The following is a 230,686-nucleotide window of genomic DNA, read 5'->3' as shown; positions in this document are numbered from 1 at the left end:
GGCATATTTGAGGTATTCGCGATTAGGACTGTCCGTTTCATCAATGATTCCCCTGTTTTTGGATCAATTAGTTCTGGGAATTCATTTAGAACGTCGGTCATTTCATTTCCACGTTCACCACAACCTACATAGACCACTAAATCAACATCTGCCCATTTCGCAATTTGGTGCTGAACAACGGTTTTTCCGGCTCCAAATGGTCCCGGAACAGCGGCTGCTCCCCCTTTTGTGACTGGGAAAAAGGTATCAATAACTCGTTGACCGGTAATCATTGGTGCATCCGGGTTTAGTTTTTCTTTAATTGGTCGACTGCGACGAACCGGCCATTTTTGCAACATTGTTACTGCTCGTTCGCCAGTTTCTGTTTCTAATACGCAGACTGTTTCATCAATCGTAAATTCACCATGATGAATTTCTTTGATTGTTCCACTCAGACCGTTTGGTATCATAATTTTATGCAAAATAATCTTTGTTTCCTGAACCGTTCCAATCACATCACCTGAGCTGACAAAATCGCCAACTGATTTTGTTGATTCGAAAAGCCATTTCTTCTCATGATCTAAGGCTGGAAGCTGCACACCTCTAGCAAGGAAGTTACTTTTAGTGATTTCCATAAAAGTATCTAATGGACGTTGAATCCCATCAAACATCTGAGATAAAATTCCGGGAGCTAGTTCAACAGATAAAGCTTCCCCTGTTGTCCGCACCACTTCGCCAGGGCCAATCCCTGAAGTTTCTTCATATACCTGAATTGATGCAACGTCGCCGCGCATCTCGATAATTTCTCCAATAACACCCAAATCCCCGACGAGACACATATCTTGAATACTAGCATCAGACATGTTCTCAGCCATGACTAAAGGACCGGATACTTTAATAATTTTTCCTTCTTGCAAATTCCCATCTCCTTTTGTCTTATAGAATATTCTGTCCAACTGCTCGTTCTACATTGCGCTGAATCTCAGCCAAACCTGTACCTAATGTTCCTTTGTGATTAGGGATTAGCACAATGGCCGGTGAAACGGCTTCTTTGTAGCGTTCAATCGTTTCTTGCGCCATAGAAGCACATTCTTCAGTAACATAAATAACACCATAGTCGTTCTTTGCCATCTCTTCAATACTCTGACGAACGATTTGACTAGTGTGTCCGTAACGCACATCAAAACCAAATAATTTAAATGGTAAGACAGAATCCTTATCCCCGATTACGCCAATATTATACGCCAAGCTGTCTCATCCTTTCTTTTATCTTATCTGTTGAAAATTGCCCACGTTTGCCAACTACGATCGTTCGTAGATTTTTTGCTTCGACTTCTTTTGCTTGTAAAAAAGCAAGTAAAGGCAAAGGTCCAAAGGCTGCTGTTTGTGCTTGTTGATAAAGACTAGTTAAGTAATTTTGCGTGCACGTTTCTAATTGAACAAAATCAATTGTTTCTTCCTGCAAAGCAGGGGCTAAGATATCCCCATAAACGGAAGCTTTTAAAAAGACAATAAATTCACGCATCGAAGCTTCTGCATAGGATAAAAATGTTTCTTTTGTAATTCCACCAGAGCTAGAGAGAACGGTTGTCATAAACGCGGTACTACGATTTTGTCTTAACCCTCGAGCAACCGTCGAGATATTCGTCAGGTCAATAAACGCAGTCACTTCTTCTAACAGCTCAGGAGAATTAAGCTCCTCAGCAATCTGTCGCTGTGCAGTTAAAAAATGACGATCATAAATCACATCAATCCCTTGAAGAATTGTTGATTCTTCGAGATACTCAGTGACTTCTCTGATACTCTTCATGATCAGTTCAGGTAGATAAGCCGATTCTCCTGTTGAGATGGCTTCCTTCAACCAATCTATTGCATACAGCCCATCATCAATTGTTAAATAATCTAAGTCCTCATTAATAAAAGAAGCTTTACTAAGGACCTTTAGATTATGAAAAGTGAAGCGCATTGTATACATCCAAATGATTTCTTTTTGTGGGGAAATTTCTACTAGCCAGCGAAATAACTGGCTTCTTTGATCAGCTAAATTCTTCTCGAAGTCATGTTCAAAACCTTCATAGATAAATGGTCGATAGATAGTTGTAGAAAGAATCGTGCCCACTTCTTCAATTGTTTTGGCCTGAATTAAGCGATCAAAGGTCTCTTGTGGCAACAATTCCAATTCTTTTCCACGAATTAACGGATTAACCGTATGGTAATCGGCTTGCTTCAATTAAATCCCCCCTTATCCAAACAAGTATGTCGCCATTTCAAAACGCATCTCATTTTCAATATCTTGCAAAAGATTATTGTATAGAAAATTATATTGAACACCGGCATCATCAACTAAAAAACCAGCTTTATTGACGAGCTTCTCCTCCGACAAAGTCAATGTATAAGGCAGTGCTTGATTCATTTCTGTCAGCCAAGCGTCAGTAAAATAAGCAGCGGTCTTCTCACCAGCTAAAAATAATTGTTGGCCAGTCAATGGGAGGGTTAATAAAGCAGCCTGCGCGAATGAACAATGCTGCTCCTCAGTCCAATTCTCCATCTCCTGCAACGCTTCATTGAATAAACGGCTAAGAAATTGTTGCTTCTCAGTTAGTAGCTGTTGGCGATTATCAATCTGTTGCCGATTTTCTATTTGTTTGTATTGTTGTTTTACTTGTTGCAGGCGTTTTTGTCGTCTTTGTTGTTCTTCTTGCTCTATTTGCAGCTTCTCTTTTTCGAAATTCTGCGTTTGTTGCGCTTTTTCAGTTGCTTCAAGCACAGCTCTTTCTTCGCTTGCTTGCGTATTCATTTGTTGGATAATCTTTTCAATTGAATCCATCCTCTAGCCCCCTATTACACGTTTAGGACAAGTAGGAAAGAAATTACTAATCCCAAAATCGCATACGTTTCAACCATGGCAGCATAGATAATTCCTTTTGTCGCATGCTCTGGTTTTTTCGCAAGAATTTGAATCCCCGCAGCGGCAACACGTCCTTGGGCAATCCCAGAGAACAAACCTGTAAAAGCAATCGGTAATGACGCACCAAAGTAACCTAAACCATCAATAACACTCATATCACCTGATAAATTAGTGAAAATTAAGAAGGCAATAACGAAACCGTAAAGTCCCTGAGTCCCTGGTAACAGCTGTAAAATCAAAGCTTGTCCAAATTTTTCTGGTTGACTTGTCGTTAGTGCAGCCGCAGCTTCACCGGTCATACCTACACCTTTTGCTGAACCAATTCCTGAAAAAATTGTTGCAGTTGCCATAGCTAATATAGCGAAAACAATCCCGCCATTTTCTGTAATTAAGTAGTTAATCATTGTTTATATTTCCTCCTGTGAGTTCGTTTTTTTGGTTTCAATATTGACATATTTTTCTGCCGTTTTTAAAGGCACAAACGGTCTACCGCCGCCTGAGTAAAATTTACCAAAGTATTCTACATATTGAAGACGCGCGCCATGCACATACGCACCTAGTAAAGATAAAAATAAATTTAAGCCGTGTAATACAAGAATTAACACGATACCAATGGTAAATCTCGCAATTGGTGGCATAAACGCTACCAGCAAATTAAATGCCGAAGCAATACTTCCCCCTGAGATTCCTAAAGCCATTAAACGAGTGTAGCTGACTAAATCGCCAATATAACTCGTGATCCCATATAAATTATAGGCTCCCTTGGCCGCACCTTTCAGTTTAGAAGGTGATTGAATAATTGGAATGATCAAGATAGATAATGCTGATAAACCAGCGATTATTGCACCAACCATCAGTAAAGCTTGGTTATCCAGCAACAAAGCACCGACTGCTGCTAAAGCAATCCCAATCAAAATCCCTTGCCAAGAAAATCCATTACTAATCGCTGACAAATATTCCTTGCGTTTAATGTGCTCTTTACCCGCAATAAACAGCCCTAAAAGAATTTGAATAAAGCCGAAAATTACAGATAAAATCAGAATTGTTTGCATATCATCTGTCGTTGAAAGAATTGGAAATGGCAGTGTGACACCAAAAACGGTTTTTGGTAAAGCCATTCCGAAGAATGAGCTATACACAAAGCCCCATAAAATCGTTGGGATTGATAGAATTTGGAAAAATTTGACAAAACGAGCGGTTCCACGAGGGAAAACCATCAATTTTTGTGCTCCAATGGTGCCCAAAAGCATCACTAGGCCATAACCAATATCGGCAACCATCATGCCAAAAAAGACAAAGTAGAATGGCGCCATCCAAGGCGTTGGATCAATTTCGCCATATTTAGGCAAGCTATACATTTCTGTTAACATTTCAAACGGACGAATCAGCGGATGATTTTTTAACTTTGTCGGGATTTCTGTCCCAATTTCATCCGATGTAGGTTCTTCAAAGCTGATATAAATAGCTTGTTCCCCAAATTCTTTCTCGCATTGAGTGAGTAACTGGTCTTTGTCTTCAACAGCGACCCAACCTTGAATGATTGTCAGATGTTCTGCTTGGACCAATTGATTTTTTACTCGTTCCCGTTCAAGATGAGCAAGATAGACCTCTTCTGCCCATTGCAGATCACGAAGCTGTGCGGCTCTATCACCAATCATCGCAGCCAATTCTTTTTCTTGTTGAACCAAGGTAGAAATTTCTTCTTGAACTAGCTGTAATTCCTTCTTAGGTGACTCATTATAAGGATAATCAACCTTCGTAAAATGGAACTGTGAAAGAATCTCATCAATTACTTTTTGTTGGTTATTTAGATAAACCAAGCCAATATAAGTCTCATTTGGATGATGAAAAAGCTCTTCCACATAAGCCGTTGTCTGTTGATTAAGGGCCTCAATAAATTCCACTTGGGCGGTTTCACGTAAACTACCTATCGTGATTTTTGTTTTAGTTGAGTCAAATTTACTTGGATTTATATCTAGATATTGCCAAGTTGATAGCCAAGTTTCTTTCTCATAGGCCTTACTTTTCTTTTCCTGTACGGCCGTCCATTCCTTCTTAATTTGCAAGATACTTTTTAAATCTTCAGCAAATTGTGTTTCATCAAATGGTTCTTCTAATTCATTCAAAGAGAGCGCTTGTCTACGCAGACCCGTTTTCTTTTGATTGACGGAGCCATTGCGTTGCATGAACAAAATCGCCTCTTCAATTTGTAATAAAAGAAAGTTTGTCTCTTCTTCATTAGTTCTTGCTTTTTTTTCAAAAGCGCCAGAAAAATAGTCTTCTACCCAAAAATTACTCGCGGATTTATTTGATAAATCGCGGACTTCAATCGCCTGCAATCCTTGAAGTATTTGCAATACCTTTTCCAATTTCTTTTTTTCTAAAATTATAGACACTTTTTCTATTTTAGAGACGGCCATAGGTTTGCTTCACCCTTTCAATAATTGCCCCGACTGCCTTTGATTTTTTTTCGTCATAAAGTTGTTGATAACTCGCGCGTTTTTTTTCAGCAGTCAAAAGCAATTCTGCGTTTTCTAATTGAAGAGCCTCTTTTAGATTTGCTTCAAGTTGTTCAACCTCTTGAGCTGTTTCTTTTTGAGCTTGCTCTTTGATTTTTTGCAGCGTTTGCTCTTGCAATTCATTTTCTACTTTTAGCTTAGTAATAAGCGCTTCTTTCAATTGTTCATTTTCTAGTTCTGCAGCTTGAATCTTTTTTATTGCTTCTAACATTACTTTCACATCCTTTTCTCTACAGCAAATGTTTTTATTAAGTGGCAGAATCTGCCTCTCGCACTAATCGACTATTAAGTCACTCTTCTGAAATTGCCTCGTACAAGCTAAGAGCTTTTACATGTAGTGAACTGTTTCAGTTCACACAATCGCTCTACGCCTACCATCCCACTAGTGTACTTATATAAGTGGATTGGCAAAAAAAGACACTGAACCTTATTTAGAAAGTCCAGTGTCTTTGAAATGACATCGATTAGCTGGCGGACTTATCCCTCTGTGTTCTTCTCACCCCTTGAAGAACTGAATCCTTGAAAGCTTTCGCCCAACCATTTTTATTCAGATATGTTTTGAGTATACCAAATAATTGAGCAAAAGAAAACATCTTTCAATGGTCAAAGCTTGGTCTAAATGAGACTAGTTTGTGAAAATATCTTGGGAACTCTTAAATGTTTTGTCGTGCGAATCAGCATGTTACAATAGAAAGGAAAAGGAGTGATTTTGTGAAACAACCAATTATTGGAATTGCTGGTAATCAGCTAATTCATGCGACAGAGGTATTTAATGGAAATTTTGTTACTTATACACCACAAGGTTTTGTAGATGGTGTTTTAGAGGCAGGTGGCTTACCGTTCATTTTACCGATTAGCCATCCAGATACCGCTAAAGAATATATTAAAAATATAGATAAATTGTTATTAGCTGGCGGGCAAGACGTCAGTCCGCGTCTCTACAATGAAGAGCCTCATCCGAAATTGCAAGAGACCAACTATTCGCGAGATATTTTTGAAGCAGCTTTAATTAAAGAAGCCATCAAGCAAAAGAAACCGATTCTTTCTGTATGCCGTGGCACGCAGTTATTGAATGTTGTTTTAGGGGGCAGCCTTTACCAAGATTTGTCTCAATATGAACAATGGTCGGTCAAACATGAGCAACAACCGACTGCACCACAATTTTCTACGCACCGAATCAACGTGGCGCCCAATAGCCGAATCAGTCAACTTGTTCCTGATAATTCTTATGTCAATTCCTACCACCACCAAGCGATTAAGGATGTTTCACCTAAATTAATTGCGACAGCTTGGTCAACCGATGGATTAGTCGAAGCAGTTGAGGCTGATGACGGGTCTGCTATCTTAGGCGTTCAGTGGCACCCAGAACTAACGCATCACGTGGATGAAAAAGAACAGAGAATATTCGATTACTTTGTTAATGAGATGTCTGTTGTTGGATAAATCCGACTAGTCAAAATAGATACAGAGTAGAAAAAAAGCATTTCTTGAGGTACGTATAAAATGCGTGCTCAAGAAATGCTTAGTTTGTTTAAAAATCAAATGAGTCTGGATCAGATCCTAATCGTTCATCAATATTTAGCTCGTTAATTTGTTTAATTTCTTCTGGTGTTAACGTAAAGTCAAAAACATCGAAGTTTTCTTTGATACGACCTTCATGAGATGATTTTGGAATCACGATAATATCGTTTTGTAAGTGCCAACGAATGATTACTTGGGCAGCTGATTTGCCATATTTTTCACCAATTTTGACTAGCTCAGGTGTTTCTAAAATCGTCCCTTGCCCTAATGGAGACCAAGCCTCAACGGCAATTGATTCATCATCTAGATACTTGCGTAAAGGTTCTTGTGTCAGCGTTGGATGAATCTCAATTTGATCAACTAAAGGTTTGATTGTTGCTGTTGTCATCAAATCTTCGATATGATGTTGATGGAAGTTAGAGACACCAATCGCTCTTGCACGACCACTGGCATAAATTTCTTCTAATGCTTTCCACGAATCTTTGTATTTTCCAGCGACTGGCCAGTGAATCAAATACAAGTCTACATAATCCAAGCCTAAGCGCTCAAGACTATCGTCAAAAGCCTTCAGAGCAGATTCATAACCTTGGTCATCATTCCACAGTTTTGTCGTAACAAAAATATCTTCTCTCGGAACAGACGAGCGACGAATCCCTTCGCCTACGCCCTTTTCATTTTTATAGACCTTCGCGGTATCAATCATTCGATAACCCGCTTCAAGCGCCCACTCCACTGCATCAGCTGCTTGACTGTCTTCAACACGCCATACACCAAGCCCTAAACGAGGCATTTTCAAACCATTAGTTAATTCCTTATACATATTATCCAAAAGAATTCCTCCTTCTTATTTCTACTCTTCTATTTTCTAATTTATTTTGTCCAACGTCAATTATTTCGATTATCATTTTGCAATAGGTACCACTCGTGTGATCCTATGTGAGACACGATGGAGGCTATTGAAAAAGAAAAGAAAGCCCATCATCAATATCCTTGAAAAGCTGACACCCAAATGGCGCATCTTGCAGATAAACAGGAATGCCAACAGTGACGACTGAAATAGCCAATAAAACCAATGTTTGGATCGAGCCAAAACCGAGTTCTTGACCGATGAAAACACCACAGTTTTCTGATTTCATCATTCATAAACTGTTATTTAACACAGGCTAGAGATATAAAATAATCATTTTTTTTGCTACTAGTCTTCATTCGCACACTTTTTATTAAGAACAGCCAGGTGAAAAAGCTAATTTTGAAAGAAAAACCTACTAGGCAATGGATTCTTGCTATTTGACGCGCTTCTAAAAATTTCTGAAAGTGTGCGAATAGCCACTAGTGAGAAAAAACAGTGAAACCTTTATGCGAATGAGGAACAGGACTAGATATAGATTTTATTTTTTGATTTTATTATAAAAATCGCCCATAGAATCCCCTATCTATAGGATTCTCACTCCCCTATACATTTCAATTCGAGCATTGTAGTGAAGAGAAATGTCCCGTTTATTCCCACTAGTCTTCATTCGCACAGATTTCACGGTAAAAAGTGAAGTGAAAAGAGTGACTTTATCAGAAAAACCTACTAGACAATGGATTCTTGTCATTTGACACTCTTCTAAAAATCTCCAAAACTGTGCGAATAGACACTAGTGGGAAAAAATCCGAAAATCTCTAATTACCAACACTTTATGAAAAATTTTAAAAAGCGATCTGTTATTGCCAGTCCTGCTTACCAAGTTTCGTAGTAGCAGGATGGTAGGCGTAGAGCAATTTTGTGAAATGGTACATTTCACTCCATTTGAAAGCTCCTAGCTGCCAGTCCCACTTATATAAGTAAATTAGTGGGATGGTAGGCGTTGAGCAATCTCGTAAACTGGAACAGTTCACTCCATTTGAAAGCTCCTAGCTGCCAGTCCCATTTACCAAGTTTCGTAGTAGCAGGATGGTAGGCGTAGAGCAATCTTGTGAAATGGAACAGTTCACTTCATTTAAAAGCTCCTAGCTGCCAGTCCCACTTACCAAGTTTCGTAGTAGCAGGATGGTAGGCGTTGAGCAATCTTGTATATTGGAACAGTTCACTTCATTTCAGCGCTTTCTAGCACGCACCATAAATACTTTCTTTAATATGTACAAAAAGACGCTGGAGACGATCTGTTAATACTCGTCTCCAACGTTTTTCTACTATCTATTTTTATCTTGCTTTGCTTCTTTTTTCATTTTTCATAATTGATAAAGATTGTTTTAATGAAGAGAACAATCCGCCTTCGCTATAAACCAAGACATTTGATTTGTACAAGGTTGCAGATAAATACATTAACACGAACGTTGAAACAATCAGTACAACTACTGAAATCGCAGCCCCGGTCATATCAACTGTTTCATTAGCCAAACGAATTGGCATCACGTAAGAGGATAGGAATGGAATGTACGAACTCACACGAATCACGACATTATTTGGATCAGAAGCACCAAGAGTTAAGCCTAACATGTAAGCACCTAATGACAGATAAGTCACAGGCAAGATGGCTTTGGCTGTATCTTCTGCTTTGTTGACTAATGAGCCACAAAGCGCGGCTAAAACAGAATAAATTAGAATTCCTAGAAGGATGAAGATTGCTGTAAAGCCAAGGAAAGGCCCGACAATTTTCTGTAGAGCACCACTTTCAGTAAACTGCTTCACAATTTCTAGATCTTTAAATTTCATGAATGCAACTCCGAAAATAACCACATACAAGACGATTTGTGTCACAGCAACTAGCAAGACACCGGTTAATTTTCCATAAAAATGAGTTTGCGCTTTGGTACTGGACAAGATGACTTCCATAATCCGTGTACCTTTTTCAGAAGCAATCTCTTGCGCAATAATTTGTGCATAAGTGATAATAATCATGAAGAGTACAATCGTAGCAGCATAGCTCACCAAAAATTGGATATCACTATTGTCTTCGCCGACGGTCATTTTTCCAGAATCATCAAAGCTGACCTTCTGTTTGACAAATTCGGCTGGTTGCGACAAACTTGCGACTTCTTCAGGACTTAAGCCTAGCTGTGTTGCGCGCCCAGAAGATTGGAGAGAACCTAGTAATTGTTGTAAAATCAATTCAGTACTTTGTCCCATAGAAGATTGGCTAAACAATTCTCCTTTGGCAGTCATTGCTTCTTCATCAATCGTCACTACCATGTAAGCATCGATTTTTTCATCACTCAATTCTTTCTGAGCTTCTTTTGCTGAATCAATTGCTGTGAACTCATAGTCGGATGATTTATCGGCAGCTAATGCTTGCGCCACTTCTGGTTGATTAGAAACTAAGCCGATTTTGTCGACGGTTGCCATATCCCCTGCAAACATGCCAGCAAGATAGACAACTCCTAGCATAATAAATGGGACTAATATCATAACTAAAAAAGAAATTGATTTAACATTTTTCTTATAAACATCTGATGTGATAATCCAAAATTTACTCATTGATTGCACCAGCTTTCATTTTAAATATTTCCTCTAAGGTTGGTGGTTGTTGGTTAAACATCGGAATGTAGCCTGATTGAGTAGCTTTCGCAAAAATTTCTGCCCCAGCTTTCGGATCAGCTAGCGTAATATCTAATGTTTGATCCTCTCTTACTTGCACTTCCTTGACGCCTTCAATTGCTAGTACTGTATCGGCAGCCAAATCCGACTCTAAGAAAACTTTAGTTCGACCGAATGATTGGCGGATCTCATGGACTTTTCCATCCAAAACTGTCCGACCGTTATTCAACATGATTAAGTGATCGCAGATTTTTTCAACGTTGTCCATATTATGACTAGAAAAAATAACGCACGAACCTTTATCTTTTAACTCGATAATGCCATCTTTTAATAATTCAGCATTAACTGGATCCAAGCCACTAAACGGTTCATCTAAAATGATTAATTTAGGTTCATGAATTAAAGTCGCAATCAACTGGACTTTTTGTTGATTCCCTTTTGATAAAGATTTAACCTTATCTGTTTTTTTCCCTTTGACTTGGAATTTTTCCATTAACTCGTCAATTTTCGGTTCAATTTCTTTCTTTGATTTTCCACGTAACGCTGCAAAATACAGTAATTGATCTTGGATCGTAATCTTAGGATATAAGCCACGTTCTTCTGGCAGGTAACCGATAATATTGTAATCATTCTCGGTCAATCTGTGTCCATCCCATAAAACTTCTCCTGAGTCTGCCGTCAGAAAATCCAGAATCAAACGAAAAGTCGTCGTTTTTCCAGCTCCATTCTGACCAATCAAACCCATTATTTTCCCTTCAGGAATTGTAAAACTCAAGTCATCAACTGCGACATAATCGCCAAAAGTTTTGACTAAATTTTTCACTTCTAACATAATTCCACTCCTCATTTCTAATAAGTTTTAAAAGAATTTATATCTAAAATAACCAACAAATCCACCAATAAATGCACCAATAATTGCTAAGATTAACCCATCTCGCATAATCCGTTGCTTTTTAGCGAAGGCATCTGGCCGGCCAAAATAATTGGCTCGCTGTCGATAAACAATTCGCGAAAATAAGAGACTGAGTATGATTGAAAATGGCCAAATCAACAGTAGAAAAGCACTTATATCGAGTCCAAATCGTAATCCTTTATGTGCGAGAATATTCGCTGACTCATGTTTTGTCGTCGTCAACAGATATAAGATTGCCAGACCAATCGGCAACGTCACTAAGCTTCGAAGAATGGCCCAAGTCCACTCTTTCCGGATACGTTCACGATAACTCTGAGAATCTGTGTAGATAGGCGCCGTCTCTAGAGGTGCGCTAAAATAATAATACTTTTTATGGTAATTACTGACATTCTGCCAACCTGCTTCTTCATATAAAGCTAGATAATCTGAAAGATCTGATTGCTCGCCATCATAGAAATCAACTGAAAATTGTTGTTCCTGCGGCGGACATTGTTCAAAAATTAGTATACCAAGTTTTGTCATCCGCACAAAGCGCCAGCCTTGCGCTGACTGTTTCTTGAATGTCGCCATCTCTAGCTCCGGGTAAAGCATCACGCCTGCAGTATATAAATATTTCTTGCCCTTTATAATCATGCTTCTCCTCCTTCCGCCAGTAGGCGTTGACCAGCTTCAAAAAAGAGTTTTCTGCGTTGAATATCTCTTCTTAATGTCTCTTTTCCCAAGTCTGTGATAACATAGATTTTTTTTCTATCGGTCGATTCTTCTAAGTTTATGTAGTTGTTTTTGAGCAATTTTTTTAGAATCGTATACATACTTGCCGGTCCAATCTCAATCGTCCCATTAGTTAATTCGCTAACCTCTTTCATAATTGCATAGCCATGTTGGGGTCTCAATAAAGCCAGTAATATCAAATAGGTGGAATCTGTCAGTGCGTCATCCATTTTGAAACACTCCTTGTCTATCACTTTACGATATATCATTCGTGAATATATCATCTAGTGATATATCTTATACCGATATATTACTGGATGATAGTCAAGCTGTCAATTATTTTTCAACAATAGTTTTTATTTCTAGCACATAACCTCTGTTTAATAAATGAGGAACAGTTAGGTGCTCTATTCAAAATAAAACAGTTGATTTACATTCTTTATTCACTTGGTGGGCTTTATTCATACCAAAAGAGCGATTCAATCGGTAATTGAAAATAGCGAGCTAAATCATATGCCAACTTCAATGAAGGATTATATTTTCCTTGTTCCAGCCGAATAATCGTTTCCCTACGCACCCCTACTATCTCAGCTAATTCAGCCTGCGAAAGCCCTCGATCCATTCGCTTTTCTTTTAAATTCGTCTGTAAATTTGCTGGCGGATTCGTCTGTGAATTTTTCATTAGACAGCCCCCGAATCAATCATGATAAAGGCAATACCGTGAATAAGAATCACTGCCGATAGCACAATCAACAATAGAAATACTGAAAGGGTCACAACCCATTGTGTCCATAACATGAGAATGGTAAACAGAACAAGCGCGAATACAGAAACGAAAAAGGTTACAGCACTTGCTTTCATGAATGACTGCCAACCACGTTCGTCAAACGTTTCCTTTTTGGCAACTAGTATGTATAACATAACAGCGGCAGCTAGAACGATATAAATCAATGCGGGATAAAACTTCGGATTTCGAATAAGGAAGGCTAGTGAATAAATAATTGAAGCCAACATAATTTCAATCGTGTAGACAGCGCCACGTAGTTCTAAGAATCGATGTTTCATTAAATTTTCCTCCAATCTTTCAGTAAATCATTCTTATGTGATATATTTGTAACTGTTACAAATATATCACACGGATGAGGAAAGTCAATAAAAAAGAGACTTACTCATTTTACAGAATAAGTCTCTTACTTTTTATTGATTTGTCTTTTTAATTCTTTTATTCGTCTGTTGTTTCCTTTGTTAATTCCTCAGTCAGTGCTTTATGCACATTCTCTGCGACATTTTTAGGTAACCCAACGGCTTGCAGTTCTTCAATTGTCGCAGCAGTAATATTTTTTAATGACTTGAATTCTTTCAAGATTGTTTTTTTACGTTTTGGTCCAAGACCTTCGATCCCATCAAGCTTCGAAGCAAAACTATTTTTGCTACGTAACTGACGGTGAAACGTAATGGCAAAACGATGGACTTCATCTTGAATTCGTTGCAATAAGAAAAACTCCTGAGAATTTCTTTCTAGTGGCACAACATCTAGCATCGGGCCAAAGAGTAACTCACTAGTTTTATGCTTGTCGTTTTTCGCTAAGCCAGCGATTGGAATATCCAAGCCTAGCTGGTTTTCTAGCACATCTTTCGCCACATCGACTTGTCCTTTCCCGCCATCAATCAGGATTAAATCAGGTAAAGGTAAATTTTCTTTTAAGACTCGTGAATAACGGCGATAAATAACTTCTCTCATCGATGCATAGTCATCCGGGCCTTTGACGGTTTTAATCTTATATTTTCGATATTCATTTTTTGCTGGACGGCCATCGATGAAAACGACCATTGCAGATACTGGTGCAGTCCCCATAATATTTGAGTTATCAAACGCATCAATTCGGGTCGGTATCGGAATATTCATCGCATTCCCCAACCGTTCAACAGCGCCAATCGTCCGTTCTTGCTTACGAACAATTAAATCAAACTTTTCATTTAAAGCAACAGCCGCGTTTTTGCCAGCTAATTTGACTAGTTTTTTCTTTTCGCCACGTTGCGGTTGCAAGACTTTCGTTTTCAGCAAAGCCTCAACACTCTCTTGATCAATATCATCTGGAATCAAGACTTCTTTTGGAATAAAATGCTGGTTCTCTTGATAAAATTGTCCGATATATGTCAAGAAGTCATCTTCGGGATCATTATAAAATGGGAAGATAGAGACATCGCGTTCAATTAATTTTCCTTGTCTAACAAAGAAAACCTGGACACACATCCAGCCTTTATCGACAGAATAACCAAAAATATCACGGTCAATTAAGTCGGCATTGGTCATTTTTTGTTTCGTCATGACCGTTTCAATTGATTTAATTTGATCTCGATATTCAGCAGCTCGCTCAAACTCCATATTCTCAGCTGCTTGGTTCATCTTTTCTTGCAAATCATCTTGAATTGCAGAATGTCCGCCATTTAAAAAGCGTTTAATCTCCTCCACCATCGTCTTATAACGGTCCTTTGGAATATCAAAGATACACGGTGCTAAACATTGACCCATATGGTAATACAGACAAACTTCCTTCGGCAGAACCTTACATTTGCGCAACGGAAATAATTTATCTAGCAGCCGCTTCGTTTCATTCGCCGCACCGACATCCGGATATGGGCCAAAATACAGCGCCTTATCCTTCAAGACTTTACGCGTAATCAACAAACGTGGATAATCTTCATTGGTAATTTTGATGAAGGGATAAGTCTTGTCATCCTTCAACATAATATTATATTTTGGATCATTCTTTTTAATCAAATTAATCTCTAGCAGCAGCGCTTCGATATTTGATTCAGTAACAATATATTCGAAGTCCGCAATTTCACTGACAAGGCGTTCTGTTTTGCCATCATGACTACCAGTAAAATACGAGCGGACGCGGTTTTTCAAGATTTTCGCTTTCCCCACATAAATGATCGTCCCGTTTTTGTCCTTCATTAGGTAACAACCCGGTTGATCAGGGAGTAAGGTCAATTTATTCTGAATTCGTTCGTTCATCCTCTTCCCTCTTCTTTCCTAAAACTAGATTTACATTATACCATGTGTGCCTAAAAAACAAGCGAACAAGCCATTAAAGAAAGCGAAAACGCAAGAGAAAGAAACTTATTTTTCCGCACAAAAATAGTCTAGATCGCTCTAAAACACACGACCTAGACTAGCTGAATCATTTTTTATTGGTGTTTTGCGATCAATGCTTGTAATTGATCCTTAGAATGTACACCAATTGCTTTTTCGACTACTTCGCCATCTTTTTTCAATAGCAAGGTAGGAATACTCATGATGCCAAATGAAGCAGGCGTTTCAGGATTTTCATCCACGTCCATTTTGACGATTTTTAATTCGCCTTCGCCATATTCTTCACTCAATTGTTCTAAGATAGGTGCTTGCATACGACAAGGGCCACACCAAGTTGCCCAAAAATCGATTAAGACAAGACCACTATCTGTTTCTTCTGAGAATGTTTTATCTGTAATTGCTTCAGTCATTATAAAAAGACCTCCATTAGTTAAATTTGAAATAGTAGGATAACCTATATACATAGTATAGCATCTGTTGCGAAATCACTCTAGTTTTCTGCTTACATTAAGTAAGATGCGGCTTGGACTCGCTAATTTATGTTGCTGAATACCACGAATTGTCTAGTTAAATTTCACAATTGTTGCGCCATTACCGCCTTGATTACCTGGTGCAAAAGAGTAACTAGCGACACTTCGATGGTTTTTCAGATAATCGGTGATACCTTGTCTCAAGGCTCCTGTTCCTTTACCATGCACAATCGTAACCTGCGGATAACCTGCTAAGATTGCGGCATCGAGGTATTGATCGACCTCTGCTAAAGCTTCTTCGTAGCGTTTACCTCGTAAATCTAATTGATTCGATACATGGCTACTTTCAGCCGAGCGCACAGAATTAATCACCCGTTGAACAGGTTCTTTTTGAGGTGTTAATGGCGTCATATCAGATTCGTCGACTTTCATTTTCAGAATCCCTAATTGTACTTGCCATTGGCTATTGCCCATTTTTTTCAACAATTCGCCTCGTTGACCATACGTCGTGACCATGACTTCATCGCCCACCTTGAAGGTTTTCTGTTCTTTGGCTTTCTTCAAGACTTTATTCTTTTGCAAATGGTTTTCCTCTTGATGAAGATTAGCTAACTGTGTTTTCGCATCAATCAATTGATGTTCCTTCACGCCAGATTGACCATTCGTCAATTGCATCTTACGGATATCAGAAATAATTTTTTCCGCATTATCCTCTGCTTCAGCGACGACTTCATTGGCTTTCTTCCGAGCTTTAGCCAATTCTTTTTCCCGTTCATCAAAGAAGAAACTATACGCTTCTTTTAATTCATCATGCAAGCGTTGGGCTTCATCGACATAATGACGGACTTCTAGATATTCGGTCTCTGCCATCTTGCGACGATTCTCTAAGTCAGCAATCATCTCATTCAGATCCTGACTCTCGCCATCCATAATTTGTTTAGCGCCATCAATAATCGTTGTATCTAAGCCCAAACGTTTAGAAATTTCAAAGGCATTACTTCGTCCAGGCACACCGATTAACAAACGATACGTTGGACTTAAAGTATCGACATTGAATTCCATACTGGCATTAATCGTATTCGCGCGGTTGTATCCATACACTTTCAATTCTGGATAATGGGTCGTCGCCATGACATATGCTGACTTAGCACCTAACGCATCTAAAATTGAAATGGCCAAGGCCGCTCCTTCTTGAGGATCTGTTCCCGCACCTAATTCATCAAATAAAACTAGGCTATGTTCATTGACTTTTCCTAGTACATCAACAATATTTGTCATATGAGAAGAAAAAGTTGAAAGACTTTGTTCAATCGATTGTTCATCGCCAATATCCGCAAAGATTTCCTCAAAAATCCCCATCTGACTCTCTTCATCCACTGGAATCGGTAACCCTGCTTGACCCATTAGTTGCAATAAGCCTAGGGTTTTCAGGGTGATTGTTTTACCACCAGTATTCGGACCGGTAATGACGACTGCTTGATAGCCTTCACCAATCGTAATATCATTGGCAACTGCCTGTTCTTGATCCAATAAAGGATGACGCGCTTGCTTAAAGATCACATGATTTTCTTGACTGATTTTTGGTACAATTGCTTTCAGTTCTTTCCCAAAACGAGCTTTGGCATTCATCAAATCAAGTTTGCCGATGACGTACGCATTGTGTAAGATATCTTGTCTATGAGGGACCAGTTCAGCTGACAATTCAGCCAAAATTCTAGCGACTTCATTGCGCTCCGCAATCTGATGTTGGCGCAGACGGTTATTTGATTCAACAATCTGTTTAGGCTCCACAAATAATGTTTGACCAGAAGCACTTTGGTCATGAACGACGCCACCGAAGACACTTTTATATTCTTGTTTTACAGGAATCACATAACGTTCATTTCTCATAGTAACAATCGCATCGCTAAGGTATTTAGCATTTTTCCCACGGACAATTCCATCCAGCTGTTCACGAATCGTCTGTTCACTGCGGCGAATATTTTGTCGAATAATCCGTAATTCTGGTGAAGCCTCATCGGTTACCCGACCATCTTCATCAATCGCCATTTTCAAACGCTGATTGAGTTCAGGAATCGTGATTAGTTCTTTTTGCCAGTCATACAGACGTAAAAATTCAATCTCACTATCTTCTAAATCATCGATAAAACGCGTTAGTTCACTTGTTGTCGAAAGAACACGAGCGACTTGCGCCAATTCTAGGCCATTTAAATCTGCCCCAATCTCAATCCGTTTCATATGCGGACGAATATTTTCTAACTTTGGAATTGGAATCCCACCACGCAACCGTTGAACTTTCAGACCATCCTCGGTTTCTTGGAGCCATGAGTCAATCACTTGTCGGTCACTTACGGGAATTAATTGCTCTATCTCATCCGCTCCCTGAGCCGTCACAATATATTGGGTAATCATTTGTTTCACTTTATCAAAATCTAATGTCGCTAAGATTCGATTATTCATTCTTTCACCTACTTCATAAAAATAATTTGCTGTTTGCAGCACATAAACTAGTTATCTGTATTCCTAAAAAGAGAGCAGGACTAAGGAATGCCCTACTCGAAGTTATTTCAAAATATTATTCACCCAAAGGTTCTGAATCTGATTTGAAAAGATTGGTGTGTTCTCGACAATACCACGAGCAACGCCACTATCTTTAAACAAATTTTGGATAAAATCAACCGGTAGTAAGGTCAATAAAGTTAATACTAGAAAAATCCCCACATACATTAACACGACACTTAGAAGCCCACCAGCAATCCAATCGAATTGGCGTAGAATTGGCAAATAGGTCAAGCTATGCGCAAAAATTCCCACAAAACGCGTCAATATCCAACCAAAAAATAGGATTAATAGAAACGCAATCGCTGCATAATAAGCTTGATCCAACTCTAAGCCCATCTCCTTGGTGAAGAAGACTAGCTGCGAATTCTCTGTGACAGAAGGATAGGGAATATATAATTCCAGTTTCGGGGCAAGATCTTTATAGTAGTGCTTGGCAGCAAGATACGAAATAAAGTAACCAACCGTATATACGAGCTGTAAAGTCAGCCCTCTTCTAGCACCCGAATAAAAGGCAATTGCTAATAAAATTAAAATAAAAAGCGTAACCATCTCATGCTCCTTCCCACTATTCGTGAGTCGTTTTTTGTTGAATTTGGCGTTTCCGATTTTCATTAAGAATTTGTTGCGCTTCTACATGATTTTGAATTTCAACGTCTTTTTGTCCATTCTTATCTAAGACTTGTCGAGCTTCTGCTTCGATTGCTTCAATCCGTTTCACGCGATTTTCTAATTCTACCACGCGGATAGAGGCTTGTTTCAATTCTGATACTTGTTTTTCAAGTTTAAGTAATCTCTCTTGTTTTTTTAGTTGATCGGACAAGGCATTGACTGCTAACAAAATCGAAGCCTGCTCGTTATCAATTTGTGGAGACATTTGTTTAATTTCATTTAATTGGTCATTCACAAGCTTCGTCACCAAATCCATATGACGTTTGCTTTCCTGTCCAATAATTGTATAAGTTTGACCAGCAATCACTGCTTTATACCGTTTCTTTTCTTGTACCATGTAGATTATTCCCTTCTCTATCAAAGTCCATTATCATCTATTGTAGCACGACTCTATTCGCTTTGCGTGCTCGATAAGTGTAAAGTTTCATTAAAATTTCTTCTTAAATTATCTTCTCAAAAATATAGCTTAAATCTCTGCGTACAATCCTGCAAATGAAGTGACTGTTTACGTCAGAAATTATGCTGAAATTGTGCCAGGATTGCGTGAGAATCACGCTGAGAAAATCCCAAAATTGCGCTCAATTTATGCAAATCAGTGTAATGGATTTATTTGTCCAGAATCGCTGCTCTTAAATTATAACAGAAAATTCAATTTCTGCACGCTTCCTAAAAGATTTCCCACCTATTTTGCGTAAATTTATTAAGAGTGATTGAAAAAAATAAAAAAATAAGTACTATAAAAAGAAGAGCTCCCAAAAAGCACCTATTTAGAGGGACACAGAAAATGAGGAATGAAGATGAATACAGTTGTCATAAAAGTCACACCCAGCGTGATGAAAAAAATGAAAGAAACTTACAATGGAAATCTAGTCAATAAAAAAGTCCCTTATAGTGAGTTTACCGCGAAAAAATCCGGCACAGCAATCACAGCCTACACATCAGGCAAAGTCATGTTTCAAGGAGACAATGCACAAAGAGAAGCGGCACTTTGGGGAGCAGAATTGCCTAAGAAGAAAAAACATACAGGTTCCTCAGATAGCTCAGCAAAATCAGCGAAATTACCAGCCAATTTCAGCCAGTTATCAGTTGTCGGCAGTGATGAAGTTGGAAATGGTAGCTACTTTGGACCCGTAACCGTCTGTGCTGCATACGCCGATAAAGAACACCTCTCAGCCTTAAAAGCACTCGGCGTAAAAGATTCAAAAGCCTTAACAGACAAACAAATTCGACAGCTGGCCGAAAAAATCAAAGAATTGATTCCCTTTCAATTGTTAGTTGTAAATCCTGAAAAATATAATCAAATTCAGCCAACCTACAACGCCGTGCGGATGAAAGTCGCCCTGCACAATCAAGCGATTGGACTATTATTAGACAAGCTGGCCCCTGTTACGCCAGAAGCAATCTTGATTGATCAATTTACTCCTGAAGGTAACTACAACAAGTATGTCTCCCTAGAAAAGACCAAAGTAAATCAAAAAATTTATTTCACCACAAAAGGGGAACAATATCACTTAGCGGTAGCAGCCGCCTCTATTATTAGTCGCGCCAGCTTCCTAGATGAATTAGATGCCGCTTCCGTCGAGCTGGGATTAACTGTCCCTTCAGGTGCCGGACACAAATCAGATGAAGTCGCCGCAAAAGTCTTACGAAAAGGTGGAATTGAGCTTTTAGGAAAATATGCGAAGCTACACTTTGCTAATACGGAAAAAGCGAAAAAATTAGTCAAATAAAAAGGTGAACAGCTGAAAAAGAGAGCTGAAAGGATGATCAAATCGCAATCACCTTTCAACTCTCTTTTCATTTTAAGCAACGTCTTTAAAACCTCAACACATTGAGCCTCGTCTTAGTTTTGTTTTTCAACTTGATAACGCAACACCGTTTTTAATTTATCTGCGGCTACTTTTCTCGGATCAGATAAGTAAATTTCACGATGAATGTAGCGCTCCATAATATTCACTCGTTTCAAATTATTTTCTTGTAAATAGTGATCCATCGTCTGGAACGAGGCTAACTCCTGATCATACGAACCCACATGCAACATTTGAACGCTCGTTCCTTCTTGATACTCTTCGAGAGTCACTCCCTCATAATGCGGATTCGGTTTTTTTACAGCCAATCGTTCCAAACTATCCTGCAAGTTCTGTTGAGTAATAAATGAGTGCTGACGAATCATAATGCGATACTCTAGTGCCTCTTTATTCAACGTTTCCCCTCTTGAACCATCACCCGTTGTCCAAATTCCTTCTAACGGATAGACGACATATTCCAGTGGCTCTTCGCCTAATATTCCTTTCTTACAAGCCATTCGAAAATCATAAGAAAGCGCATAGAGTGCCGAAGTCTGTTGGGCAAATAATTCTGAATTCGGATTACCTTTACCTGTTAATACTAAATAATTCATTTTGGGGATTTCGACTACCTGCGGATTCGCTTTAGGAAGATAGATTGATTTCTCCTGTTTACGCCATTCATATTTCATAAGTAACACTCCTAGATTTATTTTTTCTGATTCCTTTAATCGACTAGCCATTTCCTTAGTCTCTGACTTCCCTAGAATACTAAGAGTACCTGTTTATGTAAAGGGGAACAAAAAATAATTCTCTTCTCGCAGAAGACGAAAAAAATTGGAAACTTTTCTGTTTTTTTAAGTCTGTTCGCTTTACAAGTCGAACAAACGTTCTTATAATGAATAGTGACCGAATAATTCTACCACTCGCCAAAGGAGAGATGACTTATGAAAATTAATCTACAACAACAAGTGGATTCTGCCGACGTTTCACTGATTGAATTAGCTAAAGAAACCGGCATCTCCTATGATACCTTGCTTGATATGTATACAAAGAATGAATTCGACGAAAATACGCTTAGTGTGACTGATTTGACTAACCTGATGATTGCCTTTGACCTGACCAATATCAATCGCTTGGTGCCTGATATGAAATAGGTAATTAATAAGTCAGTTAATCGAACGACTGTGATAATCATTTGTTAACGAAATATCGGGATAATCCATTCTTTTATAGAGAAATTTGTTTTTTTATGAATACTATATCTGCTCTAACTAGCATGAGAATAATATATTTGTGAAAAGGAATAGTATTTTCTTGAAAATTGTGTTATTATAAGAAATAGGAATTTCGTTATGAACGTTATCGTTGCCTTTCGTCACTACAGAGAAAGGAGAATGCTATATGACATTCACTAACCAAAAATTAGAGTATCGAGTAACTTTAAATACAGAGCTAAACCTCTTTATTGTTTTTATTAAAGATGATGAAAACAAATTTGCTACAGGTACTACAATTGAAAATGCAGTAAAAGAATTAGAAAAAATCGCATAAGGAGTAATACTCTCTCATGGACAATGACTATTCATACTGACAGCACCTACTGAAATAGACAGTAGGTGCTAATTTTTTGTCTAAAAATCTAATTTTGGCATAAAAAATAGACCTCGCAAAGCGAAGGTCTATACGATCTATTCAGGTGTTCCAATAATAGCAATGTAACTATCTATATTGATGATCCGCATTTTTTTAATATTAAATTGCCCACGTTCATTGTACTTCCCTTGTACCTCCAAACGATATTTATGCATTGGTAAGCTCAATACATATTTTGATAGATAGCGGTCCTTGATGACGCAATTAAGACACTCATCATTTTCAAACATCAATATTCCAGTTATGGGATAATTCCCTTCCTTGAACACCTTCACATGAGTTAATAATCCAGTATGAGTTTCCATGAATAAAGTGTACGACGTAACGCACAGAAAGTCAAAAATGTGTAGTTTTTAACAAGGATTCGGCTGCGTATCAGCTACTCATTCCCCTGTTCATATCCATCCGTTTCAATTATAAATGTTTTCGTAAATGGCTGTTTTACAGGCAACTCGAAACGAAATACTGTGATAGTAACCGGTTCTTTTATTGAGCTACTTTTAATGCTAGAAATAGTTCCATACCAAATGAATTCCCCTACCACCTCATAATTCTTTTTCAAATAAGCAAGTTTTCTAAACTCCCAAATCTTATACGTTGAAATCAGAAAGCTTACGGTTCCAAAGTATCCTATCCATTGTTATCACTTCTTATTAATCTTTATAATGTGGTAATTTCTCAATGTCCCCTAATAGTTCAAACGATTTCGGCATGTATAAATAATCTTCATTGCTTTCATCAGTCACTGAGATCAAATTCTCATCCGGTAAATATGCAACTGCTTTATAAATTTTCCCAGAATCAAATGCTACACCTGTTTTTCCTATATAGCGTACATCGACTTCACTCAGTTCTCCTTCTTTTATAAGCAAATTCATCACCCCATTTTATAATTTCACATCTAGCCTATCCCTAATTACTTTAGTATCCATATGCTATGTCGCATTATATATATTGCTTAATTATAATTTATCCTACTCCAGTGTATCACTATAAGTTTATAATACTTTAGCTCAGTTCCATTTTAAAGGAGTCTAGCGAGTAAAGTAGACGAGCACAACTAGGAACTAATCCATAACTTATCTTTGTCAAGATGATTGCAGTGTTGAAATTCCGCTCCCACTTGACATTAAAATTAACAACAAAAAAACTAATTCTCTATTCATCAAGAGATTAGCGCGTATTGCCACTCTTTGAACGCATCAACGACTTGAGATTCAAGAACAGCCAATACATAATATTTAGACGAATAACAAATCAAAAAAATGGAAGCTAAAATTTTACATACAAAAAGGAGTTGATCCGATTTTTCTAATCAACTCCCATCTCATTTATAGGTGACTTAGTCCGCAGACAACACACGACAGAAAGCCCAGTTCATTTTCTACTTTGAGCCTTTTTCGAACGATATAGAAACAAAAAAGCTATCAACGAAACCCCTAACAACCAAGTTATTAACGAACCATACTCTAGTTGATTTCTCAAAAAAAGGACAATCAGAAAAATAATAACAATAAATAAGAGTCCATAGTTCATCAATTTCACGGTTAAACTCCTCCTCTCCATGCTATTTCCAATTTTCTATAATAATTTGACTTATAAATCAGCAAACAATCGTCGCCCCTATTTAGATGCAATAATTGTTTGTTCCAATAACTTTAACTTTTCCAAACTTGTTAGCTTCACTTAATAAGTAAATGTATTTTTTCATCTTATCTTTACTTGTTGTTATAATCAGTATATACCCAAATCGAACTAGAAACACATTCTGCTCAACTATTCAGCACAATTCAAAAAATGTTTATTATCGAACTAAATAAATTATTGAAAAAACGATGTTCCAAAGTGAATTAATTAGCGGAACGTATTCAATCTCGTATTCAAAACAAAAAACAAAAAAACTGAACCCTTATATATCAAGGATTCAGCCATCATTTTAGGTCTATTCTTCTTCTTCAGTCATGAACGTGTTGAAGACTTCTTCGATCATGTCCCATTCAGCGTCTGTTTCGATTTGTTCTAATTCGCCTTCTGTACCATCTTCATTTTCGATGTACGCATATGCTTGAAGCTCAACATCTTCGTCTTCAGGAGCGCCTGCTGGATACAGTAAAACATAATTTTTACCGAATTCTTCTTGGCCATCAACGGTTAAAAGAATTTCATACAGGGTTTCATTCCCGTGTTCATCCACTAAAGTGATGTGTTCATGTCCTTCGTGGTCATGATCGTGATTATGGTCATGTTCATGGTTGTGCTCTGTCATTCTATTTCCTCTTTTCCTGTATTAAAATAATTGTTTACCGGCACCATCTAGATAATTTTGTAAAATCATGACTGCAGCTACTTTATCAATCACTTTTTTTCTTTTTGCTCTAGAAGTATTTGCTTGTTCCACCAACATGCGCTCAGCTTGAACAGTTGTGAGACGTTCATCTTGATAGGCAACCGGCAAATCAAATAGCTCTTTAATTTGATCTCCGTAGGCCATTGAAGCTTCTGCCCGAGGACCTATAGAGTTATTCATGTTTTTTGGTAACCCTACAACAAAGTGAGTGACTTCATACTCTTTAACTAATTCTTTTAGTCGATCAAAGCCAAATTCTCCTTGCTCTTCATTGATGCGGATAATCTCGACCCCTTGAGCAGTCCATCCAAATGGATCACTTACTGCGATACCAACAGTCTTCGATCCGACATCTAACCCCATGACTCTTATCAAATTACAACCCCATGATCAGCCAAATAATGTTTGACTAATACTTCCATAATTTCATCGCGTTCATGACGACGAATTAAGTTACGTGCATCACGATAACGAGGAATGTAGGCCGGGTCTCCAGAAAGCAAGTAGCCAACAATTTGGTTAATAGGATTGTAGCCTTTTTCTTCCAAAGCCCGATAAACGATGGCAAGAGTTTCGCCAACTTCTTTTTTACGACTGTCGTCAAAATCAAAACGTACGGTTTCATCTGTAAAACCCATGATTCTACACCTCTCCTCTTATAAAGTATCAATTACCTTATACTCTCTCATTTTACTAGAATATACAGAAAACTACAAACAAATTCTACTTTCTAGGTCAAATTCCATTCTCCCTATTTTAGGATACAGAAAAAGAATGAATTTATTTTGACGAAATTATTGTCTTTCTTCTAAATTTGTCTTTTTGTATTGAAATTTGTGAGGAAATAGTCTCTGATTAAGCCAACCTCAAAGAGAAATAGTAAAGTCATAAAGAAATTGATAAGTTTTCATGAAAATACCACTATTGACTTGCCTCTTGTTATTTATAACGGTAGCCTAAATGGTATAACTTACTTTGGGGTGTGACTTATGGGGGAACTATATCAATTAAATCAAGATAAAAAAATGAATCAAGCGAGTCATAAGCGAAGGCCAGACCGTGCTCTTCTTTTCAGTCTGCTTACTCTCTTTGTGACTGCCGGAATTTTATTACTTCCGCAAATTATTCAGCAGGCAATGATCATCAGCTCAGATTCGGTTTTTCACTTCAATCGATTCTATGACACGGCTATGCAGATGAAAGAGGGCAATTTCCAATACTTTATTTCCATGTATGGATTTCAAGAATCTGGTCGAATTGTCAATGCTCTTTACGGGCCATTCATGGCTTATTTACAAGGCTTACTAGTTTTAATTAGCCCTTCCTGGTTTTTTTACCAGCTCTTATCAAACTTCTTTTTATATAGCTTAGCTGGCATTTCGATGCTTACTTTACTCCGAAAAGCTCGGATTTCTCATGGCTATTCGCTGATGACCGCGTTATTTTATATGACAACCTATTCCGTTCAATACTGGACGATGCGGCAAGGGTTTTCTAGCTGGGGAGCGGCCCTCTTACCTTTATGCTTGGTCCCTATTATTGATTTTGTAGAAGGCAAACAAGTCAAACCGTTTAAGCTCGGGCTGCTAATGGCCTTAATGTTCCAAACGCATATACTTTCCAGCGTCTTTTTAGCGATGATCTATCTGCCATTTTTCGCTTATGCTTTTGTAACAACGGAGAATAAACGACAGCTAATCCGGCAGCTTGGCCTGTCGATAGGAATTTTCTGCCTATTAAGTGTCAATATTGCTTATAGTTTTATTCAAGTTTATGGGAAAAATAGTTTGATTGAGCCCTTTGTAAATAAACATATGGCCTCTTCAACTATCTTTAAAAATAGCAGCTACTGGTTAGCTACTCCGAGCCTTTTGGTCCCGCTATTGCTAATCTTTTTAGCCTTGCTTATTGTTCATTGGAAAAAAACAACGGTCATCCAGAAAATTTCGCTATTTACCGCAAGCTTCTTTTTTGCTCTAAGCGCAGCGGCACCGCTTTGGCAGCTGCTTCAAAATAAAGACTATCAAATAGTTGAATTAATCCAGTTTCCCTTCCGCTTTTTTATTCCATTCACGGTCCTCTTTTTATTTGGATTGGGACTCATGCTGCAGAAAAAGGTGCCTTTAACGATACCTGTCAAAATAATCGGGACGTTCATTATTGTCCTTAGTGTGTCACAATTTTTAAATACCACCAATCAAGCCTTGAACAAGTGGCAATCAGAGAAGTCCTACATACAGACAGGCAAACATACGACCTTATTTTCAAATGATGCAAAAGAAATTAAGGATTCATTTTTCGACAAAGACCTGACGAAAGCTTTGTATTATGTCCAAAAATCAACGCCCGATTATTTACCTTGGACAAACGATAGCACGGAGAATAAATATAAGGCTTATACCAAACAAGTCGTCAAAAATCAGAACAATTTTGTCAAAAGAATCGAAAATGAGCAGTTAGTGATCGAGTGGTCAGCAACCGAAGAAAAAGAGGTGACCGTACCAGTCATTAAATATAGCGACACCAACTTAGAATTTAATCACACGGATATTACCAAAGCCAAGCTAAAATTGACAACGATCGGCAATCCGATACTGACTCAGAAAAAGGGGCATAATCAGTTAATTCTCAGCTACCCTCATCAACTCTCATCGAAGATAATCGTCGCTCTTACCTTCCTCTGTTGGTTAGTGGCTTTAGGCATGCTGTATTATAGAAGGAAAAAGTTTGCCCAAAAATAAAAACTCGAAATCATCTGTCCAGAGAATCCGCTTCTCTGCAGTTGATTTCGAGCTTTTTTATTCTTTCTTAGCTTGACCTGTTTGATAATTAATCGACATGCCTTCTTGAACATTGTAGATAAATACATTGAACTGGATGTCGTTATCCTCGATACTTTGAGCTTCAAGCTGAACTCCGCGAGCCAATAATTCATCGTCCTTGAAATACGGCGTCACGCGGTAGCGCACATGATGATTGGTGGTCTTAATGTAGTTGGTAATATCATTCTCATAGACTAGCATATGTGGAGAATTTAAACTACGCGTCCCCGTCATCAAATTCTTTAAATTATTGTTTTGACCGGTTAACTGATAGCCAATCAGGTGGCTGCGGTTATACAACCATTGATTGCCCGCTAGTTTCTTTTGATTCCAACCAGTTGGATTGACGTACAATGGTTCTCTCTTCTCCGTTGGGAATAAATCCTTGCCCAGCATCGCATTAGCGACGCCCACACGGTTGAGAGGGTCCAAGTCTGAATATTCTTCCCATGTTCCTTTGGTCAGCGCCAACTCTTCTTTGGTAAAGGTCGGCTTATTCTGATTAATCTCAATGTCCTGGTGCTCTCCATCATAGTCCGGAATATCTGCCAACTGACTCGCTGACGGCGTCTGATCAAATAAATGACTAAGCTGCGCCAAGATATCCGCATTATCTTGGGTCGTATAGATACCCAATGTCCCTAAAACTAAGACGAGTAGCCCCGCAAAAATTCGTTTTGGTGATTTCTTTTTGATAATGCCCCCTCCTTCCATTGCTCTAATATGTACTCAGGCTGATAGCTAAGCATTTTATTCTTTTAGGTAGTCTCCGTATCCTTCTACTACTATCTACGCAAAAATTCTAGGATCCTGCTTGATAAATTTAACTTTTTTCCGCTTAGTTTGCAAGAGTTAATTTCTTTGGGTGTGCGACTAAAAAAAGCATTTTTACATATTTGCAACTTTTAGTTCTCGTTTGGTTGACACTCCGTATACTTAATCTATCAAATGAGGGAGGCAAAACGTATGAAACAAATAATCAGTCATTTTTGGAAAGAAAATCTTTTAATCGGAATTATCTTAATTGGAGCATCCATTGCCCAAATCATCGCCAGCTTGATGAATGTCTCGATGCTGAATGCTTTAATTAGTGGTGAGGTACCTTTATTCATTGAAGGGTTAGTAAAAATGTTGATAGCCTATTTTGGATTCTTAATCCTAACCTATTGGCAAATTAAACAAATTAGCAAAGCCAAACAACAAATGTCGACTCATCTGCGGGAGGAACTGACCAACAAATTAGCCTTAACCTCCTACAATGAATTTCATTCGCGACAGGTGGGCACCTATGCTTCGTGGCTAACCAATGATATCACGATGATTGAATCAGCTGGCTTTGATAGCTTTTATCAAATCGCGGCAGGCTTGATTGGGACCTTTTTATCGATTGTGACACTCTTCAGCTTTCACTGGAGTTTAGCCCTTCTATCACTGGTGATTGGCGGACTGCTACTCTCCCTACCGAAGCTTTTGCAAAAGAAAATGACTACTGCCTCAGCTGCCGTTGCCAGTGAAAATGAGTCATTTTTATCTAAAGTCTCGGATGTTTTAAGTGGCTACGATACCTTATATGTCTTTCATTTACTTGCTACACTGCCTAAGCGCACCGTTCAAGCTTCTGAAAAATTGGCAGAGAAAAAGAATAATCAAGCATCTGTGATCGCTAAAGTTGCGGTTTCCGGAGCACTAGGAAATGTTATCGGACAGCTAGGGATCCTCGCATTGACTGGTTACCTAGTCATTCTCGGTAAGATGACCGTCGGAACATTGACTGCAACAGGCAATTTAGGGGGCACCATTTTTAATACATTAGGAAACTTGACGCAACAGATTGGCGCGGTTCAGTCCACTAGACCCCTGTTTGACAAGTTTGAAAGTGTTCCTTATATAGCCACACAATCTACCCCAGAAATTCCTTTAGAATCAGGCTTTGAATTAGTCGATGTCAGCTATGCCTATGGTGAAAAAAAGATTTTAACCAATCAGTCGCAACGCTTTGATTTAGGGAAAAAGTATGCCTTAGTTGGCGAGAGTGGCTCTGGTAAAACGACGTTAATGAACATTTTAAATGGCAAACTTCCAGAGTATTCGGGGACTATTTTATTCAACAAACAGGATTTCAAAACTATTTCATTAGAAACTCTACATAGAGAAGTCCTCTACCTCGACCAAACGCCTTACCTATTCACCGGCACCGTCCGAGAAAACCTAACCTTAGGTGAAAGTTATTCAGACGAAGCCTTGATGACGGCTTTAGAACAAGCAGACTTAGGCGAAATGGTTCGTGCATTGCCCGCAGGATTAGGCACCTCTGTCGGTGAAAATGGGCGCTTGTTTTCTGGTGGGCAAAAACAACGTCTAGCCTTAGCTCGCGGATTCCTTCGTGAGAAAAAAGTTATCTTAGTCGATGAAGGAACCGCCAATTTGGATGAAGAAAGTGCCTTAAAGATCGAGCAAACCTTGATGAAGCAAACCGGTGTCTTGCTGATCATGATTACACATCACTTAAGAGCAGCTGTCAGAGAACAACTCGATGAAATTGTTGATTTATCAAAGGGGTAAGATAATTCGCGAGCGTTTTTCGATTTAACTTCTAGTTTCTAATTAGTAAATCATTACGATGATTAAATATACACGTACCCTTAAACAGCTATATGTATTTGCCAATCAACTCGAGTTGGTAAGTGAACTGTTACTCTCAATCCGTTATTTAAAATAGTATAAATGCTTAAATAGAACCTTAAATAGAACATAAAATAGTCATCGTTTCTCCAACTAAAAAGACTAAGACGAATTCTGTGAAGTACTCACTTTTCGTCTTAGTCTTGAGTTATTTTGTCTGCTTTTTATTTGGGATAAACAAATGGGTATCTTCCAGATTATTATCCGTCAAAACAGAATCGATATATTTCTTCAGAAAACTATCATAAGCTTCCAACGTTTGATAGCCTTTCCCCGCTTTAATTTTTTCGACTTCTTCAGGTGTTCGAGTATCCTCACCGGTAAAAAACTCTTCATTAACTTGCCCGACCAATTGAGCGGCTGCATCTAAGTCATCCTCGTTAGGAATCTTTTTTTCTAATAACGAACGATAGCCTAACGCTTTTCCGTCATTTACGAAGAGCTCCTTTAAATAGGCTTGGTGCTTCAATAATTTAGAATCTGTCTGATTTGTTTCCGCAGCCCAGGTATCGACATTGACTGATTTTCGGCTATACTCAATTCCTTTTTCATTGACCACCACTTCACCAAAACCATGCGGTGTAATGCTGTAGGCACCATTGACGACTTCCGGAATGTTCACCCCATCAATCGTTTTTTCTAGAATATCCTGTGCGTGAATGTGTCCGGAAAACACGACAGCCACATGATATTTCGCGTATAGCGCGCGAACCTCTTCGGCATCATCAATCACAAATCCCCGACTGACCGCTTCATTGTGAGGATATAAATTATGATGCATAAAAACGATGGGTTGCTTGTCGTTCACTGCCGTTTTTTTGAATTCATCTTCTAACCATTGCAACGTCTCATCTCGAAATCTACCGCCCGTTGCCGGCGCACTTTTACTGGCCTCTAAAGTATATTTATTACTATCCAAAAAGTAAAAATCATAGGCCGTCGTGCCAGATTCTTTATAGCTGAGCGACTCTTTATCGTAACTATCCGCGCCCTCATAGCCCATATCTTTAAATAGCTCTCGAAAATCCTCAGGCGAAATTTGTTTAGCTTTGATCTGTTCATCATTTTCATATTTCCGTGCCCAGCCATCATGAATGTCATGATTTCCAGGAATCACTCGGACTTTGATATTCTTTTCCACTAGTGGATTCAGTAGTTCAACAAGTTTCTCAGCACTAACATATTCCCCGTTTAATGTCAGATCGCCGGTCAAAATAACCTCATTAGGTCGTTCCTTTAAGGCGTTTGCCACCAATGCCTCCAAGCTCTGTTGTTGATACCGTAAGTCTTTGCCAGCTGCTGTCGTTTCGATAAAGGCAAATTCACTCCCATCATCGTACAATTCTGGCGCAATAAAATGATTGTCGGTTAGCACCCACAATTTGGTCTCTTTCGGACTCTGGCGGGTATCCTCTTCTTTACCAGATTGCGTGAATACGACAGCGCTCACTAGCAGCATAATTCCCGCTACAATAAGTAAGATACCTTTGTTTCTAGACATAAACTTTTTCATCTTTCTATCCTCTATTCGTTCATTACGATTGTCTAACACTTATTTTACAATCGAAAATTCTTTCAAATTTTTCGTTCGACTCTAGTATAATGGAAAAAAGTACTTTGTGGAGGATTCTATAGTGGAAAAATTAAAATTCATCGCCGCACACGGTTTTTTGGATGTTTGGCGTAATCGCTCATTTACGCGAATGATCCTGATTTACAGCTCTCTTTGTTCATTAATCCTCAGTCTTGGTGGCCGTGTTTATCTGAACTTACTTCATGGCCGAGTGGTTGAAGAAACTGTTCCAGATGCAGGTGGTCTGGTCAATACGAGACAAGATTTAGTTTTTATTCTCTCAATACTGGAGAAAATGGTTTTTCTTCTACTCTTTGTTTTGTTAGGATTGAGCTTCGCATACTTACTTTCTCTTTTAGCCAAAGAATTCATCCAACAAAAAGAGGAATTTAAAATTAAAGCATACATAGGCACCACACGATCAGAAAATACCGGCATGTTTTGGCTGAGCTATGCTGCGCCTTACTTGATCGGCGAAATTATTGGATTACTCGTCAGCCAACTCATTTATTTTGGCGTTATCGGTAGCGCAAATGATACCTTAAAAGGCTATTTACTCTTGCCCCGCTACCCTATCCTTTGGGTTGACTTGCCAACAATTATCACACTTAGTCTATTAGTTTGCCTCACATTTCTACCTATCCAACGGAAGATGGGAGGCATAGAAAATGAAGAAACGACATTTCTTGTGGGTCAGCTGTAGTTTGTTATTAGCTGGCTGCCAACCTATCGAAGAATGGCAGACTATAGGTGAGAGGCCGGAAGCTGTGGTTATCAAAAATAATATCCTGTATCAACCAGAGAGCCTCTATTTTAAAACGACCTCCTTAACAATTCAGTCAGTCGTCCATGAAAATAATCAACTAGTGGTAACCATCGATTGGCTCAACGAAGGAACAACGCCTCAAACGTTTTTTGACTGTTACGAAAGCTTTAACATCTATGCCGATGAAAGACCTTTGACGCTAGTTGACTCCTCCGAATCAGCTGAAAAGAATCCCGTCGATGCACAGCAAACTGTCTCCCTGACCTTCACCTTCGAAGACAGTCAGGCAGAAATATTGCTACTCGAAGCAAAACCTATGACTGAAACTGCCAAGCACTACGATATTTATTTGGAATAACTTATAAAAAACAAATGACCTAATCAGCGAGCCACAAACTCTAGCTGATTAGGTCATTACATTTAAGCGGGTGACGGGAATCGAACCCGCGACATCAGCTTGGGAAGCTGGAATTTTACCACTAAACTACACCCGCGCAATAATGATAGTATACGCCAGTTAAAATTAGAGTACAAGAGATTTACTTCAAGGATCACAATTCTACAAAAATATGTAGTAAAATGAAGAAGAACTTTGATTATAACTATCCCTTGGCTAATCAACCAAGCCAGTAAGCACGTGAGCAAGAATAAACCAGCTCAAAAAAGTAAACTGGGAGACAGACATACACAAATCTGCACAACTAAATGAACGGCGTCTCGATATGCTGATTCAGATGTTTTCTCATCATAACTTGATTCATATAAACTCGAACAACTAACTGGAGGTCTTCTTTTGACTGAACAACTTACCGAGAAAATAAACGTACAACTAGATGAACAATCACTAAAACAAATAAACGAACAATCAAATGAACAAACTGCTGAACAAATCACCGATAAATTACTAGAAACCTGCCTGTTGGCCGGCAAAATTATGATGGAGAGCAATGCCGAGATGTATCGTGTGGAGGATACTATGAGCCGAATTGCCTTAGCTTCGGGAAATTATCGATTGGTCAGTTATGTGACACAGACTGGTCTCTTTGTAGGAATTGATCAGACCTCCACCATTCGCATGGAACAGATAACGAATCGTTCGATTAATTTAGAAAAAGTAGTCAAAGTTAATAATCTGTCACGAGAATATGTAGCTGGGCAACTGACTTTGACGGAGCTCTTACAAAAGTTAAAAGAGTTGGATAAAGAACGAATTTTCTTCCCTGTTTGGCTGCAAATCGTCAGTGCTGCTATCGTGAGTGGCGCGATTATGATTCTATTTGGTGGCACCTTCCATGACTTACCGATTACGTTAGTGATTGGCGGGATTGGCTATACGCTCTTTCTCTGTGGGTTACGTTTTTTCCGCATTCGCTTCTTGGCTGAATTTTTAGCCTCCCTCTTTATTGGCTTTGCCGGAATTCTCTGTGCTCGTATGGGCTTTGGCGTCAGCCAGGATATGATTATTATTGGTTGCGTGATGCCGCTGGTTCCTGGGGTTCAGATTACCAATGCCATCCGCGATTTGTTGGCGGGCCATTATTTGTCAGGTGTTTCGCGTGGGACTGAAGCCCTCATGACGGCTTCAATGATTGGCTTTGCTATCGCATTTGTTTTTCAATTTATGGGTTAGGAGGCGCTATAAATGAGTGCAATCAGTATACAAATTTTATTCAGTTTTTTGGCAACGGCTGCCTTCGCTATTATCACAAATGTGCCGAGAAAAGCATTGATTTATTGTGGCTTATCTGGCGTCGTTGGCTGGGTGCTCTATTGGGGCTGTGTTCAGTTTGGCGGGACAGCGGCACTGGGCTCTCTTTTGGGTTCATTAGGTGTGGCTTCTGCTAGCTATTTCTTCTCTCGCTGGCTTAAAATGCCTGTCACCATCTTTAATATTCCTGGTATGGTTCCATTAGTTCCTGGAGGGCTAGCCTATCAAGCCGTTCGAAATCTAGTCGTCGGCACTTACCAAGAAGCCGTTTCTGCAGCCGTTCAAGCAATCATGATTGCCGGTGCAATCGCCTTAGGTTTGGTATTATCTGAAGTCTTTAACCATAATATTCGCAATTTCAAAGTGAAACGAGAAGCAATCTTCAAAATACGTGCCAAGGCGACGAAGCCGAAAAAGAAATCTCCACAATAAGAAATAGTTACTATTTTGCGCACAGGCTACCCTGTATAAACGAAAGCAAATCCATGGAAACATGCCAATGATTCAAATAATGAACAGCATTCAAAAACAGGATTCCCCTCAAAATCAATCATCATTTGAGGGGAATCCTGTTTATTTGTATAGATTAAAACGAACGATAGACATATTGATTTTCTGGTGTCGCGATAGTCGTCACTGTGTTAGCATCGACAAAAGGCAAGGTTCGTTTGAAGGGCGCATAATATTCTGACTGAATCGTGCCTTCGATATGCACCCACGTATCATTCTTTGGTTCTTCAGAATGAGGTAGTTTCGTACGCAAACCGAAAACACCTGAATCAGCAACACAATGAATAATTCCGAAACGGAACACAAACAAATCGCTAATTTCTTGATTTTTTGCCTGATAAATGAAGCCATCATAAGATACAGCACGCCCGATAAAAGCACTAGGGTAATTATAGATGAGTTCCATGATTTCCAAATAATTGGCTTCAGTAATCTTTAATGTACCTTGTTGATCATATTTTTCTAATAACGTATCCATCTGTTCCTGATAATCAGCTTCGTTAAAATAAATACTCGTATCGGGTTTTAAATATTGTGTTTGAACATCTGGGTCGCCGACAGATTCTTTACTAATTGGAAAATTAAAGCCTTTCGCTTCAACGATCGTTGTATCCAAGCTGATTGTCGGAAAAAGTAAACCCACGATGATGGGCAACGCTAATAACAAATAAGCGCTGGCTTTTTGATAACCCTTAGTCAAATGATGCTCATGTGGGTCATCTTCAGCTACTTGGTGTTCTTTATTGCGCAAAATCAGCACTAATTGGACGACAGCAAGAACAAAAGACAGCACCATTGATAGAATCGCTAAATATTGATAATGTACATTGATATACTGATCTAATTTGCCAGAAATTTGTAAGTAAGCCATTAATTCAAAATAACCTGCTAAGATAATCAATCGAAACATAACTGTCCCCTCTCTCTAAATAATCAGTGCGTAGCCGAACACGACAAGTCCAATAATACCCACCAAAGTCGCGATAAACTTTCCGCTAAAATAACGTTTCATCATCAATAGATTTTTGATATCGACCATCGGGCCAAAGACTAAGAAACCGACCACCGGACCTGTACCGAAAAGACTTAACAGTGAAGACCCGATAAACGCATCTGCTTCTGAACAAAGAGAAAGGATAAAGGCCATTAATAACATAATTAGAACCGCCAAAACTTTTGTAGAAGCCAGCGTCATCATCCAACCTGTTGGCAGATACGTCTGCATCGCCGAAGCAATCAAAGCCCCAATCACAAGATAGCGCCCCGTGTCAAAAAACTCATCCACACCGTGAGTCAATACATGCCCAAACTGATGAAAAAATGATTTCTGATGAGCATCATGACTATGTGTATGTGATCCATGTGTGTGTTCGTCATGAGTCTGTGCTTCAGGATTTATTGCGGATAGCTGTGACTGTAACTTTGATTTCAGAATATCAGTTTTATTGAAATACGCTAACCAAATACCAACCACTAATGCAACCAAAAAACTTCCCAAGATTCGCCAGAAAGCAAATTTCCATGAATTGCCAAATGCAATGAATGTAGAGAAAATAACGATTGGATTTATAATTGGTGCCGTGAGCATAAAAGCAAAAGCGGTGTAGACAGGCACTTCTTTTTTGACAAATTGATTGACGATCGGCACAATCCCACATTCACAAGAAGGAAAGAAAAAGCCCATGAGACAACCAACAATAATCGATAATAGCTTATTTTTAGGCAAAAACTTTTGCACACGTTCAGGTGTTAAAAATACATGAAGGGCACCTGAGATTAGGCAGCCCAATAGAACAAATGGCAAGGCTTCAATAACAATTGACAAAAATATGGTGCTCATCTGCAGTACAGAATGAGGAAGAAATTGAAACATTCTTGACCTCCTAATAATTTTCTTATAAAACGGAATAACTATACCCCTTTTTCAGAAAAAGAACAAGTCTGTATTCTGAACTTCATTTATATTTATGAAAAAAAACAAAAAATTGATATCCGAACAAGAAAGGCGTAGGGTGAAAGAATAAAGAAGTCCGATACTAGTCGGACCTCAATACGGAACTTTCATAGTCAACTTTTAGGCTAGTTCCAACGTAATTCAATAGTTTTTTCTATTAAACCGTGCTGGCTACCTAACTGTGACGGGTTTTTTTTGTGTCTATCAAGACGTGCCGCTTGTTCATCAGGTGGTCGAGCATTGGGTGAACTTTAGTGTATAGTAATTTGGGAAAAGCTAGACGTTGAGTAATTTAGGTACTTTGCAAAAAAGAAAGTTGACATACAGACAAGAAAAGAGTACATTGAAATAGAAAAGAAGCCCGAGTCGAATCGGACTTCAATACGGAACTTTCATAGTCAACTTTTAGGCTAGTTCCAACGTAATTCAATAGTTTTTTCTATTAAACCGTGCTGGGCTGCTAACCGTGACGGTTTTTTTTATGTCTATCAAGACGTGTCGCTTGTTCATTAGGTGGTCGAGCATTGGGTGAACTTGAATGAATAGACGCGACTCTGATATCTCGTGCGCATTGCGCACGAACAATCAGTACATCACAGATACAGTTCATTAATTTCCCCGCTAACCACACGAAACAAACAAGCAACACAACCCCACCACTGACGTGAGCGGCGAGTAACACAGGGAGTGTTTTCGCAAGCTGGGTCAATAGGTTTAGGATTTTCATTGATGTTTCTCCTGTTAGAATCACTCAGAAGAATAAAGACAAAAAATTTTCCAATCATTTTGGCGTCATCTCCATCGTTCATTATTTTCAAACCTTTAGTGGCGTCCTACTCATATTGAATTAGTGGAATCAGCCGTCAAGCTAACTTTTCCGTGTCTTCACTATACGCTCAAATTCCTTAATATAATAGGCTTTTCTTCAGTTAGTCCTAACTATTATTTTTTCTAAAAATAATATGAACACCTTTTTTTGCGTAGACAAGTAGTTAGCAATATCCTTTTAGTTAATTCACACTTTTTGTGGAAATGGCCTAAACATCGTCCATTGTTCTTCTATAGAAACAGAAAGTTTGACTTTACCTGACAAAGCTTGTAAATTTGGCTCAAAGGAGACGATTATTATGATTCAACCTAAGCGATTAGCAGAAGCGCTTGAAACCATCGAGCAAGCCCCTGCTTCACTCATTTATATTTCTCGCGAAGATTGTAGTGTCTGCCATGCAATTCTACCGCGCACAGAACAACTTTTACAAAACTTTACGATTCCTAGTTACCAACTGGATGCCGATCAATTTCCTGAGGTAGCGAGTGAATTTGAAGTAATGACAGTTCCCGCACTAATGGTTTTCTCTCACGGCAAAGAGCTGCATCGCCAAGCTCGCTTCATTAATCTAAAGCAAGTTGAAGATTTGTTGACAGAATTAACGCAGACAACCTCGACACTTAGCTATGAAGAATTGTTTCAATAAATAAAGATGCAAATACATCGAAAATGAAAAAAGCTAGGACTTATCGATTCCTCTCCAGTAAATGTTTTTACTGGAAGATAATCAATGGTCCTAGCTTTTACTTTGACTTAATTTTCTTTTGTTAATGAGTTATCTGAATGTAAGAAGTAAATCAATGTTTGTAGCTCATTGGTTAAATCAACGTTCTGGATAAGTACATGTGACGGCGCTGATAGACGTGCAGCTGTAAAGTTTAAAATACCTTTGATCCCTGCGTCGGCTAAATGGTTCACTACTCCTTGCGCTCTGTCAGCTGGAATAGTCAGAATAGCTACCTCAATTTGTTGAATTTTAATCTGTTCCATCATATCCTCCATCGGATAGACAGGAATACCATCAACGATGCGACCCACAATATCATCATTGACATCAAAGGCGCAGCTGACACGAATACTGTTGCTTTGGTGGAACTTATATTTTAGTAAGGCACTACCTAGGTTCCCGACCCCGATTAAAGCGACATTTGTTAGCTCGTCATCATTTAAAGTCTTTGCGAAGAAATTCATTAAATCTTCGACATCGTAGCCATACCCACGTTTTCCTAACTCACCAAAATAAGAAAAGTCTCGACGAATAGTGGCACTATCCACTTGGACAGCTTCACTAAGTTCAGTAGAAGAAACTTTTAATTTTCCGGCGTTATGTAGAATTCGTAAATAGCGATAATATAAGGGTAAACGTTTTGCGGTTGCTTTCGGAATCACTTGATCTTTCAAAATTACTACCTCCATTAATTGAAATACATTGAACAATACATACATCATAACAAGTTTTCTCTCTAAAAAGCAATTGCTTAGCTCTAAAATTGTGAATTTTTTTCAAAATAGCCAGATTCTGGACAATTGCTTTCATCTCGCGAGTCCATTGAAAATATGATACACTAGACATGGGTATCTTCTACGAATTAGAAGGTAAATTTCACAAGCAGGAAAGAGGATTCCATGATTTTATTACAAGCTAATCAAGTGGCTCGCTATTTTGGCGCGGAGACTTTGTTTGAAAATATACATTTAGAAATAAACAGTGGTGCACGTACGGCTTTAGTCGGTCGAAATGGCGCAGGTAAATCCACCCTTTTAAAAATAATCGCTGGTTTAGAAAGTCCTGATGCTGGGACGATTTCAAAAAATAAAACGGCAACCTTAGGCTACTTAGCACAGGATACGGGTTTAGCTTCGACGGAGACGGTCTGGAATGAAATGTTAAAGGCCTTTGAAGAAGTTCGTAAAATGGAAGCACGCATGAGGGAACTTGAGATCATGATTAGCGAATTACTTCCGGAAGCCAGTAATTACGAGTCTGTCATGAAAGAATATGATCGTTTGCAGCACGAGTTCGCTGAGAAAAATGGCTACGGCTATGAAAATGAAATTCGTTCAGTCTTGCACGGCTTTCAATTTGATGCGACTTTCTATGATAAACAAATCGATACACTTTCTGGTGGGCAAAAAACTCGTTTGGCTTTGGCCAGAATGCTCTTACAAAGACCTGACATTTTAATCTTAGATGAGCCGACAAACCATTTAGACATTACTACTTTGGCTTGGCTAGAGAATTATTTGCAAAATTATACGGGTGCCTTGCTCATCGTTTCCCATGACCGCTATTTCTTAGATAAAGTGGCCAATGAAGTGTATGAATTAAGCCGTAAAAAGATGCGCCATTACAAAGGGAATTATTCACGCTATCTAGAATTAAAGGCTGAGCAGTTGACGACTGAATGGAAAGCCTATGAGAAGCAGCAAACAGAAATTAATAAACTAGAGGACTTTGTCGCACGAAATATTGTCCGTGCTTCGACAACAAAACGGGCCCAAAGTCGCCGTAAAGCCTTAGAAAAAATGGACCGGATGGATCGTCCACAAGGGGATGAAAAATCGGCCCACTTCCTATTCGATATTGAGCGACCATCGGGAAATGTCGTGCTTCAAGTGGAGGATGCTGCAATCGGCTATGACGCTCTTCAGATATTAGCTGAACCTGTCAATTTAGATGTTCGCAGAAAAGATGCGATTGCCCTTGTGGGTCCGAATGGAATTGGGAAGTCGACGTTATTAAAATCGATTATCGGTAAATTACCGTTCATCAAAGGTGCTGCTCATTTGGGCGCCAATGTCACAATTGGTTATTATGATCAGGGACAAGCCGAATTACACGGGAATAAAACCGTCTTGGCTGAGCTTTGGGATGAGCATCCTACCACTCAGGAAAAAGACATTCGTAGTGTCTTAGGTGGTTTTCTATTTTCTGGTGATGATGTTGAGAAGACAATCCCCCTATTAAGTGGTGGTGAGAAAGCTCGTGTTGCTCTCGCAAAACTTTCTATGAATAAAGAAAACTTTCTGATTCTCGATGAACCTACGAACCATTTAGATATTGATAATAAAGAAGTATTAGAAAATGCGTTGATTGATTACGAGGGTACCCTTCTCTTTGTCTCTCATGACCGTTACTTTATTAATCGACTAGCAACAAAAGTCATTGAGCTTTCTGAAACAGGTAGCAAACTTTATTTAGGTGATTACGATTATTACTTGGAAAAGAAAAGAGAAGAGGAAGAAATCGCGGAGCTATTAGCAAAAGAAAATGAAGTTACCGCCCCTTCTACGCCCAAAAAAGAGTTTTATCAGAATAAAGAGCAGCAAAAACTTGTGCGTAGCTTAAGCCGAAAGATTACACAGCTCGAAGAAGACATGGCAAAATTAGATACGGTAATCGAGGAATTAGAAAAAGAAATGGTTAAACCAGAGTTGCTGGACAACCATGTTCGACTGATGGAACTCAATCAGGAATTAGAAGCTGCGCGCCAACAGCAAGATGAATTTCTGAATGAATGGGAAGTTGTCAGTCTAGAATTAGAAGAATTAAATTAATTAACTAGCTAAGAGTCTTTTTTGAATGAAAAAGATTCTTAGCTTTTTTTAAAGATAGTTACGAAAACATTAAGGATTCCAATAACTACAGCTATTTTGGTAAAGTTATCGTTAAATATAAGGAGAGCTATAAAGAACATAACTATTAGGGGGATACATAATGAAAAAAATGCAGCCGCGAAAGCCGTATAAGCAGAAAACATACAAAAGGAAGAAACGAAAAAGCCCCATACTGCTCTTCTTATGCCTATTATTACTTGTCGGTGGCGTCTGGGCGATTGCCAACACAGGAGATTTTTTATCGGACTCACCAATTCAAGATGTTTTTCATTCAGAACAATCTCAGCAATCATTTGGTCAAGAAGCTAATAAATATTTAGAAAAAAATAACCCAACAGATAATCATTACCCATTGAACTTGCAGACAGATGAACGTTGGTCTGAAGTCCCTTATGGTGATAACACGTTAGGTGTGAACGGCTGCGCGATTGCCAGTCTATCGATGATTCTCTCAGAAGTTGAAGGTCGCTCGGTTGAGCCAACGGAAATTTTGGATTGGTCCCACGATGCTTATTTTGTCGATGGTGCCGGAACTTCATGGAATATCTTTGCCGACTTTGCCAGTTATTATGGCTTACCTTTTCAAAATTTAGACAATAGCATCGACGCGGCATTGAACTACTTGGAACAAGGAATTCCGGTGGTCGTGTCTGTCTCACCAGGAGAATTCACTGATACTGGACATATTATGATTCTATCAAGTTGTCATGAAGGTCAAATTAAAGTGTACGACCCCAATGATACTCCAGAAAAAAATCACTATAAAGAAGACTACTCAATAGACCAAATCGCTTCACAGGTCATTAATTATTGGGTCTACGCATAAATAATACCGTACACAACGATTGATTGAATTGAGCATTAATTTGATCAAGCAAAAAAAGACTGAAACAAGCGACAGAAAAAAATACTGTTGTTGTTCAGTTTTTTTATTTTTCATTAGTAATTTTGAACAGGATATTATCTTTTCTTGTTAGTGATACTTCCTTCATTACTAGTTTCTTCTTTTTTTATTCGATCTAAAATATCGATGGCTGCTTGTAATTTTTCAAGGTAAGTAATCTCAAGTACCGCATATTGAACTCGACCATTTTTGGTCAAGTAAACGGGTTCCTGATTCGTTACTTCCGTCAACAAGCGATTATAATTACGCAAATCAGAAATTGGTTTGATATTTTTCATAAAAATCACTCTCCTATAAGTACTGTACGCTATTTTGCCTATAAAAGACAGTGAAGACTGCTACTTAGCCAAATATTTTCAGAACTATTTTGCTTTTAAAATCGATAAAAAACCAAGAATGTCATATGAAAACTAACATCCTTGGTTTACTCTTATTTACATTTTATCCATCATTAGAGGTCTATTCATCCTCTTCTACTTCTAGAAGCTGCTCATTCACATAATAGATATTACTTTGTGCATCCTCAAGAAAATTGCTAGAGGTTTGTGTCATTTGCGCATTGATGAAGCTTATCACCATTGGCATGTTCATTCCTGCATACAGATCAAATTGAGCGCCTAACATGAGTTCTTTTGCAACAATATTGCAGGGAGTGCCCCCCATTAAGTCAGCCATCACAAGAAAATCATCCAAATCCTTAGTCACTGCTTTGAATTTCGTCAGAAAGTCTGCCGGTCCCTCTTCGGGAAGTAATGCAACTGTATGAATTGCCGGTTGGGCGCCCATAATCATCTCGGTACTTTTCTTTAATTCCTCGCAGAGTGTCCCATGACTAACTAAAATTAATTGTTTGTCCATACTTTGTCCCCCAATCACTTATTTTGAAATCACGCCAAGAGCAGATAGTACAATTGACACAAGCAACACGATAAAAATTGCTTTTGTTGACGTAATGTTTTTCTTACCTAATAACCAATACACGGCAGCAACGATCCCTACTGGTAACAAACGAGGCAAGATCATATCGAGACTATTTTGAATATTTAGCGTAACATCGCCGATACTTGGTGCCCAAGAGAATTTCACATTAACCATGGTTGCGACTAAAGCCCCAACCATGAAAACACCTAAAACAGTCGCTGCATCTGTCAAAGCAGTGAGACGACTTTGCATAGTTGTAACCAAAGAAACGCCTTCTTTGTACGCAAATGCTAGCTGTTTCCAACGAAAAACCATAATCGCAATTTGAGCCGCAATCCAAACAAATATTCCAGTTGGATTCCCATTAATGGCCATATTAGCTGCTAAGGCTCCAAATATAGTCGGAACTAATGAAGCGAAGATTGAATCGCCAATTGCCGCAAAAGGTCCCATTAAACCAACTTTCAAACCAGAAACAGTTTCTCTTGCTGAAACACCTTCTTTTTCCTCCATTGCTAAGTCAATACCCGTAATAATCGTATTAAAGAAATTTGAAGTATTAAAGAATTGAACATGCGTTTTCATCATTTCTTTTAACTCAGGTGTATCATCGCCATATATTTTTCTAAGCTGTGGCAATATAGTGTAAAGATATCCTGAACCTTGCATCCGTTCATAATTCCAACCTAATTGAAAACCAAATAGATTTCTACGATTAATTTGGGCAAAGTCCTCTTTTGTTAATTTATAATTAGATTTCGTCATCTTCAATTTCCCCCTTATCAGAAGTCTGTTGATTCCCACTTGATACGTGTGGTGTAATCTGCGAATTCTTATAGCTTAAAGATGCTAAGGCAAATCCGATTAAAGCAATTGCAAGCATTGGTAAAGCATTAAATATACCAGAGAAGTCTTTGACCACACTAGCAACGCCTGTGCCAAGTAACTGAATATTGCCAAAGACGGTTGTTAATAAAGCCGTAATGACAAATCCTAGAACGAGATAAGCAAAATGTTTTTTGACTGGTAAATAATGCAATAAGATAGCAAACCCGACTGCTGGTAAAACAGCTCCAGCAACGGATAATCCATCGCCTAACCACTTCAAATCGCCATTCAAATAGGCAACAACTTTTTGGACAAGTTCCCCACCGAAAGTTAATGCTAAGAAGACCGGAACCATCAGTGAAAAGGCCCAAGGAATTGTACCAAATAAGAAGTTACGCTCAATTCCTTTATAGTTCATTGTTTCGATATGCGCATCAATTCGATGAGCAAAATAGGTATTCGCAAAACGTCCTAAAATATCCATTTGAATCATCAAACTAGCAACCGGTACGGCGATTGCCGCAATGGCTTGTTCTGGATCCATGCCTAAAGCAATCGAGAATGCGGTCGCTAAGACTGTCCCAGAATTTGCGTCAATTCTCGATGCGCCACCAAATGTTCCTACACCTAAAATAGTCAGCTGCATACTTCCACCAATTAATAATCCGGCTGTTACGTCTCCCATGATGATTCCTGAGATTAATCCTGCGAAAACAGGTGCGCTCATTGAAGAATATATCTGTAATTCATCGATAATTTGGTACCCTGCATATAAAGTTAATAATAATATCTGCCACCATGCAATATTCATGAATTATTCCTCCTAATTTTTAAGTAAAGACATGAAGTCTTCTGACCGGTCACTTGGGACCATTTGCGCAACTAATTTCACCCCTAATTTGTCTAGCTTTTTGAATACCTCGATATCACTGTCTACTACATTGATTGATTTGGTAATTGCTCGTGTTTTATCGGTTTGAGACATGTTCCCTACATTCACTTCTTTGATTGCCACCCCTAATTCCACCAATTTTAAAAATCGATCCGGTCCTTTAGCAACAATCAATAGACGTTGAGAGTCATATTTATTTGCTAAAATATTGCTCGCCGCTTTTTCAACGGGCAACACACTTAATTTGACACCAGCTGGGGTCGCTAATTTTAAACCACTCTTTTCAATCGCATTATTTGCCATTTCATCATCTACCACCATAATTCGCGTAATATTTAACTTAGTTGTCCAAAGATTAGCCACCTGACCATGAATTAAACGTCCATCAATTCTTGTAGCAATAATACTCATTTTTGCTCCTCCTCATTTATCTGAATTTGTTTGAACACAGGTTGTTTAGTGAGAGAAATTGAAGCTTGGTACACACCTTCCGTTTCGAAAATAATTAGCTCATTTTGACCTCTCTTTAATAACCCTTTAGGGATATAAAGTGATAACGTTGGCCCAACTGCCCAGAAACGTCCAATATTTTGCTGATTGACAAAGACACAGCCTTTACCAAACTGACTAAGATCTATAAAAGTATCCTCCACCTCCTCAAGAGTGAATTGATACTGATAAAAACTGGGTTGCTTTTCTACCCAATCGCCTGAAAAGTCGATCTTTTCACTCGTTTCCAACGCTAATGGGTAATGGATCCATTCTGTAAGAAAGTGGATATCGCACATGACCCCAGTCCGAATTCCTTTACGCTGAGAATCGGCAGTAAGCTTTGCGCCATAATTTACACGCCCCATATTTTCGACTAAAATAGCTATCTTACTCTGATTAGAAGTAGGATTAACGGTGATTGTTTCTCCGACTTCATCATGGTATTGCGTGGAAATTAGTTCGCCATCTGCATAGAACTGTACTCGGTCACTGGCATCAATTATTCGATAGTTTTCTGTGACATCATCTACTGTATGCAGTGTTTGATAGAGAAGATAGCCCGTATTTTGATGTAGCTGTTCCATAGTTAAAGGATACTTAGCATGGATGGGCGTCACTAACTGATCCACAGTTGAAAATAAACTGACCTTATTTTTTAAGGGAATGTCTTTTAATTCAATCGAAGATTTGATTAAGGGCTCCCTTTGTTCCAGTTCAGGAAACTGTTCATGTAGCATGTCTTTAATCGCAAAATATTTATTGGTCGGATTTCCTTGTTCATCTAGTGGTGCATCATAATCATAAGAAGTAATTTGCGGTAAATCCGTCGTCCCTCTTACAGAACAGCCATTCATGAAACCAAAGTTTGTCCCGCCATGAAACATGTAGAGATTGATACTTCCCAACTGCAGTACCGCCTTAATTTCCTCAGCCGTTTCTCTTGGATCACGGCGAATGATTGGCTCATTCCATCGATTAAACCAGCCATTCCAAAATTCCATACACATCAGTGGCCATTTTTTTTGATGATCTGTCATGAATTTTTGCATAGCTGCGAAATTTTCAGAAGCTTTTGAACCGAAATTACCTGTGACTAAGCAATCTTCTTCTGGTATCGTTCCAGCCCTCAGAGTAGCCGGCCAAGCACCATCAGAGGTGAAAAAAGGTCCTGTAATCCCAGATTTTTCCATCAGTGATTTTATTGAACTCAAATACTCTTTGTCTTCTCCATAAGAGCCATATTCATTTTCTATTTGAAACATTAGGATATTTCCACCTTGTGAGAGTTGGTAAGGTCTCAACCGCTCTAAAAGAACTTCATAGTAATCCGCAACATGCTTCAAAAACGAGGGATCACTTGAACGAAGTCTAATTCTCGGTTCATTCAATAACCATGCCGGTAAGCCACCAAATTCCCATTCTGCACAAATATAAGGGGACGGGCGAACAATGGCATATAAACCTAGGTCTTGAGCTGTCTTTAAAAAGTTCTCAATTGAACAAATCCCTTCGAAATTGAATTGACCTTTTTGAGGTTCGTGTATATTCCATGGAATATACGTCTCTACCGTATTAAAGCCCAATGCTTTCAAATTATACAGCGAATGATACCAATCATCTGGGTGAATACGAAAATAATGGATGGCCCCTGAAAGAATCTTAAATGGTTTTCCATCAAGTAAAAATTCCTCCTGAATTTCAAAGGTTGTCATCTGACTCCTCCTTTTGTAATCGCTATCAATTAGTTGTTTGGAAACAGAATGACTATTGTATATAACCCAATCGGTCATTCAGTGTCACGCATTTAACCAAATAAGTGATGCCTTACTATTCTTTAGTGTTTACTATTTTTTCATACCAAGGGCTAGCTGTTTTCTCGACAACTGCATTAAGTGAGGTTATATTTTCGCGTCCCTGATTTTTTAGCCAGTCTCGAGTGGCCTCTTCTCCTAATTCGATAAATGGTTTCACTCCATCACTCCAAGTCGCTCGACCACATAGAACGCCATTAAACGTTGAACCAGATTCGTGAGCAAATAGGAGCGTTTCTTTGAAGAGCTCAGCAGACACCCCAGCACTTAAGAAAATGAAGGGTAAATCGCTAGCTTGACTTTGTTCAAGAAAATACGTAGCAGCTTCATTTCTTGTGTAGACACTTTGATTAGTTGAGAATCCTTCTACAAAATTCATATTAACTGGGACTTCGACTTTCAAAACATCCACTTTATAGACTGGTTTAGAAAATTCTTTCATCATTTCGATTACTTTATGCGGTTTTGCTTTGGCATATTCCATCGAATTTGAATCAGATATAGTTGCATCGTAAGAGACAAGCTCTAAATAAAAAGGCAGATCTTCTTCCGCGCATTCGCTACCGAGCCGTTCAATAAATACCTGTTTAAGTTGGTTAATGTGCACCGCTTCATCAACATCATAGTAAAGTAAAAATTTAATAGCATCTGCGCCCATTTCCTTTAAACGAAGCACCGACCATTCACTGAGTAAATCGGGTAATCGCCCAGGAGTTGTTGCATCATAGCCCGTTTTTTCGTAAGCTAACAACAATCCAGATTGCGAATCTCTAGCCTTCGCTGCCGGCAGACCATATTCGGGATCCAATAGAATGGCTGAAGCGTATGGCGTTAGTTCTTCTGAAACCAATTGTTTGAACGTCTCGATTCTTGATGCAACCAATTCTTCTGGCTCTTTCCCTGCTGTTTGATCTAAGTCCGTTGATTGTTCCCCTATCTGCGTACTGATTTGGGCCATCATTCTTTTCAGCGCACCCCGTTGGTCGATTGCTAAAGCTTTAATTTTGCCGCTGTCTGTTGACAATGCCGCCATTCTCGCTCTTTTTTCTTTTGACATTTCTAACATATTCCCACTCCCATCTTGTTTCGTTTCAATTAACTTTTATATGGATGAATTGTCACGCCTTTCACAACGCGATTAACAGTTCCCGTAGCTGAAGGTGTATCTGGTGTATTGCCTACTTTTACTGATGAAAAAAGGGCAATTGTTTGTGCCACCATAATTTCGGGTAAAACGAGATAAGCTTCAGGTAGCTGGCTTGCCTCAGTAGTAAAAGTGAATTGATTGCCCGAGAAGTTTTCATTCCCTTTTTGGCCGATAGCCACCGTATTAGCCGCAATTTTATCCTCAGATACCTCTTCTAGAATATCCAAATCATACTTGCGTGTATAAGGGTCATTGTTCAAAAAACCGAAAACGAGTGTTCTTTTATTGACAAAAGATTTGGGACCATGACGAAATCCCATCGATGAATCGAAGACCGTCGCAATTTCTCCAGCAGTCAGCTCTAGTACTTTTAGTTGCGCTTCTCTAGTGAGACCGGCTAAACTACCTGATCCCAGATAGACAATCCGTTCAAAATCAACTTCAGTGATAGTCCGAATTTCATTTTCTCTAGCTATAACCTCTTGACCTAACTTCGAAGCATCCGCAATGTAAGTCATTTTTTTTGATAACTCACTTAAATCAAATGTCAATAAAGCCGTCATAAGCATACAAGTGAAGCTGCCAGTCATAGCAAATCCTGCATCATTCGCTCTTTCAGGCATTAATAAAAGCAAATGTCTTTCATTAGTTTGAGCATGTTTAGCCAATTGTCCATCTTCCGCACAAGTAATTGTTAAATGATAAATCGTATCAACCAATTGATCTGCCAATCTAACAGCTGCTAAACTTTCAGGGCTATTCCCACTTCTAGCAAATGAAACTAATAGTGTCGGACTTGTCTTTTTTAAATAATCCTGTGGTGTGGCAACAATATCTGTTGTACCAATACTTTCAAATGAAAAATTCTCAGTATCACCTGACTGATTCAAATAAGGCACCAACGTATCTCCGATATATTGCGAAGTGCCTGCTCCCGTAAAAATCACGCGTACAGGTCCATCGGTATCCTGTTTAATCATTTCAAAAAAATGGCTAATTTCAGCTTGTTTCTGTTCGAAGCGTGCACTTGCCTCCTGCCAAAGCTCTGGCTGTTGCTGAATTTCTCTAGTAGTGATAATCGCTCCTAAATTGGTTAATTCTTCATCTGTCTGTTGAAACATTATTCTTCCTCCTTCATTATCTTATTCATTTACTCGAATATGACTAATTTTATAACGGAATTGATCAGCCCTAGCGACACTTCGTGTGAATTCAATCAACTCATTTTTAGTATTATAAGTTTTTCTCACTAAATGAAGGACTGGTGAACCTTCCATAATATCTAAAAATTCCGCATCTTTCCCAGTCACTATACTTGCATAAAATTCCTCATCAGCTACACGAATAGTTTGTTCATAGCTCTCTTCAAATAGTGAATATAAAGGTTTACTCTCAAGTTGCTGGAGCGTCATTCCTAAGAACATTTTCACCGGTAGATAGGAACGTTCTAACATCATTGGTTGATTATCAGCTAATCGTAAGCGCTTTAATTTGTAGAGCGAATCACCTAATGAAATATGAAGTTGCTTGGCTAAATAACTGTTAGCCTCAATTATTTCAAATTCTAAAATTTTGGTTTCTGGAATCTTCCCTAAGGCTTTCATCTGCTCCGTAAAACTGTAAGCACCTGATAAATTGGTAGTTTTTTTACTCAAGTCGGAGACAAATGTTCCTTTTCCGTGCTGCCGATAAATGTAACCCATTTTTTCTAATTCTTGTAATGCAAGTCGAACGGTTGTCCTACTTAAGCCGTAACGTTCAACTAATTCTCTTTCAGACGGTAACATAGTATTGGGGCCAAATTCCGTTTCGATTTTTTCTCTCAAAACATCTACTAATTGATCATAAAGCGGCTGCTTTTTATGTGTCTTTTTCACAATTGATCCCTCCTCTATACTGGTTACTACCACATGACCAATGTAAATCCATTTACGTTATTTGTCAATCGCTTTATTTTAAAATAAAACGATTGATATAGATAAGTTGTTTTAATACAAAGGTTTATACTGTATTAAAAAACAAAAAATATTTTCTTGAGAAAACGACCATGTTATTTTAATTAGATACCAGTTACTCGTTTTTCCATAAAAATATAATTGGAAATATTTTTTTCACAAAGCAATTGGCTTGTCTTTTTAGTATCAACTGAACTAAAAAAAGACGTAAATGCTTGCTCATAAGAGAGCGACATTTTACGTCTTTTTTAAGTAATAAATTAATGTGCATATGGAAACTTCATACTACGTTTTCAATTTTATTTCCGATAAATCTTAAATTCTAAGAAGTAGTCATTATAAATTCCAAGGTATTTTGAGCCTAGGTCTTCATAGACTTCTAGATGTTCGATTGTTTGATCGTCTGGATAGAATTGTTTGTCTTCGGAAATTTCTTTTGGTAGTAAGTCTTTTGCGACTTTATTTGGTGTTGAGTAACCGATATATTCGGCATTTTGAGCTGCATTTTCTGGTTCTGACATAAAGTTGATAAACGCATAGGCACCGTCGATATTTTTGGCGGTTTTTGGAATAACGATGTTGTCAAACCATAAGTTGGAGCCTTCCGAGGGAATGACATAGTGCAGGTGCTCGTTTTCATCTAGCATTTCCGCTGCTTCGCCTGAAAAAGTTACCGCAACAGCACTTTCCTCATTGATCATATACATCTTGATTTCATCGGCGACGATGGCTTTTACGTTCCCTGTCAAACTAGTTAGTTTTACTGCCGCTTCGTCTAATTCTGCGTTATCTTTACTATTTAATGAATTGCCTAAGCTGTTCAAGGCTAGTCCCATGACTTCTCGGGCCCCATCAATTAGCATCAAATTATCTTTTAATTCAGGACGCCAAAGGTCATCCCAATGCTGAATATTTTCTGCATCAACAAATTTGTCGTTATAAATAATCCCCAGTGTTCCCCAGAAATAAGGGATTGAATACTGATTATTGGGATCAAAATCTAAGTCTAAGAAACGTTCATCAATGTTATCTAGACTGGTTAATTTACTATGATCGATAGGTAAAAGTAGTTTCTCTTTCATCATTTTTTGGATCATATATTCACTGGGAATCGTGATATCGTAGGCAGTACCGCCTTGTTGAATCTTGGTAAACATCGCTTCATTTGAATCAAAAGTTTCATAATTAACCTTGTAGCCTGATTCTTTTTCAAACTTTTTGATTAAATCTGGGTCAATATAATCGCCCCAGTTATAGATAGTGACAATATCTGCCCCTGCCATTCCGCTAGCTTTTTCTAATTGACGTACAGAGAAAAATAAAATTAAGATGATAGCGAGAATGCCTAAGAATAAGGATTGCAATTTTTTCATCGGACTTTCGCCACCTCTCTAGCGCCACGGCGATTCTTTTTGACTTTACGTGAAGTATTATCTTTACTAATAAAGTAATAACCGACAACTAAAATCATTGAGAATAAGAAAACTAAAGCACTCAGCGCATTAATTTCTAAGCTAATTCCTTGTCGAGCTCGGGAATAAATCTCAACAGATAAGGTGGTAAAGCCATTCCCTGTGACAAAGAACGTCACGGCAAAATCATCCAGTGAATAGGTGAAAGCCATGAAGTAGCCGGCGATAATTCCTGGTGATAGAAAAGGTAAAATAATGTTTTTTATGACTTGAAAATTATTTGCCCCTAAATCTCTGGCTGCATCCACCATTGAATCGTTCATTTCTTGTAGCTTAGGTAAGACCATTAAGACAACAATCGGAATACTGAAGGCGATATGTGACAAGAGCACACTTTGGAAGCCTAAGCTAAAGCCAATCAGTGTGAAGAAAATTAAGAAGCTAGCACCGATAATAACATCTGGTGAAACTAATAAAATATTATTGGCACTCAGTAAGGCAGTTCGAGCGCGCCGTTTCTTCGTATAGTAAATGCCCATTGCCCCAAATGTGCCAATCACCGTCGCCAACAAGGCGGATAGAAAGGCTAAGAAAAAAGTATTGAGGACGATAATGATTAATCGAGAATCCTCAAAGACGGCCTGATAATTTTCTAGGGTAAAGCCAGTAAATTCATTCATATTCCCCCCGGCATTGAAGGAGTAAAAAATCAGATAAAAGATGGGTGTATACAATAGAATGAAGACAATGGCTAGATAAAGGTAGGACCACTTAAATTTTTTCTTCATTTTGCGCGTCCTCCTTTGCGTTTTTCACCGGTTAAGAGCATCACGACAAACATCGCGATAATCAGAATGACGCCGATGGTTGAACCCATGCCCCAGTTTTGCGTAACTAAGAAATGTTGCTCGATGGCTGTTCCTAGAGTGATTACACGATTTCCGCCAATCAATCGAGTTAACATGAATAAAGAGAGTGACGGAATAAAGACGGCTTGAACACCACTTTTGACGCCGTTTAAAGACAGCGGAAAAATAACGCGGCGGAATGTTTCAAAATTATTCGCACCCAAATCACGACTGGCACTGATTAAGGAAGGATTCATTTCTTCCAAAGCGTTAAAAATCGGCATAATCATGAAGGGAATTTCGATATAGGTCGCGACAAATAAGAAACTAAAATCGGTAAATAGAATTTGTTTCGGTCCCATTCCTAAAAAATCAAAGAAATGATTGACGCTGCCATGGATACTAAAAATTCCGATAAAAGCATAGGCTTTGAGTAGTAAATTGACCCATGTGGGTAAAATAATCAACATCAGCCACAGCTGTTTATGCTTTAATTTCGTCAAAAAATAAGCCGTTGGATAACTGATTAATAACGTGAAGAGTGTGATTAAAAAGGCATACCAAACCGAATTAAAGGTCATCCAAAGATAGGTGCCTGACGTAAAATAGCTGGCATAGTTGGACAAAGTGAACTGTCCATTCATATCAAAAAATGATTGATAGATAATCAGTAAAACGGGCGCGATAACAAAGAGTAAGAGCCACATAAAGTACGGTACGGAATAAATTCGACGCATTGTTTTCATCAGTTTACCCCCTACTCTTCATAGCTTTCGAGACGCGCGTCGAAATCTTCTTCTGATTCATTAAAGCGCATCACGTGGATATCCTCAGGCTCGAAAGCTAGCCCAACTTTACTACCTTCTTTGGCTTTACGTGTTGAATGGACCATCCACTCATTTTTGTCCTCATCGGTACAGATAATTTCATAATGGACGCCACGGAACAACTGTGTATCGACGGTCACGACTAATTTCCCTTTATCTGGGGTAGTAATCGTTAAATCTTCCGGACGCAGCACAACTTCGACCGCTTCGTTTTCACGCATCCCACCATCAACACATTCAAATTGTTTGCCGACAAATTCAACGAGGTTATCTTCACGCATCACGCCGTTGACGATATTACTTTCACCGACAAAATCAGCGACAAAATGGTTGATTGGTTCATCGTAAATGTCAACTGGTGTGCCACTTTGGACAATCTTCCCTTTATTCATGACAAAGATTTCGTCGCTCATCGCTAAGGCTTCTTCTTGGTCATGGGTCACAAAAATAAAAGTAATGCCTAAACGTTGCTGTAAATCACGTAATTCATATTGCATATCTGTCCGTAGTTTTAAATCCAAAGCTGAAAGTGGTTCATCCAATAATAGAACTTTTGGTTCATTGACAATTGCTCGTGCGATTGCGACACGTTGACGCTGTCCACCAGACATTTCGCTGATTTCACGCGTTTCATAGCCAGGTAATTGAACCATCTTCAAGGCATCTTTAACTTTTTTCTCAATCTCAGATTTAGGTAGTTTTTTGATTTTCAAACCAAAAGCAACATTATCAAAGACATTCATATGTGGGAATAAAGCATAATCCTGAAAAACAGTATTGACTAATCGCTTATTAGCGGGGATATCGTTGATCCGTTGATTATCAAATAAAATATCGCCTTTAGTTGCCTCAGTAAATCCGGCGATCATACGTAAAATAGTGGTTTTACCACAACCAGATGGTCCTAGTAGCGTATAAAACTTCCCTTGTTCAATCTCAAAACTCACATTTTTTAAAATCACTTCATCGTCGTATTGTTTCACAACGTTATTGAAAGAAATAATCGTATTCACTGCTTCACTCCTCGGTATGTTAGTAATTATGGGTGGTCATGTTGCTTATTGATTTTCGTACAATCGCTGATTCAAACGATATCTAGTCAGCGGTTATTATAAATAAGATTCAGTGGCTACGATCAGCGCTCGGCTCTTACCTCGCGAATAATTCTTAATTTGATGAGGTTGCGTTGCCTCATAATAAATAGATTCCCCTTTTTTGGCCGTATAGGTTTTACTGCCTAATCGCAACGAAATGCTGCCATCTAAGACATAGATAAAGGTTTCTGAAAGAGAGGGCTCAAAGGTTTTGTATTCGCCTTTTTTTTCAAAGGTAATTAAGACGGGCTCCATCTCCCACTCGTTTGAGTCGGGAATTAACCATTTCAATTCATAGCCATTTTCTTCGTCAAAATAAAGGGTACTGTCGCTTTCTTTATAGACCACTTTTTGATCATTTGTTTCTTGACTGAAAAATTCTTCTGGTGTTACGCCGAGGACTTCTAACAAATTGAAAAAAGTTTCCATTGAGGGCGAACTGAGTTCTCGTTCCAATTGAGAAAGGTAACCCTTAGTCAAATCCGTTCGTTCCCCTAATTCCTCTAAAGTTAAATTCTTTTGGATGCGTAAATTACGCAGCTTATCACCAATCTCCATAGCCCACCTCCAAGTATTTGTTCAAATTTGTTACAAAAGTTTTCTAATACTAAACTACAAGTTTAATATCCCTATCTAGTATACGAATTTTCACGAGAAAAACAAGAACTTTTACGCAATTTTTCTAGAAAAAACGCAAAAAAATAAAGCCCAATTACCGACTGGTTTTCAAAAATCTATTCCTCCTTTAAACGAGCCGCTAGATCTTCGAAAAATAACAATCGATACTTTTCAGTAAAAGTAAGCAAGAACCCTTTGATACCTGTTTAGTGTATGATAAGATAATGAAAAAGTCTTAAAAGGAGCTCATTCATGAAGCAGAAAACAGTGGCTGCGGGTGATTCACTCTCTACTAAAAAACGTGTGCTGATTACAGCTGGTGGAACCGCTGAGCCAATCGATCAGGTTCGCGCAATCACGAATCATTCGACAGGACGTCTTGGCCAAGAGATTGCCAAAGCATTTTTAGCACAGACAACCATCGAGATCGATTATATTACAACTCGTCAGGCTTTGCTCCCGACAGCTAATCCGCGTGTGCGAATTCATCTTATCGAATCAACAAATGACTTGAAAGAAATGATGGAAGAACTTTTGACTAGCCACACCTATCAAGCAGTGATTCATAGTATGGCAGTGAGTGATTTTACGCCGGCAGCTAGTCTACCACAAGAAGAACTTTTACAAAAATTGTATCAAGAATTAACTGAAAAGCCCGAGTACTTAGACTCTTTCACAGAATTCCAACACCTTTTCCAAGAATTAACGACGGTTCAATCGACTGAGAAGAAAATTTCTTCTGCAAGTGAACATTTGTTAATGGTGCTCAAGCAAAATCCGAAAATCATTCATTTGATTAAACAGCTTCAGCCTGAAACTCGACTTGTCGGTTTTAAACTATTAGTAGGCGTCGAAAAAGAGGAATTACTCGACGTTGCTCGCACTAATTTGAAAAAAAATCAGGCTGATTACGTCTTGGCCAATGATTTAGAATCAATTAATGAAACGCAGCATATCGGCTATCTGGTGTCAGAGGACGGCGTGGTTGCCACAGGACATACAAAACAAGAGATTGCTGCATTGATTGTCGAAGCAGTAACTAAAGGAGCATAAAAAATGAAAACCATACTTTTAGGCGTTTCAGGCAGTATTTCTGCTTACAAAAGTGCCGACATAGCCAATCAACTTGTCAAACTTGGCTATCGGGTAGAAGTGATTATGACGAAAAATAGTACCGAATTCATCACGCCATTAACTCTACAATCGTTATCGAAAAATTTTGTCCACACAGATGTCATGCAAGAAAATTTACCAGACAAAATCAATCATATCGAGCTGGCGAAGAAGGCGGATTTATTCTTAATAGCCCCAGCAACCGCCAATATTATCGGTAAGCTTGCCAATGGATTAGCGGATGATTTACTTTCGACAGTTGCGATGGCATTAAAAGAAGAGGTACCAAAACTAATCGCGCCTGCGATGAATACCTACATGTATCAAAATCCGACAAACCAACGAAATCTCAAATGGTTAAAAGAAGTCGGCTACCAAGAAATCGAGCCTCGTGAAGCTTTACTGGCTTGTGGCGATTATGGAAAAGGTGCATTAGCGAATATTCCGGATATACTAGAGGCGGTTACGAAAATTCTTCAGGAGTCAAAGGAGTAAGGAACAGTGAAAAATACCAAACAATTTACCTTAACAGCGATGTTTCTGGCAATTATGATTTTACTGGCAGTGACTCCTCTAGGCTTTATTCCGATTGGACCGATTAATGCCACGACAATGCATATTCCTGTGATTATCGCCTCAATTATTTTAGGTCCCAAAATTGGCGGATCACTTGGCGGAATTTTTGGTGTAATCAGTCTGATCCGCAGCACCGTCATCCAAACACCGTTATCGTTTGTCTTCTCCCCCTTTATTCCAGTGATTGGCACGGATACCGGGAGCTGGAAAGCGCTAATTATTGCGCTAATTCCGAGAATTTTGATTGGCGTTGTGCCTTATTTCGCTTATCACGGCATCAATAAATTAATGAAAAATAAAGGTCAGTCTGTTTCTCTCTTTATCGCTGGGTTACTCGGTTCTTTAGTAAATACCGTGTTGGTAATGAATTTAATTTATTTTCTCTTCCAAAGCGACTATGCCCAAGTGATTAGTAAAGGTGGCTCGGCCGTTTATGCCGCTATTTTAGCCGTTATCTTGACAAGTGGCGTACCTGAAGCGATTGTTGCTGGGATTGCCACAGCTGGTGTCTGTGCGGTTTTATTACGATTACTCAAGTCAAATAAACCAAGAAAACTATAAGTTTTCTACGCTGAGCCTGTGAATTTAGATTCTTAAAAAAATTTGTTAATGGTACGGTCGAAACATTCAAAGAACAACAAAGAAGACTTCAGAGATGACGTGATGCGCCATTTCTGAAGTCATTTTAATTTTATTTTACTAATTTACGCAGAAACTTCTTCGCCGATAATACGGACTTCTGTTTCTAATGACACGTCAAATTTTTCTTTGATAACTTGTTGGATGTGGGCAATTAATTCGACATAATCAGTTGCTGTTGCTGAATCGATGTTCACGATAAAGCCCGCGTGTTTTGTCGAGATCTGCGCACCGCCCCATTTTAACCCTTGCAGTCCAGCTTCTTGAATCAAGGCCCCGGTAAAATGACCTTCTGGACGTTTAAAGACACTCCCGCAGGAAGGATATTCCAAGGGTTGTTTTGATTCTCTTAGCGCAGTCAATTCAGTCATGCGCTCTTTAATTTTTTCGGGATTACCTTTTTCAAGTGTGAAGACCGTACGTAAAATCACGCCATGCAGTAACTGAATAGCACTATGTCGATAAGAGAAATCCATCTCTTTTGCTGTATAAGTTTTTATTGTGCCGTCTTCAAGCAAAACATCGGTCCGACTGAAAACATCCTTTATTTCACCACCATACGCACCGGCGTTCATATAGACTGCCCCACCGACACTTCCGGGAATCCCACAAGCGAATTCAAAGCCAGTCAAGCCTTCATCTAAAGCGACATAAGTCGTATCAATCAGTTTTGCACCAGATTCAACGTGTAGCTCATCGCCAATTACTTGAATTTCTTTCATCTCTGTCAGCATGATTACAACGCCACGAATCCCGCCATCTCGGACAATTAAATTGCTGGCATTCCCTAAGACTAACCAGTCAATAGCATGCGCTTTACAATAAGTCACAAGCGCGACGACTTCTTCTTGATTTTTTGGAAAGGCTAAGACATCTGCCGGCCCACCAGTTTTTGTAAATGTATATTTTTTTAAGAGCTCGTCAATTAAAATAGTAATTTCTGGCAAGCTTTTCTTTAAGTCTTCTGTATTCACAAACACGAGTCCTTTCTATTCAACATCTTTTACATTCTATCATGTTGAGCAAAAACTGACTAGCCTTTATCTGTGCAACTTGTAACAATCTTACTACTTTTCATCACTTGTCAGATATAATCCAGCAAACTTCTCTAGTTCTTTGCAGCAGATTGTTGATGAAATTGGTGCAAGATTTCTTGGCACAAGGCATGACTCTGATAGACATTTTCTTGACGCAAGCCAGTCGCATCGCCCGTCTTCACCCCTGTGATAAACGTATCAACCAATTGTTCAAAACCACGCTTAGCTAAGGTTGTTTCCCAATCACCGAATGTTGAGTTGGTTGTTTGACCCTCTGCTTGGATTTGCAAGTCCACTAAATTGTTTACGGTATAAGTCCCCGCCTGAGTGGTTACTTGGTAAAGCTCTGTATTGGCGCCACTCACCAAATCCATCGACAGAATCGCTACTTGATTAGCCGTCTCCAATTCTAAAGAAGTCCACTGCATATTGCCGTCTTTTTCGTTGACTTTACTTGAAATTTTCTCGATTGGTTCATCTAAAAGGTAAACCGCCGTGTCGACTAAATGTAAAAATAAATCATAGATCACAAAATCAGTCGATTGTTCTGCAGCAATGCGATTTTTTTGTAAATGAATCATTCGTTTATTTGGTTGCTGCTTCAAATATTCAACCATTGGTGCAAAGCGACGATTGAACCCAACCATTAATAGAAGGTTTTTCTCTTTTGCTAACTGTTGTAATTCAGCAACCTCTGCCAAATTTTCACTGAGTGGTTTGTCGACAAAGACATGAATATTATTCGTTAAACATTGTTTAGCCAACTGAAAATGAGTCTGAGTCGCTGTATGAATAAAGCAAGCTTCAATTCCAGCCTCAATTAATTGATCTAATGTGTCATAGACAGATGAAAAGCCAAATTTTGTGCGTAGCTTCTCTTGAACGGCTGAATTTCTTGTAGCAAAAAGAAACTCTCCTTGGTCTCGACGACTGCTATAACTAGGCAAATAAGCCTTTTGTGCAATATTTCCAACACCGACAACGCCAAATTTCATAAAAATTCCCTCCAAATTCATTCTCTCTGCTTTAATCTTACACTATTTTTGGTTAGAATAAAGAAGAAAGTATTATGTTAGATAAAAAGAAAAGAGGAACGCCAAATGAAATGTATATCTTGGAACGTTAACGGACTGCGCGCCGTCATGAAAAAGAACTTTATGGACGTGTTTAATGAGTTAGACGCGGATTTTTTCTGCTTACAGGAAACGAAATTACAAGAAGGCCAGATTGAGATGGATTTACCTGGCTATCATCAATATTGGAATTACGCTGTCAAAAAAGGTTATTCTGGTACAGCTATTTTTGCTAAAGAGCCTGCTTTAGCCGTGACCTATGGCTTAGGAATTGAAGAACACGATCAAGAAGGTCGATTGATTACATTGGAGTACGCGGACTTCTATCTGATTACTTGCTACACACCTAATTCTCAAAATGAATTAAAACGTCTGGACTATCGCATGACTTGGGAAATAGCTTTTCGTGAATATCTCAATGAATTGAAAACGAAAAAACCAGTTATTCTATGTGGCGACTTAAATGTAGCCCATAAAGAAATTGATTTGAAAAACTGGAAAACTAATCAAAAAAATGCTGGTTTCAGTCCGCAGGAACGTGAAAAATTTACTGAACTATTAGACAGTGGATTTGTTGATAGCTTCCGTCACTTTTATCCTGAATTAGAAGGTGCCTACTCTTGGTGGAGCTATCGTTTCAATGCGCGTGCGAACAATGCTGGGTGGCGGATTGACTATTTTGTCGTTTCAGATGATCTAACTGATAAGCTGACTGATGCCAAAATCCACGCTGATATCACAGGCAGTGACCACTGTCCTGTCGAAGTCGATTTGACTATCTGATTCATCTAAAAACACTCAACTAGTCTAGCAGTTTCAATAAGCTTTTTTGTCATTTCAAGAGTTCTGTGCTAAAGTACAGCTATAAATAAGGAGGCTATTGCCATGAATTTTATCGCTATGGACTTCGAGACAGCCAATCATCTCCCTTATAGTGCTTGTTCCTTAGCATTAGTAATGGTCCAAGACAGCAAAATTGTCGGCGAATATTATACATTGATTCAACCAGAGACTGAATTCTTTTGGCGCAATATTCAGATCCACGGGATTCATCCTGAAGACGTCGAAGATGCGCCTAAATTTCCTGAAGTTTGGCAGAAAATCCAACCTTACTTCCATCAAAATGGACTGATTGTTGCCCATAATGCAGCTTTTGATACAAAAGTTTTGGCCAGTTGCCTAGATTATTATCATATAGAGCAACCGCAGTATCTCTCGTTATGCACCGTCAGAACCAGTCGAAAATTATTTCCGGAAATGAAAAATCATCGGTTGAATACGGTATGCGCTGATTTAGATATCACTTTGGAAAATCACCATGATGCACTAGAAGATAGTCGTGCTTGTGCCGAAATTTTGTTGTATCAAGAAGCTCATTTTGGCGTCGAGCCACTGAAAAAACTGGTGACCATAAAGTAAGAAAGTCATTGATCAAAAAGGAAGTGTCTGAATGCTTTTTCTTAACTATACGCCTGAACTCAGCAATATTGATCTAGAAATTTACAAGTACGTGGCCACGCACATCGACCAAGTCGTCTATATGCGGATTCGTGACCTTGCGAAAAGTACCCACAGTAGTACCGCTAGTGTGCTGCGTTTCTGTAAAAAATTTGACTGCGAAGGCTTCTCTGAATTTAAGATTAAGCTTCAGCTCTATAAAGAATCTTTAACAGAGGAACACCCGATTCATGCAGTCGATGAGAGTGCCTTTATTAATTTTATCAACCGTACCAGTGAAACTAATTTCCAAGAAAAATTGCGAGCTGCTGCCGAACTGTTGTCTGAAAAAGAGTTAGTCATCTTTACTGGTTCAGGCTCATCGAATATTATCGCTGAATATGGGGTACTCTACTTTTCGTCTATCTTCAGCATGGCCTTTCGCATCGAAGATCCAGCCAACCACCCGATTGATTTTTTCAGTAAAAGCTTGGCTGAAAAAGTCTGTGTGATTGCCCTTTCGGTCAGTGGTGAGACCAAAGATATCGTCAATTACTTAAATCAATTTTTAGCCAATCGGAGCACGATTATTTCGATTACTAATAGCAGTAACTCAACAATTGCCAAATTATCTGATATTAATCTGGCCTACTATATTTCCACTGAAAAGAATGGGGACGCCGCTTTGACCTCACAAGTCCCTGCCCTTTACACGATTGAATATCTGGCAAAAGAAGTTCGTAAGATCAAATAAACTAACTAATAAAAGCAGATGAACCTTGATTTTTTATCATTTTTATTGTCTCTAAACATAAAAACGACTCTATGTTAAAAAGGAAAAATCCTCTTTAACATGGAGTCGTTTCTTTTATTTTATTCATTGATTACTAGTCAATCATCAGACTCATTAGTTGCACATCTAAAAATTGTCCATCGTCCAGCCTTGCGCCGCGCTGTAGGATTCCTTCTGTTTGAAAGCCAAATTTCTCGTACAGATGAACCGCTCGCTGATTACGCTGTTGAACGGTTAATTCTAAACGTCGGATAATTTGGCTCTCTTCGGACCAAAGAATCAGTTCGTCCATCAGTAGACTGCCCAAACCGATTCCCCAATATTCCTGCAAGATACTCAGTCCAACTTCGCCGATATGTGCCATTCGAAATTTACTCTCTGCACGAATGGAAGCAACGCCCACCATTTTTTCATCTACGAAGGCTACAAAAAGAACATTATTTGGGCTTTCGTAGAGTCGATCAAGCTGAAAAGCCAGTTCATATGCTTCAAGTGCCATTCCTTCCTCATCCATTACTAGAAAATCAGTCTCTGCTCCAATGATCTTCGTGACCGCTAATAATTCTTGGGCATCTTCAGGTATCGCTTCACGGATGGTCACATTGACTTCCTCACGCATGGCTACTCACCCAACTTTGTCGAATGCGGGCTTCAAGCGCCGCTGCTTGGGAACCAAACGCCGTCAACTCAATCGTCCGTTTTTCTGGATTCTTCTCATCTTTATGAATAACTAATTCCAAATAATCTTCAGGCAGTGCCTCATTTAAGAGGTTACCCCATTCAATCACAGATAAGCCATCACCCTCAAAATATTCGTCAAGACCAAGATCAGACGCGCCATATTCGACCCGATAGACATCCATATGATACAAAGGAATTCTTCCTTGTTGGTATTCTCTAATAATCGTATAGGTAGGACTCTTAATCAGCTGGTCAATCCCTAAGCCTCGTGCAATACCTTTAGTTAAGGTTGTTTTTCCGGCACCTAAATCACCCGTCAGCACTAGATTATCGCCTGGTTGAGCCACCTCGCCAATAATGAAGGCCAATTGTTCTGTTTGTGTTGGATTTTCGATTATAATGCTCACAACTCATCCCTACTTTCTTTTGTTAGTATACCTTGTGTAGGTTTATTTTTAAAGAAAAAGTCTGGCTAGCCACGATAAAATTAGGAATCGAACTATTTTTTACAAAAAAAAGAACAAGGAGAATCACTCCCTGCCCTTCTTAATTATTCTTCTAAAAAGAGTTTAGCTCATTAATGTTTGAGCTGCTGTAATAATTGAAAGTTTGTAGACATCTTCTTCATTTGCTCCACGAGACAAGTCAGAAACTGGTTTGTTCAAGCCTTGTAAGATTGGTCCAATTGCTTCGAAGTTACCTAAACGTTGTGCAATTTTGTAGCCAATGTTTCCTGATTGTAATTCTGGGAAGACAAAGACAGTTGCTTGACCAGCAACATCTGAACTAGGCGCTTTTAATTGCGCTACAGATGAAACGTATGAAGCATCAAATTGTAATTCGCCATCAATTTGATATTGAGGAGCCAATTGTTTAGCAATTTTTGTTGCTTCAACAACTTTATCCACTTCTGGTGCTTTAGCTGAACCTTTAGTTGAAAAGCTCATCATAGCAACTTTAGGTTCGATATCAAATAATTCAGCTGTTTTCGCAGAATCAACAGCGATTTCAGCTAATTCTTGCGCAGTTGGGTTCACGTTAATAGCACAATCAGAGAAGATATATTTTTCTTGATCGCGGCCACGAACCATAATCATCGCGCCACTTGTCCGGCTAATGCCAGGTTTTGTTTTGATGATTTGTAGCGCAGGACGCACAGTATCACCAGTTGAATGGATAGCACCACTCACCATACCGTCAGCAATACCCATATAAGTAAGCATTGTTCCAAAATAGTTAACATCTTTAAGCACTTTTTCAGCTTGTTCTTTTGTTGCTTTGCCATTACGACGTTCAACAAAGGCTTCAACCATTGCATCCCAACCGTCATAGTTTTCTGGATCGTAGATTGTGAATGATGAAGCTTTGATTCCACGCGCATGTGCTGACTTACGAATTTCATCCGGGTTACCAATTAAGATTGGTTCCATTAATTCTTCTGCTTTTAAACGAGCGGCTGCCCCTAAAATACGAGCATCAGTTGCTTCTGGAAAAACGATTTTAATGTTGCGACGTACAATTTTAAATTTAAGACTATCAAATAGTTCCAAGATAATAACCCTCCAAATTTAGTTTACTTATTCATCATACACTATCTTCAAAAAAAAGAACAGATTTTTAAGCTGTTTCATACAGAAAAGTCTAAAATTGTTAAAGTTTTCACATAATCTAGGTTCTGCACTATAACAGATATTTATCTGTTTAGTACAGGCGTTTCAGGTAGCTGCCACTGAATCGGTGTTTCTCCCAGTGCAATCAGAGCTTCATTGGTTTTAGAAAAAGGCTTCGAGCCAAAAAATCCTCGATAGGCAGACAATGGGCTTGGATGTGGCCCTTTGATTATGACATGTTTCGCTTCATCGATTAATTTCCCTTTTTCTTGAGCTGGTTTGCCCCACAAAATGAAAACAATTGGCTCCGTTCGTTCATTTAATTTTTCAATTATGGCAGTTGTCAGCTGTTCCCACCCTTTTCCACGATGCGAATAAGCTTGCCCTTCTCTGACTGTTAGTACAGTATTTAATAAGAGAACGCCTTGCTGTGCCCATGTAATTAAATTGCCATGTGATACAGGTTCTATTCCTAAATCTGTCTGTAATTCTTTGTAGATATTGACTAATGAAGGCGGCGTTTTTATTCCCGGTTGGACAGAAAATGATAAGCCATGTGCCTGGTCCGCTCCATGATATGGATCTTGCCCTAAGATAACTACCTTGACTTTTTCGTAGGGAGTCAATTCTAATGCTTCAAAAATGTGGGGTCTCGCTGGATGAATTTTCTGTGTTTGATATTCGTTATCTAAAAAATTGACTAACTCTTTGTAATACGGTTTGGCAAACTCATCTGCCAAAATTGTTTGCCAACTGTTATGAATCCATTTGGTCATTACTCTTCCTCCTGTTTTTTTAAGAATAGCGCAGATTTCTTTCCGTTACAAGTCTATTTCTGTTCATAATATTGACTAAAAATGTGGTAAAATAAAAGAGTAGAAAAGAAAGGATGGGTCAGTATATATGATTAAATTAATTGCTTCTGATATGGATGGAACTTTATTAGACGCCCATATGGGAATTTCAGAAGAGAATGCCGCAGCAATTCGTTTTGCGTTAGATCAAGGCATCGAATTTATGGTTTCCACTGGACGAAATTATCAGGAAGCTCGCTCTGCGCTTGATGAAGCAGGGATTAGTTGTGCAATGATTACGCTAAATGGCGCGCAAGTCTTTGATAAGGATGGAGTATCTTTGTTTACTGTCCCAATTGCTCGTGAGCAAATCGCGTTTATTTTAGATCGTTTAGACGCTCATGATATTTATTACGAAGTTTCGACAAATAAGGGCTTATATTCTGAAAGCCAAAGTCGCCGAATTGATAGCTTTGCAGCGATGATTGCCGACCACTTACCTCATCTTACGTACAAAATGGCGATCGCCATGGCTTCAGCCAATCTGGAATTATTACACATTAATTACGTGGATAGTATCCGTGAGCTATTGACAGACGATTCGTTGGAAGTTTTGAAAATTATCTGTGTGCATAGTGAGGGACCGAAAGTCTTAGGTCCGGTTGCTAGCGAGATTGATGCATTAGGTGATTTAGCTATTACCTCTTCCGGACAAAATAATATCGAGATTAATCATCGCTCAGCCCAAAAAGGTATCGCAGTGGCCCATGTTGCCACCGATCGTGGAATTGATTTAGCGGATGTGATGACAATCGGTGATAACTTTAATGATGTAAGTATGCTTCAAATGGCTGGTGTAAGTTTTGCTATGGGCAATGCCGAACTGGAAGTCAAAGAATATGCCAAATATGAAACAGATACAAATTTGGAAAATGGTGTCGGCAAAGCGATTATGCGCGCAATCGAAGAAGACCTGTAAAATGCTCTAGACCAGCGTAGAAATAAAAAGAGAGGGGGCTAACCGATGGCCGAATTTTTCATTCAAGAACGACAACTTAGTCGTGTAACACGAACGATTGTTAAAGATAGTCAAGGGAAATCACTCTTCCTTTTAGTCGGTCGCTGGGGCACGAAAGGCGATGCTCTCTCTTTGTATAAAATGAGTGGGGAGTTAGTCGCCAGTATCAAGCAAGTCAGTTTTACTTTTGGGACACGTTTTGAAATTTATCAAGGATTCGATAAAGTCGGCACGCTCAAGAAAATTTTTAATTGGCCAGGTGATTTTTATTATATTCGACAGCTTCACTGGACGGTTCAAGGCAATATCCATCAACATCAATACGCCATTCATCATTTTAATCGATTGGTGATGGAGATGGATAAGACCACGCTATTGACGGGTGATTATTATGTGCTGAACATCCCGATTGTTGAAGAAGCGCCTCTTTGCATCTGTATCGCAGCAATTATGGACTACTGGTTGTATAATCGTAAGAAAGATAAAATAAATTATCAACTGAACTTCACTACCCATTAAAATCCATGGTAATGACCACATTGTCTTACCTGATAGAAAAAAGACGGCCCAGTAGGATCCGTCTTTTTTGTGCTGTGTCTAGTTTTCGTTAACTTTTATTCTATCGTTAGCTCACTAGAAATATCTTTTTGCATATGGTCATACAGATGACCACTAATGGGAACTTCCCCAACCTTTTTGAAACCTTTTCGCGTATATAATCGGCGAGCGCCAGGATTAGCTTCGTCAACACTCAAGCCAATCACGGATTTACCATCACGTGCAGCGATCATCGGTAAGGCATCTAATAAATCCGAGCCAATCCCTTTGCCACGAAACTCCTCTGCTACACAAATTGTATCCAGATACCATTCATCAGGGAAAGTCTCAGGATCAGTAAATAGCTGACTCGTTTCGTCGAGCCCATGAGCCGCCAAAATTTTGGTCCATGGTGCATCAATTGTTGGCTCTTCTTCTGAAGTATAGCCAAAAGCCACGCCTGCAATCTTCCCTGCAACTTCTTTGACAATTCCTTTGGTATACCCATAACGATAAGTAGGATCAGCTATGGCTTCTGTCAGTAATTTAATGGTCAATGCTTCTCCATGCTGTGCCACAAAAGGCAATTCCATATCTTTTAAAATAACTAATATTAAGGGCGCTACAGCAGCCCCGTCTTCTTTTGTCATAAAGCGAATCATTCGTATTCCTCTCTTTCGCATCTATTCTATCATCCCCTATCACTCAATTCAAAGGGTTCAAAAATATTTTTCTCAAATCCTTGTTTGAGGCAACTTCTCTATGCAAAAAAATAAACAGATTACCTCTGAATCAGTCAGCCAATGACTAATGAAGACACGAGATAATCTGTTAACGCACGATTCAGTTGTTGCTCTTCGTAAAGTACCTACTAGCTACTACTAGCAATTCAGACGTATGATTAGTTCTGCTCAATGATTTTTGTCGAAACAAAGTAGCCATGACTGACCTTTTTTTCAGCAATTAAATCACAATACGGGCAAACTATCGCCATTTCCTTATCCGCGTGGCTAACTATATTAGTAATTTCTTCATAGCGAAACTTTTTCCCACAATGCGGACAAACTATTTTTTCCATCTGTATCCAACTCCCTATGATTGAATTCTTACACCTATAGATTACTCCTGTGAAGAAAAAATAGGAAATGATAGCCTCGAAAAAGAGCGAATTTATGGAATCAAATTCATTCTTTCAGCCTAAATCGAAGGCTCTATTATTCGACTAACACGCGTTTTTGCGCATGATTCTGCTTAATTGTCACTGTATAAGACGGCACAAGATGTTCCTTTTGTAAACGCCAAGCGACGACTTGATTATTGTGTCCTTGCAGACGATCCAACGCTTGCTTCATGGCTTCGTTTGGCATCGGCATGTGAGTTAGTTCAGCCAGCTTGATTTTTCTTTTTTGCTGACTCATTTTGACTAATTTTTGTTTTCTTTTGGTGATTTTCCCCGTATCTGGGTTAATATGTACAAGGGTTTCCCCATTTTCAAATATGTACGTATACTTTGGTTTATAAGATGTATTGGCTTCCTCCAAGGTATCAAAAGAAATGGCAGTACAGCTATCTATTTTTGTTTCCTTTTGATACAGTTGAATAGCCTTTTTTAAGTTAATTTTATAGTCTTGCTTACTGATATCTGCTAATTGATTCTTGACCCCAACTAAGCCATTCATTGCCCCCAACAAGAGAATGCCACCAAGCAGAATGACCAACCCTATTTTCTTCATGTCTTCTCTCCCCTTTCTTTTAGTATAACAAGAATTATGAAAAGAAAACATCAAATTTTTCTAAGATTTACTTACATTTTTGTCATGCAACGCCGTTATTCGTGCAATTCTAAGGGTAATCCGTCTGGGTCATGAAAGAACGTCATCTTTTTCCCAGTGAATGAATCAATCCTGACAGGCTCCGTTTCAATCCCTTGACTATTCAATTCTGCGATAACCTCTTCTATCACAGTTACCTTAAAAGCCAGATGTCTCAAACCACAAGCCTCAGGATAACTAGGGCGTTTAGGCGCTCCTTCAATGCCAAAAATTTCTAGCTCACAATCGCCTAACTTCAAGTCAAGCTTGTAATCATTTCTTTCAGGTCGATAATTTTCTCTAATAATCGCAAATCCTAGCTGATTGACATAAAAATCCTTTGACTTCTGATAATCCGAAACAATAATTGCTACATGATGAATCGTTTGTAATTGCACAATAACACTCCTTCAACTGATGATATTCCACTTATTTTTGTACTGCCTAATTAATTCACTAATTTCTTTGTACGCTATTCGTTTGAAAATGTCTAGGAAATTTGCTCATTTTTTCCCAGCTTATGTTCTTTAGCAAATTTATTTACTTTTCTTAAAGAGTGCGAGAAAATAAAGAGACATGAAAGGAAGCGTGGATTATGAATGAAGTACAACGTTTGACCGACTTAGTCAATCAATTTCGTGATGAACGAAATTGGCGACAATACCATAATGCCAAAGATTTAGCGATTTCCATCAATTTAGAAGCCTCCGAACTCCTGGAAGACTTTCAGTGGCGGACAAGTCAAGAAGGCGTCGAACAAAATTTTGAGAACATCAAAGAAGAAATAGCCGATATCCTGATTTACACACTGATGTTGACAACCGATTTGGAGATTGATGTGTCGCAGATTATCGAAGAAAAGTTGATTAAAAATGCCCAAAAATATCCAGCAGCAGCAAAACAATCCTTACCTGCTGCAACAGATAAGGACTGACACAACTGGTCAACTATGGACGAATGAGCAATAATTTTAACTAAGGGGGAAATTATGAAAAAGTTTGTGCGTTACCTATTGATGGTTATTGCCACAATTTTGTTAGTGGTGATTGGCTATGTTTCTTACGTTTTTCTCAGTTATTCACGAGCAGAGGACAATCTACCTCTGACTGTCACCGGTCAGGGCACCGAAGAAATTTTGCCAAATAATCCTTACATAATCGCGACCTATAATATTGGCTACGCTGCCTATAGTCCTGATTATAGTTTTTTCATGGATGGTGGTAAATATTCGCGAGGCTTCAGTGAGGCAGCAATTAAAGAAAACTTAACTGGGATTATCGATACCACTAAAGAAATCAATCCTGACTTTGCCTTCTTCCAAGAAGTCGATGAACAGGCAACTCGCTCGTATGGTGTCAATCAAGTAGATGCGTTAGAGAGATCTTTTGCTGATTATTCAAGTATTTATGGAGAAAATTATCGTTCGGCCTACCTTTTTTATCCAGTGACTGAACCCATCGGTCAATCAAAATCGGGCCTAGTCACAATCAGCAAAGGGAAGATTACGGAAAGTACTCGATACTCCTTGCCGATTGAGACAAACTTTAATAAATTCTTCGATTTAGATCGAGCCTTCACCGTTTCAGATGTACCTGTCGCAAATGGGCGCACATTAACCTTAATTAACGTCCATTTGTCAGCCTACACGAAGGATCCTAAAATTCAAAAAGCTCAAATTAAAAAATTAAGTGAAGCAATGTCACGCAGCTATCAGGCTGGCAATTATGTGATTGTCGGTGGCGATTATAATCACGCTTTACTGGAAGATAGCGAGACTGTCTTCAAAAATTCTGAGCAGTCATTTAGCTGGAATCAACCCTTCCCTAAAGACGAGTTACCAGAAGGCTTTTCGATTCCCGAGACAGGTCTAGCCGAAGCAGCTATTCCCTCGGTGCGCAATTTAGACGAAGACTATCAGAAAGGCCGGACCTTTGTCACGCTCATCGATGGTTTCATCGTATCGAATAATATTTCAGTTAAAGAAATTTCTGTGTTAGATAAAGGATTCCAGTATTCAGATCATAACCCTGTTCAATTAACCTTTGAATTGACGGAAGGCTCAGCCAAGTAAACCTATTCAAAATTAATAGCCGTGATGAAGTTCGAGAGCCAGTAAAGGCTGCCTCTAAAACTTTATCGCGGCTATTTGTGTGAATTCGTCATCTATAGATATCACGTAAATTCTTCATGGACGTTTGCCTGATAGATTCGTGTAACATTTTTTCCAACTAAATTAATGTGTGATAGCTCGTTGCTGCCAAAAATCCATCAAAGCTTCTGCCTCGATCCGTTTGACGAAAGCATCTTTGCCATCGCCGTATTGTTCAATATCATTGGGAAACTTCAGCGCTAACGCTTGCTTCAATTGCCCGTATTCCTGGGCTACTGTTGGATGGGCGACAAGATAGTCACGAAAACAAAGATGACGTAGGATTTCTTGGCTATTATCAAATTGGTAGGCATGGATATGGTGTGTCCGATGATCCCCACCCTTTCTAAAAAAACGGCGTTGCGGTAGCCCTAATTCGCCCATTGCTTCATACCCTAAACGCTCAAATAAGGCTGTTTGCTGATCCAGTAACTGGATTTCTCTCACCACTAGTAGAATATCAATGACAGGCTTGGCTTTTAAGCCGACAACAGAGGTGCTACCGATATGATAGATAGCCACTTCATTTCCCCGCACGATTTCTTTGACCTTTTCGGCTTCTTTTCGATACAGCTCTGGCCACTCTGGCGAATACTCTTCAACCGTGATATTTCTCATTTGTCCTCACTCTCCCTTGTCTGCTTAACGTAATCAGCAAGTAAATAATCAATCGACTGATCTGTTCCTCGTAACTCTTCCAATTGTTGAATAAGTGTTAAGGCTTTTCTTTGTGTTTTATTTAATGACTGCTCCTGTTGTTTTTCCATCAACCACACTGAGACCTCAGATCTCTGTTTTGATTCACTTACTTCTGCCGTCGTCGTCGATTCTTTTTCAGCTTGTTCGCGCTTCAGCACGCGCAATAAACCATTTCTTATAGGTCTCGGAATATGATAGAAAAAGGCTTCTTTTAGCCCGTATTGTAAGTAATTCTCTAGAATAATTGAATATATCTGTGGTTGAATCCATCGTCCTTGGGCTGTCTGAGAAAAATGCTGAATGGTTACTTCTGCGTTGACTCGTGATTGATTTTTCGTTTTTCTTAGCGTAACGAGTAAATCCCTATAGAAGCTTTCCGGCAACTTGTTGTGGGCACATTCTGCTGTCTTAATTGCCGACAAATCTTTTTGTAAAAAGGCCTGATAGGTTTCAATAAATGCTTTAGTATCTATCTCCACTGAAGTTTTCGTATTTTTAAAATCAACCTCAGTCAAATCAACAGTCTTTTTTTCTACGTTCGTTTGTTGATAAATAGCGGCAATTTCTTTTTCTAAAGCTTTGTAATCAGCCAAATAAATCGGAAAATCAGCTGCGCGAAATTCACTAACTCTCAGCATCAGCCGTTCATTTAATTTTCTGGGTTTCTTCAAACGATTATTATAGAGTAAGGCGTAGAGATATTTTTGCCATAGCTCCTCAGGAAATGGCGTGTTTTGCTGTTTTAGCCACAATAATTCATCCATCGCCAAATCGACTGTCGTCATACCTTGCGAGATTGAAGTAGCGACTCGTTCAGAAACATGCAGATGTTCAGCAAAATGTGATATCCCTAGCATCAAACGTTCCCCGGTCTTTTCTGATTTGACAATATATTGGACCTTTAACTCACGACCGCATTTACAGAAAAGTTTTTCTTGTCTTCGATTGGTTCTAAAAAATGGATTAACACGAAAATCCTCGAATACCCAATCGGTAGCCAACAAATAATTTTCTTCTAAAAATTGAGACTGGATTAAATAACGGCGATGTTGATTGATTAAGTCTCTTTGAACCTTCGTCAGACGCTCATATATTTCCCAGCGCTGTCCACTAGTATAGTGCTTAGAAATTTTTAGTGGGTAGCTCTTCTTACTCAATATTTCTGGGTACCACTCTTTCAGCGCTGCTGTCCATTCATCCATTCTGCCTCACCTCCAAACAAATATGCGAACACCAGTTTACCACAAATACACAAAAAAATGGATCAAAACTCACATTTTTGTGGGTCTGATCCATTTTTTATAGAATAAGCGAGGGATACTACCCACGCAAACACTTTTTAATTAGCGAACTTATTTACTCTAGATTGCGCCAAAATATTCGTTGATAATGGGCGAATAAAATGCCACCGATACCTAGAATAACTAATAAAATTGCCAAAGAAACAAGCAGCGATCCGCCCGTGGTGAACAGTAGGAAAACCGTTCCGCCAATGACTGACAGCCCAATAATGATGGTGCCAAAGATGGAAAGGACCATCATAAAGTTTCCACCACCTCGCGTAAATAATTGCGAGACACTTGTCCAATTCAACGAGAGTAGCCGGAAATCTCGATAAAAATAATACATCCCAGCAACAAAGCAGCCATATACGCAGCCTAGTATGGCAAAAATAATCAGCAGAATCGGCACTCGGCCAATCAGTCCCACAATCAGCGTGACTAGTCCTGTCAGAGTCGCTTGAATGGTAAAGGCAAATGTAAATTTTGCTTTCAAATAGTCTTTCATATTAATCGGTAAAGAGCGGACAAAATAGAAATTCTCTCTATCTAAAGAGATGATTAAGCTAATAATTGACGTTGAATTAACAGTAAATAAGGCTAAGAATAGGCCAATCAAAAAGGGAATAAGCCAAAATTCCAAGGGAATGGTTCCTAGCTCTAGCTCGCCAATCATCAGTGTTGGAAAGATGATAATGACTGGCATGATGAGTGAGGTCAGGACTTGTAGCAATAATGTTGGGTCTTTAATCAAGCTTAAGTTATAGCGGAATAGTTGCTTGGGTAACCCCTCGAAATTTCTTTTTTTGACTTGTTTAGCTTTTTTACTCTTCACAGTTGAATGATTCGTTTCTTCTGAAGCCAAGCGATAAAAGCTAGAAATGACGACCCTTTTCAAGAGGTAAGCTAGAGCTAGACAGGCAGCCATAATCACTAGTAAGCTGATCAATCCATTAATGGAAAAAAGGTTGGTCAAGACCGTGTGAAAAGGTAAAAAAGGATAAATAATCGTTTGATCGACTAATGTTCCTTGAAAAGCATCTGCTTGTTTTTGATTCAGATACATGATACCTGCCATCATCCCTAACATCGGAATAAACATTAGCAAAGTTGTCATGATACTTTTATGCTTGATAAAAACTTGTGTTTGCGTCAGTCCGGTCACAATCAAGGTGCTAATGCCACAACCCAAATAGAAAAATAATAGAAATAAAATGAGACTCAGAGGTAGTCCCACAAGTAGCGACTGGCTAGCTCGAATGGCGGTGAGGACAAACAAGACCAAGATTGGTAACATGAACGGTGCTAGCGTCAATCCAATAATCAAAAACTTAGCTAAAAAGACGTCTCTCTGCAAGAACGGCAAGGGTAAATAATCCTTTAAATCCTTACTATTATAGAAAATATTATAGATAATCGAGACTCCTTGAGCAAAGGTCATGACTAAAAATAAAGCAATATAAAAAGTAAAATAGCCTGGATATTTAGAAAAATCGAGGGCGAACATAATGCCCCCATAAATTACGGTAAAAATAACACTCATAAAGGCATATTGACTTAAGATACTACGATAAATTTTATTCCCCGTTTTCCCTTTTTTTCGCGACTGTTCAGTAGCTTGTGGATTAATATAAAGCAAATTTACTTTGAATAGATTAATTAATTGGCTTTTATTCATCGCGCTCTCCCCTAACTTCCCGGCTGCTCATCAGAATGGCGTCCGGTCATTCGTAGATAGATGGTTTCTAGCGATTCCCCTGGTGAAGTGGCTAGTAAATCATCCACCGTCCCATTATAAATGAGTTCGCCTTTTTTTAAGATAGCTAACTCATCACATAATTGTTGTGCTGTATCTAAATTGTGCGTAGAAAAGACAACGGTGTTTCCTTTTCTGGCATGCTCTTTCATCAACTCTTTCAAATCAAAAGCTGCTTGCGGATCTAACCCTTGCAAAGGCTCATCTAAAATCCAAATATCTGGATCAGATAACAATGCCCCAATCACAATAACTTTTTGACGCATCCCGTGAGAGAAGCTTTCCAACGTATTGTTTTCTTGACCCTGAATATCAAATAAACGTGTCAAATAAGCCACTTGTTTATTTTTTTGTTCCTCAGTTAAGTTATAGGCACTCGCCAATAAAATCCAATATTCATCCGCCGTCAGCTGTAAAAACATATCTGGCGTGTCAGGGACATAGCCAATTCTTTCTTTGATAGCCTGTCGATGCTCTGCTAAATTTTCACCATCGACAATAATTTCGCCGGCTGTCGGGTTAATGATACTGACAATACTCTTGATGGTCGTGGATTTACCCGCTCCATTGTGTCCGAGGAACCCAAAAATCGTGCCATTTTTGATGGTTAAATTCAACTCATCCAGTGCGACCTTGTCGCCATAAACTTTTCTTACCCGTTTTAATTCAATCATACCTTCACCTTCATTTCATTTTACTAAAAAACTCACTAACAAAAGTATACTACAGCTATCTAGGGAATAAAAATAAATTCAGATTTTTCTGAAGCTAAACTGCCGATAAGGTCCCCATTCAGCTACCGATTTAAATTGCCTCAAAAAGTCGTGACTGTAGTGAATTTAAATCGTGCATAACCTGGTTTAATAATTGTACCGACCAGATTTGAGACAACTAATGAATTTTATGAACAACTCCCTTGAAAAATTTAATCCTTGATTTATTTTTTTGGATGTGAAATAATAGCGTGGATTCAAAATAGTAGACTTAAATACTGTTCGCCGGAATAGTATTGTAAAAAGTCAGCCAAATTAACCGTAGGCTCTAATGGTTAGTTTGACTGACTTTTTTTGTTTGGGAGGGATTAGACATGCAAAAGAAATGGACAGAAAAAGAACGTAATGTGTTGGGATTAACACAACAGGAAGCTAAGATACGGCTGGAGGAATTTGGTGAAAATTCAATAGAACAAGGAGAAAGCAAACATTTTATTGATTATCTACTAGCCTCACTAAAAGACATCACAATTATAATTCTACTGATGGCCACAGTGCTTTCCAGCTATGTCGCTTGGCACAATCATCCGGATAATTTTTCCGAACCACTGGTCATATTTGGGATTGTGCTGTTGAATATTTACTTATCGATTCGCCAACAAAAAAAGGCAAAAAAATCGATGGATGAATTGAAAAGCTTTAGCATACCTGAGACAAAAGTTTTTCGCGATGGACGAGTGGAAATCGTAAAAAGTACGGAAGTGGTTCCAGGGGATCGTTTACTGCTCGAGTTAGGTGACCGTGTGTGCGCAGATGCTATGTTAGTAACTAGCAAAAATTTACTGATAGATGAATCATTTTTGACTGGAGAAAGTGAGCCCAGCGAAAAGGATCCTAATTATCAACCAACACCTCTCGATTCGATTGGTGATATGAAAAACAAAGTATTTTCAGGTTCCTTGGTACTCAACGGTCGCGCGGAAGCAATTGTTGAACGGACTGGCTTACAAACAGAAATAGGTAAAATTGCCGATTTATTGACTGAAGAAGCACCCACAGAAGCACCTTTACAAATCAGAATGCAGAAACTCGGAAAAAGTTTGGGTGCGGTAGCAATCGGTGCAGCATTTTTAGCAATTCTGATTGGAATCCTTCGAGGCTATCCGATAGAAACATCAATTATGACGGCTATTTCTATGGCAGTTGCAGCCATCCCAGAGGTTCTTCCTGTAGTTGTGACGATTTCTCTCTCATTTGGGATTCGAAACATGGCAAAAAAGAAGACAATCGTTCGAACACCCGCAGCAGTGGAAACCATTGGGAATGTCTCCGTCATCTGTTCTGATAAAACTGGAACCATCACCGAGAATAAAATGACCGTAAAAAAAATCGTGCCAATTGAAGAAAAAAAGCCACAAGCACAAGCCGATTTATTGCTCCATTTTTATTTGGCAAGTAGCTTAACCGAAGCGCACGGTGACTACGGAAATCCTACTGAATTAGCTATCAAAAAAGCGACCGAAGCTTATTTTGGAAAAGAGGTATTACAGAAAAAGTTAGCACAATACGAGCGTATAGATGAACTGCCATTTGATTCCAAGAGGAAGAAAATGACGGTCCTTTACAAACTTAAACAAAATGCCACCTACTTTTCTGTGACCAAAGGAGCCTATGATCGATTACCGATTAATTCTCCTCACTCTCAGCATCTCGCTTTACACGATGATTTAGCTAGCCAAGCCTATCGTGTTTTAGGTGTTGCCTTTAAAGAATATCCTGACTATCCTGAAGAAATAAGCAGTGATATTTTAGAATCAGATTTGCAATTTGAAGGCTTTATCGGGATTATCGATCCTGCCAGAAAAGAAAGTTATCAAGCAGTTGAAATTGCTAAACAAGCCGGGATTCGACCTATCATGATTACTGGCGATCACCTCTTGACTGCTAAAAAAATTGCTGGCGACGTCGGGATATTAGAGTCAGGGACCAAAGCCATGACCGGTTATGAGTTAGGCCAATTATCTGATGCACAATTGTCAGATATCATTCATGAGTATCGTGTCTTTGCTCGGACTACGCCAGAGGATAAAATCCGAATTGTCAAAGCTTTACAAGCCAATGGTGAAACGGTAGCCATGACGGGTGATGGTGTCAATGATGCGCCCGCCTTAAAAGCTGCCGATGTCGGGATAGCCATGGGCGGTGGCACAGAAGTTGCCAAAGAAGCTTCCGATATGGTTCTACTAGATGATAATTTTGCTACAATCATTGAAGCCGTCAAAGAAGGCCGACGTGTCTATGCGAATATCCGAAAATCACTCTACGCGATGCTGGGTTGTAATATTTCGGCACTCACCATTGTTTTAATTTCATTGTTATTGGGCATGGGTGCGCCCGTCACAGCAATTCAATTGTTACTCATCAAAGTTGTTGCTGATGGGATTCCTGGATTCAGTCTTTCTGTAGAACCAGCTGAAAAAGACGTGATGCTGAATCAACCAGTTAATCGAAAATCGAGCATTTTTGATAATGGTTTATTAAAGAAAATTATTGAAATTTCGCTAGTATTTACAATAGTCACTCTAGCTACCATTTACGTGGGTTCGTCAGTTACGCTTCAAAATGTTCAACCAACGAGCGACTTATCCAACACAATGACCTTTGTGGTTCTTGGCTTATCCACAATCGTTCATATGTATAATTGCAGAAGCTCTGAGTCAATCTTCGAGTTAGGGCTGACGGGAAATAAATTATTGCTTACAACCACAGCTTTTGGTACGTTTGTCATCTTTTTACTTGTGCTTATCCCACAAACGGCTGCTGTATTAGGTTTGACGGCTCTTCACTTTTCTCATTGGCTGTTTGTTATTGTTATATCTCTCGTGCCATTAATCTATATTGAGTGTAAGAAAAAACTCAAGCTTTTTTGAGTCACAGATGCTCGATTAGATAGTTTGTAAAAATTAGCTTTGATCTTCAACAAGTAGTTTCATTTTTTCTCAAAGGGCGTTACACTAGACTATGATTATTACTAGTGGAAACTGTTGAGCCAATCTTTCGATGGCAACTAATTTTTGCAGTGATATCGATTAGATAGGAGAGATTAATAATGAAAATACTTTATATATCCATTTCCGGAAATACTCGTTCTTTCGTTCAAAAGCTGACTACTTATGCGAAAGAACGAAACGCAGAGAATCCTGCCGCTCCTTTGATTGAAGGCAAAGAAATCCATGAAAACTCTGATTTCGAGCCCGAAACAGCAGACTATTTCGCGTTTGTACCGACTTATTTAGAAGGCGGCAACGGTATTGATAATGGCGATGTTGAAATCCTGACCAATGTGTTAGGTGAATATATGGACTACGAGAATAACTATCAACGTTGTTTGGGGATTGTCGGCAGTGGCAACAAAAACTTCAATCACCAATATTGCCTTACCGCCAAACAATATGCAGAAAAATTTGCTGTTCCAATCCTAGATGACTATGAATTACGTGGCACGCCAGCAGACGTTGAGCGAATTTACCACACATTGGTTAATGCAGCAAAGTGATGCAAATAACAAGTGATAAATAGCTAATCACATTGAACAATCAAGAAACAGCAATCTGGAATTAAGGCCATAAAAACAGCGACAAAAAAAGAAACGTTAGATTGTGCTCAGAACTTTTTCTGCTCAGCACGATCTAGCGTTTCTTTTATATGTTCATTCCCACTTATCGTCGTTACCGGTATGGAACGTAATCACTCGATACCAAGGACGTGTATCATCCGTATGATAAGCTTTATAATCAAAGCCCGCCATGGAAAAGCCGACAAATGCAATTAAGAGGCCAATGGTGGTCATTAATACACCTAATTTTAATAATTCGTTAATTCTAGTCTTAATCATACGAATTTCACTCTCCTACTGAATAATAATTTTGCTACTCGTTTTGTTAAAGATGCGGTCCATTTTATAAAAGTACCGCTGATTCTGACAAAAGCGATTGTTAGTAAGATGCCCAATCCGAAGAGGGCTACGCCTAAACCAAATTGCGTGACGCCGACAAATAAACCATCTTGAACAGCAAATAAACTTGTCACAGCTGCGGCCAAACCACCGACAATCCCAGTAAACGCAAAGGATGCGACGACAAATGGAATCATCCAAATAACCAAATAGGCAGAAAAAATAATTAGTACAACAGCCAACAATAAACTACCCCACAATGGCAGTCCTAAGATGGTGATGATCAAGAAAAAAGGCATTGTTTTTCTTGGAACCTTTTGCTCCTTCACGACAAACCACGACTCGAAATTATCGTAAATTAATGAATCTGGATTGCCTAATTTGAAAATCGCTTCTTCCTCTGAATAACCATCATCGATTAAATCTTGGATCATTTCGTTACAATACGCCAAGAAAGCATCTTTTTCTTCAAGCGGCGCTTCACGAGGAATCTTCCTCTCTAATTCTACTAAAAACATTTGAGCACTTTTTTTCATTCTACTAAACTCCCCTCAATAAATGCGTAAATCTCTTCCACCTGGACCTTACTTTCCATAAATACTTGCAACTCCGTTCGTCCGGTCAGTGTAATTTTATAATATTTTCTCAGTCGACCATTATATTCCTGCGAGAACGTCTCAACGCAATTTTTTGCCTCTAAACGTTTCAAAATAGGATAAAGAGTCGACTCTGTAATCGGTATGAGACCAGAAATATTTTTGATGATATCATAACCATAAGATGGCTGTTTATTCAGATAAGCCAAAATACAATACTCTAACATGCCTTTTTTTAATTGACTGTTCACCCGAACACCCCCTTATGCATAATACTATACATCACATAGTATTGGGAAACAAGTCAGTTTTATAAAAATAGGTCTCAAGACTGAGAGAATGATTTTGGAAAATAAGTGAGTGGAGTAGTATATTTTATTCCTATTTTCTGTAATAAATACTGTATTTCTCCCCTTTCTTTGCGATATTCTTGAATAATAGTTCAATTAAATTCAAAATTATATTTGGACATAAAAAAATACCGACCGCCAAAAGTTAGGTTTTGGCGGTCGGTATATAATTGTCAGATTTTCTTATTGGTTGGCGCAATTTGAAAGAAGAAAGCATGTGCTTATCATTTTCTAAAGTTCCATTTATTCCATTTTAAAAATAAATACTAAACCATTTGGATCTTTAACGGTAAATGATTGTTCGTCTTCTGCTAAGAATTCTTGTGTTTGCTGGATATGCTCTTTAACATCAACGAAATTTTGTTTGTCAGGAATTAATAGCGTCAAAGATTCTAAGCCAAGATCTGTTTCATTGATGGCAGCACCGTTTTTACTTTGCCACACGTTGGCGCCAATGTGGTGATGGTAATCCCCTGCTGCAAAGAATTTGGCTTGCCCACCAAAGTTATTCTTCAAAGAAATTCCTAAAACATCTGTGTAGAATTTTTCTGTCTGATTTAATTCAGCAACTTTCAGATGCACGTGTCCCATAACTGTGCCGGCAGGCAATTGATTGGTTTTTCTATCTGCGGCAGCAAGCACACCATCCGCATCCATTTCTAAAGTTACACCGACTATTTCACCATCTGAACGGATATCCCAATTTTCACGAGGCTTGTCATGGTAAATTTCAATCCCATTTCCTTCTGGATCATTGAGATAAATGGCTTCACTATAGCCATGATCGGCAGCGCCAGTAATCGGCGCCTTAACGGAGAGCAAATGGTACAATACATTGCCTAAATCTTTTCTTTCTGGTAATAAAAAGGCCATATGATACAAGCCAGTCTTTCGCGGACTCACTTGGCCATTCTTAATTTCTCTAAGCGCCACCAACGCGCGTCCGTCTACGCCCAATACAGCGCTCGTAGCGGTTTCAGAAATAAGTTGTAAGCCAATGTTGTGTATGTAAAAAGTGACTTCCTTTTGTAAATCATTGACTTTTAAGCTAACGGTTCCTGGATGTGTTTTTTCATGTATTTTAAATTCTGGTATAATAACGGTCATTTGTAATTCCTCCCTAATTTCTATCTGTCATTATCATATCACTTACTTTTTGTAAGAACAAATAAAGAGTCTTAGAAAGTGGAGCTCATTTATTTTAGTTGAGAAAAAAAGAAAAAAGTTGAGCAGTCTACTGAAGGACTCCTCAACAAAATAGTACACTAATCGACTAATTTTTTTGATTCATAACTGAGCAATGCAGTGTTAGTTACAGAAAAATTAAAGAAATCTTCATTATCAATCGACTCAAAATAAGTATGCATAACGCGGATTAAGGCATTATGGCAGACCAATAAATAGGTATTCTCTTCATCTGCCAAACATTCCTGAATCAGAGGATAAATCCTCGCTGCCGCATCAAGGACTGATTCACCGTCAGGAAAGCGATAGGCAAAATGTGTGCGCACCGCTTGAAGTGTTTCATTCTGAATCAATACCCCGTCATAGGTTCCAAAATCGAATTCAGCTAGACGAGCATCTTCTTCTAAGGGAATCTGTATCTGACGACTGACTGCGCGTGCGGTTTCTTTGGCGCGAATCAGTGGCGAATGAATAATTTTAGTAACTGGTTGAGCCAATTCTTTAACTTTTTCACCCAATTCCTCAGCTTGTTGATAGCCTTTTTCGGTCAAAGGAATATCAGCTCTGCCACAGACAAGTCCCTTTTTATTCCATTGTGTTTCTCCATGTCTTGCAAAATAAATCACGTGGTGTCCCCCTCACTTTTCCTCCTTCTATTGTACTCACTAATTACGGAAAAGCCAAATTACACAAATGAAACCGCTCTTATCGATTAATTGTCAGAATATTTCTAAAATTAGAGCTTTCTCATATTGACAACAGACAATTTTAAGTTTAAACTAATCTGCAACTCAACAAAAAATGGAGGGAATATTTATGGAAATGGATACAGAAGTACGGCCTGGCGCCAACCGCTATCTGGCGGGCGAAACAATTTTAAACGAATTACCAAATTATTTAAAACGATACACTACAGTTGCTGTAGTTACTGGGGAAATTTCTTTTGCGAAGTTCAAAGCATATTACCCTCACGACTTCGACTACCCGACATTTGTCTACGATGGCAGTGCCAGTGAAGAAGATGCGCAGCGACTTGCGGACATTATCGGGCAAGCAGATGTGGTTATTGGTATCGGCGGCGGACGCGTCCTTGATACGGCAAAAATGACAGCGGAAAATTTACGTTCGGAATTCATTTTAATTCCGACACTTATTTCAAACTGCGCGCCATTTTCACCTGTCGCAGCGGTCTACAACCCAGATCACAGCTTCAAAGAAATTGGTTATTATACATATTCAGCGTCTTTATTATTTGTCGACTGGACGTTCTTATTACAGACGCCTAAAGAATATTTTATCGCGGGAATTGGCGATACTTTGGCAAAATGGTATGAAATTGAAGGAATCACACGTAACTTATCAGATAACGAACAGACAGCATTTATCCGTTTAGGAATTGCTAGCGCTAAAGAAATCTTGTCAATTTTACTTACCGATTCTGAACAAGCATTGAAGGATTTAGAAACGCAAACTGTCTCACCAGCCTTTGGACGCGTGGCCGACACAATTATTGCCTTAGCTGGAACAGTTGGCGGATTCGCAGCCAAATTCGGTCGTTCAGCCGGTGCCCATGCGGTGCACAATGGCTTATCGTATATTCCATCAACGCATGAAGTTTTACATGGTGCAAAAGTTGCTTATGGCATCTTAGTTCAATTGGCTCACACGAACGATTTCGATGAAATTACTAGTCTACTACCCTTCTACGAAACAATTGGTTTACCAACTCGTTTAGAAGAATTGAATGTCCGCGAAGAAGAATTACCTTTACTAGAACAAGCCGCAGATTTTGCTGCCGGTAAGAAGGAAAGCTTCCAAATGATCGACGATAATATCTCAGCGGAACAGGTTTTAAAAGCCATTCGTGCAGTGGAAGAATTAGAGCGCGTAGCGGTCTAATCTCGCTTATAATTACTGTAGGACACGGGAATAAAATTTTATAGGAATCAATATTTTACTTAATACAAATAAAGAATCGCCGAAAATCAGCTGATTTCAGTTGATTTTCTAGCGATTTTTTTTGCTATCTATGCTTCATCAATCCAAGGTAGATCCGTGGTTAAGGTCGCAGCAAATTGTTGATACTCGTCACGCTCTTGTAAACGATGGGCGCGACGCTTTTGATAACCTGAACAGACCAATTTTTCTTCGTCTGTTTCTGGAACTACATGAGGCACAGTAAATTCAGTTTCCTGATTCATATGTGAAGGCACAGCTACAAATGTTGTGAAGCAAGTCGCCGCCAAATAGCGCTCCCCTGTCGTCAGATTCTCGCCGACTACTTTGACAAAAACCTCCATCGATTTTTTGTGCGCACCAGATATGTAGGATTCCACGCAGACAGAATGATTTTCATGAAGAGGTTTCAAGAAATTCAAATTATCTAGTGAGGCCGTTACTGCACCTCTTCGGCAATGTCGTGTCACTGAAATCGACGCCGCATCATCAATTAAAGTCATCAGCTTACCGCCAAATAGCGCTTTAAATGGGTTCAAATCGAAAGGAAAGATCCGATGCGTTTGAATTACGCGGGATTCACGGCAAAATTTTGTCTCAGTCATAGGGTTTGTTTCAGTCATAAATTCTTTCTCCTCAGCTCTCTATCATCTGTTTTCTGTAAATACTGTAGCGCATTTTCAATAAATATGCAATTTTTCAAGTTAGGGGCTAGTCAAAAAATATAAATTTGTTGTTGGCTTGGGAGCAGCTTCATTCTTAAGTGAGTGGGATTTTTGAACTTCACTAGTTGGGGAATCCACTAATTTTAAATTCGTTATTTAAAACCTTATCCAATCGGTAAATAAGTAAAAAAATAGCTACTTGTTAGATAATTGTGGCTAGTTGCGCATCCTTTAAGGTGTAAAATGTTAGTTTTTAACGCAAAATCCACTTGTAGATGGATTCTTGTTAATTGACAGGCCAGGAAGATACAGGAAAACACCGCAACTAGCCACAACTCTAAAAAATTCTATTTTCCAGTAAAATGTGAATTTAACTCGGCTAACTTTTATAAAATCCCCTCAGAGAATCGCTAGGTTATAAGGTTTATATCCCTTATATTCTTTTTTATAGGTAGTAAACTAGCTACTTTTTAAATACTTGTGGCTAGTTGCGTTTTTTGTGAAGTAAAACACAAATAGAAAAAGATATTTTTAATAAGAAAGCTACTAAACATTGAACAGTTGCCAGTTACAGCTCGATTGAAAAGCGAGAAGACACCAAAATTAATTATTAGGGGAAAAATGACTAATTAGGTATACGAATAAAAAATTGAAAAAATTATCTGTTATTTATCAGCTCCTCGCCCAAATCTTTCATACGATGCTAGTTTGTAATAAATAAATGACGAGCGTTAAGAGTGATTATTTTCAAGAAAAAAAGAGCAGTCCAGATGATGAACTACTCCTCGTTTTAGTAATAGATTTAGAATGAAAGCATAAATCCGTTATAGATATTGATAGCTAGGACTAAGAGAATCACCAGCTGAAAAACTAAGGCAACTTTCTTTTCTGTGAGTACATGACTAAATTTGGCGCCTAGTAGTCCACCGAGGATGGCTGCTGGGATAATCACGAAAAGCATGGTCATATCGTAGCGCGCGAAGCCTGTTGTGAAAGTAATCGTGACTAATTTTGATAATTGCGAGAAAAAAATAGTGCAAATGGAATAGATTGTCGCTTGTTTAATCGGCATTGCAAAGAACAACATTAGTAAAGCGACATTGATTGGACCGCCACCGATACCTAATAGACTGGCGAAAAATCCTAGCACTAAACCACAGAATAAATACCACAGCCAGTGATGCAAATTGAAGGAACGCCAATGAAATTTCGTGGCACAAAAGGCAAAGACTAAGGTGATAATCGTCAAAATAATTTGCACCAATTGGACATGTGACTCAGAAGGCAACAGTTGATACAGCCCTTCGAAAGCGATACTTCCTAGTATACCTCCGAGAATCGCCCCTACCGAAATCCACAAAACTAAATTAAATTTTAGGGACGCACCCTGTTTCATTTGACGGGCGGTGGAAACAATCGACATGGTAAAGACCGCCACACTCGAATAAAAGGATATGGCCGCTACCGAATGGGCGCCAATCAAATCGAGCAGCGGCTTGATGATTACGCCACCACCCATACCTGAGATTGCGCCGACGGTATTGGCAAAAATAATCACTAAAAAATAGATCAGACTTATCATTTCGCAATTCTCCCAACTAATTCCATAATTTCTTCTTTATGTGGCAAGAATTGCGTTAGAACCTGTTGGTACCCACAAAAATCTTGCCCTTTCGTCACGTAGATAGCATCCTTCATTCGTTTGCAGCCACCATTACAGGCTTTCTGAAAGAGACACGAGTGACAAAATGCACCGTAATCTGGCTTTTCACATAGAAATTTTTTGGAGATTTCTTGCTCAAATAATTCCTTCAAGCCACTTTCTTGAATATAACCCATGCGATATTCATCTAGCACGTAGAAATCGCAGGGATAGACGCTACCATCCGCTTCAATCACGTATTGAATCTGACAATTCCCTAAAATTCCGCAGGCCGTCACGCGCCCACCGACAAATAAATTCATCAGATCATCAAACAATTTGACACTGCGGTAATGCCCAGACTGCAGCTCTGCCAACCAGAATTTAAATAGCTGCCCATAAAATGAGGCAAATCGCTGTGGTGTTAGCGCATAGCTACTTCTCTTCTTAGCTTCTAATTCATCCAAGCAAGGAATAAATTGAACATATTGAATGGATTGTTCTTGTAAAAAACGATAGACCTTCTTCGCTTCCTTAGCTAAAGGATTTGTCAGCACGCATAAAATATTGTACTCAATCCCATAGGTATCAAACAATTCCTTGGTTGCCAAGACTTTCTGAAACGTTCCTCGACCTTTCGGATCCACGCGATTCAAATCATGATACAGCGGATGACCATCGATGGATAAGCCCACCAAAAATTGATGCTCTTTCAAAAATTGACACCAGCGTTCGTTAATCAATAGGCCATTAGTTTGTAGTGCATAATGAACCGTAACGTTTTTCGTCTGTTGCTCAACAAACGCAACAATATTTTTATAATACGTCAGACCTGCTAACGTTGGCTCCCCACCTTGAAAAGCCAATGTGAGCTCATCGCCATCGACTAAATCTACAAAGAGATGCTCAATCATCTTTTCTGCAGTTTCAGATTTCATTTTTCCAAATGAACGAACTTCTCTCAGCGAGCTGACGTCTGCATAAAAGCAGTATTTACAACGAATATTACACAGCGCGGACGCTGGTTTGACTAGAACAGAAATATGCTTCATTTATTCGACTCCATCTCTACGACGATTCTTCTCACGAAATATGGGGAATAAAATCAACCGTTTTCTTCCCTTTTAGTTATACTATAGAGCGTTATTTCAGTGATTGCAAGAATTAGTCAGATGATCCCAATGATTGTGTACAACATTGTGTCCGCAATGAAGTGACGCTGATTCACCTACCATTTATCAGTCATTAGTTTTATTTTTCTAGTTTAATCCCTTGCATTGAGACGCGTTTCATACAGTATACTCAATTTGTAAACATCAAAGGGAGGTTATTTTTATGAACACCTATGTAAAAATTAGCGATACACAAAATGGTGCCTATTATTATGCATTGGTTCACTTTTCCGGCGAGCATTTAACACTACGTAGTTCACAAGGAATCTTCAGGAAAAAACTGAATAAAAAAATCTCACTGGCTGCTATCAAAAATTTGGTCTTAGATAAGTTCTGGGGCGGTCATAGAATTACTTTCACATTTGAGAATGAAAACTATACATTTTTCGAATCAGGAACAGGTGTGGTAGACTATTTACAAACAAACTTAAGTCTGTAGGTGATTGCTAAATGGCCAATATTCGTGACATTGCTCGATTGACCGGCTACTCTGTGTCGACAATTTCGCGCGTGATTAATAATTATCCTTACGTGGATGAAATCAAGCGTAGACATGTGCGCAAAGTGATGAAGGAGCTGAATTACGTGCCGAATTCCACTGCACGTAATCTCAGTATCGGCAAGACTAGAAATGTCGGCGTGATTCTGCCCTTTACGAATCATCCATATTTCGACCAAGTCTTGAGTGGGATTATGCAAGAAGCTTTTTTATCTAATTATAAAGTAACCCTATTACCGACAAATTATGAGGCTTCAGTGGAATTGGACTATTTGACCCAATTTGCGGCAAAGGAATTCGATGGCTTGATTATTACCTCGCGCGCCAATTCCATTGAAACCTTACTCGATTATCAAAAATACGGTCCGCTGATTTTCTGTGAAGAAATCAAAGACGTACCGGCTAGCTGTGTCTATATTAATCGCACAGAATCTATTCGCGAAGGCCTGCTCTATCTGAAAAATCAGGGCTACACTCGGGTTGGTGTGACGTTAGGCAGAAGTCGCAAGCTTAGCCAGAATTCTAAAATTACTGTTCAGCTCTGTCACGAAGTATTTCCAGAATTTACGGAGGAAGACATCTACTGGGATTGTCTCCACTATGAGGATGGACTTGAAGCAGAAGCCTTTCTGACTTCCCGTAATCTCGACGCTGTCTTTTGTAATGGGGATCAGATTGCTGCGGGCATTTTACGTGCCAACTCGAAAAGAAATCGTCAAGCCATAGTCGGACGTGACAATCTATTGACTAGTGAACTGCTCCATTTTTCGACAATTGATCACCAGCTGCAGCTATGTGGTAAAACGGCGTTCCAGCAATTTCATCAAAAGAAAATGGACAAGATCAGTATTCCGTATACTTTTATTGAACGAAAGTAACGGTTAAAAAAAGAGGCTAGCTGTCATCACTTTGATAACAGCTAGCCATTTTTTCGTTTTTATTTGTACCGGAATCTCAATGAAATACTAACAAACTAACAAATGCCAACATCGCCGGTAGCCCTTGTTTTAAAATGATTGATTTCGAGCTGGTCAGTCCGCCATAAACTGCGACCACAGAGACAAACCCGGTCAATAATAAGCCTAATTCTAATTGATTGGCTGAGAATAACACCGTGTAGCCTAGTACTAGCGCCAGCATCAAATTATAAATTCCTTGATTCTTGATCAAAGTCTGAACCGTTTGATCCTTCAAGACAGCCACGGACATGCCAAATGTCTGCGAGGTTTTTGTTGAGTCAGGCACGATACTTTCCAAATAAAAAATATACACATGCTCTAACGCAACAAGACTGCATAAAATCAGTGGAATAATCGTCATCATTTCAGCCTACTTCCATTCGGTAATTTTATCTACAGGTAAGCGAACAGATTCATAACCACCTTCTAAAGCTTTACCGATGGAAACGATCATTACCGGCACGTAACGAGATTCATCTAATCCGAAGGCCTTCGCTAATTGATCTTCCTCGAAGCCGCCGATTGGATTAGTGTCATAGCCATGTCCGCGAGCCACTAACATCAATTGCATCGCTGCTAAACTGCCGTCGATCTTGACGATGTCATTCATTTTCTCAGGTGACATCCCTTTATAATGAGGCACGATTGACTCTAGTTGTTTATCTTTGACTTCTTCAGGCATTTTTCCTTCTGCCACCGCTTGTCCATAAATTTCCTCTGCTCGTTCGTAGCATTGCATATCCCCAAAAATTAGCACCATTGCTGATGATGTTTCATTTTGTAAAGTATTGAAGCGAATTAGTGGTTTCAAGGTTGCTTTCGCTTCATCAGATTCTACCACAACAAAGCGCCAAGGTTGTAAGTTCACTGATGACGGAGCCAAAGTTGCTTCAGCCAACATTTCGCTCATTTCTTCTTTTGAGATTTTAACAGCTGGATCATAATTACGTACGGAACGGCGTCCTTTTAAAATAGTTTCAAAGTTATTTTCAATCATGTTTTTTCTCCTCTTTCATTCATCTAGTTGATTGTTTTGGCAGAGTCTCATCAACATCTGCTCTAAATTTGTTATTTCTTCATCACTAAAGCCCTCAAATAACTCGGCTAGTAGACTATTTTTCTTGTCAGCACACGTGGCAATCACAGACTTACCTAAGTCAGTTGCTTGCACCAACACTTCGCGATTATTCTGCGGGTTACGGACGCGCACGACATATTTCTTCTCTTCAAGAATTTTTAAATGTCGCGTAATCGCCCCTTGATCGATGCGAATATGACGTTGCAATTCTGTCTGCGGCAGTTCCCCTTGCTGGCTCAAATACACAAGCATGCCATACCGAGTCAAACTCAGTCCTGTCTGCTTTTCAAAATTTTGCGTCACTTGATTGCCAACCGTTTTAAGTAATAACAGCAGTTGACTTGCCTTTGTATTTTGCATAACTCTCATCTCCATTCATAGTTGACTTGTCAACGGTTGATAAGTCAACTATAAAATAAGTGCTTTATTTTGACAAATGATTTGCTCATATAATAAAAAAGCAGCCGTACTTTTACTTTCGTTTTCGATAACTAATGATATTCACTATCAAAATATGTTATTCAATTATTTGTATTCCCCGTATCATTCTATTTTCACTTCCTTTTGATTCTTTCTGAAAAAAATCAAACTGTGCGAATGGGCACTAGTGGAGTTTTCAGCGAATATACAATGAATAGAACTAAATTCAGGCTTTATTTCAGATTATTTTTAAAATAAACCAACCATAAAATCCCATGTCTATAGGATTATTCGACCTTTACACGTTTCAATCCAAACATTTTATGAGTCGTAATTATCTAATTTTTCATCACTAGTCCTCATTCGCACACTTTTTAAGAGAAAAAATGAGCTGAATTGGATGATTTTAGAGGTAAAACCCACTAGATAATGGGTTCTTGTAATTTAAGACTTTACTAAAAACCCTGAAAACAGTGCGAATGAGGACTAGTGAACAATTTCTAATTTCCAACTAATACACAATGAGTCGGATTAAATACAGGGTTAATCTCAGTACAAAGAATTAAAAAGCCTACCTTAAGAAGCTTCCTAGCATTTGTAATAGTTATCGTCCCTTTAGCGATAAAAAAGCAAGCTAGTTTTAGCTCGCTAAGTTTCTTTGTACAGTTGTCTGGTTTGTAACACAAGATGGGTTGTAATGAACGATATAAACCATTGTCGATGACGTAAAACATCAATTAGTGCAGTAATCGCCAGCACTAGTTCAAGTACAAAATAGGGAATTAAAAATGGCAAAATATCTTTTATGAATGATAAATCGATCGCTATGTTCATTTATTCTTCCTCCTCGTAATAGATCATCCAATCAGTGATAGGAAAAGAAATCACACAGCCAACACCTAAAATAAGATTATTTTTATGACTCCTCTTCTGTATTATCTATACCAATACAAATAAGGCAACGAGAATTAAAAAACCACATATATTCCTTTTTTTTGAAAGATAGTTAGCAATAACGTACTCCAATGAAATTAAAATAACGACCGCGATCACGTAGAAAAACAAAAAAATCAGTACCCGAAGGCACTGATTAATTTACTACTATTTATTGTTCTTTGTCTTTTTTATCTTCTTTTGCTTTTTCATCTGAATCTAGCATCAATTTAAATTCTTGTCCTGCTTCTTCACGCACATAAATCGCTGTGTACAGCGCATTAGCTTGTTCTTCTTTTGACTTAACTAACTCAAATTGAACTTGTGAGATGACATCGACGCCTTGTAATTCTTTGACAAACGCTTCAATCGTCTTCTTCAAACGGTTGCGGTTTTCGCCAGCCTCTTCAGTCGTTACTGAAAGTGAAATACTTTGCGTCGGTGAATCGATAAATAAGACAACTGTAGGCAAGCCAATATACGGTGTCAATTTTTCTGTAATCGTCTGTTCAATATTTTCTTTGATTTTCTTGCTATCTTTTCCTGACATAACGCCTTTCCAATTTGCGTCAGAAAAGCCCAAGCCTTGGATCGGATAGTCCGTTTTTTCAATCAAATATTGCTGCTCTGTTTTCAACTTAGTCACTTCGGCTTTGAGCGTCGCCATTTCATTTGTTCGATTAGTCTCAGCTATATAGAAGGATACCATCATAAACAAGAGAAAAATCTGGACACCCATGCCCCAAATGATTAAATACATGACATGTTTAGAGGTTTCTTTTTGTTTTAGAAAAGCTAATTTTCTTTTGAACTTCTTTGTTGCTCCGTCATTCGGTATTTTTACCTGATCTAACTGATGTTGAATGAGCGTTCGATAAATCAGTATGCCAGACAGGACTAAAATAAATAGACAGCCAATCAATAAAAACCAAAGCATAAATTTCCTGTGCCTCCTTTTTCCAGCCAATCATTCTTTCTATAATGTGAGCAAATTATTGTTATTTAATAAACGATGTTCAACTGGTTCACAATTATTTTAATACAATCGTTATTTCATGCGGTTCACATAGTCTGCTTTGCCATAAACAAAACAATGCCAACAAGCCATTAAATTCTAATAGATAATGGCTTAATTATTGCCTGTAAAATTTTTCTAATACCTAGTATCAATAAAAAACAATCATTATATATACTACGGTATGGCAGTTCTTCTGTCAATATGATACCTCATGTTGTCGTCAAAAAAAGGGAAAATAATTTAGATATTTGCTCTAAACTGAACAAAATTTAGACACGATGAATCAGTTCGCTACGAATATAAAAACACCTCAAAAAAAATTGGTAAATAAAAAACGTGGGCTTCATGATTATTCATCAACAGCCCACGCATGTATACTATGCTTTATTTATTCATTACAATCGGTTCCTTCTATCATTTCCAACAATCTTATTAAGCAAACACGGCGGTTATTAGATTGATGGTATCTTTTTTTCATGTTATTTCATAGAGCCTTTTATTTGAGACCATTCGCTTTATTCTCTGTCTCGTGACTCTTCTCTATTACCTAAATAATTCAAGCCTAAGTCAAAGCCATCAAAAGTTTCACCATCGTAATATCTCAGTAATTGATCAATTGTCAGATTGGTTTCTTCCTCTTCTACTGCCTCTTCCAAATGCTCTTCCCGATAAGCCAAATATTTATCCGCCAACTCTTTAATGAATTGCGGCCTCGAATAAGCCGACGCATTAATCATCGGTAACTCCTTGATATGACCGGCATAGACTGGTCGACCCTCTTCTATTTCTATCGGATAACTCACAATCGTTAAGCCAATCTCATTAAAACTCTCTTCATCAATCATTCATTTCAGCCTCTCTACGTTTACTCGATACCTTCATTATACGCTAAAAATGAGCCGCAGAAAAACAATAGCTAAAAGGAATTCATTTATTTCCGGATGAATCCATAATTGACACTCAGCTCTATTGCATAGATTTTATCCTATCTTTCAGATGCGTTCTCTTAACTCATAGCTTCTATTAATTCTTCAACGTAGCATTCTGACTCATTTAGGAACCCTTCAATTTTTGTCAATTCTTCCATGTTTTTAGCCTGTAGGATCTTATGCTCGCTCACTTTGACATTCATGCCGAAGTGAACGAGCGCGATTCAAATGATAGATCCAACTTTTTCAGTAATTCTACTTTACGCTTGAACCAACTGATAGACTTTTTTGAAATAGAAGGTCCGAGCAATCAGATAATAAACGGCTTGAATCACTACAAAGGCACCCAAAACTTGCCATCCGGTTAGCTGCATACCCAAATTAAATATGTGGTACATGGCGGTTAAAGCGACTGCTCCGTGAATGACTGAGACAATGATCGGTGTAAAGAAGAGAATACCGACTTGTTGGTAGATCATTTTTTTCAATTCAGACTTTGCCAGCCCCATTTTATAAATCATCTTGAATTTCTCGACATCCATCGCCATATCGCTATACAATCGGAAGTATAGGAAGCTACCGGCAGAGATGAAGAAGACAATCCCGATAAACACGCCGACGAATAAGACAGGCTTAAACATATCGGTGACTGATTGTTGCGAATACGTTTTAGAAAATACATACTGAGGCAGTGTCTCAAAAGTTTTACCAGCGGCGATCAATTGTTCGCGACTCGCTGATTTCGGCTGCCAACTGATGATTTGCGTCTGGCTCATTGCTGACAAATCAACTGCATCAGGCACTACAAATGTCGCTTGGTAAGCTGATACTAACGCCGTGTCCAGCGTTGCATCAACAGGAAAAGTTTGATCCCCCACCGTCACTGACTTAACTTGTGTTTTACTAGTGCCAATCGCTGTATTTGATAGTAACTCTACTGCTGAATTTTCTGTTACAGGCACCGTCGCTTCATTTGCTAACTTCGCCAATTGGTTATACTCTTTTTGAGAAATAAATTGTTGGTTATTTTCATCCGTATATATCGAAATTGTTACAGAATCTGCCGTCATCTTTTCTTTGGCAAGCGTTTGATTAATGGATGCTTCAATAGCGACCATCTCTTGAGGGGCACCTTGTGCTTGAAACTCATAAGCAATTCCGTTTGTTTGTTCCATAATCAAATTCTGAAAGCCGAAAAGTGTCCCAATCGCTGCAAAAGCGACAGTTGAAATAATCGATACTAAGAAAAATGAACGGGCATTATCTTTCATTCGGAAAGCTAAATCAGAGAAAACCACCATATTGGTCCGTTTCCAAAAGATGGATTGGCGATTTTTCAAGCCTTCAATTAGTAAAACACTTAGCTGATTAAAGAAGAAACGTGTACCTACTACCACAATTGCAATTACCGGCAACATCACTAGCGGAACACTCAGACCAGGTGCTAATAAAGCAATGCTGTAGCCGATTGCTAATAAAAGAATAGATAGAAAACTTTTTATTCTTGAAGCTTTAATCGTTCCTTTACCTAAATCACCAGCCTTTAATAGCTCCTGTAAAGTCAAACGAGGCAAACGGAACTGAATGAAAAAGGAAATCAGCAAGAATAGGATTAAAAAGGATAAAATCGTCAAAATAATGGCCTGCGTTGGGAAGTAAAAGCCATACGCAACGTGCATAAATTGCTTAGATATCCATAAAATAATTTGTGAAAAACCGATTCCTAGTACACTACCACTAATCGTCGCAAAAAAGCCAATAACTAAGTTCTCGATGAAGACCATTTTTTTCAACTGCTTAGGACTCATCCCCTGAATCATCAATAAACCAAATTCTTTTTTCCGTGATTGTAGAAAAACATCCATTGAGTAAAGCACGAAGAAAAAAGCAAAACCATAGATAATAATTGCTGCAGCCAACATCCCAATCTGGACATTCTTATTCAGTCCAGAGGTCAGGTCCGGATGAAACGCGAAGACGGTAAAGGTAAAGAAAACCATCACAGACATCAGCGTGCTTAAAAAGTAGGCCATATATAAATGTTTATTACGCAGTGTATTGCGTACCACAAATTGATTAAAATTCATTGTCAACGCCCTCCACTCGGGCAAGCTCAATCATAATTTCCTCGTAAAATTCTTTTTGACTCGCTTGCTTATATATTTCATGGGTCAACTCCCCATCCTTGATAAAGACGATTCTTTTGCAGTAACTCGCTGCCAACGGATCATGGGTCACCATCAGAATCGTCGCTTTTTCTTCCTGATTTAACTGCCGCAACAAACCCATCACGTCTTTGGATGATTTAGTGTCCAAATTGCCGGTCGGTTCATCGGCTAACAGTAAATTAGGCTGGTGAATCATCGCTCTAGCAACCGCAACTCGTTGGGCTTGTCCCCCGGAAATTTCCGCTATCCGTTTTTTCAATAAGGTTTGAATGCCCAAACGAGGGGCGATTTCCTTCAATTTTCGTTTCATAACCACAATCTTTTCGCCATCCAAGGTTAAAGGTAAGATAATATTTTCTTCGACGGTTAATGTTGGCATCAAATTAAAACTTTGAAACACAAAACCTAGCTCACGACGACGAAATTTTGCGATTTCTTCTGGACTCAGTCGATTTGGATTTTGACCATTCAACAAGACTTCGCCACTCGTCGGCTGATCAATCGTTGCCAACAAGTTAAGTAAGGTTGATTTCCCACTACCAGATGGGCCCATAATTCCAACGAACTCCCCTTCTTCAATTGTCAAATTAATGCCTTTCAACGCTTCATATCTGATGGTTTCCCCATAAATTTTAGTTAGATTTTGAACAGTTAACATAGTAATTCCTCATTTCATTTTTTCTTTGATTTGAGACTATTGTACGCCAATCTTTTTTATTCCTCCTGTGATTGAAATTTCATTTAGCTAACATTTCCGTCACCTAATCTTGCAAAATATTTAGATTCTGTAATATCCAAATAGAACACAAAAAAACCATCAAACAACGATTTGCTGTCTAATGGTCAACTGGATTATGCTTCATATTCAATTAAGTATGGATAGAGAGCGGTATTGTAGAGAGCTTCTGAATATTCGATGATTTTACCGCGAGGACTGATAGCCCGCCGCGTGCGCAATAGGCCATTTGTCTCTGTAGTATCTAAGAACTTTTGCTGATCAAGCGTCAAGGTCGCCGCCTTGAAGCCATCCTCAAAACGCTCAATTGTATACCCTCGCTGATCGAGAATACGATACAGTGATTCCTGCTCAAACAATTCAAGCGTCACATCTTTTAATTCACTAGGTAGATAATATTCAAAATAAATATACGGTTGATGATCCAGTGTATAGACCCGGCGAAAAAGCATCGCCTTCTCACCAAAACAGTCGTAAGCCGCATGTTCTGGAGTCAGAGTGACTTCTTCAAAGGAAAGATTTTCCTTTGTGACATCTAGCCCTGTTTTACTCAAAATTTGCGTGAAACTACCTGCCTTCGACAATTTATTATAAGGACGATTACTCAAAACAGTCGTACCTCGACCACTTTTTTTCTCAACATATTCATCGCTCGCTAACAATTCAATCGCATTTCTCACGGTAATTTTACTAACATTAAATAACGCTTCAAGCTCTGTCTCTGTCGGCAGCAAACTGCCTACTGGATACTTCCCAGAAAATATATCTTCTTTAATTTGATCAGCAATTTCTAAATAAAGGACACTCTTTCGTTTCATCTATTCATCTCCTCATGCCTGTCTTATACAAACATCATAACATTCTAACTAGCAAGATTCTACAAAAATAACTAGAGATTAGACGATGATTCTTGAAATCCAGACAGCCATTGATCATCCCAAAACACGATAAGCTATTCTAGTTATTTGCATTAATTTTGAGTAAAGACTGCTTGAATCTCATCAACTAGATGGGCATCAATAAAAGAATTCAATTCTAAAACTATTAATCGCTCCTTGTGAGCAATAATATGGGGAGAGACCTCATTAGTATTGACCCCCATAAGATCAACATAGAAACTCTTTTCTGGTCGCTCATCCATGAATTTCTCCAAGCTTTCTGCATTAGAGAAAGAGAGAATCTTTCCTGTTCGCATGTCATTCGGTGCGAAGTCCGGCGCAACATCAGCTGCCCTCTCAGGTTGAACATCGAATTCAATAATGTGCTCCACCAACTCATAAGCTGCTTTATGAGGGGAATGTTCATCGATTTGGTGCTCTTCATTCACGCCTAATGCAAGTTCCTGCTCTTTCAGTATTTCGAGCAGTTGTTCGATATACACTTCATCACTCAAAGGTAACTCCTCTTGTACTGCAACAGTAGATTTCGGATGGGCGGTATTTTCTACGATGTCTTTCTCAGCATCACTCGTCTGTTTCCCCACAAATGAATAAACTAAACCTATGCAAATAAAAACAAATAATAATCCTATAGCCGTGCGCTTCTTATGTAAATTATTCATACTTTCCTCCCCTCAATTTTTACTCATGCATCATTCTTTCGAATCTGCTATCACCTTCTATTCTGGCTGTTCACCTTTAATAAATCAATAGTTATTTTATTACTAAATAAAAAATCATGGCAGCCGTCTTTTGGACATTTGCCATGATTCTATTTCTAACTATCTATTTCACACGAATTATTTATTTATACGAACGATTAACTCATTTCAATTCTAACCTAGCCAAATTACTCAGCAGTTACTAAAATTTATTCATGCGGTGGCATTTGTAGCTCTGCTTCAGGTTCCTCTGTCTGTTCGATGAGAACTTTCCGAGGTTTGCTTCCTTCAGATGCGCCCACCACACCATGTGCTTCTAATTCATCGATAATCCGAGCCGCGCGATTATAGCCGACACGGAATCGTCTTTGTAATAAGGAGACGCTGGCTGTTTGCATTTCAACGACTAGATTTTTCGCTTCTTCATACAAATCATCTTGCGGATTATCTGGGGAAACAGTCGCAGATTCTTCTGTAGGCATCATTTTTTCATCGTAGCGAGCTTCTTGTTGGTCAGTTACAAATTCAACAATTCTTTCCACTTCATGGTCAGAAATAAACGCTCCTTGAACACGAATCGGTTTATTCTCGCCCATTGGTAAGAAGAGCATATCCCCACGACCCAATAATTTTTCCGCGCCATTACTATCAATAATTGTCCGAGAATCGGTCCCACTAGAAACGGCAAAGGCCATTCGTGAAGGCACATTCGCTTTGATAATCCCGGTGATAACATCGACACTAGGCCGTTGCGTCGCGAGAATCATGTGAATTCCAGCTGCTCGAGCCATCTGCGCCAAACGAATAATCGCATCTTCAACTTCATTACTAGCAACCATCATCAGGTCGGCCAACTCATCAACAATCACCACGATAAATGGTAACGTCGGATGATTTTCACCCATCTCTAAATTCTTCTGTGCGACAAATTCATTGTAACCAGAAATATTCCGAACGCCTGTCGCTGCAAATTTTTCATAACGTTCTTCCATTTCTTGCACGACTTTTTGCAAAGCTTGAGACGCTTTTCTAGGATTCGTGACAACTGGCGTCAATAGATGAGGAATCCCGTTATAGACATTCAATTCAACCATTTTCGGATCAATCATCATCAATTTTACTTCATGGGGTTTCGCCTGCATCAAGATACTTGTGATGATCCCGTTGATCGCCACCGACTTCCCACTCCCGGTCGAGCCCGCAATTAATAAATGGGGCATTTTAGAGAGGTCAGCTGTTTGAACCATCCCAGAAATGTCTCTACCCAAAGGTACTTCTAACAATTTATCTGGGTGCTTCGGTTGAGCTTCAATGATATCTCGGAAGGAAACCATGCTGATGGCACTATTTGGCACTTCAATCCCAATCAATGATTTCCCAGGAATCGGCGCTTCCATTCGGACATCTTTCGCCGCTAACGCCAAGGCAATATCATCCGTCAAACTAACAATTTTGCTAACTTTTACACCGACTGCTGGCTGCACTTCAAATTTTGTCACCGATGGGCCCAAACTAGCTTTGACAACCTTCGCATCTACGCCAAAGCTTTGGAAAGTTTGTTCCAACACACCGATATTTTTTTCGATTTTTTTGTATTCACTACTTTGATCCGTTGCTGGGATTGAATCCAGTAACGTTGTAGGTGGCAATTCATAATCATGATTTTCCGTTTCCGGACGAATCTCGAAATTCAAATCACCCGTATCCTCTAGCGACTCATCTTGTCCTTGCTGGGATTGTTGAGTTGACTGACGTTGGTGAGCTTGTTGCGTACTTGCGCCTGTCTGCCCAGTGGTTTCATCAGGAAATAGTTCATCCTCATAGCCGAAGTTTTCTTGTGATTGTAGAACTTCTTGATAGCCATCAATGATTGAGCCTAAATCCAACTGTTCCGGTTCAAAATCATTTTCTTCACGCTGTTCCTGAGCCAAACGTTCATCCTCGGATAAAGCACGCACCTGATTCTTTTGTTGCTCTTCATATTGTGCCTCCGCTTGTATGCGGGCAGCTTCTTTTTTCTCTTCTCGCTGGCGCTCTCGTTCTTCCTTGCGTTGTTCTTTCTTTTGCTGCTTCAGTGCTTGTTTTTCTGGATCACCAGCAAAAATATCATGTAACTTTTCAGCTACCAGACCAATTCCATCCGTAATCTCATGAATATCTCTCATGCTAAATAAGAACAGACCGACTAATGCAAACAAAACAGTTAGAATATAGCTTCCTACTTGAGAAACCATGAAATACGTGCCACTGTATACCAGCGCGCCAATCATTCCGCCACCGACATTTTGGGCAATCTTACCTGTGCGAATATCCATCGTCAACATTTCCCAAGTCGTCCCTAGAATGTTCGGTTCACCGCTTTGAATTTTGCCAAATAATTGCGCATGTAAGAATAAAAGAATTGCTACATAAAATAAAATAGCCCCAACCCATCTTCTAGGCTGACCATAAGTTATCTGCGTATTTTTGATCATCAGACAACCGCCATACACAATTAATAGTAGGCACAAAACGGAATACGTATTCCCACCTACAATGCGAAAGCCATTTGCAATTAAGGTGCCTAAAAAGCCTAAATTTAATAGACCGAATATGGCAAAAAGGATAAAAACAAAGCCTAATAAAATCGTTAGAAGTTGTTCTTGTTGCTGCTGTTGTTTTTTTGTCTTGCGTTTGTTTGTTGGGCGTTTACGTTTCGCCATTTTTTCCACCCCTCTTTTCATCACTCTCCATTATACAAAAAAAAGAAGGCGAACAAAAGTTTTGTTTTCATAAATTTTCCATTCTTTCATTTTTCTCTTACCTAAAGTCCAACTTCAACAAAAAAAGCCCCTGACTCAGCTGTAAAAAACTGAATCAGGGCTTTCCTTATTAGAATCTATGCAAACTATTTACTAGCGCCTTTTGATTCTCTCTACAGACTTCGCAAAACTTAGCTATTTTCACCGTTTTCACGAATGACTTCTTGGTACCAATAGTAACTATCTTTTTTATGACGCGCCAGGCTGCCTTCTTGCGTTTCATCTTGCTCAACGTAGACGAAGCCGTAACGTTTTTGGTAGCCATTTAGCCAGCTTAATAAGTCAGTATATGACCATGTGCAGTAACCTAGGACAGTCGCGCCGTCAGAGATTGCTTCACGAATGGCGTGGACGTGGCTACTCAAATATTTAATTCTGTAATCGTCATGAATTTCATTGTTTTCAGTCAGCTTATCGTACTCGCCCAAGCCATTTTCAGTAATCATAACTGGCATCCGGTAACGGCTAGTAATTCGACGTAAACCAATCCGCAACCCTTCAGGATCGATTTCCCAATCCCAGTTTGTACGGTCAACAAATGGATTATCAATTTTTTTATACATTCCTGGTGTTCCAGTTTCTTCAGAAGTCCCTTTTTTACCAGTTGTATTCATTTTACCCATGCCGACACCATCCAGTGGATTGAACATGTTCGTCGCTGTTTGATAATAATTGATTCCTAAGAAATCAGGTTTCGCTGACTCTAAAAGTTCTTGGTCACCCTCTTCAATCGTTGGTGCCCAACCTTGTTCAATCAAATAATTTCTAGCAGCAATCGGATATTTGCCCCACATGTAGACGTCCATCCAGTAGTTAGCATTTAAATCTTCTGCATCTTCTGCAGCCAGTACATTTTTAGGATCGCTGTCGATGGCATAGTTTGGTGTATAAGCAAAACTTGGACCAATCTTTCCTGGCATATCCATCTCGTGAAATTTATTAATAACAGTTGCATTCGCTAGAAAAGCAATATGGTTAACTGCATACATCCGCTTAGGATCTTGAACTCCTGGTGGGTGCGCCGCTAACATGTAGCCTAGTGAAGTGAAGACATTTTGTTCATTCAAACTAACCCAATACTTAACTTTGCCGCGGAACTCTTCAAATAAAGTCGTCGCATAGTTAGTAAAGTCAGCAATAATTTTGCGGTCTTCCCAACCACCATATTCATCTTGCAAAGCTTGTGGTAAATCCCAATGATATAACGTCAACATCGGCTCAATATCATTTTTTATCAACTCATCAATCAAGTCATGATAAAAATCTAACCCTTTTTGATTAACTTCGCCACGGCCATTTGGAAAAATACGTGTCCAAGCCACAGAGAAACGATAGGTTTTCAAACCTTGTTCCTTCATTAAAGCAATATCTTCTTTAAAACGGTGGTAATGATCAACAGCTAAGTCGCCATTCGTTCCTTTAAAAGTTTTCCCAGGAATACGGACAAACTCATCCCATACAGAAACGCCTTTGCCATCTTCTTGCCAAGCTCCTTCTACTTGATACGCAGCAGAAGCCGAACCCCATAGGAAATCTTTGGGAAAACTAGCTAATTTTTTATGTTCCATTCATCTCTTCCTCTCTTCTACATTTCCCATATAGAATAACATGTATCCACATTCAATTCAAAGAAAATAATAGTCATTCTACCCTAAAAATATAGACTTTATAAAGCTGAGTAAATTATACAACATTTTGCCAAAAAAATAGTTGGCCTTTCCCTCTCTATTACGAGTGAAAACACCAACTATTTGTAGATTTTTATGTTTATCTTATTTCGATTTAGACTATTCAATTAGGTATTTGTTTAATATGCCTAATCCTAGCATGTTCTTTACCTTACAATCTAGTTCACCACGTGACGATAATCGAAAAACCTGCGGCTAACAGACAAAATATTGACGAATTATTCCTAAATTTCTAATAAGATTCACTTTAGTATTCCCAATATGATGATAGCGCAACCAAAAAAGAAGAACATTCTTCACTTTCGAAGAATGTTCGCTATTTATATGAGTACAAGTGTGTTAGTGTCAGTAGAGAACTTACTATCATATAAGTGTAGAATTGTATTGGTCTTGGTGAATCACTCTCAAACTACTAATTATAGAATTGTGAGCGAGAAAAACCACGGTTTTAACCGTGCGGATGATAGCGCACAAATGAACTGTAAGAGCGTAGGGTAACTTGCACTTAGTGAATATACAGAATCTCGTATATTCCAACGAAGAAATTTAATTGCGGGGAAGCCCTAAAGCGAGTGAAACGAAAACGTTGTTTTGAAATATAGACAAGCGTGTGGAAGTGGTTTCGCCGTATTGGGTAAAGCCAACGGATAAGATATAGTCTGTGCTTGCGTGAAAGCGTAAGAAGTTCATAAGAGAACTGTATAGGGATTAGCGCACCTATGTGAACAAATGTTCATCAATGTTCAGCCTACGTATTCGCCTTCAGAAATCATGAAGGTAATCAAAGGGAAAACATCGAGGATCATTCGACAAGAGTTTGAACATTTAAGCAAAATGCCAAGTGTTTGGACACGTTCTTACTTTGTTTCAACCGCAGGCAATGTGTCTAGCGCTACAATTACACGATATATTGAAAGCCAAAGAACAAGATATTGATTTCGTTAAGGAGGTGTACAGAAATGAAAAAGGCACATAAAATCAGAGTTTACCCGAATCATCGGCAAGAAATTCAACTTCAGAAAACATTTGGTTGTGTACGGTTCTACTGGAACTTTTTGTTAGACCAACGCATAACAAATTACAAAATGAAGGAAGAAAATGCTGAGTATAAAGAAGATAAGACAACGTATGCTGCGTTAAAGAAATTAGAGGAATATGCATGGCTAAAAGAAGTTGAAGCACAACCCTTAAGCCAAACGAATATGGACTTGAACAAAGCATACAACAATACATTCAAATCTAATTTTGGCTTTCCTAAATTTAAGAGTAAGAAGTATTCTAAAAAGTCTTATCGTACAGCTGCTGGCATGAAAGTAAATAACAATTACTTTTACATATCAAAAGTTGGTTGGGTAAAAATGGCTGAGACATTACGTTTCAACGGCAAACTGATGAATGTAACGATTAGTCAGTCAAAGTCTGGGAAGTATTTTGCGACATTTTTAGTTGATACTGAAAATTTTAAAAAAGAACCAGTGACTGACACAATCGGCCTTGATTTAGGGCTTACTCATTTCTGTATAACCTCCACAGGTGAAAAGATAGATAATAAAAATTTCTATCGTTCACTGGGAAAATGTTTAGTGGCAGAACAACGCAAACTATCAAGACGCTTAGAGGTAGCTAAAAAGCACAATCGGAAATTAGATGAATGCAAGAACTATCAAAAGCAAAAATTGAAAGTAGCGCGTGTTCATGAAAAGATTTCTAACCAAAGAAGTGACTTTTTACATAAATTGTCTTCACGCCTAACTGACGAAAACCAAGTCATCTGTGTCGAAGATTTAAATGTAAAAGGAATGGTTAAAAATCATAAATTAGCTAAATCAATCGTCGATGTATCTTGGAGTGAATTTGTACGACAATTAGCTTACAAGTGTGAATGGAAAGGTCGAAAGTTAGTGAAAATTGACCGATTCTATCCTAGTTCGCAGATATGTTCTTCTTGTAGTCATAAGGATGGCAAGAAAGCGTTGGACATTCGTGAATGGACTTGTAGTAATTGTGGCACACATCATGATCGAGATATAAACGCAAGTATAAACATTAGAACCGAAGGACTTTCGGGGATAGCTTAGTAAATTTGCATCCGTTAGGATGTATTACCTAAGAACCCCACGACTTTAGTCGTGTGGAGTGTCAGAACATTGGTTTGAAAGGAGATGCCAGTTCTACTTGTACCAGACCTTCTAGTAGAATGGTAAGCGTAGGACAATCTTGTGAAATGAAACATTTCACTCCCTTATATGTCCCTAGCCTAATGAATCACAGTGGAATGAGTAAGGTTGAATTTTGGATGGTAGTGTTAACAAACATTATCTTAATCCTAACGATAGTTCATCTATCGTTGGCGATTATTGAAAAAATAAAAAACTTAAAGGACTAGTCCTTTAAGCTACGCTAAATCCATTGCCGAAACAATTTTGTAAGAGGTGTACCAGCACCTTTTACCTACACTTATATTATAGCAAGTTTATCTCACTTAGTCAAAATAAGAATTTTTTGCGTATTCCTACAGCCACCTATGACTTAGTAGTATTTTCTAAAACCTCATCTATCATTTTAACCTTCGCATCAATTATACTCATTTCATTACAGATATAAAATATACCAAACTTTTCCGCTCATCTATCATCATCTTAAGACAATCCTTAGACAATGACTCTAAACATGATTTCGAAATGCTCTTACTGTTCTCGAATTTACGTTTATTACTTCACTAATGTTTTTGGACAAATGAAAGGTGCTAGAAAGCTTATCACTAAAAGTTTTCTAGCACCCTTATTTTTTATAATCTCATTTATATATAGTCTAAATGTACCCCAGTTTATTTATACATTTCTTCAATGCTTTTTAAAACATTTCCCATTCTATCAAGTCGTGTAACCTGGCCGTCTTTACCGATAATGAATTTTCCTCTAGCGGCTCCTCTTGAATCGTAGAATAAATCAAACGAGCCGTCTGGTAATTGCCCTTCATATATGAATGAGCCTTCCCAAATTGGCGCATGTTCTTTTACATAGTTTTCAGCATATTCTAAAACAGTCTCTTCAGTAATGACTAATTTCTCAGCCTCAACAGGTTCATTCTCTGTATCATTTGAGTCAACTCTGTAGTAAAACTGCTCTTCTGGTACAGAAGTGGGATTACTTTGGGTAATAACAGCGACTATTCTCTCTTTATTTACATCCGAGCCTTGAGACTCATCGACGACACCCACTGGTACAAATGAAACGCATAACATCGCCATTGGGATGTTCCCTCTCAATATAAGAAATCCGCTATAAAAATATCCAGTTAGTTCCTGACCATAAGAATCAATTTCCCCTTCTATCCATTCTTGTTTAGCAGGGTTTCCTTCCGCATCATTTTTAGAAGGAATATCAATTGTTAATTCTTTAATGGTAGCTGGTATAGGCTCATTAGATCCTGTATGAATGCCAGCTATTTCAATCGTATTTTGAGTAACTTCAATTATTTGGCCATTCCCATTTTTCCATGTTCCATTGACGCTCGAGTAATTTCCAGATTCAATTTCTTTTAAATTCATTCCAGAAGTTTCTTTCTGCGCACTCTCGCGTTCTTCTTTTTCCTTGTTTTCTTTATCTTCTGCTTCTTTCTTGGCTTTTTCTTCAGCAGATTTTTTGTCCAACTCTTTCATTCTATCTTCATATTTCTTTTTTAACTCATTAATCTCATCTGCTTTATTTTCTATTTCTTTTTCAGTATAGACAACCTCTTTTTGTTCGTGAATCGTTTGTAAAACATCCGTCAAAGCTTGATCTTTTTTCTGCAAACTATCTTGTTTTTCTTTGTCTATCTCTTCTGACGTATTGGCTTTAATTATGGTATCATTCTCATTTTTAAACCACTCTTGTGTCGATTTGATACTCTGATCATACGATCGAATAACCGCTTTATCTTTTTCCTGACCTTGTTTATATTCATCTAGCGCCTTTTGTGTCTCTTTTAGTAATTCCAATTTTTTAGTACTATCTTTTTCTTCCGACATCACTGTAGACTCTTTTTCTACCTTAGCGATTATCTTTTCAATCTTTGCGTTATACACCTTTTCTTTCTGGCTACTGTCATACTTTATGTATCCAAAAACACCCACCACCAAAACAATAACTACTACAACCGCTACACCAATTTTCTTTTTCATTCTTCTCATGATTCCCCAGTAACTATAGGTGTAAATTCAATCTAACCTGATTAATTATCCTATAAAAATGCGGAAATCTCCCTCCTTTTTCTTTTAAAATAATCACTTAGCAACTGAGTAACTCTATTTACTCAAGGTTACCAACCATTAATAATAACAACTATTATTATATAAGTAATCCTCTGTTTTGTATATAACATGACCCACTCTACAAAATCCTACTGACTAGCCGACTTGCTTCTTATAAATAGAAAGAATTAGTGGGAATAAATTAAAATAGGAACCTCACGGAAAATAAATCATCCGAAAGGTTCCTATTTAAAAGGTGCGGAAGATCAAGTAAATCTCACGTTTACTGTTCCTCTAATACTTCAAGAAATTCTGCAGGAATGCTATCTGCTAGCCAAACCTTCTCATTTCCCAAATAAAAAGTTGTTCCTTTTGCTCTAGCATTTTCTGTATTCACCGATAAAATAATCGGCTGTTTATCTTTTCTTGTTCCTACTAAATTCGCTGTCTCTATATCTTCAGACAAATGAACATATTGTCGAGACATCGGATACAACCCTTGTTTCTCAATCTCAGGTAAAAAATCATGCGCAGTTCCATGATAAAGAATTTTAGGAGGGATTGCTTCCTCCTTCACTATTTTCATGGGGATGGAGTGCCCGTACAACGCTCTAATAGCATCTCCTTCAATTTCATGTCTCTTCTTTTCAGACTTTTCAATCATCATTTCTAAATCACTAACTTCTACAGACTGCCATTCAGCAATTTGGTGCTAGGCTTGTAGCAATTGATCAATCGGTACCCAACCATTTTTATCTAATTCCAATTCATATTCCCATGGTGCATGACGTAATGCATAAGAAACTTCTTTACTCAATTTTGTATAATTTATTTTATTCGACATTTCCTTACCCCTTATTCTGTTCAACTATTCGTCTAGTAGCTTATTCGAAAGCTCCTTTATTCTGACAAAATTAGCACTCAAAACAGTTCATTCACTTAATGATTCATCTTTTGACTGATAATATTTTTTGTTGAATTTATCTTTTCTTGTTAACCCTAAAAAAGAAACTATGAAGGCATTACTTCCTAAAATCAAAGCTAGTGGGACATAAAATCTTTTTTTGTTATACCATTTTACTTTCATTCTAATTACCTCATCTCTCTATTTGGTTTTATAATAGTAGTTTATCAAATTAAAGCAGATTTGAATAGTTTGGATCAAACTGTAAACTTTTCGGTGGAAGGAATTCCGGATGCGGCATATAGCTTCAGACAAAAAATGCCAGAAAGCTTCTTATCCAAAGCTTCCTGGCATCCGTATTGGTTCTGATTTATTTACTAATGTTGAGCTCTCACCCAACATCCTGATAAGTTTTTATTTCGGTGTCACATCTTCCCCAAACCATTTGTCAGAGATTTCAGCGAACTTGCCATTTTCTTGTAATTTTTTGAATTCTTCGTTGATTTTGTCAACCAATGTTTTATCTGATTTTCTAGCACCCACCGCGAAGGCTTCATCTTTGTACTCGCCATCGATAATTTCGTAGTCAGCAATTTTGCCATTTTGCGTCAAGTAGTAATTTGCATACACTTTATCGATCAATAAGCCATCGATTCGTTTGCTTTCTAGATCGATGAAGGCTTCACTAAAGCTCGCATATAACACCGCATCTTGGTCAGCAACTAGGTCTTTCAAGACTTCCGGTTGGTTAGAAAAAGATTCATAGCCAGAAGAGCCTTCCTGTGCCCCTAATTTCTTGTCCTTCATGTCTTTAAATGATTTGATATCATCAGATTTTGCAGCAACTAAAACTTGTTGATTCTTCATATATGAATCAGTAAACAAGACTTTTTTCTCACGTGCTGGGTTAACCGAATAGCCATTCCAGATTAAATCAATCGTGCCATTGTCTAATTCTGTTTCCTTCATTGACCAGTCGATCGATTGGAATTCCACTTCAATATCGTAGTCCGCAAAGACCGCATTCGCTAAATCTACGTCAAAACCAGTGATTTCGCCAGCTTCATCCTTGAAGCCCATCGGTACGAAGGTATCATCTAATCCTACGATGACTTTCTTATTTTTCTCAATCGTTGCCCACGCATCTTTTGAATCTCCTGCTGCCTCAGATTTTTTATCTTTGGCTCCACCACAGGCTCCTAATACTAAAACACTTGCCAATACAACTAAACTCATCCCGAATTTTTTCATTTTTGTTTCCTCCATTATCTTCTTTTTTTATTTTGGTGCAACTTCTAACAATTGATCTGCAATCGCTTTGGCAAAAGTCAGATCATGTGTGACAACAATCTGGGTAACTCCTTCATTTTTTAAGGATAAAATCAGGCCTTGCACCTGTTGTCTCAATTCTGGATCTAACGCACTTGTCGGCTCATCATAAGCCAGTACACTAGGATTCATCGCCAGCGCCCTGGCAATCGCTACCCGCTGTTTTTGTCCACCGGATAGTTGAAATGGGTAACTCGCTAGTAATTCGCTAATGCCCAACGTCTGAGCTAGCTCCTGTACCTTCGCCGTATACTCTTCCTTCGTTTGTTTCAAAACCATCTTCGGTGCCAAAGTAATATTGTCAAAGACACTCAGATGTGGGAACAATTGGAAATCCTGAAACACCACGCCAACGACTTGTTCATGCTCCGTCGTTTCCGTTGGATTAAAGGCTGTCCCATTTACAAGGAACGTGCCGCTATCGACTGTTTCTAGCCCTGCCAATGTCCGAAGCAAGGTGGTTTTCCCACCACCAGAAGGTCCGACAATTGCTAGAATCTCGCCATCCGGAATCGTCAAATTCAAATCTTGAATGACTTCTTTACTACCAAACTTCTTGTTAATATTCTTTAATTCAATCATGTCTAATCCCTCCTAGCGATAATAGTTTAATTTGTTTTCAATTTGCTTCATAACCAAGGTGAAGATTCCGGTCATCAATAAATAGATCAGCGCCACGCCGAACAATGGTAGTAAAGTCGCATCTCGCTCCATCGCAATTTTACCCGCTCTCATCAAATCGCCTAAGCCTAAGATGTAAACCAATGAGGAATCCTTCACCAAGTTGATGACTTCATTCCCAATTGACGGTAAAACAATTTTGAAAACTTGCGGAATCACAATCTTGCGAATCGTTTGAATCGGGCGTAAGCGTAACACTTTCGCTGCTTCATATTGGCCCTCTGGAATCGATTGTAAGCCACCCCTAAAGATTTCCGCGAAGTAAGCCGCATAATTTAATATAAAGGCAATCACTGCTGCATCGAATCGATCAAAAACGATGCCGACTTTTGGTAAACCATAGAAAAAGAAAATTAATTGCAGTAACAGCGGCGTTCCTCGTAAAACCCAGACATAAGCCTGCAAGAGATAATTTAGCGGCTTAAACGGAATTGATAACAATAAAGCCAAGACAATTCCTAACGGCAGCGAACCTAATAAGGTAAACGCGAATAATTTAATCGTTGTTAACGATCCTATCAAAAGTTGGGGCATAACATTTACTACATAATCCATTTCTTTCTCCTCCTATTAAAAAACAAAAATCGCCCTCTCAGCCTAAGCCAAGAGGACGTCATCAAACGTGGTTCCACCTCAATTTGTTTTTCTCTTGCAAGAAAAACCTCTAGCAGTCAATATGTGTGTCCAGGAAAAGGAGAGTAATAAAAAAGTCCTTCAGTCAGAAGACTAAAGGACGTTATTCACGTGGTTCCACCTTTTATTCGTTAGTACTTTGCAGTAGCTAACCTTACCTGGTCATCATTCAATGACCGCAGCTGTAACGGGCTTCCCGGATTTCCCTACTTTTATTTTCAGAAAATCGACTCCAAGATGTGTTTCACAACCTACCGCTATCTCTTCCCACCAACCAGAGACTCTCTTTAAGCTTTCGTCTGTTACTTGTCTTTTCGATGTCAATTTGTTAAGTTGTATATTAATTTACGCTACTATCGATTCTTTGTCAACACTTTTTCTCATCTTTTTTTCATTTTTCTATTTTTACCCTTATTTATTACAGCCAAATCCCATTTTGACAAGCTATTTCGAGAGACGATCTCCTGATTTATACAAATGATTCCCGCTCACTACTAGCCAATAGCATTTTTGGTAGCCTATTCCAAAATAGTAAGGTATGCTATTACTATTAATTACGTGAGGAGCCTGTCACTATGAATCGCTTTTTTTCAACCTCAGATGAATCACCCATTCTTGTACGATTAGCAAAATACTTTTTATTATCTGTTACCGCACTGTTCTTTCTCGGCATTGCCATCATCAGCCTATTCTACTTCAATGCAGGTTATCTACCCTTCGAACTAACGATTATCGGCTCCGTGCTGCTTGTTTTGATTACACTGCTTGGTGTCTTGCTACTCGGTTTTCTACTCATTCAACTTCGATCAAAAATTCATTCAGTAGCCCTGTTATTAGGCGTCGCCTTTCTACTAAGACTACTTTGGATTCTACTCGTTCAAACTGAACCCGAGCAAGATTTTTTAAAGATGTATCAAGCAGCCCTACGTTTTTCTGAAGGTGATTTTGGCTTTATGACGGATAGCCGTTACTTTGTAGTTTCTCCCTATCAGCTAGGCTTTGTTCTATATGAAGGACTCCTAATCAAGATTATTGGCCCTAGCGTCATCGGTTTAAAATTGATCAACGTCATCGTCAGCACAGTCACCGTTTATATGACCTATATCATTGGCCAGCGAATTTTCGATAAAAAAGTGGCCTTACTCTCTGGCTGGTTTGTCGCGCTATATATTCCAAATATTGTCTTGACCTCTGTCTTAACCAATCAAATTATCGCCTTATTTATTTTTCTAGCAGCCATCTATCTATTCTTACGCAATAATCGTTGGTTTCCAGTCGTAGGATTCTTATTATTTATTGGCAATCTGACTCGCCCGCTGGCTTCTATCCTACTGATTGCCTTTCTGCTGTATGGCTTATTTTTCCAATTACCCTCGCAGAAAAAGAAGCTCACTTATCTGATACTCTTAGCAACCATTCCGTTAACATTCTTTGTCAGTGGCAAACTAACGGATCAAGTTTTACTCGCTAGCGATATCACAGAAGTCCCGATTTCAACAGTCAATCCATATTGGAAATTAGCCCTCGGCTTAAACTTAGAAACAGAAGGCCATTGGAATCGCGAAGATTATCAAACCGTAAATACCCTTGAAACACAAGTACAGCGTGACGCTGCAGCAAAAAAATTAATTCATCAGCGTACCAAAAATCCAGGTGATTTAGCCAAACTTATGGTCAAGAAATTTAAGCGCATGTGGAATGACTTCGACTCCTCAATCTCCTGGGCAACCGATTTTAAAGAACATTTTTTACTCAAAAAACTTTTACTCTTTCTAGGGCAAAAAATTCAATATTATTTTCTAATTTTAGGCGCATTCTTTTTTATTCTCAAGCCTAGTAATAAAAAAGCCGCTCTCTTTCTCCTATTAATTATCATTTTCGGCTACGCCTTAGTCCATCAAATCGTTGAGATTCAGACACGCTATCGCTACTTTATTACGCCATTCGTCGCACTACTCTCTGCAGGATTCTGGCTAAGCTACACACCAGGCAATCTCTGGCAATCCCTGCGCAGTAAGAATTCTGATCAGCTAGCCAAAGAAGCTGATCAACCTTAAACAGCTGACACAGAATATATAATCCAATAAATTGATTAAGAGTATAGTCACTAACATAACCATACTCCTAATCAATTTATTTTTGTGTTTTTCTTTGTATTTGACTTTACGTTTAGACCCCAGTTTTTCTTAGTAGGTCCCGCGACTGCTGCCTGCCCCTTACGTCTCTCATCCACTTGTCGATTCGTCCTTCATTTCGTCATGGCAACTGTTCGCCGTGAATCGACAATCAGTTGGATATCTGACAGAATCATTTCTTCCAACAAATGAATTTTTTCAGTCAGTTCTCCCGATTTAATCAATACAGAAATCATCCCTTGCATCCGTGAAAAGAGGATTTGTTTCTCATAACTCCTTAACTGATACTCTTTTGATAAGCAATCTTCAAAAAATCGATATAAGAATACTTCTGATTGTGTTTGCATCCGTTGATCTGCAGTAAGCACAAAGTATAATTCTTTTTCTTCTTGAATAAATCGACTATAATTCGTTAAAAAATCTTGCATTGTTTCGATCGCTTGAAAATGTTTCCCTTGAATATCCCTAAAAATCTGTTCACTTAATAGCTCTTTTACTTCTTCAATATTTTGAAAAGAGAGATAAATAGGTTGTGTAGAAATCCCTAACTCGTGCGCCAAGCCTCTCGACGTGACACTGTCCACCCCTTTTTTCAATGCCAAACGGTACGCTCCTTTTAGAATGAACGCTGCGTCATATTTTTGATGTCTCATGTGTTCCTCCTTGTCTCCCTCAGTCCAGTTGATCCATTCATGCCATCTAACAATCGCCGAAACAAGTCGCTTTTGTTTTTCTTTTTGCTGTTTGCTTCGCTCGTTTTTTTGTCCACAGGGGAATTATCAGGTTTTTCTTCTGATTTATTTTCAGATTCTTTTTCAGATTTTTTCCCTAACGTGTTCCTCTTAGTGTTCTCTGCTTGAATTCCCTGATTCTTTTGCTCAGCCTTTTCACTATCTTTTTGAAGACCTTGCTCATCACTAGGTTCTGCTTTGACAGAATTCATAGAATCTACAGCTACTTGCTCCTCAGAACTCTGGATTGATTTCCCACTGTTCTTCTCATCCGTTTGCTTCTTATAACTCGTATGATTAACTTTCTGGTGCTTCGGTCCCACGTGATAACTATCTTTCTCCGCATATTTATAGAATCGAGCACCCACAATTTTGTCTGCTGACCGCTCTTCTTTCATATGCCAATAGCCATAGATAATTAAGGTTCCCTCTTTCATATGTACTTTCAGGGTTGTATCGTAGGACTCCTTCATCGGGTCAAATCGGATGTCAATTTTTTCTAACTCCAGTACCCGCTCATAAATCTTCTTTACGTTATCACGAGAAATACTGACGCCTTTATTTTTATCTATTTTTGAATAGAGATCCCAAAAACCCATTTGTAACCCGAATGATTTTTGAAAATTACTCGGTTGAATAGGTTCTTCAGATAGGTTTTTTTTCTTAAATAATTTCATAGCCAGCTATCCTTTATCATTTGTCATTTTGTTTGAACACCTGAAATAATTCGTTCTCATAAATTCTCTGCTTGTCTGCTTTTTAATCTACAACTGAACAATGCTTCTTGATGTTAATAAGCAGCATTTCGCGTCTGAACGTCTCAGATAGACAACGAATCCAACTATTTACGGGAAGTTCAAACGTCCTATTCTACTTTTACAAGTAAACTCATTTCATTCGATGGTTTGTATTCCTCACTTACTACGAAAAAGGTGGATAAATTCACAAATTTTGTGTTGGTCACTTTCTTCATGATATTTTAGTGTGTAGAGAAACAGAAACAAGGGTTCTCCTGTTTCTCTATCTATCCCGACTCAGAAAGAAACAATCACTTATCTGTCCCTTTATAGGGCTTATTTTAAACTTTCTCACCCTTTGACCTAATCAATTTCTTCCTTATCTAGGCTACCAACTTGAACCAACTTCTCAATCTTAAATTGAAGATCATCGTAAATTTCTGCGACATTTTTTCGAGACTCATTTACTTCTACAGATATTTTTTTGACCTTATGACTGATTTTCTCTAATGCCATCTCCGCGGAATTCATCATTCGTTTAGCATCTGCTTCCGCCTCTTCCACTGTACGTTTTGCTTGTTTCTTAGCGGAAACCAAGACTTCGCCAATCTCCTGTTGAGAATGACCGACTTCAAGTTGTAATTCCTCATTGCGTTTTTTCAATTCCTGAATCTCTTTCTCAGCCTTCATTAATTGATTCGTCCCATCGGAACTATCCAAAATTGATGCGCGCGTTTCTTCTAAAATCCGCGTCTTTTCTTCATAGCGTTGTTTCCACTCTTTGATTTGTGCATCTGCTGCTTCCATTCGCTCATTGTACAACTGACGATCCTGGTTAGATTCTTGAACTGCCTTGGCCAGCTTCTTTTTCTCTATTTGTTCTTTTCTGACAAGCTCGTTTTTTTCTTCAATCACTGTCTTTGACTCTTCAATCAATCGTTTGTATTGCGACAATTGGTGTAAGACTTTTTCTTTTGCCTTTTTTTCCTCTTCGTAGTCAGAACCCAACTTTTCATAGTTGATTTTAAGTGTAGCCAATCCAGTATCTGAGCCATTTTTTGCTTCTTCCAACGCGGTTTTTAGTGCTGTCTTCTCGTTGATTAATTCAGCAACTTGCGCTTCCAATTTCTTTTTTTCAGTCTTCGTTTCTAACAGCGCTTCTTGTAAACCTGCCAATTTTGATGTCTCTTCCGGATTCTCTTTTTCTTCAGGAACTTCTTCTATAAACAGTTCATCCGGTAATTCATTGATTTCTTCGATGATGTTTTTATTAAAAAACCAGCCATCTTTCTTTTTTTCCATACATAAACGCCCTTTCTCAATTACTCTTTAGCTTTCTTTTGGATCAAAAAGTTGACTGACTTTCTTCTCTAACACATCGTAGATTTCTGAGACTGTCTGACGAGACTCTCTGATTTCATAAGAAATTTGTTTGGCTTGACTAGAAATCTGTTCTGCTTCAATTTTTGCCGCACGAATCATCTGATTCGCTTCTAATTTTGCATCATCGACAAATTTTTGTGCTTGTTTCTTAGCGACAATTAAGACTTCACCAATCCCTTGTTTTGCTTGATTTAACTCATTGTTCAGCGCGTCATTAACTTTGATTAACTCTTCCACCTGACGCTCTAACTGAAGATAGCGCTCTTGATTCTTACTACTTCTCGCTTCTTGTTCATGATATCCCTCAATTTGACTCGCTTGTTGAGCTAATGCATCTTTCAGTTGCGCCACTTGTTCTTGTTCTTCTTTCAGTTGGCAACTTAAGTGTGCAAATTCATCATGCGTCGCCTGTAACCCTTCATGGAGTGATTCTTTTTCTTCTTCCTTTTGTGCCAATAACTGCTCTTTTTCAGTTACAACTTTTTGTGTTGCTACTAGTTCCGCTTCCACTTCTTTCAATTTGCTTGCTAGATTTTCATGATTTGCCTCTTTCACTTCTAGTTGCGCAGATAAAGCAGGCACTTTTTGTTTCAGTTCTTCATAGGTAGTTTGAGCTTCTTTTATTTGACCTAACAATTGCTCTTCGCGCGCCATGTAATTCCGTTTACTTTCTTGCAATAAACGATTTTCTTCTTTTAATTCTGTCAGTTTACTCTCGTAGTCTTGTTGTGTTGCTACCAAGGTATCTAAGGAAACTGTTGGATCTTTCATTGCATCTTCCTTCATCTTTCTTAACTCTGAACGTAAACGCGCTAATTCTTGATTCAGGGCTTCTTGTTTTTCTTCAGTCTCGGTCAACATCACAAAATCTGTTTCTCGATTAATTGGAATGACTTTATCTTCATTGATTACAAGCTTCTGTTTTTCACTCTTGTCTTCTTTGCTTTCAGCTTCTTCCACTCCATCTTTTTCATCCAGGAAATCGGCATCAGACAACTCATTAATTTCGTCTAAAATATTTTTCGTGAAAAACCATCCTTCACGCTTCTTTTCCGCCATTCGTCGTTCCTTCTTTCCATCAGTTATTTTATTACTAATTATTTCTAGCTGTTTTAACTAGTTTTCTTCATCATTCTCTTTTCCAGAGACTAACTGGAAGTCCTCAGTCCCTGTTCGTGTGTATTGCCACTGTTCGGTTTCTTGGGTTTTCCCATCTGCCCGTAATACCGTTTGGAAAGTAACTTCCTTCAGCTCTTTCACTGCGGTCAGTTCATCCAGCATTTTCGTCACTAATTTATCCATCTCGATACCACCACGTTCTTCGTTTTGAATCGAGAGATAAATCGTATCGGTTGCTGCTTCTACTGTAATTAAAACGGTTGATAAGCCGATATACGGTGCGATTTTTTGGGACAAGGTCTGTTCCATTTCCCCTTGCAATTTACGATTATCCTTTTCCTTCACCAACGTCTCCCAGCCTTCGTTGGCTAGACCTAACCCTTTTTCAGGATACTCAAGTAAAGGTGTTTGTTGGATGAAGATTTTTTGTTCTGTTTTTAAGGTCATTAACTCTTCACTTGCTCGAGTCAATTGTTGGGTAATCTCTGTGTTTTTTTGTTGAATAGTCAACGTATAATAGAACAGGCAAAAGAGGAAAAAAGTCATGCCTAATCCCCAAAAAATCAGGTAATGGATGTGTTTTTCATTCTCTCGTTGCTTGATATACATTAACTTCTTTTTTGCAGGAACTGATGCTACATCGTCCACTGCCAGCTGTTTCAATTGAAACCTGACAATTGCTCGATAGCCTAGCAATCCTGTCAAAATCACTAAAAAAATGCCCCCAATCCAGGAAAAAAGCACAAGCATTTTTTTGCCTCCTATCTATTTGTCCATCTAATTCTCTAGTTTTCGGTGAACGAATCAGCCACCCTCTGACTAGTCTGTTCCCTTATTTTCTGTTCGATCTTTGGATACCAAAGACACATTTTAACGAATCCTTAGTATTGAAGGACAACTGTTCCCTCAATAGTTTTTGCTTCAACCCAACCAAAGACACGGCTGTCTTTTGAAACACCCAAATGATCACCTAAAACAAAATAACAATCCTTTGGAACCTCCGTCAGGCCACGCCATTCTCTTGCCCATGTTTCTGATATATCAACACTGTAGGTATTCAGAAACTTACCTGTGCCATCCAAATCAAAAACTAAGCGTGTGCCAGTCACAAAGATCGCATCGTTTGGTAGACCAATAATTCGTTTCACAAATTGATCGTCTTCCTCTGCCATCGAAAAAGAAATTAAATCGTAGCGTTGGATTTCTGCTCGTTTTGAAATAACAACTTTCTCGCCTTCTTTCAATGTCGGTTCCATTGACGAGCCCGACACAGGGTGAACCAAATAAGCCGTTAAAATCAGTTGGCGAAAAGCAAAGCCCAAGAGGAAAAGAGATACGGTGACAAAAACCATTTGCCAAAGTCTCTTATGCCAAATCGGATGCGTCGAATTCTTTATTTTTTGATTGTATGTTTTGTTTTTTTTGTATGTTTTGTTCATTTGATTTTTTTCATTTTTGTGTGACGATAACTCTCCGATGGCGTCCACTCCTTTCCAACTTTTTTACAGCTTCTTCATTCAACCCATAGACGGCTTCAGTCGTTATGATCAGATAAACATTCAGATATCCTGTCTTACCGAATAAAATTCAAGAATAATATCGGCATTAGAAATAACAGAAAAAGTGGCACAATTGTCTGCATTGGTTCTGAAATCACCCGAGCAGATAAAAGCATGCTCGATTTTTGAAAAGAATCCACGGGGTTTTTCTTGATTAATTCCCCCGTCACTTTTTTATCTTGTTGTAATAAGCCCAATTCTTTTAGCACCTCTGCATCAGCGGTTTTGAGGGGCTGAATACTACTCAGCTCCCCTTGCACCACTCGCCGATAAATCGTCCCGATATCCCCTTCACACCGCAATAACGTCAGAATTGCGGTGGTATCGGTAGGTTGCTTTTCGACATATTCCACTTCCGTATCACGAATGACTTTATTGACTGTCACCTTGTAGGTATAAACATCTTTAAAGTCCGTCGTATAGACCGTATCGCCCTCAGCTAAATTTCGAATTCGATGAAGCAAGACATCTCGCTCAAAAATATTATGAGCTAGTAAGACATAATTGCCTTTGCCTAACTGTTGTTCTTTTCGATAAGTCGCGGCACCTGTCAGTAAATTTTCATTGGCCAATCCGGCTAAAATAGGTAAATCAATCGAGACTTTTGGAATCACTAATTTGCCAATCCCCCAGTTATTCGCCGTTTGTTGAAAAACCGTTTTGGCTTCCGCGTAGTTCGAAACGTTGACACTGGCAATTTGTTTTTCTTCAAAGTTCGCTTGACTAATCTTATCCAAGTTAAACTCGCTGATTTCCTCTTCCATGCCAATATTAATCGGTGGCATCTCGGTCTCTTCTTGCATATGAGCATAGCCGTAAATCGCAATTCCTAAGATGGTTACCATCGCTATAAAGAGTGTGATAAACAAGCATTTGCTCACAAAGAACAAGCGCTTCAACTGTTTACGCGCTTTTTCAACGACTTTCTTGTTATCTGAACGGAAGCGTTTCACTTGGAAACGATAAATCCCCATCAAAATTAAGAATAAGAGTAAATTCGCACCAAGAGTCAGTAAAACCACTGTTTGATAACTCCACAGGTTTCGCTTGGCCACTTTTTTATTCAAGGCTTCTTCATACGGAATCCGATGCCCGGTCACCAATAAGCGATAGGTATTAATCCCCGGTGGTGTACACGTCAGTAACGTGACGGTATCCTTGCCAGAAATGACTTTAACTTTGTCAATCTCACTAGGTAAGACTTCTTCAAAGGCATCAATTTCATAAGCGAGCCTTTTACCCAAAATATTGACGAAGAAGATATCCCCTTCCACCAAATTCTTAATATCAGTAAATAAGACTTGGTTCTTCACACCACTATGTCCCGTAATCACCGACCGGGTATTCAAACCGCCGACAGGAATCGAGGATGGTTCAAAATGCCCCAGCCCTTTATCCAGTGTTTGGTAAGAAGTCCCGTTATAAAATGGTAGCGCTGAAATATCTAACGCAGGAATATCCAACGTCCCCATCACCGCACCATCTGTGGCAACGCTCGAATAGACAATCGATTCTGTCGCTTGTCCTTGTTGTTTTTTGTAGATATAGTCATTGTATTTTTTCGCCAACTCGATTTGCGCATCCCGCTCTTCTTGCGACATTTTCTTTAAGGAATCGTCGTATTGCGAGACTGCTTCACTTCGTTCACGATTAGCTAGATAATTACCGACAATGGGATAAAGTAAGATCAATGTCCCTGCGAAAATCATGAGACACGCGAAGATCATCAGAAATGAATGCTTCCGCTGTTTTCTTTGTTTCTTACGTTTTCGCCCCATAGCTGTTTCCCCCTCTATTCCTTCGTGTTCCTGTGTAATCAAGGAAAGAAAGAGTAACCCTACAATTAGAGTTACTCCCTCTCAAATTTACTTAGTTACGAGTTTTTCCGCTCTCTCATGGAGAGAAAACCAAGCGAGCCCATGATAAGAATCACCAAACTCAGTGGAACAAACGGTTTATAATTCCCGATGTTCCCACTGGTTTGTGGCAAACGTTCCACCACTTTTGGTGTATCCGTGGGTGCTTTCTCAGAAACAACACTCGATTTTGGGTATAAATACACTTCGGAAAGTGCGTCAGTTCCACCCGGTTGAGGTAAAGGGAGTTCTAAAATAACTGGCTCCATCACGTTCTTTAGTTTCCCGTTATTTTTTTCAATCACACGATACATCCCTTGAACCAAGCCATCTAATCTCGCCAAACCGGTTTGATCTGTGACAACGGTCGTCGAAAAAGCTTCCGCCCCTTCGACAATTTGAAATCCAGAGCCACCTGATAGAGGCGTCACCCGAGTGATTTCGTACTGAACGCCTGGTAAGGGAACCAGTTTGTTTCCTTCAGAATCCACCGCATGCTCTACCTTCGAGCCATCTTGAAGAAACTCTTTAGGTAGAGAGGTTTTATCATCAAGTTTGTATTTTTGAATCGAGATGGCATAAGAATCAACACCCACCTCTGATCCATAGGCAAGTGAGCTATTGCCCACCAAAAGAAAGATGAGGGAAAAAATCATAGATAATGTTAACCCATGCGTTTTCAATTGTTTATTCAACTTAAGCCTCTCCTTTCTTTTTAGGTGTTCGATAGTGCCAAGCAATGCCTAAGAAACTTGCCAAGAAAATACTTCCCGCAGCCAAGATGAACAAACGAACCGGTCCATTGCCCCCAGTAAATGGTAGCTTGGTGGTTGGATCATTTTCTTGGTAGAGAATAATCGTCTCATTTCCTTCTTTGATCGTAACTTCTAACGGATAGGTAATCAGTTCAAAGCCAGGTGGCGCCTTGGTTTCAATCAAGGTGTAATCCCCTCGGAAGAAGAAATCAAAGAGTAAGAATCCTGTTTCATCTGTCGTTGCCGTGCCTTGCGCCACGCCATCATGATAAATCGTGAATTCTGCTCCTTCGATTGGTCGCCCAGAAGCTTTCTCCACATCACTCAAGACCCCATCATTATTGGCATCCACCGCAGTCCCTGTCTCGAATTTGTATACACGAATCCGGGAAGCTCGAATCAAACCGATGTTAACGTCGGTAATGTGATGGGTAGGATCTGCCGGCGTCGTTGCCGTCGGTAAATCTGTCAAAACTGGTTGCTTATACCCTGGTGTTTTATGGGTAGTCTGGCTAGCCTTCGAGTTAAGTGTAGAATCATTGCCGATATCAGGAGTCGTTACTTGGACTTCTTTTCTGACGACGCGATCATTGACTATAAACTCTGCGACATACGTACCTTCTGCGAGATTGCTAAATTTATACTTCCCATTCTCGTCTGTTTTGACTAAAGAATTCCCAGAAGCATCAATTAACTTTTCACCAGTTAAATTTTCTTTCACTAGCTTATTTTTATAACTAGTGTCCTCAAGACTCGTCCGATACAACTTCACTGGAATATCTTTAGCGAAGATCTCTGCCGAACCATCAGCCATATTGCCAATCAACCCATCATAATTATCGTCATACCAAGCCACTCCTGTCAGATCACGACCATAGACACGTGTCCAAACAGCTTGCGAATTTACTTGTAAATCGAAATCTGAATTCATTTGAGCATTATTAATCAGAACATCACCAGCTTTTTGGTCCTTCGGTTGAATCGTAATTTTTAGCGTTACTTTCGCATCAACCGCAAGTCTTGGTACAGAAACCATGATTGCCTTAGCATCCTTGATTTTATTGACAGGATCTACTCCTGGTTTATAAGTTGTCCAACCAGAAACAGAATTCGGATCGGTGTCATAGGCCATCGAAGAGTTAGAGAACGTAATCGTCGGGCTTGGTCCAGTCACTTGAACATTCGTCACTGTATAGTTCCCGCTAAACTTCGTTCCTCGACCATCATTATCAAAAGGCAGGACATCGAGTAATCGGCCATCAACAATATCATCCAGACTTTCGTTTAGTAACGTGACATCATAAGTAATTGACGTATTAGGGTTTAGGTCCCCTTGATTTCCCACTTCAATTAGCGGTTTATCAGCATCTTTACTTACAATAACCTGTTGCATCCGTTGAACCATAAAATAGTCTGAAGAAGAACGAACTTTTTCAGGCGACGTATCCTTACTATTTTTGTCTCTGGTTGCCCAAACCTCACCAACGGTTTTTACTGTTAAGTTATCAGTATAACCAGTATTTTTATATACTAAATCTTGTTGGTTTAATATACCTTTAAAGTTAACTTCTAAACCGTCTAAAACAGAAACCTTTGTAAAGTTCCATATCAGTGTAGTTGTTCCATCAGGATTACTTTGAATGCTTGGTTCAGGTATCACATTGCCTAAAGAGTCTGTACTACCAGATTCAAAATCATAACTCAATCCTTTTGGTAATATAGTTGTAATTGAGCTATCGAGAGAGGAATCTTTACTTCCTTTGACAACAGCATTTACTTTTATATCTACTTTTTCATTAGATTTATACAAACTTTCTACTACGTCTGTTTTAGTAGTAATCGAAATATTCTTAACATATGCTGATTCACCTAGCTGGTTCCAATATTCCATTGGATATTTATACTCGCCTCCAACCATCGGTGGTTGTCCATTAGATTGGAAAGGGGTTGGAACATAAGTTCCATAACCTGCAGTATTCCCACCACCAGTCTTTCCAGCTGATCCATAGACCGCTGAATCAAACATCACTTCACCAGACTTATCAATAAATCTTTGAGAACCTAATAATACTACCGCATTATTTTTAGGTGTCTTAGCCCCCGAATTTGCTGTAACAATGACTGGTATAACTACCGTCTTCTCTAAAGCTATTGCTGTATGCGCAGGATTATGGTCATATTTACCTGTATATAGTACCGCACATATCTCTCCTGCAGCTTCGGCTTCCGCTGCTGTATCATACCAATTGTAAAAATCTTTATTTGAAGGGAGTTGTCCTACCTTCATAGTATAAGGTGGAGAATTATTGAGCTTCCCGCTTTTTATTACACCATATTCAAATTTTGCCGAATTATTTTGAGTAGAGTACGTATAATAATAAGGAGGTAATGATGTGTCAAATTTGAATGCACTAGAATCCCACATAAATAAATGTTCACTACCGGCTGTTTTTGTAGCCAATGCTGCACCCTGCATAACCCCTCTAATACTAAACCAAACTCTACTTCCAGTAGAGATTTGAGCATTCCCGTAGTTAGCTGATGCCCCATTAGTGGATCCTGGGGTTGCATTATCTATCCGGATAGTTGTATCTGGAACTGTATACAAGCCACCCAATTGTTCACTTAATATAGTCGGCATTGAAGTGTAAGATCCATTTTTCCCAACAACTTCTGGATAAGTTATAGACGAGTTATTAGTATCAGTAATCCCGTCATACTTTAACTGTTTCACACTCAATGTCATATCATAACGTGTCCAATTATTATTTCTAGCGAAAGTTTCTGTTTTCGTTCGATCCCAGCTGAAAATTAATTCTAAACTGGAAAAACTTTTTGCAGAAGCAGTAGCCATTCTTTCGCCAGTCATCAAATAAGTATAAGGATTATATGTAGGGGCATAGTCCCCATTTGAAACTGCCGCAGCTCTAGTTACAGAAAATTCACCAGAATCATATACACCTACCTCACTCTTATCATCAAATACAGGTTGCGAATTAAATATTCTATAAGATTTAGCATGAGGTACAGCTAAAGGTCTGACAAAATCAGTTTTATTGGTATTTTGTCCACCGATAGTTTTTTTCCAATCACCCACTGATCTATTCGTTACTGCAGGTGCATAGGCTTCTACATAAAATGGATCATAATGTACACCACTTGTCAAAGTTCCCCCTGCAGTTCCTATCTGATACGTCGCAGATTGCTCAATCTTATAGGTAATTTCTCCACTAGGAAATGTTGAGCCTCTATAGTCATCAACAGCTCTAGTTGCAATGGGTTTAAGCTTGGTAATTACACCTACATCATAGGCGCCCATATACAAATTAGTCGATCCAAACACTGTATTTTTCTTAATCTCACCTTGCACCAATTCTACAGATACAGATGGTTTAGCAGAAACTGTTGTTGCCTGAACTTTTAAATTTGGCAGTTGAGTATCATTGAAAGCTTTTTCGATAACTTCAACTTCACCAGTTTCTTTATTCGTGGCTTCAACAATTTCAAGTTCAAACTCTGGCGTGATGGATGTTCCATGTTTGGCACCAAAAACATTCAGAGTCACTGGTACAAAAATTTGACCAGTATCACTAATAACCGATTCCATAATCCCCTCAGAGTATTGTTCCCCACTAGGTAAATCATAACTTTGGCCATTTGCAATAGCACCTACATTTACAAAAGTTCCATTAACATTTCTAAAAGCATCAGGCAACTTGCTTATTACTCGATATTTAATATCAGAATACTTTGTTTCAGTATTATCGTTTTGTACAGAAAATGAAACTAGATATATAATTTGATCAAATGAACGCACCAAATGGTTATTTGCACTAGAATCGTAGCCTGGACTATCGTTCCCTGCGTCAAAGCTATCTGTCCCTGTTTTCTTTACGATTTTTGCATCACGAATACTGATAGTCCCTGTACCAGCCCTTGTTTCTTTTTGTTGCTCTTTTGTCTCTGGTAAAAACTTTGGTGTCCTTAGTGAATCTTTTTCATCATAGTCTTCAGAATTCAATTCATCTAAGGTCTTTTCAGTTGTTTTTGTTTCGACAAACTGAATATTCTCATACTCATTCGAATCGTCTGCTTTATCTGACTCGTTTTTTTCTGAATCTACTTCTTGATTTTCTTTTTCTGAAACTTCATTAGTAGGTTCATTACTTTTTGTCTTAGAATTTGTTTCTGATTCAGAAGAAGTTTCTTTTTCAGTCTCTTTACTTGTTTCTAAAGCATCAGTGTCCACTGTTGACTGCTTCGTCTCAACTTCTGCTCGAACTGTTTCTGTCTCAGACTCTTTCGTTTCTGATTCAACAGGAAGTTCTTCAAAGGTGAAGAGTTGTTGCTTATCTTCTTCCTTTTGAGCTGCTTCCAAAACAATGGGTACTTCTTTATCCGTTTTCCTTTGTATCACTACTGTTAACGGCTCGTCTTCTACAACTTGCAGATAGGTTTTGCCTTGGCCGTCTTCGTTTGTTACATGAAAGACTTCTGGTTTGAGTGAGTTTTCAGATTCTTCACTTGTTGATGTTGCCTCTGTAGAAGATACCGTTTTTTCCTCGGTTTCTTCTTGATGAACGGTCGAATCTACTGTATTCTTTTCTAGCATTTCAGCCAGGTCAGTTTCTGGTTTTTCAGACAGAGAGACAGTTTCGCCCTCTTCATCTACTTGAAACACTTCATAAGCTGAATTATCAGGGAGTTCTATCAATTCAGTTTTCTTCCCTGTTAATTCAACTTCAATCGTGTCCTCTTTAACAGAGACATCTGTCAAAGTTTCGGTTTTCCCTGCTAATTTGACTGTCGCAAAAAGCTGTTCAGAATCATCTGCTTTTAAGCTATTTCCTTTAGGGAGTGTTAGAACAATCCCTAAAAGAAATATAATCGGAAGAAGAACGGCGACTATCTGCTTCACTCGTGTTTTATTTCGCATCGCCTATCCATCCTTTCATTTGTTCTCAATTAAGCTTTGCGACGTTTTTTGTCAACCATGATTGCTACTGTACCAACAGTAATTGCACCTAAAGCGATTGCCACAAGAATTGTTGTACCTTCGCCCCCAGTAAATGGCAATTTAGTTTGGCGTTTGTTGACGATATCTAATTCAATTGAATCATCATCTGCTGTTGCTAAGTTAACAACTACTTCTACGGGTACTTTCAGTTCTTCGTAGTCTGCTGGAGCTTTTGTTTCGACTACCCAGTACGTCCGTTCAACTTCAGAATCTTGTACATAATTATCGCTATTCGCATCTGTCCAATCTAACGCTAAACCATCAAATGTTGCTTTACCATCTGCATCAGAAGTTGCTTTAATTAATTCTACTCCAGTAGGTAAAGTAGCACCTTTCGCATATTTATTACCATCTGTTCCGATAAATGTGCCCGCTTCTGCATCTTCTTTTGTGAAAGCAATCATAAATTCTGCGTCTGCTAACACACCTTTTGTATCTTCAGCTGTTTTTTCAATATCGAATCCACCTGTGAAATATTTAGGTTGTGTCAATGGCGGTGGCGTTACTGTTTTCGGTTCTTGACCAGGAATTTGATAGTTAACCGTAAAATCATTCTCTACGATGCCATTCCATTGTTCTGGAACAGTCGTTACTAAGATCGTACGAATATCGGTAAAGCCATTCGCTTCAGTTCCGACTTTTGTTAAACCAGCTTCCGTTAATTTTGTTACTAATGTATTCGTTGCAGGATCAAAAGTAACGGTATAGTCAGTAGGATCTAAATCTGTCCATGGGCCACCATCGCCTTGTTTAACTTGCATTTTTGCACTATCCGCTTTGTATTCTAAGTCTGGGTGTAATGTATCAGTCATTGAGAAGTTTGGTTGTAATAAACCACTTGGATCGCTAACTGTAATAGGTTGCCCAACAACCATGTCGTATGTATCTGGTAATTTATTGCCATCTGCATCATAAATATCTAACTTACCAGGCTGTGTCGCAACTTGCCATAAACCAGCTGGTACTTTCGCTGCAAGTTCCCATTGGAATTCTTGTGCGGCATGAACCGAATCACCTTTTATCCCATTGATTGTTTTATCTGGATTGACTAAACTTTCCAAGATATTCTTCGGTTGAACTTGTACATCATAGATTAATGTACTTAAGTCAGTACGGTTTGTTTGCGGTACGTATACGAAGAAAGGATCCGCTGGTACTCCAACTTTTTTACCTTCTGTCGCTGTTAAATCAGTACGGTCATCTGGCAACTCAGTGACTAGATAAATCCCGTCATTCGCACGACCAACACCTAAATCAAAATAAGCTTTCCCATCGGCATCTGTTGTAATTGTCTCTGGAGTAAAAGTAGGATCAATCGTGTAATGCGTGCCTAAGAATTGTTCTCTTGAGTCAGTTAAAGAAGTATCTCCGTTGACTGGAATCACACGTTGAAGAGTAAATTTGATTCCTGGAAGTGCAAGTTTATCAACAGTTGGATCAAAAATCCCTGTCCCACGATCGCCTAAATCAGCGGCATCTCTTACTTGATATTTCCAAAGTGTAATCGAACGGTGTGAGAATGTATCGGCAATTGCATCTGCTGAAATATCCTCCGCTTGTGCAACTAACACGCTCCCCAATGGTGCAAAGCCGACTGCTGTAAATAGCGTAGTTGCTACTACCGCTTTTGTAAGTAATTTTTTAGTTTTAGTTTTCATTTTTCATGCTCCCTTACTTCACTTAATAATTGGTCTCCCAATTTTTCATAGTCAAAACTAGGATGTTATGTACTACTTTTTGAATCTTTATGCTTGATTTCTTGTCCACACTTCATTAATTCTGCTTGAATCTCTATACAGATAGTTTCCCATTATACTGCTCAGACCATCCCTGTCTTACAAAAAATTATTAGACCTCCATTTCCTAAAGTATTGGATAAAATGTTTATCAAATTAGAATTATCCCCATAATTCCACTTGATAAATATGAAGTTTTCACTATAGTATAAATAGCCTTTTTATTTCCTGGAAGGACTTATTCCAAGAAAGGCACTCAACCCCTTGCCAGCAAAGGGCTAAATTTTGCTGACGGCTTAACTGACGGCTCATACTTTTACAAGATAAAAACCGAACTATGGTTTTTAGAAAGAAAATAAAAATGATATTTTGAAATAATAATCGTTATTTTAAAAATTAAATAATAACGATTAATATTTATCGTCTCGAAAATTAATCGTTTTCATGACCGCTGTTTCTCAATTTAGCTTAATTTACGAATCCATTTTTTCCTTTGAGACATCAATGAATCCGTATAGATATCCAAAGTCATTTTCACAGATTGATGACCTAATAATGAGCTCACGGAAGATATATCTGCGCCCAACTCTAACAAGCGCGTGGCAAAAGTGTGGCGTAATTGATGAAAATGGAAATTTTGTAAGTTTAAGACACGAGCTATTTTTTTAAATTGATAAGTTAACGTACGTGGTTCAAAGAAATGTCCTTTTTTACCGACGACATAATCGCTCGTTTTTTCTTGGTTTTTTAGTATACGCAAGATTTTTTCATTTAATGGAATTTTTCGATGCGAAGCTGTGCTTTTTACCAAGCCTTCATGAATTTCCGTCTGAGGAATGACTTTCTGTGTGCGTGTACTAAAGATTCGTTGCAACGTTCTGGTAACCGTCAATTCCTTTTTCTCAAAATTGATATCCGTCCATTTGAGGGCACTGATTTCGCCAATTCTTAAGCCAGTATTCAGTGCTAACAGGATTGGCAAGCCTTGTTCTGTCTTCATGGCTTCTTGCTCCAAGCCTTTTTGTTCCTGTTTTGAAAGAGCACGAATTTTCTTTTTGACACAAAATGGATAATGTAAACCTTGGAAAATGGCTGTATACAAGTGTTTCACCCCATTCGTACTGTTAAATGCACTTTTAAAAATCTGAATCGACAAACGAATCGTCGAGACTGACAATCCCTCTTCTAAAAGTTGATGAATCAAGTGTTGGAGATGATTCTTTGTGAGTTTTTTTATTGAAATGTCACCTATATAAGGAAGGATATATTTTGTTACCTTATATCGATAGCTTGAAAGAGTGGAAGGTTTTACTTGAAGAGGCAACTCATTAAGCATCCAATTATCAAGTAGTTTGGAAACCGTCCATTGTAGCTCATTGGAAGTAAAGTAATTATTTTCATAGTATTTTTTCATTTCATATAATTTCTCTTTTAGCTCACGATAGGTTCGTGCATACACGTAACCATAATAAATTCTGTTGTCAGAATGGCGTCCCTTTATATAACGCCCTTCCCAGCGTCCATCTTTTCGCTTATATATATTTTCTCCCCTTCGGGCCATGATCTTCATCCTTTCATTCTTGACGGCTTATTTGACGGCTAAAAAAAACTAAGATACAAGTCCGCTAAAACGCAGTCACTACAAGAGTTACGCCTTTATATAATTAATGTTATCGAAAATAATTGACTTTTATTTGGGAATCAATTATTCTTAATTTAGGATAAATTTATTGATATACTCACTATCCGTATTAATTAAAAATTTTTATTTCTTGGAATAAGTCCTTCCAAGAAATTTTTTTGTCTATTAAGACCACTAGAAAAGCTGATAAAGCAAGCATTAGCACGAGTTTGAATAAAAAAATGAAAAAGGAATCTTTTCTGCAGACAGTTGCTGATGAGATTCCTTTTCTGATGTTAAAAATATATAAATAAAGGGCTTACATTCATTTGGAAACTTGTTAGAAAAACTTGTTCTATAGTTGACAATACCGTTAGTAAATTACTTACGTAGCCAGCGAGTGTGACAAGTTTAGTGCTTTCTACTGTGTGAGTGAAATTCCATGATGGGCAAAAGTTGCTACTAATCTCTTACTTAGTTCGATAGTCCTCCCTCCTCTTTTATAATTTAAATTTTTTTGATTCTTCCTTTTTATTATTCGTTAGATGGCTACCAATCCAACATCACAGGATCCATCCCCTCTGAAAATACTATTTCGTACATACCTATCATAATGTAAAGTTAAATATTTTACAACATTAAAGCTGACATAACCAGCGAATAGTAAAGTTAAATGAATGTTAAGTATTGCAAAATCCTTTTAAAATTAGAACTAAATTACTTTAGAACGGAGAATACTATGAATGAGGAAGAGATCAAACTTTTTGCAACTATAGAAGCACAACGGATTATAGATCAGCTCATCTCTTTGCGTAAAAAGAAAGGGATGTCTCAAGAATTATTAGCCGAAAAATCTGGCATGAGTCGCAATACGATTATTCAAGTTGAGAAAAGAAAAGTAAAAATTTCTCTGGTGACTTTCTGTGCATTACTCAAAGGATTAGATGTGAAGTATTCTGAATTTTTTAACATAACCCAGCAAGAAAGTAACCTGGCAGAAGAATTTGGGGATAATATGGTTGAATTGATGAAAAAATTAAATGATAATCCTAATAAAGACAAATATATGGCTATCTTAGATACGTTACTGACTATCAAATAGAATTTTCCCAACAACGAGTTGAGGGTTTAAACGGGAATGACTGACTAAGTTTATGCTAATGAATTTCCTACATATCAATTTGAAAAAATCGATAATGATAATTCTCAACAAAATAACCCTATCTAAAAAAATTTGAATGGCTTCTTAGAAATTTCATGGTAGAACTGATTTCCAGATAAATAAAAAATGCTAAAAAGCCTATAACGAAAGCTTTCTAGCATTTATACATCTGTTACTCTTCTTAACTGAAAAAATCCAATTGCTAAATCAAATTAGCGATTGGATTTTTCTGACTTTTAAAAGTCTATTTAAAGTTTTTTTGTAAAAATTCGGCTTAATGATACAAATCAAAGCGACCTTTGGCTAATGTTTCTTTGACGCCGCCAGTTTCTAGTAAGGATTTATTCATAATCATTTTCTTAATGAATGAAGCTGGATAGCCTTTGACAGACGTTTTGCCGACTAGTCCTAGCGCATGAGAATTTCCGATAGAGGCAACAGAGCCTTGAGATTTAAAGGTAAAGGTTTCTGTTTTTTCACCTTTCAATTGATGCAGAATATTCTTAGCTGCCATCGAGCCCATCTTCAAAGCAATCTGGGCAGTGGTTGGATAAGGACGTTGACTTTCTGGATCCATGACTGCAGAAACGTCACCAATTACGTAGACATTTTTATGATCATTGTCTGTTAAATCTTCACTCACCATCACACGTCCACGACGTTCAGCAAAGCCAGATTCACCCATCACATGGCTTCCACTAACTCCGGTTGTCCAAATAATTGTTTTAGCAGCAAGTTCTTTCCTCGCACCAGTGTCAGCATCATCTTGGTAAACAACAATTCCTGGTTTGATTTCTTTGATTGGTTTACCTGTGCGCCATTGCACACCCCAATCAGTAAGATGTTTGATAGCATAATCGGCTAATTTTTCATCAAACATTGGGAGTAAACGAGTCACAGCTTCAACGCAATAAATTTGAATTTTATCTGGCGTTACGCCAGCAATTTCAGCCATTTCTTTCTTACCTTCAACAAGTGAACCTAAGAGTTCAATCCCAGTGAAGCCAGCACCACAGACGACAATTTTTAAGAAATCCTCATTCTTAGTTGCCGCATATTGACGCATCATTTCATGAATATGTTGATTGACTTTAACCGCCGAATCCACATCGACCATTTCTAAGGCATTTTCAGAAACGCCAGGAATGCCAAATGATTCAGATTGGAAACCTAAACCGACCACTAAATAGTCATACGCTAATTCTTGACCCGTTGCTAAGGCTACTTTTTGACTGTCGCGATCAATTTTTGTGACTGTGGCTTGAATGAAGGTGGTCTTTTCTGGATTAACCACATCTTTGATTGGATACGTAATTTTTTCTTTCGGTTGTGTGCCTGCTGCAACTTCATGCAAATCAGTCGCTTCGAAATGATACGTATTTTGATCAACTAATGTGATATGAAATTCCTCTTTGCTCTTTTGTAACTCTCTCAATGTCCGCAAACCTGCATAACCTGCTCCTAAAATAACTATTTCTTTCATCTTGTTTCGCTCTCCTTATCATATAATCCCTATTAAAAAGCTGACTACTTGGGCAAATGCACCCAACGCTAATATACGGATTGCACAAATAAATGTTGTTTGTTTCTTTTGTTCCTTTAAGAATAATCGAATCTGTTTGATAATAATCGGTACTATTAACAAACTCGCTAAGACCCAGATAGGTGCTAACTCAAGCACTACTGAGGCTACTATGCTCAATAAAGCCACGACATTAAATAACACAAATAGTTTTATTGAACGTGCCTTACCCAAATAATGAACCAAGGTATACCGCTCATTTTTTTCATCTTCTTCAAGATCACAGATATTATTTGCTAGCATTAAATTTGCAATCCAAAGTGTGTTTGGAAGGGATATTAAAATTATCCCTCCAACCGTTTCAAAAGTCCATTGAAACGATTCGTAAGTATTTAGATACACACAAATCAAGGAAATCATAAAGCCCATCGTAAATCCTGAAAAGAATTCACCCAAAGGCAGACTGGATAATGGACGCGGTCCTGAGGAATAAAAAATACCCACTAAATAACAATAGATACCCATTATTAGCAGCGGCCAGCCGACCACAACCGATAGGCCAATCCCTAAGACAGCAGAAACGATAATCATGCCCACCATCAGACGAAAAACTAGCGGCAAGGGAATATTTTCACGGCCAATAATATTGGTCTTTTCCTTGTAGTCATGGACGTCTGTTGCATGATGATAATCGTTATAGTTATCTAAAATATCCACCGCCATATTGAAAATAAACATCGCAATAAAATAAATAAGGACATAAGAAATATGAATCGATTGATACTTATACCAGCTATAACACAGGCCAATAAAAAACGGAAAAACACTCGCCGTCTTGGCTTTAAACTCAACTAACTCTAAAAATGTTGCTAAACTCATTTCTTCACCACTTTTCTCGACTATTTAAGGCATTAAGCTAGTCAACTTCCCTTCCCTGAGGTAAAATAAACACTGTTGATTAGTTTATTTGAAAGGATTTTATTATGTTAGACTACTGGAACAATTATCCTACAATACAAGAAAAACTCAAAGCCGTTTGCTCAACTATTGAGTCTCAAGTACAGGTTAGGAATCAGGAAATTCAAGAAGCTTTGACGAATCTGGCACAAGCCGGTGGGAAAATGCTCCGTCCCGCTTTATTCTTATTATTTTCTGAGGTTGGTGACTCCACCAAGCAAGACCAAGAGCAACTAATTAAAGTCGCGGCATCGCTGGAAATTCTGCATATGGCGACTTTAATTCATGACGATATCATTGACGATTCGCCTTTACGCCGAGGGATTATTACCGTCCAGGCCGAATACGGCAAAGATGTCGCTGTCTACACTGGAGATTTATTATTTACTGTTTTCTTTGATTTATTGTCTGATGCTATGAATGGCTCTGAATTTTTACATACCAATGCTCGTGCAATGAGACGATTACTACTCGGCGAGCTGGATCAGATGCAGGTTCGCTTCGATCAGAACCAAACACTTAATGATTATCTTCGTAGTATCAATGGCAAAACTGCCGAGCTCTTTTGGCTCTCTTGTATTGAAGGTGCCCATTTTGGCAAATGCTCACCTGAGACCCAACAATTAGCTGGCCGTATCGGTCGTAATATTGGTGTCGCGTTCCAAGTCTATGATGATATTCTTGATTATGTCGCTGATAGTGAGCAACTCAAAAAGCCAGTCCTCGAAGATTTGGCCCAAGGCGTTTACACCTTACCACTTTTATTAGCAAAAGAAGATCATCCAGAAGTCTTCGCGCCTTACCTAGATAAAAAAGCGGCAATTACTGTCGAAGAAGCCCAAAAAGTCAGCGCGCTTGTGCTAGAATATGATGGCGTCGACAAGGCCAAAGAATTCGCCCTCGAGTTCACCGAAAAAGCCTTAGATGAGATTGATCTACTCCCTGACAGTCCAGGAAAAACCATGATCAAACAGTTAACCTCTGAATTATTAGGACGAGAATACTAAGCACTCTTTACAGTGAATGGAACTCTACAAAATGGACAGCCTGATGCACACTAAAAAGTGATGCGTTGGGCTGTTTTTTTAGGATGCTATCACTCTACCCTCTCAGCAGAAAATAATTTAGACTACTGAGTTTAACATATCGTCAGATAGATTTGCTATATTTATTCGTCGATGGCTTAGTTATCTTTTATAACTCTGAATCCGTTATATTAAGTTGCATAAATACTTTGAATGGGTGTAAAAAATTGTCTCCTATCGGAAAAATAATGCTTATCTACTTTTTTTTTAGAACGAAATACAGATTCTATTGCAGGTTATATTGTAATAAAGAGTCTCCTATTCATGAATGTACATTTCTGAAATCATCTTTCCCTTATAAGTTTCAATTTGAACACTTAATAAGTGGTAAATATCTGGTTTTTTTATCACTTGTGGCTTGACGACATTTTCTGAAGCAAAAAATGAGATGGAAGTAACCTTTTTAAAGAGAATCCTTGTAGGCAATGAATTCCCTTTTTTAACGCTGGGATGAAACTAGTCAAAACACAACGGATAGCCACAAGTGGGCAATTTCTGATTTCTAGTTAAAAACAATAGTTAGAATTGAATAAGACTTCTTATTGATACTCCAAATAAATTATTTATTGTCTAAAGTTTTATAGCTCATTCAAAAAAATCCTCAGCTTATAAAAAAAAGGACCGTGACTAGTTAGTCGCGGTCCTTTAATACTACTAAAAGCCTTTATCAATTGCTTGTAAATGACGATAACGGGCACTGGTTTGTTCTAGTTCTTTGGGACTGCCACTCATTTCGAGTTGGCCATCTTCGATGAAGATGACACGGTCCATCAAAGAGATTCCCTGTAAATGATGGGTAATCCAGATGATTGTCTTTTCTTGTAATTCATTGAAGAAAGTTTCTAGTAAAGCTTGTTCTGTGATTGGATCAAGTCCAACGGTTGGTTCATCTAAGAGAATGATTGGCACATCTTTTAAGAGAATTCTTGCTAAAGCTAAGCGATGTCGTTCACCGCCAGAGAAGCGTAAGCCGGCTTCGTCGACCATCGTTTGCAAGCCTTCAGGTAAAGCTGCGACCATTTCTTTTAGGCCAACACGGGCTAACACGTCCCAGACTTCTTCTTCTGTTGCTGATTGACGACCAATCCGCAGGTTGTTCAGAATGCTCGTGTGGAATAAATAAGGCGTTTGATGGATTACACCGATATAATCGGTAATCGCATCACCAAATGAATCAGTCTCCACACCATTTAATCGAATAGCGCCAGCTGTCGGTTGCAAATCGCCACGAATCAAGGAAGCTAGCGTACTCTTACCTGAACCACTACGGCCTAAGATAGCTAATTTTTCACCGGCTGTAATTGATAAATCTAAATGCGAAAGCACTTCTTTAGTAGTGTTGGGATACGTAAAAGTTACGTCCTTAACGTCTAAGTTAAAGGGACCTTCAATCGTTGCCCGCAACTCTGGCTGTTCTTTTTTATCAGGCAACTCATTTAGACGGTCAATCGAATCTTTGTAGATATTGGTTTCTTGGGCAGCTGATGGCAGCGGTGCAAAGGCATCAATCAGAGGAAAGACGCTTAAGACAAAGGCGGCAATCCAGTTGGCTGCGCCACCATGATCTCCTTGAAACTGATTACTTGTCCATAGTAGTAAAGCAATCGTGATAACGCCAAACATCATTTGAAGAATAAAATCACGGGTGCGGTCAAAACGATTAATCTTTTTCGTCGTTTCGCGCAGCGCACTTTCAGCTTCTTCATGTAGGGCCACATAAGCCGCACCTCGTTGGCTAAAAATCCAATCGGAAACACCTAAGACGTTATCCGTTAAATCCGTATACAGTAAATTTTTCATCTGCTTCTCTTTTTCTTGACGAGCCCCATTTACCAGGACGGACCATAGTGGTAAGAGAAATAACACGATACCTAGTAATAAAAGCATGACTAGCGCAAACCACCAAGAAAAGACGCCTAGTCCGATAATGATAAAGACATATAAGAGCCAGGCAATAATCGTTGGAAAGATTGTCCGTAGATACAGATTTTGGATATGGTTAATGTCCTCAGCTAACAAGCCTAGGATATCACCCGTCCGATAATTCCGTTTGAAAAAGATTGCATCTTTCTCTAATGTTGTGTACAGCTTCAACCGCAGATTTGAGGTCATCTTTAGAACCCAATTATGACTGGTCAAGCGTTCGATATAGCGAAAGACGGGACGTCCAATCCCGAAGGCCCGCGTTAGCACAATCGGAATATAAATCATCAAAATATTTTCCGGTAAGGAAGCCGCGCGACTAATCAGATAACCTGAGTTGAACATCAACGCGCCGGCACAAAAGAAAGTGATGAAGCCCAAAATCAAGGCGGCGATTAGTGAACGTTTGTATTTTTTTAGAAAGGGTTTGACCCAAGTATCAGTTTTCAATGACCGAAATAAGCCAATTTTATTCATCTTCTCGCCCCCTCATTTGTTGACTTAGGCGAACAAAAGCTGCGCCGTTTGCTTGTAATTCTTCAAGCGTTCCTTGTTCGACGATTTGACCTTTGTCCATTACCAAAATGTAATCCATTTCTTTCATCCAATGCAATCGGTGAGTAGCGAAAAAGACTAGTCGGTCATTCATTAAAGGCAACATCCGCTCCTTCAATTCCACTTCCGTTTCGATATCTAGATGGGCAGTTGGTTCATCTAATAATAAGATTTTTCGTGAGTGATCTAAGAACGCTCTAGCCAAGGCAATCCGTTGCGCTTGCCCACCACTCAAGGTTCTAGCGCCTTCACCAAGTGGTGTTTCAATGCCTTCGGGCAGCTCAGCCACCAACTCACTTAATCCAGCTACTTCAATCGCTTGTTGAATTTCTGCAAGCGTCGCTTCTGGATGATAAAAGGCGACATTTTCTTTCAGTGAAAGCTGGAATACATAAGGATTTTGTGGAATATAGATTAATTGTTTTTGCCAAGACTGTTGGGCAAATGAATCAATTTGATTATTCGACAGCTTAATCGTTCCGTCTTCTGGATGTAAAAATCCACTAAGGATATTGATTAAGGTCGACTTCCCTGAGCCACTCATACCGATAATCCCAATCTTTTTGTAGCCGCTCACGGCAACATTCAATTGATCCAAGGCTAATTGGTCTTCATAACGGAAAGAAAGATTCTCAATAGCTAATTGACTTTCATTGGTCCAGGCACCGATTTCTTTTTGAGCAATCTCTTTTTCTGGATGCGTTAAGACACTGTTGACTGCCGTCATGGCATTTTTCCCATCTAAGGTTGCATGATAGTCACTAGAGAAATCACGAATCGGTAAGAAGTACTCCGGTGCCAAGATTAATACTGTCAACGCTGGGAACAATAAAATCACGCCATTAATTAAGCGTAAGCCTAGCAGTACGGCTACAACAGCGACAGATAAAGTAGTAAAGAAATCCAAAGCAAACGTTGAGAGAATCGCAACTTTTAAGGTGCTCATCGTAGCTTTTCTGAAACGCTCACTGGTGTGAAAAATACTTTTCCCGTAGCCTTTACTTAGACCAAATAATTTTAAGGTATCAATTCCGCGTAGAGAATCGATAAAATGATTGGATAAAACTTGAAAGGCTGCATACTGCTTATCGGCTTTACTTTGCGCCGCATAGCCCAAGATAATCATAAAAATAATAATTAGGGGAAAGACAATCAACAGGACAGCGCCTGATTGCCAATCTAACATAAAAATAACAACTAAAAGCATCCAAGGAATGATCATCATGTTCATTATTTTTGCCAAGATCAAGTGGATGTAATTTTCCACTTGATTAATTCCATCTAAAGCCATCGTGGTCATATTTCCGGTTCCTTCTTGTTGCACCACTTGTGGACCCATTCGGAAGATTTTTTGTAAGAGTTCATTACGCAAATGACTGGCTTGTTCGTAAGCATAATCATCTAATAATAAATCACGTAAGAACGTCACAAAATGGCGCCCTGCGTAGACACAAATGAATAGAAGTATCCATTTCGTCTGTTCCTGCAGTGTGCCACCTTCCCATAATCCGGTAATTGCAGAAGCAATTGTATAGGCTTGGCCAATAATAAAGATTGCCTGCAGAACAGCGAGTCCCGCAAGCAATCCGAGCATTTTTTTCATTCCTGGAAGCTTGATGACTGCTCGATCGATCATCAATTAAACCTCCGTTGGTGTGTGTGTGATTCGTTTTCTAAAGACATAGTAAGCCCAACCTGTGTAGGCCAAAACGAATGGTAATAATGTGAGTGACAGGTAACTCATAATTTTCAATGTGTAAGGAGTAGACGAGGCATTTTCGATTAAGATATCGTGTAAGCCATCTGAACTAATCAAGACACGTGGGAATAATCCACTAAATAATAGAACGACTAAAACAACTAATGTCAAACCACTGGCCAAGAAAGCCAATAGTTCTTTTTTCTTATAGACAGAGACATTCGCCACCACCGTCAAAATAACGATTAGCGCGAGTAAGCCTAAGGTTAAGAAGAAATTATTGTCAAAGAAGTCAGTGAAGAAGTACATCAAGACAGCAAAGACCACTAAGCCAACATACAGTATCCAATACAGTAATTCGGCATAATTTTTAGCTCGCTCACGCACAGGTCCAGTTGTTTTTAAGGCAATGTAATTCAAACCATGTAGGTAGCAGAGTAACGTTAAAGCCACGCCACCGACTACTGAGAATAGATTAATATAATCACCAAAAGTCGCAGACATATTGCCATCCGCATCAAGCGGCATTCCCTGAATCATACTAATAAATAAGATACCGAAGAAAAACGGTACTAGGAAGCTACCAATCGATAATGTCCAGTTCCAAATATTTTTCTTTTCCACCGGCATTCTGTGACGGAATTCAAAAGAAACACCACGAATGATTAAACCGAATAAAATGATGAAGAGAATCAAGTAATAGCCACTGAAGAGTGACGCATACCAGTGTGGAAAAGAAGCAAACATCGCGCCACCAGCCGTTAGTAACCACACTTCATTGCCATCCCAGACAGGCCCAATCGTTGAAACAATCTGATCTTTTTCATCTTCGTTATGCGCCAGCGTTTGAACCGACATACCGACACCAAAATCGAAGCCTTCTAAGAAGAAGAAACCGGAAAACAGGACACCAATCAAGACAAACCATAATAGTTGTAAGGCACTCATACGTCAAACTCCTCCTTATCAAATGGATCTGTTGAAGGTTGATTTTCTACAGCTAAGACTGATTCTTCAAACTCAGGCCCTTTATTTAACTCACGACGGACTAAGTAAATCATCACCGCGCCCAACGTTGTAAATAATAGGAAATAGATAATATTTGAAGTCAATAATGAAGCGGCAGAAACATTAGGTGAGATACTATCCTCAATCGTGAATAATCCATAGACAGTCCACGGATAACGACCTAATTCGGTATTTAGCCAACCAAACGTGTTAGATAAGAACGGTGCAAAAGTACAAAGCGCAACAATCCATAACATCCAACGTTTTTCATATAAGATTGGTTTTTTCTTACGAGTCAGGAATAAACCTGCAGCTGAAACTAAGAGCATTAAAGCACCAAATCCAGCCATAATTCTGAAGCTCCAGAATAAAGTATTGACTGGCGGATAATAATCTTTGTCATCGCCATATTCTTCAATTAATTTTTGATTAACCGTGTCCATCCCATCGACTGAACCAGATAGACTGTTGTAAGAAAGAATACTCAACATATAAGGAATTTCAATCCCGAAGACTTGTTTGTGTTCCCGTTCGTTGGCCCAAGCGATTAAGGTCCAAGCAGCTGGATCACCAGAATCTTCATAGGATCCTTCCATTGCAGCAAATTTCATTGGTTGGTCTTCGATTAAAGCTTTCATTTGTAAATCACCAGAACCAATCACTGCAAGTGACCCTAATAATCCGATAAGTAAACCAAGACGTAGAGATTTTTTGAATAAAGCATGGTCGGTACGCTCTTTATTTAATAATTTGAACGCAGCTAAACCAGCTATAATCATCCCACCCATTGTAATCGCACCGGCAATTACGTGAGAAAATTCATACCATACTTGATGGTTCGTTAACAACGCTCCGAAATCGTTCATCTCTGCTCGACCGTTATTTAGCGTATAACCTGTTGGATGTTGCATAAAGCTGTTGGCAACTAAAATCCAAAAGGCTGACATAAATGACCCAATCGTCACTAGCCAGATGAACAGTACGTGAAACTTAGGTTTTACTTTATCCCAAGTAAACATCCATAAGCCTAAGAATGTTGATTCTAAGAAGAATGCCAACAAGGCTTCCACTGCGAGGGGTGCGCCGAAAATATCGCCGACAAAGCGAGAATAATCAGACCAGTTCATACCAAACTGGAACTCTTGAATAATACCTGTTACGACCCCTACCGCAAAACTCAACAGAAATATATTTCCCCAGAATTTTGCTAATTTTTTGTACTGCTCATTTTTTGTAATGACATACAGTGTTTCCATGACAGCGACGACTAATACAGTCCCAATTGAGAACGGTACGAAAAAGTAATGGAAGACCGTTGTCATGGCGAACTGAAAGCGCCCTAACGTCACTATATCCATAGGTGTTTCCTCCTTTGTTTTTTCTTCTCCTTAATAGAAAAGAAAATAATAATCATTGCAATTTTCAAAACCGCTGAAATAAAAGAAAGTTTAGCTGAATAATTGCGGGTTTCATTGGAAATTATACGCTTGTCTGTCGAAAGTTCAATGATCTTTAGCCATAAAAATAAACAAAAAAAAGAAATCTCTCTCTTCCTAAATTAACAGGCGGTTAGAAGAGACAATCGCTTGAATTCTATTCAACAAATGCTATTTTTCACAAATCTATTCTCAACAACAACGAGGCAAATTGCCCGTGAAAATCCCCTACTTAGTTTATCTTAACTTCGCCATTTGGACAACTAAAATGTACTCATTCTAAAAAAGAATTCCCTCGGCTCATTTTTTATGAGCAAAGAGAATTCTTTGTCTAACGTCAGTCATGCTTATTTATTTTCCAGTGCCGCTTTCAACGCTTGTGCCAATGGGCTTTCTTCTGGTTCTTCCGCTTGCGAATATTTCTTCACTAAACGTCGTTCTTCGTGTTTCGTCATCTTTTGTTTACGTTCCTTTTTATCAGGAACTTTTTCGGTAATCGAACAGAATTTGCACTTGAAGAACGATCCATTCTTCCCGTCAATAATTTCCATTTTTTTATGGCATTGTGAACAACGATGATTTGATAATTTCGGATCTTTGCGGCGGCGATAGCTACATTCTTGATTGGTACAAACATAAATTTTGCCATCACGCGTATTTTTTTCTCGTAAATTATTGCCGCAATCCGGACATTTCTTCGACGTCACAGAGAAGTCTTGATACTTTTGCTCACTACGTTTCACCTCTGAGACCAAGCGTTTGGTTTCTTGCTCGATTTCTTTAATAAATGTTGCAGCAGACTTCTTGCCTTTCGAGATGGCTTCTAAATCTTTTTCCCATTTTTCTGTCAGCTCAGGCGTTACTAAGGATGGATTGACCAACTCTAATAGCTGCTTGCCCTTTTGAGACACTTGCAAACCACTAGTCGCCCGCTCCATCAATTCTGATTTAATCAACTTTTCGATAATCTCAGCTCGTGTCGCTGGAGTTCCTAGACTGTGTTTTTCCATCAATCCTAGCAAAGTCCCTTCCGTCAGTGGTTTCGGTGGGCTAGTCAACTCTTTGGTAATGGTAAAATTCGCCGGCACGCTTTGACCGACTTGCCATTTCACTAAAGGTTGTTGTTTCTCATCAGATTTCTTCCAACCCTGTTCAATCACTTGGCTTTGTTGGAAAACGAATGATTCTTCGCCAAAAGTGACAGTCACTTTCGTTTGTTGCGTTTTATGTGGTTCAGCAAATAATCCGACAAATCGTTGCACAATCATTTGATAGATTTTTTGCTCATCATTATCTAGTTTTTCGTAACGTGCCGCTTTTTCTGTCGGCAATAACGCATGGTGGTCCGTGACTTTACTGTCTTGGAAAACCTTCGTTTGTTTCACGACAGCGCCTTTTTTCAGGTAAGTTTTAACTTCTGGTGAAAAATCGCTGACCGCTTGCAGCCGTTCTTTCATGGTTGCTTTCATATCCATCGTTAGATATTTACTGTCCGTCCGCGGATATGTCACAATCTTGTGAATCTCATATAAGCTCTGAACCAACGATAAAGTTTTCTTAGCTGAAAAATTATAACGCTGGTTTGCTTCTCGCTGAATTTCAGTCAAATCATAAGGTAAAGGTGCTGGTTCCACCTTCGTTTTTTCTTGGATATCAGTGACTTTACCCAGCTTTTTACTCAACTCTTTGACAAACGCTTCAACTTTATCCCGCTCCTTAAAGCTGTATGGATTCTTCTGACGCATCGTTGCTTTTTGTGTTTGTGCCATCAGTTGAATCGTAAAATACGTTTGTGGACGAAACTGTTCAATTTTCTTCTCTTGCTCGCGCACTAACGCCAAGGTCGGTGTTTGAACACGACCCGCTGACAGGTTATCTTGATACTTGACCGTCAATGCACGTGTCACATTTAACCCTACCAGCCAATCGGCTTTCGCCCGAGCTAAGGCTGATTCATATAAATCATCGTACATTTTCGCCGGCTTTAAGTTTTTGAAGCCATCTTTGATTGCTTTATCTGTTTGCGAAGAAATCCATAATCGTTTAACTGGTTTGTTAAAATGCACATACTCAAGAATCCAACGCGCCACCAGCTCCCCTTCACGCCCGGCATCTGTCGCAATCACAACTTCCCCCACATCATTGCGGTTCGCTAATTGTTTAATTGCTTTTAATTGATGCCCCGTTTTAGGCAGTGGTTTAATCCCTAACTTATGTGGAATCATCGGCAATGTTTCCATCTGCCAACTCTGCCACTCCTTCTTTAAATCTTCCGGCATTTTTAAGCCTAATAAATGACCAAGGGCCCATGTCACAATAACCTTGGGTCCTTCGTAATAGTTTTTATGCTTTTGCTGTGCGCCCAAAACTTTGCTCAAGTCCTTGGCAACACTTGGTTTTTCCGCTAGAATTAGTTGCTTCATAAAATTCCTTTCCGCTTTCAACTGAAATAGGCTGATAATCTTTAAGCAACGCTAACCCCTTGTATTGCTGCAGGTCATCATCACATTCTTCACACCAGCGCTCATCGCCCTCACTCCAAAAAGCGCACAAAAAGTTACTCTTCGCATTAATATATGTATATTGAGGCTGTAACTTTATCCATTGTTCTTTATAGAAGGCTTGTGCGGACTCTAATGTTTGAAAAGTCGATAACTCTTCAATATCAGATTGCCAGTCTTCGAAAAACCACCAGGGTTCATTATCACCATACATTATTATCACTTGGTACATCGCTGGCCCTCGCTTTCTTCTTGTTACAAACCATACTAGTCACTTTTAAAAAAAGTTGCAAGAATTTGATTTGTGAAAAAAGTCGCTTTTTCTGAAAAGAAAGTCCTATTTTCTATCAATCATTGAAAACTATCCATAGTCTAAGGTAAGTTTATCACAAAACAGGCGGCTCGTATGAGAATTCTTAAGATTTCTGAAAGAAGCCCTCATTATTTTTTCCTACTTTTCAATTCGATGATTTTTATCTGACTAAAAAACTCGAGATGTTTTAGGGACTTATTCATTCCACTTGCAATTGACAGCGCTTGAGGAACATGATAGCTTGGGGATATAACAAGATTATCTCATCCATAAAGGAGCTTATTTATGAAACCATTTCAAGCATTACTCGTTAAAGAAGTTGAGGAACAAATAGTTGCTGAGATTGAACAAACAACCATTGAACAATTATCACAAGGCAATGTCTTAATCGAAGTTGCCTATTCTTCCGTCAATTACAAAGACATGCTCGCCGTGCAAAAAAATGCAGGCGTCATCCGCGAATACCCAATGATTCCAGGAATCGATTTTAGTGGAACAGTCGTTGAATCTGATGATGAAGCTATTTCAGTCGGACAAAAAGTTTTAGTCACAGGATTTGCAGTCGGCATGAGTCACACTGGAGGCTTCTCAGAATACGCCCGCGTTCCTAGCGAATGGGTTATTCCGTTGCCTGAAACCTTGACTTTAAAAGAAGCCATGATTTTCGGCACAGCTGGCTTAACCGCCGCCTTATCAATTCAAGCATTGGAAAATAACGGCTTATCCGTCGACAATCAACCAGAAATTTTAGTCACCGGTGCCACGGGTGGTGTAGGAAGTCTGGCTGTTCAAATCTTAGCCAAGCTGGGCTTCACCTCTATTACAGCCATGGTCCGAAAAGAAAACCAAGTCGCTGTAGCCCAATCACTCGGTGCTCAAAATGTCGTGTTCGCCAGTGAATTTGCTGATCAAAAACGACCATTGAATAAACAAAAATTCCATTACATTTTAGATACCGTCGGCGGCCAAGTCGCTTCAGACCTAATTCCATTCATCCATTATGGTGGCAGCATGAGCCTCTGTGGTAACGCTGGTGGAATTAAACTTGCGACAACCGTTCTGCCTTTTATATTGCGTGGTGTCAATCTCTTAGGCATCGACTCAGTCAACATTTCTGTTGAAGAACGAACAGCCGTCTGGGAAAAACTAGCAACCAGCTGGAACGTCAGCCAAACAACTCTATTTGATGAAGTCACATTAGCAGAGTTACCGAAGACCATTGAAGATTTAAAAGCCGGTCAACACCTTGGGAGAACGATCGTTAAATTATAATAAAAAACGCCAACGCTGAATTATTTCTGCGTTGGCGTTTCTGTTTGCATATTCATTTATTGGAATAGTCGCTTAAATATATTGTAAGACTTTCGTTTCTTGGTAGGCTTGGTCGATTAACCCGCCACCTAAACATTCCATTCCATCGTAAAAGACAACTGCTTGTCCTGGCGTAATTGCACGAACAGGTTCATCAAAAATTACCGTTGCTTTGCCTTCGCCTGTCAATTGAACAGTCACTGGCACGTCTTGTTGACGATAACGGAATTTTGCTGTGCAACGGAATTCTGCAGGTTGTTCGGCATTTGTCGTAAAATGAATTTCGCTAGCCGCTAAACTAGTCGCATACAATGCTTCATGATGGAATCCTTGTCCAACATATAGCGTGTTCGTAGTCAAATCTTTGCCCACAACAAACCATGGTTCTTGGGTTTTGCCACCGCCGCCAATACCTAATCCTTGACGTTGGCCAATTGTGTAATACATCAAGCCATCATGTTGCCCTTTGACTTCACCTTCCATTGTCACCATATTCCCAGGTTTTGCTGGCAAATAGTTACTTAGGAATTGTTTGAAATTCTTTTCGCCAATAAAGCAAACTCCTGTCGAATCTTTTTTCTTAGCAGTTGCTAAATTTGCTCGTTCAGCAATCGCACGCACTTCAGATTTTTCCATATGCCCCAAAGGAAACATCGTTTTTGCCAATTGTTCTTGAGAAAGTTGGCTCAAGAAATACGTTTGATCCTTATTATTATCGACCCCTCTTAACATATGCACCGTGCCATCTTCGTCACGAGAAACTTGGGCATAATGCCCAGTCGCAACGTAATCAGCCCCTAATTCTAGCGCATAATCTAAGAAAGCCTTAAATTTTATTTCTTTGTTACACATTACATCCGGATTCGGCGTTCTACCCGCGCGATATTCCGCTAAGAAATATTCAAAAACACGATCCCAATATTCCTTCTCAAAGTTCACCGAATAATACGGAATGCCTATTTGCGCAGCAACTTTTGCTACGTCTTTATAATCCTCTGTTGCTGTACAAACGCCATTTTCATCGGTATCATCCCAATTTTTCATAAAGATCCCGATTACATCATAGCCTTGCTCTTTCAGCAAAAGTGCTGTTACAGATGAGTCAACACCGCCACTCATCCCAACGACAACGCGCGTCTTGCTGTTGTCTGTCATGATATCACCATCATTTCAATTAGATTTTCTGAAACATCTACGAGTTGAAGGTCGCAACTTTTCAGTGACTCACATTATACGACATTTTCAAAATTTTTTCACTAATAGAATTCGTATTTTTCATTTCTCTCATCTTTACTTAACCTTGCAGCACTCTTTCTGGCTTATATTTCAGTTTTTTTAACATAAAATAAATTATTCTGACTCTGCAAAAATAAGCGTTCATAAAAAATAAAATAAGATTTCAAAATAAAAAAATCGTTCTATACAATAGCGTATCTTATTTTGAACCCCAAAAAAGGCCCCTCAGACCTTGGGGTAAAAAAAAGAGTCGTGACAAGTTCTAGCCTTGATATGGCTGATTACTTGTCACAACTCTATGTGTTAGATAGATTATTTAACTACTTTTTCGAATAAACCACGGTCAATCATGCCATCCATCAAGAAGAAGAATTTGTCTTGATTCATCTTATGTTTCTCATCCTTAAATAAGTTGACAGATTTTAACCCATTGGCAGTCGTAATCGACATCTTCAATGTTTTTATATCTTTAGACACAGTAATTTTCAACTTGAAGCCTTCTTTGCTTTGGGGTGTTGCATCCAAAGGTCGAATTAACTGGAAATTCCCAGATTTAGTTTCTGTAAATCCATTATCGCGTAAGGTATATTTTTTTGCTGCTGGATTTAATTTATACAACACATCCGTGCCTTCTACTGTTGCTGTTTCTAAAAATGCCATAGTTTTCACCTCAATAATTTAGTCACTCTCTATTATAGAGGTTTCTACCCGTCTTTGCTAGTTCAAATTTACGCCACAAAGCTATCTTCAGGATAGGCGAAAAAAAACATTCTCTACTTTCAAAGAATGTTCGATGTTTATAAGAGTACATGTATGCCACAGTAAGAGATATTTTTGCTGTAATGCAGGTGTAGTATTGCCATAGGTCGTGGTGAATCACTTTCAAACTACTAACTTTAACTTATACGTTGGTTTGAAAGGAGATGCGCCAATGAATAACGGTGGAATGAGGAAGGGTAATTTATTAATGATAATGTTAGCTTACATTATCGCAATTCTGACAATAGTTAAACTATTGTTAGAAATTGCAATAATAATAATAAAAGCTTAAAGGAGTAATCCTTTAAGCATCCCAAATCCACTGCCGAAGCAATTTTGTAAGAGGTGATCCCATCACCTTTTACCTACACCTGCATTATAGCAAGGTTATTCTACTTAGTCAAAAAAGTATTTCTGTATCGGCTCTATCGCTATCGCAAATTTCAAGGCTCTATTAAGATATTGTCTGAATCGTTAATCAAAACAAAAACATTCCCCACTTTCGAAGAATGTTAATTGTTTATCAGAGTTTATATATACAGTAAGAAATATTCTTGCTGTCATGCAGGTGTAGTGTTGCCATAGGTCGTGGTAAGTCCCCTTCAAACTTGTAACTTTAAATTACACGTTGGTTTTGAAAGGAGATGCGCCAATGAATAACGGTGGAATGAGGAAGGGTAATTTATTTATGATAATGTTAGCTTACATTATCGCAATTCTGACAATAGTTAAACTATTGTTAGAAATTGCAATAATAATAATAAAAGCTTAAAGGAGTAATCCTCTAAGCTCGTCCAAATCCACTGCCGAAGCAATTTTGTAAGAGGTGACACCCATCACCTTTTACCTACACCTGCATTATAGCAAGGTTATTCTACTTAGTCAAAAAGTATTCTAAGTACTTCTTACAGACTGGCTGCTAGCACTTGGCAAAATTGATCAATCTGTTCGGCGGTTACATCTAAACCGAAGCTAATCCGAATTGATTCGGTAATTGCTGGATCGTCTTTACCGTACATCGCTTCGAGGACATGTGATGGATCGACAGTGCCTGCTGTACAGGCTGAGCCGGTCGATACCGCGATATCTTTCAAATCAAGTTTCATCAGTAACAGATTATTAGGCGTATTCTTAAGATGAAGATTTAAAATATGAGGTAACCGCTGTGAGAAATCCCCATTAATTTTATAATCGATAGCTTTTTCATCTAGGAACGTTAAAATTTGTTTGGCAAATTCTGTATATTCTTGTTTTCTAGCTTGACGTTCTTCTGCTGCTAACTGTTCAACAGCTGCTTTCATACCCATGATTCCTGCTAAATTTTCTGTACCAGGTCGTCTTTTTTCTTCTTGTTCCCCACCATGAAGTAATGGAGGCAACTTGATTTTATCACTCTTAAATAAGAAGCCGACTCCTTTAGGTCCGTTAATTTTATGGGCAGAAGTACTTAACAAATCGATGCCTAATTCATGAGGCCGAATCGTTTGACTACCGTATGCCTGAACAGCATCACTATGAAAATAAGCTGGATAATCGCGTAGTAAATCGCCGATTTCTTTAATCGGTAACAAATTACCAATCTCGTTGTTGCCAAACATTATCGACACCAAAATCGTATCTTCTCTCAGAGCTGCTGTAAAATCACTTAGAGAAATGTTTCCTTTTTGATCAACAGGCAAGTAAGTAACTTCAAATCCTTGACCTTCTAAATAAGCCATGGTTTGTAAAACCGCTGGATGCTCAATCGCCGTTGTAATCAAATGCTTTCCTTCTGATTGGCGGGACATGGCCGTCTCGATGATCGCCATATTATCGCTTTCTGTCCCACCACTGGTAAAAATTATCTCATGAGGAGCAACCTCTAAACTATCTGCAATCACTTGTCTCGCTGCCTCTAATTGTTCATGCGCTAGTCGACCAAACCGATGAATACTTGAGGGATTTCCAAAATATTCAGCCATCACTCGAGTCATCTCCGCAATTACTTCGGGATGCATCGGTGTCGTTGCTGCATGATCTAAATAAATAGTCGCCACTAGATTCAATCCTTTCTAGTCATAATTAGGCTCATTCTAGCATAAAATAAGGAGATGTCCAAAGATTATTCCTCATCGAGAACAGTCTCTTTGGCTAGCATAGAATGCTTTTCAAATTGCTGCTCTTTTTTCCATGAACGAGCAGTAGCATAAGTAAATATCCCAATGCCTACCCAAATAAATGAGAAGGCAAAAAATTGCTCCTTGGTATAAGGCTCATTGAAAACAAAGACGGCTAATAGCAACATAATCGTGGGATTCACGTATTGAATAAATCCTAAGATGATATAAGAAATCCGTTTTGCAGCCTCTGCAAATAACAATAATGGAATGGCTGTAACGATGCCGGCACCCATCAATAAGAGATTCACGTTGCCTGAAAAGCTCATGAATCCGGTTGGTGAGAACCCTAGCAAATAAATTAGCGCAATCGGTAAAATAACTAAGGTTTCAATCGTTAATCCCGTATACGAAGAGAGCGTAAAGCCTTTTTTTAATAGCCCGTAGAAACTGAAAGCAAACGCCATTATCAAAGAAGAGACTGGGATTGTTCCCGTTTGAATGGTTAACAGAATCACACCGACAAAAGCAAACCCACAGGCTATTTTGCCTAAGCGGCCTAAAGGTTCTTTCAAAATTAAAGTTGCTAATAATACATTTACGAGTGGATTCATATAATAGCCGAGGCTCGCTTCTGTCACTCGCCCTTGTCCAACCGTGTAGATAAAGGTAAACCAATTAATTGAAATGAAGAGAGCGGCCAAAATAATCGCAATAAGTTTCTTCTTATCTTGCCAAATCTCCCGGCACTCCGCTAAGAATTTTCCCGTCCTCTTAGTCAGTAAAATATAGATTACCATAAAAACAAACGACCAAATAACGCGATAAGCCAGTATGTCCAAAGCTCCTACGACTGAAGGAATTAATTTCCAATATAAGGGAATGATTCCCCACAAAATATAGGCAACAAAGCCTACAATTACACCTTTTTTCGATTCTTTCATACCAACTATCCCCAATCCCCAAAAATTTACTCTATATAAAACCTTCTATATAGGCTTACTCAGCAATTCGCTTCAACCTTCGAAAACGACTACTGGTTTTGTTTTTAAATGTATAACTAAGTCCATGACCTTCTGGATAGAAAAAGGACTGGGAATGATAGCTTTAAAAAAGACAATCGCCTTCTTTAAGCTACCTATTTCCAGTCTCTTCACAGGTTTCCTATGAAAATTTTCTTATTAATATTTTTAGTTTATTCGAACTCTTTATCTTCTAAACGAAACAGTGGACTCATTGGCGTGTTTTCATGTACCCGTTTGACCGCCTCACCCATCAATTCTGAACAAGTGATAATCGTCAGATTTTCTGGATGTTTTTCATCTGCTGTCCATACTGAATCTGTGATGCAGATATCTTTAATTGGTGCTGCATCCAAAATTTCTTTTGCTGGCGTTGATAACAAGCCATGAGAGGCACAGGCATGAACTTCTCTTGCTCCATTTTGCTTCAGCACCGTCGCACCGTAGGCAAATGTTTCCCCCGTATTTAGAATATCATCTACCATAATACAAATTTTATCTTCGACATTTCCAATGACATAACCTGTTTCAGGATTACCTTCTTCAGTTTGATCGATGATTGCAAGCGTCGAATTTAAATATTCAGAAAGACTTCGTGCACGTTGTACACCACTATTTTTTGGTGAAACCACCACGATATCGTCGCCTGTCAGACCAAGTTCGCGATAATAATGTGCAAATAAAGGCATCGTGAACAAATTATCAACTGGAATATCAAAGAACCCTTGTACTTGGACCGCATGTAAATCCAGTGTCAATACTCTGGTAGCCCCGGCTTCTTGTAACATATTAGCAATCAATTTAGCCGTAATTGGCTCATGTGGCTTAGCCGTTCTGTCTTGTCTTGCATAGCCGTAGTAAGGTAGCACAACATTGACCGTTTTAGCACTGGCGCGTTTCATCGCATCAATCATAATCAACAATTCTAAATAATTATCATTGACTGGCGCATTTGTAGATTGAATTAAGTAGACATGATCCCCACGAATACTCTCTTCGACGTTAATCGAAATCTCGCCATCACTAAATTGTTTAACGACACTTTTCCCTAACTCTGTTCCAAACACTTTAGCAATTTTCTCTGCTAACGGACGATTTCCATTCAGACTAAAGATTTTTAAGGTCCCATCTTGATATTTCTCGCTCATATAATTCCCCCATCGAATAGTTTCACTTAATTCTATCATATTTCTATGTGAAATTCTGTTGAAAAGACGTATTTTATTTATGAAAGGCTTACCAATGTTCAGTTTAATAATTTAGCAAAGCTTATGGTAACGAAACAGTCCCATTACCCCAGCTGGCATTAATGACTTTATTGTAATTTCCCCAATTGTCGTGGACTTTATAAAAACGCGAACCATCGGCTTTTTCTAGATAGGCGTATGCGACTATCCAGTGATTGCCATAGGTGCTGCCTAGAACTTTCAAGATACCAACTTCAACTGGCTTGCCTTGTTGGATTCGCTTTACTGCTCGATTCCATGAACCAATCAGTGTGGTACGGGCACGATATTTTAAGCCATAACGGTCAAAATAGCGCGATAATCCGAAGCCGACTTGAAAAGGAATCGTCGGCAACCCTAGCGGCTGAATCAATGGACGAAGACAATTAGCTAAATCCTCATGTCTGTTTTCACCTTTCATCCGTAGAGTGTCGGGAATAATCGTTTCATCGATATAATCTTGATAGTATGCCAATAAAACTGTTGATGCATAGGTCCCACACAAGTACCCAGAAGGCGTCAGCCAATTGCGATACGGATAAAAGCGCGATTCAGGAATCCCTACCCACTGATCATAGCGTTTATTTTCGTTTGTTAGAGGAGTAGTCTGACTTGCAGATGAAGGTGCAGTCTGCTCCAACTCATCTGACAATTGAAGAGGGATTATTTCTTCAGTTAATAAATCCAGATAGCCCGACTCCACTCGCTGATAATAATTTAGCGGGCCGCCGTAATAATTATCAGAAGCCTGTGCATATGGAAAAGATTTGGCAGACAAGCAATACTCCAGTAATTGCCCTGAATGATGGCTAAAAATAGCGTAACTATCATTTGTAAAGACTGCAGCGAACGTCTGGAATTGCTGGGAAATCCCTGTCAATGCGACGAATCGCTTGATCGTCAAAACTTGCCCTTCTAGCGTCAATGAACCTAATGTATTTACTTGTCGTTGTTGTATGCGTGGCTGTTTCATCCAATCGCTCCTCTCATTTCTTCTAGCATACCTCATTTTTCGAAATATCGGGTAAAATTATTCTTCAAATTCTCTGAAAATTCTATTTTTTATTTGTCTAAAGAGCGCTTTTGTTCTATTGTAGATAGATAAGAATCTTTCGTGCCATATGAAGATGCAGTCTAGTGAGAACGTTTCTATTTGTCATTGCAACTTGCTGAACTCATTTTCCCACGTAAAGGATTCGACGGGTACTAAAAAAGGAGGAACTTTGGATGACAGGTAAGACAAACACCGCACCACAGGATTTACTTAAAAAGGATTTTTATGAATACGTAAACTACGATTGGTTAAAAACAGCAGAGATTCCTGCAGATAAGCCAGCGACAGGTAGCTTCAATGAACTATCAGTTGGTATCGAAAATTTGTTAATGAAAGAAGTCAAAGATATGGCGCAGGATATTGCGTCGGCACCTTCCGAACTGATGAAGGAATTTCTGAAGTATTATCAATTGGCAACTGATTTTGATGCTCGGGAAGCTACTGGGACTGCCCCACTTTTACCACTGCTAAACAAGATTGATTCATTGCAATCATTCGCTGATTTAAATGCCCAATTTCCTGAATGGACTTTTACCGGCATGGCCCTGCCTGTCTATTTGGAAGTCGATGCGGATATGAAAAATGCGACGACCAATGCACTAATTGCTTCGCCGCCTAGCCTATTCTTACCGGATAAAACATATTATGAAGCAGGCCACGAGAACGGGGCTCAACTAATGAACGTTTTCTTTGAAATGATGGTGAAATTATTTAAAATGCTCGGTAAAAATGACAAAGAAGCGGAATCGATTGCCGAACAAGCCATCGCTTTTGATAAACTAATCGCTCCCCATGTCAAAAGTGCGGAAGAATCAGCGGACTACAGCAAGATGTATAATCCTCAAACCTTTGAAGAATTCGTCGCGCATAGCACCGAACTGGATTTAGGAAACCTGATTCAAGGCTTGGTTGGTGCCAAACCTGATCAAGTTATTGTCACTGATCCGACTTATTTTGAACAATTAAATCAACTACTGACGCAAGATCATTTCGCATTAATGAAAAGTTGGCTGTCTGTAATAACTGTGCTAACTTACGACAGTTATCTGACTGAAGAGTTCCGTCAAACAGGTGGACTCTATGGCCGGACGCTTTCAGGAGTAGCAGAAGAAATGCCACAAGAAAAAGCAGCCTATTATTTGGCGAAAGGACGTTTCAGTCAAGTTGTTGGCCTCTACTACGGTAAAAAATATTTCGGTGAAAAAGCCAAAAATGATGTCCATCAGATGGTTGAAAATATGATCGCGGTTTACAAATCTCGTCTACAAACGAATACCTGGCTCAGTGAAGCCACTCGTAAAAAAGCGATTGTTAAATTAGACGCGTTAGGTATTCAAGTCGGTTATCCTGACGAAATCCCTGCAATCTATCAACAATTTAAAACAGTTTCTGCTGAAGATGGCGGCACTCTATTTAACAATACTTTACGTTTCAGAGAAATCACTAGCCGCGATCACTATAGTCAGTGGAACAAGCCAGTCCGTCGAAATGAGTGGGAGTTGAGCGCCGATACGGTGAACGCTTATTACCATCCATTCAGGAATGTAATTGTCTTCCCTGCTGCAATCTTACAAGCACCATTTTACAGTTTGGATCAGTCTAGTAGTGCCAATTATGGTGGGATTGGGGCGGTGATCGCTCATGAAATTTCTCATGCCTTTGACAATAATGGCGCACTATTCGATGAATTTGGGAATCTAAATAACTGGTGGACGGAAGAAGATTTAGCTCATTTCCAAGCACTTGCCCAACAAGTAATTGAACAATTTGATGGGATTCCATTTGCTGGATTGACGGTTAATGGAAAGCTGACTGTTTCTGAAAATATCGCCGATGCTGGCGGATTAAGCTGCGCCTTAGAAGCAACCAAACAAGAGGAAGACGCAGATTTACCAGCCTTCTTCATGAACTGGGCAACGATTTGGCGCACCAATGCAAAAACCGAATACCAACAACTTTTATTATCAGTTGATGTCCATGGACCAGCCAAATTACGGGCAAATGTCCAACCGCAAAACTTAGCTGATTTCTATTCTACATTTGACATCCAACCAGAAGATGATATGTACCTAGCACCAGAAAAACGCATCACGATTTGGTAATATAAAAATACAGAGACAGCCTACGAAATTTATTAAAACTTCGTAGGCTGTCTTCAATTTTATTTTTTATACGCCTCACTACTACTTCTTCAAAAGAATCACCAGCTCAAAGATCTCTTCATCTGGTAAGCGAATCAAGGTTTCATAGCCATAATTACTCAGACTATTCTTGACCAAGTATAAGCCCAAGCCATGGCCTTCATACTCTTCTTCTTGCGTCGTATAAAATGGCTGGAAAAGCTTCTCGCTATCTTCTATCGCTTGATTCGTCTGGTTTCGAATGATTAATTCCTGTCCATCTTCACTCAATTCAATCTCGATTGTGCTCTTACTTTTCCCATGATGAATCGCGTTACTAATAATATTAGAGAAGACCTTCAATAACATTTTTTGAGAGATTGTCATACTAATTTTTGGTAAATCTATTCGAACTTCCTGTTGCTTCTCATCTAGTAGAATCTGCGACCATTGAATGACCGTTTCCAGTGTTTCTCTAACATCAACCGTCGTTGTTTCCTGACTCAGCTCAACATTGGCCAGTGCCAACAATTCATTCACCAGTTTGGTCATACTTCGCAGCTGCCCCTGGCATTTCCGCAAGACATTCTCCGGATTACTATACTCGCTGTCTGGTAATTCGGCAAAATAGCCCTCAATCACTGTCTGCATCGCCATAATTGGCGTTTTTAGTTCATGAGTGGCTCCTTTCATGAACAGGTTTCGTTCTTTTTCTAGAGATTCGATATACAGATAGTCCTTTTGCAATTGCTCCAAGTTTTTCTTCAATTCAAGGTACAAGCGACTGACATTATTTTCAAGAATCTGCATCTCATCCTTCGATTCAACGATGGTTGGTTGATAATCAACCTGACTCATCTGATCAATCGTCTGATTCACATGTTGAATTTTCCGAGTAAAGTATTGCGCATATAGAATCGAAACCGCCCCAGAAACGATTAAGCCAATAATCAGAAAAATCGGCACCGTGGTACTGACAACACTCTGATAATCCTCGCTAGATATCGACACATTTCTGATTAAATTGACAGTATAATCGGTCTCTTGATATTCGGCGGTAAAATCCTCTGACAAATAATCCGGATCACGCATCACTTCAAAAGTTTGGATGACCGTCTCGCCATCAAAGTTCTCAGGAACTTGCCCGTTACTGCTGATAATCACCGGCTGATTTGTCGGATAAACCACCTTGCCATCAAGCGAAATTGTTATGAAGTAGCCTCTTAGGAGTAACTCTTCAAAATATTTCTGATCAATATCATCCTGTGAGATTTTTTGCTGAATTTGCCCTTTCACATCCGCAAATTGTCGTTGTTGGTGTTGCTTCAAAAAGAAACCCGTAAAGCCGATAAAAATACTAAAACCAATCACCAGCGTTAAAACGAGAATACTCACACTGACAAACCAGGTGCGCATATAAAAGCTCATTTTCTTCATTTTTCCACCTTGTAGCCGACACCTTTGATGGTCTTAATCAGCTCGCTCCCTAATTTTTGTCGAATATTTTTGACATGAACATCAATCGTCCGACTATCCCCTAAGAAATCATAGCCCCAGACTAGGGTTAACAATTCTTCTCTCGAGTAAACTTTCCCCTTGTTTTGAGCCATCGCCAATAAAATTTCAAATTCCTTGGTCGTCAATAGGACCAGTTCATCCGCCTTCTTCACCTCATACTGATCGACAAATATCGTGATTTCGCCCAGTTGGATTTGCTTATCTGTATCCCCGTGGATTCGCTTTAAGATTGCAGAAATTTTAAATAACAAAATGTTCATCGAAAAAGGCTTCACCACATAGTCTTCAATCTGATTCGTATACGCACCAATCTGAGTCATCTCATCATTCAGCGCACTGATAATCATGATCGGCTGTTGGGAGGATTGGCGAATTTCACTCAGCACCTCTTCCCCACTCTTCTTAGGAAGCATCATGTCCAAAATAATTAATTCAAAGCTATCTTGATGAAATAAATCAATCGCCGACTGCCCATCAGCCACCGCCGTCACTTGATAGCCTTCTTTTTCTAGAAACGTCAACATCACCTTCTGAATCGCCATATCATCTTCTACCAACAATAACCGAGCCTTCACTTAATTCCTCCTATTACGCGATAATTTTGCCATCCGAGATACGAAAGATCGTATCTGCATACTCCTCTAATTGTAAATCATGGGTCACACAAATCACACATTTATTTTCGGTTTCGGCAATATTTTTTAAGAGTTGAATCACTTCATTCCCAGTGGTCACATCCAAGTTTCCCGTAGGCTCGTCTGCAAAAATAATTTCAGAATCGCAGGCAATCGCTCGAGCAATCGCCACTCATTGCTGCTGTCCTCCTGATAATTCTTTACATGGTCTTGTTAATTGATCACCTGCCAAGCCGACTTTATTCAAATAAGTCGTAGCCAGTTGTTTTTTATTGCCCTTTTTGCGATTAATATCCAACGCTAAAATAACATTTTGTAACGGCGATAGATAATTGATCAGATTATACGATTGAAAGACAATGCTGATTTTTTTACGATAAGCATCTAAACTGCCTTTGGTGAGAGACGCCCCTTGAAACTGGATATCTCCCTCTTGCAGCGTACTAATTCCAGATAATAAGGATAATAGAGTCGTTTTTCCACTCCCTGATTTCCCGACGATGGCGTACATTTTACCGCTCTCAAAAGATAGATTAATTTGCTGTAATACTTCGCTATATTGATAACGATAAGATAAATTTGTGGCTGTTAACATGCGATTCACTCCTGACATATTGGTAAACTAATTTTTTTTCAAATTTCAACTAATTATATTTTTCTAAAACCAGGGATCTGACAAAATCTTCTTGTCAGTCCCCATTTTCCGAGTAAACGATCTTCCAAAAATAGCTTCTGTCACAATCTCGTCTGACTAATCTTTTGCTAATAAAATGACCTTCGGATCTTTTCTAAACAGTAAAACGAGTGGAATACAGGTTGCTACAAGTAGAATGCCCACACTGATTGCCAGTGTCATGCCTAATGTTTCAGGTGCATTGGTCTTCACACTAATCTCATCGATCTGTTCCACTTCTTGCTCTTCCGCCGAATTTGGTCCCATAACAATCGTCTGATTCGCATTAGAATCCACTTCATTCTCCTGTTCATCCGCTTTCTGGACCTGATTACTCAACAAAGCATCACTCGCGGCCGTTGCAATCGGTTGGCTAATCGCCATTGCTAGGAAAAAGCCACACACTAAGACAATCAGCCCTTCCAAAATTGCCTGACAACTAATATTTATTCGCGACTCGCCTAAGGAAAGTAAAATTCCAAATTCAAATACGCGATCCTTAAAGGATAACAGCATCAATAGTGTCAAAATAACTATCCCAGCAATTCCGCCAATTACTAAAATCATTTTCGCAATATTCGCTACTTGATTAATCGCTGCGGTCATTTTCTCGTATTGATCCATCTCAGAAACGAAATCCATGTATTCCCAGTCGCCCTCAAGATTCTCTTTTATGTAATTCTGAACGCCTTCAATCTCTTCGACATCATCAATCACTAATTTGGCAAAATCATAACGCACATTCCCTGACGGATTATCCAACAACATGGTTTTATCCGTTACCTCAACCGTCGAATAAACCTTATTTTCCTGCTCTTCCATCGGATGCTGCATATTCATCATATTTACTTCGCCAGCTGTATCCGCTGAGGGATTCTGGTATTCATAAATTCCACAAACCGTGTATTCCATCGGCTTATTCGATTTCTGTCCGCCATTGGCTTTATAGGTACTGCCAACCTTCAGTTTATTGACGTCAGCAAACTTTTTAGATAGCAAGACAGGATTCTTTGCCTTTGATTCATAAGGAAACTCTCCCTCTGCTAAAAATGCCAACCCTTTCTTAAAAACATCAACTTGCTCTTTATCTGAAATCCCATAGATATATTGCTTTGGCTCTTTCTGATCATTTTCTAAGCCCATCGTTCCCATCTCAACACTACCGAACATCTCTTTTTGTTGTTCCGTCATATACAAATCATACTCATTATTGACATACATTTTCGATTCAACAATCGTTTCCTTCACATGCGGTATTTTTTTGATTTTATCAATCATCGCCGTATCCAATTCAGGTAGCTGCTGCTTGCCATCCTGGAACGCTTTTTGGTAATTTGGCTGAATCGTCACCTCCGCCTTCATCTGTTGCTTCGCATGGGTATTCGCTCCCTCCACTGCTTTCTGAATCCCAAATCCTACAAGTAATAATGAAATAATGACACTAAACAAGAGTAATAATAATCCTGATCTCTTTTTTTGTTTGATTACACTCAAACAGGCTCTCTTTAAACTTCTCATTGCGTTTCGCTTCCTCTCTTCTCTATCTGAATTAAGGATAGCTCTTCAATGTAAAGCCCAGATGAAGAAGAGATGTAGTCGAGGTAAAATGAGTGCCTAGTAAGTGCTTCACTTTATTTTTATCATTCTAGAAGTATCCAAAAATCGGAAAAAGCTATCATGGAAAGCTTCGTGGCCCTCACAATAGTAATACTTTCTTTAATCAACAAAAAAGATGAGCCTAGTCAATGACTGTGCTCACCTTTTCGCGATACGATTCTTTTTTTTCCAAAAAATTTAGGTACTTTATATTTCAGTCCCTACCTGATTTATCTTTTGTTATTTATTTTGTCTCTTGTTTATCTTCTTTTTTACTGGCAAAAGCGCCTCGAATTTTTTCAATCCCCACTGGATTCTCAGGCACGCAGACGGATAGTCCACTCTTCACAACCTTCACTGAAACAGGTAAGTCATCAGTTGGATCTCCATCAGTTCTTGTTTGAACGCCTTTTTCTTTCGCGCTGATTTTGAAGGCTTCATCAGACAAGTAAACTACGCCAGGAATTTTATTTAATTGCCCACGAATAATTTTTGGCAAATAATAGATAAATTTATAGAAGACAAGTTTTGGCAAAAGAATGATGTGTGCTTTGCCATCATTTGGTGTTGCATTGGCATCAAAATGTGTAAATCCTCCTGCCGAATTGGTCATTACCATCGAGAGTAGTTGTGCCTTGCCTTGCCAACTCTGATTTGGCCCTTTAATCGTTAGATGATACTTTTTCTTTTTAGCTAATAAACGGAAGAATTGCTTCATAAAAGCCAAGGGTCCATATTTCTGCTTTTCTTGCTGCGAAATGTTCGCCGCCGTATCTGCCAATAAACCAACCGTTAACGTTGAAATAATCACATCCTCATTGACTGTACCGTAATCAACCGGCGTTACATGATTTTCAACAATCGTTTCAAACGCCTTCTGCTCTTGTACCGGGATGTTTAAGACTTTGGCAAAATTATTGATTGTCCCGCTAGGAATAATCCCAATTGTATAATCACCAATCGTGTCTTTAAAATTCTGAATTACATGGTGAATTGTCCCATCGCCGCCAATTATAATCAAGCTATCCACCTGATTATCCGTAGCATTTTTACGAATCTCCTCTGGATCAATGTCAGGATTAGACGGCTGCAATACGACATTTAAGTTTTGCTCTTCAGCATATGCTTTAAATTTATTGGCTGTTTCTTCCCCTTGATTATTCCCTGAAGTATCATTGTATAAGACCATTAGTTTCTTCATGTATTTCGTCTCCAATCAAATGAACTACTCCTCTAAATAGGCACTCATTCACCAATCATCACAGCAGTTCTTTTCTCTACTTCTATCGTACCATAGCACCCCAGATTTCCCTCAAAATATGCTATTTATATTTAGCAAGCAAAAGAATTCCTTCGCTTAATGAAAACCTTCCTCTCACTCAACTACTACTTCAAGTTTCCAATTACTGTTCCATCCGCTTAACCTTATCCAACCATCAAAAAACGACTTAGCTATCAGATATTCTGACTCACTAAGTCGTTGGCATTTATTTATACTCAATTATTTGAACTTATTCATTTGAACTCATTTATTTCAATTTTTCATTGATCAAGCAATTAATTCTTTAGACAATCTCTGCCCCTAAGGTTCCTTTGAAATGTGCTAAGGCCCACTCATGGCCGACTTGATTAAAACTAGCGACCGCATGTTCGTGAATAACTAATTTGTAGCCTAAATTATAAGCATCAATCGCGGTATGCAACACGCAGATATCCGTACAAACACCAGTCAAATGGAGCTCGGTAATTCCTCTTTCGCGCAGACGGATATCTAAATCTGTGCCACTGAAAGCAGAATAATGACGTTTATCAATCCAGTAAACCAGAGGATTGTCTTGATTAGCCTGGTAAACATCTGCTAATCCACCATATAAAGCGCGCCCCTCCGTACCAACTAAATTGTGAGGTGGAAATAATTTGTTTTCTGGATGGTATTGATCACTAGCCTCGTGGGCATCAATCGCGAAAACTACGTAATCTCCAGCTTCGATAAATGATTGCGTCACAGCTACTAAAGTTTCTTCGATGGCTTGACCCGGCGCGCCAGTGGTTAATTTGCCATCTGTTGCCACAAAATCATACGTATAATCAATCGATAGTAAAGCTCTCATCTTCGTTTCCTCCTAAACTAAATGTTTAGCAAATTCAATCACCATTTCAGCAGAACGCTTGCCCGCTTCTTCGATAAAGGCATCAAAGCTTTGCGTCGCCGCTTCATCAGCTGTATCACTAATCGCTCGAACGACTAAGAATGGAATGTTAAATTGGACCGCTGTTTGAGCGATTGAGGCTCCTTCCATCTCACAAGCCAACGCATCAGGAAATTGTGCAAGAATCTGATTCATTTTATCCGGTGAATTAATGAAGCTATCGCCCGTCACAATTAATCCTTCATGAACGGTATGACTCGTCGCTTGAGCCGCCTTTTTCATGGCAGCTTTTATATAACTGCTAGCTTCATAATATAAAGGCATCCCTGGAAGCTGACCAGGCTCATAACCAAAGCCTGTGACATCTACGTCGAAATACGCGAGTTTTTCAGAAATAACTAAATCACCCACGCGCAAGCCTTCGCCAATCCCACCAGCTGAGCCGGTGTTAATGACCATATTCACGCCATATTGTTGAATCAGTAAGCTCGTCGTAATAGATGACAACACTTTGCCGATTCCTGAACGAACCACGATGACTTCGTGTTTACCTAGCGTGCCAGAAATAAACAAGGCCCCTGCTCGTTCCCAAGAAACTGGTGCTTCCATCGTTTCTCTTAAAATTTTCACTTCTTGTTCCATTGCTCCAATAATCCCAATCTTCATTACTTGACCTCTTTCTTATAAGTAGATCACCATTAATATGACGATAATTAATAGCACACCCACGATTACTAATGATTTATTTAAAAATTTGTTCCGTTCACGCATCTTTGTCTGCTCACCTGAACGAGTCTTGGTGATTTCTTTTGCCTTCTTTTGTTCTTTTCGATAAAAACTAGAGATTTCTTTCTCTTGTTTTGTGTACTCTTTTTTAGCTTGCTTGATCTGGCTCTTGTGCTGTTTTTCCAGCAAAGCATCTTCTTCCTCACGCATCTTACGTAACTCAGAACGAGTAATTAAGGGACCTTTGCCCATATTTCACACACTCCCTTGTCTCTTTCTTCCTATTGGACTTCTGTTACAACCTTAATTATTTAGCTTGTTTCATTTGTTGTAATTCCCAGTATTGAATAGCATAGACTGTCTTTGAGTCACAGATTGTCCCTTTGCGTATTTCTTCCTTCGCTTCTGCCAAGGTTAATTCATACAATTCTAGGACTTCATCCTCATCCTGAGCCAGAGGATTTTCGACTTTATTAAGCTCCTCTGCGTAATAAATGTACATCTTCTCATTTGAGAATCCCGGCGAGAGATACATCGTTGTCACACTTTGCCAGCGTTCTGCTTGATAGCCTGTCTCTTCCTCTAATTCTCTTCGTGCAGTCTTTTCTGGCGCATTTTCTTCACCTGGATCAATCTTTCCTGCTGGAATCTCTAGAATGACTTTCTCTAAAGGTTTGCGGAATTGTTTCACTAAAACAATCCGTCCTTCGTTAGTAATCGGTATAATTCCTACAGCTCCATTATGAAAAACTAATTCACGTTTGGCCATTCCCCCATCAGGTAGTTGTACGTCATCGACTGCGACCTCAATCACATGTCCTTTAAAAATAGTTTTGCGCGCGAGTGTTTTTTCTTCAAACTCTTCAAATTGTCGCATGCTATTCACCTAACTTTCTTTGTTATCATACCTGTTTCTGAGGTTTTTTTCAATTTTTCTTTAAAGGAAACTAACAATTCTTATAAATTCTCTAAATTCCAAAAATCCACCTTTAGTCCGATACTCTTTCCCTATGAAACTGTGCTAAAATGGTTTTGTAGTCAAGAGAACATCACTAAAAAATATAATGTATCCCTCTTTATGGGATAGGAGGAAATTCTATGAAAAAAAAGAAAAAGATTCGTAAACTGCTTCCTACGATTGTGCTCGTACTTCTCTTATATTTCGCTGTCGAAATGGGTTTCCCAGAATTCTTCGCCTTTCTAGCGTTGGGCGTCGCATTTGTCTTTTTCATCATACCGAGTATGACCAAGAAAAAGAAACGTCAGGAAGAAATCTTGCCTGTCTTAACCAAAGAAAAAGAATCCCACTATGAACAACTAGGTATGACCGATCGTGAAATTGACCTGTTTCGTAACACAATGAATGCTGCCAAACAACAAATTGTCCGATTGCAAGAAAATATGAGTGGCACCGCAAAACTTAAAGCGATTGATTTACGCCAAAATACTGTCAAAGCATCCAAAGCACTTTTTAAAGAATTAACAAAGGATCCGACAAAATTACATTTGGCTAATCACTTTTTATACACCCATTTACCAAACATGGTTGATTTGACCGATAAATACATTGAGATTAATAACCATGAATTAAAAAATAAACAGACCTATGAAAAGCTAGAAGAAAGTGCCCAAATCATTGATCAAGTGGCTGCTTTAATCGCGCAAGACTATCAAAAATTTGTGGAAGACGATTTGGAAGACTTAGATGTCGAGTTAACCGTTGCCAAACAAAGCTTAAAGCGAGATAATAGCTTATAAAGAGAAGGTTGTGCCAGAAGTAGTCAGATTCAGGAAATAAGATAGATAAAGCTACTTCTGCACACTGTTTATTCTAAAAAAAGAATTATTGTACTAGGAGGAACGTATATGGATGATTCAAAACAATTAAAAGTTGTAACCCCCGTTAACGATACATTAGAGGATTTATTAAATAATCCTTTCTCAACACCGGTTGATTCATTGACCGCGACGCAACAAACCGAAATTTCAGCCTTACAGGAACAACAAGCAGCGCCTCGTTTGATTGACAAATTACCGGCTGAACGACAAGCACAAGCCAAGGAATTAGCTGATAAGATTGATACGGCTGACTCTCAATCAATCATTACCTATGGTTCAGCGGCTCAAACAAAACTGGGCGAATTCTCTCAATCGATGCTAAATCATGTGCAAGCACAAGATATTGGCCCAGTTGGTGATTCATTAACAGAATTGATGTACCGTTTGCAAGAAGCCAATCCGGATGAATTACGAGCTGGCGAAGGAAATATCTTCATGCGTGTCTTTGGTAAAGTCAAACAGTCAATTTACGAAGTGACCGCTAAATACCAAAAAATCGGCGCTCAAATTGATAAGATTGCCGTCAAATTAGACAAAGAAAAAGATGGTCTTTTAAAAGACAACTTAATGTTGGAACAATTATATCAAAAGAATAAAGATTATTTTGATGCCTTAAACATCTATATCGCAGCCGGCGAATTGAAAATGGAAGAGTTACAAACGAAAACCATTCCTGAAGCCATCAAGCGTGCGGAAGAAACGCAAGAACAAATGGACGTGCAACAAGTCAATGACTACTCGCAATTCTTGGATCGCTTAGACAAACGAACTCATGACTTACGTTTGGCTCGTCAAATCACGATCCAACAAGCGCCGCAAATTCGCTTGATTCAAAATACCAACCAAGCCTTAGCTGAAAAAATCCAAGCATCAGTTAATACGGCGATTCCATTATGGAAAAACCAAGTCGTGATTGCTTTAACATTATTACGTCAAAAAGATGCAGTGACCGCTCAACGTCAGGTTTCAGAAACAACTAACGATTTGTTGAAGAAAAACTCAGAAATGCTTAAAATTTCTGCTATTGAAACAGCCAAAGAAAACGAACGTGGTATCGTTGACGTAGAAACCTTGCAACAAACACAAAATGATTTAGTCGAAACCATTCAAGAAACACTACGTATTCAAAAAGAAGGTACAGAAAAACGTCGTGCAGCCGAAATCGAATTAGGCCACATGGAAGAAGATTTGAAACAAAAACTTTTAGAATTAACGCAATAAGAGTACAAAGATACAACCAAAGAGGCGCCTCGTCAGAGCAAGATTCTGACGGGGCGCTTCTTTTTGTACCGTTGAAAGTACTATAACTATTGCAGGTTCGAGAGAACTTTTACTGATGGAAGGAATCCTGGATGCGGCACATAATTTTTAATACAAGAAAAGTGCTAAAAATAAAAAGGCGAATAATCTGCAATCGACAGATCATTCGCCTTTTTGTTTAGTGATAACTATTTTTTATCCCACGTCTATTACGAGTGCGTTTTCTTCTCATACAAGCTATGTTTGTAACCATATCCGAAATAGATGGCTAAGCCCACCACAATTGAGATTAAAAAGACAATCCAAGTGGTTAAATCTAGGCGGAACATCAGAAAGACACAGGTTAAGATAGAAATAATCGGTAACACAGGCACCCAAGGGACTTTGAATTGACCTTTTTCAGGCAGTCCCTTCATTTTTCTTAATTTTAATAAGCCGAGTGAAATGATGATTAGATACATCAAGGCGACAATATTAGTAAATTCAGCGAGTAAATTTAGTGGGAAAATTCCAGCAAAGATTATCGCTACGACTCCTGCCACATAGGTTGCATTCTTGGGTGTCCGCCGTTTTTCATCGAGCTGACTCATGAATTTAGGTAACAGCCCATCCTTACTAATCGCATATAACACACGAGCGAGTGAATACATCATGGAGATAGTCACGGTTAATAAAGTTAAAATCGCTCCAACAGAAATGACTGAGCCGACAAATCCGTGATTAACATAGCGCATCGCAAAGGCCACTGGATCTTTGACGTTTAATTGGTCAAACGGGACAATCCCTGTCAAAATTAAAGTCACCACAATGTAAAGAACAGTCGCGATCACAATCGAGCCAATAATTCCTCTTGGCACATCGCGTTGCGGATCCTTGACCTCTTCGGCGGCCATCGCCACTGAGTCGAAGCCTAGAAATGCGAAGAAAACAATCGCTGCTCCGTCTAGCACACCAGGAACTCCTTTTGGCATAAATGGCTGCCAATTATCTGGCTGAATGAAGAAGGCTCCTACAACAATAAACAATATGATAATGCCAAATTTCACATAAACCATCAAATTATTCAGACGTAACGCTGTTTTAGCTTCCAAAGAAACCCAATAGGTCACTGCGATAAGGACTAAAACAGCAATTAAATCAATGTAAGTCCCCTTCTCCGCATTGTATGCAGCCGTCAAGGCAGTTGGCAAATGAATGCCTGCACTACTCAAGAAGCCTTGTAAATAACCTGACCAGCCTGAAGCCACAGATGAAATGGCCAAAAAACACTCACAAATGAAAAACCAGCCGGTCATCCACGCAACAATCTCACCAAAAACCACATAGATATAGGCGTAAGGTCCACCTAAGGCAGGAATTCGTGAAGCAAATTCAGCAAATGAAAGCCCCGATAGAATGACTACCAGTGCCGCACAAATAAATGAAACAATTAGTGCTGGTCCAGCTGTCTCAGCTGCTGCAACACCTGTCACAACAAAAATCCCTGTCCCAATAATCGCACCAATTCCCAACATGATTAGATCTTTTGCTTTTAACTCTTTTTTCATGCCACTCGGCGCGGTGCGCGCCATCGTCTTTTTTCGGAAAATATCCATATTAGCCTCCGCTTAGTTCTGTGACTTGTTGCTTACTTATATTTTTTAGTCTCAATCTTTAGGCTTGTCTTTACCTTTGTTGTTACCTTTGACTTCGACTTTATTTTTGTCTTTATTTTCGATTTTATTTTGATTTCAAACCTTACCTTTTATTCTTAGCTTTAATCACGCAGTCTTCATATACCCTAAAAGAATACCACCGAGAATTACCAAAAGGCAACCTAAAATTACATATGTCATTTCTTTTTTAGTTTTTGTTTCACCTAAGATAAAAATGCCGCCTAAAGTAGAGATAATGATACCCATTTGAGAGAGCGAGAAGCTAACGGCTAAACCGACTTTTTGTAGCGTTAAGAGCATACAAACATTCCCAGCACCCCACAAAAGACCACTAAGCATATTTTTCCAAACGAAGCGATTAATAGACACTTTTCGAAAAGCAAACAGACTTGCCCCGACTAACATCCCCACACTCTGCGGCAGAATTACAGCAGCTGGATCGATCTGCGCCCAGGTAATTAAGATGGTATACGAGCCATAACCAATCGTAGAAAAAATCAATGCTCGGAATCCTTTACTGAAGTTCAACATCTTTTGGTTAGTTTTCGGTTGACCGTCGTCATCTTGTCGTACAGTCAGGTAGGCACCCATAACCAAAAAAATCAACGCCGTGATCCCAAGGAAATAATCTTTACTTTTTGTCCATTCATGGAAAAATACCGCACCTGCTACCGTATTTAAAATTAACTGCATACCCGTAGATAACGGTAAGCCCACAGAGACGCCTAAATGCTTCATGCCATGAAACTGACCATTTTGACCAACACTCCAAAAAAGACCTGATAAGAATCCTATCAACAGAATCCAACCACTTACAGCCGGCTGTAAAACAAAAACTGTGACGACTGAAAACAAAAAAGCACCCATGGTCATACCTAGTGTTTGCTGATTAGCATCTCCACCGATTTTCCCACTTACAAGTCCAATACTTCCCCATGCAACCATCGGGACTAACGCAATCAATATATCCATCTTGTTCTCCTATCGTTTATGACTTTCATCTATACTATGCTTTACAAACTAACTCATTCAAGGATTGAGTGTAACAATGAAACCGTTCGCGACACAAGAAAAAAACCGTGATTATCACGGTTTTCTCAGATATTTACTTATTCTTTGAGTGTTTTCTAGTGAAGCTTTCGGCGAATACTCATCATTCTCTTACAGGTTCCTCTGTTTCCTTCGAATAAAAAGTTAAAGCTGGGAAGAATAGATTCATCGTCGTCCCCTGATTCTCGACTGATTCAACGGTCAGCTCAATGCCTAATTTTTCTGCTAAATTCTTTGCTAGATACAGTCCCAAGCCTGTCGAATGCTGCTCATTTAGTCGGCCATTTTCGCCGGTAAAGCCTTTGTCAAAAATCCGGCGTATATCTTGTTTGGGAATGCCAATCCCTGTATCTTTTAAGGAAAGCAAAATCCCCGTTCCACGTCGGGTAATCGTAATGGTAATTTCGCCATTTTTTGGCGTGTATTTGATGGCATTGCTGAGAATCTGGCGGAAAATAAAGCCCACCCATTTTCCATCAGTCAGTACGAAAAGATCCTCACCTAAGATCGAATAATGAATATTCTTTTGGATAAAGTAATTAGCCTGACTTCTCATCACGGGTTGAATAATTGCTTTAAGCGAATATTCTCGAATCAAATAATCACGAGAGAAGCTATCTAGACGAGCATAATACAAGACTTGTTCAACATATTCATCGATTTTGGATAATTCATTTTCCAGGAGCGTAAACTTCGAATCATCAATCTCATATTCAATAGAATGAATGAGCAATTGGATTGCAGCTAACGGCACTTTAATTTCATGAACCCACGAATCAATATAGTCTTTTTGATCCTGTTGATTACTAATTGCCGATTGCATAACCCCTTGATGCTCCCGAATTAGCTGATTAATATAATCCTGCACTAGCTGCTCATCTTGCAAATTTGCCCCTTCCAAATAATTTTGTAAGGTAGACGTATCCTCTGTGATAGTCAGCTTGTCCCACCAATTCTTTTTTAAAATGTAATAAGCCGCCATAAAGATAATCAGTAAGACACCTTCAATCACAAACAGATAGCCCAGCGTCGACCAATCCACTGTTAATCCAGGACTAAGCCACATAACCACGCCTGTGAGAGCCACAAAAAAGAGCCAGCCTACCATTAACAGCCATTCGTCTTTTATAAACTTCCAAACAGTCATTTTTGCTCCTTATCTAAGGCACAATATAGCCTTGTCCGACTTTTGTTTCAATGTAGTTTTCCAGCCCAGCTTGTTGAATTTTCTTGCGGAGCCGGTTGATATTCACAGTTAATGTATTATCGTCAACGAAACGCTCATCATCCCATAGCGCACGCAACAGTTTCTCTCTAGTCAAGATTTTACCGTGTTGCTTCATCAATATATACAATAAACGATATTCATTTTTACTCAAATCGATTGTTTCGCCAGCAATCTCCATACTTCCATTGTCGACATTCAACGTGATACCATTATGAGTCATCATCTCATTAGCATTCTCCACATAATTATACGAACGGCGCAATAAAGCATTAATCTTCGCAATCAACACATCTAACTGAAACGGCTTCGTCACAAAATCATCTGCCCCCATATTCATCGCCATAATCATATCCATATTCGTATTACGGCTAGAAATGAAAATAATCGGTACTTTCGACAGTTCGCGAATTTTTTGACACCAATAGTAGCCGTCATAGACCGGTAAATTAATATCCAATAAAATCAATTGAGGTTCTTCTTGCTCAAAATCAGCAACTACCTGATTAAAATCAGTCGTGCCAAAGCTAGTAAATTGCCATTTTTCTAATTCTTCCATCAATAATTGGCGGATAACCGCCTCGTCTTCTACGACCATAATTTTAGCCACTTTCAGACCATCCTCCCTCACGCTGTCATTCTTGAAAACTGATTGAGCCTTTCAAAATACACACTAGCACGTCCCCATTCGGCCATAAAAATAAGCTCAAAACAGAAAATTTGTCTTGAACTTATTATACCTTATTTTTACGATTGTCCAATAATGAATTCAGGAAAATTATACGCTTGTTTTCTTACGATACTGAACGTCAGTATCCACTGTATCCTTGAACAATTGGAAACACCATACGGAGATCAATACAATGATTATAACAATCAAAGTTACTGGGAAGAAGACTTGATTATTGGTTTGTTTCAAGAGAAGCCCTACTACCATCTGGCCAATCGGCATCGCACATTGCGAAGCACCGACAATAATCGCCATAATTTTCCCTAGATTATGCTTCGGTGTAATCCGTTGAATCATACTAATCAGGTAGACTGAGATGATACTCATCAACATCCCAATCGGAATGCCTGTCGCGAAGAAGACAATCCAACTCACTACTTGTCCCACGCCACTGCCGGCAAATAATAAGCCAAGGTTCATCACCATCAATAAGATTCCTGATAATAAGAAGGTCATATAGAGTGTCTTCAAGGAAAGCTTTTTCGAAAAATAACCCGTCATTAATGCCCCGATAATCGTTGACAGACTAATCATCGCCATACCAATTCCGTACATTGAATCGTTGGCATTTAATATCACACGTAGCACAATCGGTATGCCGACAACAAAGAATGAACTTAATGAAAAGTTAATCAGGGCAGCAATTCCTACCGCGTTACGAATCACTCGATTGTTTTTTACATCTAAAAAGCCTTCCTTCAAATCCTTAGTTAATGTTTTAAACGCCCCATTTTCCATTGGCCGTTTTTCAAAGGGAATCTTCAATAAACTTTCAACCGCAGCCGCAAGAACGAAGAAGACCGTTGTGCTAATCACTAACGTTTCAACACCCATCAAGCTATACAGAATCCCACCGATAATTGGCGCAGCCACATTGGAAAGAGCCAGCACACTATTAACTAAGCCATTAACCTTCTCCAAATCTTTGTGCTCCACTAACAGCGGAATACTTGCTGTAACTACTGGCGTATCGAAGCTGCCAACAATCGACAGGACGAAAAGTAAGATTCCAATCAAGACAATCGCCTGATCCATTCCCAGAACAAAATACAAACCAACCGCTAACACGGCATTGGCCACATCCATCATGACCATCAAATTTCGACGATTAAAGCGGTCAGCAATCACTCCACCAATCGGAGCAAATAAGACCGGAATACTAGAAATGGCTAAGATAGTCGCAAAAATATCCGCCCGCCCTGTTTGATCCAACACATAAAGGGATAAGGCAAAACGCAAAATCGCTCCCCCGAATACAGAAATAACTTGACCTAACATCAAAAACAATAGATTTTTTTTCATTTCCTCACCTAACTTTCTAAAACTTAATTTTTTCTTAAGTTAAGAGTACCATGTAAAGTCTAACCGACACACAGCCTTGAGGCCGAACTTCTCTCAGACTAAAGGCGTAGAGATGGGGTAAGGAAAACTTGATAATTTCTACAGCTCTAAGCTAGTTCACCTGATTTAGTAATAAGATCAACATCTTTGTTGAACTACCTATGGACCAAGCTACAAGCTTTTTGATAAAAGGCAGCCCGAATGTGGCCTATGATCTTATCTAGACAAAAACTCTCTGGCCAAATTAGAATTCTTTCTTCAAAACGCCAAAAAAACAGCCATGATTGCTCACAGCTGATTTTTGTCGTTCATTTTGTTTTAAACGATTATTTTCTTAAACAATCACTAATTCAACTTCGATATTGCCTTTTGTTGCTTTTGAATAAGGACAGAACGCATGGGCTTTATCCGTCATCTCTGTAGCTGTATCTTTGTCTAAGCCTTCAAGATGCACTTCTAAGATAACACCAATTGTGTAGCCTCCATCGTCTAAAGTATAAAGAGAAACACGAGCTTTAACTTCTGTTTCTGATTCAACGCCTTCTTCTTTTAAGATATGTTGCAAGGCGCCATTAAAACAAGACGCATAGCCTGCAGCAAACAATTGTTCAGGATTTGTTCCTTCGCTATGGATACCTGGGGCAGTAATCTTCATTTTCATTGTGCCGTTTGGTGCTTGAACTTCCCCTTCACGTCCACCATGGTTAATCATTGCTGTTTCATAAACTTTTTTCACTAAAATCCACTCCTTTTTATTATTCCTTCACTTATTATTGTAGTGGCTTTTCAGACAGAAAACAAAAGATTCGCCTTGTGAATTATTCTAGCAACAAAATACCGTCCTCTAATAACTTCCCGACAAATAACAACACCCCGTCCATCAACATGACCGACATATTGACCCCAAAGTATATGGAGAGTTTCTCTATCACATCGGCTTTGCGTTGATTTTTTAAATAAAGATACACTAAAAAATTGGTCCCATACGTAAAAACAGTCGTTACGACTATGAACTTGACTAACATTCTTTCCACCTCGAGTAATTACACCTTTTTTTCAAACGATTCTTCTCTTCAAAAGTAAGTTCCTCGCCACCACAGCAAGTCCCCAGCAAATAGCCTAACGTTTCCTTCTGCTAATCGCTTCAATCGTTTTTTTTGTTCTATTTTTACCAACACTATTTATCTTTTCAAGTTCAGCTAGCTATGTATTACGGCTGTGACAGAAGTGGTCAGCTTCAAAAAATCAGAAATAATTTTCTGGAATTTCTTCTTATTTCTTGAAGCTACTTCGGTCACACCGTTTATTCGGACAATGGGGCACGACAAGACTTTGCCCCCCACTTCCGTTCTCTATCTTCTATAATGAGCATTTTAGCCAAAAATTGCAAGCGCAAACATGCGTTTTCTAAAATAAAAATGCGTTATGCTTGCTTTTCTTCAATCTCTTGATATTTATTAAAGAATTCAGACAATCGGTCAATCACTTGCTGATTATTTCCCACTTCGTCATTCTCAACTTGTAAGACTAGTAAAGGCTCATGCAAGCTCATTCTTAATAAAAACCAACCGCTACCATAAGGAGCAGAAACTTTGAAACGAATACCTTCCTCATTTTCTGGATCTACCGTAAAACCAGCTTGATCTTTCAAAAATTCTGGTAATTCAGCAATCGCTTTTTCGCCTGTCTGACGATACTCGTCCCCCAATAGATGAAAGCGAATCTCGCGCGTTTCTTTTGGCTGTTTTAATTCTTGAATTAAGCGATCCAATGTTTGGCCATTTTCCTTTAGACTTGGTAGCAACATCAGGATTTTAGCAATCACATACGCGCCATCATCTAAGAAATAATTCTCTTTGAAGGCCGCATGACCACTTGTTTCAATTGCTAACTGACTATCGATTCCTTCTGCATTTAAGGCAATCGATTTATTAATGACATTGCGGTAGCCAGAAATATAACGGACCTGTTTGCCGCCATTTTCTTCGATGAATAATTTTAAATGGTCAGAGGTCGGCGAATTAGTGACAATACTCGTTCCGGGATGCTCCTGTAACGTAATTTTACTCAATACAGCAATCAAATTATTTCGGTTAATTACTTCGCCATTCTTTGAAACAACCGCAGAACGGTCTACGTCCGTATCAAAAATCACGCCTAAATCCGCTTGGTGAGTCAGCACCGCTGACTGAATACTCGCCATCGCTTCTTTATTATCAGGATTAGGAATGTGATTAGGAAAATGACCATCCGGCTCTAAAAATTGCGAGCCTGTAGTATCTGCTCCCAACGCTTTCAAAACTTTTTCAGCAAAAAAGCCCCCTGCACCATTGCCAGCATCGACAATAATCTTAAATCCTGTAAGTGGTTTTTTACTAGTCGTCTTCATTCCTTGACGAATCTTAGCGACAAGATCCGCGGCATACGGCGTAAGAATATCTTTCACCACAACTCCGCGACTATCTCTCTCATTTTCCTTGTCAGCTTGACTGTCCGTATGCGTAAGAATATAGTGAATATCTTCTTTCTCCGCGCCACCTGTCTGACTAAAAATCTTGATTCCATTAAAATAATAAGGAAGGTGGCTGGCCGTCAGCATAATCCCTGCATCGCAGCTAAACTCCTCAAATTGAGTTGCCATAAACATCGCCGGCGTCGTAGCTAAGCCAAAATCGATTACTTCAACCCCTTCGGCCACTAAACTAGCCATTAAGCACTGTTGTAATGACGGTCCGCTTAAGCGGCTATCTCTACCAACACCGACTGTTAGGACCCCTTCAAGCCCTTTACTCCGTAGCCAATTCACTAACCCTTTGCCAATCAATTCGACTTCTTTTTCGGTTAACGTTGCGGCATGTTCAGCCGTTTCAATCGCAATCCCACGTATATCCGAACCATTCTGTAACGCTTTCAACATAAATTCTCCGCCTCCCTCTATTCATTAAAATATACTCTGCTAACTGATTATTTATCAGCTACTTTACGAAGATTATTTTCAAATTATTACATCTAACAAAAGCTAAAACGCTTCATTTCTTCTTGGTAAAGTTCATTATAGCAAACAATCATACGATAAAAAAAGCTTTTTTGGTAAATTTTACTTTATTAGAAGTTTTCTTATCCAACAGTTAGAATACAGAAATCTTGTCTGTTTTTGTGACCTGTGGCAAAATGGGGACAGGTGACTGCTCTTATTTTGAGTAGATTAGTCATGAAAAAAGAACTAGGAGTAAAACAATGAAAAAAATAGCAATCATCGGTGGCGGTATTATCGGTATGACACTCGCCATCTATTTAGATAAACAGAAATGCCACGTCACACTCTTTGATTCAGAAGTCGGACAGGCAACTAAAGCCAGTGCTGGAATTATTTCACCTTGGCTCTCTAAACGTCGCAATAAAAAGTGGTATCGCCTAGCACGTGAAGGCGCCGCTTTCTATGAAAAGTTAGTGACTGATTTTCATTTAGATGAAACAATCTACACTCAATCGGGCACCTTATTGTTGCGTAAAAAGAACGATTTAGCAGACCTCGCTGCGCTAGCAGAATCAAGAAAGTTAGAGGCCCCCGAGATTGGCGAAATTAGTTTGTTATCCGCTGAAGAGACCCAAAAACAGCTCCCACTCTTAAAACAACAACCCTCTTTACGTATTTCTGGCGGCGGCCGGTTAGACGGAGCAGCTTATCTGAACGAATTACGAAAACAAGCGCTTGCTGCCGGCGTTATTTTCCAATCCGCTTCCGTGAGCATAAAAAAAGTCAATGACAGCTGGCTTGTTCAAACAGCCGACGCAAAGAAAAACCTGGGAACCTTTGACTTTCTCGCGTTAACTGCCGGTCCCGGACTCAAAGCCTTACTTAGCCCATTAGGTTATACAATCGATATCCGACCACAAAAAGGCCAACTCTTAAGCTTCAACACAAAGTTTAAAGACAGTCAGAGCTGGCCGGTTGCCATGTTAGATGGCGAAAGTGATTTGATTCCCTTCTACCAAGGAAATATTTTATTAGGAGCTACGCATGAAAATCAAGCGGGTACTGATCTCACACCGACAAAAGAAGCCTACGATCATCTACGTGAAGTCAGTCAACCATTCTTAGCTAGCTCAGAATTATTTGCTGGAGAACCGCCCCAAATTCGTGTTGGCACCCGAGCCTACACATCGGATTTTGCGCCATTTTTTGGCCCATTACCTGAGGATCCCTCACTCGTTGTAGCCAGTGGACTAGGATCATCTGGTTTAACAACCGGACCTTATATCGGTTACCTCTTAGCAGAATATTTCCACACTCAGACCTTTGATCACGTGGATTTACAAAAATCATTAGATACCTATATTAAAAGGTAACTAGTGTCAAAAATAGGAACTAATCATTTAAAAACTCTAGATAACTAAAAAGACTTCGCAATCCTCCGCTTGATGATCGTTAATCAAGGGAGTAGCGAAGTCTCTTATTTCTTTTTTCAGTCTTTAAATTATTTATTTAATCTTCAATTCAGCTAATTGCTCGTCAATCATCGAACGTTCAGCACCTGCTTGCAGTAAAGCCGCTGCCGTATACGCGCTTTCGATGAAGGCTGTATCATATAAGTGGATTTCTTTATCTGTCATCTCCATCGCCATTTCCAAATTCATCTTGGCACTCCCTAAATCGTAGAAAGCCAACACATTGTCCTCAGAAATTCCATCGATGCCCGCAGAAATTCGTTCCATGGATGTACCCACATCGCCATCTTCTAAACCGGCAGCGACTACAACCGTGACGTCTTTCGCTACTTCTGCTAAAAGCCGTTGCAAACCTTTGGCGATTTCTTCAACGTGTGAAACTAATAATATCGCACTACTCATGAGTCAACACCCCCGCTTCTAGTAAGGATTGGAAGAAATAATTCGAAGACATTGCGCCAGGATCAATGTGGCCTTTTGACCGTTCGCCAACATAGGATGCCCGCCCTTTTGTCGCAACTAGATCTTTGGTCTCGTCCGTCAGCGTTGTTAAACGCTCTGACGTTAAGTTCCCTTCTTTGATTGCTTCCACTGCTGGAATCCACAAATCAAGCATCGTTTTTTCGCCAAGAGTTGCCTTCCCACGTTTTTCAATACCGGCAATTCCGGCACGCAAAATCGTTTCAGCATCGTCAGTCTCTTTACTTGCTTTAGCCATCTCTAACATCGCTGTGCCGTAGAGTGGGCCTGAAGCACCGCCGACTTTACTAATCAAGGTCATAGCAATCGTTTTGAATTCATCAAATAGACTACCTTCAATCGTTGCTTCCATCACTGCTGACAAGCCACGAGCCATATTATTTCCATGGTCGCCATCGCCAATTGGGGTATCTAATTCACTCAAATAGTTTTTATTTTCTTGAATCTTGTCATTAAAAAGTTTGATTGCTTCTACTAAATTCTCCGGTGTAAACATCCAAATTCCTCCTTACCAAGCAATTGTGTCGACAGGTGCTTCCAACGCTTCAACGATTGCTTGATCTGTTTGAATCATCGTTAAAGAAAGACCAGCCATATCAATTGAGGTCATATAATTTCCAACTTTACTAAAGGTGATCGTGATTCCTTCACTATCCAACAAAGCTTTGACATCATTATAGAAGACATATTGTTCCATTAATGGTGTTGCGCCCATCCCATTGACAAGCACGCCATAAGTATCGCCTTTTTCCCATTTGAACTCAGCTTTTAATTTGTCGACGATTTCTTTGGCCATCTCTTTTGAAGACCGGATTTTTTCGCGACGATAACCAGGCTCCCCGTGAATGCCGACGCCAAATTCAATTTCGTCCTCTGCTAGTTCGAAGCCAGGTTTACCAACCTCAGGCACAGTTGCTCCTGAGAGTGCCACACCGATCGTTTTAATTTTTGGCACTAACTCTTTGCCAGCCTTTTCTAATTGCTCGACTGTTGCACCATTTCTTGCCCAAGCGCCTAAAATTTTATGCACTAGAATGGTCCCAGCAACGCCACGACGCCCTTGTGTATAGGTACTATCTTCAACTGCGATATCATCATCGACTAACACGAAGCCGACAGGAATATCCTCGATATCAGCCATATCCTGAGCCATCTCAAAGTTCATGACATCGCCAGAGTAGTTTTTGACGATTAGCAAAACACCTTTACCTTCATTTGTTGCTTCAATCGCTGCATAGATTTGGTCTGGTGTTGGGGAAGTAAAAACTTGCCCACAAACAGCAGCACTCAACATCCCATCGCCAACGAAGCCGGCATGCGCAGGTTCATGCCCACTACCACCGCCACTAACTAAAGCGACTTGTTGGGCATTTTCTTTGCGTTTCACCGCAAAAGTCTCCGGAATTTGCTCAATCTTATCAGAATAAGCACTCACTAATCCTGCAACCATTTCCGTCAAGACATCTTGTGGGGCATTAATAATTTTTTTCATACCTTTTTCTCCTTTTCATTTATCTATAAAATAAGGATGCGCTCATTTCATTATTTTAGCAAGTAATACACTTAGTAATGAAATGAGCTACAACCCTTTCCACAAATCAATCATCTATTTGCACATTTGCTGCATTATTCCTCGATGAAAGAAATACTCAACTTTAAACTGGCTCGACATTTTTACTCTCGACAAAACGGTTCTCTTAAATCGGTAAAATCATAAATAAGCCTGCAGCTAAAATACCACCAACCATCGGTCCGACAACCGGCACCCAACTATAGGCCCAATCAGAATCCCCTTTATTTGGAATCGGTAGAAAAGCATGAGCAATCCGTGGACCCAAATCTCGCGCTGGGTTAATCGCATAACCGGTGGTCCCACCAAGAGACAAACCAATCGCCATGATCAGTACGCCGACCGCCAAAGGATTTAGCCCGGCACCAAAATCGCCTGTGCTAAATGAAAGCAAACCGAAAACTAAGACAAACGTGCCAATAATTTCACTGACCAAGTTGGCGCCATAACTACGAATGGCAGGTCCTGTAGCAAAAACACCTAAAATCGTTGCTGAATCTTCGGTTTCTTTCCAATGAGGCATATATTGAATATACACAAGCACCCCACCAATGATCGCACCAATCATTTGACCGGCAATATAAGGGAAGACTAAATCCCAGCCAATATTTCCGGTCATGGCCATCGCCAAAGTCACTGCAGGATTAAGATGCGCCGCCGAAAGATAACCTGATGAATACGCGCCAATCGCCACGGCCGCACCCCAGCCCAAAGTAATCGCAATCCAACCGGCGCCTTCAGCCTTCGTTTTCTTCAAACTCACACCTGCAACGACGCCATCACCTAGTAAAACTAAAATAACTGTCCCGATCATCTCACCAATAAATTGTGTCATTCCTGATGAATCCATTCTCGTTCCTTCTTTCTTACGTTCGTTAGTTTAGTGTAATCCATATTCCTTTAGCATATCTCTGATTCATTTTGTACTTGATTTATTTATCTTCAATTAATTTTCGCGTGGACGATGTTTAAATTGCATAGTGGCTTCGACCGCATCTTGCCAGCCAGCATATAAGTTTTCGCAAACTTCTGGTGTCATCTCAGGTTCATAGCGATTCCCCGTTTGATTCAATGCTTTAATCTCATCCAGATCTTTCCAGAAACCAACTGCCAGTCCAGCCAGATAAGCCACACCTAGAGCCGTCGTCTCCAAATAACCTGCCCGTTCGACTGGTGTTTGCAGAATATCCGCTTGAAATTGCATCAACAATTCATTTTTTGAAGCGCCTCCATCAACGCGCAACAATTTAATTTCTGTTTTAGCATCATTCGCCATCGTTTTGACTACATCACAAGTTTGATACGCTAATGATTCTAAGGTTGCTCGAATGAAATGCTCCTTCGTCGTTCCTCTAGTCAACCCAAAGATTGCGCCACGCGCTTCTTGATCCCAATAAGGGGCACCCAATCCCGTAAAGGCTGGTACCACATAGACATTGTCACTATCCGGAACCTTTTCGGCATAATTTTCTGAGTCAGGCGCATTCGTAAACATCCGCAACCCATCGCGTAACCACTGAATCGCTGAGCCAGCTACAAAAATACTTCCTTCAAGCGCGTAGGTAATCTTGCCGTCAAGACCATAGCCAATCGTCGTCAAAAGCCCATTATCTGACAGAATGGGTTCAGCACCCGTATTCATAATGATAAATGCGCCAGTGCCGTAAGTATTCTTAACCATTCCTTTTTCAAATGCTGTTTGACCAAATAATGCCGCCTGTTGGTCACCAGCCATGCCAGCTATTGGCACCTGTTGTCCGTAAAAATGATAATCTTCTGTATAGCCATAAATTTCTGAATTTGAGCGCACCTCAGGCAACATAATCGCCGGAATATCTAATAAATCGAGAATTTCTTGGTCCCACTCTAAGTCATAAATATTGTACATCATCGTTCGACTAGCATTGGTGTAGTCAGTCACATGCGTTTTGCCGCCTGTCAACTTCCAGACCAGCCATGTATCAATTGTGCCGAATAATAACTCGCCCTTCTCTGCACGTGCTCGGGCACCCTCAACATGATCCAGTATCCATTTCACTTTTGTTGCTGAAAAATAAGAATCGATAATCAGTCCTGTTTTCTTTTGGATCATTTCTTTGTGTCCCGCATTTTTTAGTTCATCTGCGATTTCATTGGTCTGCTTCGATTGCCAGACAATCGCATGATAGATTGGCAAGCCTGTTTCTTTGTCCCAAACAACGGTTGTTTCTCGTTGATTTGTAATACCAATTGCTGAAATTTGATGAGGTCGTAAGCTACCTTCGATTAGCGCGCCGGCAATCACCGATTGAACAGAATTCCAAATTTCATTGGCATCATGCTCGACCCATCCTGCTTTAGGGAAATGTTGTGTGAACTCTTTTTGCGATGTGGCCACTTCTTTGCCACCCTTATCAAATACAATCGCTCGTGAGCTGGTCGTTCCTTGGTCAATTGACAAAATATATTGTTCAACCATTTCTTTTATCCCACTCCTTTTCTTAGCTACATTTTTCAATCAATTTTTGCTAGAACAAATTATTTCTTCATCACTCATTACAAATAGTGGATGAACGCAGGCCTCCTCTCTATCCCATTTTAACACCTCTCAGAAAAACGACAAATAAAACGGTTTCTTAATTAAACAACCCTTTATTTATGTATAAAAAGGCAAAAAAAAAGACCGCCGAAGCGATCTAAATAGTTATTTCTTAGTACCAGCCATTTGATAACCAAAAGGCTTGGGCATTTTCCCATGAACCATAACGTTGAGTCACATAATTGTCAGCCACACGTTCTTGGTTTTCAGCTGAATAATCACCATTTAAATACGATGAGTCTAATTGGTAACGACCAATATATCGACCATTTGTTGCTGAATAAGAACCACCAGATTCTTTTTGAGCAATCCACTCTTTAGCAGAAGATGAGCTAGCCGGTGCTGCTTGTTCAACTGGCGCTGCTTCTGTATAAGTTTCTTGTGCGGGATCAGCTTCTACGTAAGTTTCTTCAGCAGGCGCTGTTGCTTCAAGAACTTCTCCATTATCTGTAGGAATGATTAATTCTTGTCCTGTAATGATTAAGTTAAGATTTGAGATTTGATTTTTTTCTGCGATTGAATGAATAAAATTGCTATCGTCAGAATATTTAGCGGAGATTGTTGATAATGTATCTCCTGATTGAACTGTATATGAAGTATCTGCAAACGCGTCTGTTGTGCCTAAAAGTACGGTTGCTCCCGCTGCTAATGTTGCTCCTAGTAAAAGTGTTTTAAGTGATTTCATGTAAACATTCTCCTTTTCTTTGTCGCTTGTGTCGCTTAACGACAGGTATCACTTTAACATCAGGAAATATTTCATAGGTGATAAAATTGTGACATTTGATTGCAAAACGGTGATTATTTTATCTTTTGTAACATTGCAGCAAAGAACGCTGTTAAATCAACGTTTATTCACCCTGTTTTTTTCTTAATTTCAAAAAACAATTTGATAAAATGATTTTATTAACACAAATATCGCGATTTTTGGTCAATATATGTTGAATTTTACAGAATAATTTCAACAAAACAACGCAATTTTTGTCTTGTTTTTCTAAAATACAATTAAATATTTATGAGAATTCGTGGAAAAACACCAGCTATATCAACGCCTCTAAGGATAACGATTGTTCTATTTTTATGTAAAAAAACTTAATTTTTCTATTTAAACAAAAAAAAAGCGAGACATTATTGTCTCACTTTTCCAGCAATTTTTATCACTCTTCTGTTAGTTTACGATTAAGCTTCTACAGATTGTTTCTTTTGGTAGCTGCCTAAGATCATTCTTGAGATAGGGCCAACAATTAATAATTGTAATGGAAGAGCTGCGATAAAGTTAAAACCAACCGCTTCAAGATACAAGCTACCCATATTTTCTTGAATGCCACCTTCGAATACAACTCCGAAAAGAGACATACATAATACCATTCCTGTTACCATAAGTGTTGAGATAGTTAGAATCATGTAGATCATTTTATCTCGCTTAATTGGTAATTTGAACGCAATTCCTTTAGCAATTTTTCCAACAATAAATGTATCCAAGATAAATGCAACAATAATTCCAGGGATTAATCCGCCGAATAAACTGCCCCATGAAAATGAATTGTGTAGCAATAAGTTATAAGCACTCATTCCAAACACCATCATGAAACACATAATTGATGTAAATAATAAACTTTCTTTTTTTGATTTTGGCACGTTGTTTCCTCCTTTTTTTGCGACATCTAAAATCGTATCATAAAAAGAAACTCCGCGTAAGCATTTTTTCAGATATTTCCAATATTTTTTTCAATAATACACATTGAGGCACAAAACTTATTTTGTATTAGTGATTTTCTGACTACACAAATAATCGCTATTACTATAGAAGGAAAATTTCAAAACCTTAAGAAAATATAATATTAATCTAGCTCAACGACTTCAACAAAACGCGATAGAACGCTAATAAAGCTTGTTTATAACTTATTAACCGATGGATTCCATTTCGCTATTCTTCCAATCTTTCTTGATCGTCTATAAATAGTTGTATCAAATCAATTAGTACGTTCAGATTTCTATTTTATAGCACAAAAAAACAACCCTTCGAAAAGGGCTGTCAGAATAAGTCGTTATTAGCTTTTTTGGATGTTAGTTGCTTGTAAGCCACGTTGGCCTTCTTCAACATCAAAAGTCACTGCTTGACCTTCGTCTAAAGTTTTGAATCCGTCACCTTGGATAGCTGAGAAGTGAGCGAATACGTCAGTTCCGTCTTCTTGAGTAATAAAACCGAAACCTTTGTCTGCGTTAAACCATTTCACTGTACCTGTATTCATAATGTGTTCCTCCATTTGTGCATATGCACGAATTATTTGCAATACTTTTGCGTCTAAAGAAAGAGGAACTGAATCATTCGTACGAATGAATTAGCCTATTTATTTATTCAACAACCATACTACATTTATTAGTATACCATGGCTATTTTCAAATGTAAAGGAAAACTATTACTTACTTAATAATAAAAGAGCTTTTTCGATTTCTTCTCGAACTTCGGCTTCTTTCTCTTCCTCTAACCAGCTAACTAAACGTGGTTGCCAGATATCTGGCTCGCGTTTGCCTAACTTTCCAATCGCCCAAGCAGCCGTCCCTCTGATCACTGGACGAACATCATGCGCCGCTTGCCAGATTTCTGGTAGTGCACTTCGATCGCCAAGGTTTGCAAGAGCAATCAGAGCGTTTCGTTGTAAAGGTTTCTTCCCTCGCCAAGAACCAGCTAAGTGTCCGAAGGTTTCTTTGAATTCTTTATTAGATAGAGAAAGTAACGGTTTTAATTTGGGATAAACAATTTCCACTTCAGGCTCCATCTCTTTATGAAAATGAAAATCTTTCCCTTTATTATAAGGACAAACTAGCTGGCAAATATCACAACCATAGATGACATTATGCATTTTTTTGCGATATTCCTCAGGCATCATGCCCTTCGTCTGTGTTTGATAAGACAAACAACGTTGCGCATTCATCCGACCATCGCCTAATAAAGCAGAAGTCGGGCATGCAGTTACACAGCGCATGCAATCGCCACAGCCAAATGGAACCGGCTCATCTGGTGTAAATTGTATATTGGTAACAATCTCTCCCAAATAAACAAATGAACCAAATTCTTCTGTGATAAGCAGGCCATTCCGACCAATAAAGCCTAATCCAGCACGTTGTGCGGCAGCCACATCAATTAGTTCTCCTGTATCAACCTGTGGAGCGAACCGCCATTCCTCACTCTCTTGTTGACTGGTCGCCTCCATCTGAATAAATTCGATCAACTTCGCCAGACGTTCCCGTAAAATATCATGATAATCGATTCCCCATGAGGCTCTAGCAAATTGCCCCCTCTTTTCATCTCGAGGGACTTTCTCATGAACCTTCGTCGGATAAGCTAAAGCAATCGAAATGATTGTTTGCGGATTTTCAAAAGTCCGTTCCAAATATATCCGTTCCTCAATCACCGGATGCTCGAATCCTGAAGTATGCCCTTTAGCTTTTTGCTCGCGCAATGATTCTTCCAAATGATCAAAGGGTTCTGCTGAGGCAAAGCCAATTTTATCTATCCCCAACAACTTACTTTGGGCAATAATTTTCTCTTTCAAATTCATAAATAAACGACTTCCTTCTATAGTAAGTGTAAACTAGATTTTTCTAGATAGCTCGATGAACTAAATTACTTTACCTGTCTCTTTGCTAAAATGTAAGCAACAGGGATATGCAGCAACAAATAGAATCCAATATTTCCAATACCATGCATCAAGTCGAAAGGAACACCTGAAAAGTAATACGGCCAAAAAGCTTGAACGCCCCAAAATGGCGCCAGCATAGCAGAAATCAACAGGCCATATAATAAGCCACTGCAGCCACAAATTATCAGCATCGGTAGTAATTTATCTTTTAGCGGTATTGCCTTATTAATCACCGACAAAAGGAGGCAAAGAAGACAAAAAGTCGCTATTTGTGCAATCGTCCAGATCCCCATCCCTAGATACAAATTGGTGATTAGGATAGACAAACTGCCAACAGTCATCGCCGCTATCAGGCCCATATGAAGTGTAATCAAAAATAAAATAGCGGTCACAGGCTGCACATTAGGAATAGGTTGGGTTAACAGACGGCCGACAACACAGAATGCTGTCAATAAAGCCAGCTGTGCTACTCGTCGCGTGGACCAGTTCTTTTGCATAAGTGTTCTTTCCTTCTTCCGCTTTTTTTGGTAGAGTAGTAGTATTCGTTTTTATTATACACTATGGAATAGGAGCTTTTTATATGAAAAAGATAATTTTGGGTTTATTAGTAATTTTTTCTACGACAACTTTGGCCGGCTGCACAACAAATTCGACACAAACAACCGCTAGCTCAACAAAAGAAACCACTGCTATCAGCAGTAGTCAGGAAAAGCAGGTCACCGTCAATGTTATCTTAACCGTTGCTGGTGAAGAAAAGAAATCAGAAACACTAACAGCTAACGAAGGGGCAAATTTATTAGATACCTTAAAATCTAACTTTACTATAGAAGAAACTGACGGTTTTATTACCTCAATCGATGGCGACGCGCAAGACGAAGCCGCTGGAAAATACTGGCTCTTCACGATTAATGACGAAATGAGCCAAGTGGGTGCAGCCGAAGTGATCCTAAAAGAAGGCGACACCATTCACTTCACCCTAGATAAAATTTAAAACACCCTAAATAAACGCCCGTTCAGCACATAGAATAATCGCTGAACGGGCGTTTCATTTATTTAATTTCACAGCTCTACGTAATTATCTGCCCACATTAACGGACATATAACCCGTATTGAAGTCCTCTTTTTGGGTGATTAATCTTCACAAACTGAAGATTTTTCTCTCTCGCTAGCCCCTTCGCCAGCAAATGTAGCGCTTCTCGATACGTCGTCCAATAATCAGCTGACGCCCCTTTTTTCTCCTCAGATAGCGCATCAAAAAAATTAAAAGAAACTAATTTAGCGTTGATGACTTTATAAAAAATATCCGCTTGAATATCTGACATCGTCGTAAAATCTAAGTAATGATAAGGATTGTCCTTAGTGATTTCACGCTGCTGTTCGTAGGTGATTGTCTCAATACGATCCGGTCGCGCATGCTTCGCCAACTGATTATGCAAAATTGTAACGAAAGGATTATTTGCGACAAATTGACTTTGATAAATAGTTTCACGTAACGATTGAAGAGCTTGAGACATGCTAGTATCTCCTAAAACATGCGGCCACAATCGATTATGATAGGTTTCCCCTTGCTTAGCAACGGCTCCAGAAATAAATCCTGCGGCTGAAACACAGATAAAGTAGTCAATAGAAGCCTGTTCGCTCAGGCGATTGTGATTCCCCCAGCTCCAGTAACTAGTAACCTCCACACCATTTACCGTTACCTTTTGCTCATAGTAAACAGTCTCCGAAAGCTCATTCAATCTGCCATACTCTTGTTGCGCCTGCTTAAACAATTCATTTGTTTCTTCAATCAATTTATTGATTCTAGGCTTATCCTGTCGCTTGATTGCTGCTTTGCTGTATGTATCTGAAACCGCGTCAACTAAGGTCCGATAATAAGCGTATTGCTTATCCATATGACTCCTCCTTACTATCTAGCAATAGAAAATTCCTCTTTCAGTATAGCAAACTTTTGGTAAATGTACGAATTTTCGACAAATAAAAAGCACATATGTTATTAAAAAATGCTGTATCTAACGTTGGCGTGACGGGAGAAAACCGTTAATAAGTTGGCTTTCTTCATAACATAAATCGATAAGTTCCCTTTTTTGCTCAAAGAAATTAATTACACCAGAGCTGAATTAATTTTAATCTAAAAAAGAGAAGTGACAAATTTCTCGTCACTTCTCTTTCAGTTCATCGTATTTTATTAAATTAATTATTTAACTAAATCGCGAATTTTCTGTGCTTGTTCATCAGTCAATAAACTTCCTACCGCATCCAAATATTCTTCAATAATCTCTGCAGTTAGCGAATCTTTGTTAGCCGCAAGCTCATCGTAAATTTCGTTGAATTCTTCGTCTGTTAACTCGTAATCTTCTAAAGCATCCGCGTCTAAGTCAGCATCTTCCCCATCAACAGAAGTGGCTGAACCCATTGCCTCTTCCATCAATTGAGAAACTTCCTCTTCTGAAATAACATCTAATTTGTTCGGTTCAGTAATTTTATCTTTCGATTTCTTAGGCGTGACATTAATTGTCAACTTGATTTCAGTGCCTTCAGCACCAGCATCCATCTTCATCGTCATTTTATCCGTCTTTGTATCAACTGTTAATTTAGAATCAAATTTATCCACGTTTTCGATTGGATCAATACTATCTTCTACATATTTTTTAAGCGTTTTTGAGCCGTTTTCTTTCACATATTTCGCAAAGTCTAAGAATTCTTCTTTGGTAAATGTGTGAGAGATTTTATCGCCGTCTTTTTTGAAATCATCATCAGTCATTTTTGTATCGACATACTTTTTAAGCAAGTCGTTCAATTTACCATCCTGTAATTCTTTCAATAATTCGCTATCTGCAGTCACGTCAGCTTCTTGGTCTAAGCCAGATTCTTCAAGCATATCCTCAGAGATTGGAATATATTTAGTTTTAAGCTCAGCAGTTTTCGCTTCATCTACTGTAACTGGTAGGCCAAATGATGAGACTAACCCAATAATTCCAGTATATGTTTCTCCTGAAAGATAGGTTTTTTCATCTAACTGAATAACTTTCACAGGAATTTTTTGCCCGAATAATTCAGCATTCAATGTGACTTCAGTATTCTTACCGTCTTTCTCAGTCAATGTGCTTCCTGAGAATTTCATGTCTTTCAGTTGCGCCGCAATCATTGCAACCTGCGCGCTTCCTTCTTCATCTGAGTCACTCTTAATGTCATCGATTGAAAAATCAAAGTCAGCAGCATTGTACTCTTTTGATGATTGACTTTCTAGCGTCGAAATAAATTCTTCTTTCGTCGATTTTCCTTGACACCCGGCCAATAGAAATAGACTCGCTATTGCCCCAACAAATAATGTTCTTTTCTTCATTTCTTCATCCCTTTCCCACGTTTTTTAAACGCTTAGTAAAATTATAATATACTTGGTTGATAAAGAACAGAAGTATTTTATTTTTATGGCTGTTTTTGTTATTTTAAAGCCACTTGCTTAGTCATTATTTTATTCAAGAAGGTTAAATCATGTTCTATCACGAGCATCGTTGGTTTGACCGACAAAATAAGTTGCTCTAATTGTTCTTGGTTGAATACATCTAGGTAATTCAATGGTTCATCCCATATATAGAGTTCTGCTTCGACAGATAGAGATTTCGCCACTTCAACCTTTTTGCGTTGCCCCATACTCATTTGTTGAATAGGATTATGGAAAACTTCCCGCTCCATTCCTAATTTCTTTAAGTTATTTAGAAAAATCGGATAATCGAGTTTATTGGCTTCGGCGAATTCCTGTAGCGTTCCTTTATTATCCTCATAATTTTGCCGAACATAACTAATTTGTGTCGCAGGTGACAGCTGAACATTTCCCATTACCTGTCCATCAAACTGGTCTAATAAATAGCGAACAATACTTGATTTGCCGGAACCATTCGGGCCTGTGATTGCCACTCTATCATGCTTATTCACTTCAAAAGTGACCGGTTCAAACAAATAATCACCCTCATAGCCTAAAGCTAAGTTTTCGACAGCCAATAATTTTTGCCGATGGGTTGGTTGAAAATTCATCTGTAGTGGATCGATATATTCAATATCCTTAAGCAATTTTTCTTTCTCCGACGCTTGTGTCTCCATCCGAGTAACAATCGCTTTAGAACGTTTCATCGTTCTAGCCGCATCTGCACCGACAGAACCTTTATTCACACGACGATTTTCCGTATCAATGAAGCCTGTTCGACTCTTCGTTTTATCGCCCTCTCTAGAACGCGACCATTCAGCTTTTTCCGCCGCCGTCTTCTTCAAACGTGAGACTTCTTTCTTAAGCTTGGCATTCTGGGCCTGCTCAAACTCATCTCTTAAGCGTTTTTGCTCTTCATAGACAGTAAAATTCCCCTGATACAAGACTAATTGACTTTTTTCAATCGACAACACATGATCAACGACTTCATCGACGAAATTTCGGTCATGACTGACCACGATAAAACCTTGCTTTTTTCGTTTAAGATAATCCGCGACTTGTTGCCTACCCAACATATCTAAATGATTAGTCGGTTCATCAATCAACGGAAAATGTTGTTGATCGATAAAAAGTAGCGCCAATAAGACTTTCGTTTGTTCGCCACCTGAAAGTGTTGTAAATTCACGCCACAAAATATCTGGTGATAGGTGCAGTAAATTCAATTCACGTTCTAGTTCCCACTGTTCAAATGTGCCAATCTCATCCAGCACATAGTAAGTTAATTGGTTCTTATCTTTAATCGCTTGTGGGAAATAGACAAATTCCAGTTGATTATTGACTTGCCCTTGATACGGTAGCTTCCCTTGTAAAATGTTTAATAGCGTCGTCTTTCCACGCCCATTTCGACCAATCAGGCCTAGCTTCCAATGCTCATCAAAGTTCAGTGTTGCTTGGTCAAATAACAATCCCTCTTGATTGTCATAGCCAAATGATAAATTTTTAATTTCTATTGTAGACATATTCTCACCTCATAAAAAAGAGCCCCTCTAATTTTCAGAGATGGCCCTAAATAAGCTTTTATGAGATCAAAAAGAGACCCCGCATAAGAAAGCTCAAGCCAATCCTGAAAATCTGCACACTAATCCCATTGTTCGGTATTAGTCTGAATGCAGCTTCAACAGTTTGACTTAAATTTTCAATGCGCGATCCCTCACTTTTCGTTTATAATAACAAAAGGATAGCATGTAGAGTGCAGCACTGTCAAGACCCTTGCGTCTATATTAATGAACAGTTTCGCCCATTCTATGGCCATCTCCTCTCTTCTGTTTCCCGACAAGACTATTTTCAGTCATTGTTATTTTTTCTTTCGATAGTCTTACTTTGACAAGTATTTCTTAATTCAGGCAGTACCTAACTCTTAAATCTAAAAAACAAGGAAATAGTAAGTATACTTACTATTTTGCCCATTTATCATCTGAAGAATTTTGACGCTTATTTGACACCTAATAGAAAAAATACCCAAAATATACAGTATACTTAATTTTTTGGGTTCTAATTTTGGACGTTCAATTTTTTATTCCTCAAAAAATACAAAAGCTATATTTTCCTTAAAAATAATAAAAAAAATTTTGAGACGATGTTCTTAGTTTTTTTCAGCAGATATTCTAGATTTCTGAATTCAAACTTAACTTAAAATGTGTTATATATCCTTATGAATTCAATAGTACATTTGTATACTCCTCTAGATTTCAACTATGCGAGTTACTTTCGAAGCATCTTATCTCTAGCAAAACGCCCAACATCCAAAAGGGAACAAAAAAAACTAACTATAAGAGCTAATTAGACTACCTATCATCTTCCATGCGGATTGATCCTTGATATTTCGCCGAAAATTACTATCGAATGTATTCCTTTTCCTGTTATCTTATCGATTTATTTAATCAAATTAGCAGTTACCACCTCTAGCAACAGGGAATCCTCCAAATAATGAAAGGTTAAGTATACTTACTATTTTGCCCTATTTACGTGTGAAGAATTTTGACGCTTATTTGATGCTCAATAGAAGGAATACCTCCAAAGATTAAGTATACTTAATCTTTTGGGGTATTATTTTGGAAGTTCAATTTATTTTTCTTCAAAAAACACAAAATCCACTTTTTCCCAATAAATAAAACGGAAATTTAGAAACGATCCTTTTCAATAGATAATCCATTCAAACCTAACTATATACGTGTTATATATCCTTACAAATTCAATAGAACATTTACTGGACAAGTAGTTTTACAGAGCTTCCCAACAGGCACAATATTTATAATTCTTTGACGAAAAAACGTAAGAAGGAACACTCACCAAAATGAATGTCCCTTCTTAGTTTTTGAATCTATCGAATCCTCAATTGATCAAACTTATTTATCCAACTCTACAGCAAGTCGATTATTTGAAGATTGATGCGATATCTTGTTTCACTTCAACTTTGGTTCCTTCAAACGTTTTTTCAACGTAGTCTTGGACTTCTTTACTATGGTACAGGTCAACTAATTTGAGTAACTCTGCATCGTCAGCACGACTTTTTTTAGTCGCCAATACGTTGATGCTGTCTTCGGTGTCTTCATTAACTTTTTCATAGTAAATGGCATCCTTCAGTACATTCAAGCCGCCTTCTAAAGCGACTGTATTACTAATCAATACCAAGTCGACATCAGGTAAGACGCGGGGGCCGGTTGTATCATCAATTAAAGTAAATTCTAAGTTTTTAGGGTTTTCCACGACATCAGATGGGGTTCCTGTTCCGCTATCAAAATCGTCTTTCAGCTTAATCAATCCGGCTGCTTCTAACAATTTTAACCCGCGCGCTGTATTCGCTGGATTGTCTGCTAATGCCACGACTGAATTTTCTTTGACATCCTCAATTTTGTCTACCTTAGAGGAATAAACCCCGAGCGGTTCCATGTAAGTTGTGCCTATGGGTGCCAATTCACCGCCGCCATCATTGTTATAACTTTTCAAATATCCCAATGATTGAAACGCATTGACATCAACTTCGCCTTCAGATGTTGCATTATTTAACTGCGGTCCCCCATCAATCTCCTGGACCTCAATCGTTAATCCCGCCTCTTTTGCTGCATCTGATTTGGCAATAAATTTCCAGACATCAGCATCTGAGCCTTGTGAACCAACAACAATTTTTCCCTTTTCAGCAGCTTCCGATGAGCCACAAGCCGCGAACACCACCAAACTCACTGAGAGTAAAACTAAGCCAATTAATTTTTTCATCCCAATCCCACCTTTTCTACTTATTAACTACATTTCAGTTTTTGCGCGTACTCACAAATTATTTCTTAGCGACTGTTTATCAATCACAGTTATTTATCATACCCGCTCTATCTATTTCTATTCGTTATATAAATAACAACTATTCATCATTTTTTTAACCAGTTAAGCAATTATTCGATTGATCGTTTTATTCTCTCCTGCAGCAATCATTTCCCTTTAGTGCATCGTCATGCCTCCGGTTACATTGATTGCTTGCCCGGTCATATAACTAGCTAATGGGCTGGCAAGAAAAAGAACAACATTGGCAACATCTTGGGGTTGTCCTGTCCGGCCAATTGGGACTTGACTGATGTCCTCTGCCAAAACCTCTTCGGCGGTCATATTTCTTAATTGCCCACCAATCTCACGTTCAGTGTGCTTCATTTTTGTTTCAATTATTCCTGGACAAACAGCGTTCACAAGAATCTGATCCTTGGCTACTTCTAACGCCAGCGTTTTAGTTAAACCAATTACGGCATGTTTTGAAGCAACATAGGCTGACATGCCACGGTAAGGATTTTTCCCTGCCTGTGAAGCAATGATAATCACGCGGCCTTTTTTGTGTTGCTTTTGCATCTCTCTGACAATCAGCTTCGACGTCAGGTAGACGCCACGCGTATTAACCGCAAAGACTCGGTCGAAATCATTGGTTTGACTCTCCGTCAGAAAATCCATCGTCGAAATCCCCGCGACTTCGACAAAAATATCTGGAACCAGCGAGTGTTCAACTAATTGGCTAACCACCTGTTCAACCGTCGCCTCATTTGCCACATCAAGGTGCACTTGCCAGTAGTTTTCCTGACTTGCTACTAACTGACGATTTTCATATAGATAGTCCGCATTGACAACGACTGCCCCTTCGTTTCGAAAAGTTTCCACAATCGCCGCACCAATCCCACTGGCACCGCCGACTACGAAGACAATTTTTTTATTTAATTCTTCAAATAAACTCATTCATTTCCTCCTTTCAAGTTAATTACGCAATTGTTTCATTCGCTTTATTTCAGAAATTCACTCTCTTTTTAGACAACCTGACGCACAAAAGCATCATCACTAATACCTGCTTCTAAAACCAGTTTAGACCATTCCTTAGCGGCAAATAGTGAGTGGTCCTTGTAATTGCCACAGCTGATGATATCTGTACCTTGGACATCTTCCCACTCGATGGTCGTTGCAATTTTTTCTAAGGCTTCTTTTAAAGCCGTTGCGACTTCTGTTGCTGAAGGACTGCCCCAGACAATCAAATGGAAGCCGGTGCGGCAACCAAATGGTGAACAGTCAATGATCCCTTCGATGCGATCTCTCAATAAATCTGCTAATAAGTGTTCAAGTGTATGTAACCCCGCTGTTGGAATCGCATTTTCATTTGGTTGTACAAAGCGCAAATCAAAGTTTGTTAAGACATCGCCTTTAGGTCCTTGTTCACTGGTGATTTCTCTTACATAAGGGGCTTTTACCTTCGTGTGATCTAGTGTAAAACTTTCAACTTCTGCCATCTTTTATTCTCCTCTACAGTTAAATTATTTTTATACGCATTTATGAATTTTTGCATGGCCCATATAGGCTTATTTATTCACTCATACATTCATTTACTCATTTATTTAAATTAATTCTGGTTGTTTCTATTCAACGCCCCAAACTTCTTCAGCGATTGATTTGACGAAAGCAATCTTTTCCCATTGCTCGTCTTCGGTTAAGATATTGCCCTCTTCAGTAGAAGCAAAGCCACACTGTGTACTCAGACATAAATCATTAAGTGGCACGTAGTTCGCGGCTTCATGAATCCGATCAATCACATCTTGACGATTTTCTAGTGCACCACTTTTAGAAGTAATCAGCCCTAAAACAACCAGCTTATCTTTAACTTGCTTCAACGGCTCAAAACCACCTGAGCGATCACTATCGTATTCAAGGTAATACGCATTGACTTTTTCTTCACCAAACAATGCGTCGGCGACATCTTCATAGCCACCCGCTGCAGCCCACGTTGAATGATAATTGCCGCGGCAGACATGCGTGTTGACAACTAAGTCCTCTGGCAAGCCTTCAAATACAGCATTGTTTGTGGCAAGATATAATTGTTTTAATTCATTACGGACGGCTTTTTCATCCTTTGCACCTTCTGTGTCAGCGATAAAGCCTTCAGGTAATGGTGCAACCAATACGCCCCAGGTACAATCATCAAATTGAAGCACGCGAGCACCAGCTTCGTATAAATCAGCCACCACTTTTTTATATGCCGCAGTAATATCGGCAACCAACGCTTCTACACTATCGTAAAACTTATCAACTGTTGGGCGATTATCTGGACTCAATAACTCAACCAATAATTGCGCCGGCGCGGGTAATGTTTGTTTGACTTCCACGCCTTCTGACGTGTGTGCTCTAGTGAATTTGTAATCCTCTACGAAGGGATGATTGTCACCAGAAATTTTGCCAGTCACAATAACTGTTCCTGGTCGTGTTTCTTCACCATGGAAAAAGTAACCATGTTTTGGTATATGGAAATCAATCCCGTTTAAGCCCCAGAAGAAATCTAAATGCCACCAGCTACGACGAAATTCTCCATCTGTGACAGCTTTCAGTCCAGCGGCTTCTTGTTTTTTAATTAACTCAATAATTTCTTTGTCTTCAACCTTTTTCAATTCTGCTTGGTCAAGCTTACCTGCATCAAAGGCTTCCCGGGCCTCTCTTAGGGCTTGCGGTCTCAAGTAGCTCCCCACTACATCGTAGCGAAAAGGGGGAGTCGTTCTCTTTGTTAGTGTTTGCGTTTGTGTGTTTGTCATCAGTAATTCCTCCATTTTTTGTAATATATTAAAAAAAGCATCCGTCCCTTTGCCTGCCGATTCTTCGACAAACAAAGGGACGAATGCTTTCGCGTTACCACCCTCATTTATACTTTCCTCACGAAAAGCACCTCACTGGTTCCTGTTGAAACCGGGCAATATAACGGTTGCACCCGTTTATATGGCGTGAACCATATAAAAACTCAGAGCTCATCTTCACAAACTTGCTAAGTCCCCTTTCTCACCATCCGGGTTCTCTTGCCTCAACGCATTTGCTACTCTTCTCTTCAACGTAAATTAAAATTCAATTAGATATTGAAGTTAGTTTACTTCTCTAATTTTCATTTGTCAACACCTTTTTTTAATTATTTCAGTTTTCCCGATACAAGCACGCCAAAATGGTCACTGACAATCGATGTTCGTTGCCCGTTAAAAACGACTTCATAGTGCTCTACATGAAATTTTTGGGGAACGAAAATATAATCAATCCGTAAATTTTCAGTATTGCCTTCCCAACCATCAATAACTTTTTCAATCGTTGCTTCACCTAATTTATGTTCAGCAGCCACAAATGAATCGCTGAGAGCGAGATCAGTATTTTCCACTAAACGGTAACCTTCGTCGTTAATATGCGCCGGATTATTCAAGTCACCGACGACAAAAAGTGGGAGCTGTTTTGTCGCAAGATGCGCTTCAGTTGTGCGCCATTCTCTAGAAAAGCCATTAGTTTCATCAATCCACCACGAGAAATGACTACTCAGTACATAGATTTCTTCCTCATCGACTGTCGTTACCGCACCTACCACTCTTCGGGTATGATAATCAGTAAATTCAATCGACTCAGAGACAATTAGCGACTCAGCAACAAGTGGCGTTTTAGATAAAATTGCCGCGCCCTCTTCATAGATATCATAGCCAATATGGCTAGACATCCAGCACCAATGATAGATGATACCGAGTTCTTTTAATCTTTCAACCAGCAGATAGGCAAAATTATCTTTCTTAATGGCCGCTTGATTCTCTGCTGCATGAAAATACTCATTCAACTCAATCGTTTCAGCCTTAATCAGTTGATTAACTTCTTGTAAGCCAATCACATCCGCATCCATCGCCAAAATACTTTGGGCCAATTCTTCTAATTTCTCTAACGGATTCTCTTCAATCCAACTATGGGTATTCAATGTCAGAATCTTCATTTATTTCTCCTATCTTGAACAAAAAGGCTGCGACAGTTGTCACAGCCTTCTCGTTTTTTGTCTGATTTATCTCACTACAGCTAGTCTATCAAACTTTAATTTGTTTGACTAGATTGCTTAAACTTCCAAATAACCAATCTCTGATTTAGCAGGTTTGTCGCCAGTTTCTTCTAGCTGATAATTTGCGATTTTCTCTCCATTGGTAAAGACAACAATCATAGTTGTTGCTTTGCCTGCTGCTTCAATTTTTGCAAGATTTGCATTAGCTAATTGCTCACCAGCTTTGACCGTTTGGCCTTCTGTAACTAAGATTTCAAACGCTGGATCCTTCATTTCCACCGTATCAAGTCCCATATGAATCAGTACGTCTACGCCATCGGCAGTCTGAATGCCTAATGCATGTTTCGTTGGGAAAATGCTGACAATTTTGCCGGCTACTGGCGCGTAAATTTTACTATCTGTAGGAATAACGGCAAACCCGTCACCCATCATTTTTTGTGAGAAGACTTCATCTGTTACTTCTTCGATTGGAATAACTGTTCCTTCAACTAATGAGTGCAGCATTTCTTTCTTGCCGACAAATCCAGATACTACCGGTGTTGCCGAAGATGATTCACTGACTTCACTCACAACCGTTTTAGGAATCTCCGCGCCTGATTCTAGTAAATCTTGAATATCAGATTTCAAGACATCGGCTTTTGGTCCATAAACTGCTTGGACACCATTATCTTTGACGATTAAGCCCATCGCTCCAGCTTTTTTCCAAGCTTCTTCACTGCCAACTTTTTCATGTTCCTTGACGCTGACGCGCAAACGAGTCATGCATGCGTCGACATCTTTAATATTTTCGCGACCACCTAATAGATTAATGACGTCAATCACTTGTTGATCGGCCTTAGCGGCATTACCTGCTGCATCGCCATTTCCAGAACCTTCAGCGGCTTCGCCATCATAATTTCCATTTCGACCAGGTGTGGCAAAATTAAATTTCTTGATTAAGAAGTTTGATAAGAAGTACGTCACGACGGCAAACAAGACGACCATCAAGACGAAGTTAATCAAATCGCCTCCTAGACCCGCTTTGATTGCTAACGGCGTTCTTGTCAATAATTCGATGTTCCCGAATGAATGCACACGGAGTGATAAAATATCCGCCATCGCGAAGGCTGCCCCTTGAATGACTGCATAGACAATATATAGCGGCACCGCAGCAAACATGAACATAAATTCTAGCGGCTCAGTGACCCCTGTTAGGAACACAGCAAGCGCTGCTGAAAAGTACATTGATTTATATTTATCGCGTTTGTCGGCATCGACATTACGGAACATTGCCAAAGATAGCCCCATCAAAATCCCTGATGAACCAATCATTTGTCCGACTTTGAAACGAGCCGGCGTCCAGTTTTCTAAGACGTAATTATATTGCGTCATATCACCGGCACCTTTTAAGTTAACTAAGTCTGTGGCCCACGCTAACCATAATGGATCTTGCCCAAAAACTTGTGTTCCAGCTTGTGCGCCAGAAAGAATTTCATAGGTCCCGCCTAATTGCGTATAGTTGATTGGAATCGTCAACATATGATGCAAGCCAAATGGTAACAATAGACGTTCCAATGTTCCATATAAGAATGGTGCTAAGACAGGAGCTGTGTCTTGCGATTGAGCAATCCACAAACCAAAGTTGTTAATTCCTGCTTGGATATAAGGCCAGACTATTGCTAAGGCCAAAGCAACTAAAGTTGACCAGGCAATCACGACAAATGGGACGAAACGCTTGCCGTTAAAGAATGATAACGCATCTGGTAATTTTCTGAAATTATAGAATTTATTGAAGGCCATTGCCCCAACAAATCCGGCGATAATCCCAACAAAGACACCCATATTTAAAGCCGGTGCTTCTAAAACGCTGGTGAAAAATCCTTTGACCATAATTTTTGTACCAAATAATGTGTGTGTGAAAGCTTGCTCATCGGCGAGCATCTCATTGGTCACACCAAAAATGGCGCCGGTCACTTGGTTAATCAAGACAAACGAAATCCCGGCAGCAAATGCCCCGCCTGCTCGTTCTTTGGCCCAGCTACCACCAATCGCTAGGGCAAATAGTAAATGAAGATTATTAATAACTGCCCAACCTAACGCTTCAATCACACTTCCTGTTGTCACAAGCGGTGCCCAATCTGGATTAATCAAGGGAATTGATTTCCCAATACTAATCATTAATCCAGCAGCCGGCATGACGGCTACCACCACCATGAGGGCTTTCCCAAATTTTTGCCAAAACTCAAAACTAAATAATTTTTTCATTCTCACTTCTCCTTCACGCAATCGGTTTCGTTTATGATGCTATTATAGCCACTAAATATTTTTTTGTAAACAGAAATACAAAATTATTTTTAGCGCGAGTAATAAATTCTCAATAATTACATACTAGAAACGCTGGCACACTTCGATTCTTCGAGAAAAAAGCAATTATGCAACTTTTCTATTGACTTGCGCAACCGATTGCGTTTATTATTAGGGCATAAAACAAATAGGAGGCAAACAAATGAAACAAGTACAACGATTATTTGACGTAGATCCGTGGAAGGTTGCAACACATACATTAGATAAAGAAAATCGTCGCTTACAGGAATCCTTAACCAGTCTAGGTAATGGTTACATGGGCATGCGCGGAAATTTTGAAGAAGCGTACACAGGCGATCACCATCAAGGTAGCTATCTAGCTGGCGTTTGGTATCCAGATAAAACGCGTGTCGGTTGGTGGAAAAATGGCTATCCTGATTATTTCGGTAAAGTCATCAATAGTGTCGATTATATTGCAATGGATATTTTCGTAAATGGGACAGCGATTGATTTGTACACTATAGAAGCAAAAGATTTTTATTTAGAATTAGATATGAAGACAGGCATCCTTTCTCGCCAGTTCACAGTTACGATCGATCAGACGACTGTACGTTTCTCATTTGAACGTTTCTTAAGTATTGTTGACAAAGAGATGGCGATGATTCGTTTGACAGCTAGCGTCTTAGAAGGAACGGCAGAAATTAAAGTCGTTTCCAAATTAGATGGTGATGTGCAAAATGAAGATAGCAACTATGACGAACATTTCTGGGAGCCAAAAGGAGTAGGAAATACAGATGACTTCTCTTATCTCACAACAAAAACGATTCCTAATAATTTTGAGATTGAGCAATTTAGCGTAACAGCAGCAATGAAACATGCAAGTGAGCAAGCACATACCCACACTATTTCAGATGAGACAGCTGATTCATTAAAAATTGAAGAAACTTTCATTTATACACTAGCTGAAAACGACTCCTTTACCTTAGATAAACAAGTCTTAGTCTTAACCAGTCGTGATGTGCCCGAAGCGCAACAAGTTGGCGAATTAACAACGCGCTTTGCAAATCTAGCGTTAGATTACGTTGCACATTCAGCAGCACAAATTGATGCTTGGGCAGCTCGTTGGGAATTGGCGGATGTAATAATCGAAGGCGATCCTGAAGCACAACAAGGGATTCGTTTTAACTTATTCCAACTATTCGCAACCTACTACGGCGAAGACGAGCGCTTAAACATTGGACCAAAAGGCTTTACTGGTGAAAAATATGGTGGGGCAACTTATTGGGATACCGAAGCTTATGCCGTGCCATTATACTTGGCTTTAGCAGACCCATCGGTAACTAAAAACTTACTGACTTATCGACACAATCAATTACCACAAGCCCAACACAATGCTCGCCAACAAGGTCTAAAAGGTGCGTTGTATCCAATGGTGACTTTCACTGGGGTGGAATGCCACAACGAATGGGAAATTACCTTTGAAGAAATTCATCGAAATGGGGCAATTGCTTATGCCGTTTACAACTATACTAATTACACAGGCGACACAACTTATCTAAAAGGCAAAGGTTTAGAAGTCTTAACTGAAATCGCACGCTTCTGGGCTGACCGTGTGCATTATTCAAAACGTGCACAAAAATACATGATTCATGGCGTAACTGGACCTAATGAATATGAAAACAACATCAATAATAACTGGTACACTAATACCATCGCCGCTTGGGTTCTACGCTACACGCGTGAAGCCTATCTGCAATATAAAGATGAAGCTTCTGTAACGATTCCTGCAGATGAATTGGCTAAATGGCAAGAGATTGTTGAAAATATGTACTACCCGAAAGACGAAGAATTGGGTGTTTTTGTTCAGCACGATACCTTCTTAGATAAAGATTTATTCCCAGTAAGTGAGCTAAGTCCGGCTGATTTACCATTAAACCAACACTGGTCTTGGGATAAAATCTTACGTTCTTGCTTCATTAAACAAGCCGATGTTTTACAAGGAATTTATTTCTTCGGCAATCAATATACGTTAGAAGAAAAACGTAAAAACTTTGAATTTTATGAGCCGATGACGGTTCACGAATCTTCTCTATCCCCTAGTATTCACGCGATTTTAGCTGCTGAACTAGGTTTAGAAGACAAAGCCATGGAAATGTATCAACGTACCGCTCGACTAGATTTAGATAACTACAACAATGATACTGAAGATGGCTTACACATCACTTCGATGACGGGTAGCTGGCTTGCCATTGTTCAAGGCTTCGCTCAAATGAAAACTGACCATGAAGCTCTAAGCTTTGCGCCATTTTTACCAACAACTTGGAGCGGTTATGCTTTCCATATTAATTACCGTGGACGTTTACTACTCATTTCAGTTGATACAGCAGCTGTTTCTTTAGAATTAGTCTCTGGAGAAGCGTTAGATGTTACCTTATATGACCAATTAATCTCATTAACAGATAAAACTACTTTACCCTTAAGAAAGCAGGTCGATGCAAATGTTTAAAGGTGTACTCTTTGATCTAGACGGCGTGATTACCGATACGGCTGAATATCATTACCGTGCCTGGAAAAAATTAGGCGAAGAAATTGGTATTACGATTGACCGTGCGTTTAATGAACAATTGAAAGGCGTGAGTCGCGAAGATTCTTTGAGCCGTATGTTGGCTTATGGAAACAAAGAAAATCAGTTCTCTGCTGAAGAATTTGCAGAAATGGCCCAACGAAAAAATAATTATTATGTCGAAATGATTCAAGCCATCACACCTGCCGATGTCTACCCAGGGATTTTAGATTTATTGAAAGATTTAAAATCCGCTGGCAAGAAAATTTCTTTAGCTTCTGCAAGTAAAAATGGCCCCTTCTTATTAAACAAAATGGAAATTGAAGATTACTTTGATGCGATTGCTGATCCGGCTAGCGTTAAAGCAGGTAAACCAGCGCCAGATATTTTCGTTCTGGCAGCTACCAAAGTTGGCTTAACAGCCGAAGAATGTATTGGTGTGGAAGATGCAAAAGCGGGTATTGAAGCGATTAAAGCTAGTGGCGCTCTACCAATTGGCGTTGGTCGTGCCGAAGATTTAGGCACTGATATTGCCTTAGTATCTGATACAAGCAAATTGAGTGTGGATTATTTAACGGGGCAATGGACTGATTCAACACATGGAAATTAAAGTCGAACCACTAACCACAAGCCACCCACAATTAATTAAAGTCACATTGAAAAACGACTATTTAACAGCTTCCTTCTATAACTACGGCGCGCGTATGCATCAAATTTTTGCACCTGACAAAGAAGGGCTTTTAGAAAACATTTTATTGTCGTATGATAGAGAAGAAGATTTGCTAGCCGATAAAAGTTATTTTGGCGCCACTGTTGGTCCAGTTGCTGGACGGATTAAACAAGCCGACTGGAACGGCTATCCATTAGAGAAAAACTGCGGTACCCACCATATTCATGGTGGGTCTAATGGATGGGCTTATCAATTTTGGTCAGTGGAGACGATTAAAGAACAAGAAACAATTGGCGTTCGTTTTCATTTGACTGACGAAGTCTCAGGCTATCCAGGTCCGATAAAAGCCAGTGTCACCTATCAATTAAATAAGAATTCATTGATTATGACTAGCGACTGGCACAGTGAACAAACAACCATTGTTAATCCCACTAGTCATAGTTACTTCAACTTATCGGGTAATGGTACGCGCGACATCACTAGTCATGAACTTTGTGTCAAAGCTCGTAATTTAGTTGTATTAGATCAAGAAAAAATCCCTACTGGGCAACTCCTGTCGATGGAAAACTTGCCAGTAGATTTTTCGACAAACCAATCTATGGAAACAATTCTTGCCACCTATCCAGAAGGCCTGGACGACTGCTTTGTCTTAGATAAAAGTCAGCCAATGGCGTTATTTCTCCATGAACCAACAACCGGCAGAACGATGACAGTAGCCACCACAAATCAAAGTGTGGTATTATTTTCTACGACTGGTTTTGAAGCGGACTTTATGATTAACGGTCAACCCATGCATTCAAACTACGGATTGGCTATAGAACCGCAACAAATTCCTGACCTGATTCATCAACCAACCTGGGGCTCTATCGAAATTGAGCCGTTAGAAAGAAAACAACAACAAACAATTTATACATTCTCATGTCAGTAAGAAAGGAGTCGCAAATAATGACCATTACGGTAAAAGATGTCGCTAAACGTGCAGGTGTCGCTACCTCAACCGTTTCTCGAGTAATCAACGATCACTCCAGCATCTCAGACGCAACAAAAAAGAAAGTTCGAAAGGTCATGGACGAGTTAGGCTATGTCCCCAACATTGCTGCGCGAAATTTAGGGAAGCGCACATCCAGTGCCATTGGTGTTATTTTGCCCCCTTTAGACTCGAAAGAACGTATCGGTAATCCTTTTTACTTAGAAATTATAGAAGCCATCAATGAAGAAGCTCAAAAACATGAGATGACGACAGCCATCGCTACGGCGAAAAGCTTTCCCCATCTATTAGAAAACGTCAAACGCATGCATCGTCAAAGACAAGTTGACGGCTTTATTCTAGTCTACGCTGACCGCGACGACGTAGTGATTGACTATCTCTATGATAATCAAATCCCCTTCACATTAGTTGGGCAGCCTCATAAAAATGAAGAAGAAATTGTCTTCGTTGATAATGACAACCAATTATTGGGTAAACACGCGACTGATTTTCTACTTAAAAATCAACACGAAAATATTCTATTTGTTACCAATACCACCCATGAAAGTGTCTATTTCGAACGGTATTTCGGTTATCAAAAAGCCATGATGTTAGCAGGCTTAACAGCTTTACCGAGTGTAGCCCTGGAGCATCCCGAAGATTATGTCAGCTTTGAACAAATTTTAAAAGAAACCAAAGCCACTGCAGCCGTAGTCATCGACGATATATTTGCTCTACGAATTATCCAATTAGCAGAAATGTATGGCTACTCTGTTCCCGAAGATTTCTCGGTGATTAGCTTTAACAACTCCATCTTCTCCACCTTGATGCATCCTTACTTAACCAGTATCGATGTCGACGTTTCCGAATTAGGAACAATGGCTATGAGAAAGCTGATGGATCAAATCCACGAAGTCTTAACAACCGGTGTACGTTTAGTCGTACCACATAAGTTAGTCAAACGAGAAACTGTCGTACCATTGGTTATTGAAGAATAATCTGCAAAAAAATACCGCCGCTCACTACATTCAGTATGTAATGAGCGACGGTATTTTTATTTTTGCACTGGCAATTGTAATTGTGATCCTGCCAAATCAATCGCATAAGAAATTTCTTGGTTACCTCTAACAGTCATACCAAAATCTGTTCCATATAAGATCAAGCCAATTTTATGACCTTTCGGTAAGTCATAAAGCGTTGGTTGCAGAGCAAATTCCACTTCGACAAATTCATCCGCGCGTAACTCATCGGTTTTCCAAGCAGACGTACGATTTTGCAGATTGATGTGGCCTTTGGTGATCATCTTGTAAGGCGTCACGGCGCCTAGTTGAAATTCTTTCAAATCGTCTTCTCGCCACTGATAGCCTAGAGGTAGTCCTTTTAATTCTAAAATTGACGGAACTTCTTTTAGACGTTTGGCCTCACCATAATCCACTAACTGAGCACTAACCATCCCAAAATCAACGCTAGAAGAAATTTTCAATTTCACAACTGGTCGACCATCCAGAGTCACTTCCTCTTCTAATGGGACAGTTTTTGCTAAATAACGATGCCCTGTTAGCGGACTGCTTTCTTCTTTAACATCTGTCTCCCACTGAGCAACATTTTTTGTGTACGCATCAAATTGATCAACTGCTAACTGGTCAGAATAACGAACCGTACCTGTCTGCTTTTCTGTCATTAGCTGATCCTCACCGAGATACAATGTTTCTAGCTGATCAGAACCCCAATCGTCAAGCGGCTCCCAGGTCTGTGCCACATTATTTTTTTGAACCAACACATTTGGCAATAATTGATCCGCCTGATTCTCAATACCATACAATTTATAACTCAACCAGCTGTTCATCATGTCATTAAAATCAATTGATGGCATATTATGAATATAAATGTGTTGCCCTTGATGCAAAATCAATTTCTTATTGACTGGCACATCGGCTAACGCATCCCACAAATCAGCAACATGTCTTGGTTTCACATTCCAATCATTCAAACCATGCACCATGACAATATCTGCTTTGATATTTTTGACATTCGGCAAATAATTTCGCTCATCCCAGAAGGTATTGTAATCGCCAGTCACGCGATCTTGCAAGACCGCCATTTCCTTCTGCTTCTGATTAAAGAAGTCTTTCATTTTCAAATAATCGCCAGCATCATGCATGCGACTGAACGTTTCTTCAGCTAACACATCGGCATCCTCCCCAGGATAACCCCCCGGAGCAATAACTAGTCCGTTATCACGATAATATTGATACCAATCAGAAATTGCCGCTTCTGAAATAATTGTTTCTAAGCCTTCCACGCCTGTCGTAGCAGCCGCTGTCGCTAGCGTACCTAGATACGATTTCCCAGTCATCGCGACCTTTTGATTACTCCACCAAGCAGAAATCTCAATATTATCTGTTCGATTCGTGAATGCGCGACGGTTTCCCGCCAACCATTCGATAATCGCTGTTGTTGCAATCGTTTGTTCCACCGAGCCACATGTCTGAATCCCATCAGAATCCCGCGTGCCAATCCCAGCTGAATAAACAGCTGCAAAGCCTCTCGCTAAAAAGTAATCGTTCAACGCATAAGATTTTTCACGCATAAATGTTTCCGTCGCAACTGTTGCCTGCCCCTTAACTGTCCGCTCAGCTGGCAATTCTTGCGCTGTTTGTTGATATTGAATATCCTCATACTGCAAGTTATTAGGTTCTTTTCTTGTCAACGGGACATTGACGTCATGCGTCACCCTAACACCGGCTTCAGGATTCGTCCCTTGATTATATGGACTTGCCGTAAATAAACTAGGTACACGCAAACCCTCTTTCGTTTCCGCCGGTCTAAGAATCTCCACCTTCAATAGATCCCGTTGCCCATCCTCGTCCGTATCTAAGGGTGCCTCAACATAAACGACTTCTCTAATCAAAGCATCCGTCGCAAAGACAGCCTGTGCTTTACCATTGAAAAATAATGGTTTAGGCACTTCTCTCTTGGCATAAAAACCGCGACTCGCCAATAAATCAAGGTAGCTCAAGCCATTTTTCGTATGCGTATTAGCTAAATAATACCAAGCTTTCACCAAATCTTCTTTCGTCTCAATTGCTCCATCATAGATAAATACGCCAATCTTTTCAGCATCCATCAAAACCGTCGCAGGTTGAAAATCAATCCCTACTTGAAATTGTAGCAACTGTAAAGCCACTGTATAGAAAACTTCCTTTGTCAGCTCTTGCTTACTCTCTTTATACTCAACCAAACTCATCTGATCTGTTGCCAACAACTGCTTATATTTTTCTATAACTCCAGAACTCTCTTGAACCTCTGGAAAACTTTTTGATAGAAATGAAAACCATTGATCTGTCACTGTTTCTTGCTCTTCATAATAGCCAATCAAGGTTAATTCTTGAAGCATCGTTTGATAATCTGTTGGTTTCAGACTAAATTGATTTATTTTCATTGTACAAAACTCCTCTTTTCTTTATCCTTCTCTATTATGAACGATAGACGCGTTATATTCAAAGAAATTTGACGATTATTTAGCGCTATTTTTCGGACTATCTTTCGGCTAATAATTTTTTGATAATAGCTCACTACTCCCCCAAATCATCGGAGACATCCCTTTGATCTTTACCAACTGATAAATCCCTATAATTGCCCTTTTAGCCGGCTTTTCTTCATAATAATGCTAAAAATTCAGTTCCGTTGAACCAGCCCATAGGTTTTCTGTTATACTTAATCATAAATACTTTTTTAGGAGGCCTAGTTATGAAGTTTGGCCGTATTGTACGTCTATTTAAGAAACGTGGAAATCGCTTTGTTTCGAGCCATTTCTCTTCAATTCAAATCATTGTTTCTTATTACGTGCTCATGACGATTATTTCGATGGGACTTTTTTATTTGCCCTTTTTTAGAAAGCCAGATGTGTCCGTACCCTTTATTGACATGTTATTTATGTCCGTCAGCACCATCAGTGTGACCGGCTTGACCACCTTTAATATCAGCAGTGTCTTTAACGAACGAGGGGTCATTCTCTTAGAACTATTATTTCAAATTGGTGGGCTCGGTGTCATGATGATTTCAACCTTCTTTTTCATTATTTCAAAGCGTCGAATTTCATTAAAACAGCGACAGCTCATTATGACCGATATGAATCAACCACGTCTCAGCGGGATTGTTCGAATGATTCGGATTACGTTTGGCATTATCATTTGGTTTCAAGTCGGCTTTGGCGCACTTTTTTCTATCTACTTCTATGTAAATAATTATTTTGATAATTGGGGCGATGCCTTATTCAATGGATTTTATCAGGCCATCTCCGCTGTTACAAACTCAGGCTTTGACGTCACCGGCGATTCCATTATGCCTTTTGCCAAAGACTATCCGTTTCTTTTGAGTATCATGTTCTTAATCTTTATTGGCGGGATTGGTTTCCCTGTTTTGATGGAAATTCGGGAATGGTTTGCCTATCGTAAAGGAAATCATAAATTACCGTTTCGTTTTTCACTCTTCACCAAGATTGCGCTACTCGCTTTTGTGATGCTCTTCGTCGTTGGTACCCTGCTGATCTATTTCCTAGAAAAAGATCACTTATTCTCAGGCTTAAATCCTTTAAGTCAATGGATGAACTCGATGTTCTATTCCATAACTACGCGGAATGCCGGCTTACAAATTCACAATTTGCAAGATTTCCAGGTAACCACCTTGATTGTTTTTTCACTCTTGATGTTTATCGGCTGTAGCCCAAGTTCTGTTGGGGGTGGAGTCCGAACCACAACTGTCGCAATCATCGGTTTGTACCTCTTCTCTTTCTTAAAAAGTGAAGAAAAAATCAATATCTTTGGCCGTCAAATTGATGATGACGATGTCCGTAAATCCATCGTTGTTTTCATGCTATCTCTAGGCATGTGCTTTTTCAGCGTCCTTTTCCTCACCGCGATTGAAGACCATTCACTCATTTCAATCATTGTTGAGGTCGCTTCCGCCTTTGGAACCACCGGACTTTCTTTCGGCATCACCGGCGACTTAACCGTCATTGGTAAACTAACCATCGCCGCTTTGATGTTTATCGGACGAATCGGCATGCTATACACGTTACTATTATTTGTACCAAAAGAAACCCGTGACTTAGGCTACGAATACCCATCAGAAAAAATTATTATCGGGTAGAAAAGACTCTTTGAGAAATCACCCTTTAAAAAATAGTGGAATAAGTAAAAGAGGATTGGGCACGCCGCCAATCCTCTTTTACTTTCCACCTATTCGATTCAGCCACACAAATAAAAATTATAGTTGAATATCTTCACTATAGTAGTGATAACAAAAAAATACGATTATTCTATTTCTGACATTATCGTTTGGACTATCTCAACAGACTCTTCAAAGCTAATTTCATTAGCATATTTGAATGTGCGCTGATACTTCATCCACATTTGTTTTTGATAGTCGGACTGTCTTATTAAAGAAACCTGATTTGACCAACCGTTTAGTTCTTGAAGGGATTCACGTTTCGTAGCTGTGTTCTTTAATGCTTCTCTGAGAATTGCTATACTCACATCATTTCCATACATTTTCCAAACTGTGAATAAATCATAGCGGTCACGTGGGCGTGTTGAACCTTCACCACGACTCAGAACACATTCTAGTTTCTCAGCAAGTACTGTTTCCAAATTATAAGATAAAATTTCGATTTCATCCTCTAAAAAAATAGACTGAACTGCATACTGAATTTCATAAGGTGTTATCTTATCACCAGTAGTCACATCGATAAAAACAACTTCTCGTAAGGTATCAAATGATGCATTAATTTTGATTACAAATCCGCCGTATTCATCATCACTTCGAATTGGTGCGAGCGAATCAACCATGAATGTAAATCCCTCATCACACTCTTGTCTGAAAATATTGTTGAAAATTGAAAGAAGATTCTCTTTCGACAACTCGGCACCTTTAAGCATAACGTCTAAATCCATTGTTGTTCTCTTATCAATTCCAATTATGTTGCTGATAAGGTAGCCACCTTTGACAACAAAACTCTTTTTATACTCACTTTTGACAATCAAACGTAGAACTTGCTCAATCAAATAATTTTGCTGAACTTGTTGGGCAGGTATCCTCTTCTTTTTTGCAATATTTCTTATTTTCGCCTTGAAACTTGTTGCATTCGTATATTTCATTCCAACACCTCTAGGTAGGACTGAACTTTTTTTTCAACTTTAAACATTTTGGCGTATTTAAACAACTTAGAATAATTAATCTTATTATTTGCAGCATACACTTTATAAGCTGGAGCTATTATCTGAACGTCGATTCTGTAAATACCTCGTAAACATTCAACCAACGTTCGTTCGATCTCATATACACGGACCATTTGACCGCCAGGTGCTTTCACTTCAACAATTCCCTCTTCTGCGTTTGAACGGACAATAATTGGTTTGATTCCAGCCTCTTTGATGCGCTTAGTATTTGTTCCATAGGGAAAACTCATAACTGGTTCAAAAGGAACTGACAGCGATAATCCATGTAACCAGAGAGCTGACTCAAGAGAATAGACCCCTTTAGGATAGCGATATTGCCAAGCATAGAGCTCATCAACGTAAGCATCCGGACGGCGATAAATTCCTCGTTCATCTTTTTCAAGTGTTCCAACATCTAACATCTTACGAACAGCAGAGTAGGGAACACCTGCCTCTTGTATCTGATTAAAGGTAATAAATCCCTGATTTTCCTCTACTATTTTTTCCACTTTTGGCATGCGCTCACCTCCACATTTATAAAACTATATGCTAACATTACTTATCTATGTTAGCACATAGTTGTTAAAAAGTAAAAGCTAACGTTATTGCACATTGTTAGCATATTGTTTTCACATCTATAAAAATCTTCTTAAGAGCTAAAATTATCCCTCATACAAAAAAAACGCAGAAAGTGGACTGACTACTCAGTACTCCTCTTTCTGCGTTTTTTATAAAATATTTTTTCCAGATCAGTCAACCTCATCATTTTCGTATAAACTAGTCAGCTCTCGGATTCGTTGCTTCAATCCTTGACGAATGTATTCAGGTCCAAGACACTCACATTTACTCCCAAAACTCAGGAGCTGATTATAATAGTAGTCATTCTCAATAAACGGAAAATTTACTAGATAATGAGTTGCACCATCTGGTAAAAACTCCTCGTATGCACAATAATCCAGCATGCGTTCCATCAGAGAGTGGTGAATCCTCAGCTTTATTTCAATCTGTAAATTAGCTAAATCCTGTGTAAATTCTAACTGTGGCGCTGGGAATTCTCTTGGTGTAAACGAGTCCGATTGAATGGATAAATTTGTCATCCGAGTCAGTTTGAATAACCTAAAATCCTGTTTTTCCAAGCAATAGCCGCACAAGTACCAGCTACTATTCTTGACTACCAACTGATAAGGCTCGATGATTCTCGTAGCTTCTTGCCCCTTCAGATTTACATACTCAAATGCTATCTGTTGACTAACTTTCAAAGCTTGCTTAATGATTTCCAAATAAGGTTGAATCGTACGACTTCCTAGCCAAGGCTGTAAATCGATCACGAGCTGATTTGTTTTCAATTCAATCGCTCGCGCTTGTTGGTCAGGAATAAAATGTTTCACTTTGGCTAGTGCACTAGCCCGCTCATTTTCATGAATCATAGTCGAGACACTGGTCAAGCCAGTGAGGATCGCCGTAATATCAGCCGCTGAAAATACCTGCTTATCTAATTTGTATTTCGGCATAATCTCATAGCCTCCACCTACGCCTGGTATCGAATGGATGGGAATTCCAGCTCTATCTATCGTTTCTAAATCTCGGTAGATGGTACGCAAAGAAACCTCAAATGTGTCGGCTAATTGCTGGGCACTGATTCGTTTCTTTTCAAGCAACATCAAGATGATGCTTATCACACGTTCAATTTTCATTTATTCCCCTTCGCAAAAGCATATTCTTATGAAATTCTATATTGTTGCCACAATGCTGTCAACTATCCAATGGTATAGTCATTTTGAAAGACGTTATAAACTACTTGAAAAAAATCGCTACATACGGAGGAATTTTTATGCTGACAATTTATATTTATGCCATGGGTACTTTGGCAGACTGGGAGATTGGCAATGTAATGGCCGAACTCCATTCGAAACGCTTCTTCAAAAAAACTGCGCCAGATGTAACAATCAAAATGGTGAGCCATTCGACTGCACCGATACAGACTATGGGTGGATTAACAATTATTCCCGACTGTTTAGTCGAAGAAATCATCGCCGATCAACAAAGTCTGCTGATTCTTCCCGGTTCAGATACCTGGAGCAATCCGGAGCATTTCCCAATCTTAGAGAAAGCCCGTGAATTTCTTTCACTAAATCTGCCAGTTGCTGCGATATGTGGGGCCACCGTGGCGCTTGCGAATGTTGGCCTCTTAAACGATCGTCCGCATACCAGTAACGGTCCGGGATTTTTAGAAATGGTCTGTCCAACTTATATCGGGCAGAATTTCTATGTGGATGAACCTGCCGTTACGGATAAATCCTTAATCACAGCCAGTTCAACTGGTGCTTTATTATGGACGAAACAGATTATTCAACAATTAGACGTCTTTGCCCCCGAAACCTTGACTCATTGGTACAACTATTTCAGCACAGGGGATTCTGCCCACTACTTCGCTCTTGCGCAATCCCTGTCCTCGGAGGACTAAATCCACTAACGACTAGATTCATTCATAATCAGATTCACTCAATAACAGAGTGAGGCGAGCCTTCATTTGTTCGCCCCACTCTGTTTCTTTTTACACCACTTACTCAGCGCCTACTTCCCTCTTTAAGAAAACCTTTTCTGACAATTCGTGCGCAAAAAAACTGCCGACCTCTTTCTCAGATTATTTCCTTTATATTTTTATAAGAAAGCCTGTGCAATAGTCCACATTTTTTTCTACTTATGTTATGATAGACTGGATATTTGTTCCATTTTTGTTCAAGTATAGCTTAAGAACATAGGCGAATAATTATCCGTCCATTTGTCATTTATTAAGCCATCTTCTAGGGTGGATTCAGTGATACTTGGATTGTAGTTATTTTATTATTTATCGAGTAGTACACTGTGTTTCAGGAAGAATTCAGACAGTGTTACGCACTAATTTTATCGACTAAACGATCTATTTATATAATTTTATCGGAGGGTTCATTCATGGGTATAAGAAGTCAACTGGCAATTACAGCTGGGAAAACGGCTCAGTGGGTATTAAAGAATTTCTTTAAAGGTGGCTCGAGCTACCCTGGAACATTAGCATTAAAAATTGATCCACATATCCTTGATACACTAGCAAAAGATTACGAAATCGTGGTGGTCACAGGAACAAACGGGAAAACCTTAACCACCGCTTTAACCGTCAATATATTGAAACAAGAATTCGATGTGCTGACGAATCCAACCGGCGCCAACATGGTGCAAGGAATTGTCTCAACCTTCTTAGCAGCGAAGCCTAAAAAAGGCCATAAGAAATTTGCTGTGTTAGAAATTGATGAAGCGAGTTTGAGCAAAGTTACTGAATATATTAAGCCTGAACTCTTCTTGTTCACGAATATTTTCCGCGACCAAATGGACCGCTATGGCGAAATCTACACGACGTATCGTATGATTGTCGAAGGAGCAGCCAAATCACCAAACGCGCCAATTCTCTGCAACGGCGACTCACCCATCTTCAATTCTGTCGAAACCGTCAATCCGCGTAAATACTACGGCTTCAATCATGAAGAGCCGCGCGAACAGATGGCTCATTATAATACAGATGGCGTGCTGTGCCCTGAGTGTCAGCATATTCTTCACTATAAGATGATTACCTATGCGAATCTAGGTGATTACTATTGCGCGAATTGTGGCTTCAAACGCCCCGCGCTAGATTTTGAGTTAACAAAAATGGTCGCTATGGATAATACCTCTGCTGATTTTGTGATTGATGGGCAAGAATATGGTATCGAGGTTGGTGGTATGTACAACGTCTATAACGCGTTATCGGCTACCGCTGTCGCTGAATATTATGGCGTTTCTCCTGAGAAAATTCGTCAGGGCTTGAGCTATGATGAAAAAGTTTTTGGTCGCCAAGAAGTCATCGATATCAATGGCAAGAAATGTACATTGGTCCTTGTCAAAAATCCGGTCGGCCTCAACCAAGTCATCGATATGATTGGTCTCGCACCTGATCCTTTTTCTCTCGTATGTTTACTAAATGCGAATTATGCAGACGGTATCGATGTTAGTTGGATTTGGGATGGCAATCATGAAGCTTTTGCTGAGATGAATATCCCAGCCGTTCTCGCTGGTGGCGATCGCCACAAAGATATGGCACTTCGATTGAAAGTCGCTGGCATTCCTGAAGAGAATCTAACGGAAACCAAAGATTTAATTGAAGTTATCGAAGACATTAAGCAGCTACCTACTGAACATGTTTACATTCTTGCTACCTATACAGCCGTCTTACAATTAAGAAAAGAATTGGCAAATCAAGGCTATATTAAAGGAGGAATGTCTCGTGGCTAAGTACGAATTAACTGTCGCTCATTTATATGGCAACTTGCTAAATACTTATGGTGACAACGGCAATCTATTAATGCTCAACTATTACGCTAAAAAAATGGGTGTCGCATTCAACGCAGAAGTCGTCAGCATTCACGAACCCTTCGATGCCCAGAAATATGACTTAGTCTTCTTCGGTGGCGGACAAGATTTCGAACAAGTGATTGTTTCAAAAGACATTCAGGATAAAAAAGAAGCCTTAACCGAATATATTGAAAATGATGGCGTCATGTTAGCTATCTGTGGCGGTTACCAACTCCTAGGCCACTATTATATCGGTGCTCATGGTGAGAAAATTAGTGGCATCGGTGCCTTAGACCATTATACGCTCAGCCAAGAAGACAATCGTTTCATCGGCGACATTGTGATTCATAACGACGAATTCAATGAAACCTATTATGGTTTTGAAAATCATAACGGCCGAACTTTCTTAGGCCGCGGCGAACGCCCTTTGGGAACTGTTGTTGAAGGTCATGGCAATAATGGTGAAGATCAATCCGAAGGCGTCATCTACAAAAACGTCTACGGCTCTTACTTCCACGGACCGATTCTTTCAAGAAATGAACAACTAACCATTCGCTTATTGAAATTAGCTTTAGAGAAGAAATACGGCAGTGCATTAGAATTACCGCAAGAGTTTATGTAATAAAGACAAATAAGCACCTCATCTTATGTGGCTAATCCACATAGGATGAGATGCTTTTTTTTATCAATCTTAACTATTCCTTTCAGTAAATAATCTTCAAATTACGACTCCGGAACTTCTTCAATTTTCGCTTTTTGTTGATTAATTTCTTTGATTCGCGTCATATCAAACTTCGGTGTCCGATCATAATAATACAAGCCATTTTTTTCTTGCTCGACATCATAAAGTTGCGTGTAACAAAAGCCGAAAATCTGCGGATGATTGAGCAAAACTTCCGTTAACCCTTTGTAGCGTGCATAAAACTCTTCTTCGGTTTTTGGTGTTTCACCATAGCCCCAAGATTTTTCCGTTTGCTCACTGGGATCCCATTTGATACCGCCATATTCACTGACACAAAACGGCTCGCCCTTATAGGTTTGACGGGCATCGTGCTCATCCCAGAAGACGCCATTGGTTTGCTTTTCACCTGTAAAATGTTCTTTAAAAACATCCACATCCTGCGCATAATCATGGACATCATAAATATCAGTAATCACATGATAATTGCCGCTGGTATCAATACACGGACGCGTCGGATCCAAACTTTTCGTTGTCTCATAGATCATTTCCAGTAACTCATTTTTTTGACGACGATTCTCATAATCCCACGATTCATTAAATGGACACCACGTGATAATCGCTGGATGATTGAAATCTCTTTTCACCAGACTACTCCATTCCGGTAGAAAATCAGCGATTGCTGAGTAAGAAGAAATATCCAAGCCCCAATTGGCCATCTCACCCCAGACCAGGTAACCTGCTTGATCGCAATGATACAAGAAACGCGGTTCAAAAGCTTTTTCATGCAATCTCGCGCCATTAAATCCAGCCGCTAAACTCAATTCAATGTCTCTCTTCAACATCGCATCATCGTTGGCAGTGTAGATACCTTCTGGATAGAAGCCTTGATCCAGCACCAGACGTTGAAAAACGGGCTGACCATTCAACAGAAACTTATTCTCTTCCAGCGACACTTCTCGTAAACCAAAATAACTTTCTACTTGATCTTCTTCAAAGGTCAATAAGACATCATATAAACGACCCTTACCAACTTCCCACAAATGCGTTTCTGCCAATGGAATGTCTAAATAGCCATGCGAAGAAAGCTGCACGCTGGCCTCTCCACAAGGATTTCCTTGATAAGTTACCTGCGCTGTTAAGGTTCCACGGCCAGTAACTTGCGCGTCAATTGTTACGCGACTTTCTGCGACATTCGGATAAAATTTGACTGCTTTAATTGATTTTTTCGGTAAAAATTCTAGCCAGACCGTCTGCCAAATTCCAGTCGTTCGCGTATAATCACAGCCATGCGAATAATATAGGCTACTTTGTTTACCCTTCGCTTGCCGGCCTGTGCGATTGTCATCTTCAACATAGACAGTCAGACTATTTTCACCCACCGTTAAATAGTCAGAAATATCAAAGGAAAAAGAAGCATAGCCACCAGTGTGTGTACCCACAGATTGCCCATTGATAAAGACCTGACTCGCGTAATCCACAGCACCAAAATGTAAGCGAACTTCTTCTTGAAGCTGTTCCTCAGTAATTTGGATTGTTCGCTTGTACCAGACAGCTGGCATAAAATCCGTATAACCAATCCCACTTAACTGACTTTCTGGGCAAAATGGCACTAGAATTTCTTGATCCAAATGTGCGCGATTTTGCCAATCTCTTTCCAGTCCACTTTTGCCAAAATCAAAAGCAAATTCCCAGGTTCCATTCAGACTTTCCCAATTCTTTCGTTGCCATTGCGGTTGCGGATGTTCTTTTCTAGGTAATTGTTCCATGACAGTTCCTCCATTCTCTTTACATTTATAGTATACAGTCGTATAGTTTTAATTTAAGAGAGAATACCACTAAAAAAGTGAGGAATACACGCATGAAAGAACTGCTTTTAAGTTTTCTACCTGAACAATTTGAATTTCCTGAGATTTTCCGAATCGAGCTCGCCGGGATTACCTATCCTTTTGCGGATTATCGTGTTGAACGTGCTCATTCTCAGATTTATAGTATCGAATATGTGATTGCTGGCACGGGCGAATTACAAATTGACGGCGAATCCTATTATCCACAAGCAGGTGACACCTACATTCTGCCTAAAAATCACCATCACAAGTACTGGTCAGATAAACGAAGACCTTTTCATAAAGTTTGGATTAATGTGTCAGGGACACTCTGTGATCATTTATTTGACGTTTACCATTTGCAACAACGATACGTCTTGTCATCAGTTTCAGTCAGAGAACACCTTGAAAGTATTATCCAGCTCTGTCAGGATTATTCACTCTCGCCAAAAGAGCGGAGTGAACAAACGTCTTTGCTCTTTTTCAAATTATTGATGGCGATTCACCAACAAGCGCGTCCAGAAGAATTAATTCCTGAAGCTATCCAAAAAGCTAAGTCAATTTTAGATAACCATCTGCATACGACTCTTTCAATCAATGAGTTAGCCAGACAAGTCAATCTATCCGCTTCACAACTGACACGTGTCTTTAAGTCCATCTATCAACAAACACCCTACGATTACTTTCTCACGAAGAAAATGGAGATGGCTGAAGTCTTGCTTGTAGAAACACGGCTATCGATTCAAGAAATTTCTGACCGTTTAGCTTTTTCAGACGAGCATTACTTCTCAAATCTATTTAAACAAAAGCGCCAGAGAACTCCTAGCAGCCTACGGAAATAAGAGAGCACAAAAAACAAGCTAGATGAATCAAACGTGAACTGTTCCTCTCTCGTTTGACTCATCTAGCTTTTGTAATTATTATATGTAGACTGAACTAACACACACAGCGACGTAACGCATATACTTTGAACATATTATGCAACGATTCGCCCATGAGTAGTAGTGTTTTTCTTGTAAATCGTAACAACCATGGCGTCAAGAATACAGCCAATGCCACGAACGAGCAAGCTAAAAAGAAGTTAATCCATAGGAATACTTGAAGTCCCAAAAGAGAAGCAGCTACGACTAAAAGTGGTGACAGTAAGATCAGTCCATAGCTAATCCACACGCTATTTAAGAATAGATAGACACCTGTCATACTCACTAATTCAATACTTGTATCAACCAAAAAATTTCCTGTCCTCTTCACTCTCAGCCCTCCAATTTACTTTTACACGTTTACTTATGACATTAAGTATAGCAAATAGTGCAGAAATAAGGCTCAGTCTAAAGTCTGAAGTTTCGCATGTACAGGTACAGAAATATGCTCACAGTAGAATCATTTTTTGGTAACCATAAATAGTACATCTTACTCCCGTATCCAGCCCTGATAAAAAAAGCGCCAAAAACAGTGCGATTAGCTAGTGGACAATTTCTGATTTCTAACTCATAAACAGCTAGCATTGAATAAAGGGACGCACATTATTGTACGTCCCTTCTTTCTTATATAGATTTTTAAGCATTTTCTCCTGGTTCAGAAGCGATAATATCTAGATCACCGAAGAGTGTCCATTCCTTAACGCCATCTGGGAAAATACAGCTTGCACCTTTCGTTAATGGATATTCTTTCCCATCAACCTCAACATGCCCTTGACCTTTAATGACCGTCATCAATGTGTACGGCGCATTCTTTTTCACTTGTAGTTTGCCGGCAACTTTCCATTCATACACGTTAAAGAATTCTGTTTCAAGGTACGTGATGATTGATGAAGATCCTTTACGAACTTCTTTCATTTGAACAGCTGGTACACTAGCTGGCACAGTTGTCACATCAATCGATTGTTGAATATGCAATTCGCGGGTATTGCCTTGGTCATCCTTACGATCATAATCGTAGACGCGATAAGTCGTATCTGAACTTTGTTGCGTTTCTAAAATTAAGATGCCTTTACCAATCGCGTGGATTGTGCCACTTGGTACATAATAGAAGTCACCTTTTTTAACAGGGACGCGTTTTAATAAATCATCCCAGCGACCTTCGTGAATCATCTCTGCTAATTCTTCGCGTGTTTTGGCATGGTGTCCATAAATAATCTCTGCGCCTGGTTCAGCATCAATTACGTACCAACATTCTGTTTTGCCTAATTCGCCTTCATGTTTTAAGCCATAGGCATCATCTGGATGGACCTGCACAGATAATTCGTCCTCAGCATCCAAGATTTTTGTCAATAATGGGAAAACTGGACCTTCTGGATTGCCAAATAATTCTTTGTGGTTCGTCCATAATTCATCTAATTTTTGGCCTTTAAATTGACCATTTTCAACAATACTCACTCCATGAGGATGCGCGCTAATCGCCCAATCTTCCCCAATTTTATCATTCGGAATATCAAAGCCAAAGACAGTTTTTAAACGACTGCCACCCCAAATTTTTTCTTGGAATACAGGTTTCAAAAATAACGGTTCTTGCATCGTACATAGCTCCTCTCAATTCATTCCCTGTTATTATATCACTATTTCTTTTTTTGCGCTTTCTCTGTCAAATAAATCTTCAAAATTTCATCGCGCACCTGAATATATTCTTCCCGATGATCTGTCGGATGCACGCGATTCGATAGGAAAATAAAGCCTGAGCCTTCTAAAATATCAATTAAAATAAAGGTGCCCGTATAGCCGGTATGAAATAACAAGGGACGGCCCTCTGATAAATCAACCTTCAAATCCCAGCCTAAGGAACGCTGACCCTCGCCCGTCGGTGTCTGATCACGCAATAATTCTTTAATCGTCTCTTCTCGTAAGAATTGTCCCTCAGGAAGACTGCCTAATCGAAGATACATCGTCACAAATTTGATCAAATCACCAATTGTCGTAAATAAACCAGCATTCCCCGCGTGCTCAGCAAGTACTCGAGCTTTCGGATCATGGGTCACACCATGTAAAACTTCACCTGAAGCCAATTGTTCAGTGGGGACAATCCGCTTAGAAGGATGGGGTGAAAATAAACTGTGCATCATACCTAACGGATTCAAGACTTCTTCCTGAAAAATATCCGTGGCATCATCCCAGTACAGTTCTTCCAACATAAACCCTAACAGAATAGTTCCAGCATCCGTATATTTGACTTGTTGACCCAACTGATCCCCAGATTTTAACGTCAGATAAGCTGCTTTTAATTCTGATTGAGAGAGCTTGTCACGATCAGGAATCCAGGTCTGAATATCAGAAGTATGAGTCAACAGATGACGAATCGTAATCCGTTCATCTTGAAACGCCAGCAAATAGTTTTTCAGTGGTGCATCTAAGTCAATCTTACCATCTTCAATCAGCCTTAATACCAAACTTGTGGTACAAACAACCTTTGTTAGAGAAGCTACATCAAAAAGAAAATCTTCCTCCATCGGGTAGCTCTCCGGTACAATACGTGCCTGTCCCAGCACATGAATTTCTTGAGTAAATTTTCTATTTTTTGCTAGCAATGGATTTTGATTCTCTTCCAAATCCATAAGAGCTTGTTCTTGCTCTGGTTCGATAAATGCATAAACGGCCCCTGGGAAAATCCCTTGAGCTTGTTTTTGACTGATTATCTTTTGTGTTTGAGGATACATTTTTTTACCTCCCTCTTTTTTTACCACGTATAACAAAAGGGACCAAGACAATTCGTCTTCGCCCCTTTTGTTATCTTCTAAAATTAGCCAAAAATTAAACGCTAGGCGACTATTTTCTGACAAACCACCATTCGATGCCGGCAGCATCGTAAATGGTTAAAATTGCTTTCTTTTTATCAATAAAGAAGTCTTTATTAAGTGCACGTAAATGTTCTTCCAATTTAGTCATGCTAGCTTCACTGACACGGAATTTTAAGAAATCTAAGCCTAGAACAGAGTCCGTTGGCAAATCAATCGTGCCACCTGTTGCTTCATTCAGTCCGACATGGAATTCACCTTCGTTTAAAACCAAGATTCCGTTGTTTTCATTCTTCACATCCAAGCCTAGTACTTCATCTAGAAATTCGCGTTGCCCTTCCAGATTACTGACATTCAGATGCACACGATCAAAGCGAGCGCCTGGTGCTAAGACAGCCGTTACATCATCGGCTTTTTTCAATAACTCTTCTTGATCCATTGGTTCTGGATTAACGTTTTCTGATGAAGAAGACGCGACATAATAGATGCCCAGCTCATTGCCTTCTGGATCTTCCATCAAAATGCCCAAACGTCCTTCGTCCTCTAAAGCCCCTTTGATTGGGTAATCTGCTTTGCGGATACGTGATAAAACATTGGCCATTTCTTCTTCACTTGGAACGATCAATGAAAGACGTTGTAATTTCTTTATTTCCCCAGTATGTTCCGCTGCTCTTGGACTTTCTTCCAGCAGTAACACTTCGCTACCCGATTCTTTGGTCCCCATGATAGCTAATTCGTTTTCTTCCCCTTTTAATGCAAAACCGATTACTGTTTTATAAAAATGAATCATAGCATCGCGATCTTTTATACGGATAGCAACGCTCTTCAAATAAGTTGTATTTTCTAAACTAAAGTCACTCATTTCTAACTTCTCCCCCTCTATGTCAAATTTTATTGTACTCATCATCTGGCTTTCTCGCAAGTATTATCCTGAACAAAATCGAAAAAAACAAACATTCTGCAAAAAAAGGGTCTTTTTTGCAGAATATCTGTTATATTTCCTCTAAAAGCTGAATTTATCTACGCTGCGTCTTCAGAAAATTGACTGTTGTATAAATCAGCATAAAAACCGTTTTTAGCCATCAATTCATCATGATTTCCGGTTTCGACAATCGCCCCGTGATTCATCACAATAATATTATCTGCATCTCTGATTGTTGAAAGTCTATGGGCTACCACGAAGCTCGTTCTGTTTTCCAACAAACGATTCATCGCCCGTTGAATGAGAACTTCTGTCCGCGTATCAACACTTGACGTTGCTTCATCTAAGATTAATACATCTGGGTTAGCTAAGAAAGCCCGCGCAATCGTAATCAACTGACGTTGCCCTTGTGATATGTTACTTGCATCTTCATTTAAGACGGTATCATACCCCTCAGGTAATTTGCGGACAAATTCATCTACATGGGCAGCCGTTGCAGCTCGAATAATTTGTTCTTTCGTCGCTGTTTCGTTGCCGTATTTGATATTGTCATAGATAGAGCCTGTGAATAACCAGGTATCTTGAAGCACCATTGAGAAATGAGCGCGCAATTCATCACGAGTTAAATCACGTGTATCCTTGCCTTCATACTTAATGCTCCCGCCGCTAACATCGTAGAAACGTTCTAATAAATTAATCAGCGTCGTTTTACCAGCACCGGTTGGTCCAACAATTGCGACCATTTCACCTGGTTTGACATCTAAGGTAAAGTCTTCCATCAATAATTGATCTTTGGCATAACCAAATTGAACATGGTCAAATTGAACTTTGTATGGCGAGTTTTCAACGACAGGAATTCCTGAAGCTGCATCACTCATATCTTCTTCATCTAAGACTTCGAAGACCCGCTCAGCCGAGGCAACCGTTGATTGAATGGTATTCATTAAGCTGGCAATTTGGGTAATCGGTTGTGAAAATTGACTGGTATATTGTAAGAATGCTTGGACATCCCCAAGACTCATATTTCCGTTGGCAACTTTGACCCCACCTAAGACTGCTACAAAGACATAACCTAAGTTTTTGACAAAGTTCATTAACGGCATAATCATCGCTGAGATAAATTGGGCTTTCCAGCCTGCTTCATATAATTTTTCATTTTCAACTTCAAAAGCTTCTTGATTGACATCTTCGTGGTTAAAACTTTTCACGACCATATGTCCGCCATAGCTTTCTTCGACTTGGTCATTCAATAAACCTAAGCTCTTTTGTTGATTAGAGAAGTAAGTTTGTGATTTTGGTGCGACAATCATCACAACGACTAAGCTTAATGGCACAGTTGCCAAAGCAATCAAGGTCAACTGTGGTGAGATTGAAAGCATCATGCATAAGACACCGACAAAGGTTACGACACTGGTAATCATTTGCGTTAAGTTTTGTTGCAAGGTGCCGGCGATATTATCCATATCATTGATAGCCCGGGACATAATATCCCCATTACTATGAGTATCATAGTATGAGATTGGGACTTTATTCATCTTTTCTTCCAATTCACGACGCATTGAGTAAACCGTCCGTTGAGAGACACGCGTCATAATGAATTGTTGCAAGAAGTTAAAGACAGCCGAAATTAAATACATTGCAATGACGGTCAAAATAATTTGACCAATCTTATCAAAATCAATCGGGAATTTCGTGATTTTCTCGCCGGCTTGCATTTGCGCAACGCCTTTCATCACGCCACTAAAAATTTCAGTGGTGGCTTTCCCGAGAATTTTTGGTGTTTGAATTTGGAAGATGACTGCCGCAATCGCTAAAACTAAAACAGCCAGGATGGCATAAATTTTGTTAGACATATATCTGAATAAGCGTTTGACGGTGCCCCAGAAGTTTTTAGCTTTTGGACCCTTCGCGCCGATATTACGGCCAGGCCCACCACCCATAGGTCTACTTTGGTGCGTTTGTTTGTCTTTACTCATTTGGCTCATCCTCCTCTCTAATTTGTGAACGCACAATTTCTTGATACGTTTCGTTGCTCGCCATTAGTTCATCATGGGTACCTTTACCAACTAGTTTCCCTTCATCTAAAACTAGAATCGTATCAGCTTCCATAACAGTACTTACTCGTTGTGCCACTAACACAACAATCGCTTCTTTTACATCTGTTTTTAAGGCAGCCCGTAATTTTGCATCGGTTTTAAAGTCTAAGGCTGAGAATGAATCATCGAAAATGTAGATATCGGCTTTTTTGACTAGTGAACGCGCAATTGCTAAACGCTGACGTTGTCCACCAGAGAAATTCCCACCGCCTTGTTCAACATAACTATCCAAACCGTCTTCCATCTCTGAAACGAAATCTTTGGCCTGGGCAATCTCTAAGGCTTTCCAGATTTCTTCATCTGTCGCATCAGGTGCACCATATTGCATATTATCCCGAATGCTGCCCATAAATAAGACCGCTTTTTGCGGAACAACACCCAATGCTTCACGTAAATTCGCTTGGGATACTTCAGCAATATTGGTGCCATTAATTAAAATAGCCCCTTTATCGATATCGTAGAAACGAGGAATTAGATTCACTAAAGTCGTTTTCCCAGAACCTGTTCCACCGATAATCGCAACAACTTCGCCTGATTTTGCAGAAAAATCGATATTTTCCAATGCTAGATTTTCAGCACCATGATATCGGTAATCAACATGATTAAAGACTAATGTTGCGTCTTTCCCTTTTAATGAAAGCTGTTTAGGTTGCGGCGTATCCGTAATATCTGGTTCAAGTTCCAATACTTCATTAATCCGATCCGCAGAAGCTTGAGCACGAGGCACCATCACAAAAATCATCGCTAACATCATAAAGCTCATCAAAATTTGCATTGCATACGTCATGAAGGCAATCAAATTACCGACTTCTAACGTCATGTCCGCAATATAATGACCACCAAACCACGTAATCGCAATGTTCGTCCCACTCATAATCAAAGTCATCATGGGAATCATTAAGGAAACAATCGTATTTACTTTAATCGCTGTTTGTGTGTAATCTTTATTGGCATCATCAAAACGTTTTTCTTCATAATTTGTTTTACCAAATGCACGAATTACACGAACTCCCGTCAAACCTTCACGGAAAACTAAGTTTAAACGGTCGGTTTTCTTTTGCATACTCTTAAAGAGCGGCACGGCAAAATACATAATTCCGCCAACTAGAATCGCCATAATCGGTAACACGAATAAGAAAATTTGTGTTAGCTTTGGATCCTTGCTATACGCTAAGAAGCTAGCACCAATCAAAGTAATCGGCGCATTAATCATCATTCGCAAGAACATTTGTGTCACCATTTGAATTTGTGTCACGTCATTGGTTGTCCGCGTAATAAGGGAAGCTGTCCCGAATTTATCGAATTGATTATTCGACAGATGTTCAACCTTACTATAGACATCCGTTCTCAATTCACGTCCTAATTTTTGGGATTCTCTCGTGGCAAAAAAAGTATTCCCAATCGCTGCGATAATACTAATCACAGAGAAACCAATCATGACAAAGCCTGTTTGCCAGATATAATCAACATCGCCCTTTGCGACCCCTTTATCGATAATATTCGAGGTCAATGTGGGCAAATATAATTCAGCAATGACTTGGACGATCATAAACGCAACCGCCATAACCGCTGAAACTAATGAAACTCGTTTGACTATTTTTACCATTTATTTCCCTTCTTTCTGTTGCTGCGCACCATCACGAAGCCAATTAATTTTTAAACGGAAGTCTTGAACCACTAGGTCAATTGGATAATCTTTATCCTTTGTCACCTGCTTATAGCCATTAACTACCGTAGAATAAACTGCATGCATCAACAATTGAATCAGTAAATCGAACTCTCTTTTATCCTCGACTTTTAATAAATCCATATCAATCAAATCCACTAAATGTTGCCCATGGCCTTCTTTTGATTCGCCCTGTTTATGTTGATGTTGGCATTTTTTCTCTTTTTTAGATTTTTCGAAATCAGCAGTCATTCGTTTGGATGAGCGATAATCCATATTCATAAATAGATGTCTGTAAAACGCTGAGTTCTCCCCTTCTAATGTATCGCGAATCATTTGCGGGAAGTAATTTTCGAAACCTTTAAATAAATCACCCTTTGCTGCGATGATGGCTTCTTGCATATTTCTTTTACTATCTTGTCGCAATAAATCGAAGTAATAAAAATATAAATCTTCCTTGTCTTCAAAATATTGATAGAAACTGCCTCTCGGAATTTCCGCCAGTTTGACAATATTTGCAATCGAAGCCTCATTTAAAGGCGCTCTAGAAAATTCAATCCGCGCCGCTTCTAATAATCGCTGTTGCTTTTCATCCGGTAAATGAAAAAATGTATGAGTCGGCATGATATCCTCCTTCTTTAACTTGTTCAAAAATGACACAACGTCATATGACACCTTGTCATTATAGCACCTTGATTTTAAAAAGCAAGTATATTCCAACTTATTTTCATAAAAAGTTGCATTTTTTATTTTACCCATCAAATCCGCGTCATGTCAGTGTTTATCCATGAGAAAAAATCCAAGAACATTCAGTATTTTTTCACAATATTTTCATATATAGCTCCTGAAAATTCACACAGTGGCATACTAAAAAAATGACTGCCGCTTTCGGTAAAAAACTTTTTTTCGTCTGTCAGACAAAAAACTTGCTAAATGTTACTTACTTTTAGTAAACTAAGAACTGTCAAAAAGAAAACAAACTAAAAGGAGCTTACTTATGTCAAAATTATTAGTAGTAAAAGCACATCCATTATCAGCTGAGGAATCTCGTTCAGTGAAAGCCTTAGAAACTTTTTTAGCCTCATACAAAGAGACTAACCCATCTGATGAAATCACTGTCTTAGATTTATACAATGATTACATGCCTGAAATTGATAAAGATATGCTGACTGGCTGGAATGCATTACGTTCTGGAACAGCTTTTGAAGATTTAACTGGCGAGCAACAAAAGAAAATCGCTCGTTTCAATGAATTAACAGAACAATTCCTAGCAACTGATAAAGTAGTCATTGCTAACCCAATGTGGAACCTAAATGTTCCAACTCGTTTGAAAGCTTGGATTGATACAATCAACGTAGCTGGCAAAACTTTCCGCTATACAGAAGAAGGACCAAAACCTTTAACTGAAGGCAAGAAAGCTCTACACATCCAATCAAATGGTGGATTCTACGAAGCGCAAGATGTTTCTTCACAATATGTTAAAGGTATTCTAAACTTCATCGGTGTGAACCAAGTCGATCAATTATTTATTGAAGGAATCGATCACTTCCCAGACCGTGCAGAAGAATTATTAGGTACAGCATTAACAACAGCAACTGAATTAGGTAAAACATTCTAATTCTTGATTATACGAAAAGACCTCTTCGTGCTATCTATTAGGATAGTTTGAAGAGGCTTTTTTTAGTTCAAGGGAGTAGAGCAGTTTAGGCTATTGATGCCGCATCCGGCATTCCTTCCACCAAAAAGTTTGCAGTCTGGTCGCAAGCAGCTCAACAGAGGGCGTTGATCTCATTGCTAGATTAGTTCTCAACCCGCTGTAAGTACTGTGGTCAACAGCGGGTAGTTCATAATCCACCTTTAGGGACTGCAGAACTTTTTGGTTACAGGAATACCTACTGCTAGATTTGATAGTAATCTTCTTTATTGAATAAGCCGACAAAAACAATCGCTAGAAAATATCGAACAGTTACATCTTTTTGTAATTTTTACTTGCTTGAGTTATTTTACCGATTAGTTCAAGTATCATTCGTACAAAAATGACAAATAGTATGTACAGTACAAATAGATCATTTGCTGATGGAACGATTCAATTTTGATTTTGAGACTGAAAGTAAACCAATCATTGCTAAGAAGAAGACTGTACCGATAATTAGGAAGGATTGCGCATAATCGAATTTTTCTATGCTCCAGCCTAATATTGGATAGAAAGCTAATGAAACGAGGCCACAGAGTAGGCTGGAGAATGATAGAATCGTTGCTCTGGTTTCTGATGTAATCATATGGTTCATGTGGTTGCTTGTATACGGGAATAAACTATCCAGTAGTAGATTGAGTATCAGGAAGCCGCTTATCATCAGAATTGGTTGTGTTTGTGAAATTAAGAGACACGTGCCAAAAAATACGATTGCTAATGCTAAGAAGAATTTTGATGCTTTGATATTTGTGAAATACCTTGATAGGAAAGCACCAACGATACCGAATAATGTGACCAGACCTAGAATCATTGTGATTGAATGATCGGTTAAGCCGATTGTTGAAAAGGCCCCTTGAATGAAAATAACAATCCCGTTTGTGTAAGCTTCTAATAAAGTGGTGAACAAGATGAAAACTAATAAGCGATTATCTTTCTTCAACTGGAAATAAGCGGTTTTAATTTGTTCGACAATCCCCTTATTTTCGGGGGTTGTCTCATCAGACAACGTTGGCGCCTGATATTCGTCAAAAAATAATATAGTGATTGCGGCAACTAAATAACCGACAAATTGTAATAGAAAGACTGCTGAAAAACCTAACTCAAAAATCTTCCCACCAGTTGCTGTGGCAAAGCTTAGCATACAAAGACTCAAAATTTGTGCATTGCTCAGGATAGTGACAAATTTATCCTTTTTATCAGTTTTATGTAAGTAATCAAAGAGCATCGCTTGATCAGTTCCGCTGCTCAACGTACTAGCAAACGCATCAAGTCCAAAGAGAATCACTAATAAGCCGAAACTCAAGTTCCCAGTATAAAATGGAATCAAAAACAGCCCCAAAGCAGAAAGAGCATTGAAGAATGCCCCAAAGAACAGAACGTTTTTCCGACTAAATTTATCAGCAATCATTCCACTAGGCACTTCTCCTATCATTCTGATAAAAGAATATGTCGATTGAAGCACCCCAAACTCAACTAAACTCAGCCCTAATTGCAGCGAATAAAGCATCAGAACCCCTCTAGAAAACCGCATATTCATGAACAGGTTATAGGTATAAAATATTTTTATTGATTTATTCATAGGTAATTATTATCCTTATGTTTATTTATGTAAGTTATCAAACCAAACCACTAACAGCCTAGCCTTCCATAGCTTCTAAGTCTATCATTCCTCAGAACCCGTTGCAAAGTTTTTCGAGATATTGCCTTCTACATAAAAATATCCTTTTTAAAATCGACGTGTTCGAATTTATCTAGTTAAAAGCTTATTATTGGAGTCATTGTTATCTTTAATTTCCATAGTCTACCTTTGCCAAGTATTTCTCAACTCAGGTACCAACTGATTCTTAAATTCAAAAAATGAGAAATATTAAGTATACTTACTTTTTTGCCCTTTTTCCTTTTGAAGAATTTTGACACTAATTTTACGCTGAATAGACGGAATACCCTCAAAAATTAAGTATACTTTATTTTTTGAGAGTTATTTTTGAACTTTAAATTTATTATTGCTCAAAAAACACAAAAAACAGATTTTCCTTTTAAAAAAAAAGAAAAATTTTTGAGACGATTATTTTTGTAGATATTCCAGATTCCTAAAGTCAACGCTAACTTCAGATGTGTTATATATCCCAGTATATTGACTCTCATATTTCACTAAAATTTCAACTATGTCAGTAAATTTCTGCACCTTTTTATCTCTGGTAAACAAATGACAATCAGGTCGGAATCAAAAAGTTCTGCAGTCCCTAGAGAGAGATTATGAATTTGCCAGTTCCACTTGCCAAGTTTCAGGATAGTGGAATGGTATGCGTGGCTTTATAGAAGGAAATTAAAAATTTCCTACATTTAGATAAGCTAGCTGAACTAATCTAGCAATGAGATTAACGTTCTTTGTTAAGCTGCTTGCGACCAGACTGCAAACTTTTTGATGTATGGAATCCCGGATGTGACACAGATTTTTAATCTAGAAAAAAGACGCCACTCACATTCATCTAGTGAGTGGCGCCTTTCTTATATAATTCATCTGATTAGCTTCGTCAGCCTTCTTCTTTGCTTTCAACTTTTTCTTCTTCGTACAGACTTGAAACGTCTTTGTACCATTCGAAGATATGGCTGATAATGACTTTGGCTGCGGCATAGACAGGAATACCTAACATTACGCCGACAATGCCGAATAATTTTCCTGATGTCAATAACACTAACAGAATCGTAACTGGATGGATTGATAATTGACTGCCTAATACTAATGGTGAAATGAAGCGACCTTCAATCGTTTGTTCAATAACAAAGACCACTAGAACTTTCACTAACATCACCGGTCCAGCGACAATACCTAGGAAAATAGCCGGTATCATGGCTAAAAATGAACCTAAATATGGAATCAGGTTTAAGAATCCGGCCGCAATTCCTAAGGTTACGGCATAATCTAGTCCAATGATTGAAAACAGAATGATGAACATCACCGCTACAGCAAAAGCGACAGTGAGCTGCCCACGAATATAGGAAGAAACTTGCTCGTTCATTTCTTTTAGAACTTTTAATGTTGGTTTACGCATTCTCGTTGGCATAAAATTAACGAAATAAGGTGCTAATTCTTTGCCGTCTTTTAATAGGTAGAACAGGATGAATGGCATCGTAATTACCGCAACAACAACCGTTGCAATCGCGCCAACAAAACTACCGACACCTTGGACGGTAAATTTAGAAACATTCTGGATGATTTCACCTAACGAACTCATCAGCTTATTTGTCATTTGCTCCGCTTGATCTTTAAATTGAGCAAGCGCTGGACTACTTAGAATCTCATCCGTTTTGTCATTCATCGTCTCTAAATAATTCGGCAAATTCGTCGTAAAGCTAACGACTTGCTCTTGAATTTGGGGAATAATCACAACCATACCCCAGACAATTAAACCGATGACTAGAATGAATAGCGCAATAATTGTATAGAGTCGATTGACGCCTTTTTTCTCAAAATAATCTACCACAGGATTCATTAAATAATAGAGAATTCCAGCTAAGATAATTGGCAAGCCGACAATCGCTAAGAATTGCCAGATAGGCTCAAATAGATAGGAGACCTTAGTAAATAACAACACAATCAATAGAATTAATAGGACAACTAAGAGAGAAGTCACTACTTGATTATTTAAAAACCATTTCCAAAACCAAGATAATGGCCGCTGCTTTTGATTTTTTTCTTCTTGCATTCCTACCTCCTACAGATAAACAATTTCAGTATTTTTGTTAAAGTTTGGTACCACATAAGGAGTTAAATAGACCCCATTTACAATTCGATCTTCTTCTGGAACTGCATCAAAAATTAATGTTAGATGGCCGATTGCTTGTAAATTTTGGTTTGCCGTGTTGCCAACATATTGAATCGTATACTCTTCCCCGTCAAAAAGAATCTTTCCAGAAACTTTCAATTCCACCGGAGTCTCTTCTGAAATTGTTTGAATAACTGAGTATTTTTTTAAGGCAGGTGTCGCCGTGTCGCCGAACAAGATAACTAGCGGTTCTTTGTCACTTAGTGCTTGGCTGCCGATTTCCTTTACAATTGCTTTCATTTCCAACATCGCTCCTCATTTTTTGAATGATACAAATATTATAGCACACTCAGTTTTTTTAAAAACCCATTCGCGCCTTTCTATGGTAAAATATAATGGAAACTAAAAAATTGGAGGCTACAATTTATGTTAGAAAACTTATTACTCGGGACCTATACGCGTCGTGTCAGTGAAGGCTTATACACAATTGCCTTAGATACAGATAAAGGTGAGCTACAAAATTTGGCATTAGCAACAAAAGAAGACAGTCCAACTTACGTGACGAGAAGTCAAGCTGGCAATGTCTATACGATTACTTCGATTGATGGAAAAGGTGGCGCAAGTGCTTATACGCCAGAATTTACTTTTCTAAATGCAGTCACTGAAGAAGGCGCTCCTCTTTGTTATGTAGCAGTTGATGAAACACGTCAATTAGTATATGGCGCAAACTACCACAAAGGTGAAGTTAATGTCTATCGTATTTTAGACAATGGTTCACTTGAAGCAGCCGACAGTGTTTATCATACGGAAGCTACAGGGCCTCATGAAAATCAAGACAAGCCTCACGTGCATTACACAGATTTAACTCCTGACAATCGCTTAGTTGTCTGCGATTTAGGAACAGATGGCGTTTATACGTACGACGTTTCTGCTGAAGGCAAATTAACGCAAGTTGCTATCTATCAAGCTGAACCTGGTACAGGTCCTCGTCATTTAGTCTTCCATCCAAATGGAAAAATCGCTTATTTATTTGGTGAACTAGATAGCACCGTGACTGTCTTAGCTTACAATGCAGCGGAAGGAACATTTACGAAGCTACAAAAACTTTCAACAATCCCTGCAGAGCACACTGAATTCAATGGTGGCGCAGCAATCCGCGTTTCAAATGATGGCCGTTTCCTTTATGCTTCTAATCGTGGGCATGATTCGATTGCTGTCTATGAAATCAATGCATCTGGCGAAGAAATTGCGCTCATCCAACTGATCTCTACAGAAGGCGAAATCCCTCGTGACTTTAGCTTAAATGGCTCAAATGAGTTCTTAGTCTGTGCCAACCAAAACACAGATAATTTAACCCTTTACCGTCGTAATGCTGAAGATGGTACACTAACGATGATTCAAAAAGACGTATTCGCTCCTGAATGTGTCTGTGTCTACTTTGAAAAATAAATCGTAAATAAAAACGATAATCAAGAGTGTCCATCACATCGATGCACTCTTGGTTTTTTTTATTTCTACCCTTTTTCCTTCTGAGTCAATTAAGGTCAAAAAAACTTCTCATTCTTCAGTGCTATCATTTTTCTTCTCACTACTCATTGTTTATACTTAGAACCAAGGAGGATGATTTCTATGTTAAACAAAGAACCAGCCCAACAATTAATCAGCGAGCTATCAGATCTTTACAATAAATGTTTGCCTATCTATGAGTTAGTTACCAGTAGACATTATGATGAGACACGTGTTTTACTAAATACCAGTGAACTATTTACGATGTATCGCTTATCGAATCAATTTTATAACTTCCATCCGGAGATTCAAAAACCTGAAGCTGAAAAATTTTATGAAGCATTTGATGAATTCTATTCGGAATTAAAACAGCTAATTTTCCATGAAGATGATGCAACTGGCAAGCTGTACAACAAATTGTCGATCATGAAAGATCTCTTCGAAGAGTTGACGACTGCCTATAATGTCTTATAATAGAGAGAGTTAGAGTCCTAGCTTAAGACGAAGGAGTGTTTTGATGGATCAACAAGCTGTCTTAGATCGGTTAAGAGAAGAGTTAAATTTACCTTTCTTTAACGGAACTGTCGAAGATAAGGAATATACCGAAGAAGAGTATCAACAAGTTAAGAAGGATTTAGTCCAATATTTTGATGACTATGTTCGTAACGTCGAAAATTAAAAATCAAGAAGAGGTGCGAATCTATGCGTTCGTACCTCTTCTTATTTAGTGACTTAACCGATTATCAGTAAGAGTGATCGAAAACAATACAAAGCAAAGTCTTTGATAGGATATTTTTTTCTATTCCTTTTATTTTCAAGGTCTTTGTTCACTAGTTTTCTTCTATTTTACTGATGCAGGAATTTCTAATAAGCAAGTAACGGGAATTTTAATCTGAAGATTGCGACTTGAAAAGAAATTGTAAAAAGAGTCGCATCCTTTGTGAAGAACGAAGTTTTCCTGTAGCATGAAAGTAGATGGATAGTTAAACAGAAATTAATAACGAGGGGGATTTATCATGAAGATTTTTGTTGTCGGAGCGAATGGTCGTGTGGCCGAAGAATTAATTAAGCTATTGGTAGAGCGAGGTCACAGTATTTTAGCTGGGGCCCGTAGTGTTGAAAAGGTACCTGAAATGGATGGCGTCAAGCCAGTTCATTTTGACCTTCACTGGACGGCTGCTAAAATGGCGGAAGCGCTGGAAAATGCTGAAGTAGTCTACTTTACTGCTGGTTCGCGAGGCAAAGACCTGCTTCAGACAGATTTATATGGCGCTGTCAAAGTGATGCAGGCGTCAGAAGAAAGAGGCATCAAGCGTTACATCCAGCTAAGCTCGATCTTCTCCATGGAGCCTGAGCGCTGGAATGACTCCATTACCGACTATAATATCGCAAAGATGTTTTCTGATTACTGGTTGATGGACAAAACAAATCTGGATTATACGATTTTACAGCCAGGAAATCTGGAAGAAAAACCAGCGACTGGAAAAATCGAGGTCAACGTTAAGGAAGCTGGGCCGAATCCGATCCCAGACGTAGCATCGACACTGGCGACCCTCTTGGATCAGCCTAATACGGTGAAGAAGGTCATCATGATGCATACCGGAGACACGCCAATCCGCGATGCCTTAGCAAGCATTTAAATAAACTTCAAAAAGCGTCTGCCCCAGACTAGTCTGTTAGTTCTGAGGCCGATGCTTTTTTATCATCCTTTTTAAGCTTACGGTTCCAATAGGATTTTGCCCATGCTTTTTCTAGACTCCAGAAAATCATGGGCGTGCTTTCCTTGCGTTCTAACCAATCAGCTAATTCAATTTTTATCGATTCATCTCTTGTGCTGACTGTAACATACACAAGACAAAATAAATAGGCAACTTGTTTATGTATCGATTCTCGTAAAGCTTCCCCTGATAAAAGCACATTAAAAAAAGAGCCGTGACTTGAATCACAACTCTCAATTAAAACTATTTTAAAATAACAATAAATATTATTTTTAATATTCGTTATTTGAATTAATGGATGGATAAAATATAGACGGATGATTTTCTGATTTTGTTTTTTTATAAATGGACACAAAAAAACCACCGGGTGGTTAAGCCGATGGAAAAAGGAGTAATTACTCTTGAAAAAGAGTAAAATGAAAAATAAAAAGGTTGTTTTTGGTTATGAATTAATAATACTCTATTTATAACCGATTGTCTAAACAAATACTTTATTTTTTAATTAAATAACTCTCATTTTGTTTTGATAGTTTATTGCGCTTAGTTTTATCTTATTTTTTCAATAGTAAATTTGTCATACGTTGAATCGCAAAAGCAATTTCATCTGTCGCTGTATCTTGTTTTTCTTCCGCCGCATCAAAGGCTGCTTTATCAATTCCATCCGCTGTATTGATGCTGTTTAGCATTTCTTCACAGCCGGCTACGTAGTTTAAATAAGAACGTTCGAATTTCTTATGGATCCCCATCACAGCAGCTGGAGGACGCAAAGTACTGATCTTTTTCGACATTGCCCGATATTTATCCGTACCTGTTTCAAAAAGTGTACTGATTTCTTTAAGCTCTTCGCTAGATAGGCTGTCCAGCTTATTTTCATCCAAAGCCGTGCGAAGCTTTTCATAGCTTGGGTTCATTTCTTCCCCTATTTTCTCTGTATCTGTCACAATATCATTAATCGTCTGTACATAAAATCCTAAATTTGGTCGCAAAAAAATCCCTACTTTCTATAATCATACTCCTATTTTAAACTATTTATCCTACATCTAACAAGCTTCTGACAAAATTATTCATCATTCTATAAGAAACAGGCGTTTTTCATACGAAGAAACAACTAAGCGAGACTAAGTATCGAGGGAAAGCCGCTGGAAAATACAGTATACAAACACTATTATTAAGAATCCAGGCTATTTATCCGAAGCTCCAGCTAAGCAAAGCTGCTTAACTGGAGACACTGTACTCTATTCAATTTGACCCTCACCAACACTATTTGACGAAGAGCC

216 protein-coding genes, 1 tRNA gene, 2 pseudogenes and 3 other annotated features (1 of these 222 cut by a window edge) are annotated in these 230,686 nt (G+C 39.0%); of the genes and pseudogenes, 53 read left to right on the top strand and 166 right to left on the bottom strand.

What is annotated here, in order from left to right; all coding sequences use genetic code 11:
• The 7 genes in view from BAU15_RS13660 to BAU15_RS13630 are tightly spaced (at most 19 nt apart) and all read right to left on the bottom strand, a layout consistent with a single transcriptional unit that may run on beyond the window.
• Positions 1-896, bottom strand: the 5' portion of a protein-coding gene (locus tag BAU15_RS13660; RefSeq protein WP_161843289.1) for a V-type ATP synthase subunit A. It extends 886 nt beyond the left edge of the window; the window shows 896 of its 1,782 coding nt (coding positions 1-896); the start codon lies at positions 894-896; the stop codon falls past the left edge of the window.
• 19 nt (positions 897-915) lie between these two features.
• Positions 916-1,227, bottom strand: a complete 312-nt coding sequence (locus BAU15_RS13655) for a V-type ATP synthase subunit F (RefSeq protein ID WP_161843288.1) — start codon at positions 1,225-1,227, stop codon at positions 916-918.
• The gene (locus BAU15_RS13650) at positions 1,217-2,209 is read right to left on the bottom strand and encodes a V-type ATPase subunit (RefSeq protein ID WP_161843287.1); all 993 of its coding nucleotides are present in this window, start codon (positions 2,207-2,209) and stop codon (positions 1,217-1,219) included. Before BAU15_RS13650 ends, BAU15_RS13655 begins: the two co-directional genes overlap by 11 nt.
• Before the next feature lie 12 nt (positions 2,210-2,221).
• On the bottom strand, positions 2,222-2,806 hold the full coding sequence (locus BAU15_RS13645; RefSeq protein ID WP_161843286.1) for an ATPase V: 585 nt from the start codon (positions 2,804-2,806) through the stop codon (positions 2,222-2,224).
• Positions 2,807-2,820: 14 nt separating this feature from the next.
• Positions 2,821-3,291: a V-type ATP synthase subunit K gene (locus BAU15_RS13640; protein ID WP_161843285.1), complete on the bottom strand. Its 471-nt coding sequence runs from the start codon at positions 3,289-3,291 to the stop codon at positions 2,821-2,823.
• A gap of 3 nt (positions 3,292-3,294) precedes the next feature.
• Complete coding sequence (locus BAU15_RS13635; RefSeq protein WP_161843284.1) at positions 3,295-5,307, bottom strand: V-type ATP synthase subunit I; 2,013 nt, start codon at positions 5,305-5,307, stop codon at positions 3,295-3,297.
• Positions 5,294-5,617, bottom strand: coding sequence for a type VI secretion system contractile sheath protein TssC (locus tag BAU15_RS13630; protein WP_161843283.1), 324 nt, complete (start codon positions 5,615-5,617; stop codon positions 5,294-5,296). The genes BAU15_RS13635 and BAU15_RS13630 overlap by 14 nt, the downstream gene beginning before the upstream one ends.
• A gap of 279 nt (positions 5,618-5,896) precedes the next feature.
• Positions 5,897-5,945: a sequence feature (sodium ion sensor (DUF1646 type); this cis-regulatory element may regulate processes involved in with the transportation of sodium ions), on the bottom strand.
• Between the two features lie 172 nt (positions 5,946-6,117).
• Here BAU15_RS13630 and BAU15_RS13625 point away from each other — a divergent pair.
• A complete protein-coding gene (locus BAU15_RS13625; protein ID WP_237580203.1) occupies positions 6,118-6,849 on the top strand; it encodes a gamma-glutamyl-gamma-aminobutyrate hydrolase family protein in 732 nt (243 codons plus the stop codon).
• An 88-nt stretch (positions 6,850-6,937) separates the two neighbouring features.
• On the opposite strand, the gene BAU15_RS13620 is transcribed toward BAU15_RS13625, so the two are convergent.
• The 13 genes from BAU15_RS13620 to zapA all read right to left on the bottom strand — a co-directional run bounded on the left by BAU15_RS13620 (position 6,938) and on the right by zapA (position 19,209).
• On the bottom strand, positions 6,938-7,747 hold the full coding sequence (locus tag BAU15_RS13620; RefSeq protein WP_161843414.1) for an aldo/keto reductase: 810 nt from the start codon (positions 7,745-7,747) through the stop codon (positions 6,938-6,940).
• Between the two features lie 133 nt (positions 7,748-7,880).
• Complete coding sequence (locus BAU15_RS13615; RefSeq protein WP_161843281.1) at positions 7,881-8,066, bottom strand: hypothetical protein; 186 nt, start codon at positions 8,064-8,066, stop codon at positions 7,881-7,883.
• 1,046 nt (positions 8,067-9,112) lie between these two features.
• On the bottom strand, positions 9,113-10,387 hold the full coding sequence (locus BAU15_RS13610; protein WP_161843280.1) for an ABC transporter permease: 1,275 nt from the start codon (positions 10,385-10,387) through the stop codon (positions 9,113-9,115).
• On the bottom strand, positions 10,380-11,279 hold the full coding sequence (locus BAU15_RS13605; protein ID WP_161843279.1) for an ABC transporter ATP-binding protein: 900 nt from the start codon (positions 11,277-11,279) through the stop codon (positions 10,380-10,382). Before BAU15_RS13605 ends, BAU15_RS13610 begins: the two co-directional genes overlap by 8 nt.
• 27 nt (positions 11,280-11,306) lie before the next feature.
• A complete protein-coding gene (locus tag BAU15_RS13600; protein WP_161843278.1) occupies positions 11,307-11,993 on the bottom strand; it encodes a DUF2812 domain-containing protein in 687 nt (228 codons plus the stop codon).
• Complete coding sequence (locus BAU15_RS13595) at positions 11,990-12,301, bottom strand: PadR family transcriptional regulator (RefSeq protein ID WP_161843277.1); 312 nt, start codon at positions 12,299-12,301, stop codon at positions 11,990-11,992. Before BAU15_RS13595 ends, BAU15_RS13600 begins: the two co-directional genes overlap by 4 nt.
• A 227-nt stretch (positions 12,302-12,528) precedes the next feature.
• Positions 12,529-12,753 (bottom strand): helix-turn-helix transcriptional regulator, encoded by a 225-nt coding sequence (locus BAU15_RS13590; RefSeq protein ID WP_161843276.1) that lies wholly within the window; start codon positions 12,751-12,753, stop codon positions 12,529-12,531.
• A complete protein-coding gene (locus BAU15_RS13585) occupies positions 12,753-13,136 on the bottom strand; it encodes a hypothetical protein (RefSeq protein WP_161843275.1) in 384 nt (127 codons plus the stop codon). The genes BAU15_RS13590 and BAU15_RS13585 overlap by 1 nt, the downstream gene beginning before the upstream one ends.
• Before the next feature lie 157 nt (positions 13,137-13,293).
• Positions 13,294-15,093, bottom strand: a complete 1,800-nt coding sequence (uvrC, locus tag BAU15_RS13580) for an excinuclease ABC subunit UvrC (protein ID WP_161843274.1) — start codon at positions 15,091-15,093, stop codon at positions 13,294-13,296.
• A gap of 173 nt (positions 15,094-15,266) precedes the next feature.
• Positions 15,267-15,581 (bottom strand): thioredoxin, encoded by a 315-nt coding sequence (gene trxA / locus BAU15_RS13575; protein ID WP_161843273.1) that lies wholly within the window; start codon positions 15,579-15,581, stop codon positions 15,267-15,269.
• 153 nt (positions 15,582-15,734) lie between these two features.
• A complete protein-coding gene (locus BAU15_RS13570) occupies positions 15,735-18,101 on the bottom strand; it encodes an endonuclease MutS2 (RefSeq protein ID WP_161843272.1) in 2,367 nt (788 codons plus the stop codon).
• A gap of 102 nt (positions 18,102-18,203) precedes the next feature.
• Positions 18,204-18,752, bottom strand: a complete 549-nt coding sequence (locus BAU15_RS13565; protein WP_161843271.1) for a CvpA family protein — start codon at positions 18,750-18,752, stop codon at positions 18,204-18,206.
• 16 nt (positions 18,753-18,768) lie between these two features.
• Complete coding sequence (gene zapA / locus BAU15_RS13560; RefSeq protein ID WP_161843270.1) at positions 18,769-19,209, bottom strand: cell division protein ZapA; 441 nt, start codon at positions 19,207-19,209, stop codon at positions 18,769-18,771.
• A 460-nt stretch (positions 19,210-19,669) separates the two neighbouring features.
• Between zapA and rnhC the strand changes: the two genes are divergently transcribed.
• Positions 19,670-20,602: a ribonuclease HIII gene (gene rnhC / locus BAU15_RS13555; RefSeq protein WP_161843269.1), complete on the top strand. Its 933-nt coding sequence runs from the start codon at positions 19,670-19,672 to the stop codon at positions 20,600-20,602.
• A gap of 113 nt (positions 20,603-20,715) precedes the next feature.
• Here the strand turns inward: rnhC and BAU15_RS13550 are convergent, their stop codons facing one another.
• Positions 20,716-21,351, bottom strand: coding sequence for a GyrI-like domain-containing protein (locus tag BAU15_RS13550; protein ID WP_161843268.1), 636 nt, complete (start codon positions 21,349-21,351; stop codon positions 20,716-20,718).
• A 255-nt stretch (positions 21,352-21,606) separates the two neighbouring features.
• On the opposite strand from BAU15_RS13550, the gene BAU15_RS13545 reads away from it, so the two are divergent.
• Positions 21,607-21,816, top strand: coding sequence for a hypothetical protein (locus BAU15_RS13545; RefSeq protein ID WP_161843267.1), 210 nt, complete (start codon positions 21,607-21,609; stop codon positions 21,814-21,816).
• Positions 21,817-22,063: 247 nt separating this feature from the next.
• Positions 22,064-22,213 (top strand): hypothetical protein, encoded by a 150-nt coding sequence (locus BAU15_RS15630; protein WP_202622744.1) that lies wholly within the window; start codon positions 22,064-22,066, stop codon positions 22,211-22,213.
• 137 nt (positions 22,214-22,350) lie between these two features.
• Here BAU15_RS15630 and BAU15_RS13540 read toward each other — a convergent pair whose 3' ends face one another.
• The 5 genes from BAU15_RS13540 to BAU15_RS13520 all read right to left on the bottom strand — a co-directional run bounded on the left by BAU15_RS13540 (position 22,351) and on the right by BAU15_RS13520 (position 25,300).
• Positions 22,351-22,620, bottom strand: a complete 270-nt coding sequence (locus tag BAU15_RS13540) for a hypothetical protein (RefSeq protein ID WP_161843266.1) — start codon at positions 22,618-22,620, stop codon at positions 22,351-22,353.
• 348 nt (positions 22,621-22,968) lie between these two features.
• The gene (locus BAU15_RS13535; protein ID WP_161843265.1) at positions 22,969-23,193 is read right to left on the bottom strand and encodes a hypothetical protein; all 225 of its coding nucleotides are present in this window, start codon (positions 23,191-23,193) and stop codon (positions 22,969-22,971) included.
• 1,064 nt (positions 23,194-24,257) lie between these two features.
• The gene (locus tag BAU15_RS13530) at positions 24,258-24,581 is read right to left on the bottom strand and encodes a DUF1292 domain-containing protein (RefSeq protein WP_161843264.1); all 324 of its coding nucleotides are present in this window, start codon (positions 24,579-24,581) and stop codon (positions 24,258-24,260) included.
• A 21-nt stretch (positions 24,582-24,602) separates the two neighbouring features.
• A complete protein-coding gene (gene ruvX, locus BAU15_RS13525; protein ID WP_161843413.1) occupies positions 24,603-25,034 on the bottom strand; it encodes a Holliday junction resolvase RuvX in 432 nt (143 codons plus the stop codon).
• Positions 25,034-25,300, bottom strand: a complete 267-nt coding sequence (locus BAU15_RS13520) for an IreB family regulatory phosphoprotein (protein WP_161843263.1) — start codon at positions 25,298-25,300, stop codon at positions 25,034-25,036. Before BAU15_RS13520 ends, ruvX begins: the two co-directional genes overlap by 1 nt.
• A 351-nt stretch (positions 25,301-25,651) precedes the next feature.
• On the opposite strand from BAU15_RS13520, the gene BAU15_RS13515 reads away from it, so the two are divergent.
• Positions 25,652-27,403, top strand: a complete 1,752-nt coding sequence (locus BAU15_RS13515) for a hypothetical protein (RefSeq protein WP_161843262.1) — start codon at positions 25,652-25,654, stop codon at positions 27,401-27,403.
• Between the two features lie 57 nt (positions 27,404-27,460).
• Here BAU15_RS13515 and BAU15_RS13510 read toward each other — a convergent pair whose 3' ends face one another.
• On the bottom strand, positions 27,461-28,180 hold the full coding sequence (locus BAU15_RS13510; RefSeq protein WP_237580205.1) for a DNA/RNA non-specific endonuclease: 720 nt from the start codon (positions 28,178-28,180) through the stop codon (positions 27,461-27,463).
• A gap of 270 nt (positions 28,181-28,450) precedes the next feature.
• On the opposite strand from BAU15_RS13510, the gene BAU15_RS13505 reads away from it, so the two are divergent.
• On the top strand, positions 28,451-30,046 hold the full coding sequence (locus BAU15_RS13505) for an ABC transporter ATP-binding protein (protein WP_161843260.1): 1,596 nt from the start codon (positions 28,451-28,453) through the stop codon (positions 30,044-30,046).
• A gap of 268 nt (positions 30,047-30,314) precedes the next feature.
• On the opposite strand, the gene BAU15_RS13500 is transcribed toward BAU15_RS13505, so the two are convergent.
• Positions 30,315-31,718: a metallophosphoesterase gene (locus tag BAU15_RS13500; RefSeq protein WP_161843259.1), complete on the bottom strand. Its 1,404-nt coding sequence runs from the start codon at positions 31,716-31,718 to the stop codon at positions 30,315-30,317.
• Positions 31,719-31,800: 82 nt separating this feature from the next.
• Between BAU15_RS13500 and BAU15_RS13495 the strand changes: the two genes are divergently transcribed.
• Together BAU15_RS13495 and BAU15_RS13490 are read left to right on the top strand one after the other, a co-directional pair.
• Entirely contained in the window at positions 31,801-32,442 is a 642-nt protein-coding gene (locus BAU15_RS13495) for an FtsX-like permease family protein (protein WP_161843258.1), read from the top strand.
• Complete coding sequence (locus BAU15_RS13490) at positions 32,408-32,863, top strand: hypothetical protein (protein ID WP_161843257.1); 456 nt, start codon at positions 32,408-32,410, stop codon at positions 32,861-32,863. Before BAU15_RS13495 ends, BAU15_RS13490 begins: the two co-directional genes overlap by 35 nt.
• A 65-nt stretch (positions 32,864-32,928) precedes the next feature.
• Here BAU15_RS13490 and BAU15_RS13485 read toward each other — a convergent pair.
• Positions 32,929-32,999: transfer RNA gene (locus BAU15_RS13485), tRNA-Gly, on the bottom strand.
• 395 nt (positions 33,000-33,394) lie between these two features.
• On the opposite strand from BAU15_RS13485, the gene BAU15_RS13480 reads away from it, so the two are divergent.
• Positions 33,395-34,135 carry a threonine/serine exporter family protein gene (locus BAU15_RS13480; RefSeq protein ID WP_420022132.1) on the top strand — a complete coding sequence of 247 codons (741 nt, stop codon included), beginning with the start codon at positions 33,395-33,397 and terminating at the stop codon, positions 34,133-34,135.
• 12 nt (positions 34,136-34,147) lie between these two features.
• Positions 34,148-34,645, top strand: coding sequence for a threonine/serine exporter family protein (locus BAU15_RS13475; protein WP_161843256.1), 498 nt, complete (start codon positions 34,148-34,150; stop codon positions 34,643-34,645).
• A gap of 154 nt (positions 34,646-34,799) precedes the next feature.
• Here the strand turns inward: BAU15_RS13475 and BAU15_RS13470 are convergent, their stop codons facing one another.
• The 3 genes from BAU15_RS13470 to BAU15_RS13460 form a co-directional block, all read right to left on the bottom strand.
• Positions 34,800-35,633: a TIGR03943 family putative permease subunit gene (locus BAU15_RS13470; RefSeq protein ID WP_161843255.1), complete on the bottom strand. Its 834-nt coding sequence runs from the start codon at positions 35,631-35,633 to the stop codon at positions 34,800-34,802.
• 15 nt (positions 35,634-35,648) lie between these two features.
• Positions 35,649-36,596 (bottom strand): permease, encoded by a 948-nt coding sequence (locus tag BAU15_RS13465; protein WP_161843254.1) that lies wholly within the window; start codon positions 36,594-36,596, stop codon positions 35,649-35,651.
• Between the two features lie 541 nt (positions 36,597-37,137).
• Positions 37,138-37,404 (bottom strand): hypothetical protein, encoded by a 267-nt coding sequence (locus tag BAU15_RS13460; RefSeq protein ID WP_161843253.1) that lies wholly within the window; start codon positions 37,402-37,404, stop codon positions 37,138-37,140.
• Between the two features lie 400 nt (positions 37,405-37,804).
• Here BAU15_RS13460 and BAU15_RS13455 point away from each other — a divergent pair, with 400 nt between their 5' ends.
• Positions 37,805-38,152 (top strand): thioredoxin family protein, encoded by a 348-nt coding sequence (locus tag BAU15_RS13455; protein WP_161843252.1) that lies wholly within the window; start codon positions 37,805-37,807, stop codon positions 38,150-38,152.
• 107 nt (positions 38,153-38,259) lie between these two features.
• On the opposite strand, the gene BAU15_RS13450 is transcribed toward BAU15_RS13455, so the two are convergent.
• Entirely contained in the window at positions 38,260-38,907 is a 648-nt protein-coding gene (locus BAU15_RS13450; RefSeq protein WP_161843251.1) for a redox-sensing transcriptional repressor Rex, read from the bottom strand.
• 225 nt (positions 38,908-39,132) lie between these two features.
• Here BAU15_RS13450 and BAU15_RS13445 point away from each other — a divergent pair, with 225 nt between their 5' ends.
• Positions 39,133-41,064 carry an ABC-F family ATP-binding cassette domain-containing protein gene (locus BAU15_RS13445; RefSeq protein WP_161843250.1) on the top strand — a complete coding sequence of 644 codons (1,932 nt, stop codon included), beginning with the start codon at positions 39,133-39,135 and terminating at the stop codon, positions 41,062-41,064.
• Between the two features lie 160 nt (positions 41,065-41,224).
• Positions 41,225-41,950 (top strand): C39 family peptidase, encoded by a 726-nt coding sequence (locus tag BAU15_RS13440; protein WP_161843249.1) that lies wholly within the window; start codon positions 41,225-41,227, stop codon positions 41,948-41,950.
• A gap of 134 nt (positions 41,951-42,084) precedes the next feature.
• Here BAU15_RS13440 and BAU15_RS13435 read toward each other — a convergent pair whose 3' ends face one another.
• The 14 genes from BAU15_RS13435 to BAU15_RS13370 form a co-directional block, all read right to left on the bottom strand.
• Positions 42,085-42,306: a type II toxin-antitoxin system prevent-host-death family antitoxin gene (locus BAU15_RS13435; RefSeq protein ID WP_161843248.1), complete on the bottom strand. Its 222-nt coding sequence runs from the start codon at positions 42,304-42,306 to the stop codon at positions 42,085-42,087.
• A 181-nt stretch (positions 42,307-42,487) separates the two neighbouring features.
• Positions 42,488-42,886 carry a PTS sugar transporter subunit IIA gene (locus BAU15_RS13430; RefSeq protein ID WP_161843247.1) on the bottom strand — a complete coding sequence of 133 codons (399 nt, stop codon included), beginning with the start codon at positions 42,884-42,886 and terminating at the stop codon, positions 42,488-42,490.
• 18 nt (positions 42,887-42,904) lie between these two features.
• Complete coding sequence (locus BAU15_RS13425; protein ID WP_161843246.1) at positions 42,905-43,714, bottom strand: PTS system mannose/fructose/sorbose family transporter subunit IID; 810 nt, start codon at positions 43,712-43,714, stop codon at positions 42,905-42,907.
• Positions 43,701-44,588, bottom strand: coding sequence for a PTS mannose/fructose/sorbose/N-acetylgalactosamine transporter subunit IIC (locus BAU15_RS13420; protein WP_161843245.1), 888 nt, complete (start codon positions 44,586-44,588; stop codon positions 43,701-43,703). Before BAU15_RS13420 ends, BAU15_RS13425 begins: the two co-directional genes overlap by 14 nt.
• Before the next feature lie 12 nt (positions 44,589-44,600).
• Positions 44,601-45,080, bottom strand: coding sequence for a PTS sugar transporter subunit IIB (locus BAU15_RS13415; RefSeq protein ID WP_161843244.1), 480 nt, complete (start codon positions 45,078-45,080; stop codon positions 44,601-44,603).
• Positions 45,077-46,873: a glycoside hydrolase family 35 protein gene (locus BAU15_RS13410; protein WP_161843243.1), complete on the bottom strand. Its 1,797-nt coding sequence runs from the start codon at positions 46,871-46,873 to the stop codon at positions 45,077-45,079. The genes BAU15_RS13415 and BAU15_RS13410 overlap by 4 nt, the downstream gene beginning before the upstream one ends.
• A gap of 115 nt (positions 46,874-46,988) precedes the next feature.
• On the bottom strand, positions 46,989-48,038 hold the full coding sequence (gene lacD, locus BAU15_RS13405) for a tagatose-bisphosphate aldolase (RefSeq protein ID WP_161843242.1): 1,050 nt from the start codon (positions 48,036-48,038) through the stop codon (positions 46,989-46,991).
• 29 nt (positions 48,039-48,067) lie between these two features.
• Positions 48,068-49,240 carry an SIS domain-containing protein gene (locus tag BAU15_RS13400; RefSeq protein WP_161843241.1) on the bottom strand — a complete coding sequence of 391 codons (1,173 nt, stop codon included), beginning with the start codon at positions 49,238-49,240 and terminating at the stop codon, positions 48,068-48,070.
• A gap of 21 nt (positions 49,241-49,261) precedes the next feature.
• Complete coding sequence (locus tag BAU15_RS13395; protein ID WP_202622743.1) at positions 49,262-49,996, bottom strand: GntR family transcriptional regulator; 735 nt, start codon at positions 49,994-49,996, stop codon at positions 49,262-49,264.
• A gap of 377 nt (positions 49,997-50,373) precedes the next feature.
• Positions 50,374-51,447, bottom strand: coding sequence for an ABC transporter substrate-binding protein (locus tag BAU15_RS13390; RefSeq protein WP_161843240.1), 1,074 nt, complete (start codon positions 51,445-51,447; stop codon positions 50,374-50,376).
• Entirely contained in the window at positions 51,444-52,274 is an 831-nt protein-coding gene (locus tag BAU15_RS13385) for an ABC transporter permease (RefSeq protein ID WP_161843239.1), read from the bottom strand. Before BAU15_RS13385 ends, BAU15_RS13390 begins: the two co-directional genes overlap by 4 nt.
• Complete coding sequence (locus tag BAU15_RS13380) at positions 52,271-53,080, bottom strand: ABC transporter permease (RefSeq protein ID WP_161843238.1); 810 nt, start codon at positions 53,078-53,080, stop codon at positions 52,271-52,273. Before BAU15_RS13380 ends, BAU15_RS13385 begins: the two co-directional genes overlap by 4 nt.
• 11 nt (positions 53,081-53,091) lie before the next feature.
• Positions 53,092-54,174 (bottom strand): ABC transporter ATP-binding protein, encoded by a 1,083-nt coding sequence (locus tag BAU15_RS13375; protein WP_161843237.1) that lies wholly within the window; start codon positions 54,172-54,174, stop codon positions 53,092-53,094.
• A gap of 96 nt (positions 54,175-54,270) precedes the next feature.
• Positions 54,271-54,813, bottom strand: a complete 543-nt coding sequence (locus tag BAU15_RS13370) for a helix-turn-helix domain-containing protein (RefSeq protein ID WP_161843236.1) — start codon at positions 54,811-54,813, stop codon at positions 54,271-54,273.
• Between the two features lie 312 nt (positions 54,814-55,125).
• On the opposite strand from BAU15_RS13370, the gene BAU15_RS13365 reads away from it, so the two are divergent.
• The 3 genes from BAU15_RS13365 to BAU15_RS13355 are packed head-to-tail and all read left to right on the top strand — an operon-like array spanning position 55,126 to position 57,123.
• Positions 55,126-55,926 (top strand): phosphopantothenate--cysteine ligase, encoded by an 801-nt coding sequence (locus BAU15_RS13365; RefSeq protein ID WP_161843235.1) that lies wholly within the window; start codon positions 55,126-55,128, stop codon positions 55,924-55,926.
• Positions 55,927-55,929: 3 nt separating this feature from the next.
• Positions 55,930-56,481: a phosphopantothenoylcysteine decarboxylase gene (coaC, locus tag BAU15_RS13360; RefSeq protein ID WP_161843234.1), complete on the top strand. Its 552-nt coding sequence runs from the start codon at positions 55,930-55,932 to the stop codon at positions 56,479-56,481.
• A gap of 6 nt (positions 56,482-56,487) precedes the next feature.
• Entirely contained in the window at positions 56,488-57,123 is a 636-nt protein-coding gene (locus BAU15_RS13355) for an ECF transporter S component (RefSeq protein WP_161843233.1), read from the top strand.
• Positions 57,124-57,266: 143 nt separating this feature from the next.
• Here the strand turns inward: BAU15_RS13355 and murB are convergent, their stop codons facing one another.
• Together murB and BAU15_RS13345 are read right to left on the bottom strand one after the other, a co-directional pair.
• The gene (gene murB, locus BAU15_RS13350; RefSeq protein ID WP_161843232.1) at positions 57,267-58,175 is read right to left on the bottom strand and encodes a UDP-N-acetylmuramate dehydrogenase; all 909 of its coding nucleotides are present in this window, start codon (positions 58,173-58,175) and stop codon (positions 57,267-57,269) included.
• A 134-nt stretch (positions 58,176-58,309) separates the two neighbouring features.
• On the bottom strand, positions 58,310-59,233 hold the full coding sequence (locus BAU15_RS13345) for a Gfo/Idh/MocA family protein (protein ID WP_161843231.1): 924 nt from the start codon (positions 59,231-59,233) through the stop codon (positions 58,310-58,312).
• Between the two features lie 105 nt (positions 59,234-59,338).
• On the opposite strand from BAU15_RS13345, the gene BAU15_RS13340 reads away from it, so the two are divergent.
• The 3 genes from BAU15_RS13340 to BAU15_RS13330 all read left to right on the top strand — a co-directional run bounded on the left by BAU15_RS13340 (position 59,339) and on the right by BAU15_RS13330 (position 61,502).
• On the top strand, positions 59,339-60,094 hold the full coding sequence (locus BAU15_RS13340; RefSeq protein ID WP_161843230.1) for an exodeoxyribonuclease III: 756 nt from the start codon (positions 59,339-59,341) through the stop codon (positions 60,092-60,094).
• A gap of 102 nt (positions 60,095-60,196) precedes the next feature.
• Positions 60,197-60,730 (top strand): 3'-5' exonuclease, encoded by a 534-nt coding sequence (locus BAU15_RS13335; RefSeq protein WP_161843229.1) that lies wholly within the window; start codon positions 60,197-60,199, stop codon positions 60,728-60,730.
• Positions 60,731-60,761: 31 nt separating this feature from the next.
• Positions 60,762-61,502: a MurR/RpiR family transcriptional regulator gene (locus tag BAU15_RS13330; RefSeq protein ID WP_161843228.1), complete on the top strand. Its 741-nt coding sequence runs from the start codon at positions 60,762-60,764 to the stop codon at positions 61,500-61,502.
• A gap of 133 nt (positions 61,503-61,635) precedes the next feature.
• On the opposite strand, the gene BAU15_RS13325 is transcribed toward BAU15_RS13330, so the two are convergent.
• The 4 genes from BAU15_RS13325 to BAU15_RS13310 all read right to left on the bottom strand — a co-directional run bounded on the left by BAU15_RS13325 (position 61,636) and on the right by BAU15_RS13310 (position 64,608).
• Entirely contained in the window at positions 61,636-62,160 is a 525-nt protein-coding gene (locus tag BAU15_RS13325) for a GNAT family N-acetyltransferase (protein WP_161843227.1), read from the bottom strand.
• Positions 62,153-62,629 carry a tRNA (adenosine(37)-N6)-threonylcarbamoyltransferase complex ATPase subunit type 1 TsaE gene (gene tsaE / locus BAU15_RS13320; protein WP_161843226.1) on the bottom strand — a complete coding sequence of 159 codons (477 nt, stop codon included), beginning with the start codon at positions 62,627-62,629 and terminating at the stop codon, positions 62,153-62,155. The genes BAU15_RS13325 and tsaE overlap by 8 nt, the downstream gene beginning before the upstream one ends.
• A 162-nt stretch (positions 62,630-62,791) precedes the next feature.
• Complete coding sequence (gene pta, locus BAU15_RS13315) at positions 62,792-63,772, bottom strand: phosphate acetyltransferase (RefSeq protein WP_161843225.1); 981 nt, start codon at positions 63,770-63,772, stop codon at positions 62,792-62,794.
• 143 nt (positions 63,773-63,915) lie between these two features.
• Positions 63,916-64,608 (bottom strand): uracil-DNA glycosylase, encoded by a 693-nt coding sequence (locus BAU15_RS13310; RefSeq protein ID WP_161843224.1) that lies wholly within the window; start codon positions 64,606-64,608, stop codon positions 63,916-63,918.
• 127 nt (positions 64,609-64,735) lie between these two features.
• Here BAU15_RS13310 and BAU15_RS13305 point away from each other — a divergent pair, with 127 nt between their 5' ends.
• Both BAU15_RS13305 and BAU15_RS13300 read left to right on the top strand, forming a co-directional pair.
• A complete protein-coding gene (locus BAU15_RS13305; protein WP_161843223.1) occupies positions 64,736-65,605 on the top strand; it encodes a Cof-type HAD-IIB family hydrolase in 870 nt (289 codons plus the stop codon).
• A gap of 45 nt (positions 65,606-65,650) precedes the next feature.
• Positions 65,651-66,163 (top strand): LURP-one-related/scramblase family protein, encoded by a 513-nt coding sequence (locus BAU15_RS13300; RefSeq protein ID WP_161843222.1) that lies wholly within the window; start codon positions 65,651-65,653, stop codon positions 66,161-66,163.
• A 95-nt stretch (positions 66,164-66,258) separates the two neighbouring features.
• On the opposite strand, the gene BAU15_RS13295 is transcribed toward BAU15_RS13300, so the two are convergent.
• The 4 genes from BAU15_RS13295 to gloA2 all read right to left on the bottom strand — a co-directional run bounded on the left by BAU15_RS13295 (position 66,259) and on the right by gloA2 (position 68,390).
• Positions 66,259-66,843 (bottom strand): GNAT family N-acetyltransferase, encoded by a 585-nt coding sequence (locus BAU15_RS13295; protein ID WP_161843221.1) that lies wholly within the window; start codon positions 66,841-66,843, stop codon positions 66,259-66,261.
• Positions 66,844-67,082: 239 nt separating this feature from the next.
• Positions 67,083-67,259 (bottom strand): hypothetical protein, encoded by a 177-nt coding sequence (locus tag BAU15_RS15625; RefSeq protein WP_202622742.1) that lies wholly within the window; start codon positions 67,257-67,259, stop codon positions 67,083-67,085.
• 136 nt (positions 67,260-67,395) lie between these two features.
• On the bottom strand, positions 67,396-67,914 hold the full coding sequence (locus BAU15_RS13290) for a hypothetical protein (protein WP_161843220.1): 519 nt from the start codon (positions 67,912-67,914) through the stop codon (positions 67,396-67,398).
• Positions 67,915-68,009: 95 nt separating this feature from the next.
• Positions 68,010-68,390: an SMU1112c/YaeR family gloxylase I-like metalloprotein gene (gene gloA2 / locus BAU15_RS13285; protein WP_161843219.1), complete on the bottom strand. Its 381-nt coding sequence runs from the start codon at positions 68,388-68,390 to the stop codon at positions 68,010-68,012.
• Between the two features lie 197 nt (positions 68,391-68,587).
• Between gloA2 and BAU15_RS13280 the strand changes: the two genes are divergently transcribed.
• The gene (locus tag BAU15_RS13280; protein WP_161843218.1) at positions 68,588-68,926 is read left to right on the top strand and encodes a nucleotide pyrophosphohydrolase; all 339 of its coding nucleotides are present in this window, start codon (positions 68,588-68,590) and stop codon (positions 68,924-68,926) included.
• Positions 68,927-68,980: 54 nt separating this feature from the next.
• On the top strand, positions 68,981-70,063 hold the full coding sequence (locus tag BAU15_RS13275) for an endonuclease/exonuclease/phosphatase family protein (RefSeq protein WP_161843217.1): 1,083 nt from the start codon (positions 68,981-68,983) through the stop codon (positions 70,061-70,063).
• Positions 70,064-70,225: 162 nt separating this feature from the next.
• Here the strand turns inward: BAU15_RS13275 and BAU15_RS13270 are convergent, their stop codons facing one another.
• The 4 genes from BAU15_RS13270 to BAU15_RS13255 all read right to left on the bottom strand — a co-directional run bounded on the left by BAU15_RS13270 (position 70,226) and on the right by BAU15_RS13255 (position 74,550).
• On the bottom strand, positions 70,226-70,759 hold the full coding sequence (locus tag BAU15_RS13270) for a GrpB family protein (RefSeq protein ID WP_161843216.1): 534 nt from the start codon (positions 70,757-70,759) through the stop codon (positions 70,226-70,228).
• Positions 70,756-72,042, bottom strand: coding sequence for a hypothetical protein (locus tag BAU15_RS13265; protein WP_161843215.1), 1,287 nt, complete (start codon positions 72,040-72,042; stop codon positions 70,756-70,758). Before BAU15_RS13265 ends, BAU15_RS13270 begins: the two co-directional genes overlap by 4 nt.
• 154 nt (positions 72,043-72,196) lie before the next feature.
• Positions 72,197-73,798, bottom strand: a complete 1,602-nt coding sequence (locus BAU15_RS13260) for an ABC transporter (RefSeq protein ID WP_161843214.1) — start codon at positions 73,796-73,798, stop codon at positions 72,197-72,199.
• 11 nt (positions 73,799-73,809) lie between these two features.
• Entirely contained in the window at positions 73,810-74,550 is a 741-nt protein-coding gene (locus BAU15_RS13255) for an ABC transporter ATP-binding protein (RefSeq protein WP_161843213.1), read from the bottom strand.
• Positions 74,551-74,963: 413 nt separating this feature from the next.
• Between BAU15_RS13255 and BAU15_RS13250 the strand changes: the two genes are divergently transcribed.
• Together BAU15_RS13250 and nrdI are read left to right on the top strand one after the other, a co-directional pair.
• A complete protein-coding gene (locus BAU15_RS13250; protein ID WP_161843212.1) occupies positions 74,964-77,519 on the top strand; it encodes a cation-translocating P-type ATPase in 2,556 nt (851 codons plus the stop codon).
• 179 nt (positions 77,520-77,698) lie between these two features.
• On the top strand, positions 77,699-78,145 hold the full coding sequence (nrdI, locus tag BAU15_RS13245) for a class Ib ribonucleoside-diphosphate reductase assembly flavoprotein NrdI (protein WP_161843211.1): 447 nt from the start codon (positions 77,699-77,701) through the stop codon (positions 78,143-78,145).
• A 153-nt stretch (positions 78,146-78,298) separates the two neighbouring features.
• On the opposite strand, the gene BAU15_RS13240 is transcribed toward nrdI, so the two are convergent.
• The 5 genes from BAU15_RS13240 to BAU15_RS13220 all read right to left on the bottom strand — a co-directional run bounded on the left by BAU15_RS13240 (position 78,299) and on the right by BAU15_RS13220 (position 81,301).
• A complete protein-coding gene (locus BAU15_RS13240; protein ID WP_161843210.1) occupies positions 78,299-78,484 on the bottom strand; it encodes a hypothetical protein in 186 nt (61 codons plus the stop codon).
• A complete protein-coding gene (locus BAU15_RS13235; protein WP_161843209.1) occupies positions 78,481-79,080 on the bottom strand; it encodes a DUF1700 domain-containing protein in 600 nt (199 codons plus the stop codon). Before BAU15_RS13235 ends, BAU15_RS13240 begins: the two co-directional genes overlap by 4 nt.
• Positions 79,077-79,391 carry a PadR family transcriptional regulator gene (locus tag BAU15_RS13230; RefSeq protein ID WP_161843208.1) on the bottom strand — a complete coding sequence of 105 codons (315 nt, stop codon included), beginning with the start codon at positions 79,389-79,391 and terminating at the stop codon, positions 79,077-79,079. Before BAU15_RS13230 ends, BAU15_RS13235 begins: the two co-directional genes overlap by 4 nt.
• A gap of 342 nt (positions 79,392-79,733) precedes the next feature.
• Positions 79,734-80,597 carry a VOC family protein gene (locus BAU15_RS13225; RefSeq protein ID WP_161843207.1) on the bottom strand — a complete coding sequence of 288 codons (864 nt, stop codon included), beginning with the start codon at positions 80,595-80,597 and terminating at the stop codon, positions 79,734-79,736.
• Between the two features lie 158 nt (positions 80,598-80,755).
• The gene (locus tag BAU15_RS13220; RefSeq protein WP_161843206.1) at positions 80,756-81,301 is read right to left on the bottom strand and encodes a histidine phosphatase family protein; all 546 of its coding nucleotides are present in this window, start codon (positions 81,299-81,301) and stop codon (positions 80,756-80,758) included.
• 190 nt (positions 81,302-81,491) lie between these two features.
• Here BAU15_RS13220 and BAU15_RS13215 point away from each other — a divergent pair, with 190 nt between their 5' ends.
• Positions 81,492-82,574, top strand: coding sequence for an iron-containing alcohol dehydrogenase family protein (locus BAU15_RS13215; RefSeq protein WP_161843205.1), 1,083 nt, complete (start codon positions 81,492-81,494; stop codon positions 82,572-82,574).
• Between the two features lie 128 nt (positions 82,575-82,702).
• On the opposite strand, the gene BAU15_RS13210 is transcribed toward BAU15_RS13215, so the two are convergent.
• The 3 genes from BAU15_RS13210 to BAU15_RS13200 all read right to left on the bottom strand — a co-directional run bounded on the left by BAU15_RS13210 (position 82,703) and on the right by BAU15_RS13200 (position 85,990).
• Complete coding sequence (locus BAU15_RS13210) at positions 82,703-83,236, bottom strand: acyl-CoA thioesterase (protein ID WP_161843410.1); 534 nt, start codon at positions 83,234-83,236, stop codon at positions 82,703-82,705.
• Positions 83,237-84,098: 862 nt separating this feature from the next.
• Positions 84,099-84,878, bottom strand: coding sequence for a sulfite exporter TauE/SafE family protein (locus BAU15_RS13205; protein ID WP_161843204.1), 780 nt, complete (start codon positions 84,876-84,878; stop codon positions 84,099-84,101).
• On the bottom strand, positions 84,875-85,990 hold the full coding sequence (locus BAU15_RS13200; RefSeq protein ID WP_161843203.1) for a radical SAM/SPASM domain-containing protein: 1,116 nt from the start codon (positions 85,988-85,990) through the stop codon (positions 84,875-84,877). Before BAU15_RS13200 ends, BAU15_RS13205 begins: the two co-directional genes overlap by 4 nt.
• Before the next feature lie 283 nt (positions 85,991-86,273).
• On the opposite strand from BAU15_RS13200, the gene BAU15_RS13195 reads away from it, so the two are divergent.
• Together BAU15_RS13195 and BAU15_RS13190 are read left to right on the top strand one after the other, a co-directional pair.
• On the top strand, positions 86,274-86,549 hold the full coding sequence (locus BAU15_RS13195; protein WP_237580202.1) for a hypothetical protein: 276 nt from the start codon (positions 86,274-86,276) through the stop codon (positions 86,547-86,549).
• Positions 86,550-86,560: 11 nt separating this feature from the next.
• Positions 86,561-87,487, top strand: a complete 927-nt coding sequence (locus tag BAU15_RS13190) for a LacI family DNA-binding transcriptional regulator (RefSeq protein WP_161843202.1) — start codon at positions 86,561-86,563, stop codon at positions 87,485-87,487.
• 76 nt (positions 87,488-87,563) lie between these two features.
• Here BAU15_RS13190 and BAU15_RS13185 read toward each other — a convergent pair whose 3' ends face one another.
• The 12 genes from BAU15_RS13185 to BAU15_RS13130 form a co-directional block, all read right to left on the bottom strand.
• Positions 87,564-87,932, bottom strand: coding sequence for a DUF1304 domain-containing protein (locus BAU15_RS13185; RefSeq protein ID WP_237580201.1), 369 nt, complete (start codon positions 87,930-87,932; stop codon positions 87,564-87,566).
• Between the two features lie 6 nt (positions 87,933-87,938).
• Positions 87,939-88,565: a nitroreductase family protein gene (locus tag BAU15_RS13180; protein WP_161843201.1), complete on the bottom strand. Its 627-nt coding sequence runs from the start codon at positions 88,563-88,565 to the stop codon at positions 87,939-87,941.
• Positions 88,566-88,580: 15 nt separating this feature from the next.
• Positions 88,581-89,006 carry a MarR family winged helix-turn-helix transcriptional regulator gene (locus BAU15_RS13175; RefSeq protein WP_161843200.1) on the bottom strand — a complete coding sequence of 142 codons (426 nt, stop codon included), beginning with the start codon at positions 89,004-89,006 and terminating at the stop codon, positions 88,581-88,583.
• 708 nt (positions 89,007-89,714) lie between these two features.
• Complete coding sequence (locus BAU15_RS13170; protein ID WP_161843199.1) at positions 89,715-89,900, bottom strand: hypothetical protein; 186 nt, start codon at positions 89,898-89,900, stop codon at positions 89,715-89,717.
• A 271-nt stretch (positions 89,901-90,171) separates the two neighbouring features.
• Positions 90,172-90,936: a hypothetical protein gene (locus BAU15_RS13165; protein ID WP_161843198.1), complete on the bottom strand. Its 765-nt coding sequence runs from the start codon at positions 90,934-90,936 to the stop codon at positions 90,172-90,174.
• A 596-nt stretch (positions 90,937-91,532) separates the two neighbouring features.
• Positions 91,533-91,859, bottom strand: coding sequence for a hypothetical protein (locus tag BAU15_RS13160; protein WP_202622749.1), 327 nt, complete (start codon positions 91,857-91,859; stop codon positions 91,533-91,535).
• A 347-nt stretch (positions 91,860-92,206) separates the two neighbouring features.
• Positions 92,207-94,033 (bottom strand): FtsX-like permease family protein, encoded by a 1,827-nt coding sequence (locus BAU15_RS13155; RefSeq protein ID WP_161843196.1) that lies wholly within the window; start codon positions 94,031-94,033, stop codon positions 92,207-92,209.
• Positions 94,023-94,772, bottom strand: coding sequence for an ABC transporter ATP-binding protein (locus BAU15_RS13150; protein WP_161843195.1), 750 nt, complete (start codon positions 94,770-94,772; stop codon positions 94,023-94,025). The genes BAU15_RS13155 and BAU15_RS13150 overlap by 11 nt, the downstream gene beginning before the upstream one ends.
• 194 nt (positions 94,773-94,966) lie before the next feature.
• Positions 94,967-95,668 carry a GntR family transcriptional regulator gene (locus BAU15_RS13145; protein WP_161843194.1) on the bottom strand — a complete coding sequence of 234 codons (702 nt, stop codon included), beginning with the start codon at positions 95,666-95,668 and terminating at the stop codon, positions 94,967-94,969.
• Positions 95,669-95,820: 152 nt separating this feature from the next.
• Positions 95,821-96,411 carry a hypothetical protein gene (locus BAU15_RS13140; RefSeq protein ID WP_161843193.1) on the bottom strand — a complete coding sequence of 197 codons (591 nt, stop codon included), beginning with the start codon at positions 96,409-96,411 and terminating at the stop codon, positions 95,821-95,823.
• Between the two features lie 248 nt (positions 96,412-96,659).
• Complete coding sequence (locus BAU15_RS13135) at positions 96,660-99,152, bottom strand: DNA translocase FtsK (RefSeq protein WP_161843192.1); 2,493 nt, start codon at positions 99,150-99,152, stop codon at positions 96,660-96,662.
• Between the two features lie 230 nt (positions 99,153-99,382).
• Entirely contained in the window at positions 99,383-100,819 is a 1,437-nt protein-coding gene (locus BAU15_RS13130; RefSeq protein WP_161843191.1) for a glycoside hydrolase family 1 protein, read from the bottom strand.
• Positions 100,820-101,668: 849 nt separating this feature from the next.
• Between BAU15_RS13130 and tnpA the strand changes: the two are divergent.
• Positions 101,669-101,875, top strand: a pseudogene (gene tnpA / locus BAU15_RS13125) (IS200/IS605 family transposase); the annotation flags it as partial.
• 23 nt (positions 101,876-101,898) lie between these two features.
• On the top strand, positions 101,899-103,017 hold the full coding sequence (locus BAU15_RS13120; RefSeq protein WP_161843190.1) for an RNA-guided endonuclease TnpB family protein: 1,119 nt from the start codon (positions 101,899-101,901) through the stop codon (positions 103,015-103,017).
• 749 nt (positions 103,018-103,766) lie between these two features.
• Here the strand turns inward: BAU15_RS13120 and BAU15_RS13115 are convergent.
• The 6 genes and pseudogenes from BAU15_RS13115 to BAU15_RS13095 form a co-directional block, all read right to left on the bottom strand.
• On the bottom strand, positions 103,767-105,104 hold the full coding sequence (locus BAU15_RS13115) for a DUF6287 domain-containing protein (protein WP_161843189.1): 1,338 nt from the start codon (positions 105,102-105,104) through the stop codon (positions 103,767-103,769).
• Positions 105,105-105,456: 352 nt separating this feature from the next.
• Positions 105,457-106,017 (bottom strand): annotated as a pseudogene (locus tag BAU15_RS13110) (RNA 2'-phosphotransferase).
• A gap of 87 nt (positions 106,018-106,104) precedes the next feature.
• Complete coding sequence (locus tag BAU15_RS15620; protein ID WP_202622741.1) at positions 106,105-106,260, bottom strand: hypothetical protein; 156 nt, start codon at positions 106,258-106,260, stop codon at positions 106,105-106,107.
• A 231-nt stretch (positions 106,261-106,491) separates the two neighbouring features.
• Complete coding sequence (locus BAU15_RS13105; RefSeq protein ID WP_161843188.1) at positions 106,492-107,328, bottom strand: amino acid ABC transporter substrate-binding protein; 837 nt, start codon at positions 107,326-107,328, stop codon at positions 106,492-106,494.
• Between the two features lie 27 nt (positions 107,329-107,355).
• Positions 107,356-107,988 (bottom strand): amino acid ABC transporter ATP-binding protein, encoded by a 633-nt coding sequence (locus BAU15_RS13100; RefSeq protein ID WP_161843187.1) that lies wholly within the window; start codon positions 107,986-107,988, stop codon positions 107,356-107,358.
• Positions 107,989-108,000: 12 nt separating this feature from the next.
• The gene (locus tag BAU15_RS13095) at positions 108,001-108,642 is read right to left on the bottom strand and encodes an amino acid ABC transporter permease (RefSeq protein ID WP_161843186.1); all 642 of its coding nucleotides are present in this window, start codon (positions 108,640-108,642) and stop codon (positions 108,001-108,003) included.
• A 171-nt stretch (positions 108,643-108,813) separates the two neighbouring features.
• Positions 108,814-109,047 (bottom strand) — a binding site (T-box leader).
• Between the two features lie 248 nt (positions 109,048-109,295).
• Here BAU15_RS13095 and BAU15_RS13090 point away from each other — a divergent pair.
• Positions 109,296-110,777 carry an ArnT family glycosyltransferase gene (locus BAU15_RS13090; RefSeq protein ID WP_161843185.1) on the top strand — a complete coding sequence of 494 codons (1,482 nt, stop codon included), beginning with the start codon at positions 109,296-109,298 and terminating at the stop codon, positions 110,775-110,777.
• A gap of 191 nt (positions 110,778-110,968) precedes the next feature.
• Here BAU15_RS13090 and BAU15_RS13085 read toward each other — a convergent pair whose 3' ends face one another.
• From BAU15_RS13085 to BAU15_RS13035, 11 genes are all read right to left on the bottom strand, one after another.
• A complete protein-coding gene (locus tag BAU15_RS13085; protein ID WP_161843184.1) occupies positions 110,969-111,508 on the bottom strand; it encodes a TetR family transcriptional regulator in 540 nt (179 codons plus the stop codon).
• The gene (locus tag BAU15_RS13080; RefSeq protein ID WP_161843183.1) at positions 111,505-112,263 is read right to left on the bottom strand and encodes a hypothetical protein; all 759 of its coding nucleotides are present in this window, start codon (positions 112,261-112,263) and stop codon (positions 111,505-111,507) included. Before BAU15_RS13080 ends, BAU15_RS13085 begins: the two co-directional genes overlap by 4 nt.
• Positions 112,264-112,686: 423 nt before the next feature.
• Positions 112,687-113,625: a coiled-coil domain-containing protein gene (locus BAU15_RS13075; protein WP_161843182.1), complete on the bottom strand. Its 939-nt coding sequence runs from the start codon at positions 113,623-113,625 to the stop codon at positions 112,687-112,689.
• A 27-nt stretch (positions 113,626-113,652) separates the two neighbouring features.
• On the bottom strand, positions 113,653-114,765 hold the full coding sequence (locus BAU15_RS13070; RefSeq protein ID WP_161843181.1) for a coiled-coil domain-containing protein: 1,113 nt from the start codon (positions 114,763-114,765) through the stop codon (positions 113,653-113,655).
• A 57-nt stretch (positions 114,766-114,822) separates the two neighbouring features.
• Complete coding sequence (locus BAU15_RS13065; RefSeq protein ID WP_161843180.1) at positions 114,823-115,575, bottom strand: hypothetical protein; 753 nt, start codon at positions 115,573-115,575, stop codon at positions 114,823-114,825.
• Positions 115,576-115,706: 131 nt separating this feature from the next.
• Entirely contained in the window at positions 115,707-116,264 is a 558-nt protein-coding gene (gene lepB, locus BAU15_RS13060) for a signal peptidase I (protein WP_161843179.1), read from the bottom strand.
• A gap of 134 nt (positions 116,265-116,398) precedes the next feature.
• Complete coding sequence (locus BAU15_RS13055) at positions 116,399-118,162, bottom strand: sortase family protein (protein WP_161843178.1); 1,764 nt, start codon at positions 118,160-118,162, stop codon at positions 116,399-116,401.
• A 95-nt stretch (positions 118,163-118,257) separates the two neighbouring features.
• Positions 118,258-118,935, bottom strand: coding sequence for a pilin N-terminal domain-containing protein (locus BAU15_RS13050; RefSeq protein ID WP_237580200.1), 678 nt, complete (start codon positions 118,933-118,935; stop codon positions 118,258-118,260).
• A 1-nt stretch (position 118,936) separates the two neighbouring features.
• A complete protein-coding gene (locus BAU15_RS13045; RefSeq protein ID WP_161843177.1) occupies positions 118,937-123,931 on the bottom strand; it encodes a SpaA isopeptide-forming pilin-related protein in 4,995 nt (1,664 codons plus the stop codon).
• 29 nt (positions 123,932-123,960) lie between these two features.
• Positions 123,961-125,670 carry a SpaH/EbpB family LPXTG-anchored major pilin gene (locus tag BAU15_RS13040; RefSeq protein WP_161843176.1) on the bottom strand — a complete coding sequence of 570 codons (1,710 nt, stop codon included), beginning with the start codon at positions 125,668-125,670 and terminating at the stop codon, positions 123,961-123,963.
• Between the two features lie 541 nt (positions 125,671-126,211).
• Positions 126,212-127,309 (bottom strand): tyrosine-type recombinase/integrase, encoded by a 1,098-nt coding sequence (locus BAU15_RS13035; RefSeq protein ID WP_161843175.1) that lies wholly within the window; start codon positions 127,307-127,309, stop codon positions 126,212-126,214.
• A gap of 799 nt (positions 127,310-128,108) precedes the next feature.
• Here BAU15_RS13035 and BAU15_RS13030 point away from each other — a divergent pair.
• Positions 128,109-128,471 (top strand): helix-turn-helix domain-containing protein, encoded by a 363-nt coding sequence (locus BAU15_RS13030; RefSeq protein ID WP_161843174.1) that lies wholly within the window; start codon positions 128,109-128,111, stop codon positions 128,469-128,471.
• A gap of 334 nt (positions 128,472-128,805) precedes the next feature.
• On the opposite strand, the gene BAU15_RS13025 is transcribed toward BAU15_RS13030, so the two are convergent.
• On the bottom strand, positions 128,806-130,014 hold the full coding sequence (locus BAU15_RS13025; RefSeq protein ID WP_161843173.1) for an NAD(P)/FAD-dependent oxidoreductase: 1,209 nt from the start codon (positions 130,012-130,014) through the stop codon (positions 128,806-128,808).
• Between the two features lie 18 nt (positions 130,015-130,032).
• On the bottom strand, positions 130,033-130,932 hold the full coding sequence (locus BAU15_RS13020; RefSeq protein ID WP_161843172.1) for a prenyltransferase: 900 nt from the start codon (positions 130,930-130,932) through the stop codon (positions 130,033-130,035).
• Positions 130,933-131,036: 104 nt separating this feature from the next.
• Here BAU15_RS13020 and BAU15_RS13015 point away from each other — a divergent pair, with 104 nt between their 5' ends.
• Complete coding sequence (locus tag BAU15_RS13015) at positions 131,037-132,017, top strand: polyprenyl synthetase family protein (RefSeq protein WP_161843171.1); 981 nt, start codon at positions 131,037-131,039, stop codon at positions 132,015-132,017.
• A 732-nt stretch (positions 132,018-132,749) separates the two neighbouring features.
• On the opposite strand, the gene cydC is transcribed toward BAU15_RS13015, so the two are convergent.
• From cydC to BAU15_RS12985, 6 genes are all read right to left on the bottom strand, one after another.
• Complete coding sequence (cydC, locus tag BAU15_RS13010) at positions 132,750-134,495, bottom strand: thiol reductant ABC exporter subunit CydC (protein WP_161843170.1); 1,746 nt, start codon at positions 134,493-134,495, stop codon at positions 132,750-132,752.
• The gene (gene cydD, locus BAU15_RS13005) at positions 134,488-136,209 is read right to left on the bottom strand and encodes a thiol reductant ABC exporter subunit CydD (RefSeq protein WP_161843169.1); all 1,722 of its coding nucleotides are present in this window, start codon (positions 136,207-136,209) and stop codon (positions 134,488-134,490) included. The genes cydC and cydD overlap by 8 nt, the downstream gene beginning before the upstream one ends.
• A 3-nt stretch (positions 136,210-136,212) precedes the next feature.
• Positions 136,213-137,220: a cytochrome d ubiquinol oxidase subunit II gene (gene cydB, locus BAU15_RS13000; RefSeq protein ID WP_161843168.1), complete on the bottom strand. Its 1,008-nt coding sequence runs from the start codon at positions 137,218-137,220 to the stop codon at positions 136,213-136,215.
• On the bottom strand, positions 137,217-138,638 hold the full coding sequence (locus BAU15_RS12995; protein WP_161843167.1) for a cytochrome ubiquinol oxidase subunit I: 1,422 nt from the start codon (positions 138,636-138,638) through the stop codon (positions 137,217-137,219). The genes cydB and BAU15_RS12995 overlap by 4 nt, the downstream gene beginning before the upstream one ends.
• 425 nt (positions 138,639-139,063) lie before the next feature.
• Positions 139,064-141,139, bottom strand: coding sequence for a DNA topoisomerase III (locus BAU15_RS12990; RefSeq protein WP_161843166.1), 2,076 nt, complete (start codon positions 141,137-141,139; stop codon positions 139,064-139,066).
• Positions 141,060-141,449 (bottom strand): DUF1033 family protein, encoded by a 390-nt coding sequence (locus tag BAU15_RS12985; RefSeq protein WP_161843165.1) that lies wholly within the window; start codon positions 141,447-141,449, stop codon positions 141,060-141,062. The genes BAU15_RS12990 and BAU15_RS12985 overlap by 80 nt, the downstream gene beginning before the upstream one ends.
• Before the next feature lie 366 nt (positions 141,450-141,815).
• Between BAU15_RS12985 and BAU15_RS12980 the strand changes: the two genes are divergently transcribed.
• Positions 141,816-142,802, top strand: a complete 987-nt coding sequence (locus tag BAU15_RS12980) for a YhdH/YhfP family quinone oxidoreductase (RefSeq protein WP_161843164.1) — start codon at positions 141,816-141,818, stop codon at positions 142,800-142,802.
• 72 nt (positions 142,803-142,874) lie between these two features.
• Here the strand turns inward: BAU15_RS12980 and mnmA are convergent, their stop codons facing one another.
• The 6 genes from mnmA to BAU15_RS15805 all read right to left on the bottom strand — a co-directional run bounded on the left by mnmA (position 142,875) and on the right by BAU15_RS15805 (position 150,153).
• Positions 142,875-143,996 carry a tRNA 2-thiouridine(34) synthase MnmA gene (mnmA, locus tag BAU15_RS12975; RefSeq protein ID WP_161843163.1) on the bottom strand — a complete coding sequence of 374 codons (1,122 nt, stop codon included), beginning with the start codon at positions 143,994-143,996 and terminating at the stop codon, positions 142,875-142,877.
• Positions 143,997-144,389: 393 nt separating this feature from the next.
• Positions 144,390-144,737 (bottom strand): DUF1831 domain-containing protein, encoded by a 348-nt coding sequence (locus BAU15_RS12970; protein WP_161843162.1) that lies wholly within the window; start codon positions 144,735-144,737, stop codon positions 144,390-144,392.
• A 1,004-nt stretch (positions 144,738-145,741) separates the two neighbouring features.
• Positions 145,742-146,872: a cysteine desulfurase family protein gene (locus BAU15_RS12965; protein WP_161843161.1), complete on the bottom strand. Its 1,131-nt coding sequence runs from the start codon at positions 146,870-146,872 to the stop codon at positions 145,742-145,744.
• Between the two features lie 65 nt (positions 146,873-146,937).
• On the bottom strand, positions 146,938-147,876 hold the full coding sequence (gene rarD, locus BAU15_RS12960; RefSeq protein ID WP_161843160.1) for an EamA family transporter RarD: 939 nt from the start codon (positions 147,874-147,876) through the stop codon (positions 146,938-146,940).
• Positions 147,877-148,127: 251 nt separating this feature from the next.
• The gene (locus BAU15_RS12955; RefSeq protein ID WP_161843159.1) at positions 148,128-149,102 is read right to left on the bottom strand and encodes a ribose-phosphate diphosphokinase; all 975 of its coding nucleotides are present in this window, start codon (positions 149,100-149,102) and stop codon (positions 148,128-148,130) included.
• 121 nt (positions 149,103-149,223) lie between these two features.
• Positions 149,224-150,153 carry a dihydrolipoamide dehydrogenase gene (locus tag BAU15_RS15805; protein ID WP_237580199.1) on the bottom strand — a complete coding sequence of 310 codons (930 nt, stop codon included), beginning with the start codon at positions 150,151-150,153 and terminating at the stop codon, positions 149,224-149,226.
• Positions 150,154-150,407: 254 nt separating this feature from the next.
• Between BAU15_RS15805 and BAU15_RS12945 the strand changes: the two genes are divergently transcribed.
• Complete coding sequence (locus BAU15_RS12945) at positions 150,408-152,336, top strand: M13 family metallopeptidase (RefSeq protein WP_161843158.1); 1,929 nt, start codon at positions 150,408-150,410, stop codon at positions 152,334-152,336.
• 81 nt (positions 152,337-152,417) lie between these two features.
• On the opposite strand, the gene BAU15_RS12940 is transcribed toward BAU15_RS12945, so the two are convergent.
• From BAU15_RS12940 to BAU15_RS12895, 10 genes are all read right to left on the bottom strand, one after another.
• A complete protein-coding gene (locus BAU15_RS12940) occupies positions 152,418-153,791 on the bottom strand; it encodes a sensor histidine kinase (protein ID WP_161843157.1) in 1,374 nt (457 codons plus the stop codon).
• Positions 153,788-154,447 carry a response regulator transcription factor gene (locus tag BAU15_RS12935; RefSeq protein WP_161843156.1) on the bottom strand — a complete coding sequence of 220 codons (660 nt, stop codon included), beginning with the start codon at positions 154,445-154,447 and terminating at the stop codon, positions 153,788-153,790. Before BAU15_RS12935 ends, BAU15_RS12940 begins: the two co-directional genes overlap by 4 nt.
• Positions 154,448-154,460: 13 nt before the next feature.
• A complete protein-coding gene (locus BAU15_RS12930) occupies positions 154,461-154,679 on the bottom strand; it encodes a P-loop NTPase family protein (protein WP_161843155.1) in 219 nt (72 codons plus the stop codon).
• A complete protein-coding gene (locus BAU15_RS12925; protein ID WP_161843154.1) occupies positions 154,680-155,102 on the bottom strand; it encodes an ATP-binding cassette domain-containing protein in 423 nt (140 codons plus the stop codon).
• 156 nt (positions 155,103-155,258) lie between these two features.
• Positions 155,259-156,674, bottom strand: coding sequence for an ABC transporter permease (locus BAU15_RS12920; RefSeq protein ID WP_161843153.1), 1,416 nt, complete (start codon positions 156,672-156,674; stop codon positions 155,259-155,261).
• A 346-nt stretch (positions 156,675-157,020) separates the two neighbouring features.
• The gene (locus BAU15_RS12915) at positions 157,021-157,977 is read right to left on the bottom strand and encodes a diacylglycerol/lipid kinase family protein (RefSeq protein WP_161843152.1); all 957 of its coding nucleotides are present in this window, start codon (positions 157,975-157,977) and stop codon (positions 157,021-157,023) included.
• Positions 157,978-158,341: 364 nt separating this feature from the next.
• The gene (locus tag BAU15_RS12910; RefSeq protein ID WP_161843151.1) at positions 158,342-158,887 is read right to left on the bottom strand and encodes a cysteine hydrolase family protein; all 546 of its coding nucleotides are present in this window, start codon (positions 158,885-158,887) and stop codon (positions 158,342-158,344) included.
• 12 nt (positions 158,888-158,899) lie between these two features.
• A complete protein-coding gene (locus BAU15_RS12905) occupies positions 158,900-159,592 on the bottom strand; it encodes a 5'-methylthioadenosine/adenosylhomocysteine nucleosidase (protein ID WP_161843150.1) in 693 nt (230 codons plus the stop codon).
• A gap of 15 nt (positions 159,593-159,607) precedes the next feature.
• Positions 159,608-159,904, bottom strand: coding sequence for a cell wall synthase accessory phosphoprotein MacP (gene macP, locus BAU15_RS12900; RefSeq protein ID WP_161843149.1), 297 nt, complete (start codon positions 159,902-159,904; stop codon positions 159,608-159,610).
• Positions 159,905-159,959: 55 nt separating this feature from the next.
• Positions 159,960-160,529, bottom strand: a complete 570-nt coding sequence (locus BAU15_RS12895; protein WP_161843406.1) for an NUDIX domain-containing protein — start codon at positions 160,527-160,529, stop codon at positions 159,960-159,962.
• A gap of 221 nt (positions 160,530-160,750) precedes the next feature.
• Here BAU15_RS12895 and BAU15_RS12890 point away from each other — a divergent pair, with 221 nt between their 5' ends.
• Together BAU15_RS12890 and BAU15_RS12885 are read left to right on the top strand one after the other, a co-directional pair.
• A complete protein-coding gene (locus tag BAU15_RS12890; protein ID WP_161843148.1) occupies positions 160,751-161,410 on the top strand; it encodes a 5-bromo-4-chloroindolyl phosphate hydrolysis family protein in 660 nt (219 codons plus the stop codon).
• A gap of 108 nt (positions 161,411-161,518) precedes the next feature.
• A complete protein-coding gene (locus tag BAU15_RS12885) occupies positions 161,519-162,712 on the top strand; it encodes a toxic anion resistance protein (RefSeq protein WP_161843147.1) in 1,194 nt (397 codons plus the stop codon).
• Positions 162,713-162,960: 248 nt separating this feature from the next.
• Here BAU15_RS12885 and BAU15_RS12880 read toward each other — a convergent pair whose 3' ends face one another.
• The 8 genes from BAU15_RS12880 to BAU15_RS12845 all read right to left on the bottom strand — a co-directional run bounded on the left by BAU15_RS12880 (position 162,961) and on the right by BAU15_RS12845 (position 171,669).
• Positions 162,961-164,346: an amino acid permease gene (locus BAU15_RS12880; protein ID WP_161843146.1), complete on the bottom strand. Its 1,386-nt coding sequence runs from the start codon at positions 164,344-164,346 to the stop codon at positions 162,961-162,963.
• Positions 164,347-164,511: 165 nt separating this feature from the next.
• A complete protein-coding gene (locus BAU15_RS12875) occupies positions 164,512-165,378 on the bottom strand; it encodes a GRP family sugar transporter (RefSeq protein WP_161843145.1) in 867 nt (288 codons plus the stop codon).
• 181 nt (positions 165,379-165,559) lie between these two features.
• Entirely contained in the window at positions 165,560-166,603 is a 1,044-nt protein-coding gene (gene sapS / locus BAU15_RS12870) for a two-component system sensor histidine kinase SapS (protein WP_161843144.1), read from the bottom strand.
• A 13-nt stretch (positions 166,604-166,616) separates the two neighbouring features.
• Positions 166,617-167,291: a two-component system response regulator SapR gene (gene sapR, locus BAU15_RS12865; protein ID WP_161843143.1), complete on the bottom strand. Its 675-nt coding sequence runs from the start codon at positions 167,289-167,291 to the stop codon at positions 166,617-166,619.
• 168 nt (positions 167,292-167,459) lie between these two features.
• Positions 167,460-168,713, bottom strand: coding sequence for an MFS transporter (locus BAU15_RS12860; protein WP_161843142.1), 1,254 nt, complete (start codon positions 168,711-168,713; stop codon positions 167,460-167,462).
• Between the two features lie 373 nt (positions 168,714-169,086).
• On the bottom strand, positions 169,087-169,488 hold the full coding sequence (locus BAU15_RS12855; protein WP_161843141.1) for an organic hydroperoxide resistance protein: 402 nt from the start codon (positions 169,486-169,488) through the stop codon (positions 169,087-169,089).
• Positions 169,489-169,570: 82 nt separating this feature from the next.
• Positions 169,571-169,777 (bottom strand): hypothetical protein, encoded by a 207-nt coding sequence (locus BAU15_RS12850; protein WP_161843140.1) that lies wholly within the window; start codon positions 169,775-169,777, stop codon positions 169,571-169,573.
• 398 nt (positions 169,778-170,175) lie between these two features.
• Positions 170,176-171,669 carry a phosphohexomutase domain-containing protein gene (locus tag BAU15_RS12845; RefSeq protein ID WP_161843139.1) on the bottom strand — a complete coding sequence of 498 codons (1,494 nt, stop codon included), beginning with the start codon at positions 171,667-171,669 and terminating at the stop codon, positions 170,176-170,178.
• A gap of 320 nt (positions 171,670-171,989) precedes the next feature.
• Here BAU15_RS12845 and BAU15_RS12840 point away from each other — a divergent pair, with 320 nt between their 5' ends.
• Positions 171,990-173,102, top strand: coding sequence for an NAD(P)/FAD-dependent oxidoreductase (locus BAU15_RS12840; protein ID WP_161843138.1), 1,113 nt, complete (start codon positions 171,990-171,992; stop codon positions 173,100-173,102).
• 132 nt (positions 173,103-173,234) lie between these two features.
• On the opposite strand, the gene dhaM is transcribed toward BAU15_RS12840, so the two are convergent.
• The 10 genes from dhaM to BAU15_RS12790 form a co-directional block, all read right to left on the bottom strand.
• Positions 173,235-173,603, bottom strand: coding sequence for a dihydroxyacetone kinase phosphoryl donor subunit DhaM (dhaM, locus tag BAU15_RS12835; RefSeq protein WP_161843137.1), 369 nt, complete (start codon positions 173,601-173,603; stop codon positions 173,235-173,237).
• Positions 173,596-174,177, bottom strand: coding sequence for a dihydroxyacetone kinase subunit DhaL (gene dhaL / locus BAU15_RS12830; protein WP_161843136.1), 582 nt, complete (start codon positions 174,175-174,177; stop codon positions 173,596-173,598). The genes dhaM and dhaL overlap by 8 nt, the downstream gene beginning before the upstream one ends.
• Positions 174,178-174,189: 12 nt before the next feature.
• Positions 174,190-175,173, bottom strand: coding sequence for a dihydroxyacetone kinase subunit DhaK (gene dhaK / locus BAU15_RS12825; protein ID WP_161843135.1), 984 nt, complete (start codon positions 175,171-175,173; stop codon positions 174,190-174,192).
• A gap of 205 nt (positions 175,174-175,378) precedes the next feature.
• On the bottom strand, positions 175,379-176,101 hold the full coding sequence (locus BAU15_RS12820; RefSeq protein WP_161843134.1) for an MIP/aquaporin family protein: 723 nt from the start codon (positions 176,099-176,101) through the stop codon (positions 175,379-175,381).
• 96 nt (positions 176,102-176,197) lie between these two features.
• The gene (gene glpK, locus BAU15_RS12815) at positions 176,198-177,709 is read right to left on the bottom strand and encodes a glycerol kinase GlpK (protein WP_161843133.1); all 1,512 of its coding nucleotides are present in this window, start codon (positions 177,707-177,709) and stop codon (positions 176,198-176,200) included.
• Between the two features lie 232 nt (positions 177,710-177,941).
• The gene (apf, locus tag BAU15_RS12810) at positions 177,942-178,514 is read right to left on the bottom strand and encodes an aggregation-promoting factor (RefSeq protein WP_161843132.1); all 573 of its coding nucleotides are present in this window, start codon (positions 178,512-178,514) and stop codon (positions 177,942-177,944) included.
• Between the two features lie 491 nt (positions 178,515-179,005).
• Positions 179,006-179,464, bottom strand: coding sequence for a DUF2798 domain-containing protein (locus BAU15_RS12805; protein ID WP_161843131.1), 459 nt, complete (start codon positions 179,462-179,464; stop codon positions 179,006-179,008).
• A 413-nt stretch (positions 179,465-179,877) separates the two neighbouring features.
• Positions 179,878-180,078, bottom strand: coding sequence for a cold-shock protein (locus BAU15_RS12800; protein WP_161843130.1), 201 nt, complete (start codon positions 180,076-180,078; stop codon positions 179,878-179,880).
• A 168-nt stretch (positions 180,079-180,246) separates the two neighbouring features.
• Positions 180,247-181,389, bottom strand: a complete 1,143-nt coding sequence (queG, locus tag BAU15_RS12795; RefSeq protein WP_161843129.1) for a tRNA epoxyqueuosine(34) reductase QueG — start codon at positions 181,387-181,389, stop codon at positions 180,247-180,249.
• Positions 181,390-181,454: 65 nt separating this feature from the next.
• Positions 181,455-181,967 (bottom strand): ECF transporter S component, encoded by a 513-nt coding sequence (locus tag BAU15_RS12790; protein ID WP_161843128.1) that lies wholly within the window; start codon positions 181,965-181,967, stop codon positions 181,455-181,457.
• A gap of 83 nt (positions 181,968-182,050) precedes the next feature.
• Here BAU15_RS12790 and BAU15_RS12785 point away from each other — a divergent pair, with 83 nt between their 5' ends.
• The gene (locus BAU15_RS12785; RefSeq protein WP_161843127.1) at positions 182,051-182,461 is read left to right on the top strand and encodes a DUF4430 domain-containing protein; all 411 of its coding nucleotides are present in this window, start codon (positions 182,051-182,053) and stop codon (positions 182,459-182,461) included.
• A 97-nt stretch (positions 182,462-182,558) separates the two neighbouring features.
• Here the strand turns inward: BAU15_RS12785 and BAU15_RS12780 are convergent, their stop codons facing one another.
• From BAU15_RS12780 to BAU15_RS12740, 9 genes are all read right to left on the bottom strand, one after another.
• The gene (locus BAU15_RS12780) at positions 182,559-183,365 is read right to left on the bottom strand and encodes a hypothetical protein (protein WP_161843126.1); all 807 of its coding nucleotides are present in this window, start codon (positions 183,363-183,365) and stop codon (positions 182,559-182,561) included.
• Positions 183,366-183,667: 302 nt separating this feature from the next.
• The gene (locus BAU15_RS12775; protein ID WP_161843125.1) at positions 183,668-184,816 is read right to left on the bottom strand and encodes a hypothetical protein; all 1,149 of its coding nucleotides are present in this window, start codon (positions 184,814-184,816) and stop codon (positions 183,668-183,670) included.
• Between the two features lie 98 nt (positions 184,817-184,914).
• Positions 184,915-186,414 (bottom strand): Lsa family ABC-F type ribosomal protection protein, encoded by a 1,500-nt coding sequence (locus BAU15_RS12770; protein WP_161843124.1) that lies wholly within the window; start codon positions 186,412-186,414, stop codon positions 184,915-184,917.
• A 1,414-nt stretch (positions 186,415-187,828) separates the two neighbouring features.
• Complete coding sequence (locus BAU15_RS12765) at positions 187,829-188,668, bottom strand: MetQ/NlpA family ABC transporter substrate-binding protein (RefSeq protein WP_161843123.1); 840 nt, start codon at positions 188,666-188,668, stop codon at positions 187,829-187,831.
• 216 nt (positions 188,669-188,884) lie between these two features.
• Positions 188,885-189,661 carry an SDR family NAD(P)-dependent oxidoreductase gene (locus BAU15_RS12760; protein WP_161843122.1) on the bottom strand — a complete coding sequence of 259 codons (777 nt, stop codon included), beginning with the start codon at positions 189,659-189,661 and terminating at the stop codon, positions 188,885-188,887.
• 68 nt (positions 189,662-189,729) lie between these two features.
• Positions 189,730-190,203, bottom strand: coding sequence for an S-ribosylhomocysteine lyase (locus BAU15_RS12755; protein ID WP_161843121.1), 474 nt, complete (start codon positions 190,201-190,203; stop codon positions 189,730-189,732).
• A gap of 126 nt (positions 190,204-190,329) precedes the next feature.
• The gene (locus tag BAU15_RS12750) at positions 190,330-191,493 is read right to left on the bottom strand and encodes a 5-methyltetrahydropteroyltriglutamate--homocysteine S-methyltransferase (protein ID WP_161843120.1); all 1,164 of its coding nucleotides are present in this window, start codon (positions 191,491-191,493) and stop codon (positions 190,330-190,332) included.
• A 72-nt stretch (positions 191,494-191,565) separates the two neighbouring features.
• Positions 191,566-191,793, bottom strand: a binding site (T-box leader).
• Between the two features lie 65 nt (positions 191,794-191,858).
• A complete protein-coding gene (locus BAU15_RS12745; protein ID WP_161843119.1) occupies positions 191,859-192,689 on the bottom strand; it encodes an endonuclease/exonuclease/phosphatase family protein in 831 nt (276 codons plus the stop codon).
• 117 nt (positions 192,690-192,806) lie between these two features.
• A complete protein-coding gene (locus BAU15_RS12740) occupies positions 192,807-194,993 on the bottom strand; it encodes a PTS transporter subunit IIBC (RefSeq protein ID WP_161843118.1) in 2,187 nt (728 codons plus the stop codon).
• A gap of 241 nt (positions 194,994-195,234) precedes the next feature.
• Between BAU15_RS12740 and BAU15_RS12735 the strand changes: the two genes are divergently transcribed.
• The 4 genes from BAU15_RS12735 to BAU15_RS12720 are packed head-to-tail and all read left to right on the top strand — an operon-like array spanning position 195,235 to position 200,230.
• Positions 195,235-197,538 (top strand): glycoside hydrolase family 65 protein, encoded by a 2,304-nt coding sequence (locus tag BAU15_RS12735; RefSeq protein WP_161843117.1) that lies wholly within the window; start codon positions 195,235-195,237, stop codon positions 197,536-197,538.
• Positions 197,531-198,205, top strand: coding sequence for a beta-phosphoglucomutase (gene pgmB, locus BAU15_RS12730; protein ID WP_161843405.1), 675 nt, complete (start codon positions 197,531-197,533; stop codon positions 198,203-198,205). Before BAU15_RS12735 ends, pgmB begins: the two co-directional genes overlap by 8 nt.
• Positions 198,186-199,193, top strand: coding sequence for an aldose epimerase family protein (locus BAU15_RS12725; protein ID WP_420022131.1), 1,008 nt, complete (start codon positions 198,186-198,188; stop codon positions 199,191-199,193). The genes pgmB and BAU15_RS12725 overlap by 20 nt, the downstream gene beginning before the upstream one ends.
• Before the next feature lie 17 nt (positions 199,194-199,210).
• Positions 199,211-200,230, top strand: a complete 1,020-nt coding sequence (locus BAU15_RS12720) for a LacI family DNA-binding transcriptional regulator (RefSeq protein WP_161843115.1) — start codon at positions 199,211-199,213, stop codon at positions 200,228-200,230.
• Positions 200,231-200,286: 56 nt separating this feature from the next.
• On the opposite strand, the gene BAU15_RS12715 is transcribed toward BAU15_RS12720, so the two are convergent.
• A complete protein-coding gene (locus BAU15_RS12715) occupies positions 200,287-202,674 on the bottom strand; it encodes a Xaa-Pro dipeptidyl-peptidase (RefSeq protein ID WP_161843114.1) in 2,388 nt (795 codons plus the stop codon).
• A gap of 308 nt (positions 202,675-202,982) precedes the next feature.
• Between BAU15_RS12715 and BAU15_RS12710 the strand changes: the two genes are divergently transcribed.
• A complete protein-coding gene (locus BAU15_RS12710) occupies positions 202,983-204,383 on the top strand; it encodes a TrkH family potassium uptake protein (protein WP_161843113.1) in 1,401 nt (466 codons plus the stop codon).
• A 164-nt stretch (positions 204,384-204,547) separates the two neighbouring features.
• Here BAU15_RS12710 and BAU15_RS12705 read toward each other — a convergent pair whose 3' ends face one another.
• From BAU15_RS12705 to BAU15_RS12695, 3 genes are all read right to left on the bottom strand, one after another.
• Positions 204,548-205,390: a nucleotidyl transferase AbiEii/AbiGii toxin family protein gene (locus BAU15_RS12705; RefSeq protein ID WP_161843112.1), complete on the bottom strand. Its 843-nt coding sequence runs from the start codon at positions 205,388-205,390 to the stop codon at positions 204,548-204,550.
• Positions 205,387-205,968: a type IV toxin-antitoxin system AbiEi family antitoxin domain-containing protein gene (locus tag BAU15_RS12700; protein WP_161843111.1), complete on the bottom strand. Its 582-nt coding sequence runs from the start codon at positions 205,966-205,968 to the stop codon at positions 205,387-205,389. Before BAU15_RS12700 ends, BAU15_RS12705 begins: the two co-directional genes overlap by 4 nt.
• A 231-nt stretch (positions 205,969-206,199) precedes the next feature.
• A complete protein-coding gene (locus BAU15_RS12695; protein ID WP_161843110.1) occupies positions 206,200-207,144 on the bottom strand; it encodes a helix-turn-helix transcriptional regulator in 945 nt (314 codons plus the stop codon).
• Positions 207,145-207,281: 137 nt separating this feature from the next.
• On the opposite strand from BAU15_RS12695, the gene BAU15_RS12690 reads away from it, so the two are divergent.
• The 3 genes from BAU15_RS12690 to BAU15_RS12680 all read left to right on the top strand — a co-directional run bounded on the left by BAU15_RS12690 (position 207,282) and on the right by BAU15_RS12680 (position 210,434).
• Positions 207,282-207,914 carry a type 1 glutamine amidotransferase family protein gene (locus BAU15_RS12690; RefSeq protein WP_161843109.1) on the top strand — a complete coding sequence of 211 codons (633 nt, stop codon included), beginning with the start codon at positions 207,282-207,284 and terminating at the stop codon, positions 207,912-207,914.
• 488 nt (positions 207,915-208,402) lie between these two features.
• A complete protein-coding gene (locus BAU15_RS12685; protein WP_161843108.1) occupies positions 208,403-209,752 on the top strand; it encodes a Mur ligase family protein in 1,350 nt (449 codons plus the stop codon).
• Positions 209,745-210,434: a type 1 glutamine amidotransferase gene (locus BAU15_RS12680; protein WP_161843107.1), complete on the top strand. Its 690-nt coding sequence runs from the start codon at positions 209,745-209,747 to the stop codon at positions 210,432-210,434. The genes BAU15_RS12685 and BAU15_RS12680 overlap by 8 nt, the downstream gene beginning before the upstream one ends.
• Before the next feature lie 101 nt (positions 210,435-210,535).
• Here BAU15_RS12680 and BAU15_RS12675 read toward each other — a convergent pair whose 3' ends face one another.
• Positions 210,536-212,260, bottom strand: coding sequence for a glycoside hydrolase family 2 protein (locus BAU15_RS12675; protein WP_161843106.1), 1,725 nt, complete (start codon positions 212,258-212,260; stop codon positions 210,536-210,538).
• Between the two features lie 92 nt (positions 212,261-212,352).
• Here BAU15_RS12675 and BAU15_RS12670 point away from each other — a divergent pair, with 92 nt between their 5' ends.
• Entirely contained in the window at positions 212,353-213,159 is an 807-nt protein-coding gene (locus BAU15_RS12670) for a helix-turn-helix transcriptional regulator (RefSeq protein WP_161843105.1), read from the top strand.
• Between the two features lie 94 nt (positions 213,160-213,253).
• Here BAU15_RS12670 and BAU15_RS12665 read toward each other — a convergent pair whose 3' ends face one another.
• From BAU15_RS12665 to BAU15_RS12635, 7 genes are all read right to left on the bottom strand, one after another.
• A complete protein-coding gene (locus BAU15_RS12665) occupies positions 213,254-213,568 on the bottom strand; it encodes a hypothetical protein (protein WP_161843104.1) in 315 nt (104 codons plus the stop codon).
• A gap of 305 nt (positions 213,569-213,873) precedes the next feature.
• Positions 213,874-214,830: a mannose-6-phosphate isomerase, class I gene (gene manA, locus BAU15_RS12660; protein ID WP_161843103.1), complete on the bottom strand. Its 957-nt coding sequence runs from the start codon at positions 214,828-214,830 to the stop codon at positions 213,874-213,876.
• Between the two features lie 41 nt (positions 214,831-214,871).
• Entirely contained in the window at positions 214,872-215,963 is a 1,092-nt protein-coding gene (locus tag BAU15_RS12655) for a serine hydrolase domain-containing protein (RefSeq protein ID WP_161843102.1), read from the bottom strand.
• Positions 215,964-216,072: 109 nt separating this feature from the next.
• Positions 216,073-216,903 carry a VOC family protein gene (locus BAU15_RS12650; protein WP_161843101.1) on the bottom strand — a complete coding sequence of 277 codons (831 nt, stop codon included), beginning with the start codon at positions 216,901-216,903 and terminating at the stop codon, positions 216,073-216,075.
• A 158-nt stretch (positions 216,904-217,061) separates the two neighbouring features.
• Positions 217,062-218,939, bottom strand: coding sequence for an ABC transporter ATP-binding protein (locus tag BAU15_RS12645; RefSeq protein WP_161843100.1), 1,878 nt, complete (start codon positions 218,937-218,939; stop codon positions 217,062-217,064).
• Positions 218,932-220,665: an ABC transporter ATP-binding protein gene (locus tag BAU15_RS12640; RefSeq protein WP_161843099.1), complete on the bottom strand. Its 1,734-nt coding sequence runs from the start codon at positions 220,663-220,665 to the stop codon at positions 218,932-218,934. Before BAU15_RS12640 ends, BAU15_RS12645 begins: the two co-directional genes overlap by 8 nt.
• Positions 220,666-221,349 carry a TetR/AcrR family transcriptional regulator gene (locus BAU15_RS12635; protein ID WP_161843098.1) on the bottom strand — a complete coding sequence of 228 codons (684 nt, stop codon included), beginning with the start codon at positions 221,347-221,349 and terminating at the stop codon, positions 220,666-220,668. It abuts the gene before it with no gap.
• Positions 221,350-221,722: 373 nt separating this feature from the next.
• Between BAU15_RS12635 and BAU15_RS12630 the strand changes: the two genes are divergently transcribed.
• A complete protein-coding gene (locus tag BAU15_RS12630) occupies positions 221,723-222,343 on the top strand; it encodes an NAD(P)H-dependent oxidoreductase (protein WP_161843097.1) in 621 nt (206 codons plus the stop codon).
• 448 nt (positions 222,344-222,791) lie between these two features.
• Here BAU15_RS12630 and BAU15_RS12625 read toward each other — a convergent pair whose 3' ends face one another.
• The 3 genes from BAU15_RS12625 to BAU15_RS12615 all read right to left on the bottom strand — a co-directional run bounded on the left by BAU15_RS12625 (position 222,792) and on the right by BAU15_RS12615 (position 226,485).
• Positions 222,792-223,997: an MFS transporter gene (locus BAU15_RS12625; protein WP_161843096.1), complete on the bottom strand. Its 1,206-nt coding sequence runs from the start codon at positions 223,995-223,997 to the stop codon at positions 222,792-222,794.
• A 955-nt stretch (positions 223,998-224,952) separates the two neighbouring features.
• Positions 224,953-226,125 carry an AI-2E family transporter gene (locus BAU15_RS12620; RefSeq protein ID WP_161843095.1) on the bottom strand — a complete coding sequence of 391 codons (1,173 nt, stop codon included), beginning with the start codon at positions 226,123-226,125 and terminating at the stop codon, positions 224,953-224,955.
• A gap of 9 nt (positions 226,126-226,134) precedes the next feature.
• On the bottom strand, positions 226,135-226,485 hold the full coding sequence (locus BAU15_RS12615) for a PTS glucitol/sorbitol transporter subunit IIA (protein WP_161843094.1): 351 nt from the start codon (positions 226,483-226,485) through the stop codon (positions 226,135-226,137).
• Between the two features lie 126 nt (positions 226,486-226,611).
• Between BAU15_RS12615 and BAU15_RS12610 the strand changes: the two genes are divergently transcribed.
• From BAU15_RS12610 to BAU15_RS12600, 4 genes are all read left to right on the top strand, one after another.
• The gene (locus BAU15_RS12610) at positions 226,612-227,634 is read left to right on the top strand and encodes a lactonase family protein (RefSeq protein WP_161843093.1); all 1,023 of its coding nucleotides are present in this window, start codon (positions 226,612-226,614) and stop codon (positions 227,632-227,634) included.
• A 180-nt stretch (positions 227,635-227,814) separates the two neighbouring features.
• Positions 227,815-228,165, top strand: coding sequence for a hypothetical protein (locus BAU15_RS12605; protein ID WP_161843092.1), 351 nt, complete (start codon positions 227,815-227,817; stop codon positions 228,163-228,165).
• Between the two features lie 43 nt (positions 228,166-228,208).
• Positions 228,209-228,370 carry a hypothetical protein gene (locus tag BAU15_RS15615; RefSeq protein ID WP_202622740.1) on the top strand — a complete coding sequence of 54 codons (162 nt, stop codon included), beginning with the start codon at positions 228,209-228,211 and terminating at the stop codon, positions 228,368-228,370.
• Positions 228,371-228,707: 337 nt separating this feature from the next.
• The gene (locus BAU15_RS12600; RefSeq protein ID WP_161843091.1) at positions 228,708-229,331 is read left to right on the top strand and encodes an NAD(P)H-binding protein; all 624 of its coding nucleotides are present in this window, start codon (positions 228,708-228,710) and stop codon (positions 229,329-229,331) included.
• Between the two features lie 28 nt (positions 229,332-229,359).
• Here BAU15_RS12600 and BAU15_RS12595 read toward each other — a convergent pair whose 3' ends face one another.
• Positions 229,360-229,764, bottom strand: coding sequence for a hypothetical protein (locus BAU15_RS12595; protein WP_161843090.1), 405 nt, complete (start codon positions 229,762-229,764; stop codon positions 229,360-229,362).
• A 196-nt stretch (positions 229,765-229,960) separates the two neighbouring features.
• A complete protein-coding gene (locus BAU15_RS12590; RefSeq protein WP_161843089.1) occupies positions 229,961-230,395 on the bottom strand; it encodes a hypothetical protein in 435 nt (144 codons plus the stop codon).
• Between the last annotated feature and the right edge of the window lie 291 nt (positions 230,396-230,686).

The sequence above is a fragment of the Candidatus Enterococcus huntleyi genome (assembly GCF_009933175.1).
Taxonomy (GTDB): Bacteria; Bacillota; Bacilli; order Lactobacillales; family Enterococcaceae; genus Enterococcus_K; species Enterococcus_K huntleyi.
The sequence above is the reverse complement of the archived record's forward strand: the minus strand, read 5'-3'. Positions and strand labels throughout refer to the sequence as shown.

Excerpts from the sequence above, each read along its gene's own strand:
- BAU15_RS13645 (WP_161843286.1), bottom strand. The coding sequence starts at position 2,806 with ATGGATTCAATTGAAAAGATTATCCAACAAATGAATACGCAAGCAAGC.
- BAU15_RS13640 (WP_161843285.1), bottom strand. The coding sequence starts at position 3,291 with ATGATTAACTACTTAATTACAGAAAATGGCGGGATTGTTTTCGCTATA.
- BAU15_RS13635 (WP_161843284.1), bottom strand. The coding sequence starts at position 5,307 with ATGGCCGTCTCTAAAATAGAAAAAGTGTCTATAATTTTAGAAAAAAAG.
- BAU15_RS13630 (WP_161843283.1), bottom strand. The coding sequence starts at position 5,617 with ATGTTAGAAGCAATAAAAAAGATTCAAGCTGCAGAACTAGAAAATGAA.
- BAU15_RS13620 (WP_161843414.1), bottom strand. The coding sequence starts at position 7,747 with ATGTATAAGGAATTAACTAATGGTTTGAAAATGCCTCGTTTAGGGCTT.
- BAU15_RS13615 (WP_161843281.1), bottom strand. The coding sequence starts at position 8,066 with ATGATGAAATCAGAAAACTGTGGTGTTTTCATCGGTCAAGAACTCGGT.
- BAU15_RS13610 (WP_161843280.1), bottom strand. The coding sequence starts at position 10,387 with ATGAGTAAATTTTGGATTATCACATCAGATGTTTATAAGAAAAATGTT.
- BAU15_RS13605 (WP_161843279.1), bottom strand. The coding sequence starts at position 11,279 with ATGTTAGAAGTGAAAAATTTAGTCAAAACTTTTGGCGATTATGTCGCA.
- BAU15_RS13600 (WP_161843278.1), bottom strand. The coding sequence starts at position 11,993 with ATGATTATAAAGGGCAAGAAATATTTATATACTGCAGGCGTGATGCTT.
- BAU15_RS13595 (WP_161843277.1), bottom strand. The coding sequence starts at position 12,301 with ATGGATGACGCACTGACAGATTCCACCTATTTGATATTACTGGCTTTA.
- BAU15_RS13590 (WP_161843276.1), bottom strand. The coding sequence starts at position 12,753 with ATGAAAAATTCACAGACGAATCCGCCAGCAAATTTACAGACGAATTTA.
- BAU15_RS13585 (WP_161843275.1), bottom strand. The coding sequence starts at position 13,136 with ATGAAACATCGATTCTTAGAACTACGTGGCGCTGTCTACACGATTGAA.
- uvrC (WP_161843274.1), bottom strand. The coding sequence starts at position 15,093 with ATGAACGAACGAATTCAGAATAAATTGACCTTACTCCCTGATCAACCG.
- trxA (WP_161843273.1), bottom strand. The coding sequence starts at position 15,581 with ATGACTGAAGCAATTACAGATAAAACATTCTCAGAAGAAACAGATAGT.
- BAU15_RS13570 (WP_161843272.1), bottom strand. The coding sequence starts at position 18,101 with ATGAATAATCGAATCTTAGCGACATTAGATTTTGATAAAGTGAAACAA.
- BAU15_RS13565 (WP_161843271.1), bottom strand. The coding sequence starts at position 18,752 with ATGGTTACGCTTTTTATTTTAATTTTATTAGCAATTGCCTTTTATTCG.
- zapA (WP_161843270.1), bottom strand. The coding sequence starts at position 19,209 with ATGGTACAAGAAAAGAAACGGTATAAAGCAGTGATTGCTGGTCAAACT.
- rnhC (WP_161843269.1), top strand. The coding sequence starts at position 19,670 with ATGAATACAGTTGTCATAAAAGTCACACCCAGCGTGATGAAAAAAATG.
- BAU15_RS13550 (WP_161843268.1), bottom strand. The coding sequence starts at position 21,351 with ATGAAATATGAATGGCGTAAACAGGAGAAATCAATCTATCTTCCTAAA.
- BAU15_RS13545 (WP_161843267.1), top strand. The coding sequence starts at position 21,607 with ATGAAAATTAATCTACAACAACAAGTGGATTCTGCCGACGTTTCACTG.
- BAU15_RS15630 (WP_202622744.1), top strand. The coding sequence starts at position 22,064 with ATGACATTCACTAACCAAAAATTAGAGTATCGAGTAACTTTAAATACA.
- BAU15_RS13540 (WP_161843266.1), bottom strand. The coding sequence starts at position 22,620 with ATGGAAACTCATACTGGATTATTAACTCATGTGAAGGTGTTCAAGGAA.
- BAU15_RS13535 (WP_161843265.1), bottom strand. The coding sequence starts at position 23,193 with ATGAATTTGCTTATAAAAGAAGGAGAACTGAGTGAAGTCGATGTACGC.
- BAU15_RS13530 (WP_161843264.1), bottom strand. The coding sequence starts at position 24,581 with ATGACAGAGCACAACCATGAACATGACCATAATCACGATCATGACCAC.
- BAU15_RS13520 (WP_161843263.1), bottom strand. The coding sequence starts at position 25,300 with ATGGGTTTTACAGATGAAACCGTACGTTTTGATTTTGACGACAGTCGT.
- BAU15_RS13515 (WP_161843262.1), top strand. The coding sequence starts at position 25,652 with ATGGGGGAACTATATCAATTAAATCAAGATAAAAAAATGAATCAAGCG.
- BAU15_RS13505 (WP_161843260.1), top strand. The coding sequence starts at position 28,451 with ATGAAACAAATAATCAGTCATTTTTGGAAAGAAAATCTTTTAATCGGA.
- BAU15_RS13490 (WP_161843257.1), top strand. The coding sequence starts at position 32,408 with ATGAAGAAACGACATTTCTTGTGGGTCAGCTGTAGTTTGTTATTAGCT.
- BAU15_RS13475 (WP_161843256.1), top strand. The coding sequence starts at position 34,148 with ATGAGTGCAATCAGTATACAAATTTTATTCAGTTTTTTGGCAACGGCT.
- BAU15_RS13470 (WP_161843255.1), bottom strand. The coding sequence starts at position 35,633 with ATGTTTCGATTGATTATCTTAGCAGGTTATTTTGAATTAATGGCTTAC.
- BAU15_RS13465 (WP_161843254.1), bottom strand. The coding sequence starts at position 36,596 with ATGTTTCAATTTCTTCCTCATTCTGTACTGCAGATGAGCACCATATTT.
- BAU15_RS13460 (WP_161843253.1), bottom strand. The coding sequence starts at position 37,404 with ATGAAAATCCTAAACCTATTGACCCAGCTTGCGAAAACACTCCCTGTG.
- BAU15_RS13455 (WP_161843252.1), top strand. The coding sequence starts at position 37,805 with ATGATTCAACCTAAGCGATTAGCAGAAGCGCTTGAAACCATCGAGCAA.
- BAU15_RS13445 (WP_161843250.1), top strand. The coding sequence starts at position 39,133 with ATGATTTTATTACAAGCTAATCAAGTGGCTCGCTATTTTGGCGCGGAG.
- BAU15_RS13440 (WP_161843249.1), top strand. The coding sequence starts at position 41,225 with ATGAAAAAAATGCAGCCGCGAAAGCCGTATAAGCAGAAAACATACAAA.
- BAU15_RS13435 (WP_161843248.1), bottom strand. The coding sequence starts at position 42,306 with ATGAAAAATATCAAACCAATTTCTGATTTGCGTAATTATAATCGCTTG.
- BAU15_RS13430 (WP_161843247.1), bottom strand. The coding sequence starts at position 42,886 with ATGGACAAACAATTAATTTTAGTTAGTCATGGGACACTCTGCGAGGAA.
- BAU15_RS13425 (WP_161843246.1), bottom strand. The coding sequence starts at position 43,714 with ATGACGAAATCTAATTATAAATTAACAAAAGAGGACTTTGCCCAAATT.
- BAU15_RS13420 (WP_161843245.1), bottom strand. The coding sequence starts at position 44,588 with ATGAATATTGCATGGTGGCAGATATTATTATTAACTTTATATGCAGGG.
- BAU15_RS13415 (WP_161843244.1), bottom strand. The coding sequence starts at position 45,080 with ATGAGTATTATTGCTACAAGAATTGATGGACGTTTAATTCATGGTCAG.
- BAU15_RS13410 (WP_161843243.1), bottom strand. The coding sequence starts at position 46,873 with ATGACAACCTTTGAAATTCAGGAGGAATTTTTACTTGATGGAAAACCA.
- lacD (WP_161843242.1), bottom strand. The coding sequence starts at position 48,038 with ATGTTAGAAATGTCAAAAGAAAAAAGAGCGAGAATGGCGGCATTGTCA.
- BAU15_RS13400 (WP_161843241.1), bottom strand. The coding sequence starts at position 49,240 with ATGTTTCAACAGACAGATGAAGAATTAACCAATTTAGGAGCGATTATC.
- BAU15_RS13390 (WP_161843240.1), bottom strand. The coding sequence starts at position 51,447 with ATGAAAAAATTGCAATCCTTATTCTTAGGCATTCTCGCTATCATCTTA.
- BAU15_RS13385 (WP_161843239.1), bottom strand. The coding sequence starts at position 52,274 with ATGAAGAAAAAATTTAAGTGGTCCTACCTTTATCTAGCCATTGTCTTC.
- BAU15_RS13380 (WP_161843238.1), bottom strand. The coding sequence starts at position 53,080 with ATGAAAACAATGCGTCGAATTTATTCCGTACCGTACTTTATGTGGCTC.
- BAU15_RS13370 (WP_161843236.1), bottom strand. The coding sequence starts at position 54,813 with ATGGAGATTGGTGATAAGCTGCGTAATTTACGCATCCAAAAGAATTTA.
- BAU15_RS13365 (WP_161843235.1), top strand. The coding sequence starts at position 55,126 with ATGAAGCAGAAAACAGTGGCTGCGGGTGATTCACTCTCTACTAAAAAA.
- coaC (WP_161843234.1), top strand. The coding sequence starts at position 55,930 with ATGAAAACCATACTTTTAGGCGTTTCAGGCAGTATTTCTGCTTACAAA.
- BAU15_RS13345 (WP_161843231.1), bottom strand. The coding sequence starts at position 59,233 with ATGAAATTTGGCGTTGTCGGTGTTGGAAATATTGCACAAAAGGCTTAT.
- BAU15_RS13340 (WP_161843230.1), top strand. The coding sequence starts at position 59,339 with ATGAAATGTATATCTTGGAACGTTAACGGACTGCGCGCCGTCATGAAA.
- BAU15_RS13335 (WP_161843229.1), top strand. The coding sequence starts at position 60,197 with ATGAATTTTATCGCTATGGACTTCGAGACAGCCAATCATCTCCCTTAT.
- BAU15_RS13330 (WP_161843228.1), top strand. The coding sequence starts at position 60,762 with ATGCTTTTTCTTAACTATACGCCTGAACTCAGCAATATTGATCTAGAA.
- BAU15_RS13325 (WP_161843227.1), bottom strand. The coding sequence starts at position 62,160 with ATGCGTGAGGAAGTCAATGTGACCATCCGTGAAGCGATACCTGAAGAT.
- BAU15_RS13310 (WP_161843224.1), bottom strand. The coding sequence starts at position 64,608 with ATGACCAAATGGATTCATAACAGTTGGCAAACAATTTTGGCAGATGAG.
- BAU15_RS13305 (WP_161843223.1), top strand. The coding sequence starts at position 64,736 with ATGATTAAATTAATTGCTTCTGATATGGATGGAACTTTATTAGACGCC.
- BAU15_RS13300 (WP_161843222.1), top strand. The coding sequence starts at position 65,651 with ATGGCCGAATTTTTCATTCAAGAACGACAACTTAGTCGTGTAACACGA.
- BAU15_RS13295 (WP_161843221.1), bottom strand. The coding sequence starts at position 66,843 with ATGATTCGCTTTATGACAAAAGAAGACGGGGCTGCTGTAGCGCCCTTA.
- BAU15_RS15625 (WP_202622742.1), bottom strand. The coding sequence starts at position 67,259 with ATGGAAAAAATAGTTTGTCCGCATTGTGGGAAAAAGTTTCGCTATGAA.
- BAU15_RS13290 (WP_161843220.1), bottom strand. The coding sequence starts at position 67,914 with ATGAAGAAAATAGGGTTGGTCATTCTGCTTGGTGGCATTCTCTTGTTG.
- BAU15_RS13280 (WP_161843218.1), top strand. The coding sequence starts at position 68,588 with ATGAATGAAGTACAACGTTTGACCGACTTAGTCAATCAATTTCGTGAT.
- BAU15_RS13275 (WP_161843217.1), top strand. The coding sequence starts at position 68,981 with ATGAAAAAGTTTGTGCGTTACCTATTGATGGTTATTGCCACAATTTTG.
- BAU15_RS13270 (WP_161843216.1), bottom strand. The coding sequence starts at position 70,759 with ATGAGAAATATCACGGTTGAAGAGTATTCGCCAGAGTGGCCAGAGCTG.
- BAU15_RS13265 (WP_161843215.1), bottom strand. The coding sequence starts at position 72,042 with ATGGATGAATGGACAGCAGCGCTGAAAGAGTGGTACCCAGAAATATTG.
- BAU15_RS13260 (WP_161843214.1), bottom strand. The coding sequence starts at position 73,798 with ATGAATAAAAGCCAATTAATTAATCTATTCAAAGTAAATTTGCTTTAT.
- BAU15_RS13255 (WP_161843213.1), bottom strand. The coding sequence starts at position 74,550 with ATGATTGAATTAAAACGGGTAAGAAAAGTTTATGGCGACAAGGTCGCA.
- BAU15_RS13250 (WP_161843212.1), top strand. The coding sequence starts at position 74,964 with ATGCAAAAGAAATGGACAGAAAAAGAACGTAATGTGTTGGGATTAACA.
- nrdI (WP_161843211.1), top strand. The coding sequence starts at position 77,699 with ATGAAAATACTTTATATATCCATTTCCGGAAATACTCGTTCTTTCGTT.
- BAU15_RS13240 (WP_161843210.1), bottom strand. The coding sequence starts at position 78,484 with ATGATTAAGACTAGAATTAACGAATTATTAAAATTAGGTGTATTAATG.
- BAU15_RS13235 (WP_161843209.1), bottom strand. The coding sequence starts at position 79,080 with ATGAAAAAAAGTGCTCAAATGTTTTTAGTAGAATTAGAGAGGAAGATT.
- BAU15_RS13225 (WP_161843207.1), bottom strand. The coding sequence starts at position 80,597 with ATGACCGTTATTATACCAGAATTTAAAATACATGAAAAAACACATCCA.
- BAU15_RS13215 (WP_161843205.1), top strand. The coding sequence starts at position 81,492 with ATGGAAATGGATACAGAAGTACGGCCTGGCGCCAACCGCTATCTGGCG.
- BAU15_RS13210 (WP_161843410.1), bottom strand. The coding sequence starts at position 83,236 with ATGACTGAGACAAAATTTTGCCGTGAATCCCGCGTAATTCAAACGCAT.
- BAU15_RS13205 (WP_161843204.1), bottom strand. The coding sequence starts at position 84,878 with ATGATAAGTCTGATCTATTTTTTAGTGATTATTTTTGCCAATACCGTC.
- BAU15_RS13200 (WP_161843203.1), bottom strand. The coding sequence starts at position 85,990 with ATGAAGCATATTTCTGTTCTAGTCAAACCAGCGTCCGCGCTGTGTAAT.
- BAU15_RS13195 (WP_237580202.1), top strand. The coding sequence starts at position 86,274 with ATGAACACCTATGTAAAAATTAGCGATACACAAAATGGTGCCTATTAT.
- BAU15_RS13190 (WP_161843202.1), top strand. The coding sequence starts at position 86,561 with ATGGCCAATATTCGTGACATTGCTCGATTGACCGGCTACTCTGTGTCG.
- BAU15_RS13185 (WP_237580201.1), bottom strand. The coding sequence starts at position 87,932 with ATGATGACGATTATTCCACTGATTTTATGCAGTCTTGTTGCGTTAGAG.
- BAU15_RS13180 (WP_161843201.1), bottom strand. The coding sequence starts at position 88,565 with ATGATTGAAAATAACTTTGAAACTATTTTAAAAGGACGCCGTTCCGTA.
- BAU15_RS13175 (WP_161843200.1), bottom strand. The coding sequence starts at position 89,006 with ATGCAAAATACAAAGGCAAGTCAACTGCTGTTATTACTTAAAACGGTT.
- BAU15_RS13170 (WP_161843199.1), bottom strand. The coding sequence starts at position 89,900 with ATGAACATAGCGATCGATTTATCATTCATAAAAGATATTTTGCCATTT.
- BAU15_RS13165 (WP_161843198.1), bottom strand. The coding sequence starts at position 90,936 with ATGCTTTGGTTTTTATTGATTGGCTGTCTATTTATTTTAGTCCTGTCT.
- BAU15_RS13155 (WP_161843196.1), bottom strand. The coding sequence starts at position 94,033 with ATGAATTTTAATCAATTTGTGGTACGCAATACACTGCGTAATAAACAT.
- BAU15_RS13150 (WP_161843195.1), bottom strand. The coding sequence starts at position 94,772 with ATGTTAACTGTTCAAAATCTAACTAAAATTTATGGGGAAACCATCAGA.
- BAU15_RS13145 (WP_161843194.1), bottom strand. The coding sequence starts at position 95,668 with ATGAAACGAAAGAGTGTCCTTTATTTAGAAATTGCTGATCAAATTAAA.
- BAU15_RS13140 (WP_161843193.1), bottom strand. The coding sequence starts at position 96,411 with ATGAATAATTTACATAAGAAGCGCACGGCTATAGGATTATTATTTGTT.
- BAU15_RS13135 (WP_161843192.1), bottom strand. The coding sequence starts at position 99,152 with ATGGCGAAACGTAAACGCCCAACAAACAAACGCAAGACAAAAAAACAA.
- BAU15_RS13130 (WP_161843191.1), bottom strand. The coding sequence starts at position 100,819 with ATGGAACATAAAAAATTAGCTAGTTTTCCCAAAGATTTCCTATGGGGT.
- BAU15_RS13120 (WP_161843190.1), top strand. The coding sequence starts at position 101,899 with ATGAAAAAGGCACATAAAATCAGAGTTTACCCGAATCATCGGCAAGAA.
- BAU15_RS13115 (WP_161843189.1), bottom strand. The coding sequence starts at position 105,104 with ATGAAAAAGAAAATTGGTGTAGCGGTTGTAGTAGTTATTGTTTTGGTG.
- BAU15_RS15620 (WP_202622741.1), bottom strand. The coding sequence starts at position 106,260 with ATGAAAGTAAAATGGTATAACAAAAAAAGATTTTATGTCCCACTAGCT.
- BAU15_RS13105 (WP_161843188.1), bottom strand. The coding sequence starts at position 107,328 with ATGAAAAAATTCGGGATGAGTTTAGTTGTATTGGCAAGTGTTTTAGTA.
- BAU15_RS13100 (WP_161843187.1), bottom strand. The coding sequence starts at position 107,988 with ATGATTGAATTAAAGAATATTAACAAGAAGTTTGGTAGTAAAGAAGTC.
- BAU15_RS13095 (WP_161843186.1), bottom strand. The coding sequence starts at position 108,642 with ATGGATTATGTAGTAAATGTTATGCCCCAACTTTTGATAGGATCGTTA.
- BAU15_RS13090 (WP_161843185.1), top strand. The coding sequence starts at position 109,296 with ATGAATCGCTTTTTTTCAACCTCAGATGAATCACCCATTCTTGTACGA.
- BAU15_RS13085 (WP_161843184.1), bottom strand. The coding sequence starts at position 111,508 with ATGAGACATCAAAAATATGACGCAGCGTTCATTCTAAAAGGAGCGTAC.
- BAU15_RS13080 (WP_161843183.1), bottom strand. The coding sequence starts at position 112,263 with ATGAAATTATTTAAGAAAAAAAACCTATCTGAAGAACCTATTCAACCG.
- BAU15_RS13075 (WP_161843182.1), bottom strand. The coding sequence starts at position 113,625 with ATGGAAAAAAAGAAAGATGGCTGGTTTTTTAATAAAAACATCATCGAA.
- BAU15_RS13070 (WP_161843181.1), bottom strand. The coding sequence starts at position 114,765 with ATGGCGGAAAAGAAGCGTGAAGGATGGTTTTTCACGAAAAATATTTTA.
- BAU15_RS13065 (WP_161843180.1), bottom strand. The coding sequence starts at position 115,575 with ATGCTTGTGCTTTTTTCCTGGATTGGGGGCATTTTTTTAGTGATTTTG.
- lepB (WP_161843179.1), bottom strand. The coding sequence starts at position 116,264 with ATGAACAAAACATACAAAAAAAACAAAACATACAATCAAAAAATAAAG.
- BAU15_RS13055 (WP_161843178.1), bottom strand. The coding sequence starts at position 118,162 with ATGGGGCGAAAACGTAAGAAACAAAGAAAACAGCGGAAGCATTCATTT.
- BAU15_RS13045 (WP_161843177.1), bottom strand. The coding sequence starts at position 123,931 with ATGCGAAATAAAACACGAGTGAAGCAGATAGTCGCCGTTCTTCTTCCG.
- BAU15_RS13040 (WP_161843176.1), bottom strand. The coding sequence starts at position 125,670 with ATGAAAACTAAAACTAAAAAATTACTTACAAAAGCGGTAGTAGCAACT.
- BAU15_RS13035 (WP_161843175.1), bottom strand. The coding sequence starts at position 127,309 with ATGGCCCGAAGGGGAGAAAATATATATAAGCGAAAAGATGGACGCTGG.
- BAU15_RS13030 (WP_161843174.1), top strand. The coding sequence starts at position 128,109 with ATGAATGAGGAAGAGATCAAACTTTTTGCAACTATAGAAGCACAACGG.
- BAU15_RS13025 (WP_161843173.1), bottom strand. The coding sequence starts at position 130,014 with ATGAAAGAAATAGTTATTTTAGGAGCAGGTTATGCAGGTTTGCGGACA.
- BAU15_RS13020 (WP_161843172.1), bottom strand. The coding sequence starts at position 130,932 with ATGAGTTTAGCAACATTTTTAGAGTTAGTTGAGTTTAAAGCCAAGACG.
- BAU15_RS13015 (WP_161843171.1), top strand. The coding sequence starts at position 131,037 with ATGTTAGACTACTGGAACAATTATCCTACAATACAAGAAAAACTCAAA.
- cydC (WP_161843170.1), bottom strand. The coding sequence starts at position 134,495 with ATGAATAAAATTGGCTTATTTCGGTCATTGAAAACTGATACTTGGGTC.
- cydD (WP_161843169.1), bottom strand. The coding sequence starts at position 136,209 with ATGATCGATCGAGCAGTCATCAAGCTTCCAGGAATGAAAAAAATGCTC.
- cydB (WP_161843168.1), bottom strand. The coding sequence starts at position 137,220 with ATGAGTGCCTTACAACTATTATGGTTTGTCTTGATTGGTGTCCTGTTT.
- BAU15_RS12995 (WP_161843167.1), bottom strand. The coding sequence starts at position 138,638 with ATGGATATAGTGACGTTAGGGCGCTTTCAGTTCGCCATGACAACGGTC.
- BAU15_RS12990 (WP_161843166.1), bottom strand. The coding sequence starts at position 141,139 with ATGAAGCAACTAATTCTAGCGGAAAAACCAAGTGTTGCCAAGGACTTG.
- BAU15_RS12985 (WP_161843165.1), bottom strand. The coding sequence starts at position 141,449 with ATGTACCAAGTGATAATAATGTATGGTGATAATGAACCCTGGTGGTTT.
- BAU15_RS12980 (WP_161843164.1), top strand. The coding sequence starts at position 141,816 with ATGAAACCATTTCAAGCATTACTCGTTAAAGAAGTTGAGGAACAAATA.
- mnmA (WP_161843163.1), bottom strand. The coding sequence starts at position 143,996 with ATGACAGACAACAGCAAGACGCGCGTTGTCGTTGGGATGAGTGGCGGT.
- BAU15_RS12970 (WP_161843162.1), bottom strand. The coding sequence starts at position 144,737 with ATGGCATTTTTAGAAACAGCAACAGTAGAAGGCACGGATGTGTTGTAT.
- rarD (WP_161843160.1), bottom strand. The coding sequence starts at position 147,876 with ATGAAAGAATCGAAAAAAGGTGTAATTGTAGGCTTTGTTGCCTATATT.
- BAU15_RS12955 (WP_161843159.1), bottom strand. The coding sequence starts at position 149,102 with ATGAGCGAGAAATATCAAGATGGGACCTTAAAAATCTTTAGTCTGAAT.
- BAU15_RS15805 (WP_237580199.1), bottom strand. The coding sequence starts at position 150,153 with ATGAAACAGCCACGCATACAACAACGACAAGTAAATACATTAGGTTCA.
- BAU15_RS12945 (WP_161843158.1), top strand. The coding sequence starts at position 150,408 with ATGACAGGTAAGACAAACACCGCACCACAGGATTTACTTAAAAAGGAT.
- BAU15_RS12940 (WP_161843157.1), bottom strand. The coding sequence starts at position 153,791 with ATGAAGAAAATGAGCTTTTATATGCGCACCTGGTTTGTCAGTGTGAGT.
- BAU15_RS12925 (WP_161843154.1), bottom strand. The coding sequence starts at position 155,102 with ATGTTAACAGCCACAAATTTATCTTATCGTTATCAATATAGCGAAGTA.
- BAU15_RS12915 (WP_161843152.1), bottom strand. The coding sequence starts at position 157,977 with ATGAAGAAACTAATGGTCTTATACAATGATACTTCAGGGAATAATCAA.
- BAU15_RS12910 (WP_161843151.1), bottom strand. The coding sequence starts at position 158,887 with ATGAGAGCTTTACTATCGATTGATTATACGTATGATTTTGTGGCAACA.
- BAU15_RS12905 (WP_161843150.1), bottom strand. The coding sequence starts at position 159,592 with ATGAAGATTGGGATTATTGGAGCAATGGAACAAGAAGTGAAAATTTTA.
- macP (WP_161843149.1), bottom strand. The coding sequence starts at position 159,904 with ATGGGCAAAGGTCCCTTAATTACTCGTTCTGAGTTACGTAAGATGCGT.
- BAU15_RS12895 (WP_161843406.1), bottom strand. The coding sequence starts at position 160,529 with ATGCGACAATTTGAAGAGTTTGAAGAAAAAACACTCGCGCGCAAAACT.
- BAU15_RS12890 (WP_161843148.1), top strand. The coding sequence starts at position 160,751 with ATGAAAAAAAAGAAAAAGATTCGTAAACTGCTTCCTACGATTGTGCTC.
- BAU15_RS12885 (WP_161843147.1), top strand. The coding sequence starts at position 161,519 with ATGGATGATTCAAAACAATTAAAAGTTGTAACCCCCGTTAACGATACA.
- BAU15_RS12880 (WP_161843146.1), bottom strand. The coding sequence starts at position 164,346 with ATGGATATTTTCCGAAAAAAGACGATGGCGCGCACCGCGCCGAGTGGC.
- BAU15_RS12875 (WP_161843145.1), bottom strand. The coding sequence starts at position 165,378 with ATGGATATATTGATTGCGTTAGTCCCGATGGTTGCATGGGGAAGTATT.
- sapS (WP_161843144.1), bottom strand. The coding sequence starts at position 166,603 with ATGACTGTTTGGAAGTTTATAAAAGACGAATGGCTGTTAATGGTAGGC.
- BAU15_RS12860 (WP_161843142.1), bottom strand. The coding sequence starts at position 168,713 with ATGAAAAAAAATCTATTGTTTTTGATGTTAGGTCAAGTTATTTCTGTA.
- BAU15_RS12850 (WP_161843140.1), bottom strand. The coding sequence starts at position 169,777 with ATGTTAGTCAAGTTCATAGTCGTAACGACTGTTTTTACGTATGGGACC.
- BAU15_RS12845 (WP_161843139.1), bottom strand. The coding sequence starts at position 171,669 with ATGTTGAAAGCGTTACAGAATGGTTCGGATATACGTGGGATTGCGATT.
- BAU15_RS12840 (WP_161843138.1), top strand. The coding sequence starts at position 171,990 with ATGAAAAAAATAGCAATCATCGGTGGCGGTATTATCGGTATGACACTC.
- dhaM (WP_161843137.1), bottom strand. The coding sequence starts at position 173,603 with ATGAGTAGTGCGATATTATTAGTTTCACACGTTGAAGAAATCGCCAAA.
- dhaL (WP_161843136.1), bottom strand. The coding sequence starts at position 174,177 with ATGTTTACACCGGAGAATTTAGTAGAAGCAATCAAACTTTTTAATGAC.
- dhaK (WP_161843135.1), bottom strand. The coding sequence starts at position 175,173 with ATGAAAAAAATTATTAATGCCCCACAAGATGTCTTGACGGAAATGGTT.
- BAU15_RS12820 (WP_161843134.1), bottom strand. The coding sequence starts at position 176,101 with ATGGATTCATCAGGAATGACACAATTTATTGGTGAGATGATCGGGACA.
- glpK (WP_161843133.1), bottom strand. The coding sequence starts at position 177,709 with ATGGTTGAACAATATATTTTGTCAATTGACCAAGGAACGACCAGCTCA.
- apf (WP_161843132.1), bottom strand. The coding sequence starts at position 178,514 with ATGAAATCACTTAAAACACTTTTACTAGGAGCAACATTAGCAGCGGGA.
- BAU15_RS12800 (WP_161843130.1), bottom strand. The coding sequence starts at position 180,078 with ATGAATACAGGTACAGTGAAATGGTTTAACGCAGACAAAGGTTTCGGT.
- queG (WP_161843129.1), bottom strand. The coding sequence starts at position 181,389 with ATGAATTTGAAAGAGAAAATTATTGCCCAAAGTAAGTTGTTGGGGATA.
- BAU15_RS12790 (WP_161843128.1), bottom strand. The coding sequence starts at position 181,967 with ATGCAAAAGAACTGGTCCACGCGACGAGTAGCACAGCTGGCTTTATTG.
- BAU15_RS12785 (WP_161843127.1), top strand. The coding sequence starts at position 182,051 with ATGAAAAAGATAATTTTGGGTTTATTAGTAATTTTTTCTACGACAACT.
- BAU15_RS12780 (WP_161843126.1), bottom strand. The coding sequence starts at position 183,365 with ATGGATAAGCAATACGCTTATTATCGGACCTTAGTTGACGCGGTTTCA.
- BAU15_RS12775 (WP_161843125.1), bottom strand. The coding sequence starts at position 184,816 with ATGAAGAAAAGAACATTATTTGTTGGGGCAATAGCGAGTCTATTTCTA.
- BAU15_RS12770 (WP_161843124.1), bottom strand. The coding sequence starts at position 186,414 with ATGTCTACAATAGAAATTAAAAATTTATCATTTGGCTATGACAATCAA.
- BAU15_RS12765 (WP_161843123.1), bottom strand. The coding sequence starts at position 188,668 with ATGAAAAAATTAATTGGCTTAGTTTTACTCTCAGTGAGTTTGGTGGTG.
- BAU15_RS12760 (WP_161843122.1), bottom strand. The coding sequence starts at position 189,661 with ATGAGTTTATTTGAAGAATTAAATAAAAAAATTGTCTTCGTAGTCGGC.
- BAU15_RS12755 (WP_161843121.1), bottom strand. The coding sequence starts at position 190,203 with ATGGCAGAAGTTGAAAGTTTTACACTAGATCACACGAAGGTAAAAGCC.
- BAU15_RS12750 (WP_161843120.1), bottom strand. The coding sequence starts at position 191,493 with ATGACAAACACACAAACGCAAACACTAACAAAGAGAACGACTCCCCCT.
- BAU15_RS12745 (WP_161843119.1), bottom strand. The coding sequence starts at position 192,689 with ATGAAGATTCTGACATTGAATACCCATAGTTGGATTGAAGAGAATCCG.
- BAU15_RS12740 (WP_161843118.1), bottom strand. The coding sequence starts at position 194,993 with ATGAAAAAATTATTTAGTTTTGAGTTTTGGCAAAAATTTGGGAAAGCC.
- BAU15_RS12735 (WP_161843117.1), top strand. The coding sequence starts at position 195,235 with ATGAAACAAGTACAACGATTATTTGACGTAGATCCGTGGAAGGTTGCA.
- pgmB (WP_161843405.1), top strand. The coding sequence starts at position 197,531 with ATGTTTAAAGGTGTACTCTTTGATCTAGACGGCGTGATTACCGATACG.
- BAU15_RS12720 (WP_161843115.1), top strand. The coding sequence starts at position 199,211 with ATGACCATTACGGTAAAAGATGTCGCTAAACGTGCAGGTGTCGCTACC.
- BAU15_RS12715 (WP_161843114.1), bottom strand. The coding sequence starts at position 202,674 with ATGAAAATAAATCAATTTAGTCTGAAACCAACAGATTATCAAACGATG.
- BAU15_RS12710 (WP_161843113.1), top strand. The coding sequence starts at position 202,983 with ATGAAGTTTGGCCGTATTGTACGTCTATTTAAGAAACGTGGAAATCGC.
- BAU15_RS12705 (WP_161843112.1), bottom strand. The coding sequence starts at position 205,390 with ATGAAATATACGAATGCAACAAGTTTCAAGGCGAAAATAAGAAATATT.
- BAU15_RS12700 (WP_161843111.1), bottom strand. The coding sequence starts at position 205,968 with ATGCCAAAAGTGGAAAAAATAGTAGAGGAAAATCAGGGATTTATTACC.
- BAU15_RS12695 (WP_161843110.1), bottom strand. The coding sequence starts at position 207,144 with ATGAAAATTGAACGTGTGATAAGCATCATCTTGATGTTGCTTGAAAAG.
- BAU15_RS12690 (WP_161843109.1), top strand. The coding sequence starts at position 207,282 with ATGCTGACAATTTATATTTATGCCATGGGTACTTTGGCAGACTGGGAG.
- BAU15_RS12685 (WP_161843108.1), top strand. The coding sequence starts at position 208,403 with ATGGGTATAAGAAGTCAACTGGCAATTACAGCTGGGAAAACGGCTCAG.
- BAU15_RS12675 (WP_161843106.1), bottom strand. The coding sequence starts at position 212,260 with ATGGAACAATTACCTAGAAAAGAACATCCGCAACCGCAATGGCAACGA.
- BAU15_RS12670 (WP_161843105.1), top strand. The coding sequence starts at position 212,353 with ATGAAAGAACTGCTTTTAAGTTTTCTACCTGAACAATTTGAATTTCCT.
- manA (WP_161843103.1), bottom strand. The coding sequence starts at position 214,830 with ATGCAAGAACCGTTATTTTTGAAACCTGTATTCCAAGAAAAAATTTGG.
- BAU15_RS12655 (WP_161843102.1), bottom strand. The coding sequence starts at position 215,963 with ATGTATCCTCAAACACAAAAGATAATCAGTCAAAAACAAGCTCAAGGG.
- BAU15_RS12650 (WP_161843101.1), bottom strand. The coding sequence starts at position 216,903 with ATGAGTGACTTTAGTTTAGAAAATACAACTTATTTGAAGAGCGTTGCT.
- BAU15_RS12645 (WP_161843100.1), bottom strand. The coding sequence starts at position 218,939 with ATGAGTAAAGACAAACAAACGCACCAAAGTAGACCTATGGGTGGTGGG.
- BAU15_RS12640 (WP_161843099.1), bottom strand. The coding sequence starts at position 220,665 with ATGGTAAAAATAGTCAAACGAGTTTCATTAGTTTCAGCGGTTATGGCG.
- BAU15_RS12635 (WP_161843098.1), bottom strand. The coding sequence starts at position 221,349 with ATGCCGACTCATACATTTTTTCATTTACCGGATGAAAAGCAACAGCGA.
- BAU15_RS12630 (WP_161843097.1), top strand. The coding sequence starts at position 221,723 with ATGTCAAAATTATTAGTAGTAAAAGCACATCCATTATCAGCTGAGGAA.
- BAU15_RS12625 (WP_161843096.1), bottom strand. The coding sequence starts at position 223,997 with ATGAATAAATCAATAAAAATATTTTATACCTATAACCTGTTCATGAAT.
- BAU15_RS12620 (WP_161843095.1), bottom strand. The coding sequence starts at position 226,125 with ATGCAAGAAGAAAAAAATCAAAAGCAGCGGCCATTATCTTGGTTTTGG.
- BAU15_RS12615 (WP_161843094.1), bottom strand. The coding sequence starts at position 226,485 with ATGAAAGCAATTGTAAAGGAAATCGGCAGCCAAGCACTAAGTGACAAA.
- BAU15_RS12610 (WP_161843093.1), top strand. The coding sequence starts at position 226,612 with ATGTTAGAAAACTTATTACTCGGGACCTATACGCGTCGTGTCAGTGAA.
- BAU15_RS12605 (WP_161843092.1), top strand. The coding sequence starts at position 227,815 with ATGTTAAACAAAGAACCAGCCCAACAATTAATCAGCGAGCTATCAGAT.
- BAU15_RS15615 (WP_202622740.1), top strand. The coding sequence starts at position 228,209 with ATGGATCAACAAGCTGTCTTAGATCGGTTAAGAGAAGAGTTAAATTTA.
- BAU15_RS12600 (WP_161843091.1), top strand. The coding sequence starts at position 228,708 with ATGAAGATTTTTGTTGTCGGAGCGAATGGTCGTGTGGCCGAAGAATTA.